The sequence below is a fragment of the Paenibacillus sp. J2L1-98 genome (assembly GCF_056269405.1).
In genome coordinates, this window is the sequence record NZ_JBWDNW010000003.1 from 57672 (window position 1) to 288357 (window position 230686).

Below are 230686 nucleotides of genomic sequence, written 5' to 3' on the forward strand. Positions count from 1 at the left end.
CATCCTGTAGCCCGTCATCAAGGCCGGTTGTAAGCAAGAATCCCGCGACGACTCCTATTTCCTTGTGTCGGCGTCCATTTACGAACAGATCAATTTGTTCAATTCTAAGTATTTATAAGTTTCACGTTATAAATGGGCTTAGAATTCTCCGGAATGATACGCGCTGTACCGCCAAAAGGACGGCAGCAGCCGTTTCACCTTGCTCGACCATTATTTTCATCCATACACAGCTCGATGAGCAGAAAGCAGGGACCTATGACAGCTCCTAAAAAAACAAAACCGATGGCAGCAGGCGGGGACGACTTCTCGCTGAAAGCTATTCTGCCGCCGCTCATGGCGATTATTGTCGGCATGATCATGGTTATTCTGGACAGCACCGTCGTCAATAATGCCATTCCGAAACTCGTTGAATACTTCGACACCGATCTGAAGACGATCCAATGGACCGTCACCGGCTATACGCTGGCCTTATCTGCCGTTATCCCGCTTGCAGGCTGGATGACCGATAAATTCGGCTCCAAGCAAATTTTCATGATTACGATCGCCCTGTTCACGATCGGCTCCGTGCTGTGCGGCATCGCGCAAACGCCGGAGCAGCTGATCATTTACCGCATCATTCAAGGCTTGGGCGGCGGCATGGTGGCCCCGATCGGGATGGCCATGGTGTTCAAGCTCGCGCCTCCAGAGCGCCGCGGATCCATCATGGGCGTACTCGGCATCCCAATGCTGATGGCGCCGGCGTTCGGTCCGGTGCTATCCGGCTGGCTGGTCGATTCTGTCAGCTGGCACTGGATTTTCATCATCAATCTGCCGATCGGCATTATCGCCTTCATTCTCGGGTATAAATATTTGCCGAAAGCAGGCCGCCATGAGGCGCCGCATCTGGACGTCATCGGCATGTGCCTCGCGCCGATCGCCTTCTCCATGCTGGCGTACGGCGTAAGCGAAGGCGGCACCAGCTGGTCCAGCGCTTCGACGATCACGGGCTTGACCGTTGGCGGCATTGCGCTCATCCTCTTCATCTTCGTGGAACTGGCACAGAAGCAGCCGCTGCTGGAGCTGAAAGTGTTCAAGTCGTCCGACTTTACACGCAGCATCATCTTGACGTGGATCGTACAGCTCGCGCTGTTCGGCGCAATGCTGATCGTGCCGCTGTACCTGCAAAGCGTCATGCATTACACCGCGCTTGAAACGGGCTGGATCCTGATGCCGCAGGCGCTATGCGCGGGAATCGGCATGCCGATCAGCGGCCGGCTGTTCGACAAGATCGGCGCACGTCCGCTCGCCTTCGCCGGTCTTGCCGCCGTATCCATTGCCCTGTTCATCTTGTCCGGCATATCGGTGGATACCTCGCTGTGGGTTATCATCCTGTCCATCTGCATTATGGGTCTCGGCATGGGCTTCTCCATGATGCCGCTCAACACGCATGTCCTGAACTCTGCGCCTCGCCGTCTGGTTAGCCGCGTCACACCGCTGACAACAGCAGCTCAGCAAGTCGTCGTCTCGTTTGCAGTCGCGGGCCTGACGGGTTATCTGACGTCGCAAATCACTTCCCACGCCGAAAGCGCGGGAGCGGACGCGAATCCGCTGAACGCCGTCGTCGCGGGTTACGGCGACACGTTCTTCCTGTCCGCGTGCCTCGCGACCGGGGGTGTTGCACTGTCGCTCCTTCTGCGTAAACCGAAGCAGCAGGAAGAAGACGGAACCGCCGGCGGGGACAATCCGGACCCGGCGATGATGATGGGTCACTAATCGCGAATCGGCTCCGATTCGCTCGTATGCAATAGCCTTGGCCGTTAGTCGGCCAAGGCTATTTTTTGCTGATCATCATGCTCCGATTGGTGCGACGTCAGCAATTCCAGCTTCAATATCGAGTGCACTTCAACCCGTGGGAATGCGTAATTCGGCTGGACAATCGGTTTAATAATATCCAATGAAAGTGTTTAATATTTTCCAATTCTCTGATTCGGCAATTTTGTTAGTATGAAAGCGGATACAAAGAAGAGGGATCAGAGAGGTTGAAACAGCTCAAGGCTAACGAATTTCATTAGAGAAAGGAAAGTATAACGATGGAAAGTAAAATAAAGTGGGGAATATTGGGATCAGGGAGCATTGTAGACAAATGGATTTGTGGCGCAAAACAGTTGAATGATATGGAAATTGTGGCTATATCCTCTAGAACAATAGAAAGTGCGCAGAAGATGGCCCAAAAGCACAATATTTCCGTGGCATTAGAGTATGACGCTTTGATAAAGAGAACGGATATTGATGTCGTATACATATGTGATGAAGGATGGCAAGATCACAACCTATGAAGAAAAAACACCTCAAAGGGTCAAAGGCATTAATGATGATGGATTTCAATATGAGATTGCACATGTGAATGATTGTATAAGGAAGAATCTGAAGGAATCGCCAACCATGACATGGAAACAAAGCTTAGCCATTATCAGGCAGTGTGATGAATTACGACGTCAATGGGGGCTTAAATATCCTTTTGAAGATTGATGAACGAAGTGAATTTCTAAATAAATGGATGGAGGAATGGACAATGAATCATGAGATGATTGCGAAACAAGAAATGTTATTGCAATTTGATAAATTCAGTCATGACATGGGGATAGAAATTGGTTTTTTACTATTAAATAAAGCCAAAAGTGAAGGAAAGTCTCTTGCAGTGGATATCTCTAAATGCGGTCAACAAATCTTCCATGCTTCATTAGAGGGGACGACTGTTGACAACGATGAATGGCTCAGAAAGAAGAAAAATACGGTTTATAGACTCAATAAAAGTACATTGGGAGTTCAGTTGATGCTGAAGGAATCAGGCAAAACGCTGGAAGAGGTCCTCCATTTAAGTCCTGTTGACTATGTAGATGCAGGAGGCGGCTTCCCAATTATAGTAAGGGGAGTTGGCTTTATTGGGGCGATTGTACTTACGGGTACTTCGCAGTTTGATGAACATGAACGTATAACGAGTTGTTTAAGTACCTATTTGGGTGTAAAAGATTGTCCGAAATTATTGGTCTGACATAAACCCACCATCAGCCTCAATAAGCAAACTCCTTAAAAGTGGCTTCGGCAGAGGTGCAGCGATGCGCCTCTTTTTTTGTTTGAACGAAGCATATAAGCTGCTTCAGGCATTGTTGTCAACACATGATTGATTAAACAACATTATTTTTCCTCATCACGGGAAGGGCAAGGCAAGCGGGTTGATGTCGGTATAAGCGGTATTTAAGAGACCAATGAATGAAGATTTCTTTTAGGACACATAACTATAAAAGCTCGATCAGCAGAAAGGAGGATTCAACATGGGCAGTGGCAGTGGTAACATCAAACCGAACGGTTCCCAGCATGCGGCACCACCATCGGATGACCCTAAAAAACAGGGACGATCAGCAGCAAAGAAGAAGTCTAAATAGTAATGTTGTTTCAACCCAATAGTCCCAACACTCACCGATATGAAATAGCCCCTTAGAATAGAGATTGGAAAAACCCCTGAGTTAAATCCGATAATATTCTAGGGGGTGCCAGACTGTTAGATTGCATGTTGATGAAGTATGTATCAGAAGCGGGTTACGGACACAATATGCATCAACTATATGGAACGATTTCCGCAAGAGGTAAGGGAGAACGTTTAGCGGAAACTGCGCCCGTTTTTACGGAATAAATAGATAACGAGATAGACGAAATTAGACCGCCAGGAAGCAGTATTCCTGGCGGTCTAATTTCCATTATCAAGTAATTATTCATTTGATTAAGGAAGGAAGTTAAGAATATTCATTTTTGTCCGATGCTGGTCCGGCAGCTTCTGAGTCTGCTGTGAAAACAGTTTGATTTTGCATCACTAATTTGACGATGACCTTTGAAACTAGGGGTTTAGTCCGATTTTGCGAAACTAAACGCGGTTATTTTATCGGGATGACAAAAGTAAGGCTGTTTAATTCGGCAAAACGGAACTAATTGCCTCATGACCTGAGGATTGAGCAAATTAGTTCGGCTAGATGAAACTATTTCGTTTGCAGATGAAAAACGAGCAGAAATTGCGACTTGAATCTGGAAAATTAGATCCAATGGTCCGTGAAGCGGACTTTTTCACTGGACTTTTAAAAGGGTTAATACATGACGAAAAACAACATGAGTCCGCAGGGAATCCTGGGATCTGTTTTAAGGGGCATAGGCAATCTATCCTGAAGCCGAAGCATTTGTATTGTGAGAAGTGCGCAAGAAAACAACATTTTTCGTCTGTAAAACGATACTTCTCTGGACGGATACGGGCTATGATTTACTCAAGAATCCTGAAATAGCCTGAGGAAAGAAGGTAAATGGACATGTTAGAAGCAAATGAACAAATGTGGTTAAACGGAATAATTGAAAAGATTACAGCAAAAATGGATTGGGTCAGTGAAAAATCCAGAAACAAAATTCCTTACACGACGATTAACGGAAGACATGATGACCGCATCGCAGACAACCCGACCGGTACCGAAACGGATGGCATCAACTGGTGGACCAATGGCTTCTGGGGCGGTATGATGTGGCTGATGCACCATGAAACCGGCAACGAAAAATATAAAGAGATCGCTAATATTTCCGAAGCCGGGTTGGATCAATGTTTCAAGGATTATTACGGGCTGCATCACGATGTCGGGTTTATGTGGCTTCCGACCAGCGTGGCCAATTATAAAGTAACGAAAAACGCGGAGTCCCGGAAAAGAGCGCTGCATGCCGCAAACCTTCTGGCGGGACGCTTTAATCTGGCTGGCGGGTTTATCCGTGCATGGAACGATGTGGGGGACAACGACACGAGGGGCTGGGCGATCATCGACTGCATGTTCAATATTCCCCTTCTCTACTGGGCGTCGGAAGAAACGGGTGATCCGCGGTTTAAGCAGATTGCCATGAAGCATGCGGATACGGCCATGACGGCCTTCGTAAGACCGGACGGTTCCGTGAATCACATTGTGGAGTTCGATCCGTTTAACGGCGGAGTGGTCAAAACATACGGTGGACAAGGCTATGAAGAGGGCTCTTCATGGACGAGAGGACAAACTTGGGCATTGTACGGCTTTATGATGAGCTATATTCATACCGGAAAAGAAGAATATCTGGACACGGCCAAGCGTGTTGCGCATTATTTTATGGCCAATATTCCTGAAGACGGGGTAATTCCGGTCGATTTCAGACAGCCGAAAGAGCCTAGGCGCGAGGATGACACGGCTGCGGCGATTGCGGCATGCGGATTGATCGAAATTGCCAAGGCAGTAGGCGCGTACGAAAAAGGCTCCTATATCGAAGCTGCGCTAAAGCTGCTCAGAACGTTGGATGAATCACGCAGTGACTGGTCCAGGGATAATGACTGCATTTTGCAATACGGTTCAGGGGCGTACTATGCCAAGTCTCATCATCATCCAATTATTTATGGGGACTATTATTTTATGGAAGCGATATTCAAGTTGAAGGGCAACGATTTGTACCTTTGGTAAACTTTCTGGACATCCCATGGCATTCATCCGACAGCCGCGGGACATGAACTCATTGCGAATGTCTGGTTAGTGACGGCAAATAACAGTAAGTACGCTCTCATTTAAGCTCTTGAAAATAAATGAAGAAAGATCGCCTTTTCCGGCCATTCGGCCGGTTAGGCGGTCTTTTTTGGGGTTCTGCCATAAGGATTTGTTCACGCAGTTTTATTGGGGGCTTCGGCATCAGCCGCCCAAGCTTTTGCGGTAGTCGCTTGGCGTGCGGCCTACACGTTTTTTAAACAGTCTGGAGAAATAATACAAGCTGTTGAAACCGCTTCGGAGGGCGATCTGCTCGATGCTGTGATGGCTGTTTAGGAGCTGGATCTTTGCTTCCTCCAGGCGTTTCGAAATCAGATCATCCTTTGGGCTCATATGGAAAAATTTCTGATATAACACCCCGAACCGTTCCGCGCTTAAGTTCACCAGCTCCGACATTTTGTTCACTGTCCAGTCCTGTTCGTAATGCTCATGAATAAACGTTCGTGCTGTCATAAATTTGTATTTGAATTCTTGCTCTGCTGCCGTGAGCTTGTCGAATTCATCGTGCATCAGTTTATGTCTGCTCAGCAATAACAAAATTTCTTCCAATACCAGGCTGGTTTTTTGTTTCCAATAAGGCTTGCGCAGCGACAGCTCCGTTTCAATCGAACGCAAATAGGGCCCGAGCAAATGCGGCTCACCCGTACTAATGATTTGATTAAAGGGTACATCATAACGCTTTGCCAGCCCGATAACGTCATCGCCCGTGAAATGAATCCAGTCGTTACGAAATCCGTCGCTCATCCCCTCCGGCGTTCCATGATACTGGGGAAAGCCCGGATCATGGAGAATGCAATCTCCCTGCTGTCCGAGTTCAATTCCATGAATGGTCTGAGTAAAGAAGGGGGTAGAAAAGCACATAAGCAGATAGTTATCGCAGCCGAAGGGACGTTCAATAACAAATTCGGGATCATGAGGCGTGTTCATTCCGAATATATGGATGTCAAATGCAGCGGGCATTACATATCCTCCAATACTGTGTGCAGTGTGTTCGATACATACAATTGTAATGGCAAACCGACTTCATTTCAACGTTAGAAGCAAAAAATGGATAAAGGAAAAGTGCAAATTGATAATGGGTAAGTTCATTTTTTATAAATAAAGCAAGCGATATAATAAACGTGTACAACAAAAATGTGCAAATAAAGGGGATTTACATGAGCGGAAATAGCTTGCTAAAGGGAAAGCATATTGTCTTTGTAGCCGGTGAAGATGAATACAACTCTGAGGTGTCTTTGGCAGCACTTGCCCAGGAGGCTGGAAAGCTGTATGGTGCCCGCACTACGGTTCTGGCATCCTATCCGGATCCGTCGAATCCTTCTAATATTCCGCAGCTGGACAAGCTGAATGAAGCGGATTTGGCCGTATTGTATTTACGTTTTCGCGAGCTGCCTGAAGAGCAGCTTGTACATTTGCTGAACTTTGTGGAATCCGGAAAACCGGTCATTGCATTTCGCACGAGCACGCATGCCTTCCGATATCCAGCAGGACATGCGCGGGAGCGCCTGAATGCCGGGTTCGGAATGGATGTCCTGGGAGCTCCGTGGATTAATCATTTCGGACATTCGTCTTCAACGGATGTCTCACTTGCCCACGGGGCGGAAAATCATCCGATCGTCCAGGATGTTCCTGCTTTTTTCCATGTAAGAAGCTGGCTTTATCTGACATTGCCTTATCCGCCGGAAGGGGCAGTCATTCTATTGAACGGCAGCGCGGTCGATCCCGAGCTTACCAGCGAGAGCCGGATCAACGCCTCTAAAGTTCATCCGGTCGCATGGACCCTTACCAACCGGTGGGGCGGCAATGTATTTATGACGACGCTGGGGCATCCGGAGGATTTTGAACATCCCGCTTTTCGTAAATTGGTTACCAATAGTATGCTCTGGGCTCTGCAAACGAATAAAGGGAGTGAATAATGATGAAACAAATCGCGATTATTGGCGAGAAGCTTACCTCAATTGTAGAAAAAGCTGAGCCTGAGCTGCAAGACGGATGGGCTCTGGTCAAGATTCATGCGGCTCCGATGTGCGCGGAGTACAAAAGCTTCGTGCATGGACATGCAACCGATTGTTTGGGGCATGAAGCGGCGGGCGAGATCGTGAAGGTCGCTCCGGGCAGCAAGCTTAACGTAGGCGACAGAGTAGTGGTCATGCCGGGATACCCGTGCGGCAAGTGCCCGCTTTGCGCAGCCGGAGATTATATTTATTGCGAGCATAATCTGCCATACAGCAGCGCTACAATGACGCAATTTATCGCGAAACCGTCCTGGATTCTACCGAAAATTCCGGAAGGCGTCTCTTATGAAAAGGCATCCCTTGCCTGCTGCGCGCTCGGTCCTTCGCATGGCGCCTTTGCGGGGATGGGCGTCGATGCCTTTTCAACCGTGCTGATTACGGGATTGGGTCCAGTCGGACTAGGGGCGATCATTACAGCCAAATATCGGGGAGCCAGAGTCATTGCGGTTGAGATGAATGAATACCGGATCGAATTGGCCCGAAAGCTTGGCGTGGATTACATCGTAGATCCAAGAGATGAGCAAGCTGTCGACAAGATTAAGGAATGGACCGGCGGGTTTGGGCCCGACTACGGACTTGACTGCTCCGGTGTCGTTTCCGCGCATCGATTATTGATTGATGCCGTCAAACGCAAAGGCAAAGTCACCTTCGTCGGGGAGTCCGGCACGGAAACGCCAATCCGGATCAGCGACGATATGCTTCGCAAGGGCATTCAGCTCATCGGCTCCTGGCATTACAATCTGAACGAATTCAATCGTATTATGGAAATCATTAAAAACTCTCCGGCAGTGGACGAATTGATTACGCATACATTTCCGTTCAGCCGCATCCAGGAAGCTTTCGAAGTTTCCGCGTCCGGACAATGCGGCAAAATCATTCTAAAACCATGGGAGTGAGTGAGCAATGAAAATCGGAATGAATTTGCTGTTGTGGACAGATCAGGCTAAACCGGATGTCCATGCGCCGCTACTGAGACAAATCAAGGATTGGGGCTTTGATGGCGTTGAATTGGCAGCTGACGCCATGAATCGTGAGGATGCCGCCGGGTTCCGCGCTTTACTTGACGAATATGGTTTGGGCCGAACAACAATCGCGGCGCTTGATGCGAAGACGGCCGATCCGGCAAGCCGGGATACGGCCTTGCGCATGAAAGCTGTCGATATCCTGAAAAGCGCATTGGATCATACGCATATTTTGGGGGCTGAGCTGCTCTGCGGACCGCTGTTTCAAGGACTGGGCGGATTCAGCGGGCAAGCACCGCAAGCGGATGAATGGAAGTATGCGGTAGAGACGATCAGGGAGGTCGGGGAGTATGCGGGTTCGCTTGGCATACGAATAGCCCTTGAACCTTTAAACCGTTTTGAAATGTATATGGTCAATACGATGGAAGCCGGCTTGCAGTTTGTAAAGGAGGTCGGACTTCCGAATGTGGGCTTGCTGGCGGACACCCATCACAGCAACATTGAAGAAGGAAATGTCATTGAGGCGTGGCGACAGGCAGCTCCGCATATCTTTCATGTGCATATTTCCGAGAATCATCGGGGGGTGCCCGGAACAGGCCATGCCGTTTCTTCGGAAATTTTTGACCTGCTGGTGGATATAGGTTATGACGGATGGCTGACGATCGAAGCTTTCAGTCAGGCTGTGCCTGGATTAATATCAAGGCTGCATCTCTGGCGGTCATATGCGTCGCATACGGATGCTGCTGCTGCGGAAGGAATCGTTTATATCCGGGAGCAGTTGTCAAAGGCTAAAGAACGGAGGGCGAACCGCCATGCCGACTGTTGATCGCGACGGCGTTCAGATTTATTACACAGAGCGGGGGACAGGTATTCCCTTGGTTCTGCTTATGGGGCTTGGCGCTGATGGCAGCGCATGGGAGCAGCATGTGCAGGCGTACGAATCGCGCTTTCGCTGCATCATGGTAGATAACCGGGGAGCGGGTCAATCCGGCAAGCCAAAGGGAGCCTATACCTCGGTCGAGATGGCCAAAGATACCATTACCGTCATGGATGCGCTGCGGATAAAGCGGGCTCATGTATCGGGGATATCGATGGGAAGCGCAATTGCGCAGCAGATTGCGCTGCTGTCGCCGGAGCGAATCATCTCGTTAACGTTAAATTGTCCATGGTCCAAAGTCGATGTATTTGCACGCAGAACGTTCGAAACGTTGAGCAGCGCATATGAGGCAATGAACGCAAGCGACTTTCAGAAGCTGCTTCAGCTCATTATTTTCACGCCTGAATATCATGAGAACAGGTTGGACGATTTATTGTCCAGGCAGCAGGCAGCAGAAGCAAATAAGCATCCTATGCCGCCCTATGCCTTCCAAGCTCAATGCGACGCATGCATAACGCATGATACGGCAGGACGCTTAGGCGCGATTGCCGTTCCTGCGCTTGTTACGGTAGGGGAGCTTGATAGGTTTACGCCGCTTCGCTTTTCGAGAATGATCGCAAGTGAGATTTCCCATGCGGAGCTTGTTGTGTTCGAAGGCAGCGGCCATACGCATCATTGGGACCAGTTGGACAAGTTCAATCAATTGACATTGGATTTCATGTTAAGGCAGGAGGAGGCTGAATATGCAACCTAAACTATCGATTGGCTCATGGGCATTTGCGTTTGGTCCATTTGAGCACGAGCCATGGTCTTTCTCCCGGGTGTTAAGCTATGCCAGGGAAGCCGGATATTCAGGGGTCGAGGTAAATGGTTTTCTGCCGCATCCCGTCCCTGATGTATACGATACAGTCTCCAAACGTAAGGAGCTGCTGGGCGAGATCCATTCGCATGGTCTCGGCGTTTCCGCGTATGCTCCGGACTTCCGTCATGCGCCTCCGGCCGCAGCGGACAAAGAATCGTACCTGGAATTATTGAAAAATTATCTTGATTTTACCGTGGACCTTGGTACAAAGATATTAAGAGTGGATACGGTTACATCGCCGGTTCCTGTCAGCGAAGAAACCTATGCCAGCCGGTTCGCGCGATTAATCGACACTTGGCATGCTTCCGCAGAGCTTGCGGCAGATGCTGGCGTACGAATCGTCTGGGAATTCGAGCCGGGCTTCTGGTTGAATAAGCCAAGCGAGGTTGCTCGCGCCGTGAAAGAGGTCAATCATCCGGCCTTCCAGGTGCTTTTCGATACAAGCCATGCTTATATGAGCGGTGCAGCCGGCGCCAGACAAGCGGGTCAGAAGGAACTGCTGCAGGGAGGAATTGCCGAATATGCCAGGCTGCTTGAAGGCCATATCGGACATTTCCATCTGATCGATTCGGACGGAACGCTGCATGATGAAGAAACGAGCACCCATGCGGAGTTTGGCGCGGGAAAAATCGATTTCACGAGTTTTTTGAAAGAGACGAATGATATTTTCCTTCCAATGGAATGGTGGTGCGTAGATTTCTGCTTTAATAGCGAAGTTGAGGCGTGGGGTAAGCAAGCCGTCGGTTTCATTCGAAATGCAGTGAAGGAGAGCATGCAATGAAGATATCCTTCGGGTGTCAAACCTATACTTGGCAAATGAACTACGAACGTTACAAAGACCGTTTAACTGCTATTCTGGATGTGGTTCAGCAAGCAGGCTTCCGCGGCGTGGAGGCGGAAGTGTGTATGCTGGGAGACTACTACGATGATTCTGAAAAGCTGTCAAAAGCTTTACTTAAACGTAAACTTCAACTGGCGGCATTAACTTTGGCGGAGCCATGGCTCGGTATGGAGGAAACGGCTGAAGAACGGGAGAACGCTGACAGGCTGATCCGGTATTTGCAGCATTTTCCCGAGGCTAAGCTTATCCTGGTACAGCTGCCGGGCGAAGACCGGAAGGATCTCGCCTTCAGACAACAAACGGCCATTTCTTGCGCGAATGCGGTAAGCAAACGCGCCTTTGAAGCCGGGATTACCGCCGCTTACCATCCGAACTCGCCATCAGGCTCGGTGTTTCGAACGGAAGAGGATTACCGGGTATTATTCGCGGGAATCGATGACAGATACCTCGGCTATTGTCCGGATTCCGGCCATATCGCCAGGGGAGGCATGGACCCGTTAAAGGTATTCCGCGAGCAGCTGTCCCGAATCAGGCATGTTCATTTCAAAGATTATGATAAAATATCCGGAGACTGGAAGACGATGGGGCAGGGTACCATCCCGCACCCTGATATTGTATCTATGCTAAAAGCATCGGATTATCAGGGGTGGATTATGGTGGAAGAGGAATCTTCTTTCGCGGAAATTCATCCTGATGAAGCGACAAGGGACAACGGGAAGTATGTAAGCCAGTTAGGAACGACAATCTGATCTGAAGGGATTGGATTGTTTTCTTCGCTCAATTTTCATAGATGTTTCATGGAAAAATCGGACCGTTAGGGAGCATGCTGCCTAACGGTTCTTTCATATCCTTTTACCCGTAACAACGGTCACCGGATAAACTATGAATTACAGCTAGTCAATTGCTGCAGCAGTTATTATACCGCATAGGAATTTTGGGAATAATTTGAAATGGACTCCATAGTTATAGAGGTGTATCCTCTAGAATATATATTGGATAACGCCTGAGTTTTCCGGTGAATACTAATGCTGCATTTTTTAACCGGTCTATGGACAGCTGTTCGATTATGATACTATTCAAGAATGCAGCAAGAAACAAATAGACTTGTGAAGAAGAGCTGCGGATCCCGGGGCTGTTCGCTTCGCAACCCGTATAGGAGGTACGCATGCAAAGAGTAGCTTCCAAGCTGTTAGTGGTGGTAGTCGTCATCGCAGCCGCGTTCTATCTTGACTTAAAACTGGACCTATTTCCTGCCGCAGCCGAGTCGGAGGAGGCCGTCGCCATGGATGAGACGAATAAGCTTGAGCGGCTGGAACTAGAAATCGCTAAACAGTTTCAAGCCCGGTCTGAGCGTTTTTCGGTTACGTACACGGGGGACAAGCAGGAGCTTTCGGATAAGCTCAAGGATATTATTCACGCTGCCCTTAGGCATGATGACTATTCGGCTTACATCCTTGAATCCTACATCTATACGATACGAAGCTGGGGAAATAAATCGACGATCGCCCTGGAAGCCAGATACCGCGAGACGCTTGCGCAAACAGCCGTCGTAGACCGGGAAGCAGCGAAGGCGCTCCAAACGATCATTGAACCGGGGATGAACGATCACGAGAAAGTAAAAGCGATTCACGATTGGATCGTTAACCGTATCGAATATGACCAGTCATTGTCGCACTACACCGCATATGAAGCGGTAACTTTAGGCGAGGCAGTCTGCCAGGGCTATGCGCTGCTTGGCTACAAAATGCTGAAGGAAGCGGGCATTACGGTATTAATTGCCGAGGGCACCGTGAACACAGGCGAGCATGCTTGGAATATGGTGCAGCTGGACGGCATATGGTATCATCTTGATCTAACTTGGGATGATCCGGTAGGGATAACGGCTGCAGGCAAGGACCCGTCAGCGAAAACTGCCAAATCGGGCGAGAATACGATTAGATACAATTATTACTTGAAGACGGATGAAGAGCTGCGTGCAGATCATCAATGGACAAAAACATATCCTGCTGCAACCGTATCCTATGCCGATACGATCCGGGAGCTGGAGCAGCAGGGCCGGACGACAGAGCGCAGTCGTTTCAGCAAGTTGAAGATGGCGCTGGGCCTGCACTGGCTGGAGCCGGAGTATACGGTGTCGAGCGCGGAGCAGCTTAATCAAATGATTCAATCGGCGCTTGATTCCCGCACGGCAAGCTTAGCTTTCAGATATGAGCAAGGCGATCAATTTCCCGCTGCCTTGAAGGCTGCCTTTCAGAGTGTGAATTTAGCAGTCGGATACCGGGCAAGCTACGAGCCGTATGCCGGCGATGATTCGCTGCTTGTTCGTATACAGCTTGAATATGGGCGGTAGGCGGCAATTCGAATAAAGCAAAACGATCATACCCAAAAGGGGCTGTCTCACAAGGTCTAAAAACCTGAGAGACAGCCATTTTTTGTTTTTAAGATTTGTGCCAACGGATTAATTCGGGCGGTGCGGTGTTTTTGTTCGGTGAATGATTATTTAGAGAAAGGGGCCGACTGTTTCCTGGTCGATGAGCGGAATTGTAATCTCTATTTTTGTTCCAAAGCGCGCTTTGGATTTGATAATGAACTGAGAAGCGGCGCCGAATTGTATTTTGATTCTTTTGTACGTGTTGTAAAGGCCGATATGGGGTGAATCTTCATCGACATTGACCGGCGAGTACTGTAATCGATCCCTGATTTGCTTCAAACGGTCGGGTGCAATCCCTATTCCATTGTCTATTACCGCTACCAGCAGATGGTTTCCTTTTGCTCGGATTTTAATTTTGATCAACCCTTGCTCGTTTTTGTTTTTAATGCCATGATACAGCGCATTCTCAACCAACGGCTGCAAAATGAGCTTGTTCACCCGATAATCCAGAAGGTTCTCCTCTAAATCCCAAATCACTTTGAACTTGTCCGAATATCTGTATTTGAGTATTTCGATATAGCTGCGGGTATATTGCAGCTCTTCTTCGAGGCGGATAAGCTGCATGGGCACATCGAGCGCATATTTAAGTATGTCGGATAAATGCTCCAGCATGACGTTAGCCTCATTGGGTTTCCCGGTGAGGCCAATTACTTTCCAATAAATCGTTTGGAGCGTATTGAACAGAAAATGAGGATTGATTTGAGCTTGCAGCGCTTTAAGCTCTAGCACCTCATGCCGGTATTTGCGTTCCGAAAGCTGGACGGTCAAATAGTTATGCTCCACGAACGTCCGCAATACGTTTTGAATGATGTAATTGTAGACATTATGAGGCTTTTCCTCGACCGCCGACAGCTCGGTGCCATATTTGGCTGAGTGGATGATGTTCAGAATGGATTTGACATTTCGGTAATTATTTCTAGTGAGTAAATAGGTGAGCAGCGTACCCGCAATAAAACAGGCGATAAGCAGAAAAAACGTCAATTTCTTCAAGAAATTGGGTACTCTGTATAAGCTTTTCTGTGAAGTGACCGTAACGAAGCTCCAACCGTATTTATCTGATTTTAGTTTCGAAACGAGACTTGGCCCGTTAGTAGATTGAATCGTAAATACGGATTCCTTGTTTAAAGCGATGTCTTCAAACTCACGGCTTGTGAAATCAGCCAACTGGGCTTGGCTGGTCATTAATTGATGATTTTGATCCATAATGAAAATTTGCTGCTCGGGAAGCACCTTCAGATGCTCGAGCTGCTTTTCAATATAATCAGTGGAAATGTTAAGGATGAGCACGCCGGAATTTTGCGCTTGGGTTAGTTTGCGGTATAGCGTTATAACTTTCTTTGATGGCTCGAATGAATACGCCTTAACGGTGCGGGACTCGGCCCACATCATTTCGTGCTCATGCATCGTAATGCTCCGGTGCCAGGAAACATCATGGGATGTGCGCAAGTAGTCAATCCCGTTGTTGCTGTTGTAATAACGGCCATAGTCATTTGGGATATACATATAAATGGAATCAATATAGGGTCTGGCATTTGCCGGAGCATCGATGAAGTCGCGAACCGTATCGAACAGCGTGATATCGCCCGACTGCAGCACCGGCGCTCTCAAGACGCGATTCATATTCTGATTGATCGTCGGATTCGTAATAAAATACAAGGAGATCGCATCCAGCTCGTTAAAAATCAACTCGACATTATCTTTGGCCTGCCGAAGCAAGCTTTCGTTATTGGCTATAATAGCATCTTTGATATAGTTCTCGATAATAAGATTGGACAATACGCCGAGTACCAGGATCGGGATAAACATCGGCAGAATGACGCCTACAAAATTTTTGATAAAAAAAGTATGAATGGTTTTCATAGGCTACTCGTTTCTAACCTCACGCGGCGACTTTCCGTAGTATTTGCCGAACGCCCGGGTGAAGTTTTTGGAATTGGCATAGCCGACGAGCTCGCTCACTTGATAAATTTTGTACTGAAAGTCTTCAAGCAGTTCTTTTGCTTTGCCCATTCGCTTATCGAGCAGCAGATCAGAGAAATTTTGCCCCGTCTTATCTTTAAAAAATTTACTGAGATATTGGGGCGTCATATAGACATGCTCGGCAGCCCCCTCTAGACTGGCTTTAGAAAGATGCTTGTCTACGTATTGGCGGACCGCCGCTATTACTTTGTGCTCTGTTAATGCGGATTCGACAGCTTCCGTCGCGGCCGCTTGATTTAACTCTTCCTTCAGCTTTATAAACGTTTCAACCAGCTCGTCGTATTTTGTAGGTTTAATGATGTAGTTTTTCACACCGTATATAATTGCCTTTTGCGCATACTCGAATTCCCTGTGAGCGCTCAAAAATACAATTTTAACAGGTAAGCGCTTACGGTGAATTTCATGGGCAAGCTCCAAACCGTCCATTACAGGCATTTTAATATCGCTAAGCACGACATCCACCCGTTCTATTTCAATAATGGTAAGCGCGTCTGCCCCGTTTTCCGCTTCGCCTACAATTTCAAATCCGATCTCTTGCCAAGGGAAATAGTTCCGTAATCCGGTTCGGGTCTCTCTTTCATCGTCGACGATCAGAAGCTTGTACATAAAGGCCCCCCAGTTGTTTAACTTTTATGTTGATTATAGTATACCAGTATCGTGAAGCTAAAAATCAGTTCAACTCGTGAAATGTTAAGTTAAGCTAATATATAACAAGTAATGATACCTTTTGCGGGAATAGGGTTAGAAAATACATAACTAGAGGTACGGAATAACAAATCGAATGCCTGTTTTTTTAGAAATGTAAGCGCTATTATTTAGTCAGCGGCAACGGTTTAACCCAAAAAAAGATAAGGGGGTCAAGAACAATGGGGATAAAGTTTGGGTGTCACGGCTATACATGGCAGCTGTCTTACGAAACGCAGTCTGATCATTTGCCTCATATATTGGACGTCATTGCAGACGGCGGTTTTAAGGGGCTGGATACGCAGGTAGCGATGCTGGGCAGATTTTATAATCATCCGGCGCTTCTCAAGGAGGAATTGCAAAAACGAAATCTGGAGCTCGCGGCTCTGACGCTTTCCTTGCACTGGCTTCATAAGGGGGAAACAGACGAGGAACAAAGCACAGCCGACCATTTTATTTCGTATCTGAAGCAGTTTCCAAATGCATTACTTAATGTAGTCCAAATGCCGGGTACTAATCGTGATGAATTGCAAACGAGGCAGCGTAACGTTCTGGAATGCGTCAATGCAATTGCACGAAGAGCAGCAGATCATGGCGTAGTCACAGCGTTTCATCCCAACTCTCCGCCAGGCTCGGTTTTCAGAAACGAAGAGGATTATAAGATTATGTTTGACGGGTTAGATACGAATGTGATCGGGTATACCCCTGACGCAGGACATATCGCCAGCGGCGGCATGGATGTGGCACGAATTTTTGAAACATATAGACCGCTTATCAAGCATGTACACTTTAAAGATGCATCTGCCGACTATGTGTGGAAGGCGATGGGCGAAGGGGTGATCGATTTCCCCCGTATTGTCAGACATCTGCGAAATACCGATTATAAGGGATGGATTATGGTAGAAGAAGAGTCCGAGAAAGCGGTAGTCGACCCCGATGGCGCCATGATGGAAAACGCCCGCTACGTTAAAGAACAATTAATGCCAATAGCGTAACAAACATGTTGGAAATAGATGATTATTGATGAAAGGAGTTTGTTCATGAAACCTAAAGTGGTGTTAACAGGACAAACCTGGCCGATCCCCTATGCGAAGCTCCAAGAACATTGCGATGTGAGGCAGTGGGAAGGCCCCGGCCCGATCCCAAGGGAACTGCTGCTGGAATGGCTCGAAGATGCGGAAGGCTTGCTCAGTGTCGGTCACAGCATTAAGGTGGACGAGGAGCTGCTTAGCGCTGCTCCGAAGCTTCGGGTTATTGCGCAATCAGGGGTGGGCTACGACAATATTGATGTAGCTGCATGCACAAAGACAGGGATTCCGTTCGGCAATACGCCGGGCGTGCTGGTTGAGGCGACAGCAGATCTTACTTTTGGCATTTTATTATCGGCAATGCGCCGCATTCACGAAGGTTGGGACCTTGTAAGAGCAGGCCAATGGCGTGAAGTGATGGGCACCGATCTTTATGGTAAAACATTAGGCATTTATGGTATGGGCGATATTGGAACCGCGGTGGCAAAGAGAGCGAAGGCGAGCGGCATGCAAATCATCTACCATAATCGTACGCGAAAGCAGGATGACGGTCAGCTCGGAGCAAAATACGTTTCCTTTGAAGGGCTGCTGGAAGAGGCGGACTGCATTGTCGTACTCGTACCGTTATCCGATCATAGCAGAGGAATGTTCGGAAAGGAGCAGTTCGACCGGATGAAAAAGACGGCTTATTTTGTAAACGCTTCACGAGGGCCGGTAGTACAGACAGAGGCGCTGTACGACGCTTTGAAACAGAACCAAATCGCGTATGCGGCTTTAGATGTCACCGATCCGGAGCCTTTGCCGGGCGACCATCCGCTGCTTGCATTGCCCAATATATTAGTAACGCCGCATATCGGCAGTGCCACGTATGAGACCCGCAATAGTATGGCAATGTTGGCAGTGGACAACTTATTAGCAGGACTCGCTAAGAAGCCTCTGCCGGCTTGTGTAAACTACTCTGTTAATTACATCTAAAAAAAATAGGGGGATGAATAACATGTTGAAAAAATTTAGCAGGCTCACGACATTAAGCTTGATCACACTGCTTACCCTTCTACTTACGCTGTCGGCTTGTTCCGGCTCGAATTCGAATACCGGCAAAAACGGCTCGGAGGGTAAGGAAACTGCGGGCCAGAAAGAAAAGGTAACGCTGCGCTTCTCCTGGTGGGGCGGAGAGTCCAGACATAAAGCAACGTTAGCCGCGATTGATTTGTACATGAAGCAAAACCCGAATGTGACCATTGAAGCGGAATACGGGACGTTCGACGGGTACTATCAAAAGCTTCAGACACAGCTCTCCGGCGGAACGGCTCCCGATCTAATCCAGCTGGACTATTTATGGATAAACGATCTGGTCAGACAAGCCGACTTGTTTGTCGATATGTACACGCTGAAAGATACGATCGATCTAACCGAATTCGATGAACAGTTTTTACGCGATTGGGCGATCATTAACGATCAGCTTCAAGGCGTACCAACGGGAATGAACGCGCTGACGACGATTGTGAACAAAAGCTTCATGGAGCGCGAAGGCATTCCGATGCACGATAACTGGACCTGGGAACAAATGATTGCGGAAGGACAGAAGCTGCATCAAAAAAATCCGAAGATGTTTTTGATCAACGCGGATTTGCCGACGCTTTCTGAAAAAATAGTTCCTTCGTATCACAGCCAGCTTACAGGAAAGTATTTAGTTAATGCAGACAATACGCTGGGCTTTGATCAACAGTCGATGACCGAGACCTTCACCTTCCTTAAATCGTTATTCGACACTGGCGTACTGCAGCCGCTCGGCGAGAGCGCGTTGTTTAACTCTAAAACCGAGCAAAATCCGAAGTGGATTAACGGCGAGACGGCCATGACAATTGCGAATGTCGCGGATATCCCTAAGCTTCGCGGAACAGCAGCAGGCTTTGATATTACGACAACACGGTTTCCGGTCAAGGAAAATGCCAAATCTTCCGGCATAAATACCAGACCTTCGCAGCTGATCGGCATTAACAAAAATTCCAAGCATGTTGATGAGGCTTCTAAATTTTTAAATTGGTTATTTGCGGATAAAGATGCGATTCTGACGCTTGGCGTGGAGCGGTCGATTCCGGTCAAACCGTCTTCGCAGAAGCTGCTGCTCGAAAACGACAAGCTTGATCAGGTCGTTGCAACCTCCTTAGAGACGGCTATAGCCAATCAAGCGGCCGCTCCAAGCTTTATAAATAACAATCTGGAATTGATGAAAATTTCCAATGAAGTGATCGAGAGAGTGGCCTTTGGAAAGCTGACTCCTGAAGCTGCCGCAGCGGAAATGATCGAACGTTATGAGGCTAAACTGAAAGAAATCGTGGCATCTACAAAATAAAAGAATGGTCTAAGGTGGAAAAACTATGAACAAACTAGGGAGCGTTTTTAGAAACTCAGATAACAGGCAATGGATAGGCTTGCTGTATGTGTCCCCTTTCATCATCGGACTATTGATCTTTAAGATGTATCCGTTTCTCGCTTCGTTTTATTATTCCTTTACCGACTTCAGTTTATTGAGGGCTGAAAAATTTATCGGGCTGAGCAATTATGTGTATATGTTTACGCAGGATCCATTGTTTTTCCCGGCGCTCAAGGCAACCTTTCTTTATGTGCTGTTCGCCGTACCCGGCAAGCTGGCATTTGCGCTGCTGATAGCCGTTATTTTGAATGTGAAAATGAAATTCATTTCGGTTTTCCGTACGCTATACTACCTTCCGTCCATTCTGGGCGGAAGCGTAGCGATCGCCATACTGTGGCGTTCGATGTTCACGAAGGACGGAGTGGTCAATCATTTTATTACCGGCTTAGGGCTGCCGGCAATCGACTGGTTCGGAATTCCTTCATTAGCTTTGATGTCCATCAGCCTGCTTGCCATCTGGCAGTTCGGTTCATCGATGGTGCTGTTCCTGGCCGGTTTAAAGCAAATACCGAAAGATTTGTACGAAGCGGGAACGATTGACGGGGCATCGAAGCTTCGCATGTTTTTCAGCATTACTTTTCCGATGCTTACGCCGATCATATTTTTCAATCTTATTATGCAGACCGTCAATGCGTTTCAGGAATTCACCGCAGCCTTTCTGATTACGAACGGGGGGCCGCTTAACAGCACTTATTTGTTCGGCTTAAAGCTGTATCAAGATGCGTTCCAATTTTCCAAAATGGGTTATGCGTCAGCGCTCTCCTGGATCTTGTTCCTATCTATTATGCTGTTTACGATCATAGCGTTTAAATCCCAGAAATATTGGACTCATTACGAGGATGGAGGAAAATTCTAATGACATCTCTGATTCGTATGGGCAGGTTCAGCTTTCTAACGATCTTCGGCATTATATTAATTTATCCGATCATTTGGTTGATTAGTGCGTCGTTTAAACCGCTGCCCGAAATATTCTCGAGCGTAAATTTAATACCTTCCCGCTTCGTAATCACTTCTTATATTAACGGGTGGAAGGGCACAGGGCAGTTTGGGTTCAGCACCTTTTTTACCAATTCGTTCCTGATGGTTGTTCCGACCGTGATCGCAACTGTCTTATCCAGTGTTATCGTGGCCTACGGCTTCGCCCGTTTCCGGTTTCCGACGAAAAACCTGTTTTTTTCCTTGATGATTGCAACGCTTATGCTTCCGAATGCCGTTATCATTATTCCGAGCTATCTGTTATTTCGCAACTTAGGCTGGTTAGATACCTATTGGACGTTTATCATTCCATCCGTGTTTGCGACTTATCCGTTTTTTATCTTTATGATGATTCAGTTTTTCCGCGGCCTGCCGCGCGATTTGGATGAATCGGCGGTCGTGGACGGCTGCAATTCGTTTAAAATTCTAACCCATATATTGCTGCCGCTCAGCAAACCGGCGCTCGTCTCCGCTGCGGTATTCCAGTTTATCTGGACATGGAATGATTTCTTCAACTCATTAATTTATATTAACAGCGTCAAAAAATACCCGATTTCCTTGGGTCTCCGGATGTCGCTCGATACGTCGTCCATTTCAAACTGGGACCAGGTGATGGCCATGTCGGTTCTGTCCATTGTCCCGTGCTTGATCATTTTCTTCCTAGCACAGCGTTATTTTGTCGAAGGCATTGCGACAACAGGAATTAAAGGTTAACAGACGATTATTTAAGGGGAGAAGAAGCATGAAACCGTCTATTTTTATAGCAGCATCGGTGTACGGTGCCGAGTTAGTACAGCAGCATGGGCAAGCTTATTTCGCTGAGATAGCGGCACGCTCCGGGGCAACCGGATTCGAAGTCCGCCGGGAGTTATTTCTTGAAGAGGAGCCGCCTCTTGATGAGCTTAGAGAAGTATTGGAGGATAACGGTTTGCGCTGTGCGATATCCGCTTCCGTAGAAATATGGTCGCCAGAAGGCGATTTAAACGAGGAGCAGCTCTACCAAACATTAGTCGAAGGAAAGCAGCTGGATGCAGCATTTGTGAAAACGACCCTTGGAACATACGTGCCGGGAAGATCGGATTTAAACGCCCTTAGGGGCTGTCTGGAGAAGGCCGGCTATTTGGGCCTTCCCATTCAATTAACGGTTGAGAACGATCAAAGCAACCACGGAGGCAATCCGCAAATATTACGCGGCTTCTTCGATGACTGCGAAGAAGAGCGAATTCCGGTCAGCATGACGTTTGATGTGGGCAATTGGCTTTGGACCGGAGAGGATATTTGCAACGCTGCCGAAATACTTGCCGAATACGTCGTCTATGTGCATTTTAAATGGTCAGAGAATCGGAATGGCCTAAAAGCTGCCGCACCGTTATCTGCTGATGAACATGCAGAGTGGCGGGACGTCCTTCCTTACTTTTCCAAACGCATCCCCCGGGTTATCGAGTTCCCTATTATAGGCGAGGATTTAGAGCAATTGACGACTAAGTATATACAGCTGCTGGAGCTAGCATAACGGGAAAGCGAGGGAGCATTCATGCAAAACTACGAACTTAAGAGCGAGAAAATTCGAAGGATGTTCCGGGAATTAAAACAAAACTACCCGGAGCGCCTCGTGAATAAATTGAACCTGTCTTGGAGCAACTGGGGATTCGGCGTTGAAGCCTTGGATGACACCGCCAAACGGTTAAATCAATATGGCGTGAAGTACATTGAGCTGCATGGGAATCATTATGGTCCGGATTTAGGATACCGGCCGAATGAAGTAAAGCAGGTGCTGCAGGACTGGGGCATTGAAGTGTCAGGTGTTTGCGGTATGTTTTCGAAGGAAAACGATCTTTCCAGCAACATTGCCCGTCACCGCCAAGCAGCGATCGATTACATCCGCCGGGAAACCGAGTTTACAGCCGCTGTAAAAGGCCATTATTTATTAGTCGTACCGGGAGCTGTGGGCAGGGCTCAGAAATATGACGACATGGAATGGGAGAGAAGCATCGAAACGCTGCAAACGGTGGCAGACGAATTTTACAATTGGAACATTAAAGCGGCAATCGAGCCGATCCGGTCGGCCGAAACCTCCCTTGTTCACACCGTTACCGCAGCAAAGGCCTATATTAAAGACGTCAACCATCCCGGCATCGGGCATATCAACGGGGACATTTATCATATGCAGGTAGAAGAAACCCATATCGGCGAAGCGATTATGCAGGCAGGGGACCAATTGATCAATCTGCATTTGGCAGACAGCAACCGCGGTGCATTAGGGGAAGGGCATATGGATTTGGATACGATTATCATGGCGCTTTATTTAATCGGATTTAATCAAGAAGGACGCTTTGTTACACCTGAACCTCTAGGTCCGGGAGGAGATCCTTATCCAGCCATGTACGGCAGACCGGACAAAGAGCTGCTCGATGCTTTGGTGCGAAAAACGGTGTCCTACTTTAGAGAGAGAGAAGCAAGATTGATAGAAAGTTAATAGTATCGATCCGCAGGGCAGACGAATTAAATCGCCGCTCGCTTCCGTTGACGGAAGCGGAGCGGTTTTTTTCAGTCCGGACAAATCGTCTAGATTCATATGCGTAAGGAATGGAGCGTAAGAATAACATAGGTAACGGATGCAACAAAATGGAGGCTTTCGCACAGGCCGATATTGCTATACAGGGAGCGTAATTCAAGCGGACGGCAAGTATCATTTGTATTACACGGGACAAAACCCTCATCCGCCGTTTGTTGAGAATGGCGAAGCGCTGCAGGCCGTCATGCACGCAGTTAGTGAAGATTTGCAAAAATGGACTATAATCCCTAAGGATACGTTTTATGCCGATGGCTACATGTATGAACGCAACGATTGGCGTGATCCTTTTGTATTTTGGAACGAGGAAGCTAGTGAATATTGGATGCTCCTTGCCGCGAGATTGAAAACTGGTCCTTCGCGGAGAAGAGGCTGTATCGCATTGTGTGCTTCCAAAGATTTATCGCGTTGGGAAATCCGTGATCCTTTCTGGGCACCGGGTTTATATATCACACACGAATGTCCGGATTTATTCAAAATTGGTGACTGGTGGTATTTGGTTTATTCCGAATTTTCGGAGAGATCCGTTACGCGCTATCGAATGAGCAAAACGTTACAAGGACCCTGGATCGCACCAAAGAATGACGCTTTTGACGGACGAGCCTTTTATGCCGCCAAAACCTGGTCGGATGGCTGGCTTCGCTATGCGTTTGGTTGGAATCCAAGCAAGGTGCTTGAGAATGATTACAATGAATGGCAATGGGCGGGCAATCTTGTAGTGCACGAAATCATTCAGGAGGCAGACGTAACATTAAGTGTGAAGGTTCCGGGATCACGCTTAGAGCCAGCGACGATTTTGAAAACGCTTATTATATTCGACTCGAGCCCGATTACAATCGTCTCGTCTTCGATATGTGGCCGCGACGGGTAAAGGGAGAGATGCAGTGGCAAGTGGCCGGTGATCGTCCTTATTATGATAGAACTGGAAAGACCCATGGAGTTTAGACCACAAACGGCGTATGAAATGAAAGTATTTGTGGATGATACCCTGTGTGTGGTGTGTGTGGACGATAAGATTGCCATGAGCGCAAGACTTTATAATTTAAAAATGGGCAGGTGGGGCGTTTTTGTTAATGAAGGCGAAGTTTCATTTGATAATGTCCAGATCATGGGTATCGATTTATAATAAAATGCAATGATCGTGATTCCTTTTTTTATCATTTGACTTTTTTCGCCCGCTTAATGCTGAGACTGTGTCCAATATTTGGAGCAGTCTTTTTTATGTTCGAGTAGAAAGCTAAAAATATTGAACATATGACAAAGAATTTGGAATTTAAAGCGTTTTCTTTCTCTTTTATAATCAAGTTATGATAAAAGAAAGGGGTCGCATACATTGTCGAACTTATTTTATAAGCCGGATGGGGCTTGGGTGGGAGACCTCATCCCCTTTTACAAAGACGGTACATTCCGTTTGTTCTATCTTCATGATTGGAGGGAGAACAAGAAAATTCACGGAGAAGGAACCTCTTGGTTCGAGCTCCGCACAAGCGATTTCGTGCACTACGAAGAAAAAGGCGAAATGCTGAAGCAGGGAAGCGCGAACGAGCAAGACATGAACTGTTATACCGGCTCCATCATTGAAGCTGAAGGCGTATACCATATATTCTACACCGGCCTCAATCCGCACCCGGAATTCGTGGAGGACGGCGAGCCGCTCCAATGCGTCATGCATGCAGTGAGCACGGATATGGAATCGTGGCGGAAAATTCCCGAAGATACCTTCTATTCAGACGGGATTCAATACGAAAGACATGACTGGCGCGATCCCTTCGTGTTCTGGAACGAAGAGGCGGGAGAGTACTGGATGCTTCTTGCCGCAAGGAACAAAGAAGGTCCGTCCCGGCGCCGGGGCAGCATCGGATTATGCGCTTCCAAGGATCTTAAGAAATGGGAAATCCGCAAACCTTTCTGGGATCCGAAAATGTACGTGACGCACGAATGCCCGGACTTGTTCCGGATCGGGGAATGGTGGTATCTGGTTTACTCCACGTTCTCGGACCGGTTCGTCACCCATTACCGCATGAGCAAATCTTTGAGCGGACCTTGGACGGCGCCGAGAAACGACGCTTTTGACGCCAGAGCGTTCTATGCCGCAAAAACATGGAGTGACGGAAACAAGCGGTACGCTTTCGGCTGGGATCCCAGTAAGGAAAACGAGGACGATTACGGAGATTGGCAATGGGCCGGAAATTTGGTCGTACACGAAGTCGTTCAAGAGCCGGATGGAACGTTAACGGTTCGCATACCGGAGACCGTTTCCCATCATTTTGCAAAAAAGCAGGCTGCCGAGTGGGGTTCGCGGTTCGGGGATTGGGAGGAGTCAGAGGGACGCATAACTACGGCGGCTGACGAAACATTCTCTTGCATAGCAGCCGGCTCCATGCCTGAAACTTGCAAGATTTCGGCCCGGCTGTCCTTCACCGAAGGGACCAGAAGCTGCGGCATCATGCTTCGCGCAAGCGAGGATCAGGGCGAAGCCTATTACATTCGCCTTGAACCGATTCATAACCGCCTCGTATTCGACATGTGGCCCCGCCGGGTGAAGGGTGAGGCGCAGTGGCACATCGACGGAGACCTTCCCCATGCGGTAGAGTTGGAAGTACCGGTCGAATTACAAGCCGGTAAGGTCTATGATATCAAGATCGTTGTGGAGAATTCCGTTTGCGTCGTATACTTGGCCGACCAAGTCGCTATGACTACACGCTTGTATAATTTGAAAACCGGCAACTGGGGTTGCTTTGTTCAGGAAGGCCGAGTGCAATTCGAACAGGCATCCATTTCGGTTCCCAACTAACAGGAGGTCTTATAAATGAAAAGTTACGTCAAATGGTTGGCTCTCGCGTTAACGCTTGTTGCCCTGATGGCATTGGCGAGCGCATGCGGAGGCGGTAACAACAAAAATAACGACGCTGCAGAAGCCGGATCGGCAGCTCCGGCAGAAGAGGGACAGAAGGTGGACAAGAAAACGTACAAATGGTTCGTCGCCCGCGGCGTAGACAGCCCTCCGGCCGTTACCGTAAAGGAGATTGCCGACGAGTTTTCCAAAACGCATCCGGAATTCGAACTGGTTCTGGAAGGCACTGGCGATCGCCCGTCATATTTGCAGAAGCTGCGGACATTGATCGCGAGCAACGAGATGCCCGCTATGTTTGATACCGATCCCGATGCCTACGCTTCCAAGCTGGTGCAGGATGGCAAGCTGGTGGACATGAAAAAAGTGCTGCAAGACCTTGGGAAATACGAGGAATTCCGTCCGATTGCTTTGCAATATCAACAGTTCGCAGACGGTACCATGTATGCTATCCCGCTCGAATACGGGATCGAGGTTTTCTGGTACAACATCAAGATGTTTAAGGATCTCGGCCTTGAACCGCCGAAGACGTTCGATGAGTTCATTAAAGTTTCCGAGACACTGAAGCAGAACGGGATTACGCCGATTGCCGTCGACGGCAAGGACAAATGGCCGGTACTCCGGTACCTGGCTTACAAACCTTTCCGCATGACCGGAAATGATTTTATCGAGAACGTAAAGCAAGGCAAGGCATCCTTCAAGGAACCGGCTGGCATGGCAGGTATCCAATTCGTTCACGAACTGGGCACCAAAGGGTACTTCCAACAAGGGTTCTCTGCAACGGATTACACCGCGGCGCGCGACTTGTTCCTGGCCGGCAAAACCGGCATCTATTACATGGGTTCGTGGGAAACTATGAATTTCGTAAATGATAAAGTAAGCGCGGAAATGAAGGACAACATCGGATTTTTCCGGCTTCCCATGACGGAAGGCGCCAAGACGGCTGAAAACGATTATTTCATCAACTCGGGAATCGGCGTTGCGTTCAACCAAAAGACCTTTGATGATACGATGAAGGAATTCGTGAAATTCCTCCTGGAAAAATATCCGCAAGCTTATACGAAAAAAGGCCAATTCTCGCCTTTCAATTATTCGCTTGATCAAGCGCAAGGGATGCCGGAACTTTTCTATAAAATCCAAGACGAAATCGCGAAATCCGGAAGCGTCTTCGCGGTGCCGTGGGATACGCGCCTCGACCCGGCCACGAATGAGCTGCTCGGCAACGAGTTGAATGCGTTGGCTCTAGGAGCCCACACTCCGGATGATTTTGCGGAATTAATGGATCGAGCTATTAAAGAAAATGCGCCGAAATATTTCAAATAACGACGCTGAACAGCCGGCCAACCGAAATTCGGTTGGCCAGCTATGTAAGTAAAACAATAGTAGAATGGGGTATGATCAAGGGTATGGATAAAATCCTACGCAATCACAAAGCCGTTCTCGTCTTCCTGTTGCCGGCATTGCTCGTGTATTTGTTCACCGTACTAGCGCCCATCCTTTGGTCGATGTATTTCAGCTTCTTTTCCTGGGACGGGGTTTCCGATATGGTCTACATCGGCTTTGACAATTATGCCAAGATGTTCGGCGGAGACAAGACGTTCTGGAAGGCATTCAGCAACAACCTGATCTATGTTTTCGTTATTGTAGCCATGCAAGTGTTTCTCGGTTTGTTGGTTGCCATCTTGCTGACCAGCATCACCAAAGGCAGAGAATTGTTTAAAACGTTGTATTTCGCTCCCGCTATTATCACTTCGGTAGCCATAGCACAGTTGTTCCAAAACGTATACTCGTTCGAGCCGGTCGGAATATTGAACTATGTTCTGCAGCAGATCGGTCTCGGAGACTGGAGCAAGCCTTGGCTTTCCGACTTGGACTGGGCTCTGACCGCCGTATCAGTACCCGAAGGTTGGCGTTTTATCGGTCTTTATATGATCATCTTGTATACTGCGCTCATTTCCATTCCTTCCGATATCGAGGAAGCTGCCAGAATTGACGGAGCTTCTTCCTGGGGCCTGTTTTGTTCGATCAAAATGCCGCTGATCAAGCCGGTACTGATGGTTTCTATTATTATGGCTACTACGGGGGCTTTAAAAGGGTTCGACATCCCGTATCTCATGACAAACGGGGGACCGGGCCGCGTGACGGAATTGTTACCGACTTATATGTACAAAACCGCTTTCTCCAGTCTGAACTTCGGCTATGGCAGCGCGATGGCCGTATTTATTGTCATTGAAAGCCTCATTGCAGTCGCTTTTATCAGACGGATGATGGACAGTAAGGAGACCTGATGATGAAATTTTCCGGCTATTCCAAGGCGATTCTTGTAATTATTTCCTTTGCTCTGCTTGTCATTCAAGTTTATCCGCTTGTATGGGTATTCATCTCCAGTTTTAAGGCGCCTACCGATTTTTCCGGCAATAACCCACTTAGCCTGCCCAGCCGATTCACATTCGAAAATTATATCAGCGTTTGGAACAAAGGGAATTTGGGCACTTATTTTTCCAATAGTCTCATCGTCGCCGTGACGACCATCTTGCTGGTGATCCTGTTCAGCGCCATGGCCGCTTTCGTTATTGAGAAGATGCGTTTTAAATGGAGCCAAAGCGTGTTGTTCTTATTCCTGTGCGGCATCATGATTCCGATTCAGGTCGTGCTCATACCGCTTTTCATTCTTTATAACGAAACGGGAATTATTAATACGCTCACTTCCCTCATTTTGCCCCAAGTAGGTTTTGCTCTGCCGATCTCGATCTATCTTTTCGTGAGCTTCTACAAATACATCTCGAACGAGATTATGGAGGCTGCCGTCATGGACGGCTGCGGTGTTTACCAGGTTTTCTGGCGGATGATTTTCCCTCTATCCCGCAATACGATCGTCACGGTTGTAATCATGAATCTGATTTTCATCTGGAATGAGTTTATCTTCGCAAATACGTTTATTCACGACATGAAATCACGAACCATTCCGGTTGGCTTAATGGATTATATCGGCCAGTACGGTTTGACGGATTGGGGAGCGACCTTTGCCGCAATCAGCATTACGACAATCCCGACCATGATTGTTTACTTCATTTTTAACAAGAGCGTTATTTCCGGCATGACCGCAGGAGCGACTAAAGGTTGATCTCGCATATACCTTTAGCTGAAGGTATACTGAAAGCATTAGGCATTATACTCTACTCAGCCAGAGGGGTTTCATGAAAATAAACCGGCCGTTCCTTTCGATCAGCATCCGAAGCAAGATTATCATCTTGTCCATCGCCTGTTCCTTTCTGCCGCTTGTCCTTATCGCCTCCTTAACCTTTGTCTATTTGAGCAAAGCGGTCGAGAACAAGGTGTCCGATACCACCTCCAATTTGCTTGGCTCAATCAATTGGAATATCCAAACTTTCGTGAATGACGTTGAAACGATTTCGAAACTGATGCTGTCTTCCCGAGACGTTCAGGCCTTCCTTTCCTATAACAAGGATGATTTCAAAGAAATCTATGACCTTCAGAATGCCACTCGCAGTCTGATCGTTAATATTTCCAACAACAAATCGTATATACGTTACGTTTACGTAGGCAGCGAGCAAAGGGAACTGATCATTACGAATCAATGGGACAGATTAACTTACGACAATATCTACCGGGCTGTCTCCCAGTCGAAATGGTATCAGCAAGTTGACGGCATGGGAGGCCAGGGATTGTGGCTGAACAGTGACGAAGTCCGGCTCGTCAAGAACAGTCCGAACTTGCTGCTGTACGGCAAACGATTAAATAACCTCGATACGCTCGAACCGATCGGCATGTTGATCATTTCCATCGATAGACGGGTCTTCGATGAAATGTTTAAAAATATTACCAATGCGGAAAACGGGAATTTGATGATCCTGGAGCAAAACAAAGTCATCTATTATAATTCCCGCACCGCCGGGTTGAAACAGATTCCTCAAAAGGAGTTGAACTTGCTCTATGATTTGCCTGATCGAGGCACCCGCATCGAAATGATTAACGGAGAACGATATGTCGTCACCTTCGATACGAATCCGGGGACCCGGTGGAAAGTGGTCAGCATGATCCCCTATTCGAACATCAATTCGGAAATCGTCTTGATTCGTAATGTTACGTTCTCATTGACGCTGGTGGCTTTTCTGCTTGCTGCCTATGGTTCGTATTTGATCTCGAAGCGGATCACCAAGCAATTGACCTTGCTCTCTTCCGTCGCCCGAAAAGCGGCCAAACGGGATATAATCGAAGGAATCCTCTTTGAGGAGGAAGACGAGATTGGAAAAATCGGCAATCAATTTTTGCGGACCTTCCGCACCAACACCGAATTGTCGGACAAACTGATCGAAGCGAAGCTTAAGGAGAAGGAAGCGGAGCTGCATGCGCTGCAGAGTCAAATCAATCCTCATTTCCTATATAATACGCTGAATTCCATCTATCTGATGGCGGAACGAATCGGTGCCAAAAACATTTCCAAAATGGTCATGTCTCTTTCCAATATTTTCAAACTAAGCTTGAACAATGGGGACTACATTACGACAGTCCGCAATGAAATCGACCAAGTGAAAAATTATTTGGAGATTCAAAACATCCGCTATTACGGAAAATTCGAGGTGACATTCGACCTCGAACCGGGAATCGAGCATTTCCGCATGCTGAAGCTCCTTATTCAGCCGTTGGTGGAAAATGCGATTTTTCACGGAATCGAATTGAAAGAGGATAATGGGAACATTGCCATAAGGGGCCGAAGAGAAGGGGAAACGCTTGTATTCGAAGTCGAGGACGACGGAGTGGGTTTTGATCCTGCTGTTTTGCAGCCGAGAGGATATGCCTTAAGGAACATACAGGAAAGGATCCAATTGCATTACGGCCAAAACCGCGGGATCCGCATAGACAGCGTTCCGGGCGCCGGAACCAAAGTTACCCTTGAGATCGGCATAATGGATTGAGGTCGGGCTATAAAGGCGGGAACACATCATGTATAAACTTTTTATAGTGGATGACGAACAGCTCGTGGTGGAAGCGTTGTCGGCCATGATCGATTGGAACGCATCCGGGGTACGGATCGTAGGGACGGCAAACAACGGCAAACAAGCGTTGGAACAGATTCTTCAGTCGGATCCGGACATTGTCATGACAGATATTAGGATGCCCGGCCTGAACGGGCTCGAGTTGATCCGTGCCCTGAAGGAGAAAGGCCGCAAAACGGAATGCATCATCGTGAGCGGATATTCTGAATTTGAATACGCCAAAGAAGCTATTGAGCTGGAGGCGGTGGATTATCTGATCAAGCCGGCAGAGCTCGAGGAAGTAGCCAAGACCGTCTTGAGGGCGATCGAGCGTCTGGAGCGTAAAGCGGAGCAAACGGGGAATCGGCCTGAGCTTCGGACTGCAAAAGCATTAGATTGGGCGGTGTTTACGGACCTAATCGTCCATGGAAAACGTCCATCGTTCGATCAGACGCCATACGAACGATATAACCAGTTTACGGCCATCGTAATCGGAAGCTCGGCGACGCTTTGGCTCGAACAGATGAAGAACAATGGCGTTACGGATGCTCTCCTGAGCTTTTTGGCGAATCGCGGAATCGTGGTGGAGCTGCTCTACGAGCAGCAGAAAGTCATTTTATTATGCATGGCGGCCCTAGAGGAATACGTGCCATTAACGGAAATTCTGATGGCTGCAGCCGCAACATTTTCGAATGACAGCTTATCGGACGATATTTCATTGTCATTTGGAATCGGTCCGGTTGTAACCGAAATAATACATGCGTACATTTCTTTTTTGGCAGCCGACAAGGCATGTCAAATGGGTTTGTTCTTCGGCGTTCCGGTAATGGACGGGAACAGCTGGCCGGAGATCACCCGCATTTCCGAGAGATTGATCTCCGATTGGTCTGATCAAATACAATCCTTCGTCCGTTACGAACAGAAAGAGTTCGAAGAGATGCTTGAACGTTGGATTGAATGGGGAACGGGGCGATTGATCGCTCCCGTTACCCTGAAGAAGGCCGGCATCCAATGGGCGAACCGGTTGCTCGATCTGATTGAGCAGGACTACGGAATCAAGATCGAGAGCGTGATCGGAGACCGCACACGGATGATTGACGGTATACTGGAAGCGCCGGATTGGGCGTCTTTGCAGAAACAGTGCCAGGATTTGGCGCAGGGTGTGCAATTTTATTTGAACGTAATAAAAACCACCCTGAAAGAAAAGGTTGTTCAAGAAATTAAAGTTTATCTGGAATCCCATTACCATGAAAATATCCAACTCGATCAATTGGCGGAGCGATTCGATCTCAACTCTTCCTATGTAAGCAACTTATATTCCAAATCGACCGGACAGACGATTCTTGAATATATCACTTTGCTGCGCATTCAGAAAGCGAAACAGATGCTGAGGGAAAGCAGCTTCAAAATCTCCAAAATATCGCAGAACGTCGGGTATGATAACCAGCGGTATTTCTGCCAAGTTTTCAAGAAGCATGTAGGCGTAAGTCCCGGCCAGTACAGAGAAGACCATATGATAAAAAGCGAAGGCGACCGTTCGTCGTGAAGGATTTGTTCCTGCGTATGGGGGTAGTGAGACTTCGCTGGTACTAACCCCATGCCCATCAAGTTAAGAATTTTAAAATACCCCTAAACAGGAAAAATCTAGTTTTCTTCCTTTTGGGGGTGCAATATTTGTCGGCGATAATCCGAAGAGAATCACCATCACGAGCGACATATACTATCCTTGGTTCACAGCCTTTCTTGCATGCTGCTATTAATATCCGGACAAATCGTTTAGATTCATATGCGTAAGGAATGGAGCGTAAGAATAACATAGGTAACGGATGCAAGGAAAGGGTGAATCCTGTGAAAATTTACATTGCCGATGTTGAAGACACCCTCCGAAAAATATCCCAAAAGATCTCCTTCCCATTAGAGCAGTTGCTTTCCCTCAATCCTGCTATTAGAGATCCTGATTTGAATCTGGCAGGCAGGCATGTTAATCTTTCCGAGCTTCCTGTGCATGATCGAAACCAAAGCCAAGTACCTATATGTCCGTACCCTCCGGTCATTCCTGCAGGCGTTATAGCAGTTGGCGGAACAGAAGGAGAGGAATGGATTCCTCTTACAACGCTGGAGAAGATGGAGCAAACCGAATACGATGTGCTCGTTGTAGGCACCGGGGCAGGCGGAGGAGCTGTCCTTTGGCGATTAATCGAGCAGTTGAAAAGCAGCGGGAAACGAGTGGGAATCGTCGAAAGAGGAGGTCTCCTGCTGCCGACCCACGCTTGGAATATCGCGACGATGAATGACCGGTTCGGAGCCTACTTTTCCAAAGCAGCGGAAATCGCTGCCCCCCACTTTCCATCCTCTCAAGTTTATGCTTTGGGAGGGAGAACATTATTCTGGGATGCCACGAGTCCCCGCATGCCCGATAGCTACATTGCAGAGTGGCCTGTATCCATCAAAGAAATGAGCATTCTTTATGATCTTGCGGAAAAAGCGATGAGCGTCAATCAGGACTATACCAAAGAGGCGTCGTTTACCCAGATCCTTCTAAAAAGGCTTCAGAAAAACGGATTTCCCGATGCGATTAATGAACCGGTGGCTATTAACCTTCAACCTTCCTTTACCGGCGTGCTTCGCTCCAACCCTTTTTTTAGCTCGCTCGTTCTTTTCGCACAAGCGATGAACGCCTCCTTCGATATGGCTGTGAACGCCCGGGTCGTGGAAGTCCTTATGGAGAGGGACAGGGCGATTGGCGTCAAAGTGATGACACCTGATAAAAAATCCCATTTGATTAAAGCAAAGCATGTCGTTCTATCGGCAAGTTCGCTGGGCTCTGCGCAGATCCTGCTGAATTCAGACATTAAAGGAAGGGCGATCGGCCATTATTTAGCCGGTCACTCCAGAGTAATAGCTGAAGGAGTCGTGAACCGCAGCGAATTCCCGGAGGTTCTGGGGCCGCTCCATATTCTTGTTCCGGGTGCCGCTTCTCGGCCTTACCAAATCCAAATCAGGGGACAGTATTCTTGGTCGCAGTATCAAGTGGAGCCTTTGGTTCAGCAACTGCCGGTCAGATTTTTCGCAAGCGGAGATGTCGAATCCCGGTATGAAAACAAAGTTACCTTGGATCCGGTTAAACGGGATGCATACGGCGTACCGGAGCTGCGGATCGATTTTTCTTACAGTGCACAGGATGAACACATTATACAGAACATGGCCGAAGGGATACGCCGGGCTGCAGCAGCAATGGGTGTATTCATGGAAGGGATGCCGGATATCTGTCAGCAGCTCCCTGGAATGGAAATTCACGAAATGGGCACATGCCGTATGGGATTTGACCCTATGACATCCGCAACGAACCAATACGGCCAAATCCACGGCGTACAGGGGCTTTACGTGGCAGACAACAGTGTCATTCCGACCAGCGGTACCGCCAATCCGACGCTTACCACCGTTGCTTTGGCCATACGCACGGCGGATTATATTGCGGAACAGCTTAAATAGACGGGGGAGGGATGCAGCATTGAAATTTCTGAAATTCGGAAAAGAAATGTGGGATATGTCCCAAAACTCCTCCTGGGGTGCAGCTCTACACTTTACGTAATGAAATGTTGACCGACTTTTTCGGTACGCTCCAGAAAGTGGCGGACATGGGTTATAAGATCGTGGAGTTCGTCAGCTTACTCTATAAGGACATTCCCGCGAATGAAATAATAAAAGCATTAGACCTTCTCGGTTTGCGAACGGTTTCCACCTATGTCATTCCGGAAGATCTTGAATCTGACTTGCAGCACCAAATTGAGTACGCTGAAATGCTAGGCGTCCGTTATATAATAACAGGCTATCCTGAGGAAAGATTCAAAGATGAATCATCCATTCAGGACGTTATCAGCTCTTTAAAGAAAATCGGCAAAGAAATAAGGTGCCACGGTCTTCAGCTTCTCTATCATCCTCATGCTCACGATTATAAGTTTGTCGGAAGCAAGCGAATCATCGACCGGCTGCTCGAAGGCGTCGGCACCGATTTATTGAAGCTGGAGCTGGATCTTTACTGGGCGAAAAAGGGCGGATTAGATCCGTTGGAAGCCCTTTTTAAGTATAAAGACCTCAGTCCGCTTATTCATGTCAAAGATATGGATAAAAGCGGCGGTTTTGAGGATGTGGGGGCCGGCATTATAAAATGGCCGCCTATTTTTCGTATTCTCAAGGAAGTTGGGGTGAAAAATTATTTTGTCGAGCGGGATACCAGTCCGAATCCGCTGGAAAGCGTGAAAAAAAGCCTCGATTATTTGAAATCAATCAAGGTGGCTTAATGCTTAAATATCATGCAGGCATTTGTATAGGAGGAGATTCGATTTGACATATGGCGATGTGAGGGTGTATCCGGGATTTGAAAGAGTAAATTGAAAGAGTAAATCCGTTCTGGCCGTATTCCCCGTATTCCCTGTATTCTCCCTATCATCCGGGAATATCCCCGTACTATCCGCAAGCTATACCTCAGCGCATGAATCCGGCATATCGTTCTGTTTGCATTGCGGCCCGAAATCGGAGAAGCAGAAGCGGGGACGTTTTTGTCCTATACCCGTCAAGTTCTCGCTTCCATTCCGGGCGCCCAGAAGGCAGCTGTATTTTGCCAGATCAATCCGCAAAATGATTATTCATTCGGCGTTACGCTGGAGTTCGCCAATTCGGCTGAATTTGAAGCCTTTAAAACCGATCCTACACATTTAAAATTTGTCGAGGAGCTGTGGAATAAAAAAGTCGAGCGATACTTTATTGCCGATCTCAGTGATCCTGGTAGATTGGGAGGTCAGACGGGCAAACCGGAATTTCGAAGGATTCCTCGACTAGAATGCCCGGCGACGGAAGATTCACTAGCGTACCCGGCGTGATACTTCCGTCAATACCGGGAATGTGCAGATTTAAAGCTTGAAGGCTATTGATTTGAAAATGATATTTTATAGCTAATTTTCTAAGCGTATCCCCATCTGCAGCGATATAGGTTTGCATCGCTGATCACATCCTTCGGGTCCATATATATGTACATATATATGAGCAGCCCCTCGCATAATGAACAGGAGTACACTTACTGTTCGGTTTTGCGGGCCGCGGTCATTTGCTGCCATACGGATCCGGCTGCTTCCTCGCCGCGCTCGATCCGCTCCAGCGCCATTTGGGCTTGAAGCTGAATTTCGAACTCGCTGTCCTTGGCTGCCTCACGGAGTGCTTCGACTGCCGACTCGTCGCCAGCTTCATATAGAAACCGTGCTGCTCGCCAGCGGACAAGCTTGTTCTTATCGCGGAGCGACTCGATCATCGGTCCCATTGCGGCTGGATCGCCTAGATCGGATAAGGTGTCGCCGGCTGTCCGTCTGACGGACGTCGACGAATCGCGAAGCGCAGTGAACAAATAAGGCAGCGCTTCGGGGGACCGCAGATCGCCCAGATAGACGACCGCCAATCGGCGAATGGACGTGTTCTCATCCTTAACCGCTGCAGCAAGCAAAGGCAAGCCTTCGATCGAGGAGACGTAACGCTCCAGGGCAGCATAGCGAACCTGCCAATCGGGAGAGGCGAATTGCGCCTTGGCTTCTTCAAACGTTAATGGAGCCGGCCTCACAACAGCTGGCGCCGCTCCTTCCTCACCGCCCATATTTCCCTGCGCAATGGCGGCTTGAACGAGCGCCTCTAACCGTTCCTCCGTATAAGTGGCTTCCAGTTCACGTACGATTTCGGCCGCGATCTCATCCGGCTCGCCGTAACGGACGCCGAATTCCTCCAGCTTGCGCTCACGAATCATGCCGGAGCCGGCAGCCAGGCTAACCGCCTCGGCAAACTGCGGAGGAAGCGCAGACCGTACCTCGCTGTCTCCCATACGCACGCGCACCTGCATCGGAATACCGCGGTACATTTGAACGAGAACCTGCGCTTCTCCATAGCTTGCAGATGGGCCTTGTCCGCCGCCATCCTGTTCTCCGTCAGCTGTATCCTTCTGGAGCAATTGCCCTGCTTCAGCCAATATGGAAGCCCAATCCGCTCCCGGCATCCGGTCAAGCGCAATAAAGTCTGCGGTACGGAACAGGCTTCGAACGCCTTTTATTTGCAAAAGCTGCTGAAGCATTCCGGGGGCGTCGCTTGCCTCGCCAGCTTTATAGGTAAACCTGCGTCCGCGCGGAAGAATTTCATCGACGTTAAGCTTCATCGAATTAGGACTAGGCGTTGGTTCTATTGAAATTAGTTTCATGAGGAAACCTCCTGGAAATGTATGTAATAGACGTTTTTTTGCTGCCCGCGAGTAACAAATGCCGCATCGAAAGCGTAGTCTTATGTGTATAAGCTATATTACTAAGTGTAACTGATTTCATGTTAGGATGCGAACAATGAGGCACTTCAGGCGTTTACGCATAAAACATATTTGCAATGAGAGCCGCCCGCTTGGTATCTTAATAAAACAACAGATAATGGCGAGGGAGGTATGGACGGTTGCGGTTAAAACGATTTGCTAACATAGATCCGATCGAGCAGCACACTTCTTTGAAGCAATTCAACAGATGGCGTCAGGAACGCATTCGCAGGCTGAGAATGAAAGATTATTCATTCACCGTTCCGAATGTTGAGCCTGACATCGCATACTTGGGGAATAACAGAAAATGGCCATCCATTACATGGGTGGGGCATTCGACTTTTTTTATACAGCTTGGCGGATTAAATATCATTACGGACCCTGTGTGGTCGACCCAAATGGCTTTCCAAAAAAGGCTTTCGCCGCCGGGGATACCTATCGAGGATGTCCCTCCGGTTGAAGTCGTACTGATTTCTCATTCCCATTATGACCATTTAAATATAAGCTCGCTGCGCAGGCTCAGCGGCGCCAGTCAGCTGCTTGTGCCTGCAGGTCTCGGCTCAAAGCTGCGGAAAAAAGGCTTTATCCGAATCAAGGAGCTGCATTGGTGGGAGTCGGTTATCATTAACGGTGTCAAAATCACCTTTGTCCCTTCTCAGCATTCGACCCGCCGCAATCCGTGGGATACGAACAGCTCGCATTGGGGCGGCTTTGTTATTGAGCGTCCAGCCACGCGAAGCGGAAAGCTTGCGAGCCACGCTGGCAGCAAATCGGCGGCGCCTAATAAGCGTACAGAGGATGCGGAAGCCCGGGCGCAGGTAGCAAGCGCAGCCGAACCGTCCGATGCTGGATCGAATCCGTTTTTTTGCGGGCACGGCCTAGCCGAAAGGCCGTTCGTAGCGGAGTCGCCGACGATCTATTTTGCCGGAGACAGCGGGTATTTTCAAGGCTTCAAGGAGATCGGCTATCGCTTCCCGATCGACGTTGCGCTTCTGCCGATCGGAGCTTATGAGCCGGAATGGTTCATGGGGCCGCAGCATATTACGCCGGAGCAGGCTCTTCAAGCGTTCGATGATTTGGATGCCTCTTGGTTCGTTCCTATGCACTACGGCGCTTTCAAGCTGGCTGATGATACACCGCGTGAAGCGCTTGACAGACTGGAAGCCGAGCGCAGAAAGCGCTGCATCGAGGATGACCGCATACTTGTTCTGCCGCATGGCGAGACGTGGCGCTTGTCCGGCAAATGACAAACGCGGAAAAGAGCGCGCCAAAAGAGCACAATGACGCCGGTATGCGAAAGCGGTATACTAAGCAAGAAAACTTTCCTGTCGATTACGATTCAGGTTTACATGTGCAAACGTTAAGCTTAATTTTAAGAAGCAGGTTTGTTTAGCAAACCTTAGCATAATCTTACGATGTAGGATTGCTCACGCAACCCTCGGTATAATCTTACGAATTAGGTTTGCGTCAGCAAACCTTAAGGAGGAACTAAATATGAGTCAAGCAAACATACGTTTAGGAGTTATCGGCGCGGGTGCGATCGGTAGCATACACATGCAGACGTTCAAAAAGGTAGCAGGGATCGAGATCGCGGCCGTTACGGACGCCTACCTGCCGCTTGCCGGGCAGCGCGCTGCGGAGTACGGGGTTGAGACGGTACATGCAAGCCCGCAATCGCTGCTTGAGGATACGTCCATCGATGCGGTTGTTATATGCGTACCGAACCAATTCCATGCAGGGCTTGCTATTGAGGCTCTAAAGCAAGGCAAGCATGTTCTTCTGGAGAAGCCGATGGCAATCGATTCCGAAGCAGCGCGCACGATTGTACAGGAAGCCGAGAGATCCGGTAAAGTATTGATGATGTCGCATCAGATGCGTTGGACCGGACTTAGCCGCGCTCTTAAGCAGCGCATCGACAATGGCGATGTAGGCCATATTTATAATGCTAAGGCAGGCTGGTTCCGTAAAAAGGGCATTCCCGGCTGGGGCTCGTGGTTCACACGCAAAGACCAGGCCGGTGGCGGCCCGCTTATCGATATCGGCGTTCATATGCTTGATCTGTCGCTTTACCTGATGGGTAATCCAAAGCCAATATCTGTATACGGCTCGACCTATGCTGAATTCGGACCGAAGCGCCTAGGCACGGGAACATGGGGAACGCCGAACTGGGACGGTTATTATGACGTTGAGGATCTTGCTTCGGCGTTGATCAAGCTCGATAACGGGGCGACCTTGTCACTGGAAGTAAGCTGGGCAGCGCATTCCGCATTTTTGCCGGAGGAACCTTTCATTCATTTGATGGGAACGCAGGGCGGAGTAGCGGTTATCGGAAATAACGGCAGGTACGTTACCCATTCGGACAATGAGGTGCAAGAGAGCGACATTACGCCGCTTGAAGGCGAAGAGGAGCGCATCTTAATGAGCCGTCATTTCGTGGAGTGTATCCGCGAAGGCAAGCAGCCGATTACGTCCGCACTGTCGGGCTACACCAACAACCGCATTCTTGACGCCATTTATGAATCATCCCGCACAGGCAATGAAGTCAAGCTGAATTGGGACTAATATCTTAAGCTTTAGATTCACTACAAAATACATGCATAATAGCCTCTCTTTCGCGACGACATCATGGCGGCCGCTTAGGAGAGGCTTTTTTTTTGCGGCATGACCTTTGAAAAAATGCTCAGATAATTGCTGCACTGAAGGCCGTCAGGCCAAGGAGTAGGCAAAAGAAGGTTCGGTTTCCGCGCATACTGTGGTATAATAGTTCGAGATAAAGTGATTTTGTAGTGAAGGACGGGATTAAACGAATGATTAGCACTAGTGGCATAACGCTCCGTTACGGGAAGCGGGCGCTTTTTGAAGATGTAAGCATTAAGTTTACGCCAGGCAACTGTTATGGCTTGATCGGCGCTAACGGCGCTGGTAAATCGACCTTTTTGAAAATATTATCCGGTGAAGTGGAGCAATCGCACGGAGAAGTGCATATAACGCCGGGTGAACGGCTAGCCGTTCTGAAGCAAAACCATTATGAATACGACGAGTCCGTTGTACTCGAGACGGTCATGATGGGTCACAAGCGTCTTTATGAAGTGATGAAGGAGAAGGACGCCTTGTATGCAAAAGCGGACTTCACCGACGAGGACGGCATGCGTGCGGGCGAGCTTGAAGCCGATTTCGCAGACATGAACGGCTGGGAAGCAGAGTCGGAAGCGGCAGAAATGCTTAACGGCCTTGGCATTACTCCGGACCTTCATGACAAGAAAATGGCTGAGCTAAGCGGTAACGAGAAGGTTCGCGTATTGCTGGCACAAGCCTTGTTCGGCGCTCCGAACATTCTGCTGCTCGATGAGCCTACCAACCACTTGGACATTGAGTCCATTCGTTGGCTGGAAGATTTCCTTGCCGATTACCAAGGCACGGTAATCGTAGTCAGCCATGACAGGCACTTCCTGAATACCGTTTGTACGCATATTGCGGACATTGACTTCGGCAAAATTCAAATGTACGTCGGCAACTACGACTTCTGGTACGAATCCAGCCAGCTTGCTTTGCAGCTGATGCGCGGTGAGAACAAGAAGAAGGAAGATAAAATTAAAGAGCTGCAGGCGTTTATTCAACGCTTCAGCGCGAATAAATCGAAGGCGAAGCAGGCGACGTCAAGGCAGAAGCTGCTTGAGAAAATTTCGCTTGACGATATTCGTCCGTCGAACCGTAAATATCCGTTTATCCTCTTCAAAGGAGAGCGTGAAGCGGGCAAGCAGCTGCTGCTTGTTGACGGCTTAACGAAATCGATTGACGGCGAGAAAGTGATCGACAACCTGACGATTGCCCTGAACAAAGGCGATAAGGTCGCTTTTGTCGGCCCGAACAGCCTGCCGAAGACATTGCTGTTTCAGCTGCTCGTTGGCGAGGTTGAAGCGGATGCCGGCAGTTACTCATGGGGCGTTACGACTTCGCAGGCCTATTTCCCTAAAGACAACTCTCCTTATTTCGATGGGGTAGATTTGAACCTGGTGGAATGGCTGCGACAATATTCGAAGGATCCGGATGAGACGTTCATCCGCGGCTTCCTTGGCCGTATGCTCTTCTCGGGCGACGATGCGATGAAGAAAGCAAGCGTATTGTCCGGGGGCGAGAAGGTTCGCTGCATGCTCTCCAAGATGATGCTTGAGGGCGCGAACGTATTTATTTTGGATGAGCCAACGAATCACTTGGATCTTGAATCGATCACGGCTTTGAATAACGGCCTGACAGATACGGATTGCACGGTTCTGTTCACATCGCATGACCATCAGTTCGTGCAAACGATCGCTAACCGCATCGTAGAAATTACGCCAAACGGCGTAATCGACCGGATGATGACGTATGATGAGTACCTTGAGAGTGCTGAGGTTAAAGCGCTTCGCGAGCGTATGTACGCGGTGTAATCCGCTATTTATATAAAGAAGCGTCGGCCTGTGAGGGAAACCTTGCGGGTCGGCGTTTTTTTTAATGACTGATCAGAGCAAAAGGAGCTGTCCTTCCAGGTTTATATAACCTGGAAGGGCAGCTCCTTTCTTTAGGATATGAAGTTTCACTTTATAATGAGGCTTATATAACGCCAATGAGGAGCCGGCTGCTTAAGCATGGATCATCACTTGGCTTTGTTTTATCGGAAGTTTGCGGCCTTTGCCGTAAGGGATGCAAAGCGGCGTTCCGAAGATCGGATCGGCTGTTACTTGGCATTCCATGTCAAACACAGCGCGGATGAGTTGTTCGTTCATGATGGCTTCCGGCTTGCCCTGCGCATAGATGCGGCCGTCCTTCACGGCTACAATATGATGCGCATAACGGCATGCAAGATTAATGTCATGCAGCACCATAACGATCGTACGGTCCTCCTGCTCGTTTAAGTCGAAGAGCAAATCAAGGATCTCTATCTGATGCGTCATATCAAGATAGGTTGTAGGCTCGTCGAGCAAAATGGTCTTTGTGTTCTGAGCCAGCGTCATCGCGATCCAAGCACGCTGCCGCTGTCCCCCGGAGAGCGAGTCAACCGAGCGGGAGGATAGCTCGTCCATATGTGTGACCTCCAGCGCCTTCTTCACCATCTTCTCATCCTCGTGGGACCATTGCTGCAGCCAGCTTTGATAAGGATAGCGGCCTTGTTTCACAAGCTGATGAACGGTCAGCCCTTCCGGTGCGATAGGACCTTGCGGCAGGATGGCGAGACGTCTGGCGATTTCCTTGCTCGAGAGCTTGGCAATTTCGGTGCCATCGAGCAGTATCGAGCCCTCCTGAGGCTTTAAGAGGCGGGCGAGGGAACGCAGCAGCGTTGATTTGCCGCAGCCGTTGCTGCCGATGAACACGGTGATTTTACCTGGAGGAACAAGCAAATCGAGATTGTTGAAAATCGCTTTTTGTCCATAGGATAAAGTAAGGTTTTGCGCTTGAATGGAGGACACGAGAACCACTCCTTATTTTTTATCAGATTATTTAAAATGCATGCCGGAGCGGTTACGACCCGTTTCGATGACGGTACAGCAAGTAAATGAAAAACGGTGCCCCTATCGCCGCAGTAAACACGCCAGCGGGAATGTCGAGCGGGATGAACGCTACTCTCGCTACAAGGTCAGAGAGCAGCAGTACGAGAGATCCAATGAGAGCGGAGACCGGAATAACGCCTCCATAGGATGGCCCAACAAGCTTTCGAGCAATATGGGGGGCCATCAGGCCGATAAAATTGATCGCGCCGCCGATGGCAACGGCCGCTCCTGCAAGCGCCACGCTGATGATAAGAAGAATCGTCCGTTTAACATGAACAGAACTGCCTACGCTCGTTGCAACCTCATCGCCGAGCTCCTGTACATTAAGATGTCTGGCGTAAATAAGAGCTATCGGAAATAGTACGATAATCCAAGGAAGCAGAGTCGAAACATCCTTTTCCCAAGAGACGCCGAATATACTGCCTGTCATAAATGTAAAAGCTTTAACCGCAACGGCTGTAGGCGTAAATGATGCCGTAAGGATAAGCATATAGGTTACGGCTGTTAATGCGGTTGCCATGCCAATGCCGATCAGGACGAGTCTGAGCGGTGTGATCCCCCGGCGGTAAGCGAACAAATAAATTAGGAACGCAGCGGCAAAAGCTCCAATGATAGCGCTCAGCGGCATGAAACGGATGCTGAGATGCGAGAAGTACAGAATAAACACGACGGTACCGAGGGAAGCCCCGCCTGTTATGCCAATCATGTCAGGAGAAGTTAACGGGTTGCGGACAATCCCTTGCAGCAATGCGCCCGAGACTGCGAGGGCTGAGCCCACCATAACCGCAATCAAAACGCGGGGCATCCGAAGCGAAAAAATAATCATTGAATCTGATGAGTCGCCTACTCCAAGAAGAACGCGGATAACGCCTGCGGGACTTATCGTTTTGCTGCCAAGACCTACGCAAATGACGACTGCCGCTAAATTGGCAACGGCTAATAATATGATCATCAGAACGGTTCGGCGGTCTAGTTGAAAGGAATGCCTGCTGCCTCTGATGGTGATCCAATTGTTCATATTAGGAACGTCCTCCTCTTCTGGCGATAAAGACGAAGAAAGGAACGCCGATAATAGCCGTCATAATTCCTACGGGAACTTCCTTCGGAAAAGAAATATACCGCGAGCTGATATCGGCAGCCAGAAGCAGAACGCCGCCATACACCGAACAGTACGGAATGACCCACCGGTAGTCTATGCCTACCAAATAACGCATCAAATGAGGCACGATGATGCCTACAAAAGCAATCGGACCTGCCATGGAAACCGAGCCTCCTGCAAGCAAAACGATAATGATTCCTGCCGCCATTTTAATATAAACCGTTTTCTGTCCAAGCCCTACGGCTACATCCTCTCCGAGCGCGAGCACATTCATATGCCTAGCAAGGATAACCGCGCCTATGAGGGCGATTCCCATGTATGGAGCAGCGGCAGTGTATATATGCATATCGCGTCCAGCAACAGTGCCGACAAACCAATAGAGCACCTGATCGAACGTTTGACCGCTCGTTAGCAGAACACCTAATGAAAGCGACGAGAAAAATGCGGTTAAGGCGGCGCCTGCCAAAGTAACTTTAAGCGGGGTCAGGCCGTCGTTTCCAATTGAGCCTAGCGTATAGACAAGGGCAGCTGTACAAGCCGCGCCAATGAAGGCAAGCGTTGCAAACGCCGTTAAGCCGCTTACTCCGAAGAAAGCGGAACCGGTGACAATGAAGAAAGCAGCTCCCGCATTTATGCCGAAAATACTCGGCGAAGCGAGCTGGTTGCGGGTTATACCCTGCATAAGTGAGCCGGCAACAGCCAGGCTTGCTCCAACAGTGGCAGCAATGAACGCCCGCGGCATTCGAGCCGTCTGTATAATAAGATGCTCCTGCGAGCCGTCAAATGCGGTGTAGGAGGCTAGGATAGTCCGCCAGCTGATATTGGTCACTCCGAAAGCGATGCTGCAAATGATACCCGCGACAAAAAGAAGCAGTCCTACGCCAAGCCCTGCCACTTTTAGTGAACGAGTATTTAATAAAGTGTCCATAAATTCCTCTTTCCTCAGTGCTGAATATGAATAGCCGTTATGAATATTTGTGTCTTTCATTGGCGGAATTTACCTGTTAAGCGGATAAAGATTAATAATTGTACACGTTTGAACAATTGAATGCTACTAAAACATTTTAGGGTAACATTCAAAAAGTGTCAATGAAGCTGAAAATCATTATCATCGAATGTTGACTTTGTTTTAAAGTGCTGGTATAGTTTCGATTGGGATAACAGTGAGAATGATTTTCATTAAGAAGGAGAGAAAAAACAAATGTTACATGTATTAAAAAGGAAGTTCACTTGGACAGTATCGGCCGTATTGCTTGCGCTAGCCGTAGTTATTTCGGGATGCGGTCAATCCGGTTCAAACAATAGCAATGGAAACACGGCAGCCTCGGAGGAGCCGGGTTCGGCGGCAACTGGGGAAGCAAGAGCTATCACGCATGCAATGGGCGAGACCAAAATTGAAGGAACGCCTGCCCGTATCGTCGTATTGACGAACGAAGGAACGGAAGCATTGCTCGCGCTTGGAGTAAAGCCGGTAGGCGCAGTAAAATCGTGGACAGGCGACCCATGGTATGAGCATATTAAAGCGGACATGGAAGGCGTTACGGTGGTAGGCGAAGAAAGCCAGCCGAACATGGAGCTGATCGCAAGTTTAAAGCCTGACCTTATTATCGGTAATAAATTGCGTCAAGAGAAAGTTTATGATCAGCTTAATGCCATCGCGCCAACCGTTTTTTCGGAAACGCTTCGCGGTGAATGGCAATCTAACCTTTTGTTGTATGCAGACGCAATCGGCAAAAAAGCTGAAGGGGAAAAAGTCATCGCTAACTACGACAGCCGGACTGCTGACTTTAAGGAGAAAGCCGGAGACAAGCTGAACCAGAAAGTGTCTGTCGTTCGTTTTATGGCAGGTAAAACCCGTATTTACCTAGAAGATACTTTTACAGGCATTGCTTTCTCCAAGCTCGGCATTACACGTCCTGACAACCAAAAGTATAAAGATACTTTCGTAGAAGAAATTACGAAGGAACGTCTTCCCGAGGTAGATGCGGATATGATCTTCTACTTCACTTATGAGACTGGTGACGGCAAGGGAACAGCGATGGAGCAAGAAATGCTGAAGGACCCGTTGTGGCAAAGTCTTCAAGCCGTGAAGAATAACAAAGCAATCAGAGTGAGCGATGCGGTCTGGAACACAGCCGGTGGCGTAATCGCGGCTAACCTCATGCTTGATGAGCTTTATAAGATTTATGAAATCAAATAATTGATTCCTCTAGGACAGCCGGAGTATTCTCCGGCTGTTCTATTTATTTCATTCGGCTTGATTGAATGATATGTCCTTTAGCCTAAGCGACGCATGCAGCGCTTCGCATCGGCAGATGCACTGAATATATTGCATGCCTCCTGTTAATCCGGTTAACGGATGTACGGCGTCCAATTCCTCGGCATTATCCAATTCAATGAAATAATGGCAGACGCCCGCCGCCCTCGCGGCAGCCAGAATGGAAGGCCAGTCCAGCACACCGCGCCCAACCTCGGCCATCTTTCCATCCGCCGACATATCCTTCAAATGGATCGCTTTAACAAGTCCGGCATACCGCTTAAGCATCAGGACCGGATCTAATCCCGCTTTTGCGATCCAATACGTGTCCAGCTCAAGCTGCATCCATTCCGGTCCTACGGCTTGAAGCAGATCATCGAGAATGAAGCCTGATCCGCTTAGCTTCCATTCTGCCTCATGATGATGGTAAAGAAATTGAAACCCGCATGCCCGAATTTGCCTCTCGGGTGCAACATACGAAAGAACGATATAGCTGACTCCTAAGCAGCGAGCGTAGGCAAGCTGCCCGTACAGGTCCGTATATAGCTGCTCTAGCTGTACATGTGTCGAAACAGCCCGCAGTTGTGTTTGCTCAAGCAGCGCTTTCATTTGCCCGGGAGGAATTTGATGGTAGCCGGCAAACTCCACCTCGCGAAAACCGGCGGCGGATAAGGCTGCAAGCGTCCGGGGAACGTTTTTTTCCAGCTCGTTCCTTACCGAATACAGCTGTATACCGCTTAACCGCTCGCACCATTGAATGGCATTATAATGAAATGACATCATATTTCACCCCATCAGCCTTTTATAGCAAGTATAATCTGATGGTTCTAATTAAATGACTGACTGGACAATATTGTAGAAGCTGCAGCGAATTGTTGCACCGGTGCATAAAAGTACGCACCTGGTCAACACTGTTTCTCTAGACCCACATGGGTTCGTTCGGGTATGATACCGATAGGTTATTTTCGAGGTTTACAAATACATACGTTATTATGCTTGGGAGGGTATTGAAACTGAATCAGTATGAAGAGATTAAACAGGGCGAGAAGGGTGCCTGGGTCAGTATCGGTGCTTACTTGGCGCTATCTGCTCTTAAGCTCGGTGCAGGCTACTGGTTTGTGTCAGGGGCTCTCGTTGCAGACGGATTTAACAATCTTACGGACATCGTTGCATCCGCAGCTGTATTGATCGGATTGCGCATTTCACAGAAGCCGCCGGATAAGGACCATCCGTACGGCCATTTTCGCGCGGAGACGATTGCAGCGCTCATTGCTTCTTTCATTATGGCGACCGTTGGTATTCAAGTATTAATCAGCGCGGTCAAATCGTTATTCGCTTCGGAGCATGCGGTTCCGGATTTAACTTCGGCATGGGTTGCTTTGTTCGCAGCTGTATGTATGGCTGGCGTCTACATCTATAATCGCAAATTAGCGCTTCGGATAAATAATCAGGCTTTACTCGCCGCAGCGAAGGATAATTTGTCGGATGCGCTTGTCAGTATCGGTGCGGCAATCGGTATTATAGGAGCGCAGTTCGGCTTGCCGTGGCTTGATCCAGTAGCTGCTTTAGCGGTAGGCGCAATTATTTGCAAAACGGCATGGGAAATTTTTTACAGCTCCACGCATGCGCTAACGGATGGTTTTGACGAAAATGAGCTTTCGTCTTTGCGCACGACAATCGCAAAGACGAAGGGCGTTAAATCGATAAAGGATATCAAGGCGAGAGTCCATGGGAGCCATGTGCTGATTGATGTGATCGTCCAGGTTGATCCCGGGCTTACGCTAATCGAAAGTCACCGGATAAGTGATGAAATCGAGCATCGCATGGGGCGTAAGCACAATATCATGAGCGTGCACGTGCATGTCGAGCCTCATGAGATTTTTGGGAATATGGAAGAAAACGCAGCGGAAAAGCATTAGATTATAAAGGCCGGTCGGGGAAACTCCCTGACCGGCCTTTATTCGGATACATTATAAGTTTGTCACGCTGAAAGCGGTTAGCGCCTGCCATATTAGGAATCAATTTGAATAGTCGTACCATCCGATTTTTTGATTTGCGCGGCCTGCTCGGCTTCAGCTTGTGTTTCCGCTTTCGCTCTTTTCTTGTTATGTCTTTTGCGAAGCAAAAGGTACACTACGATGATCGGCACGGCTCCTATGAAAATGTATAAGGAAACATCTTTAACCATGCTCTCCGCGGCCCGCCCATAGAAGTAAAACAAAAGACCGACAATATAAAACTTTAATCCCCGTCCGATAGCCGCGTAACCGATCAGCCTCCATAGGGGGAAATTTAAGACGCCGGATAAAATGGTAAATACTTTGAAGGGGATCGGCGTGAACGATCCGATAAGAATAGCAGCTTCGCCATTTTTTTGAAACCGGACCGTCGCTGCGTCGATCCACTCTTTTTTTAGAAATCTATAGAGAACTGATTTGCCCATTACTTTGCCTAAATAATAGCCAACGGGTGTTCCTAAGAGACAGGCTATATATCCTACGGTAGCCAGCCATAATGCTGTAGATGGATTGAGTATGCTTAATGATACTTGAAGGAAAAATGCGGGGATCGGGAAAATAACTGCATCAAGAAAAGCATGTATAAATAATCCCAACGGACCGAATTCCTTTAAAAAATCGACTACAGCTTGAAACATTACCAGGCTCCCTTTCCGTCAACTAGCCTGCACATAAAGCCTACTGTATGAGATAAATCAAGCAAAGGTTCCTTTATATGCTAACATATGCTGAAGCTCGTTGAAAAAGCGCTTTAGCGCTCGATATTTTATTATAGCATATTTAATACGGTTAAAAAGCGGATAGGGTGTCAATACTTTTTTTTCGGGAAAGGGGGAAATTTAAGCGAGTTCGGGATTGTTTTTTCGTATGGGATCACTTGAATTTATCGGGTACTACTGAAATTTCTCTACATTAACCTTAACATCCTCTCATTTAAGTAAAAGCTTAGCTGGACTATAATAAAAACGCATTCATGAGTTCAAAGGAGGGAGAGGAATGAAGGGCAAAATGAAACGCTGGACGGCGATGCTTCTAACGGGTGTGATCGTAATGGCATATGCACCTGTTGGCATACATGCTGCGAATATAGCACCGGACGCTGATGTCGAAACCATCGCCGTACCGCTACAATTGGGGTTTTGAGAATAATGAGGTTGAAGGTTCATCCGTTGCGAACAGCGACTATCCTACTAATAGCGAAGGCAGCGCTGAACTGCATGCGGGCGCTTCTGTCGTTCAGGATGAAGAACGGGGCCGTGTTCTTTCACTGCCTGGCGGACAGGCAGGCAACGGAGGCTGGTTATCGTTACCGGATGATCGATACAGCCAGGTTACGGATGAGCGATCCCGAGTTTTCATTCGTAACGGGAGGCGATACATACGAAGCAGTCCGAGATAAACTTGCAGCCCTTACGCTTCCAAAAGGAAGCGTTAAGGGCTTTTTTGGTAAATTGCTCTTGCCAGCCTACTCCCGTGTCTGACGCCGCGAGACACCGCTTTTTTGGGCGGCTTGGCTTACTCGGCGTCGCACCTCTTCTACGACTTTGCTGTTGAAGACGCTCGGTATGATGTACATCGGGCTAAGCTCCTCATCGCTGATTACGGAGGCGATGGCCTCAGCTGCTGCAAGTTTCATCTCTTCATTAATCGTAGTAGCGCGGCTGTCGAGGGCTCCGCGGAAAATGCCCGGGAAGCAAAGCACATTATTGATTTGATTCGGGTAGTCGGACCGTCCCGTTGCGAAGACGGCCACGATGTCCTCTACCAGCTCCGGCCGTATTTCAGGCTCTGGGTTAGCCATTGCAAACACAATCGGATCCGTGGCCATCGTCTCTACGTGGGCGCGCGTCAATATGCCGCCTGCAGATACGCCAATGAATACATCCGCCCCTTTTAGAGCGTCAGCCAATCCGCCGCTGCGCCGCTCTGCGTTCGTGTGATCGGCGTACCACTGCCACATCGAATTTTCGTAACTGCGGTCGGCGGTCAAGATGCCTTCGCGGTCCACGCCGACGATATGCTGAGCGCCCCCCGCAAGCAGCATTTTGGTGCAAGCGGTTCCCGCCGCGCCGATTCCGCAAATGACGATACGGGCCTCCTTCAGGCTGCGGCCAGTCAGCTTAAGCGCATTAAGCAGGCCTGCATACAAGACGACGGCCGTTCCGTGCTGATCGTCATGAAAGACGGGAATGTCAAGCTCCTCCCGCAGCCTTTGCTCGATTTCGAAGCAGCGCGGCGCAGAGATGTCCTCTAAATTTATGCCTCCGAAGGCAGGCGCGAGATTTTTGACAGTCGCAATTATCGCTTCCGTATCCTGGGTGTCAAGGCAGATCGGAAAAGCGTCTACTTCGGCAAATTGCTTAAACAGCATCGCTTTGCCTTCCATAACCGGCATCGCCGCATACGGGCCGATATTGCCTAGACCGAGCACGGCGCTGCCATCCGAAACGACTGCAACCATATTCCTTTTTACGGTCAGCGTAAAAGCTTTGGAGGGCTCTTCGGAAATGGCTTGGCACACTCTGGCGACATCCGGCGTATACACGCGCGACAAGTCGTCGCGGTTTTGGATCGGGGTTTTAGGCTGGATCGTAATTTTTCCGCCCAAATGAAGCAGGAAAGTACGGTCGGAAATGTTGACTAACCGAATTCCGGGCAATGATTTCAGAGCTGCAGTCAGCCGTTCGGCTGCGCCGTGCTCGGCTATTTTGACGGTTAAGTCACGCACGCTTTTGTTTTTGTCCGTATGTATGACGTCGATGGCGATGATGTCGCCCTTCGCTTGCTCGATCGCCGTAGCCGCGCGTCCGAACTGGGCGAGATTCGTATCGATCTCCAACCTCAAAATAATCGTTTTCCCGTCTCTCATGTGTGAACTCATAATAAACAGCTCCCTTCATCAGTTATACTATTTGGATAAGGGTATACAATTTATGCTTCATTCTTATTTGGAAAAAGAACGCCGTCACTGCATCAGTCGCAGGACGGCGTTCGGACAACTCGTCGGGTCGTATTGTTGGTTTCGTTTCGTTAGCAGACTGTCCCTGAATTGGCCTGAGGCGTAGGGCTCATGGATGAGCGAGAGCCAGCGGTCGACGGTATCGTTCGAGTCGAGCATTTCGCCAAAGCCGTTGCTTATGAAGTATTCGCAGTTCTCTTCTTCTTGTCCGGGAATCGGCTCATAAAACAGCATCGGAATTCCTTTGCTCATTCCCTCGGTGCAGGTCATGCCGCCCGGCTTCGTAATGAGTAAATCCGATGCGTCCATCAGCTTGTTGACCTCACGGGTGAAGCCGAGAATGCGAATGTTTGGATGTTGAAAGAGCGGATCTGCAAGCATCTTTTCCTTCATTTTTTCATTAGAACCGACACAGTAAATGAGCTGAGTGCTCTCCCGCCATTTGGTCATATACTCCAGGGCATTATCCTCGTACATAATTCCCCATCCGCCGCCCATAATGAGTACGGTGGGCATATTTTTTAAGTCAAACTGCTTTCTTACTTCTTCTTTCTCGTATGTATGCCAGAAATTCGGATGAACAGGTATACCCGTTACTTCGATTCGGTCAGTCGTAACCCCTTTTTCTACGAGTCGGTCCTTCACGAGCTCGCTGGAAACGAGGTATCGGTTGACTTCCTGATTTACCCATGATCCATGCGCATCGTAGTCAGTAATCAACGTATATAACGGCATGTCCAGTCCCAATCGTTTGAGCCGTGCGACAACCGCATTCGGTGCAGGATGGGTGCACACGATTAAATCTGGCTTCAGCTGGGATATTACCTGAGATGTTTGGGTATAAAACATACGGTGAAGTGCAAGCTGCGTAAAGCGGTTAAACGATTTTTTATAATTGCTGCGGTACATAAGACCGACCATCTTAGGCTGTTTGCTTACTGTTTTGCGGTATGCAGATATAATCCATGGACCAAGCACCGGATTAAGAAATTTACCAAGCTCGATGACGCGGGTCTGAATCCCCGGACATAACTGCTTTAGTCCGACAGCGAGCGCATAGGCAGCTTGAGTATGACCGGAGCCAAAGCCTTCAGAGAGCAGCAGCACTCTTTTCTTACGCATTCATTCCACCTACTTTTCTAATTCCATATTACGATGCAAGTGCGACTAACACAAGTTTTATCCGATAGGGTTGCGAATAACGCGGTGGATAATTTATCCTTAAACACAGATGAGCATATTATTATGATATGTTTCCCTTGAGTCAACTATATTTACATAAATTTTACAAGTGGAAAATAAAATAAAAGTGAGGATGAAGCGAATGGAACGATTAAATCAGGATGATCAGAGCTTGCAAATTGGGGATTACGTTCGAGCGGAAGTGCGCTCGGGTCATTATATAGGAGAACTTATTGAAATGAATGGACCGAGGGCGCTTGTAAAGGTGCTTTCTGTACTTAAACATCCGGAGCAAGGCGACCTGCACAATCCCTATAATCCGGACGTGCCAATGTTTCATGAGCGGCGCGCGCTCAGCTATACGGAAAAAACGACTGTTTTGATCCGTGATGTGAAGCCGTATACGGGCGCCATTCCTGAATACAGCGCTTCGTTAAGAGCTGCTGCTGAAGCGGAAATCGCTGCACTCGACCGGCTGCAGCGTTGGGCTGCAAAAGGGCTTGAGCAAATGCAGCAGCTTCAGAAGGAGTATAAGTAGCGTAATATTAATTGTTGATAAAGACGGTTTTTAACGTATCGCGATAGATGACCTGAAATTGCAGCCCTTCGGATACAGCAGCTAGCGGGACGTACAGCGTGCTTGCTTTGCCGCCTGAATGAATGAAGGCAGGCGGCGCATCGAGCGGCTTAGATACGCCGTTAATGCTAACAGAGGCAGCGCCGGCGGTTATACCGACCGTACTATTCTGCAGCATCACGGTAGCGGTTTGCGTGGAGGCGTTCCACTTGATTGTGGCGCCAATCGCATCCGTGATGCTCCTTAGCGGCACATAGGTTTGATTCTGCACAAGAAGCGGAATGTTGGCATTACCAAGCTCTTTGCCCTTGACGACAATCGAAACGGGCACCCCGTTCTCTCTAGGCTTGACTACAAGGTAATCGCCCCAAATGGCCTTCGCGAAGGCTTTCCCCATTGCCGCATAGCCGGCTCGGCTAGGATGGATATCTCCCTGAGCAATTGAAGTAAAGCTGATTTCTTTATCAATAAACATTGAAGCGACGTTTGCGATTTTTACATGTAAGCCATCCTTCGTTAAACGCTCTGTTACCTGATTGAGACGCTCGCGAAGCTGCTTGACGCTATTTTGCAGAAACAATCGGTCAGCTTCGGGGTATAATGGGAAAGTTAAGGCTCCGATCTTTACTGGCTGAGGGATTGGCAAATATTGATCTGCGATTACGACCTCAGCATCCGGCTGCAGGCTCAGCATCAGTCTAAGCGCAGCTTCGAGCTCCGTTTCGTAAGTGTTCAGGGCGCTGCCTTGCACAGCTGCTGCCTGATCTTGAGCTGCGCCCGCCTCTAACGTCGCCAATACGGAATACATGTCGTTGCCGCCGATCGTTATCACGATCAGATCTGCACGGCTTAACGCGGAGCGCAGCAGCTTTGTCTCGGCGAATATGCGCTCAGCCCGCGGATCAGGAAGGCTGCGCTGAATATCCGCGCTTTTCACGCCGGTTCCTTTACCGGCCGCATCCATCCATCGCCTCAGGCCAGTCGTACGTAAGCCAAGCACGCCGTAATTGGCATACTCCGCGCGAAGTCCATGGAAGAGTGCTTGCTCGTAGACATGCTCGACAAAGCCATAAGGAATCGATTGCTCGGTAAAGCCGTGCTCGAAGCCGGCCGTTACGGAATCGCCAACCGCGACGATTTGGTAGCTCATTTCTTCAATAGCTTTGTCCACTCCGGAAGCGGCATAGGCGAATTCTGAATTTTTTTCGCCGGGATTAATGGTGTGGGGAGGAGCGAAGCCGGACATAAGCAGTAAGGCGATTAGGGCAGAGGCAGAAGCGCGAAGCGGTACTTTCCTAAACTTGCTATACAACACGGACACATCCTTCTGATAATATATAAGGGAATATAGGTCGCATTCTTATGCTATGCTTATGTTTTGGAGCAAGAAGGAAGCCGTTCCGAAGGCGGAAGTTAACGGACAAATGCGATTGTAGTAAAATAGTGCAAATAATTATGAAAATATTAAATTGATTCCGCTATGGCCTAATGTTAAAATAATATAATAATCGCAATGTCGCGGTATAGGCCCGGTATATGGTCAATTAAACGCGGGGCGCTCGCAAGCCGAGCCGCTGACCGTTTAGCTTATGAATGGCAAGGAGCAGGCCGATGCGCCTCGCTGACTACCATTCTATGATAAAACAAGTTAAAAATGAAGCGTAATGCGTATTCATCGGTGCTTATTTTCAACACGTTCACGCTTACCCAAAAATCTTCTCATAGAAAGGTTGCACACAATGAAAGAACATATTTTGGGATTGCCGCCGAAGCAGGGGCTCTATGATCCGCAGTTCGAGAAAGATGCTTGCGGCATGGGCTTTGTGGCCAACATCAAGGGAATCAAATCACATAAGGTCATTCGCCAAGCGCTGATGCTGCTCGAGAATATGGAGCATCGCGGCGGTCAAGGCAGTGAACCGAATACAGGAGATGGAGCGGGTATTTTGCTTCAAATTCCGCATGCATTTTTTGCAGCTGAATTAAAGAAGCAAGAAATCAAGCTTCCGGCGGAAGGCCATTATGCTGTCGGTATGATTTTCATGCCGCAGGATGAAGCTGCCCGTATCGCAATTGAGCGTGAAGTGGAAGCGATCGTTCAAGAGGAGAACCAATCGGTAATCGGATGGCGTACCGTTCCGACGAATGACAAGAAGCTGGGTGAATCCGCATTAGCTGTGAAGCCTTTTGTTCGTCAGCTATTTATCGGAATGAACGATAGTCTGAAGGATAATATGGCATTTGAACGCAAATTATACGTAATTCGTAAGCGCGCAGAGCTTGCGATTCGTTATGCCGGCAAAGAAGGCGGCAATATGTTCTACTTCTCGAGCTTATCCTCGAGAAAGATTGTTTACAAAGGGATGCTTACGACTGAGCAGGTTCGTTCATTCTACACCGAGCTAAATGACGAGTCGGTTGTATCGGCGATGGCGCTAGTTCACTCCCGTTTCAGTACGAACACATTCCCGAGCTGGGAACGCGCGCATCCTTTCCACTACATGATCCACAACGGCGAGATTAACACGCTTCGCGGTAATGTAAACTGGATGCATGCCCGTCAAACGTTGTTCGCAACGGAATTGTTCGGCGACGACATCGAGAAAATCAAGCCTGTCATTAATCCGGACGGCTCCGACACAGCGATGTTCGATAACACGCTTGAGTTCTTGTTCCTGTCTGGCCGCTCCATGGCACATGCTGCAATGATGATGGTGCCGGAGCCTTGGTCTAATCACGAGAGCATGAGCGACGAGCGCAAAGCGTTCTACGAATACCACAGCACACTGATGGAACCGTGGGACGGACCGGCTGCGCTCGGCTTTACTGACGGCGTGAAAATCGGTGCGGTGCTTGACCGCAATGGTCTTCGTCCGGCTCGTTACTACGTAACGAAGGACGATCATATTATTCTTGGCTCTGAGGCTGGAACAGTTGTAATTCCGCCTGAAGATATTTTATACAAAGACCGCTTGCGTCCAGGACGCATGCTGCTTGTTGATACAGAGAAAGGCCGTATCATCTCCGACGAGGAAGTGAAGGCAGAGATCGAGACGGAGCACCCTTACCGTGAATGGCTGAATGAGCATCTTGTTGATTTGGAAGATCTGCCTGAAGCTCCGGAATTGCCGGAACCGAACCATGCTACTGTCCAAATGAGACAGCAAGCATTCGGCTACACGTATGAGGATGTTCGCAAAGTGCTTGAGCCAATGGCAGGCAGCGGCGCGGAGCCAATCGCTTCGATGGGCTACGATGCTCCGCTTGCGGTATTGTCGGAACGCCCGCAGCGTTTGTACAACTACTTCAAGCAATTGTTCGCTCAAGTAACGAATCCGCCGATTGATGCGATTCGTGAAGAAATTATTACATCGACCGGCACGACCATTGGTCCTGAGCGCAATTTGCTCAATCCTGAGCCGGAGAGCTGTCGTCATATCAAATTGGATACGCCGATTTTATCTAACGAGCAATTCGCTAAGCTGCGCCATGTGCGCCGTCCCGGATTCCGTTCGATCACGCTTCCGATCTTCTTCCCTGCGAACGAAGGCGAAACGGGCTTGCGCGCTGCGCTTACACAAATGTGCGAAGCGGCTGATCGCGTAATCGCGAAGGGACATAATCTGCTTATTCTATCCGACCGCGGCGTCGACAAGGACAATGCAGCAATTCCGGCACTGCTGGCGGTATCGGCTTTGCATCATCACCTGATCCGTCAAGGCACGCGTACGAAAGTAGCTATCTTGCTTGAATCGGGCGAACCGCGTGAAGTGCATCACTTTGCTTTGCTGCTTGGTTACGGCGTAAGTGCGGTTAACCCTTACCTTGCTTTCGAGACGCTTGACGATATGATTCGTCAAGGCATGCTGCGCGGAATTTCGCATGACAAAGCAGTTAAAAACTTTATCAAAGCAGCGACTAAGGGCGTTGTCAAAATATTGTCCAAAATGGGTATCTCGACCATTCAATCTTACCGCGGCGCGCAAATTTTCGAAGCGCTCGGCTTGAAAGAGGAAGTCATCAACGAGTACTTCACATGGACGCCGTCACGTATCGGCGGCATCGGTCTTGACGTTATCGCTGAAGAAACGCTTAAGCACCATAACCGCGCATTTGCTGAGCAAGAGGGCGGAGAGAAGGAGCTTGACTCCGGCGGCGACTACCAGTGGCGTAAAGACGGCGAAGACCATTTGTTCACACCGCAGACGATTCATACGCTGCAAATGGCTTCCCGCGCAAACGACTATAAGCTGTACAAGAAGTTCTCGGCACTCGTTCAGGGTGAAGACAAGAAGCATCTGACGCTTCGTTCTTTGCTGCAATTCAAGGATGGCCGCCAATCTGTGCCGCTTGAGGAAGTTGAGTCGATCGAATCGATCGTTAAACGGTTCAAAACCGGCGCGATGTCGTTTGGTTCGATCAGTAAGGAAGCGCACGAGAGTCTGGCTATTGCGATGAACCGTTTAGGCGGCAAGTCGAATACGGGCGAGGGCGGGGAAGATCCTGCACGCTTCATTCCAGATGCGAACGGAGATTCCAGACGCAGCGCAATTAAGCAGGTTGCATCCGGACGTTTCGGCGTAACGAGCAACTACCTGGTTAATGCGGACGAGATTCAAATTAAAATGGCTCAGGGCGCTAAGCCTGGTGAAGGCGGACAATTGCCTGGCCTTAAAGTATATCCTTGGGTAGCCGAGGTTCGTGGTTCAACGCCTGGCGTAGGCCTCATCTCTCCTCCGCCGCATCACGATATTTATTCGATCGAGGATTTGGCAGAGCTTGTTCATGACTTGAAAAATGCTAACCCGCGCGCTCGCATCAACGTGAAGCTCGTATCCGGTGTCGGCGTAGGAACAATTGCAACCGGCGTAGCAAAAGGCCGTGCGGACGTCATTATGGTCAGCGGCTACGATGGTGGAACAGGAGCTTCTCCAATGGGCTCGATCCGTCACGCGGGTCTGCCGTGGGAGCTTGGTCTTGCAGAAACGCATCAAACGCTAATGCTGAACAAATTGCGTGACCGCGTTGTCCTTGAAACGGATGGCAAAATGATGAATGGCCGCGACGTTGCGATTGCTGTGCTGCTTGGAGCTGAAGAATACGGCTTCTCGACTGCTCCGCTCATCGTGCTTGGCTGTGTCATGATGCGCGTATGCCAACTGGATACATGTCCGGTAGGCGTTGCAACACAAAATCCGGAATTGCGTAAGAAATTTATGGGCGATCCTAGCCATGTCGTTAACTACCTGCGCTTCATTGCTGAAGAGCTGCGTGAGATTATGGCAGAGCTTGGCTTCCGTTCAATTCAAGAAATGGTTGGCCGCGTCGATATTTTGGAAACAAAGCAGCTTCGCGAGCATTACAAAGCGAAAGGCATCGATCTTTCAGGCTTGCTGTACGAAGCGGATCTTCCGCACGATGCAGTACGCTATAACGTTCAAGAGCAAAACCACGGACTTGAGCTATCGCTTGATATGCAGCAGCTCGTTCCTCTTGCGCAAGCAGCGCTCGAGAACGGTGAACGCGTACGCGGTACGTTCCCGATCTTGAACACGAACCGTGTTGTCGGAACGATTCTCGGCAGTGAAGTGACTCGCCGATACGGTGCAGCTGGTTTGCCTGAGGATACGATTTCCTACCATTTCGTTGGAACGGCTGGCCAAAGCTTTGGCGCATTCGTGCCGAATGGAATTACGCTTTCCATCGAAGGCGATTCGAATGACTATGTCGGAAAAGGTTTATCGGGCGGCAAAATCATCGTAGCACCGTCTCCGAAGGCAACCTTCGTTGCAGAGGATAACGTTATTATCGGTAACACTGCGCTGTATGGCGCAACTAGCGGCCAAGCTTATATCCGCGGTGCTGCTGGTGAACGCTTCGCTGTACGGAATAGTGGAGCTAACGTTGTTGTAGAAGGCGTGGGCGATCACGGCTGTGAATATATGACTGGCGGACGCGTCGTTATTCTCGGTAACACGGGACGAAACTTTGCGGCTGGTATGTCCGGCGGCGTCGCATATATCTATGATGAGAAAGGCGATTTCTACAACCATTGCAATTTGGAAATGGTACTGCTGGAGCGTCTCGAGGATTCACTGGATATTGCTGAGCTGCGCGGCTTGATTGAATCACATGCTCAATATACGGAGAGCGCAATTGCCTCCCGCTTATTAAACGATTGGGATGTATCGCTTTCGAAGTTCGTTAAAGTTATTCCGAAGGATTACAAGCGTATGCTTGAGCAAATCCGTAAGGTCGAGGATAGCGGATTAGTCGGCGAAGCTGCATTGCTTGCAGCCTTCGAAGCGAACAAAAAAGAGCTTGCCCGCGCAGGCGGCAAGTAATAAGAACCAAGCTTATTTAACCATATATTTCAATAAAGGGACTGTTCCTGAAGTAGCATAAACTACTTCAGGCGACAGTCCCTTTTGTTTTTCGACAAAATGCCACCAAATTAGAAAAAAGCCGCGCCCATCAACCGACATATTCCATCCGATGGCTCGGTTATAATGAGGTTAAAATAGACTTTCTTATCAATATTCTGTTAAAAGACGGTCGAATATTGCGTTCATCTCCGCTTATCCCTCAATTCTGCAAGTCGGCTGCCGATGCTCATCGAATTCCTCCTGTCATAGAACAATTGCTAGTTTTAAATGAATATGGAAATGTAACCATTGGATGCTTCTGCTGCAAAACATGAGAATATACGATCATTTTTGCTAATAGGTATGATGGAGGAATTGAGCATGGCTATGAATTCAAATGATGCCTCGCGCGCTCACATCAGGCTTCGCTTCACAGAAGGCGTGAAGGCAGAGCTTAGGCTAATTAGTAATGATGGACAGCTGCTTACACCTTCGACGACTACAGTGCTCCTGCTTAACTTAAGTCAAAACGGCTTATGTTTTTTATCAGGGCTGAAGCTGCCCATACAGCAAAACTATTCCGTTGAATTCCGAATGACGATTTCGAACGTACAAATTATTGTTCGCGGCCGGATCGTTTGGAATTCAAAGAAAGATAATCAATATGCTCACGGCGTGCGATTTGAATGTTCAGATACCCTTCGCTCATTAATTATAGGTGTGATGAACCAAGAAATATTGGAAAGACAGCCGCAGCAGCGAAAGATTCATTATTTATACAGCAGATTATTAAATAAAAAGCGTATGCATTACAGCGGCTAGCCTAATCAATAGCAGATTGGTAATAGCAGATTGGCAATCGCATGAATGAAGGGGGACAAGCTTTGAAAATCATATTATTATCAGGCGGGTCTGGGAAGAGACTATGGCCCTTATCAAATAGCAATCGTGCAAAGCAATACTTATCGGTGCTGGGAGGCCCGAGGGGCATGGAATCGATGCTGCAGCGGCTATGGCGTCAGCTTGATGAAGCTGATTTACAGGAGCATACCCGCATTGCAACCTGTCGTCAGCAGGTAGAGCTCTTACAGAGGCAAGTGGGCGAAAAAGCACCGCTCATTATTGAACCTGAACAACGTGACACCTTCCCGGCAGTGGCGCTCGCTGCTGCCTATTTGTATTCTATCGCCGGTGTATCTTTAAGCGAAACGGTCATTATTATGCCAGTGGACGCATATGTTGGTAGTGATTTCTTTACATGTATAAGAGGGCTTCCTAAGCTGTTCAGAGAAAGCCGGTCGGAGATGCTGATGATTGGGACAAGGCCTAGCTTTCCATCAGAGCAGTACGGCTATATCATTCCTATGGCAAGCCCTTATAGCGACGATGAGGTGATGTATGAACGCAAGGTGCGCACATTCAAGGAAAAGCCTCATGAGGCGGAAGCGGAATCGTTAATTAAGAACGGGGCATTATGGAACAGCGGCATCTATGCCTTTCAGCTTGATTATTTGATCTCGATGCTTATGGAACGCGGCCTGCCTATTCATTATGATGAGTTATACAAACAGTACGGTAAAATGCCGAAATCAAGCTTTGAAGCTGAAGTCACACAAAAAACGTCTTCCCGATCAGTCATATGCTACGATGGGGAATGGAAGGATCTCGGGACCTGGAAAACGTTGTCGGAGGAATTATCCTTTGATCGGTTGGGAGTTGGCGAAGTATCGGATGATAGCGAGCAGTCTCAGCTTATTAATGAGCTCGACATTCCTATCTCGATTATCGGTTTAAATAATGTGATTGTTGCCGCAAGCCAGGATGGAATTCTTGTGACTAACAAGGATGCCGGTCCCGTGCTAAATGCAAAGCTTCTGTCTATGAACGAGCGGCCTAAGTATGAGGAGCGACTCTGGGGACACTCGAAGGTAATTGATTCAGCAGTACTGGCATCAGGACTGCATACCGTCACGAAGCGAGTCTTTATTGCTGCAGGACAGAATATCAGCTATCAAATGCATTTTAAACGAAGAGAGGTGTGGACGATTCTGTCTGGAAAAGGGCTGCTGATCTTGGACGAGGCGTATCGCGTTGTTGAACAGGGTGACGCAATTATCATTCCAGAACGCTCCAGACACAGTATACGTGCTGTTACGGATCTTGAGCTAATCGAGGTGCAAACCGGCAAACAAATCAATGAGGAAGATGTCATTACGCTCGGAGTGACGTGGGATGAGATTACGAGCCAACTAAATATGGCATAGGAGAATAGATTATGGTCCGGAATGAGCTGGCTGTCATTATCGCAAAGGTCATTGAAAATCGAGGCTCAATCGATATTACTTGCTACGGTGATGCGATGTTTCCTTTATTGCGCGATGGGAATGTGACGACTTTCGTTCGAGTGCGTGAAGAGGAATTGCAGATCGGAGATGTATGCTTGTTTGAAACGAATGAGGGACACCTTTTGTTTTATCGCATGATTGATATTGACGATGAACAGCAGCCAGCAACATATACATTCCGGGGCGATACATGCGATATACCGCAACAACCCGTTATTTACTCCCAGATCATAGGTAAATTGAAAGCTGTTCACCGTGATGGAAAGGTATTGTATGTGAGTCACTGGCGGTCGCGTTTATTGGAGGCAGCAGTGCTTCAAATTCCGTTCTGGTCGAAATTTTCCAGGTGGATGGCTAATCGGCGTTATGATCGAGCATCTACCATTTAACGCAGCATCCCGCAAATTACCCGAGAGGTTGAGACATTCATTACGAAGAGAGAGGAAGCGATCTATCGGATGAAATGTTCAGAGGACCGTTTTTATTGTGTTAGTTGCGGACAGATGGTTTCCAGTCCTGAGGCGGATATATTGTTTCGAACAGGATTTTTCCGAGTAGTGCATCCAATGGGTTATTGCTTATCATGCAGCATGGAGCAGGATAAGCTGGATGCTAAAGCAGGATCGCCGGGTAAGACCAGTAACTACGACTATAAAATGTTCCTTCGAGCAGACGCGAAAGCTGCCGAACATGTTATACAACCTTATCGGACGAATGATAATGAGAGCCTCTGTCCTACAGTGTAGCTGTAGAGCAGAGGTTATTTTTTGCAAACTTCCAATTGTTTCCTAGATCGTTTATAATGAATAGGATTTGGATTTTTAGAGGAGGAACACTGGACATGGAGCAGCCCATAGTTAAATTGCAAAATGTGACTAAAAAAATCGGTAACAGAACGATTATTGACCGGTTGACACTTGATTTATCTCTCGGAGAAGTATTCGGTTTCCTCGGTCCTAACGGCTCGGGCAAGACGACTACGATTCGGATGATGGTTGGCTTAATGTCGCTTACTGACGGAGAAATAACAATTGGCGGACATAGCATCACGAAGCATTATGAAAAAGCGATTCGTCATGTTGGAGCAATTGTAGAAAATCCGGAAATGTATAAATATTTGAGCGGATATGATAATTTAATTCATTATGCGCGTATGATTCCAGGTATTACAGAGCATCGCGTTCATGAGGTCGTTAAGCTAGTAGGCCTAGAAGGGCGAATTCGCGATAAGGTGAAAACCTACTCGCTTGGCATGCGGCAGCGGCTGGGCGTAGCGCAGGCTATATTACATAAACCGCAGCTCCTTATTTTGGACGAGCCTACAAACGGTTTGGATCCTGCAGGCATACGCGAGCTGCGTGATTACTTGCGCATGCTTTCCAAGGAGGAGGGTATTGCCGTATTCGTGTCGAGTCACTTGTTATCCGAGATGGAGCTTATGTGCGACCGGGTTGCCATTATCCAGAACGGTAAGCTGATTGACGTCAGGACGATTCGCGGCGAGCATGCCGCTAAAGTAAATAACCGCGTCGTTATCGAAGTCGACCGCCCGCAGGGCGCGCTCGAAGTACTGCAGGCTGCTGGAAGATCAGGGGAGCTTGAGGGTGAGAACACGCTCACTGTTGAAGCAGACAAAGAAAACACAGCAGCGATTAATGCATCGCTTGTATCAGCAGGAATTAAAGTATACGGCATTCGGGCACAAGTCAAAACGCTTGAAGATCAATTTTTGGAAGTGACGGGAGGGGAACGAATTGGGTAATTTTTTGCCGCTTGTTCAAAATGAGAATATGAAAATTTACCGTCGCCCCCGCACATGGGTGATGTCAGCAATTATGGTTGTGCTAGTATTAGCCATTTCGATATTATGGCTCATTTTCGGTGGACGGGACACCTCGATGTGGGATGTCGCATTTATGGAATCATCGATTTTGTTTCTGCTTGTAACGATCTTTACAGTCGTTATCGCTGCTGGCGGAGTAGCGGAAGAGTTTACAAGCGGTACCATTAAGCTGCTGCTGATCCGTCCATGGTCGCGGTCGAAAATATTGTTGTCCAAATATATTTCGATTATGATATTTGCTATCTTGCTCGCCATACTATTGTTCGCAAGTACCCTACTTGTGAATTGGATTTGCTTTGGTATCAATGCATCGCCGGATATAAAGCCGACCTTTGTAGGAGCTGAAGGGGAAAATCCACTTTCCTACATGTTGAAGTATTATGGCTTAACTTTAATTTCGCTTGTCGTGACGGTAACGCTTGCTTTCATGCTCTCGACCGTGTTCCGCAGCAGCGGTCTTGCAATTGGGATGGCGTTGTTCCTTCTGCTCGGCATCAACAGCTTTATCGGCCTCATTGCGATGCTGGACTATAAATGGATCGATTATCTGTTGTTTATCCATTTGAACCTGACACAATATTTAGACGGCAACCCGATGCGGCAAGGCATGACCTTAGGCTACTCGCTTGGCGTGCTTGGCGTTTATTACATCATCTTCATCGCTTTAACATGGTATAGCTTCAATAAGCGCGACGTTGCCTCATAGGCAGCTTCATATTATCAAAAAGCCGTTCCTGCTCCTGCTGCTTCTTCGGAAGACAGGCGGTAGACGAACGGCTTTTTTTGTTATCCAGCACCTTGTCCGGTCAACATGTCTGAAGATCGCTACTATGTCTACATCTCGGACAAACTATTGTCATATGATGTATGTATCGCTGAGGTGGCATACAGATGCAGAAACACGTTTTCATATAGTAAGTCTAGCGAAACAATGATGGACAACAATTCGGTAAGGTTCAAAATATAATGGGTGGTGATTGGCGTTGAAAGTGACAGCTACGAAATTTTCTGGCGTTATATTAATTGAGCCTACTGTTTTTGGTGATCAGCGCGGCTTTTTTATGGAGAGCTACAATCAAAGCACATATATTAAACATGGCATCGCAATTCAATTTATTCAAGATAACCATTCCCTTTCCAGTGAAATGGGTACCCTTCGAGGGCTTCATTACCAATTAGACCCTAAGGCGCAGTCGAAGCTTGTAAGAGCTACCGCAGGAGAAATTTATGACGTTGTCGTGGATATTAGGAAGGGTTCTCCGACCTATGGACAATGGCAAGGATTTGTTCTATCGGCTTCGAATAAGATGCAGCTGCTAGTGCCGCGAGGGTTTGCTCATGGCTTCTGCACTCTATCTTCTAATAGCGAAGTTCAATATAAAGTTGATGAAGAATATAGTGCCGAACACGACCGGGGCATAGCATGGAACGATCCTCTACTTGCAATCGACTGGCCGACATCGAACCCGATATTATCAGATAAGGACAGCAGGCATCCGCTACTGGCCGATGCGGAAATTAACTTTGTATATGAAGGGTGAGTCAGACACGTGAAATTACTCGTAACCGGCGGCGCCGGCTTTATAGGGAGTAACTTTGTTCTATACATGATTAAACGCTATCCCAGCTATGAGATTGTCAATGTCGATGCGCTTACTTATGCGGGTAATCTGGAAAATCTGCGCTCGATTGAGAAGCATCCGAACTATTCGTTCGTGAAAGCGGATATCGCAAACCGTACGCAGCTGGAGCCGTTATTCGCAGAAGGCGTTGGTGCGGTCATCAACTTTGCAGCTGAATCGCATGTGGATCGGAGCATACTGCATCCGGAAATTTTCGTACAGACGAACATCCTCGGTACGCAAACGCTGCTCGATTTGGCGAAGCTATATAACATTACTAAATTCGTTCAAGTGTCTACGGATGAGGTTTACGGTACGCTTGGTGAAACGGGGCTCTTTACTGAAGATACTCCTATTGCGCCAAACAGTCCGTATTCGGCAAGTAAAGCGGGAGCGGATCTGCTCGTTAGAGCTTATCACGAAACATTCGGCCTGCATGTCAACATTACGCGCTGCTCCAACAACTATGGTCCATTTCAGTTCCCTGAAAAACTGATTCCGTTGATGATCCAAAATGCGCTGCAAGATAAATTGCTTCCGGTTTACGGAGATGGCCTCAATGTGCGCGACTGGCTGTATGTAGAGGATCACTGCTGCGCCATTGATCTGGTGCTGCACAAAGGGCGCGCCGGTGAGGTGTATAACGTAGGCGGCCGGAATGAGCGCAACAACCTGCAGGTTGTCGGTACAATTCTTGAAGAGCTCGGGAAGCCGGAGACGCTTATCTCACATGTGAAGGACCGTCTTGGTCATGACCGCCGCTATGCGATCGATGCGGATAAGATCCGCAATGAACTTGGCTGGCAGCCGAAATTCAACTACGAGGATGGGATTAAGGAAACGATCCGCTGGTATGTGAACAATGCGGAATGGATGGAGCGGGTCGCGTCCGGCACTTATCGGAAATACTATGATACGAAATATAAGAATCGCCCGGAGGCGATCGAATAACATGTCTAAATTAATAATCGTCATTACGGGTGCGAATGGACAGCTGGGACGTGAATTGACGGAGTGGCAGTCAACTACAGCCGACATCATTGGACTCGGCCGTCATGAGCTGGACATTACCAGCCTTCCGGCATGCCGCAAGCAATTCACGCTTCACCGTCCGGATGTTGTCATTCATTGCGCAGCCTATACTGCCGTGGATAAAGCCGAGACCGAACGGGATGAGGCTTTTCGAGTGAATGCAGCAGCAACGCGCAACGTGGCAGTTGCTGCCCGGGAAGCAGGCGCTAAGCTTTGTTATATAAGTACGGACTATGTATTTGATGGAACAGGCACAGCGCCGTACAATGAATATGACCAAACTAATCCACAAACCGTGTATGGGAAGTCGAAGCTTGCCGGCGAGCAAGCCGTACAGACGCTGCACGACCGTTTTTACATCGTACGCACTTCTTGGGTATTTGGAAAATACGGCAATAATTTTGTGAAGACGATGCTGAAAATAGCCGGCGAACGCGATCAGCTCAAGGTGGTGGCTGATCAAATCGGATCGCCAACCTATACGTATGATTTGGCTGCCTTCTTATTAGAGCTCGTGCATACCGATTTCTACGGCATCTACCATGCCTCAAATAGCGGAATTTGCTCATGGTTTGATTTTGCCAAAGCGATTTTTGAAGACAGCGGTGCCGACATTACAGTGGAGCCCTGTACAACGGCTGATTTCCCAAGACCGGCGCCTAGACCGGCCTACTCGGTAATGGATCATACCGCTATTCGCAGTAACGGACTTACAATGCTGCGTCCTTGGCGTGAAGCGTTAAACGACTATCTCAAACAAACCGGTCATATTGTAAAGCCAAGCCTGCCTGATTAGAAATAATCGGCGGGCTTTTTTTATTGAAGAAGTATACGTTTCTAAGCACGCGCTCAAACTAGAGACACTTGTCAGCGGCTCCTCGGCAAGGAGAAAATGAGGTGTATTATGGCTTTGTGGTGCATTTGGCTGATTGCGGCGCTGGTCATTTATATTGTTCAAATAGCGGCTGTGTTCTTCATGGAGCATCGTCGTCCGGCACAGCTGACAGCTTGGCTGCTGCTCGTATTCGTATGCCCGATCATTGGTTTTATCGCATACCTTTTGCTCGGGAAAGAATTTACGAAGCGCAGGCGTTTAGAACGCTTTAAGCAGGAGGCAGTACGATACGCGAGCCAAATATCTGAAAAGGTCAGCGGAGCAGCCGATATGGGAAACGAGCAGCTTAAGAGTCAAGAAAAGCTTTATGCTATGCTTGCGGGGCTTGTCTCGTTTCCGGTTACCCGCAACAATGAAGCGTTAGTGCTAACGAACGGTAACGATACGTTTGAAGCAATATTAGAACAGCTTGAGCAGGCCAGCCATCATATACATATGGACTATTACACGATTCGTGATGATGATATCGGCAGACGTTTTTTGCAGGTGCTGACGCGAAAAGCACGGGAGGGCGTAGAGGTTCGGGTGGTGTATGATGGAATCGGCAGCTTGCACTTGAGTGAAGCCTATATTGACGAGCTGCGCCAAGCAGGCGTTCGGACGAGCTGTTTTTTGCCGCCGCGGGTCGCCTTGCTCGACAGGAAATTAAATTACCGCAATCATCGGAAAATTGTCGTTGTAGACGGCAAGGTAGGCTTTATCGGCGGCATTAACATTGGCGATGAATATGTAGGGAAAGATCCTAAGCTGGGCTTCTGGCGCGATACACATTTGCGGTTAAAGGGCGACTCCGTCTATTATTTGCAGGAGCTGTTCATGAACGATTGGGCATTTGCGGCGAAAGAAGAGCTGGATGGCAGCGCTTATATGCCGCGGCATCTTAGCGAGGGGAAGGAACGTGTATTGATCGTCTCCAGCAAGCCCGGACAGCATGATCACAAAATCATCGAGGTGATGTTTGCGGCAATTACGGCAGCGAGCACACGGATTTATATAACCACTCCGTATTTTATTCCCGATCCCAGTTTGATCATGGGTCTCAGGACAGCCGCGCTCAGCGGTGTGGACGTTAGGCTTATCATACCGGGCAAAGCCGATTCCATACTCGTGCTGCTGGCGACTTTATCGTATATACAGGACATGCTGGAAGCCGGTGTGAAGGTGTACCGGTACGAGAAGGGCTTCGTTCATGCGAAGGTGATGATCGTTGATCAAATGCTGGCAATGGTTGGGACGGCGAATGTCGATATGCGAAGCTTGTACAGCAACTTTGAGCTGAGTGCGGTGCTTTTTGATGAAGGAACGATTAACCGTTTGGAAGCTGATTTTATTGAGGATTTGCGGCATAGCCGGGAGCTGGAGCGCAAAGCCTTCCTTAACCGTCCGAAGCGGCAAAAGGCGGCTGAGGCTCTCCTTCATATGCTATCGCCGCTGCTTTAACCGATGCATGGTTGACTGCAATTTCGGGCATATTTTTCGTAATGGCTTATAATAACGAGCCGTCACATCGAATGCAGAGGCAGCTGCCCCGGCATACGTTAAACTTTTGGGAGGGTATTATTGTGACCGATACGAACAATGATCAAAAGCAAGCAGCAGTAGATCGAAAGCATGAGGGCCGGGACGATTATTTTATGGATATCGACAGGATGGTAAATGAAGGATTAGGCGGCGGCAATGTGACGCTGCAGAACGGCCTGATTGACGAATCAACAACGGATACGATGGATCAGGAAACGAGGTAAAGGCTTACCGCGTTAGGAAATATTCATTAGAAAGGCTAGGAGGAATAAGCTGAATGGATACAGCGCGTGCGATGCAAATTTACGAGTCAGAGCAGACGTTTTTGGTTAAACTGGACGAAGATTCGGTCTGGATCGAAAATGTTGACGAAGCGAACGGCATGGCGACCGTTATGGTCAATAACAACCCTGTGAATACGAAAACGGTATCTGTTGACCGGTTGAAGGAAATCGATAAGTAAAGACTGGAATTACCGATTAGTCAAAAGCCGAATTGGCCATGCCGGCAGCATGCGTCGATTCGGTTTTTTTATGGTAAAGTATGAAATTTTATCCTAAAATGAAGGGTAGAGTTGATGCATTACAAAGAATGGGATTGCAGAGAGGGCGATAAGGGGTATGGAATTAGAGCAAAGACAACGGTTTATAAAGCTCCGATGGATCAGAGGAGCTATCGGCATTGCACTCTCGTTGATGCTGCTGCACGCTTCGATGTTTGGTCAAACCGCTTATGCAGCGGAGGAGACGTCTGATTTAGAGCAAGAAGAATCATACGGAGAAAAGGCTAATATATCGGATGAAGAAGCAATTAATATTGCCTTGAAGTTGTTTCCCGAGTTGAAAAAGGCTGAAATCAAAGCGGTTAATTTTGAAAGGGAAGATCAATTTCAAAGGTTGAGCGGGGACGTATGGAATATTACTTGGTCGCTTGGTACACCAATGGCTGAAAGCGAAGTTAGAATCCGAATAGATCCATCGAACGGTCATGTAGTTGGTTATTATAATGATGCCCATTCCTTAGCTAAAGCGGGCTATCCCTTGAAAGTATCGCGGGATCAAGCAACCGGGATCGCTAAGCGATTTGTTACGAAAGCGGAGACATCGATCAAGGTAAATGAATTGATAGAACAGTCGGATTTTGGACAACGATACAGCTCTCCGTCATTATTTTATCCTATGCAATATCATTTTGTATTTAATGTCCTTGTTAACGGTTATCCTACCAATAGCGAGTTTGTGTATGTCACGATTAACGGAAACGGAGATGTTGTTTCGTATGATGCCTTGCTTACTCAGACGGTTTTTCCTTCGCCTGACACCAAGCTGACGAAGAAGCAGGCAGAGAAACAATTCAAGGACGGAACGAAGCTGCAGCTTTATTACATACCTGTGTACGATGAACAATATGATTTTTCCCAACAAACGGAAAACAGCTATCGCTTAGCATACGGTGCGGGAAGTGAGGCTGTACCCTTAATTGACGCTAAGACGGGAGAAGCTGTCAACCTCCGGGGTTTCGATAATGGATCAAGCAAACAAAGCTTCTCAGCTATAAAATCATCGGTCTCTCCCTTTAAGGCCTATGCCGGAGAAGCATTAACGGAGGAAGAGGCACTCGCCATTGTCACATCAGCTGTAGCTTTGCCCCAAAATTTAATTCGGGTACAAAGCTCTCTTATTGAGGACTGGCAAGAGACAAACCGGACGGTATGGGAGCTCAATTGGAACTTGCAGCTTAATGAACAGCAAAATCACAAAGTTGTTAAAGCTACTGTTGACGTCCATACGGGTCAAATAGTCGATTTTAGTACGAATGAGTTCAGCGATTCCAGTGAAGCAGAAAGCATCGTCCGTCAACCTTCCATTACAGAGCAAGCCGCGAAGCAGAAGGCGCTTGATCTGGTGACAGCTCTTTATCCGAATGCGGGCAAATATATGCGGATTCTCGATGGCGAGGCTTCTTACACGACTCAGGGAGAAACGTTCTATCATTTCTATTTCATTCAATTTTTCAACAATATTGCCGTAATGGATAGTAATATTGCGCTTACGCTAAACGGTGATGGAGAGTTAAGAGAGTACAGTCGTACTTTAGCTGATCCTTCGGACCTGGAAAAGAAAATAAGCGAATTGAAGCCGAACTTGTCTCTCGAGGAAGCGTTGGTTTTGTATAACAAAGCGATAAGCGCAGATTTGTTGTATATCACTTCAATAACGGATGATAGGGAAGACAAGAATCAAACATATGAAACGAAGTTTGTCTATTATCCGTTAATTAATGGCACGACCGATGAATATATCGTTAATGCCGTAACGGGAAAGCTGGAGCTAGAATATATAGAGGATCAAGCAGTTGAGGGAGACTTCATAAGCAAGCCAACCGATATTGACAAGCACTGGGCAAGCAAGCAGCTTAATGTGATGGTTGATTACGGCATTTTACAAGCGGATGAGAATGAACTGCTGCATCCTGACGAAGCACTGACAATCGGGGATTGGATGACGATAATTTTAAATAGTATACAGCCTGGTGAAGATGATTATGCAGCTACCCCTTTAGAGCTTGAAAGAGGTTTTGAGGATACCGCAGAAGAGGACTCATATGGGGAAGCATTAAGCTTTTTTGACAATCAAGGCTGGCTGGATGGGACTGCGAGCGCCGACATGGATTTAAATCAAACGCTGACGAGGGATCAGCTTGCGCTTATTCTGATGCAAATGCTTAATTATGACAAGCTGTCGGCATTCCTGGACAAGGATTATGACATTTCATCATTAAAGGATGCTGCGTCCATTAAGAACAAAGGGGCCGCTGCGCTTGCAATCAAGCTTGGACTGCTTACCGCTTCTAAAGGCAAATTTAGACCGGATACTCCTGTTACGAAAGCGCAAGCAAGCGTTGTCTTGTTACGTGTGGTCAATATTCAAGATAAACTTGATTTTTCGCTTATATAACATGATCACTGGTGCGAACCTGACTGCGAACATGGCAGTCAGGTTTTTCGCATATTTGCTCAGCCGCCGTATGCCTCGCGAAACGCAGTGCACAGCTGAGTGCGATCCACTTCCCATAGCTCCGCAATTTCAGCGCTGACATTCTCTTCCCACCAATCGCATTGAACTTTGCGGTTGCTTTTATTTTCGTAGATCCAGGTCAGGTTTAGAATAACCTTTTTAAAATAAATGTCTTCGGCTTTCTCCATCTTTTCCTTCGATATCCACAGCTTCATCCGCTTGACGGCGCGGTACAGCTCGTTGCTGCAGGCCCGGCGTATTTTTCGCGCGGTTGGATAGCCGGCGGTATGCTTTTGCGCATCAGCTTTCATTGCGAACCGACTCCTCTCTATCCCATATGTATGCGTATGGTGAGGAGCAGGTCACTTCGATTAGCTTGATAATGCGGTCATTGCACGACGATATAGCCGACCATCGGTCCGCCGTGACGCATATCGGTGTGGGTCAAGCACAGAATGGGGTAAGTGCCCGCCTTCTCTGCCGTAAAGCGGACAATCGTTGTTTTGCCCTTCGTTACTTCGCCGCGCAGCCCTAGGCCTTCTACGACAAAAGGATGACTGTTTCCGTTCACGCCGCTAATTTGCAGCTCGATCGGCTCTCCTTTGCTGACGTTTATAGTGCCGGGGTGCCAGACGTATACTTCCAGTTCCTTGCCGTCGGCGGTTTCCGTTTTGTATTCGCCCGTCACCAGCTGGATGACACGCGCTTCCGAGGCCTGTCCGCCAACCTCTCGCGACCGGTCCCAGCTTAAGTAAACGCCGGTCAAAATGATTAACGCTGTTACAACGATAAATAATTGTATTTGCCGTTTACTTACAATAAATATTTTGGACATGAAACACTCACCTCATCTATTCGTATCATTTAAGGCTAGTCTATGCGGATGCTTGACAGCACATGACAAAAGTGGAAGGTTGTCCGTATCGTATGTTAGAATAGCTTCAGCACGGAGTAGAAAGAGAAACCATATTTTATTAAAGGAAGGCGGATTGAGAGAAGAGATGGAATGGATTCATGGGATGTTGGATGGTGCGCTGCAGTGGGTTGAAAGCTTAGGGTATTTTGGCATTTTAATCGGACTTTTAATTGAAGTGATCCCGAGTGAAATCGTATTGGGCTATGGGGGTTACCTTGTATCGCAGGGGGAGATAACCTTCTGGGGAGCTGTTCTATTCGGTACGCTCGGAGCGATTGGTCAAAACTGGATCCTTTATTGGATTGGCAGGTACGGCGGTCGTCCTATCGTTGAGAAGTACGGGAAATACATAAAACTCAAACAGAAGCATGTCGACACCGCCGAAAAATGGTTCAACAAGTACGGTGCGGGAATCGTGTTTACGGCTCGCTTCGTTCCGGTGATGAGACAGGTGATTTCCGTTCCTGCAGGTATGGCACGCATGAATTTTGGATTATTTACGCTTCTTACTGCTCTGGCTTCACTGCCCTGGTCTATTTTATTTATTTATTTAGGAAGCACGCTTGGCGAAAATTGGGATAAGATCGATGAAAAGGCTGCGCCATATGTACAACCTGCCATTTTAATCGCAATAGCGCTGCTTATCGTATATGTGCTGTTCAAATTTGTACGTTCGCGCGGCAAATCGGTATAATGGAAAAATGTTGAATGCGTCAAAATTGGATTAACCAATAAGTAGACGAAAGAGGGATTCATATGAGCAAAAGCGTAGCAGACAAGCTCGGCAAAGGAATTAGTCCGCAGCAATTTATTGACGGCATGACAAAAAATAATGAGCAGTTTACCGATTGGTCTGAAAAGTTCATTTGGACGGATGAGAGTGATAAGGAGTATTTCGAGTCGCTAAACAATCGTGACGATCTTCGCGTTTTGATTCTGATGGCTGATTGGTGCGGTGATGTCGTGCGCAATATCCCCGTCGTGTTCAAAGCGCTCGAGAACAGCGGAATCCCTACTGAGGTGCTTATTATGGAAGAGCATATCGATACGATGGATCAATTTCTGACGATGGGCGGCCGTTCCGTACCCGTTGTCATTATTGCCGACACAGGCGGAGCTGTGCTTGGACAATGGGGACCTCGTCCGAGCCATGTACAGGAAGCGATGATTGCATTCAAGAAAGAAAATCCAGACCGCGAAGCGGCTGATTATCAAGAGAAGCTGGCGGTTACCCGGCAAGAGATGGGCCGCCGTTACGGTGAAGGCACGGATTATCAGTCCATTATTGTGAAAGAGCTTCGCACTTTGCTGGAGTCGTTTTAAGAGGGACATGAGTATGAATATGCGAATTGAAACATTTACATTAGGGCCTTTGCAAACGAATGCGTATTTGATTACGGTGACGGAGCCGGCGTCCAGCGATAGTGAACAGCCGAGGGAGCGGGCAATCGTCATTGATCCGGGCATGAATCCCAAAAAGCTGCTCGAGCGTCTCGAAGGCGTAAAGGTTGAGGCTATCCTGCTGACCCATGCCCATTTCGATCATATGGGCGGAGTGGATGAGGTGCGTAAGGCGGCTGATTGCCCGGTATACATCCATGATCTGGAGGCGGATTGGCTGACTGATCCGCGCAAGAACGGTTCGATGAGATGGCAGGACGTAACGCCGCCTCTCTCGACGGATGCTGCCGAATACGCGCTTGCGGAAGGCCAAACCTTAAATCTTCTCGGCTTATCTTTCCGGGTCATGCACACGCCAGGGCATTCTCCCGGCAGCGTCAGCTTCTTGTGCGGCAACCATTTATTCTCGGGTGATGTGCTGTTTAAATTATCGGTTGGCCGCACGGATCTGCCTGGCGGACGCGAGCGGGATTTGTATGATTCCATTCGCTTGAAGCTGTACAAGCTAAGTCCGGATGTTATTGTATATCCGGGACATGGCGGACGTACGACGATAGGGTTTGAAATGGCGAACAACCCGTATACGGGAGCATAATGCATTAGGAAGGGGCATGACGTTTGGCGGATACGAAGGTACAGCATTTTACAGAGGAATCAGAAGAGGCGCAGGGGAAATCGAAACTGACAGCAGAGCAGAAAGCGGCCGAGAGCGTGCGGATTATTAACGGCATCGCCGCGGAGTTATCCATCCCGGTAACGAAGGTGAAATCGGCTGTAAGCTTGCTTGATGAAGGCAACACGATCCCGTTTATAGCAAGGTACCGCAAGGAAATGACCGGCGAGCTCGATGAGAATGCCTTAAGATCGATTGAAGAGAAGCTTCAATACATGCGTAACCTGGAAGAGCGCAAGCGCGAGGTTATTCGTCTTATAGACGAGCAAGGCAAGCTGACGGAAGAGCTGCGTGCGGATATCAATAAGTCGGTTAAGCTGCAGGAAATCGAGGATCTTTACCGTCCTTACCGGCAAAAGCGCAAAACGCGCGCCAGCGTAGCGAAGGAAAGGGGACTTGAGCCTCTATCTGAATGGCTGTGGTTGCAGCCTCGCAGCGGCGATCCGCTTACCGAAGCAGCCCGTTATGTGAATACGGAAAAAGGGGTGCCGACTGCACAGGATGCCTTGAACGGTGCAATGGACATCATCGCAGAGAATATTGCAGATGATGCTTCGATTCGCGCGTGGGTACGCAAATTTACGTTCGATCAAGCGCTTCTTAAGACAGAAGCAAAGAACGCCGCCGAGGAAACGGTTTACGAAATGTATTACAGCTATCAGGAGCCGGTTCGCAAGCTGCCGCCCCATCGCGTGCTCGCCATTAACCGGGGCGAACGCGAGGAGGTGCTGCGTGTCACTTTCGACGTTCCAACTGCCCGTATCCATGAGCATATTCAGCGGAAGCTGCTGCGAAACGGTACGATCCAGTCTGTACGCGATTTGCTTGTTGCAGTCATCGAAGATTGTTACAAGCGTCTAATCTCGCCTTCTATTGAACGCGAGGTGCGCGGCGAAATGACGGAGAAAGCGGAGGAGCATGCGATCTCGATCTTCTCCGAAAACTTGCGCAACCTGCTGCTTCAGCCGCCCGTTAGGGGCAATATCGTGCTCGGAGTAGATCCGGCATTTCGTACCGGCTGTAAGCTGGCGGTCATTGACGACATTGGAAAGCTGCTTGAGGTCGCGGTCTCCTACCCGACGCCACCTAACAACAAAGTGGCAGAAGCGGAGAAGCTGATCAACAGCTTGATCGATAAATATAAAGTAGAATTGATCGTCATCGGTAACGGAACGGCCTCGCGTGAAACGGAGCAGTTTATCGCTGCCTTAATAGGCAAGCGTAAAGCGGCGGCAGCGGGCGGTCCCGAGCTGAAGTACATTATAGTCAACGAAGCGGGCGCGAGCGTCTATTCGGCCTCTAAGCTCGCTCAGGAAGAGTTCCCATCGCTTGATGTGGCAGAACGCAGCGCGGTATCGATTGCCCGCCGGCTGCAGGACCCGCTTGCCGAGCTTGTAAAGATTGAACCAAAGGCAATCGGAGTCGGCCAATATCAGCATGACGTGAGTCAGAAGCGGCTCGATGAAACGCTTGGCGGAGTGGTCGAATCGGCAGTTAACCATGTCGGTGTCGATGTAAACACCGCATCGGCTTCGCTGTTATCCTATGTTGCTGGCATTAATGCTACGATCGCGAAGAACATCGTGAAATACCGCGATGAGAACGGCCGCTTTGTAAAGCGTGCGCAGCTGCAGAAGGTGCCGCGCCTTGGCGCTAAGTCGTACGAGCAATGTATCGGTTTTTTGCGGATCGCCGAACCGGTCAATCCGCTCGACAGCACGCCAATTCATCCCGAGTCGTATGACGTGGTAGACAAGCTGTTTAGCGAGATGGGTCTTACGCTTAAGCAGCTGGGCTCTGAGGAGCTGAAGACTAAGCTTGCTCAGCTTGACGTTGAACGAATTGCCCCTGCGCTTGGTGTGGGCGTTCCGACCTTGCGTGATATTATGGACAGTCTGCTTCGGCCGGGACGTGATCCGCGCGAGGAGCTGCCTCCGCCGATTTTTCATACGGATGTGCTGAACATTGAAGACTTAACGCCGGGGATGGAGCTTCATGGAACGGTGCGCAACGTTATCGACTTCGGAGCATTTGTCGACATTGGCATCAAAAATGACGGTCTCGTTCATATTTCTCAATTGAGCGATAAATTCGTTAAGCGTCCGATGGATGTCGTATCCGTTGGCGATACGGTGACCGTGTGGGTGCTCAGCGTCGATTTGAAGAAAGGCCGCGTAAGCTTGACTATGCGTAAGCCTGATTAACAGCATGCAGTTAAAGGGTTCGTCCGTCAAAGGGCGAACCCTTTATCCTTTAAGAAAGAGTATGATCATCCATCACCATGTTACAAAAGGAGTGAGACGGACGATGAAGGCAGACAAAATCAGCGGATCTGCACATTCAAAATGGTTCGGACTGGCGCTGCAGGCGCTCGTTATTTTATCGCGTAAGACGGATAATTACCCAAGCGCGGCAATTGCCGGCTGCTTGAAGTCCGAGGCTACTCAGCTGCGAAGAGTGCTTGCTAAGCTTGCTTGCGCGCAAATCATCGAAACAAGGGAAGGCCGTGACGGAGGCTACAGATTGAAGCGCCCGCCCGAGGCCATTTCTCTCGCTGACGTATATATCGCGCTCAAGGTCGGAGAACCGCTCTGCAGCGGCATGCTGGATACGATAGGCATTCACGATTCCGGACTGAATATGAAATCGGCTTTTGTTGATATTGCAAACGAGGTTGAGCAGAAAACGATCGAAACGCTGCAGCAGTTTACAATTGCGCAGCTTGCAGAAAGGACCTTACCGCATTCATCAACAAAAAGTTAATTTAATAAAGTAAGTCGATTGACAAACGTAACGACACGATCTATACTGTGCATATAATATATACAGTTGATAGACATTCAACTGCGAAATTCTATAAACAGGTTTTTATTTGAAATTAACTGAGCGGAATTTTGCACAGATTAAAAACTAAATTTTTGGAGGGAACTATTATGTCCGCAACTCAAATCGATTCGCAAGTAACGGTTCAAACAAATGGCCAATCGAAGTCTTCTTTTTTCCAAGTGCTTAACGATCGTCGTTCCATTCGCAAATATGACAGCAGCGTCGTTATTTCAGAGGAAGAAATTCGTGATATTTTGGAGATCGCTACGAAAGCTCCATCCTCCTCGAACATGCAGCCATGGCGTTTTCTCGTTGTAACCGACCCGGAGCTGAAGAAGAAGCTGCATCCGATCGCATTTAATCAGCAGCAGGTTTTAGAAGCCTCGGCAATCGTTATTGTGCTGGGCGACTTGGAAATGTACACTTTATCGGATAAAATCTATGGCGCGGCCGCAGCGGCGGGCTATATGACAGAGGAAGTCGCAAATAACTTTATTGCGAACTCGACCAAAATGTACTCCTCGCTTCCGGCAGAACGCTTGAAGGAAATCGTCGTATTTGACACAGGTCTTGTAGCGATGCAAATTATGCTGACTGCACGCGCCAAAGGATACGATACCGTTCCTATGGGCGGCTACAATCGCGATCAAGTGAAAGAGCTGTTCAATATCTCGGACCGTTATTTGCCTACGCTGATGCTTCCAATCGGTAAAGCGTCTGCCGAAGGCCATCCAACAACCCGCTTGCCGGTCGAGGATATTACTTTTTTCAACGGGCTATAACAGCTGGTCTAAAAGAAAGCGAATATATAAAACCGGCCTTCGTTAGCGGAAGCCGGTTTTCCCGTTTCTGTAATGAAACGTCTATATTTCGTTATAATTTTGCCGGCTGCATGCCCCGCCAGAGCCGGTAAGCGAATAAGGACAGTGTTAGAAATAGACCGTATATTCCAATGGCAGCTAACATATTTTTCGGATTGCTTATAAGATTGTCGCCTACTGTCACGAAGAGCAGCATGGCCGGCATTTTGCCAAGCGACGAGGCGATTGCGTAAGAGGTAAAGGAAACGCGGCTTAAAGCTGAATACATATTGATAGCGATTGACGGGATAAACGGAATAAGCCTGGCAAACAGAATGGTCAAAAAGGCGTTACGCTCGAACAGCTCCGTCAGTCTTCCGATGCGGCTATAGCGATGCAATACGTGTACGCCCCATTCCCGGAATCCGTATCGAATGAACAGAAACATAACAATAGAAGCGGCCGCCGAACCTGCCCACGCAGCGAATCCGCCAAGCGCGGGTCCAAGCGCCGCACCGATTAATCCCGAGACAACAGGGTAAGGAATAACGGGAAATAGAGCCATTAAAGCAGCCATGAGGATGACGAGAGGAACATTGTCCGCCTGCTGAAGCCATGGCAATATCTCGTCGCCGTATGTATAAAGAACGAATGCAGCAGCTGCATAAATGATTACCAAGCTTATTTTTTTTAACATGGTTTTCTCCCGACATGTAATTGCCTATATCATACCACAGCCGAAGATGAAATTCAGATGCTGGACGTATGCCCTCTAAATCCAATTCGGTTGGTGCAGTTTGTTTTCTTAAATTAAGAAGGCTTAGATGACCGCCCAGACAATCGAAACGCGCAGGACCAATTGGTCCTGCGCGTTTTTTTACTCAAATATAGATCGTTATGAGCTTCGCATTTGTAACTCTGCTTATATTTCACCGCGAAACGGTTTGTTTCCAAAAAGTGGCTTCAGCCGCTTGCGATTATGTGATCCGATTGGGATCAATCATTGAAATTCGGTGACGCCGCCTTGTTCCTTCGGACTTTGTTTGTTACGGTAGAAATACCAGCAGTCGTTAAGCAGCTTAATTTGTCTGCGATCTTTTTTCTGAAAAGCGCGCATCAGTTGATTGCACAGCCACTGTGGCATATACTTCGTCCTCCTCCCGGGGCCTAACTTATTGTAATACTACAATATGGAGGAGGGCGGGTGTCCGTGCAGGTCCAAGGCTAAATGCTCTGTTCTTCTTCGTATTCCTCGTACCACTGCTCGAGTTGAGCTTGCAGGGCGCGTATTTCTGTCAACAGCGAGATAAGCGGATAGGATTTCTCTTGTACGCTTGCAAAATCCTGTTCTAAGCTGTTGATGTAATCGAGCCCTGAGACGATGGAGATCGACGAATCGTGCAGCACGACATCGTTGCACTCCGCTACCGCGTAAGGCAAGCTCGGAACGTTCTCGGCAGTCAATTTATCGATTTCTTTATGAAGCCGCAGGTTAAGCGCGCTTAATTGATAAGCGTGCGAATCGGGCATCTCAACGAAAGAGATGCTGTCATGTTGTTTCAATAAGACGTAGCGCATATTTGCCATAGTAATTATTGGTCTCCCCTCGGTTATTACCGTACTTCTCATGCGGATTTTTTACGTATTTAATAATTCCTACTTGACAGTGTAGCGTATCGCGGCTTTAAAATTCAAGTAGTTGGGGGAGAATAATCGATGAATAATGAAGCGCTGCAGCAATGGGTTGAACATATTTCAACAGTCTTTTTTGGTCGGCCGTTCTTGCATCAAGCGACATTCAACAGCCGTTTGAAAGCAACGGGAGGACGGTACTTTACGCATACGCATAACATAGAGATCAGTCCTCATCAGCTTTCTGCCTTCGGGCTTGAGGAAACAGAAAAAATAATTAAGCATGAGCTATGTCATTATCATTTGCATATTATGAAGCGGGGATACCAGCATCGCGATGCCGATTTTAAAAATTTGCTTGCGCATGTCGGCGGCTCACGCTATTGCCAGTCGCTTCCCGAACGCGCGCAGCGCAAGCAGCAGCCGTTTCGGTACAAGCTTGTTTGCAGCATATGCGGCATGGAATATTTACGGAAGCGGAAGCTTGATCCGGCAAAGTACGTCTGCGGAAAATGCCGCGGAAAATTATTATTAAAATTGATTGACAATCAAAATACAACGTGATATATTATTACTTGTCACTTTTACTTTTCCCTGATAGCTCAGTTGGTAGAGCACTCGACTGTTAATCGAGTTGTCACAGGTTCGAGTCCTGTTCGGGGAGCCAGATTTGGAGAGATACCCAAGTGGCTCAAGGGGACCCTCTGCTAAGGGGTTAGACTGCGTAAGTGGTGCGAGGGTTCGAATCCCTCTCTCTCCGCCACATTTTTTCACAAGTGTTTGCAACGGTAAGACCGTTCAACCGGTCTTTTTTATTTGCCTTTCGAGGCTGCGCCATTGTGAAAAGCAATTATTGTTATGAATGATACGGCCCGTTGGTCAAGTGGTTAAGACACCTCCCTTTCACGGAGGTAACAGGGGTTCGAGTCCCCTACGGGTCACCATTTATCCTCAAAGTGTACAAGTTCCAAGGAGCTTGGTTACAATCACAGCGAGAGCCATTAGCTCAGTTGGTAGAGCACCTGACTTTTAATCAGGGTGTCGAAGGTTCGAGTCCTTCATGGCTCACCATTTTCTTAGCAGAACTAAGGAATTGTGAATGAAGGTTGCTCGGCTTATAAATGTGCGGTAGTGGTGGAACGGCAGACACGCTATCTTGAGGGGGTAGTGTCCCATGGACGTGCAGGTTCAAATCCTGTCTACCGCACCATAACTTACTCTTTGCCGATGTATATAGGTGAACTTAGAAGGTGTCAGTAATATGCACTTTTCTGATAGATGATGCCACTTTATATTCAGACCATAAATCTGACTAGAGAGTGGTTTTTTCGTTATAAGTTACTCGAGCCGTCCAAACAGATGCATCATTAGAGATAAGGAGCTGTAAACATGAGAATAAACTTAAACTTTACGAACAAGGGCCAAGCAGCGATTGGGAAATTTAATAACGAGGAATTGCTTGAAATTTTTGGGCGTTACAGCAACACTTTAATGAAAAAATATTCGATCGAGGTTACTGTGCCTGCTGAAGGTAATGAAGCGATCATTGAAAAAGGCACGCTATCGGTTTATGTAGATAAAATCGAATGCGACGTGGAAACTTTCTTTAAAGAACTGGGAAGAGATGTTAAGGTGCCTTTGAAGAAGAGACTTACGCCGGAAGACAAATTAGACAATGTGTTTAAAGCAGAGACTGTCGAATAAAAGCTGTGCACATTGTTTTGAAATTTTTTTTGAAAAAGTACTTGTACTCCAGCGTATAAGCTGATATAATCATTTTTGTTGCCAAAGCATTATAAAGATTTTTGTTCAGAACGGCCCGTTGGTCAAGTGGTTAAGACACCTCCCTTTCACGGAGGTAACAGGGGTTCGAGTCCCCTACGGGTCACCATTTCCTTTGCAATCCGAAGCGATGCAACTGAAGAAACGTCCTAACTTCAAATGTGCGGTAGTGGTGGAACGGCAGACACGCTATCTTGAGGGGGTAGTGTCCCATGGACGTGCAGGTTCAAATCCTGTCTACCGCACCATAACTTATTAAATTGAAAGCCTTGCGGAGCAAGGCTTTTTTTGATTTTTTTCTCATGATTTCAGACATATATCTATTTTGAAGCATTATAAGTTTCACTTTATTCGGTGCTTATTTTAACGAATGGAGAGGACTGATTTTATGACGGACGGACTGCAATTTCGCGAGAATGGAGCCTTTACGATTCTGCAGTTAACGGATATGCATATTGGCAGCGAGCCGTGGAATGATGAAGATGAGCGGGCACTTTCGCTGGCTGCGCGTCTGATCGCCCAGGAACAGCCCGATCTGATCGTCTATACCGGGGATCTTATATGGAGCAAAGGCGTACATAATCCGATTGCTTCGTTCCGCAGAGCAATCTCGCCAGCCATTGAGTCCGGTATTGCGTGGGCCGTCGTATTCGGCAATCACGATGCGGAGGAGAACGTAACGCGTCAACAGCTAATGGCGATTGCGGAGCAGCAGGCTGGCTGCCTGTCCATAGCAGGGCCGAATGAGCTGAACGGAATCGGCAATTACGCCTTAGCGATTGGAAGCTCGCAAGCGGACAAAGCGGCTGCTATTCTTTATTTCTTCGATTCCGGAGCGACTGCCCCGGAATCGGTCGGCGGATATGATTGGATACGCAGCTGTCAGGTGGAGTGGTACCGGAAGCTGGCTAAGGATTATCGCCTGCAAAATGAAACGGCACTGCCTGCGTTAGCCTTCTTTCACATTCCGCTTCCGGAATATAAGGAATGTTGGGAGCTGGGCGCAGAGAGCGGAAGCAAAGGCGAAGAGGTATGCTGTCCGAAGCTGAACAGCGGACTATTTGCGGCAATGGTCGAGTCGGGTGACGTTACGGGTACTTTTGCCGGACATGATCATGACAACGATTATTGCGGAACGCTGCATGGCATTAAGCTCTGCTTTGGCCGCGTAACAGGTTATAACACCTATGGCAGCTTAAGCCGTGGAGGAAGAGTTATTCGTTTGACGGAAGGCGAGCGCGCATTCGACACGTGGCTTGCGCTGGATGAACCGTCCTCTTTGTCCGGCTAAAGAGCCAGCCCGTTAAAGCTGGCTTTTTGCCGTTGCGAATGGGTTAGCTTGCTGCGTAGTTGTCTTGATTACTCTATTTGCGCTAGGCTAAGGCCGGATCGTTACACGCGTATGGATGGGGACGAGCTTTGACAAAGCTAGAACGTCGACATTATACATGCGAATGCAGCCGTGTGAAACCAGATGGCCGATGGAGGAAGGATCGTTAGTGCCGTGGATGCCATAATGGGGCTGGGATAGTCCCATCCAGAATGCGCCGAAAGGACCGCCTGGATTTGCTTGCTTGTTCACGATCGTGAATTCGCCAGCAGGCGTCTGGGTGACCATTCTGCCAATGCCAACGGGAAAGGATCGAGTGACGATGTTGCCATCCAGCAGGTGCAGCTGACGATCGGAAAGATCGACGATAATACGGTAGTTTGGCATAGTAGCTTCACTCCTTTCCACTTATGCTATGTATGGATGCGGAGATTTGTTTCATCGGATATACAACAAGGGGCGCCTGCAGCGAGGCGCCCCTTTCCTATTTAATGCTTCGAAAACTCATGGTCGTTGGACAGTTTTAATACGTCAAACACTTTGAACAGCAGGCTGAGCACAATTGCGACTACGGTTGCGAGAGCCATTCCCGATAGAGAGAAATCCAAGATCGTAAGCTTCACGCCGCTAAGTCCCGTTACAAGAACAACCGTTGTGAGGAATAGGTTAGTAGGCTTGCTGTAATCCACCTTGGATTCAACAAGCATCCGAAAGCCGGATGCGGCGATAACGCCGAACAGCAGCAGGGAAACGCCGCCCATAACCGGCTCTGGAATGGCTGAAATGAGTGCGGAAAATTTTCCGGAGAACGAAAGTACAATCGCAATGACTGCCGCGCCTCCAATAACAAAGGTCGAGTAGACCTTCGTAATCGCAAGCACGCCGATGTTTTCCCCATAGGTCGTGTTTGGGGTGGACCCTACAAAGCCGGATAGGATAGTAGAAATTCCGTTGCCCAGCATAGAGCGGTGAAGGCCGGGATCCTTCGACAGATCTTTGTCCACGATGTTGCCGGTAACGACTAAATGCCCGATATGTTCGGCGATGACGACAAGCGCTGCAGGCGCAATGGCAATGATCGCCGTCCACTGGAACTCAGGGAAAGTGAAATGCGGCAATTTTATGAAGCTGCTCTCGGCAACCTTGCTGAAATCGGTAAAGTCCATAAAATAAGCAAGCACATATCCGGTTACGATACCGATCAGAATCGGAATGATGCGCATGAATCCGCGGAATAGTACGGAGCCAAGCACGGTTACGGCAAGGGTAACGGTGGATAGGACAACGATTTTTGGATCCGGCGACCATACAGCGGGATCCTTGTCCAGCGGGATAATCCAACCAGCCATTCGTGCTGCGACCGGTATAAGCTCTAAACCGATTATAGCGACGATAGCGCCCATGGCTGCTGGAGGAAAGACGACGTTGATCCAGCCGGTTCCGGCTGCTTGAATGATGAGCGCGACGATCGTAAAGATTACGCCCGATATAATAAATCCGCCTAAAGCAGCCGCATAGCTGCCGCCTCCTGCAGCCTGATCGCCGATAACGGCGCCAGCCGGCGCAAGGAAGGCGAAGCTTGAGCCCAGATAGGCCGGAATTTTGTTGCTGCATACCCAAAGATAAAGCAGCGTCCCGATTCCGTTCATGAGTAAACAGATAGCCGGATCAACGCCGAGTATATTTGGAACGAGCACGGTGGAACCGAACATAGCAAATAGATGCTGCAGGCTAAGCAGCAAGCTTTGCAGGGTAGGAGGTCTATCATGGACCCCGATTGCTTTTTTCATTTGATTAAACTCCTTCTATGATGTAGGTTGTCTAGTTTTGGCCCTTGTCGATTCTACCTAGTTCTGCAATGGTTTGGCAAGTGTTTTCTTATATAGGATGGTCATAAATGCATACATTAATAATGAAGGAGTACAGGCAGAACGGAAAATGCGAGTCGATGGTTTCGACATTCAGCGGCCAGCGGACATTCAGGATGTGTGGGATATTGCCAAATAACGATAGCGGTTATCGAATATCTAATGCCCCAGAAGCAGTGTAGTTTGCTTTTGGGGCATTTTTTGGCTGCGCAGGCCTGCAAAAGTCAGTTGGTTTGGAGTATGAATCGTAACATTCTTGGCTGGTTCGGCATTCAAATCACCTATACACTTAACAAAGAAAGCGCTTTACACATGAATGCAACAGAGGAGGAAATGATGTTGAACAGATTGAAAACGGGGAGAGGCTTGTTTGTCATTTTAGCGTTGGTTTTATTGTTTCAGACGGCCATGATCGCTCCTATGGCGCTGGCAGATGAACAGGCGGCGGACGGGAATGCCGGAAGCTATTCCTTTGAGGCGGAAGCGGCCGGCAATCAGCTGAGCGGGAAAGCCGCTGTCAAAGACTGTGAGCTTGCCGTCGGTTGTTCCGGCAATCAAATGGTAGGCAATCTTTGGGGAGGCTCCGCTTTGCAGTTTAACGGTGTGAATGTAGCCGAGGGTGGCGTCTATGCGATGACGGTGCATTACATTTCAGGCGACCCAAGGTCTTTTGCGGTCAGTGTGAACAGCGGGGGAAGCGACCGTTATGATCTTCCGAAAACGGCGGATTGGAGCACGCTTGGCACTTACGAGATTCAGCTGGAACTTCATCAGGGTGAAAATACCATCCGCATCAGTGATGAGGACGGATACTCTCCGGATATCGATAAAATTGAGCTTCGTTTGATCGATTCCGGATCCGGAACGGATCCAAATGAACCACCGGCTGGCAATGGACAAGTATATGAAGCGGAAGCACCGGCAAATACGTTAACGGGCCATTCCGTCATACGCTCTTGCAAAGCGGAAACCGAATGCTCCGGCGGCAAGAAGGTAGGCGATATCTGGGGCGGATCAACGCTGCAATTCAATCAGATAAACGCTCCAACAAGCGGTATTTATACCTTAAAGCTGAGCTATATCTCCGGTGATCCCCGGCCTATAGCCATTAGCGTGAACAGCGGTGAGAAGGAAACCTACACACCGCCGCAAACCGCAAGCTGGGACACGATTGGCGTCTTCACTATCGAGGTGGAGCTGCAAAAAGGCAGCAATACCATTCTGTTCGACGATAACGGCGGCTGGTCGCCTGATATCGATAAAATCGAAATAATCAGTTCAGAGGCCCCTGGCGAGGAGCCGGACGATGTCGACGGGATTGGCAATATCGGTGCAGAGACCGACACCGCTATTTACGGTTCAATCAAGGTGTCGGAGCACGAGACGGGCGTGACCTTATCGAATGGCATTTACAAAATCACTTATAATACGGAATCCGGCCTTGCTGCATTCGATTGGAACGGCAAGACGATAGCGAAAGGCATGTATAGCAGCATTCTGTTGGATAAGCAGTTGGACAGTAAAAACTATGCTGAGCATCTGTTCGCTATGAACAAAGTGGAGAAAATAAAAGACGGCCATGGCAAAGGAATCCGGGTGACGATCGAGAATCGCGAGCCGGGCCTTCCAACGATGAAGCAAATTTATCAAATTTATGATCGTTTGCCGTATTTCTTGGTTAGTCAACAGGTTAAAGGCGACGAGACGCTTAGCACGAATGAAATGTCTCCTGTTGTTCTCAATTCTACGGGAGGCATCGATATCGGCAGCTACGCGGACAACAGGGTTCTCATTGCTCCCTTCGATAATGACGCGTGGTCCAGATATCAGGCGCGGACCATTAATACGAGTCTGAACACGAACAACTATGTCAGCTCGGAATTGACGGCTGTTTACGACAATACCGGACGGAACGGCTTAGTCATCGGATCGGTGACCCATGATCAGTGGAAAACCGGCATTTATTGGAGCGGCTCCGCTGATCGCTTGAACAAGCTGAAAGTATACGGCGGTTTCTCCTCGCCTACCTCGACGCATGATACGATAGCGCATGGGAAAGTGACGGGAACGACATTAACGTCGCCGCAAATTTTTATCGGTTACTATACGGATTACCGTGAAGGTCTGGAAAGCTACGGCCAAGCGAACGCAGCGGTTGCGCCGCCTCTCGAATTCGAACGCGGAGTTCCGAAGGGCGTAGCGGTGGGCTGGAATAGCTGGGGCGCTTACGAAAGCCATTTAAGCTATGACAAGGTTGTAGCTGTATCCGATTTCTTTAAGGAAAATTTACAGAAGTCTTCCTTCGCGAATAAAGGTAATGTTTATATTAATATGGATTCCTATTGGGATAATCTATCCGAGCAGCAGCTTAAGCAAGCAGTCCAGATTATTAACAAAAACGGACAAAAGGCCGGTATTTATTATGGTCCGTTCGTCTACTGGGGCGATAATATGGGCCAGCTGGTAGAGGGAACGGGAGGGAAATATACGTACGGCGATATCATCCTGAGGGATCAGAATGGCAGCCCTCTGCCGAAGGTGGACGGCGCTTATGCGATCGATCCGACTCATCCGGGCTCCAAGCAGCGTATCGAATACTATTTCAATCGTTTTCTCGATTACGGATTTGAATATATTAAGATTGACTTTCTAAGCCATGGCTCCTTCGAGGGCAAGCACTTTGATCCGAATGTTCAAACAGGTATTCAGGCTTACAACCAGGGCATGGCGCATATCAATAAGGTGCTGGGTGGAAAAATGTTCATCAGCGCTTCGATCGCTCCATTATTCCCAAGTCAATACGCCCATGCGAGACGGATCTCATGCGACATTGACGGCACGCTGAGCAGAACGGAATATCAGCTTAACAATCTGACATACGGCTGGTGGCAGAACGGAACGATCTATCCATATACAGATCCCGATTATATGGCGCTCGTGAAGGGCGGCTCGTTTGCTGCCTCGCAGACCCGGGTCAATTCTGCTGTCATTTCCGGTACCGTATTTCTAAATTCCGACGATGTAAACGATCCGGCAGCGCAGGAGCTGATGAAGAAGCTTCTGACTAACAAGCAAGTAAACGATGTCGCGCTTAAAGGCAAAGCGTTTAAGCCGGTCGAAGGCAATACCGGAACGGGCGCTGCGGTTATGTTTGTTATGCAGGAGGGCAAGGATTATTATCTCGCCGTGTTTAACTATACCAATGAGTCCGTAACGAAGACGATAGATTTCAAACGATCCGGTATTCCGGCTGCTTCTAATGCCAAAGTTGTTGATCTGTGGACGAATGAGTCCAGTCAGGTTACAGGACAATTGACAGTGAGCTTGGACGGTGCGCAATCGAAGCTGTTCAAAATTACAGTGAAATCTAGCGGCAGCATGGATCAGAATTAAAGGGCACAAACGGTTGCTGCCTTACATTTGGCGGCTAGGCTAGTTCATAGGAATCGATAAAAGGAAATCCCGCCGGTACTGCTGCAAAACGATACAGCAACAGATCTTCGGATTGCGGCAGGAGGATGGCGTTCCATTTGAACGATTTAATTCGATTTACTGAAACTAATGGAAGATCGCTACCCGATAGAGGCCATTTAGTTTGATTATGTCTAATTAAACAGCGTAATGGGAGAGCAGCTTCTAAAAATGACCGATTACGTTTGTAAAATAGAGCTAATCCGTCGTACTCGCAACCCAAACGCGAATTAGTTTTGTGAAGTCAAACTAAATCACTTTTTACATCATCGTATCGGCCGCATTCACCCGCTTGCACAAAATCCCTAAAAAAATGGCTGTCTCAAAAGGTCTAATAACCTGAGAGACAGCTTCTTTTTTTATGGACTCATCGCCCTGGAAGACGAATCGTGACTGTCGTGCCGATGCCCAGCCTGCTGAAAATAGTGACGCCGTAGGACTCGCCGTATAACAGCTTAATCCGGTTGTCTACGTTGCGAATGCCATAACCCGACAGGGTGTCGCCGCTGGCCGGCAGCTCCAGTCCGCTCCCGCCTTGCATTCGCATGCCCATGCCGTCATCAATGACTTTAAGCACGATGTCGGGACCTTCGCGATAAGCCTTAATCATAATGTTAATGCCGAGCTTGTCATCCCAAATGGCATGGTTCATCGCATTTTCCACGAACGGCTGAAGCGTCAGCTTCACGACACTGCAGGGCAGCACTGATTCATCGATCTGATAGTGTACGCGGATAAGATCGGCGAACCGCACTTGCTGAATGGCCACGTAGTAGCGGGTAAGCTGAATTTCTTCATGAATCGATAGCTGATTTTTCCCTTTGTTCAACGATATCCGGTAAAACTTAGCGAGATCGGTTACCATTTTATTCATCCGCTGGTCCGAATTCCGGATGGCAAGCGATGAGATGGAAGCGAGCGTGTTGTATAAAAAATGCGGGTTAATTTGTGCCTGAAGCACATTCATTTCCGCTTCCTTCTTATCGATTTCCTTCTTATATACATCGGAAATTAAATTGCTGAGCCGCTGGGACATTTTGCGCAGCACATTCCCAAGCTGACCGATCTCGTCCCGGCCGAGCGGCCGAATGTCGAAGAGCTCGAATTCCTCTCTTTCGATTCGGCGGATCATGCCGACTAAGTACTCGACGCGTTTGGTGAACAGTCTGGCTGTAACATAGATGAGCAGCGCCATTACGCCAAAGCTGATCAGCGCAAAAATTAAGATCCGCTTGGCTGTCTGATTGGCTTTGGACAGGAAGCTGCTGTAGGGGACAAGCGAGACGCTCTTCCAGCCGAACTTGGTCGTATTGTAGACCACCAGCATTTTCTCTCCGTTAAAGGTGCTGTCGAATCTGCCCTGTCCGCCGGCGGGAAACGCATCCGGGACGTACTCGCTGATCGGACGGTTCAGCATGCTTTTGTCCTTCGCGGACATAATAATGCCATGATCGTTAACGATTAGAACGGTCTTCTCCGAAGTTTCCTTCTCCATCAAGCGGAAGATGTCCGATTCCAAAATATTGATCGTCAATATGCCGTAAGCATCGTCAAGATTGCTTATATTGAGCATGCGCGTCAGCGTAAACATAGGCGGCTGGTCAACAACGGACGGCGTAGAAATGAATCTAACGTTCCCGTACGTGTCAAGAAGCGAGCGATAAATAGATGACTTTCTAAAGGCATTGTCCATTCTCTTAATATATATGCCGTCGGCGGGCAGCGAATCATTATTGATATAAATAGATATCGAATGGATATCAGGATTCGTAGTTAACATATTAGAGAAGCTGTTATTGATATACTGGTAGGCATCGACGAACAGGGAAGGCTCCTCCGTATAGTTGTTCGTCAAATAAGCACGCAGCGTATTGTTTAAATACAGCGTGGCAGAAAGTTTCGTGTACGTATCCAGCTTATTTTCCAGATTCGTATTGATTTGAGCGACTGATGATACAGTGTTCGTGTACATTTGGTCAGAAAGCTCGCTCTTAATCGTTTGATACGAATAGGAGACGAAAAAAAGCAAAGGGATAATGCCGCCGAGTAAAAACATGACAAACAGCTTTTCTCTTAGACGTAAATTGTTAAAAGGCCTGGTCAGCCATCCTGCTAGCCTTCTCATGCGCTCTCACTCCAGCCTATAAATACATTTTCCGGTATTCGTTAGGGGTGCTGCCTCTATGCTTATGGAATATCGAGCAGAAATACGAGACGTTCTCATACCCTACGCTATGGGCAACCTCACGTACCTTAAGCGATTTATCCTTTAATAAGTCGGCTGCCCGGTTCATTCTAACCTTCGTTAAATAATCGAGAATCGTCTCGCCCATCTTCTCCTTAAAAATCGTACGGATATAGTTAGGTGACAGATAAACCTCCTTCGCAATCTCTTCGACAGTAAGCGGAAGATGATGCCTCTCGTTAATTAGCTTTACGATCTGGGCGGCTACCGCTTGGTTGCGGTCCACATCCCTCTCGCTTGCCGCCTTCCTCATCTCCTCACAGAAATGCGTAACATAAGCCTGAATAGCGGCAGCGGAGCTCAGCGTCGATATTTCCTTCCAATGATCGACCAGCAGCAATTCTTTAAGCGAGCCCGCTAACAAGGCAGAGAAATGCTGTTCTAGTGCGGATAACAGCCGGATAATCGTTCGGATGGCAAAATTCCGGTCGATCCGCTCTTCTCTAATGGTTGAGAATAGCGATTCGATTTGCATGCTGATCTGCTCGGCGTCTCCAGCCTGAATAGAGGAAGCGAGCCTGGCAGCATGCTGCTCGCCGTCATCATCCTTCTGTTTAGTCGGCTTCAGATCGCTTAGGTCTATAACGGCTCCGCTCAGCTTGTAAAACTTCTCATCATTGCAGGCCCGCGCCTCGCAGTAGGCATCCCAAATCATATGAAAGCCTTTATGCGGGGCGGACAAGCCAATCGTGATTTGCGGACCGAAGGATTGAGCGAGCTGCTCCCGGAACAACTCCCAGAAGGCTGCCGCGGCTGCAGCCGGCTTATGTTCATCCTTCCATTGAAAGAGAACGAATAAGGCATGCGGCTCGGCTTCAACCAGTATAAAGGTATCAAGTCTTTGCTTTGCTTCGGTTCGAAACAGCTCCGTTCTGTCGGTGGAAGCTAAGTCAGAAGGGAGCGGAGCCGTAGCGGGATATGCTGCAGTTGAATCAAAGGTGACGTAAACGGCGGCAAACTCTCTGCTTGCCGTGAAATCGGTCGCACTAAGCTCCCATTTGCGAGTCCAATCGCTGCGCTTCTCCGCATGCGGTTCGCGTATAATGCGCATCATCAGCTTCTCCCGCACCCAGTCTCCGCTTTGATCCGCTAATTGCTCCTCCTCGCATTTTTTCTTCACCTTCTCAAGCAAGGCGAGCAGCTCTTCCATGTCGATCGGCTTCAATAAATAACCGGTCGCTTCAATGTTAAGCGCCGCCTTAATATATTGAAACTCGTTATGCCCGCTCAAATAAATGATTTTTACATTCTTATCTATTTGCTTGGCTCTTCTTCCGAATTCAAGCCCGTCCATCATCGGCATCCGGACATCCGTTAGAACGATGTCGGGTTTTAATTCAGCAAGCTTGCCAAGCGCTTCTTTGCCGTTGCGCGCCGTTCCTGCGACCGTAATTCCGATTTTGTTCCAAGGCACATAATGCTCCATCGTTTCGAGTTCAATGGCCTCGTCATCCACTATCAAAATGCTGTACACGGTTGTCCCCACCTTTTTATCATGTATCGGGATGTTTTACTAGTTTATCCGCTATGACGCATTTCAACAATGGAGCCTTCGGAAGTGTGTCGATTTGGGATACGAATCGTTAAATGCTTGTATAGAACGGACCGCGCGGCAGACCTATAATGAAGTCACAAAGCAACGCAAGACTGGCAGGAGGCTATAAAATGGAATCGATATTGAAAGCGGAAACAAGTAAATCCGTTCCACCGAAACGCAAGCGCAGCATCGGAAATGCGAATGTATGGGGCAGGCTGAAGGAGCAGCGGTTGTTGTACCTGCTTATGCTTCCGGCTTTGGTCGTAACGCTCTTATTCTCTTACGTGCCAATGTTTGGCTTGTACATGGCGTTCATTAATTATTCGCCGGGGGGCGGCTCGTTTTTCGGACAGTTTTTCACGACGGAGTTCGTTGGCCTCGATTGGTTCAATTACTTTTTTACGAATGGCGATTTTTACAGGGTTATGCGCAATACGCTGGCCCAGAGCTTTCTGTCCCTCCTGTTCGGATTTCCGATGCCGATTATTCTTGCGCTAATGATTAATGAGCTGCGCAATGGCTGGTTCAAACGGACGTTTCAGACCGTTTCCTACATGCCTCATTTTATATCGTGGGTCATTGCTGCGAACATCATCATTACGGTGCTCTCTTCGGGAGGGGTCATCAACAATCTGTTAACCGGGCTTGGACTCATCGACGAGCCGATTCAATTTATGCAGAAAGGACCGCTGTTCTGGTGGATTATCGCCTTTTCGAACACTTGGAAGGACATGGGCTTTAACGCCATTATGTACTTGGCCGCCATCTCGGCGATCAACCCCGAGCTTTACGAGGTGGCGAAGGTAGACGGGGCGAGCCGTTTGAAGCAAATGCTGCATATTACGCTTCCGTCGATCAAACCGACCATTATCATTCTTGCGATTCTTGCGGTAGGCGGTATTTTGAACGCGGGCTTCGATCAGCAATATTTGCTGCAAAATAATACGGTGCTGCAATATTCGGAAGTTATCGATACGTACACGTACAAATATGGTCTGCAAAACGGGATGTTCTCTTACGGTGCAGCTGTCGGTTTGTTCAAATCGGTCGTCGCTTTCATCCTTGTCATAAGCGTCAATACGATGGCCAAAAAAATGAACGAGCAGTCATTGTTCTAATGCAAAACAATGAAAAGGAGAACATGTCATGGTAAAAGCTAAAAATGATTTTCTGTTTATGTCCGTTGTCTATCTATTTATCATCGCGGTTTTTATCATCACCTTTTATCCGTTCTGGAACATCTTCATTATTTCGCTGAACAGCGCCGAGGACACGCTGCGGGGAAATTTGTATTTGTGGCCGCGGGATTTCAGCTTGGCCAGCTATAAGCAGATTTTGTCGGACAGCGAGATTTGGCTCGCGATCAAGGTTACGGTGCTGCGCACCGTAATCGGCACACCGCTCGCAGTAGTCGTCATTAGTATGCTTGCCTTTTCTCTAAGCAAGCGCGAGCTTGTCGGAAACCGCTTCTGGTCGCTGTACTTTGTGTTCACGATGTATTTTGGCGGCGGACTCATTCCTTATTATATGGTGCTGAAGAGCCTGCATCTGATCGACAGCTTCATGGTGTTCATTCTGCCGGGCATGATGAACGTGTTCTATATGATTATCGTCCGGACGTTCATGCAGCAGCTGCCGCAGGAGCTTGACGAGTCGGCCAAGATGGACGGCGCTAATTATTTGCAAATTTTCTTTAAAATTATTTTGCCGCTGACGACGCCGGTGCTCGCGACGATCGGAATGTTCACAGCGATCATGCATTGGAATTCCTGGTTCGATTCCTACGTGTTTACTTATAACTCAGATCTGAAGACGCTGCAGGCGGTGCTGGTCAAAATTTTGAACCAATATCAAACGAGCTCGATGGTTGGCGATGCGCAGCAGCTGGCCGATGCATCCAAAAGGCTGTCGGTTTCGCCGGATACGATCCGTATGGCAGCCACAATGGTGGCAACGCTTCCGATAGTGATGGTTTATCCTTTTCTGCAAAAGTATTTCGTGAAGGGCATGACGCTGGGCGCTGTCAAAAGCTAATGAAACGTTATTTTGCTGGAGGTGATGCGGCCTGGCGCGGCCAATGATTTTGGATTGAAATGTACTATAATAAGATCACATATAAGGGGGACTTCTACAATGCGTATTAAAAAATGGATCGTTTTATTTCTTGCCGTTATGGTTGTCGTTTCTGTATTATCGGCCTGCGGCTCTAACAATTCGAAAAATAGCGGCAATTCCGCTGTTGGCGAAAACGGCACCGCGGATGAGACGTCTAACGAACCGCTTACGCTTACTTTCTTCGACAAAAATACCGGAGATAAGTTCAGCAACGAGGTCGCGGCGGAAATTACGAAACGGACGGGCATTACGGTCGATATTCAACAGCCGACCGGCAATCCGGCGGAGAAGCTTAATCTGATGCTGGCGAGCGACGATTTGCCCGATATTATTTTGTTCGAGAGAAGCAGCGATTTGGTTAATAAATACATCGAGTCGGGCGCTATTGTTCCATTAAATGATTTGATCGATAAATACGGCCCTGACGTAACGGAAATGTACGGAGACGTGCTGAACAAAACGCGCTATAAGGACGGGAAAAACTATTACCTCTCCAACTGGTACGGCTTTGAAAGCGAGCCCGTATTCGGCTTCAATATCCGCAAGGATATTATGAAGGAGCTGGCGCCTGATAAAGCGGAGGGCGGCGTGCCGTTCACGGCATCCGAATTCAAGCAGCTGCTTCAGGATTTTAAAGCGAAATACCCGAATATGGATGGCAAAGAAACGATTGCCCTGTCGATGGATGGAGAAAACTTTGGCGGGTCGCTGGGCACATTCAAAGGGATGTTCGGCATGATGCCTTTCTTCGAAGATAATGGCGTATTAAAGTTTGATGTCAAAAATCCGAAGTATCGCGACATGATTTTGTACATGAATGATTTGTACCGCTCCGGCTTGCTGGATAAAGAATGGGCGATTAACAAGAAGCAGGTATGGGAACAAAAATTGGCTGCTGGCACTGTGCTTGCTGCAACGGGCGCTTATTGGGAGGCCGGCGGAGCGAATACGATATTGTTGAAGGATCGCGGCGAGGAATCGCAGCTGTTTCCTTACAAGGTTGTCGCTGACGGGGTAGATCCGGCCAAAACGACTTATGGCGGACGCAGCTCGCTTGGCTGGGATGCGATCACGATTACGAAGAAAAATAAAAACCCGGAACGCACGATGCAGTTTATGAACTTCCTGGCGAGCGAGGAAGGGCAATATTTGTTGATGTGGGGCATTGAGGGAAAACATTGGGATATGAAGGACGGCAAGCATACGCCGCGTCCGGAAGTGCTGCAAGGCTTTAAAAATGATTGGAATGCTTACACGAAAGAAACGGGCATACGCAAATGGACCTGGTTCATTAAAAACGGGAAGGGCTCCGACGGAACGCCGTATGATTTGCCGGGACGCTATGAACGCGGCGCAGTCGATAAAATGGCCATTAAAAACTTGTCCGACTCCGTTTATGATTCCGTGCTCTACGACGGACTTGGACCGCAGGGCGGAACGCCTGAAGCGCTTAATGAGCAGAAGGTGAACGATATTGTGAAGCAAGCTTTGACGAAGGCTATTATGGCGAAAAGTGCCGAAGAAGCAAACGGTTTATTCGATAAAATGTTGAGCGATATGAAAGCGGCCGGCGACGAGAAGGTTGAGGCTATTTACACGAGCAACTACAAAAATCGCGTGGAGCTGTGGAAATAACCGTAAGGGCAAGCATGAGGAGGCCGGCACAGCCGGCCTCCTTTAATTTCAAAATAGGAGCTGATCTAGAGTGAAGAACGGGGAATTCAAGCTGGAGCATGTCAAGGATGAATATGTAGTCGGCAATGGGGTTATTCAAGCCGCGGCGAATTTGAAGGATGGAAGCGTAACGCTAAGGTGGAGCAGCGGTGAAGCGCTGGAAGGGCTCTATGCGGAAGCGCGTTATGGTCTAGAGCTGCTGCGTTCAACGTATTACAGCAGGCATCGCGTAAACGAGGCTCAGGTTCAAGAGATAGAGGATGGCTTTGGGCGCGGCATACGCTGGACGCTAGAGCATGAAGAGTTTGGAAAGCCGGCACTGCGGCAGCATTTCCTCATGTATGAACAGCTTCCTTATTTGTTAACGGAGCTGGAAGCAGAAAGCGAATTCGAGTGGGAGACCAATGAGCTGACGCCGCTCGCAGCTTATCTAAATGACGGGAGCGTTGCACAATTTGGGGAGAGCTCCGAGGCGGGAGAGGAAATAAGAGCATTGTTTGTCCCGTTCGATAATGACAAATGGGTTCGCTTTGCATCGCATGCGATACCTTGCAGCGTGCACAGCTATGAGGCAACCGCCATTTATCGTTCTATAAGCAGAAACGGCTTCGTCATTGGATCGGTAACGCATGATCGCTGGAAAACGGGCTTAGTTGTGGAAGGGACGTTTGCGGAAGCGGTCGGCAGACTTCGCGTTTATGGCGGAGCAGCAGATATGCAAACAAGGGATACGGTTGCGCACGGTTCTATCCGGGGCAGAAGCATTGTATCGCCGACCATTTTTGTGGGGGCTTTCTCAGATTACCGCGACGGATTAGAGGCGTATGGCAAGGCCAATGCGGTATGCTCTCCCGCTCTCCCGTGGGAAGGCGGCGTGCCGATGGGCTGGAACAGCTGGTCAGCCGTGATGAGCAGGCTCGATTATGATGTATATACGCATACTTCGGATTTTTTTGCAAAGGAATTGCAGCGAAATGGTTTCGCTGACGATAATGATAGCTTATATGTCAATTTTGATGCGTTTTGGAACAGCTTGCCTGAGGAGCAGCTTAAAGACGCCGTTCGACGGGTAAAGGAAAACGGACAAAAGCCGGGCATTTATTATACGCCGTTCGCTTTCTGGGGAAATGATCCGGATAGTCCGGTTGAAGGAACGGACGGCAAGGTGCTTTACCGGGAAATCCTTATTAAGGATCAGGCAGGGCAGCCGCTGCCGAAGCTGGATGGAGCGTTCCCGATTGATCCGACGCATCCCGAGGCGCAGGCGCGAATCAAGAGAAGCCTGGACAGCTTTATCGAAACAGGTTTTGACTACGTGAAATTGGATTTTTTGACGCATGGCGCGATGGAAGGCGTATTCCGTGAGGAGAGCGTGCGAACGGGTATACAAGCCTATAATAAAGGTATGGCGCTCATACGCGAGACGCTTTCACCGGAGCGGGTCGGCCGTCCGTTTTTAATCAATTTATCGATAGCTCCTTTATTCCCGCATGGCTATGCGCACAGCCGCCGTGTTTCCTGCGACGCTTTCGGGACGGTTAACGATACCGAATACATGCTTAACGCGCTTACCTACGGCTGGTGGATTAATGACAGCCTCTACCGTTTTAACGATCCGGACCATGTCGTTCTTTACAAAAGCGATAATCAGCGGCCGACCAGCGAGCATGAAGGCAGAAGCCGATTGAACAGCGCTGTTATTGCTGGCACCTCGCTGCTGCTCGGCGATGATTACCGAATGGAGGAAGCGGCGCGGCGGGCAAAGGAATGGATGACGAACCGCGAGGTTATGGCGCTTGCGCGGCGCGGCGAAACCTTCCGGCCGGTTGAGGGCATAAGCGGCAGCAAAGGCGAAGACCTGTTTGCGCTGAGCGCCCGGGAAGGCACTTACGTTGCCGCCTTCAACTTCGACGCGGAAACGGAAATGGTTAAGCATGCATCATTTGCAAGAATAGGCATAGATTCGTCTAAGGGGATAGTCGTTCGGGATTTATGGAGCGGACAAGAGCGGCGTATCGACTCAGCGGACGGCGAGCATCGCATTGATCTGGCGCCGGCTGAGTCTAAGCTGCTGCTATTTAAACATGCTTAATTTTAACTAGGACAGCTTAAAACGCAGAAAAACGAAGATAGCTGAATGTTTAGTAGGATAAACAATAAAATTTGCGAAAAATCCGTGACCTAAGGCTTACTTTCCCGTATTATCCCCTATAGCGATTTTTTTTGAAAAATATGACAAACGCTTGAAAGGGGAGAGATGTCAGTGAGCTTCACGGATCAAAACCAGAATCAGAGTATGGGCGTCCGCAGGCCGCCGGAATTCAAGCCAGATACGGTGAAGAAAATCGTAATCGGTGTCGTTGCGGCAATTATTATCATTTTTATAGGGTCGTCTTCCTTCTACACGGTACAAGAGCAAGAACGTGCCGCCATTTTAACTTTCGGGAAGTATTCGAATGAAACTTCAGCAGGACTGCATTTCAAATGGCCTTATCCGATTCAGCAGGTCATTACCGTTCCGGCCGAGCTGACGCAGCGGATACATATCGGCTACCGTCAGGAAGGCTCGGAGGCAGTTCCGGTCGAAGAGGAAGCGATGATGATTACGGGCGATGAAAATATAGTATCGGCGGATGCGGTTGTGCAGTGGAAGATAAGCAACATTCGCGACTACTTATATAACATTTCGGATCCCGAGCAGTTTTTGCGTAATGCGGCAAGCTCCTCGATCCGTGCGGTAATCGGTTCAGAGAAGCTGGATTATGCCATCACAGACGGTAAAACGGTCATTCAGGACAAGGTTCGGGAGAAGCTGATCGAGCTGCAGGCCAAATACCAAACAGGCATCCAGATCATTGATATTAAGTTTCAGGATATCGAGCCGCCAAGCGGTCAGGTAGCGGAAGCCTTCCGCGAGGTAACGAACGCGCGCGAGGAGAAAAATACGAAAATTAATAATGCCGCGAAGTACGAAAACGATCGCATACCGAAAGCGCGCGGAGAGGCGCAAGCTCTTCTTGAGAATGCGGAAGGCCAGAAGAAATCGCGGATCTTGAATGCGGAGGGTGACGTTGCCAAATTTAATGCGATATACGGGGAGTACAAAAATAACCCGAATGTTACAGAGAGCCGTTTGATTCTGGAGACGCTGGAGAAAATATTGCCGAATGCCAAAATATTTATAACGAATTCAAACAGCGATACGGTAAATTATTTGCCGCTCAATGAGCTGCTGCGCGGCGGATCGGGCAGCGCTGCTCCGGCAGCAACGCCGCCAGTCACGGAAGCTCCGCAAGGAGGTGACGCACAATGAAAAGAAAACAATGGTTAACGCTTATCATCGTGCTGGTTGTTCTTATTTTGGGTTCAGGCTCGATGTATATCGTGAAGGAAGGCGAATACAAAGTCGTGCTTCGGTTCGGCGAGGCAATGAGGGCCGTATCTGAGCCAGGCTTACAGTTTAAGCTCCCGTTTATTGAGAACGTGTCGATGCTGCCTAAGTATCAAATGACTTATGAGAGCAGTCCGACCACGATACTGACGAAGGATCAGAAGCCGATCGTAGTAGATAACTACACGGTGTGGCGCATCACCAACGCATCGCAGTTTTTGAGAACGGTGCAATCGGTCAGCGGCGGCATTCAGCGGATCGACGAGGCGGTGTATAACTCTGTCAGACGGAAGCTGTCGGAGGTCAATTACGATAATATCATTAGTGAGAACACGGCGCGGGGCAACATCAACGACGAGATTACGAAGGATGTTGTAGCGGCGTTGACAAGAGATAATTACGGTATCGAAGTTATTGATGTCCGGATTAAGCGTACCGATTTGCCGGAGGAAAATAAGCAGAGCGTGTACAACCGGATGATTTCGGACCGTCAATCGATCGCGGCCCGCTATTTGTCCGAGGGAGACGAGGAATCCCGCAAAATTACTTCAAAAGCGGATCGTACAGCTACGGAGCTGATCGCGCAAGCTGAGGCCGATGCGAAAAAGATTGTGGCCGAAGGCGAGCGTGAGGCGGCGGTTATTTATAACAAAGCATATGGCAAAGACCCGCAGTTCTATAATTTCTACCGGACGTTGGAGAGCTATGCGACGACATTGAAAAATGAACCTGTCATAATGTTACCGATTGATTCCCCGTATGCTAAAATTTTGTTAGGCCAATAATCGAGAAGCCCTTCGCTGATGCGGAGGGCTTTTTGTGTGTTGTCTGCATGCGCAGGGCAGCAGACCGCTTATCCCTTCAGCTTGCTGCGGTATTCGGTAGGCGAGGTGCCGATAATTTTTTTGAACAGCCGGGAGAAATAATACGGATCGGCTAATCCGATCGATAAGCTGATTTCCTTTACGCTTTTATCGGTCAAATCGAGCAGCTGGCAGGCGCGCTGCATTTTCAACCGCAAATAGTAATCGATCGGCGCAAAGCCGGTTGTTTGTTTGAATAGATGATTAAGATGCTGCTTGGATATGCGCGTATGGGCGACCAGATCATCGATCGTCAATTGCATTTCAAGCCTCTCCTGCATATAAAGGATGGCTTGTTCCATGTAGGCCAGCGTCTTGACTTCCTGTTTTCTTCGTGGAATAAGTCCGATGAAGCTGAGCAGGTACCGCATCGTGTGGGAAACATGGATTTGATGGGCTACGGAATAAGCCTTTGCCGAGAGCAGATCGTAGCATTGATGAAATAGATCATGTATTTTCTCCGCATCGGTTAAAGAGAGTTCGAGCGGTCCGGCTTCCAATCCAACGCTTTCTATAAGCGCTTCGACCTGATCCCCCTTGAGATGAAACCAGTAAATGCTCCATGGATCGGATTCATCGGCACCGTAAGCATGCGGTGTGTCAGACGGGATCACGGCGATGGTTTGCTCGGTCAGAGTAAACGGAGCATGCTCACCCAGCCTTATCCAGCCTTGTCCGCTTACACAGTAGATCAGAATATGCGAGTCGCAGCCCTGAGGCCGCTCGCGATAGTGGTTTTTGGCGCGGGGATAGTAGCCGATGTCGGTAATATAGGTTTGTTTAATGAGAGGATGGGCGACCATTTCATTTAGCCGATATTGCGGCAGAACGATCATTTTCTCGGAATTGAAGCCATCTGCTTTTTTATAAATAGCTATCGCGCCTCCTTTTTCCTTATAAATGTATTTTACGATGGAGACTTTGCTAACACAAGCTAAATGAAAATTTAAAAACAGAATATAGTCCATCATGAACAGCGGATAATCAATGGTAAGCGCTGCCCTGCTCCAGTAAGGTATAGCTATAGGATAATTAACTGATCAAGAGGAGTGAGCAGATTGAACAGTAAGGCAGAACGTTCACGCGTCTGGGAGGAAATCGTTCAAATACCGACCTATGGCGTTGGCAAACCAGATAAAAATCCGATGTTTTTGGAGAAGCGGGTGTATCAAGGCAGCTCAGGAAGAGTGTATCCGCATCCTGTTATCGATAAAATTGACGATGTGAAGGCGCCTAAGCCATATAACATGGTCATTCTTGACAATGAATATTTGCGCATTGAGATTATGCCGGAGATTGGCGGACGGATCTATCGCGCGGTAGATAAAACGAATAATTATGATTTCGTTTATTATAATCAGGTTATTAAGCCGGCGCTGGTCGGCCTTGCCGGACCGTGGATTTCGGGAGGCATCGAATTCAACTGGCCTCAGCATCATCGCCCGAACACCTTCGGACCTGTGGAATACCGGCTGGAGGAGAAGGAAGACGGCAGTGCCACCGTGTGGGTGAGTGAAATTGACCGCATGTATGGAACGAAGGTAACAGCGGGCTTCACCCTGCATCCGGGAAAGGCATATTTGGAAATTCATGCGCAGCTGTATAACCGGACGCCAGAGCCGCAAACCTTCTTATGGTGGGCAAATCCGGCTGTAGCGGTCAACGACCATACACAATCGGTTTTTCCTCCCGATGTCACTGCCGTGTTCGATCACGGCAAGCGCGACGTTTCGAAGTTTCCGGTTGCAACGGGCACTTACTACAAGATGGATTATTCGGACGGCGTCGATATTTCGCGTTACAAAAACATTCCGGTTCCGACTTCCTACATGGCTTATAAATCGGATTATAATTTCGTCGGCGGTTATGACCACTCGGTTCAAGCGGGCTTGCTTCATGTGGCGAATCATCATATTTCACCGGGCAAAAAGCAATGGACTTGGGGAAATGGCGAGTTCGGCCAAGCGTGGGACCGCAGCTTAACGGACGAGGATGGACCATACATCGAGCTGATGACCGGCGTGTATACCGACAATCAGCCGGACTTTACATGGCTGCAGCCGTATGAGGAAAAATCATTTAAACAATATTTTATGCCCTACAAAAATATCGGCGTCGTTAAAAACGCCACGATTGAGGCGGCCGTTAACCTGGAGGTTGATCCGCATGAAGCGACAGCGACTATCCATGCCTATGCGACCTCGCTTTGCAAAGCGGCGACGATCGAACTGAAGAGCAGGCGCAGAACGTATTTGCTGGAGACAGCCGACCTGTCTCCAAACGGAACATTCACTTCAACCGTGCCGCTGCACGCAGATGATCAAGAGCATGATTTGCGGCTTACGGTCAAGGATGCTGCCGGCCGCGTGCTTGTCAGCTATCAGCCGAAGAAGCCGGGTATTGAAGAAATGCCGGATGCGGCTAAGCCGCTGCCCGAGCCGCAGGAGCTGAAAACGAATGAGCAGCTGTATTTAGCGGGGCTTCATTTGGAGCAGTATCGTCATGCCACATTCGAGCCGGAGGCGTATTACCTTGAAGGGCTGAAGCGGGATGAAAACGATATCCGGATAAATGTCGCTTACGGTACGCTGCTGCTGCGCAGAGGGCTGTTCGGGCAAAGCGAAGCGCATTTCCGCAAAGCGATCAGCAGCTTGACTTGGCGCAATCCGAATCCTTACGACAGCGAAGCCTATTATCAGCTAGGCGTGTCGTTAAAGCATCAAGGCAGATTGGACGAGGCCTTTGCGGCATTTTACAAATCGGTGTGGTCGGCTGCTTGGCAGGACAGCGGTTATTTCTCCTTGGCGCAAATCGCTTCCGAAAAGGGATCGTATGACGAAGCGCTTGAGCTGGTTGAGCGTTCCTTGATTCGCAATTCCCGCAACTATAAGGCGCGAGATTTGAAAGCGGCCCTGCTGCGCCGGTTAGGGAGGCTTGAAGAGGCGATAGCCTATGCGAAGGAAACGCTGCAGCTGGATATTGCCGATTTTGGCGCTTACAACGAATTATATTTGGGTTATGCGGCCGCGGGCAATACGATTGGCGCGAGCAAGACGTTGAAAGACTTGACTGCGCTTATGCGCGGTGACGCTCATAACCACCTTGCTCTCGCATCGGATTACGCCGGAGCAGGTCTGTATGCCGAAGCGATACAGGTTTTGCGTTTTGTCGCAGCCGATGAGGGGGCGGATGCCTATCCGATGGTACATTTTGCTATTGCGTACTGCTGCGGTAAAGATAATCAGAAAGAGCTTGCGGATCGTCATTTGAAAGCGGGCAATGAAGCGGCACCGGATTATTGCTTCCCGAACAGCCTATTTGATCTGATTGTCCTGCAAAATGCGGTCGAAGCGCGTCCAAATGATGCCAAAGCTCTTTATTTCCTGGGCAATTTCTACTATGACAAGAAGCGTCATCTGGATGCGGTGGCTCACTTTGAACAATCGATCGCGCTTGATGCTTCCTACTCGGTAGCACATCGCAATTTGGCGCTGGCCTACTTTAATAAATTGAACGATACGGATAAGGCGCGCAAGTCGCTGGAGACTGCTTTCACATGCGACCAAACCGACGCGCGCGTGTTCTATGAGCTGGATCAGCTGTATAAGAAGATTGATATCGCCCCCGGACAGAGGCTGGCTGCACTGGAGAAGCATATGGAGCTGGTTCAAGCCAGAGATGATTTGTATCTGGAATATGTCACCCTGCACAATTTATTGGGACGATTTGAGGAAGCGTTTGAGCTGCTTGCCGCCCGCAGGTTCCATCCTTGGGAAGGCGGCGAAGGCAAGACTCTTGGGCAATACGTGCTTGCTCTTGTCGAGCTTGCGAAGAAGAAATTGTCGGAGCAGCAATATCCGGAAGCCGCAGAGCTGCTTCAGAAGGCACTCGCGAATCCTGAAAATCTGGGCGAAGCGAAGCTTGCCGGAGCACAAGAAAACAATGTGTACTACTATTTGGGCTGTGCTTTGGAGGGCCTTGGCCAACCGGAGGAAGCCGAGGAAACATTCAAGACCGCTTCGCAAGGGCTGGAAGAGCCGGCAAGCGCAATGTTTTATAATGATCAGCCGCCGGAGATGATCTTTTATCAAGGCCTGGCTTGGTTGAAGCTTGGAAATAGCAAAGAGGCGAAACGCAGATTCAATAAGCTGATTGATTTTGCCGAGAAGCATTTGTTCGACGATGTCAAAATCGATTATTTTGCCGTATCGCTGCCGGATTTCCTCGTATTCGATGAGGATTTGAATAAACGGAACGTCATTCATTGCCGATTTATGATGGGACTCGGCCTGCTCGGACTGGATCGCCCGAACGAAGCAGCCGCGCAATTCGATATGGCGATTGCGATGGATCGCGGCCATCAAGGCGCGGCAATTCATAAACGGTTTATTGCAAACGAATTAAGCAGCTCCTGCTGACGGATCATATTGATTACGGAGAAGCATGGCCAACCGGGCTGAAACAATTCTTCCATCACATTCAGCCTGTTCCGTATTACACCGCCGCCTTGTATGGACGTTTAGCTAGCTCTAAGTAAATAAAGGAAAACCGGCATTTCGGCGAACGCGCCAAAATGCCGGTTTTTTTTGGTTAAATAGTCCTCTATCTACATCCCCCGGTCCTTGCTCGCGCGCTGGAAATCCTCATCCCATTTGAACTTTTCGTTATAAATATTCATTACCTCTTCATATAATGGGCCGGAGCTGGCGTTCGGGCTGCTCTGAATGATCTTGTATAACCGCAGAAAACGATCTTTAGGAAGCTTGCGCGCATAGCGCATCACCAAATACGGATAAAGGGCAATGTACCGTTTCATTCTGACTGCAGCACCGGCAACGCCGATTAATATGCTCTCGCCATGTTCCATTCTCAGAATCTGGGCTTCATGTACCAAAATATACCGGAACGTATTTTCCTTGAGCAGATCCCGCCTGATTTTCGCGAGCTCGCCGATATATTCGACAAGATCGGGATTGAAATGGTCCATTAGCAGCGGATCCAGCATAAGGTCCATGTCCTTTCGCAGCACAAACGATTGAAGCAGCAATATTTGCTCGATCCGAAGCTGATCGGTATGGACGAGCGCTCCGATTTCACGCAGCATTTCATAGGCGAGCGGTTTATTGCCGCTATGAAACACCTGAATGGCCGAATCCCGGTCATTAACAAGGCCTGCAATCAGGGTGTCAGCTTCATTTTGAAATAATTTTTCTAGCTGCAAGCGTAAAAGTGCAGGGGTCGACCGTCTCTGGATCGTCCATAATAGAGCGAGTAACGCCAATCCTCCTGCAGCGAACAGGCTGGACTGCATCGTTGACCCGCTCATCGCCAGGCCGACGACGATAATTAACAATGCAATGAGCCGCGCTTTCCACATCGACCGCTGCAGCATGGAGGAAGCCCGTTTCTCCGCGCTCTGCAGGGCAGCTTTGCCGCATACTGGGCATTTTGTACCACCTAGTACAGTAAAGTAATTGCAGCGGCGGCAAATTTTAAGCTTATTATAAGGATAGCGTGTTTTAATAAAAGGGTTAAGAAGTACCGGCAGCTTCTTCATCATTCGCGATCACGCTGCCCGCTGCTTCTCAGGATAGAAAAGACAAGCTTGTTAAGGTCCTCATGAGATGGAGCCCGCTTCCGGCGTGAATGGCAGCTAATAGCATTGATCATGACAAAAAGAAACAATAGTCCAAGACAGACGTATGTAACCATGTATTATTCCTCTCTTACAGTAAAAGTGATTTCTGGAAATCTATCAGGTATACTTATTTAATAGTATATCTTATCTTGGGAGCTGTTACTAACAGTGACTATAGGACTAGGCAGATGCTCTCGTCCCATTACAAAGGAGTACAAAAATGAATCGACTTAAACGTTTGTCACATCAACTTATATGGGTTTCCACTCTGCTATTGCTGCCGTTCAGCGGCTTATCTACGGCGTACGCGGCGCAAGGCGCCTCTCGGATCGATGCGGTGCTGGTGCTCGATGTGAGCAATTCGATGAGCACGAGCGATCCGGGCAAAATTGGCAATGAAGCGATGAAGATGTTTGTCGACATGCTGTCGGCACAGGGCGATCAGGTTGGAATCGTTGCCTATACCGATGAGATCCAGCGCGAGAAGGCGCTGCTGGAAATCCAGTCGGCGGCGGACAAAGAGAATCTGAAGAGCTTTATCGATCAATTAAACCGCGGCGCCTATACCGACATATCCGTCGGAGTCAAGGAAGCTATGCAAATTTTGGATGATGGAGCCGATCCCGATCACGAGCCGATGATTATTTTGCTTGCTGACGGCAATAACGATTTTGATAAAGATTCCGGCAGAACAGAGGCCCAGTCCGGCGCGGACATGCAGAAGGCTATTAAAGAAGCGAATGACAGCGGCGTTCCGATCTATACGATCGGTCTGAACGCCAACGGGAAACTAAATGAGGAAGCGCTGGCCGAGCTTTCGGATTTGACAGGCGGAAAGTCGTTCTCAACCGATTCGGCTGATGATCTGCCGCAAATATTAAGCGAGATTTTCGCCAGCCATCTAGAGCTGAACGTCGTGCCGGTCGATTCATTTACAGCGGACGGAAGCTATCAAAATGTGAAAATTTCAGTTCCAAATGCCAATGTATTGGAAGCGAACATTTCGATCATGTCATCTAAACCGGTTGAAGCGAAGCTGATTGATCCGGCAGGGAACACTGTTGCGATTCCTTCGGATGGCGTTTTGCAATCGAGGTCGAAGAGCTACTCGCTGCTCAAGCTGCTTAAGCCGTCCGAAGGCGACTGGACGCTGCAGGTTAAAGGCGTGAATCGCGATAAAATCGACATCAATCTTATTTTTAACTACGATTTGAGCTTGGCGATAGATCCGCTCGGTTCCACGGCCTATTCGAAGGGCGATAAGGTACAGTTCAGCTCCTACCTGGTAAGCGGAGGGAAAAAGCTGGAGGACAAGACGCAGTACAGCAACATGAGCGCGGTTTTACTCGTTAAAGATTTGGACACCGGCGCAACTGAGGAATTCCCGATGGAAAATGCCGGCGATCATTTTGAAGGAACCTATAAAATTGCCGAAGAGCATGACTATGAGATCAGAGTAAAGGCCGAGGAGGAAAGCTTCTTCCGCGAGACGGATGCGGTTACCATTACGGCCAAAGCGGGGACTGCACCGGCTAAGCCGGAAGGTACAGCAAAGAAGCCATTCCCGGTTGTACCTGTCATTATTGGCGCGATAGGACTGGCGGTCTTGCTCGCAGCAGCCTATTTCGTGCTGCGTCTTCTGAAGCAGGCGAACCGCGGCTTTGTCGGCCAGCTCGTCATTGAAATCCGTGATGAGAATACGGGTGACAAAACGTCGCCGCAGTACAAGAAGCTGTCTGCCTTCAAAGGCAAACTGCTGCTCCACCAGCTGCTGCAGCTGGCGCCTGAGCTGAAGGAAACAGAGAAAGTCGTCTTCAAACCAGGCAGCAACGACCGCATCGTCCTGCAAAACGGCTCCTCATGCACGATTGAGAAGTCGGGACGGGCAATCGATGCGACCCGCCCATTGGAAATAAAGAGCGGAGACCGCATTGCGGTTTCGCTGAAGCAAGTGGACAAAACGATATTTATCGAATATCTCGTTTAAATAGAGCCCAGGAGGTAGTAAAGAATGAAACCTATCGTAAGAGAACATATCCAGCAGCTCGACGTTTCGCTTGGCGGAGGCATTGTCAGCGAGAAAATTCGGGTAGACACGATTGATAACCCGATTTTGATTATTGGACTTGGCGGTACCGGCATCGATGCGCTGCTGCGCTTGAAATATCAGATTAACCGCCGTTTTAAGCTGCCGGAGGATCCGATTTCCAAGCGAAAGCGCGATAAGCCGAACAACGTGGAGTTCCTTGCCTTTGAAACGAATGAACAGGACCGCAACAAAAAGTATAAAGGGATCGGTCTCGATCCGATTAATGAATTCGTGCTGCTGTCCAATCCCGAGGTGGGGGGACTGCTGCAAAACCGCAGCATTTTGGAGCCGTACATTACCGATTGGCTGTCGCCTGAGCTGAGCATTACCGATGGGATGAACGGTGCGGCTGGCGTGCGTCAAGCAGGCCGGCTGCTGCTGTTTACGAAGATCAACCAAGTCGTGCAAAGCATCGACAAAAAAATTAAGACGCTGTCTGTCGGCACGAATAAGAAGCTGATGGTATTTCTGCTCACCGGCTTATCCGGCGGAACGGGCAGCGGCTGCTTCCTCGATATTTCGTATATCGTCAGAGGGATTATCGAGCGCGATCACGGCTCTGCAGGCATCGACCGGGTAAATACGCTTGGTTATTTGTTCACGCCGGACATTAATCTTGCGAACAAGAGCTTGAGCGATCATACGCGCGAGTATATTAAGAAGAACGGCTATGCCGCACTGAAAGAATTGGACTATTGGATGAATGTGGACAGCCGGGGAGAGCGGTTTAAGCAGCAGTACGGCAATATCCTGTCCGTTAATTCGCCGCTTCCGCCCTTTAACCTGTGCCATCTCATCTCGGCTACTAATGCGGAAGGCAAGCTGCTCGAGAACGCCTACGATTACTGCATGAACGTGACGGCGGAGAACATTACGAACTTTATTTCGAGCGAGGAGAAGCAGTCCGGCGAAGAATTCGCCATTCATGATTATATTAGCAACATTCGGACGAACATCGCTCAAATGAACAAGATGTATCCGGCTAACTACGATTACAACATTATCGGAGCTTCATCGGCGGTGCTGCCGATCGAGGAAATGACGACGTATTTGGCTTACCGGCTCTTTAATAAAATGGACAAAATGTTCGAGAAGGCGCCAAGTCAGGACGACGTGGAGAAGTTTGCGCGCAAGCTCGGAATCGACCTCGAAACGATGATGAAGACGTTCGATTCACGCGTACCGGAGCCGCTGCCTGGTTTCGAGAACAGCGAGCGCCTCAGCTATAATAACGTGGTGAAAATGCAAGTTGTAAACATGGATACCGAGTTGGAGCAAAACTTCCTGGCCCGTGCGCGCGAGGAATATATCAAGGCCAAAAAACAGCTTCCGGGTGAAATCGTCGGGCAGTTTACCGATCAAATCCGCCGCACGTTCCTTCATCCGGAGCAGGGACCGTTCTATGTATCCCGTCTCCTGTATACCGAGAAAGGCTTTTGCTTATTGAAGATGCTGCTCTCTTATATTGAGACGCTTCGCGAGGGGCTGACGCGGCTTCCGAGGGAAATTGAAGCGGCTAGAGAACAGGCGAATGAACGCATGGGCGATGCGAAGAGCGCGTTCGTATCCAAGGATAAGAAGAAAAACAACTATATCGAAGCGAAAATCAATGAGTACTGGCTGCATGCCGATGTCGAGCGCATGGAGCAATTGATAGAGTTTTATGAGGATCTGCACCAGCTCCTTAACAACGAGAACAACCGGATCTATAACGTGTTCTCCGAAATTTTAAATGTCCTTAATTCGATCTTTGCCAAGAACGGCGACATTCTCACAAACGGGGAAGAGCAAGCCGACCATAAGGGGAACAAAACGTATTATTGGAATATCGTCGGCGTGCCGGACATATCCGATGTCATCAGCCGGTTAATGGATAAGAAGGACGGAGACGATCTGATTCGCGACTTTACGCAGGAGCTGCTGGATCATTCGAACCTGTGGGTGAAGGAGCAGGAAATCGATATCGTCAGCTCGATCTCGGAATTTTTGACCGATAAATTCGGCGACCTTATTACGAAATCGATGGAAGAATTCCTCGTTATGAAATACGGAAACGATGAATCGATCGAGAAATTTGTTGAGCGCCATATCGCGAGCAAGCTGGATGAGGAAGCCGTACCTGTATTCCATCTCAGCAACAGCTCGGGCAACTTGCATGTGCCGTCATGGGGCTTCGTGTCGGTGCCGGTGCAGGCGCCCAGCATTTTGCGGGGAATTCGGAATTATCAAAATAACTCGATCGGCAAATCCCACTTTACGATCAAGGAAAGCGAAGTCAAAAACCGGATTTTCTGGCTGAATACGAGAAACGGCGTGCCTCTGTTCGTTTATACGCCGCTTAAGGTATATGAGGAAAGCTATGAACGAACGATTCTGGACAAGGAAGGTATCGGGCGCCACCTGGTGCAGACTGACCGGGTCAATTGGACGTATTTGCCGTCGCCGATTCCAGAAAAATCATGGGGAGACACGTACGTCAATCCACGCGTGAAAAGCTATAACGCCAGAGTCCGCGACGAGTTTGCGAAAGCGGAGGGATACCGCATTATCGAGGAGAAAGGCATCGATAACAACACGAGCAGCCGTTATTCCGTTCGCTTCACGAAGCCGTTTCAGCTGTCCGATGCGCTCAAGCCTTACAATATGCAGCTTGATTCGGCAAAGCCGAATTTGGGCGAGGTCAAACGGGCATGGAGCGAGCTGAAGCGCCTTCTGTCCGAAGGGCTGGAGCTCGAATCGACGAAAGATATATTCGGAAGCTTCACGGAGGAGCTTGCCCAGGAAAATCTGATTCGTTCGCCGGAGCAGCTAAGACGGGTTCGCGAGGAACTCGCGAAATACGAGTCTATTTCGGTTAAGGCAAACGAGCTTGAGCAGCTGCTTCATCAGCATCAGGATGAGGAAAAGTGGTTCGATCAATTTATCGAGGCACTGTACACGGAGACGATCTGCAAGAAGGGGGCGCTTTATGTATACGACCGCGAACCCGAAGAAGAGGCTTGGCAGCCTTTCGCCAATTTAATGAAGAGCAGCAGCTATGTCGAGCATGAGGTGTTCGAGAGCTTCCGCCAGCTGGATGAGAAGAGCCGCGGCACGCTCATGCGCAAAGCAGCGCGCAGAGTAACGGAATTGACGGCAACGGAGGACACCTCACTGCTGGTTGCCAAGCTGGATGAGCTGTTCGGCACATTCCTTGATGCGCGCGAGCGTCTCGAATACGAGAAGGTCGAGCTTGCAAACGGCGAGGACTTGCATCGGTTCTATAAGGAAATGACTACAAAGCTTAATGAAATTCGCAGAAAGTTGAAATAGTTATGAGAGTTATACTGGATCGGTATGCGGCCGACTATTCGGCCGCAGAACAGAAGCTGAGCGGTCTTGAGGATGATCAGAGCAGTATTCACTATCCTACCGTGTTTCTATTTATCGGCGATGAGGCGGAGCATGCGATTGAGCCGATGATTTACTCGAATGAATTGAAATGGGACAATAATGCCGGGGTTATTTACTTCCATATATCATCAAGTGAAACGAATGCCAGCGTCGCAATGGGGAATCACTCTAAACCGGCGTCATCATACCGCGAGGGTAAGACTGGCCAATCTGCTCCGAAGATCATGCGGGTTGCGCTGACCGGAATTGCGGAGGGGCAAGATGATAACCGGACTAGACGCAAGGATATAGGGGCCGCCTTCCACGCCGAGGGTAGTTATTTGGGTTTGCTCAACCGGGCGCTGCGGCAGGTTAGCGATACGATTGCAGATTTTGGCCGCTTGTACGCCTCCTTCGACCGCCTTCATCTTGCCGTTATTACTAGGGTTGATGATCCGCTTAACGTGCTCGTTCCAGAAATATCGCTGCTCGCGCAATCGATTTTTCTGCAGCTGTTCAAATCGGTACAAATGGATTTGTATGCATTGATTAATGAACGGGAGCAATCGGAGACGTTCGGTTATGCCAGCGCGGCGGGAATCAGCTTCCTGCGCGAGCTTGAAGGAATGCAGTCGCCGGATTATACATTCTCCGCGCGGCTGCAGGTGACCGGCGACGGCTTAACGATTCCGGTCGTTCATAAGCCGTCACCATTATTTGATCTTGTTTATGTATTATCTGACCGTAACGAGCGGGGAATTACGACCCTTAACGGGATGCAGGACAACTATGAGATCATTTGCCACATTCTGCTGTTGAAAAACAGGCAGAGGAAGGATGCGCAGGTACAGTCCAATGATGTAAGCTACAATAATTCGTCTTTTAAGAATAGCTTGATGGCCGAATCAGGAAGGCAGGGCTATGTCTCAGCCGGGCTTGCCAAAGTGAAGCGTCCGAATTATTCGATTGCCTTAACCGTGCTGTACCACTTCTTCAAGGAGATAAAAGCGCGGCTGCAAAGCGCGCCTGAGCTGGGTACGAAGGAGAAGCTGGCGTTTTTCGGGCTTGATATGGCGGCGATGGAGACGCGTTTGGCCGAACTCGTTCCAAGCGAAGATAATCTTGCCGATATGACGGGACTCTTAACGAGCGGCATTCGATACGAGCAGCTGCGGCGAATGTCGCTGCGCGAGGCCGAGGAGGCTTTGTTCAGCGGCGGCTGCGCCGCTTTCTTCCGTAAGCATTTCACAAATACGGCTGAGGAGCGCCTCGGTTATGTAAAGGCTGGGGAAGAGCTGCGGCGCACCGTTAACCGAAATATGCAGGAGCGTCCGCAGATCAGCTTTTATCAGGTGTCCGAGTGGACCGGCGAGAAGAATGGGGCAGGCAGTGCGCTGGAGGCCGTTCGCGCTCGAATGCGCGATTTGGTCATTGAAATCGATCTAGCCGGGGAGGAGCTTGACCGCACCCGCGAAATACGTGTCGAGGATTTGAAATTTCAACGGCTTCCGTTTATGGATAAGCAAAATTTACGCTCCTTTATACGCGTTTTTTTCGAGACGGTCTACCGGCTGCAGTGGCGGCTATTACGCATGGAGACTGAGCTTGCCTTGTACCGAAAGTTCGCAAGCGAGCTGGAGCTTCTGCACGAAGGGTACCGAAAACGTGTTGAGCAAATGGCTGAGCTTGCGGAAGAGCTTAAGACGGCGTCGCTTCAAAGCATCCGCTCGGCGGATGACTATATCGGGCAAAACATTTTCGATTATTACGAGCGTGTAACCGGGGATGTCATGAAGGACATCGAAGAGAAGCGCGGCGCATCGGCGTTCTTCGAGGACCGGTTCTTGGGCAGTGTGACGAAGCTTCTGGAGCAAGGGGAGCACGCATTAGCGGAGCGAATGATCGATATTTGCCGCAAACACATCCTGACCGCAGAGCCCTTTGCCCAAACTTTCGAGGAAGAGCTATTGCTGCGGGCGAACGTATCGGTTGCTTATAGCAACCGCAAAGCATTATCGCGGGATGAGCTGTTCCACCTTCTGTACCGGACGCTTGAGGATAATGCGGCTATTCATATCCGTCTGCTCGACTATACGCACGAGCATCGCTACGAGGAAAAATATTTGTTCGGAGACCGGGAAAGCGAGTTTATCCGCTATGCTCTTGGCGTTGATGAGACATCTCGCATCTACAAGCTGGGCTGTGTACACGAGAAGCGCAGCAGCGGAGTTGAAAAATTAAACATAATGGGCGGTTTCCATTTAGAAGATTTGATGTATTATCGCAACGGCAAAGTATACTATGAAACCTATTTGCAGAATGGGTACGAATTTCACAATATTCATCCATCCCTTCTGCCTGAGCTTCGCTGACCGTTATACATCGATAATCGCTGCGGTCCACCAGCAAGCGGAAAGGATGCTGTCATCATGCAACGAAAAATGAATATGCTTCTCCTATTGTTCAGCTTAATAGGCGGTGCAATCGGATTCGCGATCGGCGAGATCATACTGGGCAAGCTGTCAGAAGGGTGGCCGCGCTTTGTCGTCGTTGGCCTCTACTTTGGCGTCCTTGCTTTATGCATCGGACTGTCCTGCCTAATTGCCGAAATGATTTCGCCGCGTTTAAACGGGGCGTCTTGGCGGCAGCGTTACATCGATTTATCCTGGAAGCTGCTCGTACCTGCGACGCTGGCGCTGCTGCTTGTTGTCGGCGGATTGGTTCAGCTTATTTACGGGCTGCAATTCGGCGGCGTGAAGCCGGTGAAGGATATCGTGCTTGTCATCGATAATTCGGGAAGCATGCTGGAAACCGATCCTGACAATGAGCGGTTTGCAGCTGCGAAGCAGCTGATTAACAACATGGAAAGCGATAAACGTGTGGCTGTCGTCGTTTTTAGCAATACCGCGGAACTGCTTCAGCCCTTCGTCAGCGTAAACACACAGGCTGAGAAAAATAAAGTAAATGCCGCAATCGATGCGATCGAGCCGACAGACGGAGGAACCGACTTCAGCCTCGCTTTGGCTGAGTCGATGAATACGATCAAGAGCAAGGAAAATGCGGGGCGCGGCACGATGGTCATCCTGCTGTCAGACGGCTTCAGCGAATCAAGCCTTGACCAGCAAATTGCGGCTTACCAGGAGCAGCGTATTGCCGTGAATACGGTTGGCCTTAGTGTTGTTGACGCTAGAGGCTCAGCTTTGCTGCAGGGTATAGCTGATTCGACTGGCGGAAGCTACTATGACGTGACGGAAGCGGCAGGACTTTCGCTCGTCTTCCAAAATATTTACAATAAGCTCGATAAGCAGACGCTCTTAACAGAGCGTACAGGTAAGTTGGCAGATAGTACGCTATACACTCTGCTTCGTATTTTATCATTAGTTGTTATCGGCGCAGCGATTGGTGTATCGCTCGGACTGCTGTTCGACAATCGGTTTTTGGCGGTTAGCTTTGGCGCTGGCGGCATAGTCGGCGGTTTGCTGGCAGGCTTCATTCTGGACTTCGGCTTGACTGGGCATATACTCTCGGACGGATTATCCCGTCTAACTGCTGTGCTCGTGTTGGCGGCAATCATTGCTTTGTTTACGCTAGTCGTTCCAGTGGGAGAGAATAACGGCACTAGGCCGCGCGGAGGCGGAAGAAAAGGCAGTATGCAGGACCGTCCCGCTGCGGGCTTGGGCGGACGGACGAAGGACAGCCGCAGTCATGGATTTTAAACGATGCGGGAGGCGGTTATAAATGCGGTTTATCGATGCGGAGGACAGTTCTCCGGTCATCAGCGGCTTGACCCGAGTGATCGAGGAGGACCGCTGCACGCTGCGCTGGATTTGGCCGGGAGGCATAGAAGCGGTTTACATCGGGAAGGCGCCTGCCGAACAGGCGGAGAACGGTGCCGGAATTACCGGAGATGTAAAGCTGTATACGAAAGCGGAGTATAAAGCGAATAACGGCTATCACAGCCGGATAGAAGGCATCGGACGTTATGTCTTTACAGTATATGCCTGTCAGGAGGGGAGCGGCGGCCTGCAGCTCATCCTTCAACAGGATCGCGAAAATAGCATAGAAATCAGTGCCGGCAAGGCTAAAATTTATTATTCGGTCTCGGATAAAAGCGGTTTTTTTAGAAAGTTCAAAACGATTCAAATTCAGGTGACGACAGAAGTCCCGATCGCGAAGGACGTGCTCTGCTATGTGAAGAAGCAGGGCGGTTACCCCTCAAATAAAGAAGATGGTATGTTATATCCGTTTGTCGCGCCTTTTGCAGCTGGAAAAAATGTTCTGCCTGCCATTGAGGTAGGAAAACAGGATTTTATCCGATTGTTTTTCACCGATGGCCGGAAATACGGGCAAATGTACGAATTGATTTCAGTATAAAGGAGGAAGATCGCATGAGCATTTTCGATATTTTCAAAAAAAAGCCGGAGCCAAAGCCGCGGCCATTGTATTACGATATTGTATGTCCCTACTGCTTCAGCAAATTCACGCCGGAAGAGGTCGTGTTCCGCGCCACCCATTCCCGCGAGGACGATGAGGATTATGCGCTTGGGGAAGACGAAGAGCTGAACAAATACCGCGAGCGCTTTGGCCTCGATTCTGTACATGATATGGAAGCGGTGCTCCGTCCGCACGACGTGCCTGAAGAGCATCTTGTTTACTCCGACCATGTGTTAATCGGAATTAATGACCGTTACGGCGAGTTAACCCGCAGAAGGCTTTGTCCAAAATGCCATAACGAGCTTCCGGTGACGGCAGGCAAGGTGCCAAGCAACATTATTTCCATCATTGGCGCTTCCCAAGTAGGTAAATCGGTTTATATGACCTCATTGATCCATACGCTGCAGAACACAACGGCGGATCATTTCAATGCTGCCTGCATGCCGCTCAACGCTGAAATTAGCCGCAAGTTCCGTACCTATTACGAGGAGCCGTTATTCGAGCGCGGCGATCTGCTTGCATCCACCCAGAAAGAGAAGATGCAGGAGCCGTTTATTTTCCAATTCGTCTTTAAAGATGAGACGAAGCCGCCATTGACGCTCGTATTTTTCGATGTGGCGGGCGAGGGCATGGTAGAGCAGGATTACCTCGGCTTGCACGGTCAGCATATTAAAAACTCGGCAGGCATCCTGCTGATGGTTGATCCGCTGCAAATCCGTTCGATCCGCGAGAAAATTAGAATGAACTTGGGCGATAAGCCGGGGGTTTGGGTCTCCCAATACGATGAGCCGCGCGATGTGGTGTTGACGATGTTCGGTGATTTCATTGCCTATCAGGAAAATAACAAAACGGATATTCCGACAGCCGTCGTTCTGACTAAGAGCGACATGCTTCATTCCTTGAAGGATGAGGATGGCGAATACATTAAATCGAACAGCAATATTTTCAACAATATGGTGCACCGCAATTATTTTAACCTGACTGAATTTGAAAATATCGACGGAGAAATCCGCCGCTTTATCGAGAAGGTCGATCGGCCGTTCAAGGGTACGATGGACGTCTATTTCAGGGATACGGCTTATTATGCAGTATCCGCTTTGGGAAGCAATCCGGTGGATCAGAAGCTGCAGACCGTCGTTAGTCCAATCCGGGTCGACGAGCCTTTCATTTGGCTGCTTTATAAGCTGAATTTCATTGAGGGGAGAAGAGAATAGTGCGCGATTCTACACCCGGCAGAAAGATCCAGCAGCAGATGTACGCACGGGAAAGACGCGGTATTTTCAGGTCCACGGAGGGCTATGATACGATTGCCAAGTCAAGCGGTTTAGATCCTTCTTTTATCAAAAAGGTGCTCCATCCGTTCTGCGTATACGATGCGCCGGCCGAGCTGGCAGCGCGCGGCGAGAAGGACGGCGCCTTATATCCCGAGACTATGCATTTGCTCCATCTGGAAACCGGTGACGTTTTGCTGGGGCGCAGCGTCTATCAGGCAGCGGATTTCACTGGACTTCGCAGCGCATTCTTTACGCATAACTATATTATTCAAAGCGGTTACGGCAGCAAGTCTGCTAGTGATTATAAGAATTGGCTGCAAGCAGCTTTCACGGATAGCTACGATAACGATAACGGCATGGAGCTAGCGGAATTGGCCAGCCTGCCGATTCATGCGGCCACAGCGGTTAAGCCTGCCTATCATTCGATATTGAATCTGCTGAATATAGGAGAAAAGCGATTTAAGCAGCTGTTGTATGCGGTGATGTCAGCAGTCGGCGGCAAGAAGAAGATTTACGTTGCGCTCGATGTGCCGATTAAGCATCTGCCGGACAAAGCAAAGCTGCTGCTGTCGCTGCTTTATGCATGTCTGCCTTACGCCTTCCGCAAGCAGCTTGGCTTTATCACATATGCGAAAGAGCCGCAAAGCCGAAAATCGGTGCATCTCACGTTTGTGGAGAAGGGGAGCCTGCGACAAGGGGACCGCAGCATCGAGAAGGATTATACGTTTGATTTCGTCAACGATCGAATGAGTAATGTCGATCTTGACGGAACGGATCAGCCGTATTTGGATTTCGTGTGGGACAATTTGGATCGCCCTGAGCGAGTGGACAACTTTTTCCAATTTGCTGAGCAAATGCTGGCAGGTATGGAACCGGAGCGTCAAATTGCTGCTGCCAGCTATCATGAGCTATGCGTCATCTATCAAATCGAGGAAGGCAACGATTCGTTATATGAAGCGCAAAAAACCGCAGTGCTGCGCGGCTTGCTCGAATATATACAGCCATCCGGCTCGTTAGATTACAAGATTCGCCTGAATGATTTATTTCTGTCCCGGTTTGACTATGAGTTTGACCGTGTGCGGCAAGGAGAAGTACCAGAAGCGTTCATTGTGGATGCCTTTAAGGATTACTACCGGATCGTTGGCAGAAATATCGAAAACAAAATCGTCTCATTCCTCATACTGGCGCTCAATAACGCAATAAAGCAAAACGATCAAGAAGCGGCTGCTTTTTTCTATGCGGCCGTTGAAAGCAATCCAGCCTTAATCAAGGCTTTCTTTACAAGGCTTCTGGTTGATTCGAGGCACGCCTCCACCTTGTTCATTCCCTATCTGGAGAAGAAGCTGAAGGCTGCAGCTGGAGCGAAAAGCGTGCTTCAGATGATTGAGCATTGGGGAAACAATCATCCTAGGCTTTTCAGCTATGAACCGTTTCATACGTTTGCCCGTCAGCAGCTGACGGACAGGCTGGAACGCGAGCGGTATTCGATACCAGCGGTAAGCAGCGCTTTAGATCAGCTGCGCAGGCTGGAAGGGGAAGCGCGGTTAGGAACAGGGAAGCATCGGTCTTCACATGAAGAAGTTGACTTGTATCAGGGGCTGGAGCTTGCCGTCTATCGTGCGATGCTTTCCGAGCTTGATTTTGACAGCCTCACTAAAGATCAGCTCGCGTCAGCAAAATTTCTCAGCTATAAGGACAAGCTGCAGCGGTGGAACGGACAGCTGCAGGATCCTAGGCAAAAATCAGCTGCTCATGAGCTGCTTGCCATTTATGAATGGTTTGCGCTGCCGGAACCGACGGAAGCGTTATTCGGCCGTCTGTCTCCGGCAGAGATAGACCATGTTCAGCAGGCAGGACGAAGGCTGCTGGCGGGAGAACTGGAGTCCGCTGAATTTTTCCGTCTCGTGCTTGCCTTCCTGCGCAGCACGGATATGGAAACGCTAGATTATACGGGGATGCTCGATTATTTGCAGCGGAATGCTTCGAATAAGGAGATGATATACCGCTTCTTCCAATGGTCGGAGAATCATCCCGATTTCATGAAGCCAAGAGGCTTCGTTCCAGCCTATACGTCAGCTATAGTCGGTTATTTTATGAAATATGACCGCGATGCTTTCAAAAAACGTGCGAATCGGAAGCAGCTTTTCGACAAAGCGGGATCTTCCCTTACTGTTGTTTATAAGCAGGCTGAACAGGAGCTTTCCTCGAAGCGATCCAAATTATTTTTTCGGAATCGTAAAGCGACGATAATTACATCTATAGCGGTGCTGGGAATGATTACCGCCGGCATCATGTATTCATTCTCCGGCAAAGGCGATGAGAATCCAAAGGGCGCGGCTTTGCCAGAGGTGCAGCCTACAGCAGAAGCAGGCATAGTCCCGCCGGATACGCTCGTATACGCAGAGCAAACCGCTGGGACTGAAAGCGAGAAGGCCACGACCTCTCTTGTGTTCTTATTCAAGGACGCATCGGCTTGCACGCAGTTTGCGCCGAGTTCATTAGCAGTAGAGCCGCCGGGTGCTGAAACGCTGGAATTTACGGAGCTTGAGCTCTCTCCTGATTGCAGCGGTGATACGACGAATGATAGTACTGAGGATAATCCGGCCGAAGGTTCGGCGCAGCCGGCAGAATCCGCGGCTCCACCTGCGATTTTGCCTACAGCAACCCCTGTTTCAAATACCGCTTCTGCAACCGATACTTCCAGCGCCGAAAAGAGTGACAGCTTGAATGCTGCTGATTCGGTGGGTGGTATGGGGACAAGCTCTCAGCTAGAGCAAAGCGGCAGCCCGGCGATTGAGCAAGAAGGCTATACGAGCCGGGTTGTTGTTCATCTCGGCAAACAGACCGATATTCCGGCTGACAGCATCATCCGAGTTGGCGAAACAGCATATGAGCTTACTGTGCTGCGCGTTGTCGATAAATAAATGATGTTTCCGGAACTGTCTCAAAAGTAAGCTCGCTTGAGAGACAGCCCGCTATGATTAAGATTGACGTGAAAAGATGAGGAAGTGGCGGTGCAGGGTTTAGTCCTGTACCGCCATTTCTTGATTTCGAACGATAGCTGCTTTCATCAAACCCCCGGAACCCCCGTTATTCTTCATTTGACCGAATACACTAACGGGCTCAATCATTCGTCCGACTGATAGACTACAACCTTCCTCGCTTCGGAGATTTGTTTTTTTGAATTGTGCAAGCGGGTGTATGCGGCCGATTCGGGTAGATAAAAAGTAATTTAGTTTCATTTCACAAAACTAAATCGCGCTCGGGTTGGGAGGATGGCGGATTAGCTCTATTTTGCAAACGTAATCGGTCATTTTTAGAAGCTGCTCTCCCAAATACGCTTATTAATTAGGCATAATCAAACTAAATGGCCTCTATCGGATGAGTAACTTCAATTAGTTTCACAAAATCGAATTAAACTGCCGGGCGGTGACCGATGCTCAGGCCTGATAGTGAAAAGAGCCTGTGAGCCAATTGGCTTCTGATCAGCACCTTTTTTTATACGACTTTAGTCGAGAACAAAACCATTCCACAGGTCCGCTGGAATTCAGACCGGGGCCCGTTAAATTTGGTATATCCTTCCTTTAGAGTTGGAGTAACAACTTCTCTATAGAAAGGGTGTACGAAATTGAATAATCGAACGGTTGGTGAATTGAACCCGGCAGTCAAGTTTTTTGAAGGGGAGAAATGGTTGGTGCTTACCGGGTTACTTGGCTTCCTGCTTGCAGGGGGATGCGCGGTATGGGTCATGCTGTATGGGGGACCGGTAGCCCCGGACGGCGATGTGTCCAAAGCAGTTTCGTTTAATGCGGCACTGGGTATGTTTTTATTGTCTACGGCGGCTATCGTTCCGTTTTCTGAGATGGGTGCAATAAGCAAAGCAATCTTTCGATGGTCTTACATCATACTAGCGATTTATTCTTACTTTGCGGAAACCGTACAAAATTTTCGCGGCATAAATCCGAGGTTCGTGAAGGATGGCACAGCCTTTGATACTTCAGTCGGTATCATTTTTGGTTTGGTGGCTCTGCTGCTGGTACTGTTTTATTTAAGCTTGGCGATTCAATATTTCCGCAAGAAAGCGTATAAGCTGCGTCCGGAGCTCGTACTGGGTATACGCTATGCAATGATTGCGGTATTGATCTCGTTTGCGGCCGGTATCTGGATTTCTTTCAACCAGGGCCGAATCATCGGTATGCATGGTAATATTATTTGGCTTCATGGTCTCGGTTTCCATGCTTTGCAAGCAGTACCCTTTGTCGCTTGGTTGACTGAACGCAAATCGCTTCAAACCTCGGTTCGCCTCAGGTTGATCCATATGACAGGAGTCGCTTACTTGCTCGGACTAGCGGCGATCGGCTGGAAAACGTTTCTAGGATCCTCTATTTTTGAGTGGGCCGTACTCCCGCTTCTTGCCTCCTGCTGTTTCCTGATCGCGTTAGTACCAGTAGTGCTTATACTGCGACGTGCAAATTTCATCGATAGAAATTTTTGAAAAGTTTGTAATTCCTAAGGTGACAATAAAAAATATCCAAAGGGCTGCCGCATTGCAGCCCTTTGCTCCGTTAACGGGCGGAATAGCGTAATGCCAGCTTGCATGAAAAGTATCTGTAGCTCGGCTATTGATCAGCTGTTTTTGATATAATTAATTCCAAATATCTGGAAGAGGGAGGTTGTAGCGTGAATCAGATGAGGGGAATTATTTTAGAGGGATACTCGCATGCCGGTAAAACGTCGGTATTAAAATGTATAAAAATATTACAAGCTCAGGATGAATTAGCGGAGCGAAGCGTCATTGTTCTGAGTGAACATTTTTCCCAGGTCTTACATAACATTCATGGAGAATACAGGAGATCGAGTCACGAAGAACATCTTCAGCTATTGCAAGATAGAGTTGGAATGCTAACACAATTAAACGAATGGGCAAAATATTTGGGAGATGCCTCCCGGAGGTCCAGGGGGATATTTTTTATCCTAGAACGATTTCATTTAAATCACAGAGTCGCCTATCCCGATAAATATGTAGATGAAATCGAAGCTATCGAACAGGAGTTGTTAAACCTCGGAGCAAAATGCGCATTATTAACGATATCCCCTGAAATAGCAGAAAAAAGATTACAAAGCCGTACGCCTGATGAATGGGTAAACAAGAGCAGTGAACAAGTCCAAGCTGCAGCAGCCGAGCTGCTATCGATTCAGTCGGAATTACGTAGTGCATCGAGAAAGTCCGTCATACCAACAATAGAAATGAATACGGACAACAAGGATTGGTTTGCGTATGCTAAAGAGATTATTAACATTTTGGATTAGTTTAGCATCATCGGTAAAAAGGCTGCAGGCATGATCTGCAGCCTGTTGTTACTCCTATATCGTTATTCTAATGAAAAAATTACCCTTCCAGCACATCCGCCCCTAAATCGCCCGCAACCTCAATCATTTTGGGAATCACTGCTTCATTGGTGCCGGATACATAAAGATCTCCCTGATAATGCCTGAATGGGATCTTAGTATCACCGCAGCTCCACATGAAAAAATCTCCCTCAATGGACATGCTGGTAGAGCCTGACACCGTAAAAACTGATGTATAGGAAAAATCAGGTTTGGACGTGAAATACTGTTTGCACTCTTCTAAAGATATTGTTTGCGCCGAATTGCCATTTTCCTGAAATGCTCTTGTAATTCGATAACGTTGACTCATTGAGATTCCTCCAATATTGTTCTCAACAAAGACTCCCGATCTTGCCGACAGCCTTTCTCGGATTGTTGAACTAAAGTTTTCCGTTAGTGGAATGACAGAGATATTCCATAGTATTGCCGGGAGATTTCCTTACCCCACACCCAGAACAAATCCCCTTTATACCTGCCTTTTAGCGTAACAAAGGACTGCCGTGAAGTAAACTCATACTAGCGTTTTATTCTATATGGAAGCAGTCTGCTTTCTACCCATTCAATAAATTTGTTTTCTGCTTCTTCGTAATCACGCACCTTTAAAATCACAACACCATATAATTCATGTCTTGGCTGTGTTTCGTCAAACAAATGAGTATCATGACTATCATCGTAGTAAACAACCCATTTGCCATCTTCAAAAAAGCCAACAGCTTCTATATCATTTCCATCCTTGTAATAACCCAAGTCCCAATGGCTTATTTCCATATACTCCTTACCTCCTTCATTTCGGAATAATTCATAAACAGTATAGCTTCTAAACAATGTGGTTTATACAATGAAGCACAGTAGCGAATGCCTCAGCTGTACCACCAAGCGCGAAAAACCCTGATCCATAATCCGCTTCGGATAACAAATCAGGGCCTGTGCTCTCGTATTCAACTTTACTTAATCCATTATATGCCAAACGTAAAACGTGTCCCAAGGAACGAGAGCGCTCCAAATCAAACGCATAAGCCAAGCGCCTCTCTATTGCCAACGTTACTCAGTGCGGGTGTCCAGAGGGCGCAGCGCCTCGGGGCCCTCCCTTGGAAGGGAGGGTTTGGGAGGGTTCGAAACGCTTTGAAGCTTTGGTAGTAAGCCTTTAAAGGTTTGGTAGCAAACTTTTTAAAGGTTAGCCGCAGAAGGCCCCGCTGCCAAGCGTTTAATCGCGCGAATGCTCACTATCCGGTCAATAAAATAAGCCCCCGCCAGGAAAATAAGAAAGATATTCGGGTAGCCGTATCTTGAAAACGCGACGAAAGGAACATATATAACGGTGAAGTAGGCTAGCGTAAACAGTAAGAGCAAATAGGGGATATTTCGCTGCCTAACGGCTTTGAATAGCATAAGCAGCAACCCGGCGGAACCGATCAGCATCATAAGGGTGTGAGGGACAAATACGAATGCGATAGATATATCGAACACCGTTCGCCAGTAATAAGGTCCGAGGTACAGCCCTTTTACTTTTTCGACAGTATACCATTTGAGATAATCTATCGGCTGATGTGTGAAACCGTAGCGCATAATTTTTTTGGCTGTATCTGCCATGGCATCATCTGAGCCTATGAATAAGCTGGCTCTATCGCCCGCATATTCCGGGTGAGCGTCGAAGAATGGCTTGGCAGGAGCCGCGTTTTTGATTAAGGCTCCCAGCAGCATCGGGTTTCCTGCTGATTTGGTGAAGGGAATAAATTCATCAAACGTTATGTAATTGCGGATCCACCAAGGGCTGAGCAGAATCACCATCGTAACGGAAATGACGACTGTATGCTTCACGATCGTTTTCCAGGATACTTTATTGATCACCCACAACATAAATAAAACGACTGGAAAAAGTCCGGTATGCGGTTTAAAGTAGCAAGCCATAATGACGAGAACGGCGACGATGACATAGTGCTTGGTTTGATTGCTCTTTAAAGCAAGCAGGCTGAAGCAGATTAACAGCATAAATATCGTCCGGAATATCGTTTCTGATAAAATAACGCCGGAAGAGAAATAATCAGGCAAATATAACGCTGTTGCGATGCTGGCAATAAGAGCGGCCCGGCTATTGAATAAATGATTCGCGATTACAAAAATAAGATAGATAGAGAAGGCTTGCAGAGCTGCCTGCAAAATTCGAAATGCGATTACGGCTGTATCGCCTTGTCCGAATATTAGCATTAAGCCTGACAATACAAAGGGCATCCCAGGCATAATAAAAGAGGATGGAGACTCGCCGCTATTGTAAGCAAGGGTATGCTTATTCAATAAAATTTTTGCGCTGTTCACGTATTTCACGTCATCATTATTCAGTTTCTCATAGGAGCCCAGCAAAAAATGATCGCCGTAAATAAGAACGGATGCTGCGCTTATAGCGAATACGAGAAGGATGGTGACGAGAAGAGCGATTTTGACCGGTCTGGATACTTGACTTAAATTAAACAAGAACTACACACCTTTCGATTGTATTTATATAGGTTTTAAACGGAAATTTCCTCCATTCTAAATTAAAACGAACAAATGAAGAAAAATGTTCCAGCTCATTCGAAGTATACTACAGTTTACTATATTTGCTGTCTATAAACATACGCACAAGTGCTATCGACCATCCTCTCATACAGTAAGATGAGGTGATGGCAGTGTCCAAAAAGAAATATGCTAGCCGAAGTATAGTAGGGAAGCAGCGTGTCTGCAATTACTTATCAGCCAATAAATCGCTGAAGCGTCACATTCCGCATACCGTATCATTCAGTCGCGGTCATCTGGAAATGATGATTAACAAGTATGATATGCTCTACGTGAAGCCTAATGTGGGCTCGCATGGAATTGGCGTCTTTAAGCTGAAGCGGTCCGATCCAGGCTATGAACTGTTTGAGATTGTCAAAAAGAAACAAATAAGCAAACATTATAATGCTATTTCCGGCGTATATGACCGCTTGAAGAAACAGAAGCCGGCAAAGCTCATTATTCAAAAAGGGATATCCTTAGATACAGTGAAAGGTTGTCCGTATGATATTCGGGTAATGGTACAGCGGAAGCCAGGAGGCTCTTGGGTTTGTACAGGCATAGTCGTAAAGGTGGGGGCACGCAATAAAATTGTGACGAACTATTATCAAGGCGGTTCGATCTATACGATGAAGCAGCTTGGAAAAATGCAGGGGAAATCGTCTGCAGCAACCGAGGGCCGAGTACGGAAAATGACGGATCTGGCACTTCGAATTTCGCGTGCATTAAGTAAGAAACAATCAGGCATGCATGAAATGGGCATCGACTTCGCATATGACAAGCAGAACCGTCTTTGGGTCATTGAGGTAAACTCCAACCATCCTCAATTTAATGCGATTAAACAGCTTGACCGCAAGGCTTACAACAAAATGCTGCACTTCGCGGTCAGCTACGGCAGACATTCTGCAAAATAGTTCGAACAGAAGCAGGTCGGGGAAAATTCCCTTGATCTGTTTCTTTATGTAATAAAACCTAACATGCTTATTGACACATCCGTATGTTCCACACTATAATTCGGTTAAACGTAAGGTTTCGTGACAATCAAATAGGGTTCTCGAGCATGAATGATGAGAACAACAAGCAGTCTAGGGTTCCGTTAACGATCGTTCGGCGCATGCAAGAAAGCGTTCGGCAAGTGGTTAAGTCTGGTCCAAGAGACGGCGTATAGATGATGCGGACGTACCGTTCGCCCATCTATATAACACGGAAGGATAAAAGCCTGGGAGATCACTCTCCTTGGCTTTTATTTTTTTTTATAGTCCTATTTGGTGCTAATTAAAAGATGACAGGAGTGGGGAAAATGAAAAAATCACTTAAGGCGACACTGGTTCTAATGCTAATCGTATCGATGACGTTTTTGGCTGCTTGTTCCGGAAATACAAAGGAGACAAAGGAAGGAACGACGGATGATCCGATCACGATTGCGCTTAGTCCTTGGCCGGGTTGGTATATGTGGTATTTGGTAGAGGAGAAGGGGTTCTTCGAGAAGCATGGCGTTAACGTCAAGCTGGAGTTTTTCCCTGTATACAGCGACTCGCTCCAAGCGATCGCAGCCGGCAAAGTTGACGCGAACAGCCAGACGCTAAGCGATTCGCTGGCGCCGCTGTCCAAAGGCATTGGTCTGAAGGCTGTCCTCGTAAACGATAATTCTTTTGGCGGCGATGCTATTGTGAGTAAACCTGACATTAACTCCATCAAAGATTTGAAAGGAAAGACGGTTGCAACTGAGCTTGGTACGGTGGATCACTTCCTTCTGCTTACCGCACTTGCTGAAAACGGAATGGACGAGAAAGACATTAATTACGTCAACATGACGGTGAATGATGCCGGACCTGCTTTTATTTCTGGCAATACGGATGCATCGGTGCTTTGGGAGCCATTCCAAACGACTGCCGTGAAGGAAGGCAAAGGCAAGGTGCTTTTTTCTTCCAAGGATACGCCAGGGCTCATACCGGATCTGCTTGTGTTCCGCGATTCGGTCGTGAAGGATCGTCCGGAGGAGGTACAAAAAATCGTCGATGCTTGGTTCGATGCGCTGGCATGGTATGAGGACAACAAAGAAGAGGCGATCAAGCTTCTAGCTGAGAAGGCAGAGACAACGCCGGAAGACTTTAAGCTAGGCTTAGACAGCATCAAGCTATTCAACGTTGCGGATAACATCAAGGCGTTCGAGCAGCGGGAGGATTACACTTCGCTTAGCTACACAGGCCTGAAGACGGCAGATTTTCTTTTTAAACTCGATATGGTTGATAAGCTGGATAGCGTTGATGAGCTGCTCGATCCTCAGTTTGTAAATAATAAAGCAGGGAAGTGATGAGCGATGGGGACGCCAATGCGACGTAAACCGTATAAATTTCAAATATTCAAAGATATCGGCCCAAAGCCGTTTGCCGTAACGGCGGGATTCTCCTTCGCTTTGCTGCTTGGCCTATGGTCACTGCTAAGCTATACGGAGACGGTCAGTCCGATCTTCCTGCCGAAGCCGCATGCCGTGCTCGTTCAGCTCATTCTGAATCTCGGAAGTCCGGAGTATTGGGGACATATCGGCATTAGCGTATTCAGGGTTACGGCCGGTTTTTTACTAGCCTGTGTGATTGCTATACCTATCGGATTGTTTGCCGGTACGTTCAAATTCGGGGAAGCTTTCGTGGAGCCTCCAATGGAATTTATCCGTTATATGCCGGCGGTCGCTTTTATTCCGCTCATCATGGTATGGGCCGGAATCGGAGAGTGGGCAAAGGTGCTGCTCATCTTTATCGGCTGCTTCTTCCAGCTCGTGCTGATGGTGTCAGATATTACGCGGCGCGTACCGCATGATCTGCTGCATGCTTCCTTTACGCTGGGGGCGAGCAGATGGAAGGCGATCGAAACGGTTATTATTCCGGCTATTCAGCCTCAGCTGATGAATACGCTCCGGCTTATTCTCGGATGGGCGTGGACGTATCTCGTCGTAGCGGAGCTCGTAGCAGTTAGCAGCGGATTGGGCTACCAGATTATGAAGGCGCAGCGATTCCTGAATACCGATGAGATTTTTGTCGGCATTATCGTAATCGGTTTGCTAGGGCTTGTAAGCGACCGGGTGTTTGCTTTTCTGAACCGCCGGCTTTTCCCTTGGGCTTAGAGCTTGAGTTATGATAGCTGACATAATGATTGACAAATAGGATTGACAAAGACGGCTGGACGCTATTATACTCCGATTAAACGTCAGGAAACATGACAACAACATATAGGTTCTCATGATTGCCATTGAGAACGACAAGCTGTCTAGGGTTCCGCTAATGACGGCTGACGCATTTCTTTTGATCAAATGAATCGTCAGCCGGAAGCAGGTCTGGTCCGAGAGACGGCATATAGCAGGCTGTTCTCTCGCTGAAGCAGCCTGCTATAGTACACGGAAGGATAAAAGCCTGGGAGATTACTCTCCCGGGCTTTCTTTATTTTTAAGACCAACATTTTTTGAGGGGGAAACATCGATGAGCAGTATTTGGAACACAACCATTCGTCCAGGAGGCAAATGGTCAGGATATATCAGCCGGGGGAGGTTGCTGCGGTTCACTGCGCTGGGAGCGGGAGCGAACGTATCTGTGCTTTTCTATAACGCGAAGGATTTAACAGAACGTTACAATATGCCGGATACGCTAAAAGCGCAGCATACCTCGCATTTAACCAAGGGGAATGTGCTGATGAGCGATAACGGCCGGTCGCTGGCCAGTATCGTAGACGATCAGCTCGGCTGGCACGATACGATATGCGGCTATACGAGCCGCGCGGCGACGGATGCGAAATACGGCAAGACCACCTACCAGGAACTTCGCAATGAGTGGCTGCGCAGCGGACAAGAAAATTTTGCGGTGGAGCTGGTTAGAAACGGACTGGGCGTACGGGATCTAGCTCCTGTCGTGAATCTGTTCTCGAAGGTGTATTGCGATGAGCAAGGCGTTATGCACTTTAGCCCGGAGCATTGCCAAGCTGGAGCGGCTGTAACGTTAAGAACAGATATGGACGTGCTGCTGGTGCTGTCGAACACCCCGAACCCGCTTGATCCAAGCGGCGATTATCCTTCCGTGCCCGTTCAAATCGAGGTGCTGGAAGCGGAGGCTGTTCAGGAGGATGATTACTGCTTGAACTTCCGTCCGGAGAACCGGCGCGCTTATGAGAATACACAGCAATATTACTTGCTGCAAGGTTTATAAAGCTTATCAATCATTGATTAGGAGGAATGACAGATGTCTGTTTTTAATCGAGTGGAAAGCCCGCGTAAGGCAGAGGATGCCATATACGATGAAATGATAGCAGCCGGTGATGGCTGGATGTACGATCTGCAGCCGGGACAGGTGCTGAGAATCGTCGATTTGGATGGCAATCAAGCGGCTGACACGTTATTTTACGATGCGGATCATCCGGAGGATCATTACAGCGCGGTTGCGACAATTGCCGGACAAGGCAACATTTATTTGACGGCAGGCTCGGTGCTCCTCTCCGAATCCGGCAAGGAGCTGCTGAAGATCATAGCGGATACCTGCGGCCGGCATGATACGGTCGGCGGCTCATGCTCCGCTCAAAGCAACACGGTTCGCTATTCGCATGACAAACTTTATATGCACAACTGCCGCGATACGTTCATGCTGCAGCTGGCGAAGCGGAATGAGCAATATACGAAACGGGATTTGGCTCCGAACATTAACTTCTTCATGAATGTGCCGGTAACGGCTGACGGAGGGCTTCAGTTCGCAGATGGCGTATCGTCGCCTGGCGCTTACGTTGAGCTTCAATCGCTTTGCCGCACGACTGCGCTGCTCAGCAATTGCCCGCAGCTTAACAACCCATGCAACGCCTATAACCCGACGCCGGTGCGGGTGCTCGTTTGGGACCGATAGGTTTCATTCAGCTTACAAAAACAGTAGAACGACTTTGCGAGGAGAGATTACGATGTTCACAAAAGTATTAATCGCAAACCGCGGCGCTATCGCTGTTCGCATCGAGCGCACGCTGCGCAAGCTTGGCATCGCATCGGTTGCCGTATACACGGGAGCCGATCAAGACAGCCTGCATGTCGATCATGCGGATGAAGCCGTTCTTATTGGTGAAGGTCCTGCCAAAGAAAGTTATTTGAATGCAGAGCTTATTTTGCAAACGGCGCTTGAAACGGGTGCGCAGGCAATTCATCCCGGCTATGGTTTCCTTAGCGAAAATGCCGATTTTGCCCGCGCTTGCCGCGAGCAAGGCATCGTATTCATCGGACCGACGCCCGAGCAAATGGAGATGTTCGGCCTAAAGCATTCGGCCCGGGAAATTGCCAAGCGGGCAGGCGTTCCGTTATTGCCGGGCACGGCATTAATTACGGAGCTGAAGGAAGCGCTGGCGCAGGCCGGTCAGATCGGTTATCCGGTCATTCTAAAAAGCACGGCGGGCGGCGGCGGCATTGGAATGCGGGTATGCGCGGACGAACAAGCGCTGCGCCTCGCCTATGACGGCGTTAAGCATTTGGCGGAAACGAACTTTAAAAATGGCGGATTGTTTTTGGAGAAATATATTGCGAGAGCGCGTCATGTCGAGGTGCAGATTTTTGGCAACGGCTTTGGCGAGGTTGTCACGCTGGGCGAGCGCGACTGCTCGATCCAGCGCCGCAACCAGAAGGTCATCGAGGAAAGTCCGGCCCCGAATCTGACGGATGAGGTTCGTAATGCCATGTTTGAATCCTCGAAGCGTCTTGCAGCGGAAGCGGGTTACCGCAGTGCGGGAACGGTGGAATATTTGTACGATCCGGAGACGGGAGAGTTTTATTTTCTTGAGGTGAATACGCGGCTGCAGGTTGAGCATGGCGTAACGGAAGAGGTACTGGGCGTTGACTTAGTGGAATGGATGGTTCGCGAAGCGGCGAATGAGCTTACTGACTTGCAGTCGAAAGTGAAAGCGCCTGTCGGACACAGCATTCAAGCGCGCATTTATGCCGAGGACTGCTTGCAGAGCTTCCGTCCCAGCGCGGGGCAGCTGGACCAAGCTGTATTTTCGGCTAACGCCCGCAATGAGTCTTGGGTAAGAGACGGCCTTACGGTGACGACGCTTTACGATCCGATGCTCGCGAAAATTATCGTTCATGGCGCGGATCGCGAGGAAGCGATAAGCAAGCTGATTCATGCGCTTAGCGAGACCAGAATGTACGGCATTACGACTAATTTGCAATATTTGCAAGCGCTGCTTGGCGATCAGGAGGTTGCAGACGGGAATGTCTATACGCAGCTGCTGAGTGGCTTTGTGCCTGCCGAGCATGCGCTCGAAGTGGTTGACGGCGGCGTTCAAACGACTGTCCAAGATTGGCCGGGACGGATAGGCCACTGGGATGTCGGCGTCCCGCCATGCGGACCGATGGACCCTTACTCCTTCCGGATTGGCAATAAATTGCTGGGCAATGATGATCATGCCGCCGGTCTTGAGCTGACGCTGCGCGGCGGCTCTTATAAATTCCGAAGCGGCGTATGGTTCTGCGTGACCGGAGCGGATATGGGGGCTGAGCTGGACGGGGTGAAGGTTGAGCTGTATAAGCCGATGTTTGCGGATCGGGGTCAGGTGCTTAGCTTCGGGGAAGCGAAGCTAGGCTTGCGCACGTATTTGCTCGTTGCCGGCGGCTTCGATATGCCTCGCATTCTTGGAAGCGCGGCGACCTTTACGCTCGGCGGATTTGGCGGGCATGGCGGTCGCGCGCTGCGTGCAGGCGATGTGCTTGGTGTAATCAAAGGGGCTGAGCCTCCTGTTTTGGCGGAGCTCGCTCCGAGTGAACGTCCGCAAATGACGAGTGAATGGACGATTGGCGTCATACCCGGACCGCATTGCACGGGGGAGTTTCTGAAGCCGGAATATTTGAAGCAGCTATCCGAGACGGCTTATGAGGTTCATTTCAACAGCTCGCGTACCGGTGTTCGGCTGATTGGACCGGCACCGCTATGGACGCGGGAAGACGGCGGAGAGGCCGGGCTTCATCCATCGAATATTCACGATAACGCGTATGCGGTCGGAACGCTTGATTTGACTGGCGACATGCCGATCCTGCTCGGACCGGACGGCCCGAGTCTCGGCGGCTTCGTATGTCCGGTTACGACGGCATCGGCCCAATTTTGGAAAATCGGCCAGCTCCATGCCGGGGATAAGGTGCGCTTCCAGCTGTTGACGCTGGAAGAAGCGGATGAGCTGCGCGACGCGCAGGAACGCCGCCTGCGGTTGATCGGAGATTCGGCGCGCGCCGGATTGCCATCCGCGGAGCTTCCTGCAGCGGCAGCTGTTTTGACGCCGGATTACCCGCTGCTTGTTGATGAGGCAGAGGGACGCAGATTCAAGGTCAAAATCCGCTGCAGCGGCGATGAGAATCTGCTGGTGGAATACGGCGATCTTGAGCTTGATCTGCTGCTGCGCTTTCAAGCGCATGCGCTTATGCAGGCGATCGAACAATCGGGACGGATTCCGGTGCTTGATTTGACGCCGGGCATACGTTCCTTGCAGGTGCACATCGACCGTTCTCGAATTACGGTTAGCGAGGCCTGCAAGCTTATTTTGGAGCTGGACAGCTCGCTGCCGCCGCTGGAAACGATTCAGGTGCCGTCGCGTATCGTCCGACTGCCTTTGTCTTGGGATGACCCGGCTACGCAACTTGCGATTGACCGCTATCAGCAAACGGTTCGGCCGGACGCGCCGTGGTGCCCAAGCAATATCGAATTCATCCGCCGCATCAACGGGCTTGAGAGTATTGAAGCTGTACAAAAAATCGTCTACGAAGCCAACTATTTAGTGCTTGGCTTAGGCGACGTATATTTGGGTGCTCCTGTTGCAACTCCGGTTGATCCGCGTCACCGACTTGTAACAACGAAGTATAATCCCGCACGTACCTGGACACCGGAAAACGCTGTCGGTATCGGCGGCGCATATATGTGTGTATACGGCATGGAGGGTCCGGGCGGCTACCAATTCGTTGGACGTACCATTCAAATGTGGAACCGTCTGCGCAGCACGGAAAGCTTTAAACCCGGCAAACCATGGCTGCTGCGGTTTTTTGACCAAATTCAATTTTATCCGGTGGAGGCCGATGAGCTGCTGAAGCTGCGTGAGGATTTCCTGCGCGGCAGATATGAAGCGGATATTACGGAAACGACGTTTGATCTTGGCGAATATTTGAAATTTTTAGATGCCATTGAAGAAAGCGCAGCGGCGTTCAAGGAGAAGCAGCAAGCTTCATTCCAAGCGGAGCGCGAGAGCTGGAAGGAGCTTGGTCTTGCCGAGTATGTCGCGGAGCATGAACCGGCGCGGGCCGGTCAGGAGGAAGCGCTGCAAGAGGGCGCTGCCGCCGTTCGGTGCACGATGCCGGGCAGCGTATGGAAGGTGCTCGTAAGTCCGGGCGAGCAGGTGAAGAAGGGCGATACCCTGATCATAGTAGAAAGCATGAAAATGGAATTTTCACAGCAGGCCTCGTGCGACGGCGAAGTATGCTCCGTGCATGTGGAGCCGGGCGACCAGGTGCATACGGGTCAGCTGATTGTCGGTATTTTGCAGCAAAAGGAAACGGAGGCGGTCGTATGACAAAGGTGACAATTCCTCGCCAATTATCGGTGGAATGGCTTCAAAGCAGCTATGCAAGCGGGCTTCTTACGCCGGAGGACGTACTGGCAGAAATCGTGGGGAGGGCCGAAGCCGATGCGGGTATGAACGTTTGGATTACGCCTCCGTCCATGGCTGCGCTGAAGCCTTATTTGGAAAGGCTTGCTGCGCTGGATCCGGCGAATGCTCCGCTTTGGGGCATTCCGTTCGCGGTCAAAGATAATATTGATGTGGCTGGTGTCCCGACGACGGCCGGCTGTGAGGCATTCGCATACACGCCAAAGGAGCATGCAACGGTAGTGGAGCGGCTCGTTATGGCAGGAGCGATACCGCTTGGCAAAACGAACCTTGACCAATTCGCGACAGGGCTTGTCGGAACCCGCAGTCCTTATGGCGAAGCGCATAATGCGCTTCGTCCGGAGCTGATCAGCGGCGGCTCCAGCTCCGGCTCGGCCGTTGCTGTGGCACGCGGTCATGCCGTTTTCTCCTTAGGGACAGATACGGCCGGTTCAGGCAGGGTACCGGCTGCGCTTAATGAGCTGGTAGGCTATAAGCCGAGCCTCGGCTCATGGCCGGTGAAGGGCGTCGTGCCTGCATGCGCGAGCCTCGATTGTGTTACCGTATTTGCGCACAGCCTGGAGGAAACGCTTCTCGTGGATAGCATCGCTAGAGGCATCGACGAGACTGATCCATGGTCGCGGCATGTACCAAGGCAGCGAGCCAAGCTGCCGGCTAAGCTTTGCTTGCCTAAGCAGGCGGTTGCTTTCTATGGACCATTTGCGGAGAAATATCAGGGCGCTTGGCTAGCCGCGCTGGAGAGACTGGAGCAATTAAATCTCCCGATTGAGTATGTGGATTACGATTTGTTTTCGGATGCGGCCGCCATTCTTTATGGAGGTCCATACGTTGCCGAGCGCTGGGCCGATTTATGCGGTTTTATTGATTCAAATCCGGGTGTTACATTTCCGGTGACGGAGCGGATTCTGCGCTCCGGTGCAGCGGAGGAGTATGATGCGGCTTCGCTGTTTACCGCCATGCATAAGCTGCAGGCATACAAGCTGGAAGCAAGAAAGCTGCTGCAGGATGCGGTACTCGTGATGCCGACCTGCGGCGGAACGTGGACGCGCGAGCAGGTGAGGCAGGAACCGTACAGCACGAATAGCGACATGGGGCGCTATACGAACCATTGTAATTTGCTGGATTTGTGTGCGGTCGCCGTCCCGTCAAGCGCAGCGGACGAGCGGCTGCCGTTCGGCATTACGCTGTTCGCGCTTGCGGAGAACGAGCATCTCCTTATCGAAGCTTCACGTTCATTTGTCGATGGCGGTGAGAGGGCTATTGAGGCTGGCGGAGCCGAGTCATCCCAGACAACTGCAAACAGCGCACATTTGCAGGCGAATGCACAGGTTTCGGTTGCTGCTGAGAAGATGATCGTAGTTGCCGTTTGCGGCTTGCATATGCGAGGTTATCCGCTTGAGAAGCAAATGATTGATTTACAGGCGCGGTTCGTTTGCGAAGCAAGCTCGGCACCGCGCTACAAGCTGGTTAAGCTGCCAACGACGCCAGCGAAGCCGGGTATGATTAAGCAGCAGCACGGTGGAGCTTCTATCGAGCTCGAGCTTTGGGAAATGTCCCCTGCATCTTTCGGGACGTTCACTTCCTTGATTCCGGCTCCGCTTGGTATCGGCAAGGTAGAGCTGTTGGATGGTTCGGAGGTATCCGGCTTCGTATGTGAAGCGTATGCGGCTGCGGATGCAGAGGATATAACGGCATACGGCGGCTGGCGCCATGTTCCGCAAGTTTAATTGAAAGAACAAAGACTTCCAGTTGCCCGTTATTCGGGCTTAGGGAGTCTTTTAGTTTTTAGTGATGCAATATAGCGATTATTTGGATACTCAACTAACGGGGAACGAGAGCTCCATAAAACATCCGGATTCTTTGGGACACCCTCTAAAATTCATAAATGATCAGTTTCTGCCCGGGTCAAGGTTCAGTGTAGTATTCGATTTACTATTGGCGACGATATGATCTGCCGTTCGAATGGAAAGAGCAACGGTTGTCAGAGTGGGGTTCTCACATCCAATGGAAGGTAAAGCACTGTTATCGGCTACATATAGCCCGGAAACTCCGCGAATCTGGCCGTATTGATCTGCCGCTGAGGTTAAAGGGTCATCTCCAATACGGCATGTTCCCGAATCATGATGTAAGTCTCCGCGCGGCATCAGGCAAATCGCAGGCCTTCCGTCTCTGGAAATCAATTTTATCCCGGCAGACGAGGCTATCTGCTTTATGCCTTCTTCCATCTTGCGGATAACAGCTTGATCCTCTTCGTTAAAGGAAAAATGAACCTGTATTTCCGGTACTCCATATTCATCTAATCTATTGGGATTTAGGGTGATCCTGTTCTCATATCGCGATTCAGTCTTGCCGTAGCAAAAAAAAGTAGACCCTACTTCCGCTGTTAACGGTTTTACTTCGTAAGTTTGGTACCAGTAAAAATCACCGGGTCCGGCCATAAGAACTTGATAAGGTTTCTCCGGTGTCTGAGTTATCATAATTCCAAGCGTCCCCAAAGCTGCCGGAAACTCGGTTCGGCTCATCGTTCCTGTACCGATCATAAAAGATTGGTTTGTCAAGTAATGCCCGAGCGCCCTGCTTTTAATTCCAGAGTGAAGCAACAAGCGCGGAGTTTCAAATGTGCTGGCAGACAACACAACCGTTTTTGCTTTAAGGATATACGAATTTTTATCCCGAGACATGACTTTAACGCCGGTTACTTTTCCTTGATCATGCAGGATTTGAACGGCACGGGCATTTACTGCCAGCTCGAACGGGGTAGTATTCAAAGCTTTGGCAAAAAAGGAAATGGAACTATAGAAAACGTCGGTATGAATGCGTCCATAACTTTGCGGTGACAGATCAGCTGCCATAATTATTTTTTCCGCTGTTGAATAACCCTTTGCCCACAGCCGGTTCAATAACATTTCCGTATACGAGGAGTCTGTAGTAAATTCCCCTGATACATTCATGGTTTGCTCAGCAATTTTGTAATAGGTTTTCAGCTCATCGATGGGTATGGGCCATTTCAATAAATCCGACAAATGCATACGCATAGTAAACGTATACCAAAATAATGTTCTTCCCCCCAACGCAAAAAGCTGCCTTGCTCCCGGATACTCTCTAGCGGAACCTGGTAATGGCCGTGAAACGTAATTAAAATATTTCGTAAGACGCTCCCCGTTCATTGTCGAAATGTTGCGGGCATGCGATTGAAGTACCAGATCTCCCCTTTCAATGATACCAATTCGCTTCCCCTGATTCTGCCACTGTTCACACAATCTCCAAAGGACAGCTCCTCCACCGGCACCGGTGCCGACGATAAGGACATCATAATCGGTTTTTTCCATGTCTTCCAGAGAAGTGAGGGGAATCCAATTATTTATGTAATCAGTCGACACGGTACAAGTCGGGATTTCGTCAACATCTCTCATGGTAAAATCACTTAAGGAAGGAAGATAGACTGGTTTGCCAGCGATGTTTTGATCGGGGCTTTCAATGCATGGATTGAGAGAGATAAGCTCCTCTAATTGCAGATGATTTTTATCCGCGATGGTTCTGAGAGTGTCTTTTTCATGGGCGACCCATACTTTCATCCTGTCACACCCTTACAAAAAATCGTTTAATAATTATACTCACAACTTCGGATGCTTATGATCCCCGTAAATCCGTAAACAAAGGGAACGGAACATGTTTTAGGCTGCTCGTCTGACTATTAGGCACAGAATTAAATGGGCTTTCGCTACTGCTTTGTTTGTTTTATTTGTTCCGCACAATCTTTGATTGTATCGATGACGACTCTTGGCTCTGATAATTGAGGAAAATGTCCGCTTTTTTCTGCGATAATATGTTTGCTGCATCTTGACAATGAAAGTAAGTCCAATTGATTCTCCAATCGTATTTTACGTGCTTCCTCTGGCATCATACGATTTTCTTTTCCACCTGTAATCACATATACGGGAATATTGGGAAAAGAGTCTATTTGATGGATTTGAGTCACCGTTCTTTTTACAAAATTAACTTCACTGAATTGTTTGTGTGAAGACAAGGAATCAAACATTAAGAACATTTTGTTAATTGCTTTTACTACCTTGCCTTGATACTCATCAAGGTTTATATCTTTTGGATGGCTGGATTCTAAAAAGACAATTCCTGCTGCTTCATCTGGGTAAAGTCGGGCATATAAATTTATGTATAGTCCCCCTAATGAATGTCCAACCAGCAAGAATGGAGGCTCAAATCCTACTATTTTTAATGCCTCCCGTAAAGTTTCGATAATCGTTATTCCATCTTGAGGTTCTTTCGGCTTATCACTACCTGTAACACCAAAACGATTATAGGAAAATACAGTTAACGATTCCGAAATTTCAGGTAGTATTTTCATCCAGCCTTCTATTGGCCCCGAACCACCGTTAATCAAAACGATATTTGGTTTGCCGTTTCCACTAATATTATATTGAATCTTCCCTTTCGTGGTTTCCATTTTAAATTTATCTATTGGCAATGCAATTACACCTCACTTTGTTATGATTCCATTCACATTATGGATACGTTCTTAACGAGTGAGGGTTACGTTAATTGGAAATATTAAATAGCACTAGGCGTCGGCCTATTCATGCAGATTTGATTCGCTATCTTGTTAAGTTCTTAATGTTCATTGTACAATTTGTTTATCTAATTATTGGGCGTCGTGTTAGATAAAAGTTATATGTCCACGTTATACAAATGGACGGTAAGGTGGCGGCGTTTGAGCATAATCAAAGACTTTTTGCTGCAGTTATCATTAGTCATTGTGCCAGTTGGCATTTATCAAGCTTATTTGTTAGGCCATATTCGAATCAAAAAAAATATTAACTTCTTTCTGTCCATACTTTGGGGGAGTTCAATTTTACTGTGTATGTCATTCCCAATAAGTTACGGAAATGGAATGCATCTTGACTTCAGAATCGTTCCCTTGTTAATCGGTACATTGTATTGCGGTCAAAGAACTGGGTTATTCTTATCCGTATTAATAATTCTATATCGTTTATATTTAGGCTTGGATACAGGCTTTTACAGCACGCTGCTGGTTATCATCTTTGGATTTTCCGTTATCCTTTATTTCCAGAAGACATTCGTAAACGTATCAAAAGACAAGCGAATTATAATGGCAGTCATGCTTTCGTCGTATTATTGCTTCGTGGGCGCTTTTTTAGTCTCGGTGCTGAGAGGAATAACAACAGAGAGCTTAACCATTTATTTTTTTCACTTCGGATGTGCCGCAGGTTTGACCTGGTTGATGACCGCTTTAAATGAGAACATGGCAGAGATCCATACGATGCGTATTGAACTTCAAAATGCTGAAAGGCTGCGACTGATAGGGAACTTAACAGGTGCATTTGCCCATGAAATCCGTAATCCGATGCAAGTAGCCCGGGGCTTTCTTCAGCTGCTCGATACGCCCGATCTGCCTGATAAGAAGAAGCAGTATATTAAGCTGTCAATTGAAGAATTGGATCAAGCGAACAATATCATTCACAATTTTTTGACCTTGGGAAAGCCATCCTCAGATTGTAATGAGTACGTGGACGTTGGCGATCAACTAAAACGAGCTGTGACTCTGATGCAAAACTATGCTCTAAGCAAAAATGTCTCTATCCTAACCAACATAGAGAGTGGCTGTTTAGTTCATGGAAATGCCCAAAGAATGAACCAGTTCCTGATTAATATTATGAAAAATGCAATTGAATCCTTGCCTGTTAATGGGACGATCTGGGCCTCATGTATAGCCGTCGATGATTTTCATGTGGAAATACGCGTGAAAGATGAGGGAATAGGGATGTCGAAAGAGGAAGTAGAAAGACTCGGTTCTCCCTATTATTCCTTGAAGGAAAGTGGCACTGGATTAGGTATGATGGTTTGCTTCCAGATTATCAAATCATTCAAGGGAAAATTAAAAGTGCTCAGTGAACGAAATGTTGGAACAGAGGTCATAGCGAGGATTCCGAAGGCCTAATGCTGCCGAACTGCGGGCAGAAATGCTCTGTATGACTCAACTAACGGAAACTTTGGATTAACAAAAAAAGGAGCAGTTTGCCGCAGTTTGCCGCGGCAGCTGCTTCATTTTATTTTGGAGCTTTACTTTATTACATCCATTGATGGGAGTCAGTTCTTAAAACTCGTTTTCCATGTGAAATTATAAAAAAGACCGATTATGTAATCGGTCTAGTGATAAATCTTTAAACGAAAAATGAATTAGCAGCTCTATGGATGATGCTTCCGTCTGACATACGAATTGAATCGTCATTATACCCTACAATCGTAGATGCCGGTCTGATCTGCATTCCGTTTTGCATGGCTTTAATTTTAGCTTTTACAGCAATCGCTACTTCAAAATCTTTGTTCGTAATAAGTTTTTGACCTGGTTCGAGTTTAATTTTAACGTGCATGTTATCTTACCTCCATAAATCTGTATGTTTATTATACTAAGGTCAAATAATACACCATTAACTTAAGATAAGGCAATGGAAGGGAATGCAATTGTTAAAAAAGTATGATGTCGCCTAACCGCTCCTCACTGAATACATCTGAAGTATAAGATGATTCAAGAAAGGATGTTGGCCGTGCAAGCTGTTCCTCATGATCTCGTTCAAGGATGGATCGCCTACACGTCGGACCGCGGCGGAACGTTCGACATTTGGCTGTACCGACCGCAGGACGGTCTTAATGTTCAACTTACACAGGGGCTTGGTGCGGAATTCTCCATTCCCTATTGGTCTCCGGACAGCAGAAGAATCGCTTTCATCGGCATCGGCAACGTGGTCCACCTGCTGGATACCGTCACGCCCGCCGTCGCCCGGATCGATCAAATCGAACCCTACACGCTGCTGGACTGGTCTCCGGACAGCCGGTTTCTCGCGTATGTCAAAAACGGGCGAATTGTCATCTATGATACTTTCTCACATAGCAGCGATGCCCTCCCGGAACCGGGCGCCAGCGATGCCCAGTGGTTCCCTTCGGGTACGGAGCTTCTGTTCGCGTCTCCGGATTCTACCGGCATCACCCAGCTCTTCCGAATCCGGGCCGATGGCACAAACCGAAGACAAATCACGCAAAAAACGGAGGGACCACTCCATGACGTCCGGCTTTCCCCGGACGGAACCTTTGCGCTTTATACGTACCCGGGTGCCAGTATCTCCATCATTTCAACGGTGGATCTGGCCACCGGCACCATCTGCACGCTGGATGGCGGACCACTCGCCAAAAACTATTTTCCGGCATGGTCCCCGGACTCCCGGAACATCGCCTACAGCGCAACCGCCTATAAGGAGCCGAATTATTATTCTCTCATCCAAATCGACAGCCGTACCGGTCAGAATCAAAGAACGTTGGCGGTTTCTGATTGTTTCTCCACTCCCGTTGGATGGTCGCCGGACGGAGGCAAAATCGCATATTTATCGGGATGCGCAGGTGTAGAAAGCGCAAGTCAGCTCTGGATTGTCGATATCAGGGAGCCGATGCAGGTGAACGTCCTCAGCGGCGGCCGGATTACCGCCCTGCAGTGGTCTCCTGGCGTCAGAGGAGTCCGGGAAAACATCTATACGAGCTTCGTGTACCAGATATCCTTTCCGTATCCCGCAAACTGGCGCCGGGTTAGCGAAGAGAGGTACGAAGCGCCCGACGGTTTTTTTCAGGTTTCTGCGATTTCAGCGGGCGACCGGATGGCCGATGTATGCCGCTCCGAAGCTTTTCATCCATTGATGCCTTACGGCTCTTCTCCCCGAATTGTCATGAAGACGGTAAAAAACCGGGAGGCTTGCTTCATTTTTCCGTCGGCCGACCAACCCGTTGAGATGAACAAACAGGCCGCATTCATCGTGAAATACCCCCGCCCTGTGCAAATCGGGGAAACGTTTTACAATTATTTTATCCTTTGGGCCGACGTCAATCACATCCGCCAAATTGGCGGTCGGTTGTCGTTCCTTTAGTCAAACTTCAGCCTGATCATAATGATTCCCTCGTACAAAGTGACAAACTGAAAAACGGGCTCATATCGTATTATGATACTGATAAGAGGAAGGGTGAACAAAGAACATGATTCATCCAGATACAGAACTTCGATTTGTAAGTGAAGAGGTAGGTGTCGGTGTATTTGCTACAAAATTCATCCCAAAAGGAACGATTGTTTGGATTTCAGATGATTTAGATATGATACTTGAGGAGGATTATGTAGATTCCCTCGATGAAATTCGGAGAGAGATGGTGATTAAATACACTTATCAAGAAAATAACGGCGACTATATTCTTCATTGGGATCACTCAAGGTACATGAATCACAGTTTCCAACCCACTTGTATTGATACAGCATATGAATTTCAATTAGCGGCAAGAGATATTAACCCAGGTGAACAATTAACATGTGATTATGGAATACTGGGTGATGATGAAGATTTTGAATGTGTGGCTGAAGAAGGTACGTCTCGAACAAGAGTCAAAGCAGATGATTATTTAAATTATTATCAGGAATGGGACGAGAAAGCCAAGGAGGCGTTTAAGTATTTTAACCATGTGGAACAACCGCTAAAATATTTAATTAAAAAGGAATTTTTTGATAAAGTTAATGCAGTTGCTTGTGGACGTGAACCATTAGATTCGATTCTCACTACTTTCACAAGTTAATTGCATCGATACGGGAAACATTAATCATCTTGATTTTCCTCGCGAAGAACGAAATGAAAATGGGAGAAATTCGCCTGACTATCGCACATAGGAGGAAACTTATGGTAGACGAAAACAAAGTGACGATTAAAGTGAACGACAACGGTTCGCTTCGGGTGACGGGGCCGGTCGAGCTGGTGGACGCAGAAGGCAACCTGTTCGAGCACAAAGAATCGTTCTCGCTGTGCCGGTGTGGAGGATCAAGCAACAAGCCGTTTTGCGACGGCACGCACAAGTCGATCGGCTTCAAGAGCGCGTCGAGAGCTAAAAAAGACTAAGTCTTTGGCAAGTGGCAACCCGGTCTCACGACGTGGCCGGGTTGTTCGCATATCCGGAAACCTATATTTAATAAGTCTATATGGGAGTGAATTCTCCCTTGAGTATCCCGGCTCCATTTTGCCCCTCTTCTACTAGTCGAAATCCGTCGAGCGAAAATGGTAATATCCTCGCTTGGCGAACCCGTCGTTTTATAATTTTTTTGTTCTTTTGCGCCCGGTAGTCCGCATTTCCTATACAATAAGAGTATTCGGTTTATTCAGGAGGCCAAGCTTATGAGGTCATTTTCGAAGGAAGAAAAAAGCTGGATGTGGTACGACTGGGGCCATTCCGCCTATTCCATCATCATTTCGACGGCCGTCTTCCCGCTCTTCTACAAAGCGGCGGCCGAGGACGCTGGCGTTAGCGCTGCGAATTCTACGGCTTACCTGGGATATGCGATTGCGATTTCGACGTTTATCCTCGCCCTGCTAGGCCCGATCTTGGGCACGATTGCCGATTACCAAGGGTTCAAAAAAACGTTTTTCGCAGGCTTCAGCTTGCTCGGCATCGTCGCCACCGCGCTGCTCACGTTTATTCCCAACGACAGTTGGCAGCTGCTGCTCGTCTGTTATATGTTCATCGCGATCGGCTCGGCGGGCTCCAATGTGTTCTACGATGCCTTCCTTGTGGACGTCACCGACGATGAACGGATGAACAAGGTGTCTGCCCGCGGATTTGCGATCGGGTATATAGGGAGCACGATTCCTTTTATCATCAGCATTGCGATCATTCTTCTTGCCGGGCAAGAGGTTCTGCCCATCTCCGTCACGGCGGCGAGTCAAATCGCGTTCTTCATCACGGCCCTCTGGTGGGGCGTCTTCACCCTGCCCATGCTCCGCAACGTACGCCAGAAGCAATACTTGAACCGCGAGCCTCACATCGTCGCGAACAGCTTCAAGCGTCTCTACAAGACCTTAAAGCAAATCAAGCAGCATCGCGCGATTTTCCTGTTCTTGCTCGCTTATTTTTTTTACATCGACGGCGTCGGGACGATCATTACGATGTCCACCGCCTATGGAACCGACCTGGGCATCGAATCGACGGACCTGCTCATCATATTGTTCGTCACGCAAGTCGTCGCTGCTCCGTTCGCAATGTTATACGGGCGTCTGGCTGATCGGTTCTCGGGCAAAATCATGCTGTACGTCGGCATTTTCGTCTATATCATCGTATGTATCTACGCGTATTTCATGAAGTCGGCGTTCGACTTCTGGGTGCTTGCGATGCTGGTCGCCACCTCGCAAGGCGGCATCCAGGCGCTGAGCCGGGCTTACTTCGCGCGGATGGTGCCAAAAGAGAACGCTAACCGGTTTTTCGGGTTTTATAATATTTTCGACAAGTTCGCTTCGATTCTGGGCCCCCTTCTCGTCGGTGTAACCGCGCAGCTCACCGGCCACACGAGCATGGGCGTATTCAGCCTCGTCATCCTGTTCATCGTAGGTATCGTCATTCTTATGCGAGTGCCGGAGCCGAGTACGGGACAGACGGTCGGCTTCTCAGGCGGGCATGGCGACAAGACAAGCGGGCTGAACTAGTCACCGTGGCACCGAGCTTGGTCTTAAAGCCAAGCGCAAGATGCTGTGCTTTGAGCTATCGGGGAACAAGAGCGCTAAAAGATATTGATAAAATTAAAAGAAATGGCTGAAGTAGCAATAAAGGTCTTTAAGAATATCTGACTTGGACATTTAAACGAGGGACGGAGGACGTTAGCTCAATAAAACAGCGGCAGTCTAAGACTAATTTTGAGTCTTATTCCGCCGCTGTTTCATTTCTAGAACGAGTCTAATACTTAATTTTTGATGGCTGACGATAATACATTTCATAAAACCAGTAAAATCAAGCACTTCACTCTAACACTTTATTTTCTCAAGACATCACGCCTTATTTTTGGCTGAAATCGTAATAGAACTTTGTCCGTTCCCCGAGAAGGACCTTGTAGATGTCGTAGTTCGTCTGCATGACGCCGGACAGGAAGGGCTTATACGGACGGTCCGTGACGTTGATGACGCCCGAATTATAGCGTTCCGCCCATTCGCCGATTCCCTGCCAATATCGGCCGAGAGGGGCTTGATCCACATAATTGAACCAATGGGCACCCACGACATAGCCGAGACTCGCGACGCTCTCCACGTAATTGCGGTAGCGCATGCCTCTCTGGAACTGGTTCACGGCCGCATTGGGCAGAAGAGGCTGCAGCCCCTGCTCCGCCGTGCCGTAGCTGAATTCGCTTATCAGAATCGGTCTGCCGCCCGATTTCGTATAGACATCCTTCAACAGATCGGCCTCGATTTTATAGGAGTAATAGTTAATGCTGATCACATCGGAATATTTCCCTTCGACTTCCGCCATCACGTCGCGGAACTTCGCATTGTGGAAGGGGGTCGTGATCCAGCGGTCTCCGAGAAGCAGGTGGTTCGGATCGTATTTATGGTACAGCCGCGAAACCGTTCCATAGAACGTATCGAGGTAATACCGGAAAAACGTATCCATATCCGCCCAGGACTCCGACGTTTTCACCGGAAGCTCCGCTTCAAGCAGGCCGTTAAAAGAGGTAAAGCTTGTTCCCCAGTTCCGGTTGAACATATCGATGGTCTGGTATTTATCCTTCAGCATTTTGACCAGACGGCCTTTAATGGCGGCGGAGCTGGCCTTCAGCTTCGGCACGTTGGAATAAAATTTGTGATAATCGTATTCGTTGCCGATGAAATAGCCGATCAGCATCGGGTCGTTCTTGTTCGGCGGCAGCGCTTTGGCAAACGCCTCATCAATCTTGGCCGCGGCGTCCGGCGCGAAAATATCGAAGATCGAAATCCCTTCCAGCTTAGCTAAGTCCATGTCCAGCGGAAGCATCCGCGTGTAAGGGAACTGATTCTCATTGCCGAATTTCTCGGGCGAAAAGCCCCCCGCGCTGTTAAAGCCCCATTTCTTCAGCCGCCCGACCGCTTCCGTATAGAAGGAGCTCTCCGTCGGAAACGTTCCCGTTTTCCTGTATTTATTCGCCATATAGTACGAGAAACTGCTGTGATCGGGCGAGATGAAAGCCGGCTCGTACGTTCCCTCGTAGGGAGGGATCGATTCAAACTGCTGCTCTCGGCCCTTGACCATCGTATAGGTTTCATGGGGGGTGATTCCGTTCATGCCCAGGCTGAAGAAAATGTTGCCGCTTGGCGTCTTCATCACCTTCCGGCCGCCGAGCTGCTGAATCGCGAAGTAGCCGGTGCCTTTCAGGCTGTATTTGGCCGCGCTGCCCGCCAGTCCGCCGTAACGGTCCAGATCCGCCGGCGGCTTCAGGCTGCCGTAATAGGAAGCATCGGCCTGGTCATCCGCTTTGAGCTCCTGCTCGCTCGTCACCTTCTCCGGAAAATCCGCGGCAACCATCTGACCGAACTTATCGACCAAAATATCGCTGCTCCCGTTGAGCTTGGTTTTGCGGATGGGGCTCGGTTCCAAGCCGTCTTTCACGGCATAGGTTTCGAGCACGCTGTATCCCGTAAGCTGGAAAGGCCCGGTGTAGAGCTGAAACGCAGGGGCGCTGTCCTTTCGGTAATAGATTCGGGCCCCTTGGGTCGCCGAAGACAGTTCGACCTGAAGCGATTCGGCGTTTCGGGCCGACTTGACATCGACGGAAGCGGTGCTTCGATTAATCGATACCCTGGAAAGCTGCGGCGACCAGGATTTGTCGGCTCCGTGCAGCTCGATTTTCAAATAGCGCATTCCTGCCGGCAGCGAAGAAGCCTCATAGGCGTACTGCTGCCAATCACCCGAAGGATTGCCGACCGGATAGGTTTTGACCGGTATTTCCTGATACGTTTTTCCATTCGCCGAGGCGAACATCTTGCTCTTTTTTAGCTCAATTCCGGTAAAAAAGTAGTTGTAAAAGAGCACAGAAGCGATATCGTATTTCGTATGGTAAACGATGCTTCCCGGCGCCGTCGACGTTCGCGACATCCGTTTCGCATCGCTGCCGAAGTGAGCGGGATGGTCCGTAGCTATGTACATATTCGCGCGGCTCGTCATCAGTTTGAAGCTTTCGAGCAGGTCGTAAAGGCCTACGGACGGCCCCGGAGGCGATACGGGCCCGTCCTCATACTTGTATACGGAAACGCCGCTGACTTCCGTTTTGCCGGAAGCGGGATGGTATACCGCGCACGTCTTCAACTGAAGCCCTCCTAGTACCGGAATGGGCGAAGTATACGGCTTGCGGGTGGACGATGTCCGGGGATCGCTGCCATCCGTCGTGTAGTAGATGGTCGCGCCTGGCTTCGCGGCGCTCAGTATCGCCATGCTTCCGTACGGAACGCTTCCCGAAGGAAGGCCGGATGTAACGCCGTCCGCCGGAACCGCGGCCAAAGGCAGGCTGCCGGGAACCTCTTTCATCGACAGGTCGATTAAGGCGGCTGCTTCCTCGCGGGTCATCGCGTCCTGCGGCCGGTACGACCACACGCCGGAATCCTGGGTAATGTCCGAACCGTACCAGCCGTGAGCAATAATGCCGCTGATTCCTTCTATCGCCCAGGTATCCGGCTTATCGCTGAAATTCAGCGCGCCGCGCGGAGTGAGACCCTGTTTTTTGGCATGCCGCCATACCATAACCGAGGCTTCTTCGCGTTCGACCGGCTCATTCGGTGAAAAAGTCGTATCGGAAGTGCCGTTAACGATGCCCGCCTGATAGGCGGCGCGTATATAGGCGGCTGCCCAGTGATCCCGGATATCCTGGAAGGGCGCCGGTCCTCCTTGGTCCTTCAGCTGAAAAGCGACGGAGACGAATTTGGCAAACTGGGCGCGGGTCAGCATCTGTTTCGGACCGTAAATCCCTTCGGAGATTCCGTTCGCTATGCCAAGCGTCTTCAAGTCGCGAATATAAGCGAAATAGGGGCTTGTATCCGGCACGTCTTTGAAATCCGCCGTCGTTGCGCCGACTCCCGTGCACGGCAATGATGCAAGGGCGATCATCACGGAGGTTGCAATCAATAATTTTCTCATCCTGGCTCCTCTCTTACTAAATTTATCCACTTCAATTATAAAAATCGGGCCTGTCCAAAGATATAAGGGGGGTGAAAAAATGATAATTCACTCAGAAATTTTCCTTTCAAATTCCAGCGCGGTTCCCAGCCGCCAAATAAAGAGACCACCGCGGCGGTCTCCGTGAAAGCCTTCCTCCTATACAAGCGGCACTGATGGATAAGATAAGTTATGTACTGAAAGTGTCGTTAAGCTAACAGGCAGGATAATTGAAAATGGTCCTAAAATCCGATGTAAGTCATTCAAACATGCTGTATACTTCGTATACTATTATTTGGAAAATAGTAATTCGGTTGGAGTAGGGCAGCAGGAATGTGTTCAGATGACGTCATAATTTTTACCACCTCTATAGGTTCTTTGGAATAAAATCTGTTGAGAAATGAGGGAGATATGATGGACACAATTTTCGATATTAAGTACGCCTCTCCGACTATACTTGTAACAGGCGGGGCAGGTTTTGTCGGCAGTAATTTTTTAAGGTATATGCTGCCTAGATACCAGTCGTACCATTTTATTAATCTTGATAAATTAACTTACTCAGGAAACTCAAACAACCTGTTAGATATCAATCAATATAAAAATCATTATTTTATCCAAGGGGATATTGGAGATCCAGATTTATTGGATTCCATTATCCGTGATTATAGCATCGATATAATCGTGAATTTCGCAGCAGAGTCTCATGTGGACAGAAGTATTAAAGATCCGGGAATTTTCATCCAAACGAATGTTAACGGAACTCAAGTACTTCTTGATAAGGCGGTAAAACACGGAATTAAATTATTTCTTCAAATCTCGACTGATGAAGTATACGGTTCATTACAGGATGAAGGATTATTTACGGAACTATCACCGCTCGCGCCGAATAACCCTTATTCTGCAAGTAAGGCAAGCGCGGATTTATTAATACGCTCATATAGCAATACCTACGGTCTTCCGTTCAATATAGTCCGTTTTGGCAATACATATGGCCCTTCGCAGCATCCTGAGAAACTGATTCCCATGACGATATTAAATGCATTGAATGATCAGCCGATTCCCATTCACGGTCAAGGAATGAGCATTAGGGATTGGGTCTTTGTTAAGGACAATAATGCGGCTATCAATACTGTGCTTCATTCTGGGAAGAGGGGAGAAATATACAATATTGGATCCGGGGAAGAAAAGAGGACCATTGATGTTGTTCGCTTCATCTTGGAGGTTTTGAATAAACCAAAAGAATTAATCCGGTTCGTTGAGGACCGCCCCGGCCAAGATTATCGTTACGCGAATTATCCGGCGAAAATTATGAACGAGTTGAGATGGAAACCGGCATATCATTTCGAAGAAGGATTACATCTTACGATCGAGTGGAACATGAAAAATAAAGATTGGTGGACACAGAAGGATATTATATCGAATGCTTCTAAGTTTTGAATTTCTAATGCTATGAACATAAAAGGAAGTCCCATTCGGGGACTTCTTTTTTGACTTTATCTCAATCTATGACTATAAAGTGCAGCAAGCTGATCGGTATTAAGAACTGACTTGGTCTCCCGTTCTTCCGCTATAAGCATGTGAATGAGGATGGCTGCCGTTAATTGTCGTATATCCTTCAAATAAGTGGTAGTGCCCCCCTCCTGGAAGGGCAATGGCTGGGCCAGTTGTCCCCTGAATGATGTGGGTATGACCTTGATTCACAGAAGTCACGGTATAATACCCGTGTACATGAGGGACACCGGTAGGAGCAGGAGCGGTCCAATTGGCGTATTGATGGGAGTGTCCATCATTATTGGAAGTCATACCGGCAAAAGAATGGACATGGACAGGTGTACCGTTCCAAGAGGTTATATATAGTTTGTGCGAATGATCGGCATCGTCATCTCCAGAATTCATAACGAGTCCGGTTATCGGAATATTCATATTATGCCCCTTTCTCCAAACATGTAAAGTACGGGATAGTCTATGTGGAGTCATGTTAGTCAGGAAACGGCCAATGCCCATCATAATAAAATAAATGCGGTAATCTTAAACAGAACGATAGCAACGCAGCAGCTGTTGCATTTATAGAAGATCTGAACACAATGGCTCCAGCTGACCGGGCTGGCAGAATAACACATGGAAAGGGTATAATAAATTGGCAGAAGTAAACACTAAAAGGGCTTTCTTGTGTTGAAATAGAAAGCAGATAACTTAACATATCATAATGCCAATGATTTTTGTTTTATGTAAAGAAAACTAAGATACAAAGGAAAAAAAGGAGTTACGATGACAGAGAAAAAAACAGAAACCGGATGGAATTTCGATAATAGTTATGCTCATCTGCCGAAATCATTTTTTAACAGGCAGGGTCCAACCCCTGTAAGCTCACCGAAGTTGATCATTCTTAATAATCCGCTCGCAGCATCCCTGGGGTTGAACGTCCAAGCGCTGCAAAGCAATGATGGCGTGGCAGTGTTTGCTGGCAACCAGGTCCCCGAAGGCGCTTTGCCTCTTGCCCAAGCTTACGCAGGGCATCAATTCGGGCATTTCAACATGTTAGGAGACGGCCGGGCTCTGCTGCTTGGCGAACAGATCACTCCTTTGGGTGAGCGGTTCGATATTCAGCTTAAGGGTTCAGGTAAAACGCCATACTCCCGCCGAGGCGATGGCCGGGCGGCACTTGGGCCGATGCTGCGCGAATATATCATAAGCGAAGCAATGCATGCGCTTGGTATTGCTACCACCCGCAGCTTAGCGGTGGTGACAACCGGTGAGTCCATATTCCGTGAAACCGTGCAACCTGGTGCAATTCTGACCCGCGTGGCTGCCAGCCATCTGCGCGTCGGCACTTTTCAATACGTTTCTAATCGGGGCAATCTTGATGATCTCCGGACTCTGGCTGATTACACATTGCAAAGACATTTTCCAGAAGTTGACGTTGTTGAGAACCGCTATCTTATCCTGCTTCAGGAAGTAATCAAGCGTCAGGCTATGCTGATTGCTAAATGGCAGCTCGTTGGCTTTATTCACGGGGTGATGAACACAGACAACATGACCCTCAGCGGAGAGACTATTGATTATGGTCCTTGCGCCTTTATGGATGCTTATGATCCAGCAACGGTATTCAGTTCCATTGACATTCATGGGCGCTATGCCTATGGCAATCAGCCTAATATTGCAGCGTGGAATCTTGCGAGATTTGCGGAAACGCTATTGCCGCTGCTGCATGTCAATGAGACGCAGGCTGTCAAATTGGCCGAGGATGCGATTTCAGATTTTGCCGAGTTGTATTACCATAATTGGCTTGCGGGAATGAGGGCGAAACTGGGAATCTTTAACGAAGAGCTGCAGGATGAATCTCTTATAGAAGGCCTCCTCAGTATGATGCAGAAGTATCGTGCGGACTACACCAATACATTCCGCGCATTAACTTTTGATACGCTGGAGGATACGGTCCTGTTTGGCACTACGGAATTTGCTCAGTGGCATGAGCAGTGGCAGACGAGACTAGGCAAGCAGCAGGAACCAAAATCCTCCTCGCATCAGTTGATGCGCAGCAGCAATCCCGCGCTGATCCCTCGCAACCACCGGGTAGAAGACGCGCTGGAAGCAGCGGTGAAACAAGGAGACTACAGCGTGATGGAGCGGCTTCTTGATGTTCTTTCGAGCCCCTACGCGCACTCCCCTGAACAGGCTGATTACTCCACGCTGCCTGCGCAATCAACCCATCCTTACCAAACCTTTTGCGGTACTTGATATAAAAGCAGTAGACCAACTAATTGATGAGCAGGCGCTGCGGTGGCCTGCTCATTTTATTATGCTAAAGGGCAAGCTTCAGAAACAAAATGGATCTTCGATACGTTTATAGTTAGGGGTGGTGTTGTGAGACCTATTATTTTCATGTTAACTCTGATAATGATATTAACTGGTTGTAATACAGCATCACAATATTCATTACAGGAAGCTAAAGGGAATGGCGATATCGTAGTTGGCCCAGGCGGGCCGCTAAACACAGAAAAAATAATATCATTCATAAGTAATGTAGATAAAGATCAGGAAAGTAAATTAAGAATAACAAGTTTTACTGACGAAGGGGATCCAATAATTAGCGATCTGCATTTCGATGGTGAGAAAATTCAATACAGTTATGATAGTTCCAGAGATAAGTTCGGGGGTAAAACAAGAGAGAAATCAAAAACCTCTTGTGAAAGGATCGATAAAAGGGAAGTTTCCCGTGAGGGTAAAGCGGAGGGCACTCAATACATACTAACCGGCTGCAGGAAAATCATAGGCGTGCACGAATCGGGCAAAAAAGAAATTTTTGTTCTTTTTGTGGAAAGATAACGGATGAACGGATTATTCAATTATAACAATAGCAATTAGATTTATAAGAAAGAAAAAGTAAGCTCTTAAATCATAGTAAGCGGTTCAAATATTGCCGCCGCACTGATCGGAGTCAGGCAGCAGCTCGATAAACCGCTGGGCTGCCGAAGATAACGGAACGCCGCGCAGCGTAGCGATGCCAATGCTGCGCGCGGGGATGGGCGGATGAACTGGTATTTCGATAAGCTCGCCTGTTGCCAGCTCATCTGCGGCGTATTCACGAATAAGGAAGGCGAGTCCGAAGCCGCTTCGCGCGAATTGGGCAAGTAAATCGATGCTGCCCAGCTCAAGCTCAGGAGCAAGCTTAACGCCATGCGCGTCGGCATACTCGTCAAGGGAACGGCGTGTGCTGCTTCCTTTCTCTAATAGCATCAATGGAAATTGGCTTATATGTTCAAGCTTTAAGACATTGCCGCCAAGCGCGGAATAAGCCCGGCCGCAGGCAAGGATATCCTGCAGCGGCATGCTTACACGAAAGTCCAGCTGTTTGTCTGCCGCAGGCATATGCACAATTCCAAAATCGATTTTACCCTCCTTAAGGAGAGCGATTGTTTCGGGGGAAGTACGATTCGTTACGCGGATGCGAATGTCAGGGTAAGCGGTATGAAACCGTTCCAAATAAGGCATCAAATAATGCTTGCATAGCGTGTCGCTGGCGCCGATGCTGATTTCCCCGCTTTGCAGGCTGTGCATTTCTGCGAGCATTCGCTCGCCCGTCTCCATAAACCGGTATGCCTGTTCGATGTAACGGAACAGCACCTCTCCCTCCGCTGTGAGTTTAACCCCCTTTGCCATGCGGAAAAATAACTGTCCGCCTAATTTGGCCTCTAATTGCTTAATGGTTTGCGTGACGGCAGGCTGTGTAATATATAGCTGCTCTGCGGCGCGCGAAAGGCTGCCTGTCTTGGCTGTCCAATAAAAGACGCGATACCACTCCATATTAATAAGCATACCTATTACCTCACCTTATATTTCATATTAGTAATATCAATTATATTAATGTCATTATTGCCATTATAATGAACGATGTAGAGTGAAAACAAGGTCGGGAGGCGATTGGTTTGACAGTTACCGCAATAGTGGGGGCGAATTGGGGAGATGAAGGAAAGGGTAAAATGACGGACGCGTTAGCCGCAAAATCCTCGTATGTCGTGCGTTATCAAGGCGGTAGCAATGCCGGGCACACGATTATAAACAGCTTTGGGAAATTTGCGCTTCACATGCTGCCTTCGGGCGTTTTTTATCCGCAAATTACGAACGTCATCGGTCCCGGTACGGCCCTGGACATTGATGTGCTGCTGCGGGAGCGGGATGAGCTGTTGGCCAGAGGAGTGCCGGAGCGCGAATTCGCATATCCGAACGGGCTCAGGTTGTGCTGTCCATTCATCGTTTGTTCGATGAGCTGGAGGAGGAGCGGCTTGGAGCAAACAGCTTCGGATCAACGAAGCGGGGGATCGCTCCGTTTTATGCGGATAAATATGCGAAGCTAGGCATTCAGGTTGCGGATTTGTACGATGAAGAGCGACTGCTGCAGCGACTAGAGCAATCACTGGCTGCCAAAAATGTGCTGCTTGAGCAGCTGTATAACCGCAAGCCAATAGACGCGCGCGGGCTTCTGCCTGAGCTGCTTGACCAGGCCGTGAAGATCCGTCCTTTCGTATGCGATACGAGCAAGCTCCTTCATGACGCTTACCTGCGCGGAGAGCCGATTTTGCTGGAGGGACAGCTTGGGGCGCTTCGTGATCCGGATCACGGCATCTATCCTTATTCGACTTCATCTTCAACGCTGGCAGGCTTTGCGCCGGTTGGTGCGGGACTGCCGCCCTACGCGATTACGCGAATCATTGCGGTAGTAAAGGCGTATTCCAGCTGTGTGGGAGCGGGGCCGTTCGTTAGCGAGCTGACAGTTGCGGAAGCCGACAAGCTGCGCCGATTAGGCGGCGATGCAGGAGAGTTTGGCGCAACGACCGGACGGCCGCGACGGATGGGCTGGTTTGATGCGGTAGCTACCCGCTATGGCTGCATGATTCAAGGCGCTACGGAGGCAGCGCTAACCAATCTCGATGTACTCGGTTATTTAGAGGAAATACCAGTATGCGTAGGTTATGAGCTGGACGGACAAATCGTGAAGGACTCTTATCCGGTTACGGCAAAGCTTGATTCGGCAAAGCCGATATTGGAGCGGCTGCCGGGCTGGCACTGCGATATTTCGCAGGTGCGCGTATTTGAGCAATTGCCGGAAGCGGCGCAGCAATATGTCCGGTTTGTGGAAGAGGCAATCGGCGTGAGGGTCGCAAGCGTATCGGTAGGGCCAAGCCGCGAGCAGCTCATAAAGCGATAAACGCGGGCAGGCAAAGAAAAAAAAGCAGTGTCCGGGCATTCAGGATGCTGCTTGTTCTCTCCACCCTATTGTTTTAACCGAATAGAAGTTTTTCTTTACAGCGAAAATAAATAATAAACTTGGGCTTGCCAAAACTAATGCCATTAGTTTATTATAAAACTAATGGCATTAGTTTTTAGTTGAGGGGGCCGATTGGGATGAGAATGATTCGTGAAAAAACGGTTGTGCAGCTGACATATTTGCCGAATGTGTTTCCGGTAAATTGCTATTTGGTTGAGGAGGAAGAAAGCTTGACGCTGGTGGATGCCGCGCTTCCTAATAATGTTAAAGCTATCCTGCAAGCGGCTGATCAAATAGGTAAACCGATTAACCGGATTGTACTGACGCATGCTCATGACGACCATATCGGCGCCCTCGACGGATTAAAGGAGCAGCTTCCTGCCGCGCAGGTGTTCATATCCAAAAGAGACGCAAGATTGCTTGCGGGTGATCGATCTCTGGACCCTAATGAACCAGGCGGTCCGATTCGCGGCGGCGTGCCGAAGAAGATTCGTACGAAGCCTGACATTCTGCTGAAGGACGGCGATCGCATCGGTTCTTTGCTCGCGGTAGCCGCGCCGGGTCATACGCCCGGTTCGATGGCATTCCTTGACATGCGGAACGATATTTTAATCGTTGGAGATGCGTTCCAAACCCGCGCAGGCGTTGCGGTCTCCGGACAGCTGAAGCTGTTGTTTCCTTTTCCCGCCATGGCTACCTGGGATAAACGAACGAGTCTCGAATCGGCGCGCCGACTGAGAGAATTGAAGCCTTCACTGCTCGCTGCCGGTCATGGCAATATGGTGTTTCAGCCGAAGCGGCTGATTGATAAAGCAATTAATGAGGCGGAGCGGTCCTTGGCAAAATAGAAGTAAAAGGGGGATTTCTCCATGTCACCAAGACGGGGGCTTGATTTGCTTACGATCGTGGAAGCGGCAGCTGCCATCGCAGATGAGCACGGTATACAAGAAGTAACGCTGGCATCGCTGGCGCAGAAGCTTGGCGTTCGTTCTCCTTCCTTATATAACCATGTGAACGGATTGAATGGGTTGCGCAATCAGCTTGCCATTTACGGGCTGAAGAAGCTGACTGCTGCAATTAATATGGCTTTAATAGATAAAAGGGGCGATGAGGCGATACACGCCATTTCCTCCGCATACATCGCATTTGCAAGGATGCATCCGGGTTTATATGAACTAACCTTGCGCTCGCCGGACGCGGGTGATGCAGAATACGCGGCAGCCGGGCAGTTCCTGGTCGATCTGTTGGTGAATACGCTCAGCTATTATAAGCTGGACCGCGATAAGGCCATTCATCATGTGCGGGGATTACGCAGCTTCTTGCATGGATTTGCTTCCATCGAGCAGAAGGGCGGTTTTGGGATGCCTCAGGCCGTCGATGAAAGCCTGAAACTCGTAATCCAAACCTATTTGAACGGACTTCGCCAGCCCTAATCAAAGTTAAAAGAAGCTGACCCCTGATGCTTACATGGCTAATTGACGGGGATGTGCAAGAGTAGGTCTATTTTCTAGACTTATTTTGGTGAATCGAGTAAGTTTGAGGGGAATAGATCTAGATATTAAATCTATTTTCATTGGAGCAAAGGCTTAAACGGCAAATTAGCCGGGATGCGCAAAAGTAGGTCTGTTTTCTAGACTTATTTTGGTGAATCGAGCAAATCTGATGAAAATAGTTCTACATATTAGATCTATTTTCGCAGGAACGATGTATAGATAGCTAGTTGATGAGGATAAGCGCTGCAATTCAAGGACGCTATGAGGGTGAACTTATTCGCCATACAGGAAGGGGCAGCTCTTTAAGGCTTATGACCTTGAAGAACTGCCCCTTTCTGCCTATTAGTATGCTTGTTGGATCAATGCGGCAGCGCCGATCAGTCCCGCATCCTGCTGCAGCAGTGCGGGAACGATAGCGGTTTGTCTGCCCGACGGGTTAAGCGCATTTTTGGAAACGTAGTCTCTTACGGCTGCAAAAAGCGGCTCGCCTACCTGCGAAACGCCGCCGCCGATTACGATTTTGTTCGGATCCAATATATTGATGAGCGAAACGCAGCCCATGCCGATCGAAGCAAATACGCGGTTAACGAGCTCTGACATTTGCGGATCGCCTTGCACGGCCAGTTCGAACGCTTCCTTGGATGTAACTTCACGGCCAAGCAGTTCCGTCGCTTGACGGGCAACGGATGTACCGGAGGCAACTGCCTCCCATGGCGTACCGGCTTGATCCACGAGCATAAAGCCCGCGTCACCGGCATTGCCTGTTGATCCGGTAAGCAGCCTTCCGTGCATAAAGATGCCGGCGCCAATGCCCGTACTTATCGTAATGAAGATGAAATGCTCGGAATCCTTCGCAGCGCCGATCCATTTCTCGGCGAGCGCAGCTGCCGTAGCGTCATTCTCCATCTTAATAGGCAGAGGCAGATGCGCTTTAAGCGCGTCTACGACAGGGAAGCCCCACCAGCTTTTTAAATTAGGAGGGCAGGTTAGCTCTCCTTTTTGCGTATTGAGCGGGCCGGGCGCGCCTACGCCGACTCCCTTCAATGTCTCAAGCGATAGCCCGTTCTGCTCAGCCAGCTGCTTTACCGCGTCGGCGACCCGCGCAAGCATCTCGGCCGGCGCGACCGTGAGGTCGGTTTTTAACGAGCCTTTAGCAATAACGTCTCCTTGTTCATTTACGAAGCCAAATGCTATTTTTGTTCCGCCAATATCAATTCCTATTGCTATACTCACGCAGCACCCTCCAATGATATGAAAAATAACTGAAACTGTTCGAGAAAAAGTCTATCACACTCGCGTAATATTAGGAAGAACAGAGCAGAAAAGCGCGCAGCGGAAGCGGCAGCTTTTACCTTTAACTAATTCTGTACAAAAAGAGAGGAGTGTAGTAATATCCTATCGAATAGTGCTAGAGAGAGGATCCTTTGCGGCGCAAGGGGTCCTCTGGGCTTTACATCCGGGCGAAGAGAAGAAGGTTAATTATCCGATGGAATCCGAGGTCAAAGCAAGTCAACGCATATTGAAATTTGGGATGCCGATGACCGCAAACGTATGGCGAAACGCCCGCATTGATGTTGGGGCATCCTGTCTGTTCAGCTTATTTAATGTTGTTTTGAACCAGTTCTACGTCGCATTCGCAATTCAACAGGGCGCAAGCAATTTTCAAGTCGGATTATTGTCGGCTGCACCCGCAGTCGGCTTACTGTTTTCACCCTTCTGGGCGACCTGGATCGAGAAAGCAAACAATCCGAGACCGTTCGTCATCATTCCCAATGCGATCGGTAGATTGCTCTTGCTGCTGCCTGCCTTATTCGCAAATCCATCGGTATATGTTGCCGCTGCGCTCGCGTTTCAACTATTGATGGGCATTCAAGCTCCTGCCTATGCGGCGCTTATATCGCGGATGTATCCGGCTGATTTGAGAGGAAGACTCATGGGCTACGTGCGGATGGCGATGGGGGTCATCATGATTCCGCTCGCTTACTTCGTAGGTAGCTGGTCGGATGCCTTTGGTCCGTCTGGGCCTTTAATCGCAGCTTCTCTTGCAGGTATGCTGTCTATTGGATTATTTAATACGTTGAAGCTGCCAAAGCAGACGGTAGAGGTGAAGCCCGCTGCTCTGAAAAAGGGAAGCCGGTTTCCGCTGCAGGAGCAGTGGAAGCTCATTAAAGAAAATCGGACGCTTGCTGTTTTTCTTGCGGCTACTACGTTCGCAGGCTTCGGCAATATGCTTGCCAATCCGCTCTATCAGATTATTCAAGTTGATGTGTTGGAGCTGTCAAACGTACAGATTGGATATGCCCGCGTCGCTTATTTTACAGCCTTGCTTCTTACCTTCTGGATAGCGGGCTGGATGATCGATCGGATCCATATTAAATATACGCTGCTATGCGGCATTGCTGCTTATGCTGTAGTGCCGATGCTGTATGGGATTTGGGGAAGCTATGCTGCGGTCATAACCGGAAATGCGATTCAAGGGATCGGGGAAGCGATTTGGGATATCGGTATTTTAGCATTTGTGTTCCGGTTGGCGCCCGGCCGCGAAGCGATGGTGTTCGGCTTGCATTTGATGCTATTCGGATTCCGCGGTACGCTCGGTCCGCTCCTCAGCGCATCGCTGTCTACTAGCGTATCCTTATCGGTACTGCTTATCATCGCTTCGATTTGCGGCTGGATCGGAACGCTTCTGTTTTTATCGGGCAATTGGAAACGACGGAGGCTCACCCCGCAAAGTTAATCTCTTACTCAGTTCTCGTTCATCTCTCGTTCATATTCGAATGCTAGAATTCATTATTAACATAAGGAATTCAAATTAGGAGATGAACGATATGAACAAATGGAAAGTGATGCTTAGCGCGGTAGTTATCGCTGCTGCTCTAGCAGGATGCGGAGCGCAGGAAGAACAGACGCAGGCTGAAACGCAGGCAGGCGGGCAGGAAGAAGTGCAGCAAAATGGAACGAACGGCAGTGCTCAGCAGGGCGATGCCGGATCGGGCATGAGACAAATGGGCGCTCAAGCGGATTTGATGGGAAAAGTGAAATCGATTGATGGACAAACGATAACGCTCTACAAATCTGCGGTGCCGACGGGGCAAGGCGGTCCCCCGCAGGGAGACGGTACCGGCGAAATGCCAGCGGATGGGGAAGGACAGCAGCCGCCAGCTGGAGATGGAACAGCTCCAGAAGGTGGCGGACGAATGAATAGGGGAGCGATGTTTTCGGACGAAACGGTAGATATTAAAGTGACCGCCGCGACGAAAATCGTCTCCATGACCTTCGAGAACGAACAAATGGTAGAAAAGGAAGTCGCATTAGCTGATCTGAAGGCTGATGATATCTTGTCCGTTATGCTAAAAGACGATACGCAGGAGGCCGAGTCGATTACGATTCGTACCGGCGGCTTCGGAGGCGGTGGCGGTGGCGGCAGACCGCCTCAGCAGCAAGATCAGCAGGCAGCAGCAGCGCAATAAGCGCAAGAATCCGCGATAAATAATTGGCTTGAATAGAAGGAGATGCACGAGCCCGTGCATCTCCTTTTTTTTGTTGTCTGAAAGAAGTCTGGATTGCTATACCCCCGCAAATTGGTATTCCAATCCGAAACTAGTTTATTAACGGCAGGAAGGAGTGGAACGTGAATAATTCAAAAGCGGTAACACTTATAAGCCGGATCTATCAACGTCAACTTCCACTGTTTGACTCTGAAGAGATGGCTAAAGAAGCGATTGACGACATCGATATTTTTCAAGTCGCTCCCCAAGTTTATTATTTGTTGAAGAGCGGCGGACTTTTAGAAGCCGTACCTTCTGAGCACCTAAACGAGCTAAAAGAGGGTGTAGATGCTGTTTTGTTCCAAAATATGCTGATCCGCTCCGAAATGTACAAGCTTCTTGACGCTTTCGAGCGTGCGGGAATTAGGGTTATCGTGCTGAAAGGCATTCGTTTGTCTGAACGGTTTTTCGGCCATTTCTCGGGCAGAGGGACATCGGATATCGATCTGCTCGTACATCCTGCAGACTTGGATAAGGCGGTTTCTCTTTTGGAGAGCCACGCATTTATCCGGTATGAAGAAGACGATGAGGATCATTTCCATATGTTGTTGAACAAATTTTATGCTAACGAGGATTTCCCGCTGCTTGGGGTGGAGCTTCATTGGAACATTTTGAGGGAGCATGTCTCGGATACGGATATGAGCGGCTTATGGCGGGAAGCGGAGCCGATTTCCCCTTATCAATTTGTGAAGGAGCTTTCGATCAAGGATACCTTTTACTACCTATGCCTTCACGGCTATAAACATAATATGTTTTCGCTTAAGTATGTTATTGATATTTTACATGTCTTGCGGTGCTGCAGCGCAGAAATCGACTACGGTATTCTCTTTGAACAGGCAAAGGGGGACGGAAATTATGCCAAGGTGCTGATCGCGCTGACGATTGTTTATGACTTATTTCCCGAGCTGCAGGAGATCAAGCCGCTGACTGTACGGAGACGCTGGCCGCTCTGGAATATCGAATTGATGCGCAATGCCCAGAACGGTCGAAAAAACTGGCGGCTTTACGGCTTCCATCTGTTTTCGGCATTCGTCGCCTATGATTCGGCCAGACAACAGTGGGCGCATCTGCGTTATTTGCTGCTTCCGCCGAGAGAGTATGCCTTGGACCAATTGAAGTATGGCAGTAAACCCGCAGCTTCGGATTCAAATGAGCCGATAACCAAAATCTATGCCAGAATCTATAAGCGACGACTGCAGTTTTGGCTGCGTACCCTACGCTCCAAACGAAATGAGAAAAGTTAATTTGAACAGTCCCGGTATTGCGACTCGGGAAGCAGGGATTCAAATTTTTATAGTAAAATCTAACTAAATTTTAGTAAAAATGTTGACGGATAGTAGAAACTTGCATAAGTTTTTGGAGAGGAGGTGAACGCAATGAAAAAGTATGAAGCTCCAAAAGTACTTATGCAGCAAACTGTCGAATTTGGTACAGCAAGACCAAGCGATAAAATCGGCGGCTACGAATGGTGTCAGAAACGTAACTTTAAACCTAGATTCTGCAGACATTATATCGGTGGCTAAGTAGAAAGCGTGATAGATTTTTTTTGGGAAGGGGAGCGGGCGAACGAGTTTGCTCCCTTTTCTTCTCTAGAAACTTCTGAAGAACGGGCGGTGCAGGATGACGTACACATTGCATACACAGGTCGGAAAGAGTTCGATTGTTTTTCAAATTCAAACCACCTTTTTATATACAGAATTGACCGCAAGATTTCGTTCTTTGGAACCATGCCCTAATCATAAAGAGCCTGACATGAAAGTGGAGGTCTACGACTTCTACGGAAAACCGTATGATGACGGTCCGGTCGAGATGGAGGACATCGGCGGAGAATATGTTTATACCCGCTCGGATTATAAGCTGGTTGCAACACCGGATTACAGCATGGCTAAAATCTATGTTCACGACGATCTGGCGCTCAAGCACGCATTAATCAATCTCTACAGTGCCTGGCTGATCCATCGGCGCGAAGGGCTGCTCATTCATTCTTCCTGCGTGGTAGAAAATAATCGCGCTTGGATGTTTGCCGGTCCATCCGGAGCGGGCAAGTCGACGGTGGCCGATCTTTCCGTTCCGCGTCCGATTCTCTCCGATGAGGCAACACTTCTGCTATTCGAGCCGGATGGCTCGATCACGGTCCATGACTCCCCGTTCCGCAGCGAAATGGAAGAAGCATGCGAGTTGCCAAGCAGTTCCTTGGCAGGTATCCATTTTTTGATCCAATCGCAAAATGTACAACGGGTTGGTATCCGTAAGGGCGATGCGCTGATTAAGCTGATTGATAAAGTTTTTTATTGGGAGCATAACAAGCTGGAAACGGCTAAGCTGATCAAGCTGTGCAAGCAGGCGGTAGAAGCCGTACCCGCTTACGAGCTGTATTTTCAGAAAAATGATACTTTTTGGGGAGTGATCTCATGACGATTCTGGCAAACCAGAAGCTGCTAAGACAGGAAAATATCGAGACGGCGGAACTGGACGGCGAGTGGCTGCTGCTGAATATCGAGACCCACGGCATCACGAAGGTGAACGAGCTTGGAGGCTACATTTGGTCGATCCTTCCTGACTATCCGACGGTTGCAGAGCTGGCCGGAAAAATCCATTCCGAGTATGGCGTTGAGCTGGAAACGGTTAAAGCTGATGTGCAGGCATTTGTTCAGATGCTGCTGGAGGCCGGTTTGTTAAGAAATGAATGAATTGGTCCCTGTCCTATCAGCGGCAATCGAGCGTACCGGCAAAATCGAGCTGCCCTCATCGGGTATCAGCATGTATCCTTTGATTAAAGAAGGCAACATCAGCACCTTTATGACTGTGCGGCGGGAAGATCTGAAGGTTGGCGATATATGCTTATTCGTTACGGAACAGGGATTGTTGACAGGTCACAGGCTGTATGCGGTGAAAAAGGATGTCCTTCAGGAATGGTTCATCTTTAAGGGGGATACGTGCTTTGAGCCGGATGATCCCGTTCCGTTCTCAAGCATTATCGGACGATGGGCGGGCGTTCGCCGCAACAGCCGTTTTGTACCCGCGAATCATTGGGAGTCCAAGCTGCTTGCGGCTCTGGCCAAGTATGTGCCCAAATGGTACAAAGTGACTCGTTGGTACGCAGAAAGAAAACTGCGTTAAACGCAACGGCCGCAGAGTGATTTTGACAAAGGAGTATTTTGACGTGAAAACGGAGAACTCGAAGTGGGAAGCTGGTAAGCCTGTTAATGTTAGTACATTCGAGCAGCAGGGTTCGGAGAATCCATGGCTCCGTCTAAGGGCGGATGTGGACAGCAGTATACGAAGATTTCGGCTATACGATGTCGTCTTTAAAACTTCGATGTTGGAAGTGGTGGACGAGCATGGGAAAACGATGATGACCTTACGTAAGGAAAAAATGATCGATGTATCCGTTCGTGAAGTTCTCGGCGGAGCATCGTTTTTTATTATAACCGGTGATGGTGAAATAGAAGCTGCTGCATTTTCACTGCCGTACATTGAGTCTTTCCGGCAGGCATTGCCTGCAATTAAAAATTGGCTGGCAGAAGAGGAAGCCGCAGGCGGTGCTGCCGACCATAGTGCCGAAAAAAATAAGGAAGTGAAAAGAGGCGAGAAACGCGGCGAACAGGCCTCTTCCGGTAAAAGCAAACGTGAAGGAATCAGCAGCAAATGGTCCATGCTTCAAAGGCTGGCAGCTTATTGTACCCCTTATCGGCGTCCCATGCTGGTAAGCGCATTACTGCTGGCTATATCCGTATTTATTGAAGTGATCCCCCCTTATTTGATCAAAATGATTGTGGATGAAGTGACCAAATCATCCGGAAGCACGGCTGTTCTGTTTGGCTTGGCAAGCAGTTTAGCCCTTGTACAGGTGATATCTGCAGGCATGCAAGTCATCCGCAGCTACTTGGGCGTTCGGATAGGCGGGAATCTGATAGGGGCGATCCGCCGGGACATGTTCGGCGCTTTGATGAAGCTTTCGATGCGATTTTTCGATCATCGCCAGGTCTCGCAATTTATCGGACGGATCCAGGACGATACCGAAGAGCTGAAAGAGTTTCTGACGAACGGCATCGTTTATCTGGTTACGCAGCTGCTGCTCGCCGTATTTATCTTGTTTATGTTGTTTCATCTGAATTGGAAGCTGGCTGCGATGATTCTAATCCCGACTCCGCTGCTCGCAGCGGGATTCTATTGGTTGTGGAAAAGGCTTAGCTCGATGTGGTACTCGCAGTGGCAGTCCGCTTTACATGTGAATAATGTGATTGGCGAAGCACTTCAGGGCATTCGGGTCATTAAAGCCTTTGCTCAGGAGAAGGCCGAGAAAAACCGATTCGACAGGGTGAATGATCAGTGGATCAACCGGACGATTTCTTTCGGTAATCTTTGGCTTGGCGTATCTCCGATTTTTACGGTGTTAACCGCTGCGTTCGGCATCGCTGTCTGGTACTTGGGAGGACGCTCGGTCATGTCCGGCACCATGTCCATTGGTACATTGACCGCCTTTACAACCTATTTGCTCATGTTTTTCGGACCTGTCCAAGCCTCTGGGCAGCTATTAAGCTGGTTAAACCGGTCGCTTGGCTCGGCCGAACGCATTATCGAAATCATCGATGCCAAGATCGATGTCCCTGACAAACCGGATGCGGTTGAGCTTTCTTCCGTAGCTGGCGAGATCCGCTTTCACGGTGTACGGTACGGGTATGAAGTGGACCGCCCGGTGCTGAAAGATATCGGCCTCACCATCCGCCCCGGTGAAATGATCGGATTGGTTGGACGCTCGGGTGCAGGGAAAACAACTCTCATCAATATGATCTGCCGGTTTTATGATCCGAATGCCGGGAGCGTTGAGCTTGACGGGTACGACTTGAGAGATATCCGGCAGGAGAGCCTCCGGAAGCATATTGGCGTCGTGCTGCAGGAAACATTTTTGTTTGACGGTACGATAGCCCAGAACATAGCCTATGGCTGTCCCGATGCTTTGCCGGAAGCCATTATCGAGGCTGCCCATGCTGCGAATGCCCATGATTTTATTTGCCGTCTGCCGGAGGGTTATGATACACGCGTCGGGGAACGCGGACACCGCTTATCAGGCGGGGAAAAACAGCGTATTGCAATTGCAAGAGCTTTACTGCTCGATCCGGCGATTCTGATTTTGGACGAAGCGACGTCATCTGTTGATACGGAGACAGAGCGGCTTATTCAAGAAGCGCTAAGCCGCTTAATTCAAGGGAGAACTACAATCGCGATTGCCCACCGTCTTTCCACGCTTCGTCATGCAGACCGGCTTGTTGTCCTCGACCAAGGCCGTATTGCGGAAATAGGGACGCATGATGAGCTTTACGCGAAACAAACGCATTACTATCGTTTGGTCGAATCGCAGAAACAAATGATAAAAATGCCATCGGAGGTCGGATGAGATGAACGCAGTACACTTTTTGAACCGGTCTGAGTTAAACGATATACGTCTGTTCCGGACTCTTGATGGTATTTTACATTTGGTGCTGGAAGGAAAGTGTTTTGCCCGTGTGAAACTTGTTCGCAGTTTTCCCTATACGATGCCTGACAGATTCATCTCGGTACGCTCGGCCGACGGGGCTGAAATTGTTATGATTCAGGATGTGAATTTTCTGGCGGAAGAAAGCTTACAGATTGTACGGGAGGAGCTTCACCGGACATATATGATTCCTATCGTCAAGCAAATCCTGTCCGTGAGAAGAAGAGGAGCCGGGTGGCATTGGCAGGTAGATACGAACTATGGACCGGCGAGCTTGGTTATGGACAACCTTCATGATAATATCCATGCTGTAACGGATAGCCGCTGGATGGTAACGGATAATGAAGGGCGCCGTTTCGAGCTGTCCGATCCTGATCGAATGGATGCCCGCAGCCGTGAATTATGGAAGAAGTTGAATTGAAAGATGTTTTCCATCGTTCGGATTTGTTATTCTGAGAGTCCTAAATGAGCCATATAATGGAATCGACTGGATTAATAAAGGAGTGACTTTGTTGTCTAAGAGAATCCTGATTTTGGCAGGCGATGCCGTAGAAGTTCTAGAAGTGTATTACTCGTACTATCGGATGCTGGAAGAAGGTTATCAGGCCGTCATTGCGTCACCGGTACGAAAAATACTGCGAACTGTCGTTCATGATTTTGAGGGATGGGATACATACACTGAAAAACTCGGCTATCAGCTTGGATCGCATCTCTCGTTTAGCGAAGTTATTCCTGAAGAGTACGACGCTCTTATCATACCGGGCGGGAGAGCCCCAGAATATATCCGGTTGGATAGGCATATCCCGAGAATCGTCAGTCATTTTTTCGATACGGGTAAACCTGTCGGCGTGATATGCCATGGGGTGCTCGTTTTGAAAGCGTTGAAGAATAAGAGCTATTTTACAGGCCGGACGATGACCACCTATCCAACCCTCCGTTTCGATGTGGAAGATTTGGGTGCGATCTATACGAACCAAACGCCATATGTGGATGGAAATATTGTATCTGTACAACTATGGTCGGATCTTTCCGGTTTCATGAGAGAGTTTCTTAAGCTCGTGCGAAAATAATTCTTTTCAATTCGGCTAAGCGGCCGTACTGGCGCTGGATAAAGCATCGCGTCAGTACGAAACGTAAACTTGAATATCCTGATCGTAATTGCCGAACTGCTTGCCGAACATACTTAGACCGCCGCTATGAGTAGCTGTTTCGGGAGCGCTTATTCGGAATCTGATATCTTCCCCATAACTGATGAGCAGTTCCTTAATCGTTCGGTCAGACATTCGAATGCCGTCGATGTAAGCGCCCTCCGAATCGACAGTTATTTGCTTGAGTAAGCCATGCTGCGTTCCAAGATCCCACCATGCAGGAGTATAAACGCCCCGGAGCGCTCCAAAATCGCCAGGACAGGTCCAAACGCCTAAGCAAACGTCATTGATATAGAAGGAAAGGTCGGAAGGCCAATTTTCGTTATAGTGCGGTGCTTCTGAGCAAATTTCGAGCGAAATGGAAATGCTGCGGGCGCTCTGTTTGCCGACTAAGTAGTTAGGGATACGATATTCGATATAGCCGTTGCCGAACCAGAGATGGCATGCCTTCACACGTTCGGGATCAGAGAAATAGCGGGGATCGTCGACCATGCCGATAATTTTGGCATCGGAGGCAAGGCCGCAAGTCGGCTTTACTTCGTAGGCGGAGTATTGCCCGATCGGAATGGATACGGCATATCGATTTTGATCGGTCTGCTCCTTGGCCCGGAACTGCAGCGTTGCCGAATCGAGCGACAGATGGCATATTTTTTGGCGGCCTCTCGTACTCGGTACGCTCTCTGTCGTAATAATCGAAGCCTCTTCGAGCTTCTGAATATGTTTGGTAACGATAGCTGACGAGATGCTAAGCGCTTCCGCTAATTCCTTAATATTCATTGGCTTATGATTCAATAGTTCGATTATTTTTACTCTTGTGTCTGAAGCAAAGCACTCAAGAAATTTTAAATTATGGCTATTAACTTCGATGTTCATGGAAAGCGCCTCATTTCGTCTATTTGCCCTTATTATATAATCTAAAAGTTAAGCACACAACTTGGAAGTTTACTAATAGAATGACATAAATAAAAATGGGGTGTCCCGTAAGACCTGTATAGGCCTTTTGGGACACCCCATTTTTATTAATAGAAGTTCGATTTATGGAAAGGCTCGATTAGTAAAGAGAAATGGTTAGAGTGTCGCGCTCGAAATAGGAATGAAGCGTAGCTTCACTGCCTACAATCTCCACGCTAATTAACGACTTGATACAAGTTTTCAATGCGTTTTTGCCTGTTGTCAGCTTGCGGTTCAGTACAGCGGAAAGCTTTTCAATAGCTTGCTTATTCGTATCGGTTAAATAGACTGGTATCGTTTTATTTTGGAACATCAGTATTGTTTTCATGGTAAAGACCTCCATCCCGCGAAGGATTTTTTTTATATTGTAACTGACAATTATTAAATAATTCTTAAAATTCGGTGAGTATTTGGTTACAAAGCTGTAACTTTTGGCAAAAAGTCAGCTAAATACAGCGTTTTTGCTTATTATGGACGGCGTTCTAACGTTTCAAGCTGTTTTTTGCGGAACTGCGAAGGTGTACATTTCATCATTTTGCGAAATACTTTAACGAAGTAACTAATATGATCGAAGCCTACATCAAGCGCTACCGCCGATACTTTGAGCTCGGACCGCAGCAGAAGCTCCGCTGCTTGCCTGATCCGGTAGGCATTCAAGTACTCGATTGGCGTTTGTCTGGTCATCGCTTTGAAGAAGCGGCAAAATTGTCCTTCGCTCATCGGAATTTGATCGGCGATTTCTGAGATCCGTATGGGACGGTGGAAATTTTGCTGCATATAGACGATAGCTGTCTTCAGCCTGTCAATCTTCGTCGTGTCGGCGGTACTCGCCTCGCTGCGGTTGCAGAAGCAGCCTTCCGCTGCGATTTCATGAAGCATTAAGTAGAAGTGTCCCTTCACGGCTGTTTCAAGACCGGGCGTCTGACGTTCACAGGCGTTCATGATGCTTTGCAAATGACACAGCAGAGCGCGTTCCCAATCTGTGTTCGGCCGGATATGTCTCGGAAACGTTCGTTTCTTATCTTGAAGCGGCGAGATAAAGCGTTCTTGCACGGCATCATAGCTCGCGCTGGCAAGCAGGTGAGTGTCGAACACAATTGCACAAAATGAGCATGCCTTATCGCCAAGTGCATGTCCGGCATGAATATCGCCGCCGTCTATAAATACGGCCTCGCCCGCACAAACGGGAAAATATTCGGTATCCACCTGAAACAGCACTTCACCGGACAGCACATAAAAAAATTCGGCCTCTGCATGCCAGTGGCAATCAAGAACGGGGACGCCAGCCTCATGATGCTCAATCCAATAGGCTGCAAGCGGGAACATGTTGTCGCCGTGCAGACGGTCTTCCTTCAATGAATGACGAGTCGTTTGATCCATTTTGCAAGGGCCTCCTGCGTCTGATTCGAGATGATTGGCTTACTTAGAGGCTTATCGTCAGAATAGTGCTATAGATGAGCATGATTATGTTAGATTCATACGATTAAGTATCAGTATAATGCAATTATGTAGGAATGCAAATAAAACATAACAGGAAGGTTGGTTCAGTCCATGAAATTTACAGACGGCAACTGGCTCATTCGTGATGAATACAAAGTATTAGGAGCTGTACAGGTACATGATTTCGAGCAAAATGATGGCAAGCTGACGGCATACGCATCTCCGCAGCCAATCGTAACGCGCTCAAATATGCTTGATACGATGCTATTAACGGTTCATTTTCATTCTCCGCTGCCAGGTATTATCGGTGTGAAGCTCGTGCATCATGCGGGTGCCCAGGAACGCGGTCCGGTATTTGAGCTTTCCTCGCAAACCGGTGATCACGTCGTTATTGAAGAAAATGAAAAAGAAGCCGTTCTAACAAGCGGCAATCTTAGCGTGCATATCCGCAAAGGCCCGGTTTGGGCAGTAGATTTCTACCGGGACAGCGAGCGCATTACCGGCAGCACGCAAAAATCGATGGCTTACATTAAAGAAAATAACGGCAATACCTTCATGCGCGAAGAGCTGGATGTAGGCGTTGGCGAATGGGTTTACGGCCTTGGCGAGCGCTTTACGCCATTCGTAAGAAACGGACAAGTCGTTGATCTATGGAACAAAGACGGAGGCACAAGCTCCGAGCAAGCGTACAAAAACGTTCCTTTCTATATTACGAATAAAGGTTACGGCGTATTCGTCAATCACCCGGAGCTTGTATCGTTCGAGATCGCTTCGGAGAAAGTGAAAAAGGTGCAATTTTGCGTTGCGGGCGAATCACTCGAATATTTTATAATCGACGGACCAAGCATGAAGGAAGTGCTTAACAAATATACCGATTTGACAGGCAAGCCTTCACTGCCGCCGGCATGGACTTTCGGACTTTGGCTCACAACATCGTTTACTACCAATTATGATGAAGCAACGGTTAATTCCTTCGTTGACGGTATGGCTGAGCGCGACCTGCCGCTGCATGTATTCCACTTCGACTGCTTCTGGATGCGCGAGTTCCACTGGACGGACTTCAAGTGGGATGAACGGGTATTCCCGGATCCGGTCGGCATGCTGTCGCGTTTGAAGGAAAAAGGGCTTAAAATTTGCGTATGGATTAATCCTTATATCGCTCAGCGCTCACGCTTATTCGAGGAAGGCAAGCAAAACGGCTATTTGGTGAAGCGGCCAAACGGCAGTGTATGGCAATGGGATTTATGGCAGCCGGGCATGGCGCTCGTCGATTTCACGAACCCGGCGGCATGCGAATGGTATGCCGGCTACTTGCGCGAGCTTGTAGACATGGGCGTCGACAGCTTTAAAACAGACTTCGGCGAGCGTATCCCGACGGATGTTGCTTACTTCGACGGTTCCGATCCGATGAAGATGCATAATTATTACACGCAGCTTTACAATAAAGTAGTGTTTGAAGTGCTCGAAGAGAAGCTTGGCAAAAACGAAGCAGCCTTGTTCGCGCGTTCGGCTACGGCTGGCGGCCAAAAGTTTCCGGTTCACTGGGGCGGCGACTGTTACGCGGATTATGAGTCGATGGCAGAAAGCTTGCGCGGCGGCTTGTCGCTCGGCATTTCAGGCTTTGGCTTCTGGAGTCACGACATTGGCGGGTTTGAGAATACAGCGCCTGAGCATGTATTCAAGCGTTGGCTGGCATTCGGCTTGTTGTCCAGCCACAGCCGCCTTCACGGAAGCAAATCGTACCGGGTGCCTTGGGCATACGATACGGAAGCGGTTGATGTGACTCGCTTCTTTACGAAGCTGAAGTGCCGTATCATGCCTTACTTGTTCAACACGGCAGTTCAAGCGACCGAGCTGGGCTTGCCTTCGATGCGCGCCATGGTTCTTGAATTTCCGGAAGATCCGACAAGTGAAATTCTTGATCGTCAATATATGCTGGGCGACTCTTTGCTCGTAGCTCCTATTTTTAACGAGCAAGGCAATGTCACTTATTATTTGCCTGCAGGCAAATGGACGCATCTGTTGTCCAGCGAAATCGTCCAGGGCGGCTCATGGCGCAAAGAGAAGTATGATTTCTTCAGTCTTCCTTTATTCGTACGTCCAAACTCGATTATTGCGCTTGGAGCAAATGAAGTTCGTCCGGATTACGACTATGCGGATGGCGTAATGCTTGAGCTTCATAACTTGGAAGACGGTAAATCCGCAGAAACGACAGTTCGCGATGTAAAAGGCGCTGCGGAGCTGACGGTATCTGCAAACCGCCAAGGCAGCTCGATTTTGGTTAAAGTTAACGGAAGCGGCAAACCATTTTCGTTCGCACTGAAGGGTCTTGGAGACATCGTTTCTATAGAAGGAGTGCAAGCGCAAGTAAGCGGCAGCGTTGCACAGCTTTCATCCGGATCGAAGCAGCTGGAATTTACGATTAACATTTAATTGACAATAGAGCAGCTCTGTCACAGCCCTGTGTTGGGCGGGTCAGAGCTGTCTTTATTCGCTCATTTAAACTGGCATTGACCAAAATTGCATAAGAAAAGGCTAATTAAACAGCTGTTTTTCATATAGAACTGTCGATATAATGAAAGTCGTAAAGCAAAATCCAATACATCAAAATAGAAGATATAAGGGAGATCAGCTCACATGACACGAATGAATGTTGGTTTGCAATTGTACACAGTACGAGATGCTACGGCACAGGATTTCGAAGGCACGCTTCGCCAAATTGCTGCAATGGGCTATGAAGGTGTAGAATTTGCCGGCTACGGAGATATCAAAGCAGAAGCGATGCGCGACCTATTGCAAGAGCTTAATTTGAAAGCAATCGGCAGCCACATCGGCTTGCAGCTTCTTGAAGAGCGCCTTGACGAGGAAATCGCTTATCTTCAAACGATCGGAGCCAAATATGCGATTTGCCCTTGGTTGCCCGCTGACGCTCGCGATACAGAAGCATGGCGCGGCCATCTTGTGAAATTTGAAGAGTACGGAAAGCGTTTCCGTGAAGCGGGCATCGCTTTCGCCTACCATAATCATGAATTTGAATTTGAAGTGGAAATAGATGGTAAAATCGTTTTTGACGCTTTGTATGAGCGCATCGATCCGCAGTATTTGCAGGTTGAGATGGATATCGGCTGGGTGCAATATTCGGGCGTCGATCCTCTAGCTTACATTGCAAAATATGCAGGCCGTTTGCCGCTTCTTCATCTGAAGGATTTCCGTGCAGGCGAGAAAGGCAAGCAAATCGATACGGTTGAGCTGGGCCGCGGTGATTTGCCGCTGCTGTCAATCATTGAAGCTGCTTCGCAAGCATCCGTAGAATGGCTTATCGTCGAGCAGGACACATGCGCAAATCCGCCGCTGCAAGCCGTTGCGGAAAGCATGGAATGGATGAAAACGAATTATTTGAACAAATAATCAAATTTAATTAGATAGGGGAATATAAAGATGACAACAAAAATACGCGTTGCAGTTGTAGGTTGCGGTTCCATTTCAAAATACCGTCACATTCCGGAATATGCGGCTAATGAAAATGTCGAGCTTGTTGCTTTCGTTGACCCGGTTATCGAGCGCGCTGAGAAATATGCTGAACTGCATGGCGGCGAGGCTTTTGCGGATTTCGAAACGATGCTGGCAGAAGTTAAGCCTGACGCAGTCAGCGTCTGTACGCCAAATGCGCTTCATGCGTCTATGTCCATTGCTGCTGCTAATGCAGGCGCTCACGTGCTTGTAGAGAAACCTATGGCTGTTTCGGACGAAGAAGCAGAAGCGATGATCGAAGCTGCTAAGAAAAACGGCGTTCATTTGATGGTTGGCCACAACCAACGCTTCATGCCGCCGCATGTGAAAGCGAAACAAGTGCTGAAATCGGGAATTCTTGGAAAAGTGCTTACTTTCCGCACTTCGTTCGGTCACCCTGGACCGGACGGCTGGAGCGTTGACGGCGCGGACAGCTGGTTTTTCCGTAAAGAGGAAGCGATTATGGGAGCAATGGGCGATCTTGGCGTTCATAAATCCGATCTTATCCGCTGGATGCTGGATGATGAAGTGTCGGAAGTGGCTGGATTTGTCGGCACGCTTGACAAGAAAGGTACCGAAGTTGATGATAACTCGTCCTGCTTGCTTCGCATGAAGAGCGGCGCAATCGGTACGCTTGTTGCGAGTTGGACTTACTACAAAGGTGAGGACAACAGCACGATTCTCTGGTGCGAGAACGGCGTTATGAAAATCGGTACGCATCCGGATGATCAAGTTATTGTTGAATTGCGCAACGGAACGATTGAGAAGCATAAAGTAGGCGCTATTTCGACGAATGATAAACAAGAAACAAGCGGGGTTATTGATGCTTTCGTGAAAAGCATTGTAACGAACACGACGCCTGAAGTAAGCGGTGAAGACGGCCGCGCGTCCTTGAAAGTCATTTTGTGCGCATTCGAATCGCAAGCGACAGGAAAATTTATAAGTGTAACTTAATGAACTTGAATACCTCCGAAAGACGCGCGCGAGCCGTCATGCCGGAGGTATTCTTTTTTAAACACTATCTTGCAATGTAGAATAGCATATGGTAAATTATACAAATAGCAAACAACTGCGCCACACTATTCGATAATATTGAATAGCAAGCTATGTTTTATATTGAAGCATACGACGTTGACTAGCTCCACTTCAACTAATGGAGGACAAGAAATGAACATTCAATTTAAAAAGGGCGTGCTTGAAATTTGCGTTCTTGTATTAGCTACGCGGGGAGACCGTTACGGATATGAGCTGGCAGTAAAAATTTCCGAAAAATTCGAGGTAGCAGTAGGCAGCGTTTATCCGCTTCTGAACAGGCTGACCCAGGATGGTTACTTCTCGACTTATTTGAAGGAATCAACGGAAGGCCCTCCGCGCAAGTATTATCATTTGACGCCGGATGGCTGGAGCCACATGCGCAAGCTGATCGCTGAGTGGGAAAATTTCACGCAAGCAGTAAATGAAATCGTAGAGGAAGGGCTAAAGCCATGACGACAAGAGACCGATATATGCTGGAGCTGGAAAGCATGCTTAAAGTTATTCCGGAAGCGCAGCGCAAGGAATGGTTGTATGACTATTATATCCATTTTCAACAAGCGGTAGAAAATGGTCAAAGCGAAGAGGACGCTGCACGCGAGCTGGGCGATCCGAGGAGCATTGCCAATGAGCTGCTGCTTGTCTACCGGGTTGATCAGGCTGAGACGAATAACAGCTTCGGCAAGCTCTCGCGAGCGGTCTTTGCAACGGTAAGCCTGGGCTTATTCAATATTATTTTTGCACTCGGCCCGTACATGGCTCTGACAGCCGTATTGATCGCTCTATGGGCCTCAGCCGTCGCAATCGGGATTGCGGGTATCGGCATCGTGTTTGAGAGCCTTTGGAATGGAACGTTCACTATCCCGCAGGCATTAACTTTAGGTTTGATTACCAGCTCTATTACTATTTTACTCATAATCGGTTTAAAGGCACTCACAGCGGCTTTTTATAAAATGACCTTAAAATATTTGAAATTTAATACGAGAATTGTAAAGGGGAACAACAAATGAAGAAGCTGGCTGCAATAGCCCTTATTATGCTCGGTATTGGAGTGCTTTGCGCATTCTTTGTTTTTGACAAAACCGATTTAACGAAATTTAAAGGGGAGCCGTATTTGCAGGAGAAGACTGTTGATGCTTCAGCGATCAGATCTGTTCATACGGAAACCGACACGTTTAATGTGATGTTTGTGCGCGGTACGACGGATGACATTCAATTGCGGCTTGAAGGAAACGCAAGCAAAAAAAATGTAAACAATATTGTGCTAAAGGCTGAACCGAAAGGTGATACGCTCTATATTGAGGGCAGCGTAAAAAATCATTTTTTTGTTGGTATCTCAATTATTAATCTGAAGCTGACGGTTGAGCTGCCGGAGAAGCTGTGGGAATCGGTCAATATCGAATCGGACACAGGAAATATCGTGATTGATCAGCTGAATGCGGACGAAATAAAAGTAAAATCGGATACCGGTAATTTAAAAGCTTCAAATTACAGCACCGGGCAATTCGTCTTTGAATCGGATACCGGCAACGTTACGTTAACGGACGGAGCAGGCCGTTTAAATGGTGAAACGGACACGGGTAACATACGCGTGGAGTCAAAGGAAATCCGAAATGATATTCGTTTGAAATCGGATACCGGCAATGTCACTATTAATGTAGATAAGCATCCGCAATCCGCAGCAATCCGCATTCAGAAAGACATCGGAAACAGTAAGGTTGAATGGGATGGCTTCTCGGACCGCAATGATTCCAAAAGTGTCGTTGACGGCATGATCGGAAGCGGAGAAATTCAAATCGACATTCAATCGGAAGTAGGTAATGTCAAGCTGGGCAGCAGATAATTTGAAGCTTGAACATAGCTTTATTAGTACAAAAAGCAGGCCGCGAAATAACCCGTGGTCTGCTTTTTTGCCTGTCCGCCGTTTCGGTTCATTTCATGAAAGCATATGATGTAGCAATTGTTTAACCGAAAGGAAGCGATGCCTGATGGCCGTTGATCGCAAAAACTTCCGCAGGTTCACTTTTGCGGAATATGTTGAATATTTGAAGCCGTTCGTATCACAGGTAAAGTTCTCGCAGGTTCATGTGCATGGAACGTGGAAGCCGACGATTGCTGATTATTATAAAGCGACGGATAAAATGAAGATCATTCAAGCGATGTGGCGTTTCCATACGATTACGCAAAAATGGGGCGATATCGCACAGCATGCGACCATCGATCCTGACGGCTTTATATGGGAAGGGCGCTCCCTGCTTACGCCGCCGGCATCTTCAGTGGGCTATAACGACCCGGATGAAGACCGTATTCATCCGTTTATGTTCGAGATGATCGGAAATTTCGACGTTGGCGCTGAGAAGCTAGAGGGTGCGCAGCTGGCTACGGCCGTAAAGCTTACGAGTCTAATCTTAACGATGTGGAACCTGACGGACGATCAAATAAAGTTTCATCGGGAAATGAACCCGGCCAAAACTTGTCCGGGTAACTCGGTTAGCAAAGCCCCATTCGTAGAGCTCGTTCGCAATTGGAGGAACGCTGCTATGAGTCCGGATGATGCGAATAAAATCATAGCTACATGGCTGTCTCCGGCTTGGTTTGCTGCCGGCACAAAAGCAGAGCGCGATGAAATTCACCGATTGGCGAATGAACTGCGTAAAGCTAGCGGTCAATTAGAATAAAGCGCAAAATAACATGATGAGCATATTCTCATAATGCAGTAACGGTGCTGTTTTGCCAGCTGTTTTTAACCTATTACCAGTTTTTGTGCCATGAAACGGCCAAAACCCCATGATAAGATAAGTGGCGTCGGGAAGAACAACACGCAAACAAAACGGATGCGCTGCTGAATTAAGGCATCAGCGGACAAACGTTTTGAATAAAAAACTTATCTTATTAGGAGGAATTATTCATGAAGATGCAACCAATACGTGTAGGTGTCGCTAGCATTATCGCAGCAACAGTGATCGGCGCAGGTTTTACTGCTCCAACGGCAGGTGCAGCACCGGCTGTGAACACATTCTCCAACTATAACTGTCCGTTTAATCAAAATATGTTTAGTCAAAATACGATTAGCCAAGATACATTTAAACAAATTGCAGATAGATACGGTATAGATCTTAGCAAGCTGCTTAATGGAGGTACGATTCAATTCCCAACTGCAGGCGGTTCTACAGGAGCAACACAGCCAAGCACAGGAACGGGTACAGTTACAAAACCAAGCACAGGTACTGGCACAGTAACTAAGCCAAGCACAGGCACTGGCACAGTAACAAAACCAAGCACAGGAACGGGTACGGTAACAAAACCAAGCACAGGTACTGGTACTACGACTAAACCTAGTACAGGCACTGGCAACGCGAGCGCTGGAGTTTCCAGCTCGACTGCATTCCAAACGCAAGTAATCAACTTAGTAAACCAGGAGCGTGCGAAGGCAGGATTGTCGGCTTTGAAGACGGATGCTTTGCTCACGAAGGTAGCTGTTGAGAAAGCAAGAGACATGGACGTTAACAACTATTTCAGCCACAATTCGCCGACTTACGGCTCGCCATTTGATATGATGCGTTCTTTCGGCGTAACTTATTCCTACGCTGGTGAGAATATTGCTTCCGGTCAAAGAACACCGCAAGAGGTTATGACGGCATGGATGAACAGTGCTGGTCACCGCGCGAACATTCTTAGCCCTAACTTCTCTAAAATCGGCGTTGGTTATGTGAACGGCGAATGGGTGCAAGAATTTACCGGCTAATCGTCTCACTTCAATAACGGATAACCGTTAAGGGCGCTTGTCGCCCTTAACGATTTTTTACAATAACGCTGCCGTAGTTGTGAAACTTCGGAAGAGCACAGGAGGATTTACCGCATGTTTAAAAGACGTACTTTAGCAGCAGCATTAATTGGGATTTCCGTCATGATGGCGGCTGGAACGGTTGACGCAGCTTCAAAAACACATATAGCGACTGACAATGATACATTCTGGAAGCTTTCCAAGAAGTATAATGTACCTTTAGATACATTGATGGAAGCGAATCCAAACATTAATCCGCTTAACTTGTACAAAGGCTTAAAGCTTACGATTCCGTCCGCGAAAGCTGAAGCAGCCAAAAAACCGGTAACGCTGAAGGCAGCGTCTGCTAATACCTCGAAATCGGTTACTGCCATGAATGGTAAAGAATACGCTTACTCTAAAGCGTTAATCGTACAGGCTACTGCTTATACTTCAGCGGCATCGGAAAATGGTTGGGGTCCCGTCGATTATTTTGGGAATAAGCTTAAGGTCGGCACGATTGCGGTTGATCCGAAATTGATCCCGCTTGGCACGAAGCTCTATGTTACTGGCTACGATTATAACGGTTTGCCCACGGGTGGCATGGTTGCGACAGCAACGGACACCGGCAGCGCGATTAAAGGCAATCGTGTCGATATTTTCGTACCGGGCACATCGAGTCAAGCCATGTCGTTTGGTATTCAAAACGTTAAAGTGTTCGTTTTAGAATAATAAGCAAGGAAAAACCGGTAACCCGCTCATGATGTGCGGATTGCCGGTTTTTTTGCTCTTGCTGTGCTAGCGGGCGGCGGATTGTCCAATAAGCTCGGGGAGCGTTACGAGCTCATAGCCTTTGCTCCGGAGAAGCTGAATAAGCTGCGGCAGTGCATTAACCGTGCCGGATAAATCTTGGCCGATTCCTCCTCCTGCATGTTGAAGCACGATCGAACCTGATTGAAGTGTTTTTTTTATATTTTGGATTACCGTTTCGCTGCTTGGATTGTTCTTCCAATCTACGGAGTCCACATCCCAATTGACGATGGTAAAGCCGGCCTGCTCACTCCATTTCACCTGCTGCGGCAGCAATTCACCATAGGGGGGACGGATAAAGTGCGGAGAGTAGCCGATCATGCTTTTGATAATAGCATCGGTTCTCCAAATTTGCTTTTGAAAATTCGTTAAGGAAAGGGTTGATAACTCAGCATGGTCGTAAGAATGATTACCGATAATATGCCCTTCGTTATGTATCCGTTTCACGATCGAAGGATTTTTGGCTGCGCGATTGCCAACCAAAAAGAAAGTGGCGCAAACTTCATGCTCTGCTAATATATCTAAAATAGCCGGTGTATATTTAGGATCGGGAGCATCATCGAAAGTAAGCGCAATTTGCTTCGTATGACGAGGTCCATTCAGTAGAAAGGAGCTCGGAAATTGCTTGTGGAGCTTTACCCATGACATGTCGGCTGCGTGCCGTTTCTTTGCGACCTTAGCTGATTTGGATGGAGCAAGCTGCCGTCCGCTGGCAGAAGCTGCAAATGAATCGGCCGTTAGACAAAGCAGCATGCATCCTATTAAAGCCAATGCCGCAATAGGCATCCATATTTTTTGTGGTGCTTTCCACATGCTGCATCAGTCCCCGCGATTAAATGATAAATGAGCTGTGCCGCTATTTTACCCCTTGGTTTTGCTTTCATGCGCTTTACAATAAAAAAAAGGGGGCTTAAGATGAATGAAGATGTTATTTTTCATACAAAGGAGAGCATGTGAATGAAGCTTCTGCAGTATAAGCAATCGAACGAATTGAGGCTCGGTCTGAAGGTGGAGAAAGGGGTTATCGATGTTGCCGCTGCATCACAAGCATTGGGCCTGGCTGCCCCTCAATCGATAGAAGAGGCTATCGGAGGCGGAGTAGAGGCTGCTGCACAGCTTGAAACAGTAATGAAAGCCGTATTGGATAATTGTAAAACCGCTTACATACTTGAAGAAACGAACCTCTCCTTTGCGCCAGTCGTTACGAATCCGCAAAAAATTATTTGCGTCGGCTTAAATTACCGCAAGCATGCAGAGGAAACGAAGGCAGAAATCCCGACCTCGCCTATACTGTTCAATAAGTTCGCGAATGCGCTTAGCGCGCATGGCGATATTATTGAGCTGCCTCAAACAAGCAATGAGGTTGATTACGAAGCGGAGCTGGCGATTATTATCGGGAAATCCGCCAAAAATATTGAAGAAGCCGAAGCACTTGACTACGTCTTCGGTTATAGCTGTGCGAATGATTTATCCGCTCGAAACTTGCAGCGCCGCACATCCCAATGGCTGCTTGGCAAAAGCTGCGACGGGTTTGCTCCAATCGGCCCCTATATCGTTACTTCGGATGAAGTGGCCGATCCGGATAAGCTGACCATTTCATGCAGCGTTAATGGCATTCAAAAGCAGCATTCCAATACGGCAGACATGATATTCTCATGCCGCTCGATTATTAGCTACATATCGAGGCATATGACTCTCGTGCCCGGCGACATTATTTTAACAGGAACGCCTGAAGGTGTAGCGATCGGTTATCCGAAGGATCAACGCGTGTATTTGAAGTCCGGCGATGCGGTTACGGTCCAAATCGAACAGCTGGGAGAGCTCTCCGTTACGATGACCTCATCTAATTGATAATCATTGTCAGTCGCTGTATAATAATACTAATTGAGAATTATTGTACATGGGATGGCAAGAGAGGGTGAGAGCGGCAATGAATGAAGAAATGACTATGCTGCTGGAGAGCAGCTATAGTTTATCGGTAACAAAGCGGGAAAATCTCGTATTCAGCTGTCCCGCAACAGATTTATTGGATGAGAGCAAAGTCAGGCAGCTGTTAGAACTTTACACCCCGATGGTTAAAGGGATGGACCCTTCCGTAGGGGAGGTATATATGGCGGGTTGGTTTAGAGGACCGATGCTCGGCTTAATTTATATGCTGTCTGCATGGAATAAAGCTCCTGATTTGTCGCTGAGCAATCTGACAGTTCAGATCTATAAAGCTGTTTATAACGAAAGTGAATATTATGCTTTCTCCTTTCTCATTCATAATTTTGATTTTTTGGAACCAACTGAGAAGTCGGACAATCTTGCGTGGACGAAAGAAACGCTAAGCGGTTATTTCGAGCATACGGTTCGTCCGGTTTTTGAAACGATCGCGAAAGTCGGATCACTGCTGGTCGGTATGCTTTGGAGTCAGCTCCCAACGGCACTCGAGTATGGCTATGAGCGGCTAATGCATGCTGAAGAAAGCGAGCAAGTGAAGCAGCAGACTGTTCGCAACTATGGGTTGGTGAAATCGCTTGACGGTGCTGTCTTCGGCAGAAATAAAAATCCGCTGGACGTAAAATTCCGCTTGATAGAATCGATGGATAATCCGGACAAACAGGTTCGGATGAAATCTGCATGCTGTTTGTATTATCTTGTGGAAGGCGGTTATTATTGCTATACATGTCCAAAGCTAAAAGAAGCTGAGCGTGCGGAGAGGCGCGAAGCGTATCGATCAGAGAAGCAGGCATAATAAGCGCGATTGAAAAAAAGACCATGATCTTCCCGCATAGCACGCGGAAGATCATGGTCTTTTCTTTTTTTTTAATTATTTCATTTTGAATACATTTATCGTCCTGAGCAGTTGAGCGGCCATCGTGCGCATCCGTTCGGTTTCCTCAACGACCGCCTGTACGGATGCGATTTGCTCGTTCATGGAAGCCGACACCTGCTCGGTGCCGGCGGCAGATTGCTGCGTGATCGCGGAAATGTTCTGAATAGCCCCGGATATTTTACGGGCGCTCTCAAGCATGGCATCGCTTTCTTGGGAGAAAATGAAAATTTTCTCGGTTATAAATTGAACGCTCTGGACGATTTCCGAGAATACCAGCTCAGATTCCTTAATATGCTCGGCTTGAAGCTTGACGACCTCTTCGTTCGTTTTCATATTGCTTATCGTATGCTTGATACCTTCATCAATGCTCTTTACCAGGTTGAACACTTGTTTTGTTGAAGCGCTGGATTCTTCGGCTAGCTTGCGAACCTCAGAAGCAACAACGGCGAAACCTCTTCCGTGCTCGCCTGCTCTGGCAGCCTCGATCGAGGCATTCAAGGACAATAGATTGGTTTGTTCAGCCAAATCGGAAATCGTTGTCGTGATGGCGCTAATGCCTTGCGCTTTCCTTGCAAGCTCCTCAATCGTGGCGGATACCTTCTCGGTCGCCTCAACGTTGCGGCGCATGCCATCCGCTTGTACATCAAGAGCTTTCATACCTTTGTCGACAAGCTGCAGCGTCATCTCGGAGCGTGTATTCATCTCTTTCGTGGACGAAGCATAGTCGGAAACCTTCTCTTCGATCTCGGTAATGGATTCGCTCATCTCCGATACATCTTCGGAAATTTCGTTTGCCCCGGTTGCAAGCTCGTTGGCGGAAGCGGCAACCTGCTGCATCGCGATTTGTATATTATTATTTTTATCGAATATGCTGTGACTCGTATCGGACACGTGACGGATGATGTTAGTCGTTTCCGTAAGGATGTCGCGAAGCTTATCGATCATGCTGTTAAAGGAATGTCCAAGCTCGCCTAATGCGGATGAGGAATGGGTGTCGATTTTTTGAGTGAAGTCGCCTTTGGAAATACGCAGTGCAGTTCCCTTAATTTCATCGAAGGAATTGTTGATCGATTTCTCAATGAAGGAAATAAGCGGGAATGTCGCGATTGCCATAATGATTATAACGATAATGCCGGCAATGAGTGAGCCGCCTGATACCGATAAAATGAAAAGCATAATGAGGGCAAACACCGCTAAATTAAGATAGAACGTCATTAGCAGTTTGTTGCGCACAGAAAGCGAATAGTACCATTGGATCATTATGTAAGCGCTCCTTTTAATAGAATATCCATATTATAGCACTCGTCTCGAAATTGGTCTATAATTGTCGATTCACAAAAAAATAAATAGAAATATGACCGCAAGCGGCTTTTCGGAAAATACTAAATATGTTTTCGGTGTAACAATAATTAGAAAATGATACCATTATCGGTAATTGGAATCTGTTTTATGGACTTACTTCCATAAAGTGCGGGGTGATTCAAATTACCTGAAGCATGTGCAGAAAGGACCAATATCGAAGGTGTAAATGATACGATTCAATACTGCTCAAGCAGATTATAGTTCGAAAGGTTTAATTGATTTTTAAACAGTAATCATTAGTCTTATTTAAATATGCATAAAAAAGGAATTAAATAAATTTATATACACGAATTCAATAGAAAAATGAAAAAATATGTAGAATAATGTATTGAAAATGATAGAAATGATCTATATAATATGCGGTGAGACCTAGATGGAAACTCATACCTAATAAATCATAAAGGAGGATAATTTGTATGCAAACGGATTCGGTTTCACTCGCCCGTCAAGTAGATTTTGTGTTTCGCCAGCTCGAGGGTGAGCTCACTAATGCAACAGCAGGTACGGTATTGATTCATATCCGGAACAATGCGGTGGGGAAATTCGGCGTTAGGCATCATCCGATCGAGAGCAAAAATGGGCAGTTTGAGAGCGGGGATAAAGGGCTGTCCGCAGCGCAGGTGCAGGCATTCAAAAAAATGGCGATCGAATCGCTCAAGTACAGAAGGGAATGGACGCATGGCGAAATTTTGTACGATTTTACTGTTCGTCCAAGTGCAAACTCATGGTCAGCAAGTATTCTATTTGAATCTAACTACAATATGGCCAACTGGAATTCACGCTATTATCCTAAAAAAAATGATTTATGGGATTCACAATAATAATCAATAGAAGCTTTCTCAAAAGTGGTAAGCTCGATTGAGGGACTAGCTTCTTAGATCAACAATGAGGCTAAAAGATGAGGAATGGCGGTGCAGGGGGTTAGTCCTGTACCGCCATTCCTTGTTTTCGATCGATTGCTGCAAGCTGGTGAATACGGCCGGCCGCTATTCTTATAGTCCAAAATCGAGATCGGGATACACATACGGTGTTTCTGGCGCTTTAATTCGCTCCAGCTTGACGGCCTCCAAAGTAAGGATTTCGTTCTCCAAATAAGTTGAGGTAGTCAGTGTTCCCTTCACGGATACCCATTCATCGTCCGCGTAATTCATAGCTTTAGGCCAAGTAATCATTAGCCCATAGGGCAATGCGTCAGCAGAACAACAGTTCATGGCAAATCGGCTGACGGCAAAGCGTTCCTTGCCCATGTCCTCCTCACGGTAAACAAAGCCCGTAATTTCAACTTCCTTGCCGATGAAGGCTTCCCGGTAAAGATCAAGCGTCGTTAAAGTCTCAATGAATTGCTTCTCAGGTACGGAGATGAGCGGCTGCGTATAAAGCTTCTTTCCGTATGCGGCATGCGCTTCCGTATATTCATCGAACGGAAATAAGGAATCGATTGCGCTGCCTGCAGCCTGCTTCCCTTGTTCTGAAGGGGGCGGGGTTGATGCAGCATTCGTGACGTCCGGCGCTGGCGGGTTTTGGGATACCATCCGTTCAACACCGGCGCTGCCTGAGAGGCTTACCCCTTTTTTGGCTGCAAGCGCGCTGCCAAGCGTTCCGGTAGGAACAAGAAAGCCAAGCAGCAAGGGGAATACGAACAACCCGTAAATAATCGTATTTTTGACAATGGACGGAGGAGGCTCATGCTCGCAATCGCAGCCCGGTGCTTGGTTGCCCATTCGCTTCTGAAGCGCTGCATATACTTGATAAATGGCAGCGGCATAGAGTCCGATCGCGGATAGCTTCACATACAGCTCCATTCTCGGAGCGATATACAGAATCATTTCGCCAGTTCGGTCCAGATAGACGATAAGCATGGCAAAGCCAGTCAATATGGCGGCTCGTATCAGGTGATGTGTCATCGCAGTACCTCCGTTATCCAAGCTCCGATGAAGGTGAGTGAAGCGGTTAAAGCGATAAGGATAAACACAAACTTAACGCGGAATGTCGTGAGCAGCATCAGCGTATTTTTCAGATCGATCATTGGCCCGAATACAAGAAAGGCAAGCAGCGGTCCGAAATCGAACATGCCGTTGAATGATGAAGCGATGAACGCATCCGACGTAGAGCAAATCGACAATATAAAGGCAAAAGCCATCATAAATAAGTAGGAGAAAAATGGCTGATCGGCAAACGCGGCAAGTGTGCTGCGGTCAATAACCGTCTGAATAATAGCGGTTAAAAAAGCGCCGAAAATTAAATATTTTCCCATTTCAAAAAACTCGTCGGAAGCATGTGATAAGATCGAGGCGATTCTGCCCCGGAATCCATTGCCGTTTACGCTGTGATCATGGTTATGGTTATGGGTATGGGTATGGCCGTGATGCACGATATTCAACGCTGGCGTCGCCTTGAGCGGATTGCTTCGCATAAATTTGTATAGCAGCAAGCCGACGACTACCGATACGGCAAAGGCTAGTCCCATTCGAGAATAGGCCATTTGAGGAGTTGTGCGAAAGGCGGTGAACGTTGACGCATAAACGATCGGGTTCACGATAGGACCCGCCAAAAGGTAGACGATTCCGATATAGGCAGGCATGCCTTTACGGATTAAACGTCGTACGACCGGAATCATTCCACATTCGCATAACGGGAACAACAGGCCAAGCAATGCGCCAAAAAGGACTCCGCCAATCGGGTTTTTAGGCGTGAATTTACGAATGAGCTCATCGGTGACGAATACTTGCAGCAAAGCAGAGAACAATACGCCAAGCAGAATAAACGGAAAAGCTTCTAATATAATGCTTATAAACAAAATTTTGAAGGATTGCAGATTGGCTGCGTTAAAAATATGTACGGGCAGTTCTCGATTCGTTACGATGAGTGCGAGCATGATGAGGCAGCCGACTCCGAGCAGAGGAGTGCCAAAGCGGAAAATGAATTTCAGCATAGTGAAAATCCTTTCTTTTTGTAAAGATTACGATTAACAGTATAGCTTATGCTTAAACTTCTTACAATAGGACAACTTTCTTGCGCTTGACTTTGCCGTCCACACATGTATAATCGTTTTAAATGCAATGATGGGAATAAGTAAGCTCGATTGAATTGCGTACAGAGAGCCGGTGGTTGCTGCGAACCGGTGCAAGCATCGATGCTGAATGGGCCCCGGAGCCTATGAACGGAAACTGGCAGCAGCAGCTGCCGAAGATGTTTGTACGGAAGCTCCCCGTTATGGAGCAACAAGGCTTATGGGATCTTTATGCGCTTAGTTATTATAAAAGAAGCGTACCATAAGCGAATTAGGGTGGCACCACGGTCCCTCGTCCCTTGCGGCGGGGGATTTTTTGCGTTTTTTTATACTCGAATGAAATGAGGTAGAAGTGGAATGAAGAAGGTGCTTTCCGGCATTCAGCCAAGCGGCCAGCTTACACTTGGAAATTACATCGGCGCCATGCAAAATTTCGTAAAGCTGCAGCATACAGAGGAATGTTTTTTTATGGTTGTCGACTTACATGCCATCTCGGTTCCGCAGGATCCTGCGGCGCTCAGAGAGCAAACGGAGGCGGTAGCCGCTTTGTTTATAGCGGCAGGAATCGATCCGCTTAAAGCGAATGTATTCGTCCAATCCCATGTGCGTGCGCATGCTGAGCTGGGATGGTTGTTTACGACGCTCGCCAACATGGGCGAGCTGGAAAGAATGACGCAGTTTAAAGATAAATCGGCGGGCAAAGATTCGGTTGGCGCAGGCTTATTCGTATATCCGACACTCATGGCTGCCGATATCCTGGTGTACAACGCTGATCTCGTGCCGGTTGGCGATGATCAGAAGCAGCATCTGGAGCTAACGCGTGATTTGGCGCATCGTTTCAATACAAGGTTCGGAAAATATTTTACGATCCCGGAGCCTTATATCCCGAAAGTAGGCGCCAGAATTATGTCGCTGGATGACGCAAGCAAAAAAATGAGCAAAAGCAATCCGAATACCGGCAGCTTTATTGCATTGCTTGATTCGCCGGATGTCATCCGCAAAAAAATTAGCCGTGCGACGACCGATTCCGGCCGCGAAGTTAAATATGATCCGGCCGACAAGCCAGAAATCAGCAATCTGATGAGTATCTATTCTCACTGCGCGAATATGAGTATCGAAGAGATCGAGGCCCGTTATGAGGGTCAAGGCTACGGGCCCTTCAAGAAGGAGCTTGCGGAGCACGTCGTTTCGGTCATTGAACCGCTGCAAGCGAGATATAACGAAATCCGCAGCTCGGGCGAAATTCATCACATTTTAAAACAAGGGGCTGAGCGGGCTTCTGTTATTGCAGACCGTACCCTTGCTGACGTGAAAGAGCGTATGGGCTTTCTTCCGCCTCGCGGCTAAACGGTTAAGACAGCTGCAAGGCTGACGCCTCGCGTCAGCCTTGTTTTTTTCTCCGTAAGCGGGCCTTCACGATAAAGCCTGCTCCGATGGTGAAGAGACTCAATAAGCCGAACAATAATACGAGCCATCCGCTATAACTAATGGCGACAGACATGGCGCTCATAAATACAATAGCAAGCACAGAAAAGAATAACGAAAGCGGTTTAGACATGGTATTATTTCTCCTTCACAAAAAGTCAATATTTTTTATTGAACGAAGCATAGATTCCTAAATGGTGCACATAATAAGCTTGCAAGCTTGCAACACACATCAAAGTGCAGAGGTCGAAAGGAGAGTAATACATTATGGCAGGAAACAGAAGTGGTCAACTGGTTGTTCCGCAAGCGAGTCAAGCTTTGAATCAAATGAAACTTGAGGCAGCACAAGAGCTAGGCGTGCAAATTCCTCAAGATGGCTATTACGGTAATGTTTCGACACGTGATGCAGGCTCCCTTGGCGGTTACATTACAAAAAAGCTAGTCCAAATTGCTGAACAACAGCTTTCTGGCGGCTCCCGTTAATCGTTTCTAATACACATTGATGAATGGAAGCCCGAGGTTTTCCTTGGGCTTCTTTTGCTGTTGCAAGCTCTATTTTAGCATAAGGGTTATAAACTGGACGGCTTTCTTTTTTACGCAAAAAAAAGAAAGCCCCTTTTATTGTGCGGTACAGGGCTTTCCGGCGTCAATATTAATAAGTATCCATACGCAATCTTTTCATTAAGCGCTCATCGCTGAGCCAGCCTACATAGGAGCCTACCGTTTCATAATTTTTATTCATAAGCAGAACGCCGACGAATGGATATTGCTTGCGATGGCGATACCGAACGTCGCACCATCTTACCTCGTATCCCCAATGATGCTCACGGACATCTGCGCAGGCGAAGCTCGTGAAATATAAAAAAGAGCGAATAGCCGGATCATTCTTTGATTTTGCGACAGCCGGATGATCGGAGCACTGCACGCGATCAAGCCATTGCAAATGGTTATTGCGCAGATTGCCGATTACGAAACCGCCATTTTTCACCTGCTTGACTACGTTCCATATCGATAAAGAGATGGTCGGGATGGCAATGTAGATATCGCCCTCGTGATACTCGCTATCGAGCGTCTTCATTTTTTGAAGGGTGCTTCTGGCTGTCAAAGTTCGCCATACAAAGTAAATGACTAGAAACAGGTACATAACCGGGAATAATAATGCAGGATTTACGAAGCCGCCTGCCCACAGTAAAATAGCAATGACATGCATCGTGAAAATGATCGGATCGAATATATGGATAATATTCCATGATATCCACTTTTCCGTAAAGGGCCGCATCGCCTGTGTGCCATAGGTATTGAATAAATCGGTAAATACATGAACGCAGACGGCGAGCAGCACCCATCCCCCGATATGCAGCCACGGCAGGCTGCCGCGGTAAAATAGTTGGAGAATACAGGTAATGAGCACCGTCCAAATGGCGATAGCGGGCAAAGAATGAGAAATGCCGCGATGGTTGCGAATATAAACGGCATTTCCCTTTAAACGAAGAAGTCCGTCCAAATCGGGCGCTTCCGACCCGGCTACGGTGCCGAGCAGGACGGCGGTTTGAATCGCTGGATCTGCTGCAACTACGGGATCGATTGCTGCAAGACCTGCAAGCCCAATCCCCATGACAAGATGTGTGCCTGTGTCCATGTCGAGTCCTCCTAAATCATATGATTAGGTGTAGTATCGACGGAGTGGGGGAACTTTATCAATGTATGCAAAAGGAGACTGAAGGCAAATGTACATTTGTTTTGCGGAATACCGGATTTCACCTGAATATCGGGAGCAATACCTTTCTTATACGGACGGGCTGCTTGCGGAAGGCAGCGAAGTGCAATTATATGAAGGAACAGATCAGCCCAGCCTGTTTGTGGAAGTTTGGAATGCGCCGACCTGCGAGCAGGCGGAGCAAATAAAGAAAGAACGCTGCAATGAGCGTTCCCCTTGGTTCCGAGTATCGGAGTGGATAGTTGGCGGACCTGCGAAAATGCATGTCTGGACGTTCAAACCGGCGCATCTGAACGGCGGGACCAAAAACGATTAACGGGAAGGTACGGTGCCTATCGTTGCCATTCCCATTGGAGTTGTAGAGCTTACAACGCCGCCTTGGAACGGATATTCGTAAGCGATAGGCTCATCGAATGTTACGTAGTCGAGATTAAGCGTTAAAAGTAAGTAACGCATACCGGTTGTCGGATCGCTGATAACGATATGATCGCGTCCGGCAGCCTCGATGATTCCTTTGAAAATTTTGGCGTTCCACTCGCGGTTATTTTCGTAAGTCATGTAGAAGGTAGCCATTTTACCGCGGTTCAAACGCAAAATATTCTCAACATAGGATTCCTCCACAGCTGGAAGGGTAACGATGTTGCCGCCTGCAGGGGTAACGAAAGACCCGCTTGGCACAGCTGGCGGCAATTGTTGCATTTGAGCAGATTGCACTTGCATGCCGGCAGGGAAAGTAGTCGGCTGAGCTTGCATACCGGCAGGGAAAGTAGTCGGCTGAGCTTGCATAGCCGGGAGCGTAGTCGGCTGCTGTCCGCCCATCGGATACGGATAATTACCGTAGCCTCCGTAGCCGTGATAAGGCCCTACATTTGCCGGGCTTACCTGAGTTTTGAAGCCATAACCGTTAGACATGTTGAATTTCCTCACTTTCACACATTAGAGATAGTAATTAATAGACAGTTGGGCAGTCGCCTTGCTTTGGAATGTAGAAGCAATGCGCCTTAAATCTTCCGCTGTTCGTTTGGTTCCACCATGTACCTGGGCAGCTTCCTGCCGGACGGAAAAACCAAAGCGCGTTGGAAGCCGGATGCTGACGCTCCCCGTTGATCATCCGCGTCGCCAATCGAATATCTTTTTCACGTGCGCTTTGATAAAAGTAACCTTTGGTCGCTGCTTCGAAGCCGCCTGGCTTTTGGTAGACCATCTGCGGAATGGAGCGAATGTTTTTGAAATCCAGGCAGTTGCCGCGGACCCGGTTTACGCCCACGTTGCCTACCATAAGCATTCCGAGCTCACCCTCGCCTTCGGCTTCTGCGCGCATGAGCCGGGCCAACATTTTTGTATCTTCGGCGTTAGTTTTAATGACTGCCATAGACTTGACGCTTCACTTCCCTTCGCATACTTTAGGGCTGTTTGATGCGCGGATCGATATAGGCATCAAACTACATAGTCATTGTACTCGGCGCCCAGCAAATTGGTTACTAAATGATTTGTCACAATTTGCGTGGCAAAATGATGAACAAAACCGTCGAACGTTGTCATCGCATCCTTTTTTCGGTATGATTAAAAACGATTCATCAATGGATGATAGACGCCCACGGCGTCTTGTCGCATAACTCGGGAGGCTCGCTTCGTGCTGAAAGACTTAATTGCATTGACAAAACCGCGGCTACTTCGGCTTAATGTGTTTGCTGCGCTTGGTGGTTTCTTGGTTGCTTCCAAATGGGACATTAACGTTTCATTGCTCATATGGACGCTTATCGGTTCAACCCTGACGATAGCGTCGGCCACCGTCATTAATAATTATTGGGACCGGGAATTAGATTTGAAGATGGAGCGCACGAAGGACCGCGCGCTGCCAACCGGTCGCATGCAGCCAGGAACAGTACTTATTTACGGAATTATTTTAGGAATCGCCGGGCTTTTTATCTTATTTGCGCTAGTAAATCCTATATCGGGTTGGCTAGGTTTGCTTGGATGGTTCGTATACATCGTGATTTATACGATGTGGCTAAAGCGGACATCCACATGGAGCACATCGGTAGGCGGAATCTCAGGGGCAATGCCGCCGGTTATCGGATATTGCGCGGTAACGACTGAGGTTGACGCAGGAGCTTGGATCTTGTTCGCCCTGCTGTTCCTATGGCAGCCTGCCCATTTCTGGTCGCTTGCGATTCGCAGAGTTGAGGAGTATCGCGCGGCAGGCTTTCCATTGCTGCCGGTCGTGAAGGGGATCAAACGGACAAAGCTGCAAATGATTCCTTACATCCTGCTTCTGCTGCCGACGGGAATTTTGTTCTACACGTATGGGTATGTTGGCATTTATTTTTTGATTTTTTCCGTTCTGGGCGGCGTTGTATGGCTTGTCCATACATTACGCGGAACAGGCGCCAAGGATACGGAAAAGTGGGCAAAAACAAACTTTCTTATCTCGGTTAATTACTTAATGGTTGTATTCTTAGTTATGATTCTGAATACGACAGGATCATAACGAATGCTTTAAGGAGTGACTTGCGTGGATTTTGTGAAGAAGCATAGCTTCAAAATAGCAGTGCTGGCGCTTTGTGCGGCTATGGGTATTTATTTATTTGTAACATACGGCATGCAGCCGAAGCAGACGCTTCCGATTGAGAAGGCTGCTCCAGCCTTCGAGTTAACGGATCTTGACGGGCAGAAGGTATCGCTCGAATCGACGAACGGAAAGGCCCGCATCGTGTATTTCTATTTCGCGAATTGTCCGGATGTATGCCCGCCGACAACCTTTTTGCTGTCGCAGGTACAGGATCAGCTTGAGGCGGAAGGCAAGCTCGGCACCAATGCGGAGCTCATCTCGATTACGTTTGATCCGGAACGCGATACGCCGGAAGTCATTCGTGATTTCGCCAAGCGTCATTTCGCTGATCTGAACGGCTGGCGCTTCCTGCGCGGCGATGAAGAGAAGACACTTCAGCTTGCCAAAGATTTCGGTGTAGGCGTGGTCAAAAATGAGGACGGCTCTTATATGCATACGAATGCCATTACGATTGTCGATAAAGACGGGCAAATCCGGAAATGGATTAACGGCAGCTCTGAAGATTTGACGGCTGACAAAATTGTCGATGAATTGAACAAGGTGCTTTAAAAGGCTTTAAAATTCATCTTTGCTCCAAATGGAAGCGGGACTCTGCGCAGGGTACAGGATATGCGCATCGAGGCCCGCTTTTTCTAATTGCTCGATTAAATATTCCTCAGGCGTATGCTCGACGCCAGAGTAGCCTCTCCGGGTGTAAATATGCTCGGCATCCGGAAATACGTCGCGCAGCAGAAACCGGATCCGTTTGCCGGAGGAGTCGTTGTCGGTAAATATGTAAGCTTGATTCTCGCCTACCTGCTTGCGAAGCTTGTCCAGCTGTTCGGAGCCTGGCGTGCCGAAGGTGCAGTATATCGGGACATCTTCATGGAGGACGCGCTTTAACCTTGATTTATCATTTTTTCCTTCTACGATAATAGCAATGTCCATTGAAGTCACCTCGGATTTGTAAAATGAAAATACAAGCATGCGGTATACGTATAGTTTACCACCAATTTTCGATTTTACCGATAGCAAGTTTGAATGGCGGCATGTTACAAACGGCCTGCTCGGAGCAGGCCGTTTATCCATTCTAATATAGGCAGGTACACGCTACGATCACGAGCAATATAAACAGTACGAGGATGGTGCCGGTGCTCGTGAAAACGTTGTTTCTGCAATCTTTATTTTTGTTTGCAGTTTCTACTTTTCCGGACATTTATGGAGTCACCCCGTTTCCTATAAATAAGAGCCCTGATAACCGTCAGCCAGGGTTAGCTGATTCGGATGGTCATCTGTCATATCGTATTTTATGTACGGGCGAGTGATCAGCCCTGTGTAAATACCTATTCTTACGAAAAATGGGTGCGGGAGGAAAGCGACCTTGAGAAATGAAGCGGCAGCAAAGCTACGGCGATCATTAATCCGATAAAGGCGATGTAGTAAGGCGAAATGTAATCGCGCACTTGCCCGGCAGCCAAAGGGCCGATAAAGGCTCCAATCGAGAAAGCGATCGATAAGACGGAAAACGTGCGCCCATAGCGGGCTCCGCCGCTAAGCTCAATTAGCATTGTGGACAGCGCAGGTAAAATAACCCCTTTGGCCATCCCGACTAACAGCAGCATGGCCGCGAGCGGCGCGGGGATATCCGAGGCGATGCAGAAGTATACAATCGCAAGGAAAAGCGATCCCCACAGCGTACGCTGGTATGCAGATACCCGGTTTAAGAAAAGCATGCTCAGCGTGACGAGCGCGCCGATGCTGACTACGGAGAACAAAAGGCCGGTCGTCATCATCGCTTCCTGCGACTTGGCCAGCAGCGGCAGCTCGAACGATAAGATCCCCTGCGCGCAGCTGAGCGCAACCGGCAGCAGATAGACGAGCCAGGGAACGGACACGGGCTGCACAGTTGGCTGCTCTGTTTTCTTTTTCCCTGGAAGGACGGCATCCGGCGATTGCGTGGCTTTCTCGCGAATGTCCCTAATGAAGAAGAGGGCACAGACAGACGTAACGATAAGAACCCAGCCAAGCAGCGTAAAAGCGGTCGTAAATCCGATTTTGGCAACGAGATAGGCTCCCGCCGCAGGCGATACGACGGATGCAAGCGTGTGAACGAGACCGTTGCCTGCCATAAGCTTTCCTTGCTCCGTTCTGTCGCTCGTAATTTTGGCAAGCAAGGATAGGCAGGCCGGCGAGAGAAACGCCAGCACAAATCCGCTGATAGAGCGCAGCAGGAGCAATTGCCAAGGATTCGTCACTTGTGATTGGAACAGGAGCACGACGCCTGCTGCCATGAGACTGAACACGATAAACAATCTGCTGCCATAACGGTCGACGCCGAAGCCCGCAATAAGATTGCCGGGCAAATGCGTAATGGAGTACATGCCCATCATGAGTCCGATAAAGGAAGGCGCCGCGCCTAAAGAGATTGCGAAGGGCGTTAAAATCGGGTACTGCGCGTGCAAATCGAAAAAAGCGACGAACAAAAATAAATAAAGCCAGACAGCGGTTTTCAAAGGGCTGCTCCTCCTTGCCAATAACATTCTTATATACTTGTACGTTTATATAGGACAGGATATGTCTGGTTGAAAAGGGAGCGAGCGTTTACGCCCTATATTCCGTAGGTTATAATATTTTGTAATAGCATTTTGCACGAGGTATAATGGAGGGGATCATTCTTGGATTTTTTGAATTTTTCAACCTATGATTTGGATACTTGGACAGCTTTCTTCAAAGAACATTGGCTGGTGCTTGTCATTGCGCTTATCGTACTTTTTATTATTGTCCGTATCGTGAAGACCGTCTTGAAATGGGCTATCGTGGCGGCAATCGTACTTGGTATTGTTGTGTACAGCGGCTACAGCATGGACGATCTGAAGGTGATTGGCTCGAAGGTTGCAGATACAGTGAAGCAGGAAGCCGTTAACGCGATGGTAGGCGAGGCGAAAGACGCTACCTTTGTAACGAACGCAGACGGAACCTTTACGGTAAAAACCAAAAATGTAGAGCTTACAGGAGCGCCTGGCGCAAACGAGGTTGCGATTTCATTCCGCGGGACGGAGCTTGGCAAGTGGGAGCTCGACAGCACGATTCAAGCCTTCATAGACCAAGCGAAGCAGAACGGGTAATGCTTATGACGAGCTGGGTTCAACTGTTTAGAGAGCCGGAGCCTGTTGCCATTATTGTGCTTCTGTTGCTGCTTGGCTCTCTTGTACAAGGGGTGAGGAGAGGCGCGTCGGGGTCCGCGAGGCGTCTTTTCTTTTTTGTATGGGAGGGTGCTGTCATTGTCGTTTGTCTGGTGCTGGCAGGGCAGCTTACGAATAGATTATCGCCGGTCGCAGCGAAGTGGCTTGTAAGCCAAGTGACGATTCCGCAGCGTGAGCTTAGCGGCATCGAGCAAGCCTGGTTTACGCTGCTTACGAGCCTGCGGGATTTCGCTTTGCTGCGCTATGGCGTCTTGTTTCTGCTCGGCTATTTGCTGCTGCGCGCATTAGCGGCTTTTGTAGAGCCATTGATTGAGCGTGCGCTGGAAGGCATACTGCGCAGCGGCAGGGAAGAGCCTGCTGCCGGCTTGCGGGGCAAGAGAAGCGCTAGCCGTGCGGTTGGAGCTTTAATCGGGGCTGTGCACGGCGCAGGGCGTTCTTTTATTTTCGTTGCCATATTATTCGTCTATGTGTCCCTCATGCCTAATGGCTGGTATGCCGACAAAATAGCAGATTCAAAGGTTTACACGAAAGCTGCCTCGTGGCTGAGTCCGGTGGCGGGAAACGTTCTCGCCGGGCAAGGACCTGTGCTGACCAAAGCGGTTGAAGCGCAGTTCCAGCAAATTTTACAACGCAAATATGAAATTATCGATTACGCCATTCCTGCAGAGATTGAGCAGGCTGCCCTTTATGTGACGAAGAATGCGCAAACGGATGAGGAGAAGGCGCGCAAGCTGTATGATTGGCTTGGCTCAAGAATAGCATACGATTACGACAAAGCCCGCAATTATGAAGAGAAGGGCATTTGGAAGGAACAAACTCCGCCCGAGACATTTGATACGCGGAAAGGCGTATGTATAGATATAGCTCGTTTATATGCCGTAATGGCCAGATCGGCAGGTCTTGAGGTGCGCGTCGTGACCGGAATGGGTGCGGACGGACGCGGAGGCTTCGGGCCGCATGCTTGGAATGAAGTGCGAATCGGCGAGGGGGATGCCGGCTGGATTCCGCTGGATGCCACATGGGCAAGCGCCGGGGACTGGTTTAACCCGCCGGCGTTCGACGACACACATATACGCGAAGCGTAGTCATCATTCAAGGGGCAGATTTATTTAAAGGATATGAGGTGATTCAACGTGCAAGACGATCCGCAAAAGAGGGAGATTATTAACCGGCGTCATTTTTCGTTTCGATTGAACTTATTTTTCTTTATTACGTTCGCATTGTTTAGCGTGTTGATCGTTCGGTTAGCCATTTTGCAGTTCGTAGAGGGACCGACACTTAGCGCGGAAGGCATCGGCAAAAGCACGCGAAGCGTCAAGATTCCGCCAATAAGGGGCAATATTTACGATTCCACGGGCTATCCGATCGCGTATTCCACATCGACCCAATCGTTGTATTTCAGCATTCAACCGGAGCTTAAGCTGGAAGATGCGAAAGAGAATGCGAAAGAAATGGCTGCAAAATTGCTAGAGGTGTTCACGAAGTACGGGGATCCTGCCAAGGCAATGACTGTGGATGATATTATCCGGCAAATGGACCTTGATTTCAGGCGGAATACGATTTCAACTCCAAGGCGCATCAAATCCGGGTTGACGAATAGGGAAATCGCTTATTTTATGGAAAACCGCACGTCGTTCAAAGGCATCGACATTATGGAGGAAAGCGTTCGGAACTATGACGCCGATTCCATTTCCGTTCAACTGGTGGGCTATTTGAAAAAGTATAAGGGTGTTCGGGAAACGGTAGATTTCTATAAGGAAAAAAGCGTTGAAGAGGAGCCGACTCTTCAGTATTTGGAGGAAGAAGATGTCGGCATGGACGGTCTGGAGTATATGTACCAGGATGTTCTTCGTGGAAAGAACGGCTTGAAGACGTATCCCGTTAACAATGCAGAGCGTATTATCGGGCCGATGCAAATTACGAATCCCGAAAAAGGTTCAGATATTTATCTGACTATTAACAAAAACGTACAGCTGAAAACAGAAGAAGCTATTATGAATCAATTGAAAAAAATATCAACCTCATCCAATCGGTACGAGCGGGCGGAATACGCCAAAACGGGCTTTGCCGTTGCGATGGAGGTCGATACCGGTAAAGTGGTGGCCATGGCGAGCATGCCTGATTACGACCCGAATATTTGGGCAGGCGGCCGCATTAGCGCTGAGGATTACGAGAACTTCTCGAATGTACTGGAGAACGGAACAATTCGCAGCGTTTACGGCAAGTATGAAACGAAAGCAGAGCGCGACAAGCACCCTTCCTCCATCGTGCCGCCGGGATCTACGATGAAGCCGTTATCTGTTCTTATCGGGTTAAATGAAGGGTTGTTTACACCGTCGACCATTTATCCGGATACTGGGGTATTTGCTTTCGGTAAAAAAGGCTATCAGCGTTTTATCCGAAATTCTCTAAATCACGTGTACGGGAACATTGACGGAGCGGGCGCGATCGAGCATTCCTCCAACCCTTTCATGGCTGCAATGGTCGGCAATAAGCTCTACATGCGGGGCGAAACGAACGGCAAGAGCAGCGTCGAGATTTGGGATGATTATATGAAACAATTCGGTCTTGGCGTGCTGACCGAAAGCGGCCTGCCAAATGAATCGAAGGGCGTCATCGAGTATTTTAGTGAGGCTGAGCGAGGCAGTGCCCAGTCTGCCCTTATCTTTGCCTCCTTTGGACAGCAGGGCCGTTATACGACTCTGCAGCTTGCCCAGTACGCGACTATGCTGGCAAATCGGGGCAAGCGGTTGAAGCCTCAATTCGTCAACGAGATTAAAGACTCCGACGGCAAGCTGGTTCAGAGCTTCAAGCCTGAGATATTGAATACGGTAGACATTCCGGCAGCTTATTGGAAAGAGATTGAAGACGGTATGTCGAAGGTTAGCTCCCAAGGCTTCGAAGGCTTTGAGTACAGCTATAGACGTAAAACGGGAACGTCCGAGCAGGACGTAGCATCCCGCCGGGCGGAAAATGCGGTCTTTATCGCTTATGCGCCTGCAGAAAATCCTAAGCTTGCTGTAGCGGTTATTGTACCGGATGGCGGCTTCGGGGGTTATGGCGCATCGCCTATCGCTCGGCAAATTTTCGATGCTTACGATGAGGAAGTCGGTTTGACCGGTGTGCCTAAGAAGAAGCCGGTCACGACGACGGATGCTGACGGTGCGGCAGGAACGGCAGAGACCGCTGTAATTGGAGCGAATACCGCCGGAGCTGTGTCCGGCACGAATGAATAAGCAGTCTTAAATGCAAAAGGCAGGTTGGAGCGCATGCTCCGGCATGCCTTTTTTTTTTGCATAAAGTAAGATACTTTAAAATAAATGTTGCATTAAGGAAACATTTTTGTGTATTATTAAAAAAATGGCTTTAGGCAAACTATGATTCATAAGCGCAAATTATGGAACATATAAAAAATATGATAAGCATACAGGAGGATTTTATTTATGAGTAAAGCGTACAGGATGAATTCGGCTCTTCAAAGATTCATGATGACGATTGTTTTTTTGGCGGTGGCGGCGATCGTGACGTCCGCCTGCGGGCAGCAAGCTGCGACTGGCGGGAACGACAAGCTGATCATTACCGCGACGACCGGGATGATCACGGACGTTGCGCAGCAGGTAGGCGGTGAGTATGTCGAGGTAAGCGGCTTGATGGGAGCGGGAATCGATCCCCATCTTTACAAGGCATCGCAAGGCGATGTGAAGAAGCTGGACGGTGCGGACATTATTTTTTATAACGGCTTACACTTAGAGGGCAAGATGGCTGAGATGTTCGAGGAGCTGGAGCAGCGTAAGCCAACAGTTGCTGTATCCGAGTATTTGACGGAAGAGCAGCTGCATGCCGCTCCCGGGCAAGGGGCTGGTATGCATGACCCGCATATTTGGTTTAATGTGAAGCTCTGGATTTCCGCAACGGAAGTCATTCGCGATACATTGGTCGAGAAAGATCCCTCGCACGCTGATTATTACAAAGAGCATGCGGCAGCGTATGTGAAAGAGCTCGAGAAGCTTGATGCTTACGCCAAGGAGCAAATTGCTCTAATCCCTGAGGCAAGCCGTATTCTTGTAACCGCGCATGATGCTTTTGGATATTTTGGCGAAGCATACGGGCTAACTGTCACGGGTTTGCAAGGAATGAATACGATGTCCGAGTACGGCTCGAAGGATGTCAGCAAGCTTCGCGATTACTTAGTTGAGAAAAAAATTAAAGCGGTCTTTATCGAATCCAGCGTTCCGAAAAAATCAATTGAGTCGGTCATTGAAGGCGCACGTCAATTGGGCCATGAAGTGAAAATCGGAGGAGAGCTTTACTCCGATGCGATGGGAGATGCGGGAACGGTAGAAGGAACTTATATCGGTATGGTGAAGCATAACGTTGATACGATTGTAGCAGCTTTGAAATAGGACAGAAGAAGTAGGGAAAGCGAGTGATGAACATGAGCCAAACTTATACAGCAGCGAAGCAGAATGCGAAGTCGGCAGCCCCGCTTGCCATTAAGGGATTAAGCGTGGCGTATCAGAAGAAGCCCGTGCTGAGAAACGTATCCTTTGAAGTAACCGAAGGGGAGCTGGTCGGCGTGATCGGCCCGAATGGCGCCGGGAAATCGACGATGATGAAGGCGGCGCTTGGACTTATACCGAGCATTGGCGGAGAAGTGCTGGTGTACGGGAAGCCGTATAAGCAGCAGCGCAAAATGATCGGCTACGTACCGCAGCGCGAATCGGTCGATTGGGATTTTCCGACGAATGCCCTTGATGTTGTACTCATGGGACGATATGGTCATTTGGGCTGGTTCCGCCGTCCAAGCGCCAAGGACAAGGCGTTGGCGCTGGAATGCCTGAACAAGGTCGGGATGGCCGATTTCGCGGGCAGGCAAATAAGCCAACTGTCGGGCGGACAGCAGCAGCGCGTGTTTCTAGCCCGCGCGCTGGCGCAGGACGCTAAGCTGTACTTTATGGATGAGCCGTTCGCAGGCGTTGACGCCGCGACGGAGAAGGCGATTATTACGCTGCTGCAGGAACTGAAGCTGCAGGGGAAAACGGTAATTGTCGTCCATCATGATCTGGCGACGGTACAGGATTATTTCGATTCGGTCCTGCTGCTTAATGTAGAGCTGCAGGCGTTTGGACCTACGGCACAAACCTTTACGCAGGAGCAGCTGCAGCGTACTTACGGCGGCAGACTCGCATTCCTTGATCGCAGCCATACGCCTCCGTCCATTGTTGGCGGAAAGGGTGAGTGATTGATGGAAACGGTATGGTCAATGCTGGCTGATCCGAACATGCAGTGGATTTTTCTCGGCTGTACGCTGCTTGGTTTAAGCAGCGGCGTTATTGGATGCTTCTCTTATTTGAGGAAACAAAGTTTGATGGGCGATACTTTGGCTCATGCGGCACTGCCGGGAATATGTATCGCTTTTATGCTTACGGGAGTCAAATCAATCGGACTATTTCTACTTGGTGCGGGTGCGGCAGGCATTATCGCTACATTCGGCATTGGATATATTACTCGAAACTCTAAGCTGAAACAAGATGCGGCTATGGGCATTGTGCTGTCGGGATTTTTTGGACTCGGAATTGTGCTCCTTACATTAATTCAGCATGGCGACTACGGCAATCAGGCGGGCTTGGATAAGTTTTTGTTCGGGCAGGCGGCTTCGATGATCGCTTCGGATGTCATTACGATGACGATCGTCTGCGTATCGCTTATATCGGTATGCACCTTGCTGTTTAAACAATTCAAGATCATTTCCTTTGATCCCGGCTTTGCAAGAGGCATCGGTTATCCGGTAGCTTTTCTCGAGCAATTGCTTATGCTGCTGATCGTCGTGGCTGTCGTAGCCGGCATACAAGCGGTTGGTGTCGTGCTGGTTGCGGCGCTGCTTATTACGCCAGCCGTATCGGCCAGGTATTGGACGGACAGGCTTGGATTAATGGTTGTATTGTCAGGCTTGTTCGGCGGATTTAGCGGTGCGGCAGGTACTTGGATAAGCGCATACGTGTCCAATTTGCCAACGGGCCCGGTAACGGTACTGGCTGCAACGCTGCTCTTCTGTATTTCAGTCTTATTCGGTCCGCAGCGCGGCTTGGTTGCAAAGCGGCTGCTGCGTCAGAGAGTGAAGCAGCGCTTTAACAGGGACAACGAGCATCTCATTGAGGGCACCGCGAAGAAGGAGGCGGCTATATGAGCGACTTTTGGATTTTGCTTACGGGAGCGCTCGTAGCAAGCTGCTGCGGCGTTCTCGGCGTATTTCTGGTGCTTCGCAAAATGGCGATGATAGGCGATGCGATCAGCCATTCCGTTATGCCGGGAATCGTCATTGCGTTTCTGCTCAGCGGCTCGCGCGATTCACTGCTTATGATGTTCGCGGCACTAGTATTCGGCTTGCTGACGACGTTCCTGATTCAAATGTTTCAGCAAAGCGGCATCCAATCGGATGCTTCAATCGGAGTTGTATTCACCGCTTTGTTCGCGATCGGGGTCGTACTCGTTAGCTTATATGCGCGTCAGGTGCATTTGGATCAGGATGCGATTTTGTATGGTGAAATTGCATATGTGCATTGGAATATATTCGAGCTGGGCGGAATAAATCTGGGACCGAAGGCGGTATGGCTGCTTGGCGTCACGCTGTTCATTATTACGGCAGTGATCAGCTTGTTTTACAAGCAATTCAAGCTATGCGCGTTTGATCCGGCGCTTGCGGCAGCAATCGGCATTCCTGTAGCGCTCTTTCATTACTTACTGATGGGCCTCGTCTCTATGGCTACAGTCAGTTCCTTTGAGAGTGTGGGAGCTATTCTAGTCGTAGGCCTGCTGATTATTCCGGCATCCACCGCTTATTTACTGACTGACAGGCTTGGCCTTATGATCGCTCTGAGTGTTGCAGTCGGTATAGCGAGCACATTTATCGGTTACGGAGCAGCCGTCATGCTTGATGCTTCAATTGCAGGCTGCATGGTTTGTGCAGCGTCGTTATTATTCGTTATCGCTTTTTTATTCTCGCCGTCGAACGGCATTATTATCAAAAAGCTTCGGATAAGAAAGCTCGCATAACCATATTTTGTATAGGAAATAAGCTTACTAGGCAGTCAACGGAAAATAGGACGGAGCAGGCGCGACATCTGCTCCGTCCTATTTCTGTTGCCTGCTAATTTGTTCACATATTTCAAATTAAGATCTAAAACTGCAACTTTTATCCAGTTATAATCGTACAATATTTGGAACTTATTAGGAGGAGTATAAAGGAGAGAGGAAGTTACAGATGAAAGCATGGTCAAAATTCGTCTTACCGTTTGTAATTATCGCAATTATTTTGTCGGGCTGCAGCTTTGGAGGAACGAACAAAGGACTGGATAAAGACAAGAAATCGACGCTGAAAGTCATGTATTATGATGAGGGTTCTTTCTTCCAAGAATATGGCATGGTGTTCTCGGCCTTATATCCAAATGTTGAAATTGAAATCGTGTCCAATCAAGTCATGTATACAGGGGAATCCAAGGACTATGACGCTGAAATGTATAAGTTTGTTGAAGAAAAGAAGCCCGATATCGTTTTGCTAAGCACAGAGCAATACAAAAAGATGGCACAGGACGGCAAGCTTTATGATCTCGATGCCGTTATGGAGAAGGAAAAGTATGACTCCGAGGGGCTTATTCCCGGCATGCTTGATTATTTGAGAGAGCAGGGCGGCGGCAAGCTGTTCGCTTTGACCCCGAATTTTTACAGCCAGGTTCTATTCTACAACAAGGACTTATTCGATAAATACCAAATCGAATATCCGACCGACCGGATGAGCTGGAATGAGGTTCTACAGATGGCCCGCCGCTTTCCGACTGATGGAGACGCCAAGGACCGGATATATGGTTTGAAAATGGGCTATAGCGAGGATCTGTTCGAAGTGGCGAACATGCTTGCTTCTTCCGAAGGCATCAACTATGTGAATGCTTCGCAAAAGCAGATGACGATCAATACAGATTCTTGGAAAAATATTTTTCAGACTGCGCTTGATGCGATTGGATCGGACGCGCTCTATTTCGAAAACATGAATAATCAAGAATCAGATATGGCGCAATCGTATGAGAATTATTTGTTAAGGGATCCTTTCATATCCGGCCGTCTGGCGATGGCAATCGGAGACAGCAATTATATTAACCAGTTTAAACAAGCGAGCAGCAACGTACAGGTTAAGGATAAGATTGTGAAAAACTGGGATCTCGTTACGGTGCCGGTCGGACAGCAAAATCCGGATCAAACGAATATGATGGCATTCCATAATTTGTTTGCCATTAGTGCTGATTCTCCTAACAAGGAAATAGCGTGGGAATTTCTGCGGTATATCACTAGCGATGAGTTCGCGAGAGTGAAGTCGAAGTCGTTTAATTATAACGGCATGTCGGTTCGCACCAAATACATAACGGATGTGGAAGGACACAATTATGCGGCATTTTATAATTTGAAGCCAAGCACATTTAATAGCTATAAAGATTTTGAGAAGCTGCCTCGGAACTTCTGGGATCAATTTAGAGCCGCTGCCCAGCAGGAGCTTCAGAAGGTGCAGGAGGACAAGCAGGCGCTTAATGAGGCACTTGAAATTTTACAGGTACAAGGACAAGAGATGCTCCTCAAGGAGGATCCGGGAGCACCGGAAGAGGCGCCTGCCGCCGAGGTGAATACGACTACGGCACAGTAATCAAATGTATAGGCCGGGGAGCATGCTTTCGCGTTTAGGCGGGGGCTGCTCTTTTTTAATTTAAGAAATGTGCAGGCCGTTTAAGTTTGTAAAGCGTCTATCGTTTGGAATCTGTCGTAAATGTGCTAAAATAATTTACTAGTTAGGTCACAAAGAGACGGCATTACGAGGAGGCACAATTATGGGAGATTATAAACTGGTTGCGCTCGACATGGACGGGACGCTGCTGAATGAGCAAAGTGAAATTAGTGCGGAAAATGCCGAGTGGATTCAAAAAGCGCTGGATGCAGGCATCATAGTCAGTTTCTCCACCGGACGGGGCTTTCGCAGCGCTCTGCCCTTCGCGGAGCAGCTGAAGCTGGAGACGCCTATGATAACGGTAAACGGCAGCGAAATATGGCATCGCCCGCATGTGCTGCATAAGCGCACACATCTAAGCCCTGTTTACGTGCAAAGGCTGCATGAGCTCGCTCTCGAACACGGCGAGCCGTGGTTCTGGGCTTATACGGCCTCTGATATTTTCAATAAGGAAAAGTGGATTAACCCGGCTGACGATTATGATGCGCATCATTGGCTGAAATTTGGCTATTACACGGAGGATGACAGTATTAGAGAGAAGCTGCTCGCGGAAGTGCAAAGCTGGGGAGCGCTTGAAATTACGAATTCATCGCCGTGGAATTTGGAGCTTAATCCGCTTGGCGTGTCGAAGGCAAGCGCGTTACAAGAGCTGTGCGGACTGCTAAATATAGACATGTCGCAAGTCATTGCAGTAGGCGACAGCCTGAACGATATTGCTGCCATACGAGAAGCAGGTCTAGGAGTGGCCATGGGCAATGCGCAGGAAACGGTTAAGGAAGCTGCGGATTTCATCACTTCTACGAATAATGAGCATGGAGTTGCAGAGGTAATCAAACGATACGTTTTGAAAGGATGAGGAACGTATGGACATTTTAGGCTGGATATTAGTTATTTTGTTATTCGTTGTGGGGATGGCCGGGGCTGTTTACCCGATCCTGCCCGGAGCGCTCGCCATTTATGGAGCATTTTTTGTTTATGGATTATTTTTCTCATTTAGCGAGTTTGGCGTTTTGTTTTGGCTGATCCAGACCCTTATCGTTATCGTGCTGTTTATTGCCGATTATGCCGTCAGCGCTTGGGGCGTCAAGCGATTCGGCGGTTCGCGAGCCTCGATTATCGGCAGTACGATAGGACTCATATTTGGTCCCTTCGTCATACCTGCGCTTGGTCTTATTATTGGCCCCTTTGCCGGAGCTGTGATCGGTGAGATGATTATTGGTACGAGCTTTGAGAAGTCTCTGAAGGTCGGTCTTGGATCGGTCGTAGGGCTTTTCACCAGCGTTGTTGTGAAATTTATTTTGCAGCTGGCGATGATTGTATTGTTTGTGTTATGGCTTGTATTCTAAATATCGAAATGGAGAGGTGGAAAACCAGTGATTAAAGTGACGGTATGGAATGAGTTTTTACATGAGAAAATCCATGAGGAAGTCAAGAACGTATATCCGGACGGCATCCATCAAGCTTTAGCGAAAGGAATTGCCGGCGGTGATATCGAAGCCGCAACGGCGACGCTTGAGGAGCCGGAGCATGGACTTACGGCCGATCGTCTTGCGAATACGGACGTTCTGATTTGGTGGGGGCATATGGGGCATGACCGGGTGGATGATGCCATCGTTGAACGCGTGCACCAGCGCGTAATGGAGGGCATGGGCCTGATCGTTCTTCATTCCGGTCATTTCTCAAAAATTTTCAAAAAGCTGATGGGTACGGGCTGCGATTTGAAGTGGCGCGAAGCAGGCGAGAAGGAACGGCTGTGGGTCGTTAACCCGGCGCATCCGATTGCGGCGGGCTTGCCGGAATACATTACGCTGGAGCATGAGGAAATGTACGGAGAGCACTTCGATATCCCGGCGCCGGACGAGCTAATATTCGTGAGCTGGTTCGAAGGCGGAGAAGTGTTCCGCAGCGGATGCACGTTTAATCGCGGCCAAGGCAAAATATTTTATTTCCGTCCGGGACATGAGACATACCCGACTTACTATAACCCGCAGGTGCTGCAGGTCATTCAGAACGGCGTCCGCTGGGCAGCGCCATCGAACGCAGCAGTGCCGGTTCGCGGCAACCACCAGCCGCTGGAGCCAATCGGCAATAAAGGATAGGGAGACTTGGACATACCATTATGTTAAAAAAAGACTCATTAATTAAAGGTACGCTTATTCTGACAGCCGCTGCCCTGGTCGTTCGCTTTCTTGGGCTGTTCCAGCGTATTCCGCTCGATTATATGCTGGGGCCGGCAGGGCAGGCATCTGTTAACTCTGCTAACACCATCTATTTGCTGCTTCTTACGATCGCAACGGGCGGTATTCCGCTTTCTATTAGCAAAATGATATCGCAGCGTTATGCTCTTGGCAGACCTGAAGAGGCCAAGCGCATCTATCAAGCGGCGTTGATGTTCGGAGCAGTGACTGGACTTTTGCTGACTTTTGCGATGTTTGTTCTTGCACCAACATATGCACGAATTTCGAAGGTGCCGGATTCTGTTTTATCTCTGCAGGCTATTGCTCCCTCGCTGCTGTTGTTCCCGATCATCGCGATGATGCGCGGTTATTTCCAAGGCAGACAAATTATGTCAGCCGGCGGCATATCGCAAATTATGGAACAAATATTGCGCCTCATCGGCGGTATCGGACTGGCTCTTATCGTGCTCGGCTTAGGCTGGGGAGATAAGTACGGCGCTGCGGCAATTGCTTTCGGTTCTGTACTCGGAAGCATCGGCGCATTTTCCGTCATGATGTGGTTTGCGCGAAAGCTGAAAAAGCAGGATCGTACAGAAGCTTTGGCAGCTGACAGAGAAAACGCCGTTAAGGCAAGCTCAAACCTGCCATTTAGGACTATTTACCGGGAAATATTCAGAACCTCCATTGCGGCCGTTGTAACGGCAATGACGGTGCAGTTTGTTTATTTTTTCGATCAGTCGTTTTTTATGAGGCTGACAGCTGCTTTTTACAGCCATGAAACGGCAACAAAAGTATTGGCTGAATACACAACCAAAGCGATGGGCATTGCCGGCATCCCGCCGATTCTCGCTATCGCGCTCGGAGCATCGATTATTCCGGTCATTTCTTCGGCTTATTCCTTGAAGAATATGACAGAAGTACAACGGCAATCCTCGCTTGTGATGCGAATTGTTTGCTTTACAGGCGTACCGGTTGCACTGCTGCTTACAGTTGCTTCCTATTCGGTAACAGGCCTTTTATTTACGAGTCCAAGCGGCAGTGATACCGTCGCGTTGCTTACGGCTGGCGCAATTTTTCAAATTACGATGATGATTTCGAATTCGATATTGTACGGACTAAACAAGCCAAAGGTGCCGATGTACCATACGTTTATCGGGCTTGGCCTTAAAGTTGTGTTCAGTCTTGCGCTCGCGCCTGTGCTTGGCGTATACGGACTTATCATTGGATCATCGCTATGTTTTATCGTTATTACGATGCTGAATGTAAGAACAATCAATAAAGAAGTTAATCTAAATATACTGGGCGGCAAGTGGCTGGCCTATATGGCAGCGGTCGCTGTACCAGCCCTGGCTGGCTGGGGCGCCGAGTATGGGATGCTTGCATTGACGGAAGCATGGGCTGACAAGCTGTCCTATTTATTGGCTGCCGCGGTTACTTCAGCCATAGTAGGAGGACTTTATCTCTTTTTACTGGCAGCGCTTCGTGTCATAACGCCTGAGGATGTGCGTTCGTTCCCAGGACCGCTGCGCAAGGTGCTGAATCTGGTTTTAAAGCCGTTTTATAGAAAAGCGGTTTAATCGTTTGCATATAAAGAAACAGGACGCATCCCGTAAAACGGATTGCGTCCTTTCGTATTACTTCAACCGTATTGAATGACCAATGACATGATTATCTAGTCCTGATTCTACAAAACTATTTCTTTCCATACATTTACAATATAGATAGTCTCCTGTACAATAAGTAGAGTTTGCCAGTTAAGTTGGCCTACTATACTACTTTATAAAAGGAGACTTTTGAATGAGAAGATTTTTCGCAAGACCAAGCAAATTGATAGTGCTTTTACTAGTGTTTACACTCGTTTTTGTAGCAGGCTGTCAATCGATTTCAAACCTTGATATTAATGCGGCATTAAAAAACTCTCTTAAAGTAGAATCGAGTGAAAGCAAACAATCGGTAGAGCTTAAGCTTTTGCTGGATGAAGCGGCATACGATGGCCTCTCCAAAGAGGATCTCGCGCTTATGAAGCTGGTGTCAAACTTGAAACTGCAGTTTGATAACGTGAAGATGCAGGATAGCTCGCATGTTTCCTTTGACGGCAGCTTGATTTTGGGAGATACTACAAGCATTAAGTTTTCGCTCAAAATGACCGATACGCTCGCGATAATGGAGCTTGAAGGCGCGAAGCACCCGTTCGTGCTTGATCTGACAAGCAATAGCTTGCTTGGAATGACGGGAATGCCTATTCAAGCCGCATCAACAGAAGCGCCGGCAATGGATGAAGAAGCTCTAACGGCGCTGGGCCATGAAATGGTCGATACAATCGGCACGTACGTCATTCATAACCTGCCGAATCCGGATCGCATTCAGGTGAAATCAGTCAATGAAGCGATAAACGGCTCCGCAACTTCCTTGATGCAAGTACATATCGACCTGAATGGCACTGAAATTTGGGCATGGGTGAAAAAATATGTCGATGCGCTGATCGCTGACCGTGCAGGCTTGGACAAAATGGTAGCAGGCGTGTTCGAGATTCTTAAAAGCAACCCTGACTTATGGACAGCATTCGGCACGGTCAATCCTTTAGAGGAAGGCGGACTTGACGCTCCCGATTCTGAGGCAGTGCTGAAGGAAGCGACGGATGCTATTGCGCTGCTTCTGACCGAGTTGCAAGGAGAGCTGAAGCGGCTTGAGGAAGAGGATAAAGAAACGCTGGATCAAATATTCAGCAAGGATCTAACGATTAAAGCCGATGTTTACGTGGACAACAAGCTTGATATCCGCAAGCAAGCATATGAGCTTTCTTACGTGCCGACTGAAGTTCAGGAGTTTAGCTTACTGCCGATTAAAGGACTGACGATCAAAGTAGAGAGCGAGTCTTGGAATGTTAACGGCGACGTAAAGGCGGAAGCACCGGTCGCATCCAAATCGGATATCCCTGCCGAAAAATTGTTTGGCATGCAAGGCTACCAAGTATTGAAGCAGTTTGATGAGAAATCAACGATCTACGATCTGTTGAAAAATAAGCTGCATATTGGCAAACAAAATATTACTTGGTATTCAAACGAGTCGTATAATCCGGTAATTCTGACTGCAGGCGGCATAACGATCATTCCGCTGCGCGATACGGTTGAACAGCTTGGCGGCGTGCTCACATACGATAAGAAAACAAAAAGCTTAAAGGTGTTCGACGATGCGACGAAAACGACAATTACAGCGAAGCTTGGCAGCGATATCGCATTCGTTAACGGCAAAAAAGTAAAATGGTCATTCCCTGTAACCGTCATTGACGGGGTAACCTACGTTCCTGCACGCAATTTTGCTTCGGCATTAAAAGCAAAGATTGGCTGGGAGAAACTTAGCGATGATTTGAAAATATTTACGTTTGATCGGGAAGTCTAAGCAAAGGCTTAGAAATCGTTATATACTTTAATACGATATGTTTAGGGGTGCAGCATGAGAAAATTGACGACGGACGCGGAGTTTCGCGAGGCGGTTGCAAGCGAAGGGCTTACCATTGCCGTATTCAAAACAACCTGGTGCAAGGATTGTCACTTTATTAACCCGTTTATGCCGGATTTGGAGCGTCAGTACGAAGGCAAGGTCAATTTTGTAGAGATTGACCGCGATGATCTTCCTGACCTATGCTCCGAGCTGAACATATTAGGAATTCCAAGCTTTATCGCTTTCCGCGGCAGTCAGGAGCTTGTCCGCTTCGTGAGCAAGCTGCGCAAGACACGCGAGGAAATCGAGGAATTCGTAAACCGGGCCATTCAAGTCAGCGATGCGCTGAGTCATTAGTAACCGATAGTCCGCGCTTAAGGGGAAGGTTTCCCCTTAGCGCGGGCTTTCCTTTTTAATAACACGCTTCTACCCGGAAGTGTCACATTTTCAACATGGCTTTTGCCTTATTTTATGGCTATAATTGAACTGTTATTAAAACACGAAATAAGGTGATTTTATTATGGTAACCGGGCGTTTTCGCGCGTTAGCTATCGCTTCGTGCATCGGAATGCTTCTTGTACTGCTCGGCGGGGCACTAGTCACGAATACAGATTCAGGCCGCGGCTGCGGTGATGATTGGCCGTTGTGTAATGGGAAATTAGTACCTGCTTATACGATCGAATCCTTGATTGAATATTCACATCGGCTTGTAACGGGTGCCGAAGGTTTGCTTGTTCTGGCTGTTTGTATAATGATGATTTTGAAGTTTAGGAAAGACAGGAAGGGTTTTAAGGAGCCATTGTTCTATGCAGGAGGAGCATTGCTGTTCACAGTTATCCAAGCGCTAATGGGAGCAGCGGCCGTTATGTGGCCTCAATCACCGCCTATTATGGCGATTCATTTCGGAATTTCGTTAATCGCGTTCGCATCTACACTGCTGCTGGTAATCTGGACGTTCCGCGCTAAACATGGACCGCAGACGGTGTTTCAAGTACCGCGTTCCATCTTTCCCCGCGTGCTTCTAACATCTGTTTATTGTTATATTGTTGTATATTTGGGCGCATTCATCCGGCATACCGAATCGGGCGGAGGCTGCGTAGGCTGGCCGCTTTGCAACGGAGAGATCGTTCCGGAGATTAATGGTGCGACAGGAGCCGTATTTATACACCGGGTGGCTGCATTGCTGTTAGCAGTCAGCCTGGCAGGCTTGTTCATACACATTCGCAAAGTCAGCTACGGCGCATGGGGTTTAACGAAGCCGGCAGCATGGACGCTTGGACTTGTCGTTGCCCAAGTATTCAGCGGAGCGCTGCTTACATTAACGATAACAAATCCGGATTGGTTTTTGTTCACCAACTTATTGCATAATTTGATTGTTACCGGCTTGTTCGGATTATTAATGGATATTTTAGTTCGTTCGTGGCGATTAAGAGAAGGGCGTGAAGGATAGTGAGTTTTAATAACTTGCGTGAATTTTTAGACGTACTGAAGCGTGAAAATGATTTGGCTGTTATAGATGCTCCTGTAGATCCTAATCTTGAGGTAGCAGAAATTCATCGGCGGGTAATCGATGCAGGAGGACCCGCTTTGTTATTTACGAACGTGAAGGGGAGTCCTTTCCCGATCGTAACGAACCTGTTCGGGACAAGCCGCAGAGTCGATCTTGCATTCGGTCCGCGTCCCGAGGCGCTAATGAAGCAAATCATTGGAGCGATGGACCGCGTACTGCCGCCAACGCCTAAGGCGATTTGGGGCGAGAAAAACTTAATATGGGACATGCTGAAGGTAGGAATGAAAGAAGTGCCTTCCAGCGGTGCGCCTATTCTTCAGGCCTGCAAACGAGAAAACCCGCTTGCAGGTTTGCCTGCGATTACGAGCTGGCAGGATGACGGAGGTCCGTTCATTACACTTCCGCTCGTTTATACGGAGCACCCTGAGCACCGGAAGCAGCATAATCTAGGCATGTACCGCATGCAAATCTTTGATGATTGTACGACGGGCATGCACTGGCAAATACATAAAGGCGGCGGTTTCCATTACCATGAAGCGGAGAAGAGGAATGAAGCGCTGCCTGTATCGGTTTTTCTCGGCGGGCCTCCGGCTCTCATTGCATCGGCGATTGCCCCTGTACCGGAGCATTTGCCGGAGCTGCTGCTTGCATCGCTTATTATCGGCGGCAAGCTTACCGTGGTTAAGGATCCGAACGGCTCGCATCGCATTCCGTCGGAAGCGGAATTCGTCCTTAGCGGCCTAGTACCGCCGCATATCAAAAGGCCGGAGGGTCCATTCGGCGATCATTACGGCTATTACTCGCTTATGCATGATTTCCCCGTATTTAATGTCAGTCATATGTGGCATCGCAAGGATGCCATATACCCGGCGACCGTAGTCGGCAAACCTCGTCAAGAGGATTACTATATGGGTGAGTTTCTGCAAAAGCTGCTTTCGCCGGCGTTCCCGATGGCTATGCCGGGGGTTAAGGACTTATGGACTTACGCTGAGACTGGCTTCCATGCGCTTGCAGCTGCTGTCGTAAGGGAGAGCTATTCACGGGAAGCGCTGACATCTGCCTTCCGCATATTAGGTGAGGGCCAGTTAACGTTAACCAAATTCCTTATCGTTACGAATCAGCCTGTAGAGCTCGAAAACTTCCAGGTGCTGCTTGAAACGGTTCTTGAGCGTTTCCGTCCGGAAACGGATCTGTTCATCTTCGATAATACATCCCATGATACGCTCGATTACACGGGCGGTAAGCTAAACCATGGCAGCAAAGGTGTTATGCTTGGGGTTGGAGAACCGGTCCGCGAGTTACCCGGCTCGTATACGGAAGGGGCAATCGATGAAATAACGGCTGCAAAGCCTTATTGCCGCGGTGGTTTGGTCGTGTCAGGCGCATCCTATGCTGAAGAGCCTAAGCTGGCGCAGCGGCTGCTTGAGCGCCTCACGGAGAAGGGAACGGAATGGCCGCTCGTTATTCTTGCGGACGACGCAGAGATCGCGGCAGCGCAAACGCCATTTTTATGGACGGTATTTACAAGATTTAATCCGGCAGACGATATTTATGCGAATTCCGATATTCGCCGCCATCACTTTGGCTATAAGCTTCCTATCGTCATCGACGCCAGAATGAAGCCTGGTTATCCGGATGAATTGTTCCCGCGCGAGGATATCGTGAGGCTCGTTGATAAACGCTGGAGCGAATACAAGCTGTAATTTGTTGAACTGTAATATTCTTTTTATGGAAGGAGCTGTTCGATTATGCTGCGTTTCCTGTTTGATGAGCCTCAAAGAGAAGCAGAAGGAATCCTTGCAGAAACGTTCCGTTTAATGGATCAGTTCGTTGCCATCCTGAACAAAAAAATGGCGGCAGGCGAAGATAACGTTCAAAAGCTTCGTAAATATGAAATATGGACGCTGGGCCTTCGCTCATCGCTCGATGAGCTTGAACAAAGCCACTACGTCGCGCTACATTTTCAACACAAAATCAGTTCTTCCTCGGTTAAGCAAATGACAGATGAGGAACGAATCCATTATAATCGGTATACCTACTTCGATAAGAATGCCTTTATCCGGGTCTTCTCCCTGCTGGATAAGCTTGGCACGCTGCTAAATGAGCTTCTTGATATGAGAACTGAGCGGATCAAACCCCATTTCTCCTATTTTACCGTTTTGCGCAATATGCGGGACAAGCAGGCTCATACTGTGCTGATGTGGAAACTGAACCATGCGAAGGAGAAGTATAAGGAGCCGCTCAACAGACTCCGCAAACGAAGAAATACGGAAATTCATTACATGAACTCGGAAATGCAGGATGATTTAATTCAAAGCAACCGCATGTACGGTGAAGAGGTCCGATTGGAAAATATTGCTGAACAGTCGGCTGATTTGACGCAGGGCTTGTATCTTGCGATGGAATCGCTTCTGTTCACGTTTCAATACGCATGCGGATTAATGCGAAACAAGCAACCATAATCCCGAGGGGGGAAAACTTGTGGGGCTCAAGGGCAAAACAGCGTTAGTAACAGGCAGCGCGAAGGGACTCGGTAAACGAACAGCGCTTCAGCTCGCTGAGCAAGGCTGCAATGTTATTATTAATTATTATGAGAGCGAGTTTGAAGCGCATCAGGTAAAGGCGCAGATCGAGCAGCTTGGTGTGAAGGCGATTACGGTGCAGGCCGATGTCGCAACGACCGAAGGCGCGGCCAAGCTTGCTGACGAAGCGGAGCGATGGGCTGGAGGCGTTGATATTCTTGTCAATAATGCGGGACCATTCGTCCGCAAGCGCCGGCTATTCAGCGAATATGATGAAGAGACGATCATTAGGCTGCTGCATGGAAATTTGTTAGGCGTTATGCTGCTAGATCATCGACTGCTTCCGGGCATGCGTGAGCGGAAATGGGGACGTATTGTCCATTTCGGCTTCGGCCACGCGGGAGAAGCTAGAGCATGGCCGCATCGGGCGGTATATGCTGCAGCGAAGACAGGGCTTGTGTCGTTCACGAAGTCATTAGCCGTTGAAGAGGCTCCGCACGGCATTACGGTCAACTTAATCGGTCCAGGCGATATTCGCGGCATGAACAAGGAGAAGTCGATTGCAGAGGTAGAAGAAGAGTATGATAATGAATCGCCAATCGGCCGTCCGGGAGCGGGCGAGGACGTGGCGCGCGTGGTGCTTTTTCTCTGCGACATGAAGTCGAACTTCTTGACCGGCAACGTGATCGACGTTACGGGCGGCTTCGATCCGATTGTGGCTAATATTAAGGGAATGTTCTAACTGCAAATACGCCCAAAAAAAAGTCTTATCGAGCAGCAGGGAGCTTAGCTCCTTGCCTTCGATAAGACTTTTTGTCATTCTAACGTAAAGGTGATATTGGTTCGCTCTTATATTTTTAGAATACTTGAACGACTTCGACTACACCTTCAACTTCTTCAAGAAGAGCGCGTTCGATACCCGCTTTAAGCGTGATCGTCGAGCTTGGGCAGCTTCCGCATGCACCCATTAGGCGAAGCTTGATGATTCCGCCCTCAACATCAACCAACTCAACGTCGCCGCCATCGCGCTGCAAAAACGGACGAAGCTTATCGAGTACGTCCAACACTTCATCGTACATAGTATCTTGTGCTTGTTCACTCATTGCAATCATCTCCTTTCTATCCTATTATAGTACAAAGTGAAGCAATTGAAAATGGATAGTAACTGAGTAAAGTTAGGTGAAGCAAAGTGTTTAAAACAATGATCGAGTTTTGTGCCGGCAATATGCATCACGGTACTGACCGGATAATGAAATTATTCGAGCAAAATGATGCATACGAAGTAGCCGAATATGGCTGCTTAGGCAATTGCGGCGAATGTTATTTGAATCCATTCGCCTTAGTGGATGGAGCTATCGTATCTGCTGAATCGGCAGACGAGCTGCATGGCAATATTTTAAAAGCGATCGAACAGCAGCAAACGGATAAAGAAGCGCTGGATAAGCTGCTGGACGATCTGTAGGCAATGTGCTAACCAAGATGGCGCTTAGAGCGCCAGAGCACGCCGCTTTTTACGAGGCGCGGTACACGTCCCATAATGGGCGTGCCGCCCATTAATCCGAAGCCGCTTTTTTTGCCGAGCGAGCCGAGTACGCCCTTAAGCTTAAGCTTGCCGACTTTCGGTGTTTTATCATGCCAGATAGCTTGAAGCACCTCGGCAATTTGTTTGCCTTGGGCGCCTGCAGCTTGACCGCTCGGCGAGAGCGGCAGCGCTGCGCAGTCACCAACGACAAACACTTCGGTATAATCAGGCAGCTGATGGTATTCATTTATAACCAATCTGCCCTGATTGTCCTTAGGCAAATTCATGCGCTGCACGAGCGGTACAGGCTGAATGCCTGCCGTCCATACAGTTACATCCGTATAGATAGGCGCCGAACTATTGCAATCATGCAAAATGCCGCCCTCTACTTTTGTTAAACCGACATGACCCCGCATTTCAACCTGATGCTCCTCGAACCATTCTGCAACAAATGCTTGAAGCTTGCCTGGGAAAGCAGAGAGCACGCTCGGTCCGCGATCCAATATTCGAATATTCAAATCCGGACGGCTTTCACGCAGCTCGGCTGCAACCTCGACACCGCTTAGCCCTCCGCCTACGATCGTTACTTGACCATAAGGCTTAACGTCATTCAGCTGCGCATAGGTACGTCTTGCGGCCGAGAACGTTTGAATGCTTGTAGAGTACTGCTCAGCACCCTCGATCCCATGGTATTTATCCGTGCAGCCAAGACCGATAACGAGCCATTCGTATTCGATCGGCTCCTGGCCTTCGAGATGGACGAGCTTCATCTCCATATCCACTTCCAAAACCTCGCCGTATGTCAAAGAAATTCTCGGATCAACCGGAAATTTGACACGCAGCTCTAAATCTGAAACCGTGCCGGCGGCAAGCGCGTAATATTCCGTCTTCAAGCCTTGAAACGGCATCCGGTCAATTAATACGATGGAGACATCGATTGGCAATTGTTTCTCTAATAATTCGTTTGCAATGGCAAGACCGCCATAGCCTCCACCCAAAATAATAAGTTTTCTCATCTGGTTTCCACTCCACGCCATTTTAAGTTATATCTATTTTGTGCTTTCGAGCTGCTGATTACTCATTCGTAAACTTTGATTTCATTGTAAAAAGTATCGCGTTCAACCGGAATTCGGCCTGCGCCTTTAATAAGCCAAATCAGGTCCTCGCGCGTAATGCCTTCCGGTGTCAGGGCTCCGGCAGCATGACTGATTTTTTCCTTGACGATCGTTCCGTGCGCATCCGACGCTCCCATCGTCAAAGCGACTTGCGTCAGCTGTACCCCAATGTTAATAAAGTAAGCTTTAATATGCGGGAAGTTATCGAGCATCAAACGGCTGATCGCAATCGTCTTTAAGTCCTCGAATGCAGAGTTGCGGCGGCGAATGCCGGCTCTTGGATTGATAGGCTGCATCGATAGCGGAATAAAAACAAGGAAGCCGTTCGTCTCATCCTGCAGCTCGCGAATATGCATCATGTGGCGAATGCGGTCCTCTTTCGTTTCGATCGAACCGTAAAGCATTGTCGTATGCGTCCGCAAGCCGAGTTCATGAGCAGTACGGTGAACCTGCAAATATTGCGTGACATCGGCTTTTTCCACGCGCATTTTTTTCCGGTAATGATCGGATAAAATTTCGGCACCGCCGCCAGTCAGCGACTCCAGTCCTGCTTTCATAAGCTCCTGAAGCACTTCACGGTAAGTCAGCCCGCTGATACGCGAGAAAAAGTCGATTTCTGCAGCGGTGTAGGCTTTTAGCGTAACCTCAGGAAAACGCTCCTTCAGCGCTTTGAGCGAATCTACATAATATTGAAAGGGGACATTCGGATTATGCCCGCCAACGATATGGAATTCGCGAACGCCGGGATGGAAATGCTGCTCAACATATTCGATCATTTGCTGACCGCTTAACGTATAGGAGCCTTCATCGCCTTCATCCTTGCGGAAGTTGCAGAAAGCGCAGTGAGCTTCGCACACGTTCGTGAAGTAAAGACTCATATTCTCAATAAAATAAACCTTTTTGCCATTTTTACGCATGGCGACTTCGTTAGCCAGCTGTCCAATCGTCAGCAGATCATCTGATTGATATAAGAAAACGCCATCTTCAAGGGTTAAACGTTGTCCATGACGCACTTTTTCAATAATGTGCTGCATATGTGTATCTTCTGTCGGTATTACGACGTTCATGGCTGAGCCTCCTCGATATATAGTTTGTGAAAAAAATAACTTTCTTTTTCCGATTAAGAAGCTGTAACTATTATAAACCTCACACGTAGCATGAGCAATAAGAAAAGTGCTGCGCATTCCATATACTGGGATTAAAGCTTGTAGGCATGCTTCTCTTGAGCAAGCGAACAAACTGGAGTATACTACAAATAAGTAAGTGAACTTCAGCAGTATCGATTAGAAGGATAAATGGAGGGATGTAGCATGATCACAATTAGTGATTTAGCATCTGACAAAATAAAAGCAATGCTCGCTGAAGAAGGCGGCCCTGGGCTATTCCTGCGCATCGGCGTCAAGGAAGGCGGCTGCAGCGGCTTCTCTTACGGCATGGGCTTTGATGATGAGCAGCACGAGAGTGACAAGGAGCTCGACATGGACGGCCTAAAGGTTGTCGTAGACGAAGACAGCATCAAATATTTGCATGGACTCGTTATCGATTTTAAAGAATCTGCAATGGGCGGCGGCTTTACGATCGAAAATCCTAATGCCAGCGCTACATGCGGGTGCGGCTCGTCGTTCCGTACAGCTACGGATGCAGGCAAGCCTGCTGCTGCGGGCGAGTGCTAAGAGTAAACCATCCGGATAAAATTTTTTTAAGGATGGTGTATAAGCACCGCGAAATATGTGCAAGATAGTGTTGACGGTGTGAAGAGAGGTGTGGTTCCATTGGACCATTCGGTGCTAGGACTACAGGAGGAACTTATTTAATCACTAAGCTATTATGAAAGCGAGGGGTTGTGTCGCAGAGCTACTCTGAACACACACGCTAAAAACGATCCGTTAAACCGGAAAGTGAAAAGCGGTGCCCAAGTAATCTTAACAATGTGAAGTGTTAGATTTCGAGAGACTCAAACGATCAAACACCGTCGGAAGAGGAGCCTGTCAAAGGGCTCCTTTTTTCTTTGTCATTTATTATGCAGCCAGCTTATATCGTCCTTTAGCAGCCCTCTGAACGTATGCGTCCAATGCGTAGGTTCAAGGGGCTGTTGTTGCTTTGACTGCAATAATTCAGGGAATTCCCTGACATACAAAGCAGAAGCAGAGCTTTATAATGGAAATTAATGATTGCTTGTATGCCCTGAAGGAGGAACGAGGATGAAGACGATCGGAGTGAATGTCGCTGCCTGCATCGAGCGATTGAGATTGGAGACGGGCAGCGATTTCGCTACACTCGGCTTGATCGATACAGGCAAACGCAAGCTGTGTTGGTCCTATGCAGCCGGCAGCATGAGCGGGCGGACGCTGCTGGTTGAGCAGAAGCCGACTGCGGGTTTGTCCGGAATCGCTATTCGTTCTGGCAGGCCTGCGAGTACGGGCGCAGCGCTGACGGATAAAGAGCGGTTTAAAATGGAAGAGCCTGTTCTATTGACGGAACAGCTGCGAATAGCGGCGAGTATGCCTTTAGTCATGCCAAACGGGATTGCCGGCGTGCTGCTAATCGGAAGACGATCTGCTGACAGCTACGCTGCAGATGAGCTTGAGAAGGCGTTTTCCTTAACGAAAGAGCTGGCGACGATACTGCTTTAGCGGCACTATTTGGATTGATATCGAGCGTCGGAGGGAAAAGGGTATGATAAAGCTGATGATTTGTGATGATCATGCAATGGTCAGGTCCGGTTTGGCCCTGCTGCTGCATGGGAAGCACGACATTGAAGTGGTGGGCGAAGCCTCGGAAGGGGACGAAGCGATCCGGATGGCGCAGCAGATTATGCCGGATGTCGTCTTAATGGACCTGAGCATGCCGCACGGCAAGGACGGAATGACGGCAACGGCGGAACTTAAGAAGCTGCTGCCGGATACATCGGTTCTTATACTGACCATGCATGACGATGACGAATATTTGTTCCGGGCGATTCATATCGGGGCTTCCGGCTATATTTTGAAAAATGCGCCCCACGATGAACTGTTATCGGCCATTCAGTCGGTAGCGCAAGGAAATGCCTATCTTTATCCGACTGCTACCAAGCGGTTGATGAGTGAATATCTCGTAAAGCTGAAGCAGGGCGGGGAGGAAAGCGGGCCGTACGAGACGCTTTCTGAGCGGGAGAAGGAGATATTGGGCTGGATCGCCAAGGGCTACTCGAACAAGGAAATTGCGGAAAACCTGATTATAAGCGTCAAAACGGTGGAAACGCACAAAAGCCATCTGATGGATAAGCTCGGGCTAAGAACGCGGCCGGAGCTGATCAAGTTCGCGCTAAAGAAGGGGCTGCTTCATTTTGATTAATTACGGCGGTGATAAATACCGGCAAATGATCGGTTCGGACGTGGAATATCTTCTGTCAGTGCTGGAGGATGAAATCGATGATAAATCGATGCTGGCACAGGTGAATCAGTCGCTTAAACAGCTTGCAGATGTGAAGTTTGCGCTCGATGAAGCCGCGATTGTAGCGGTCACGGACAGAAAGGGCAGAATTGAATACGTAAACGATAAGTTTTGCGAGATTTCCAAGTATGACCGCGACGAGCTGATCGGCAAGGACCATCGGATTATTAACTCTGGCTATCATGGCCGTAATTTCTTTCGTGAGCTATGGAGCGTTATTTCCGCAGGCGAGATATGGCGGGGGGAAATAAAAAACCGCGCCAAGGACGGAAGCTTCTACTGGGTAAGCACGACAATTGTGCCCTTTCTGGATGAGGAGGGAAAGCCTTATCAGTATCTGGCTATCCGCAGCGAAGTGACGCAAAGGAAGCAGGCTGAGCAGGAGCTGAAGGAAATGATGGTCAAGGTGATCGAAATTCAAGAGGATGAGCGAAAACGGATTTCGAGGGAGCTGCATGACGGCATCGGCCAAAGCTTGTTCTCGTTGTTAATCCGGCTGGATCGCTTAATCGGCGATCACGCTGGAATTGCCGAGCTGAGCAACCTGCGCAGCGAGGTTTCGGACATGATGGCGGATATTCGCGGCCTCGCATGGGAGCTTCGGCCATCCGTGCTCGATGATCTTGGCGTCGTGCCTGCGATAAGAACTTATGTGGATAATTACTCGCGTCATTTCGGTATTCGGCTGAAGCTGGAATGCAATTTGAAGAGCAGGCTGGGCATTATGAAGGAAACGGCGATTTATCGCGTTATTCAAGAAGCGTTAACGAATATCGCCAAATATGCGGATGTGTCTGAGGCTGAAGTTATACTGGAGGAACGGATTGGCGAGGTGGAGGTTATCGTAACAGACCGAGGCCAAGGCTTTAGCCCCGATCTCATCGGACGGGGCGTGGGCTTGTTCAGTATGGAGGAGAGAGCGCGCAGTATCGGCGGGCAATTGGAGATTATATCGGAGGCGGGCTGCGGAACGAAAGTACGGCTTGTCGTTCCGAAAGAGGGGATAACAGAGCGATAGGGACATAAATCGATAATTGCCTTACTTCGACGGCTATTATTGGTGCAGACAAATTCACACCAGCTTACTTTTATTATGGATGATTTCTCTTACGTGGATCTACTCTCTTCAGACGCGCATCGAATCTGGATAAAATGAAAGAGACCGCAAAGCACGAATTAAAGCGGCTTCCGCCTCAGCAATGAGGGGAAGCCGCTTTTTTAATTTAAAATTATTTAGAAGCAGGTGAAGGAGGTGATTTGCCGTAAATCGATCCCGATATATCCCCAGGATCTTCCAAACCAGCGAAAGCCTGCAATGGACGTACGTCCAACAAATACGGGGAAAAACCAGAAGTTTTGCCCATTCGAAAGCCAAACATAAGTGTTGCGAAAGAGACAGCGGGAAATGGCTCCTGGATCAACGGCAAACGGCGTAACAGCGGGCTGCTGCGGTATAAATTGTGGTGGAGGTGCTGTCGGTCCCATCATTCCCTGCGGTCCTCCTTGAGGACCTTGTGGTCCTTGAGGTCCTTGTGGTCCTTGAGGTCCTTGCGGTCCCTGTGGTCCGAATGGTCCGAACGGTCCCGGTGGACCAAAAGGGGGCATAAATGCCATGCAATATCACTCCTTATTATTTGGGCTAGAGCATTTTATGCAGCAGTGCAGAATAAGGAGTGGGCGATCGAGCTTTTTAAGATTTTCAATTCCATAATCGGCTAGAAATGCGAAATGAGCTTCGTTCCGGGTATGGCAACCGAAAGCCTGGAGGAAATAAACTTGCTTCCGTCCCAAGTCAGAAGATTTTCGACATAGCCTAATGTATCAGCGTTTGTGCTGCCGATAATGCGCTGCAGCGCAAGCAAATCAAAGGACGTCCTGTTTTCATTTGTCACAATCGGATTTAATGCAGCAAGAGCAAGGACTTCACCCTGAACGGGCATCTTGAGCTTCCCGTCTTCGTTATAATAGGCAGATAAATAGGAATAGCCTTTGTTGCTTATGTCAATCGTAAACAGCACATCAAGCTGAGCGCTTGATACCGTTACCTTGTACATATCTTCATATTGGACACGGAAAGAATAGGATTGATTGTAGTTTTCGTAATCGAATATTTTGCGAAGCACATGATCGGCATAGGAGTAAATGTAGAAAGTACCGTAACCGCCGCTTCCTCCGGAGTCGATGTTCACTAAGATGTCGGCAATTTTATTTTGATCGAAGTCGCCTAAGAACAACCCCGCATTGTATCCTGCATTGTCTCGCAAAGGAACGACTTTGTGCTGTTGGGAATATCCATCCTGGATTATAAGCGTAATTTGATCGGCAAATATTCCGGATGGTCCGTCAGGTTTATGCCCGAATAAGTAAACAAGATCGGGTATACCGTCTCCGTTTACATCGCCTTGCTTCATGTCGAGCAAATAATGATCCCGGGCAGAGGGAGTTTGCTGATTCCTATGCGTATGGAAAGACGAGTACATAACCATTCCTCCAGGCTTGAAGTAACTATGCTCCTGTCTATACCTATGCAGATGATTGATGACTTGATTGTGCGGATGCCTACCTGCGTTTTTTTAGCAAAGCGACTATTTTTAGAGAGATTAGGAGAGAATAAAAAGGATTGTACTTATTGAGCGATTGGAATGATTGCTATGATGAATATTCACTGGCGTCTTGCAGAGCTGTGGCTGCTGCAGCAGAACAGAAGCTTGACGGAGCTTGAATGCTCCGAAATGAACTCCTGCATGAGGCTGAACGCCAAATATGCGCAAAGGCTGGCCGAGCAATACAATTTCGGATTGATGGCGAGCATGACTAACGATTGGGAATGGCTTCATGAAGTATCGGGTGAGATCGACAAGCTGGAGAGAATTTATGAAAGCAGTCGGCCTTCTTTCTTTGAACAATGAGTGGAAGGACTGCTGTGCAGCGGCTAATAGTTGTGGCATAGGGTTTACTTAAAAATAGCAATTGAAAAGAAATGTTTGTATCGTTTAAATGCTAGAATAGAGCTGTATTCAAATTCCCAAAGATGAGGTGATAGGTAATGGGATTTAGGTCCGCTAATATTTTTGTGAATTTACCGGTTAAAGATTTGAATAAATCTGTCGAGTTTTTTACAAAGCTAGGATTTGAGTTTAACCCGCAATTTACGGATGAGAATGCAACATGTATGATCATCAGTGAAAATATTTTTGCTATGCTGCTGGTTGAAGACTATTTCAAATCGTTCATCAAAAAAGAAATTCCCGATACAACAACAACATCCGAGGTGATTTTAGCCTTATCAGCTGAAAACAGAGATCAAGTGGATGAGTTTGTCAATAAGGCGCTGGATGCTGGAGCTACACATTCCAAAGATGCCATTGACCATGGATTTATGTATGGATGGGGCTTTGAGGACATTGACGGGCATCTTTGGGAAATATTCTATATGGACCCGAGTGCGGTCAATCCAACTTAAGCGTTATCCAAACAAAGAGGTTGGCCGTAATCGCGCAGCCTCTTTTTTGTATGTTCGCGCATCTTATCCTCACAGGACCTCATCCCATGCTATGTTTGGAGAACAATTCCCACATGAGCTCGCGTCTGCTGCTGACGCCGGTTTTGGCGAAAATCGACTTGAGATGGTCCTGCACCGTGTAAGCGGAAATATGAAGAGAATGAGCGAGCTCCTTGGTGGAAAACCCTCTAATGATCCGCTCAATGACTTGTTTCTCGCGAGCCGACAATGCATATGCCTCAACAATAAGCGGAAGGATGTCGGACGGCTTAGCCGGCTCGATAGAAACCGCCAGCTGAATAAGGCCATATGCGCCTTCGAGCATACTCGCCCGAATGGACAAATACAGACCTTCCGGCATGCGGATACATACTTTTGCCGTTTGCCTTTCACCAGCCGTAGTTCTTGCTTGCGCGAGCGCCCTTGAGCAGACGGCCCTTATCGGTCTTGGCAGCGTAAAGCAGTCAATCTGCTCCAAGCTCCTTAGTTCGGATAGCCAGTGACGGGCAGAACGGTCGAAGGAAATGGGCTCAAGCTGGTCAGACAGCACGATAAGACCAGGCTCCTCCTTCCTCCCGCCGGCGTCTGCCGAGGGAAGCTCCAGACTGTTTTTCTTTAATGATTTAGCCAGAATAGGAGCAATTGCGGCAATAAATAAACGCTCCTCCTCAAGAAACAGAGGATCGCCCGCTTTACGGAATAACGTCAAATATCCCCAGCATGCGCCCTCGCTTAGCAGAGCGGCACGAAGCTCATCCCCAAATCCCGCAGGGTATAGAACCGCCCGGTAACGGCCGCTTCGCTCCAACTGACCGTCCGTTGCTTCGCTTAAGGTGGCTGCGGGCATGACCGCTAGAGCGAGCTGCCCGTAGCTGTTGTAATCGTTATGCAAATATTCATATTCAAACAGCTTGTGATGAATGGCTTCAATGGCTTCATCTGTTGAGGCTCCCGTCGAGAGCAGTGTAACGGGATCGACAGACGTGCAGCAAGCTGACTCAAAAGGTACAGCCTCTCTTATTAACGTCAGAGCTGATTCGCGATAAAGCTGCGATGTCACCTGTGCAGCCGCTAATTTATTTAATTGCCGTTTGACTGCTTCCATAGTTTCTACCATTGACAGGCTCCTCTATTCAAAATCCCATATTTGTGGGATAGCGCTTTGTTCGTTCAGCTCTATAATTGAGAATAATTGTTCGTTAATTTTATCTAATTGATGCGAAGATGAACAGATCGAATGATGGGAGCCTTTGCAGTCAGAAGAGGAAATGTGGTGCAGCTATGAAAAAGGACATTATTGTAGTAGGAGGATACGGCCATGTTGGAGGGCAAATTTGCAAGCACTTAGCAGCTGAATACCCGGGCATGGTATATGCGGCAGGCAGAAGCCTGGAGCGTGCGAAGCAATATTGCAGCAGCACGGGCGGTAAGGTGAAGCCTCTCCGGATAGCGGCGGGGGAACCGCTTGACGAGAGGCTGCTGGATCGGACGAAGCTCGTCGTCATGTGCTTGGATCAGACGGACACCGCTTTTGCGGAGGCTTGTCTGCTGGCAGGCGCAGATTACGTGGATGTATCGGCGAACGGTACTTTTTTTGCGGCAATGGAGCTGATGCATGAAAGGACGGCGGGAATTTGCGGCACCGCGGTATTAAGCGTCGGGCTCGCTCCGGGGCTTACGAATCTGCTTGCGCTTAAGGTGACGCAGTCCTTGGATGAAGCAAGCCGAATCGATATCGCGGTTATGCTTGGACTGGGAGACGCGCACGGCAAAGCGGCAATCGAATGGACCGTTGACAGCCTTGCTGCGACTTATAACATTACCGAAACGGGAAACGCCCGGAGAGTGAGCAGTTTTACAGAGGGCATGAAAACGGATTTTGGCGCTGAACTAGGGAAGAGGACAGCGTATCGCTTTCCTTTCTCTGATCAAATGACGCTCCCCCGTACGCTCGGGATTCCAACTGTATCTACGCGATTATGCTTTGATTCTCGAACGGTTACCGGCTTCATGGCGCTGTTGAAAGGAATAGGCTTCGATCGCTTGTTAGGAGCAGAACGTATAAGAAAACTGGCGATTGATGCTTTTGGAAAGCTTAGAGTCGGCTCTGCCCGCTATGCGGTGAAGATCGCAGGGTACGGGAAGAAAGCAGGCGCTGATATAGTTGTCGAGTTTGGGATTCAAGGCGTTAAGGAAGCTGAAATAACAGCTAAGACGGCTATTGCGGTAGTTGAGAGGATGTATGGCAGCAAGCTGCCGCGCGGCGTCTATCATATAGAGCAATTGTTTGAGTTAGAGCTGTACAAGCAGCAGATTGCGCTGCGATTAAAGGATGACGATTGCACTTCTCCACGCTCGATCATCGGCAATATCCAAAGCTGGTCTCGCAGTCAAAGCTAGTTATAGAGAAAAAGCTGTCCTAGCAAGTCTAACAAGACCTGCTGGGGCAGCTTATTTGGAGTACTGCTATGATTATTGCCGTTATTTCACTTCATTCAGTTTCGCTATGATATGCAGGGTCGCTTCCTCCGATACGGAGCCTTGGCTGAACATGCCAATCGCCCGAAGCGGCATATAGTTCAGCATGGCCGTCATCATCTCCGGAGCGTCGTCCATAAGAGAGCTCATCATGCCGCTGCCCTCCGAAAATTTCTGAAGCATGTCATTTGCGATGATTGCGCGCTCCGGGTCGCCCAGCAAATCCCCGAACGTTGTATTCAATGTTACCGGCTTGCGAATACTTACGGTAGATTGTACATTGACCGATACGCTGTCCGTGAGATCACGCGAAGAAGCGCCTACTAAAATTTCGAACTCGCCAGTCTCTACATGCCAATCCTTCAAATCAACATTATAGTATGCAAAGGCACGTTTGCCCAGTTCAAAAGTTACCGTCTGCTGCTCGCCCGGCTGCAGCTCAATCTTGGCGAAGCCTTTCAGCTCCTTGGATGGACGGTTAACGGTGCTGACCGAATCCCTTACGTAAAGCTGTACGATTTCTTTGCCCGTAACAGCGCCTGTATTCCGTACATCTACGCTGACAGTAACGGTATCTTGATCCGTAAGCTCCGTTTGGCTGACCTTCAGATTACGATAGGCGAAGGTCGTATAGCTGAGTCCGAAGCCGAAAGGAAAGAGCGGCTCGATTTCCTTCGTATCGTAATAGCGGTAGCCGACAAATACGCCTTCCTTATATTCGACTTTGTCGCCTTCGCCCGGAAAGTTCAAGAACGAAGGATTATCGCTGAGCTTAACCGGAAACGTCTCGGCAAGCTTGCCCGACGGATTGACATCTCCAAATAGTAGAGCTGCGATCGCGCCGCCGACAGCTTGACCGCCCAAGTAGCCTTCAAGCACCGCTTTGGCTTTGCCAAGCCATGGCATTACGATCGGTGAACCGTTGCTCAGCACAACGACGAGGTTGCTCTGCACTTCCGCTACCGCTTCAATAAGCGCAAGCTGGTTGCCCGGAATGTTCAGATGCTGGCGATCATAACCTTCCGACTCATAGCGATCGGGCAAGCCGATGAACAATACGGCTACATCGGCAGTACCGGCCTTATCCTTCGCTTCTTGAAGCAGCTGTTCATCGTGGTCATCGTTGTCGAGACGATAGCCCTGTGCATAGGATACTTGCGCCGCTGCTCCTGCTGTGCGCGTAATTTCCGCCAGCGTGTTATCGAGTTTCGTCGGTTTAATATGGGAGCTGCCGCCGCCTTGGTACCTAGGCGCATTAGCAAAGGCGCCGATAACGGCGATCGAGCCGCTCTTCGAAAGCGGCAGTATGGTTTGCTCGTTCTTCAGCAGCACCATGCTCTCAGCCGCTACCTTCGTTGCCAGCTGATGATGGGCATCCGCATCATATACCGCGTTCTCTTTCTTGTTATCGACTGCTTTAAATACGACCGTCAAAATCCGTTCCACTGCATTGTTAAGCGCTTCTTCCGACAATTTGCCATTCTGGACGGCTTCTACGATTTTACGGTCTCCCGCACCGTTGCTGGAGGGCATCTCCAGCTCAAGGCCTGCCGCTAAGCCGGCGACACGCTCATTGACTGCGCCCCAGTCAGATACGACAAAACCTTCATGCCCCCACTCTTCCTTCAATATTTCAGTAAGAAGGCGGCTGTTCTCGGAGGCGAATGCGCCGTTCACTTGATTGTAGGAGGACATGACCGTCCAAGGCTGGCCTTTGATAACCGCCCCTTCGAAGCTGGCCAAATAAATTTCCCGCAGCGTACGCTCATCCACGATCGCATCGGTCGTCATGCGGCGATGCTCCTGGTTATTAACAGCGAAATGCTTGAGCGAAGTACCGATGCCTTGGCTCTGAACGCCGTTGATATGGGCAGCGGCCATCTCCGAGGATAAATAAGGGTCCTCAGAAAAATATTCGAAGTTTCTTCCGCATAGCGGCGACCGTTTAATGTTGGCTCCAGGCCCGAGCAGAACCGCTACGTCCTCCGCCTGGCATTCCTCGCCGAGCGCCACACCGACCTCGTTCACGAGCTGAACGTCCCATGAGCAGGCAAGTCCCGCCGCAGAAGGAAAACATGTTGCCGGAACGCTGTCGAGCAGTCCGAGATGATCGCTGCTTCCGCTTTGCTTGCGGAGACCATGCGGTCCGTCCGTTACCATAACGGATGGGATTCCGAGTCTCTCCACGCCCTTCGTATGCCAGAAGTTAAGGCCTGAGCATAGCCCGGCTTTTTCCTCGAGTGTCAGTTGTGATACGATTTGCTTAATATTTCTAGTCATCATACAAGCTCCCTTCAACCTATTAATAACGCTTTCATTGCTGGTGTAAGCTTATTTTAAACGATAGAAAAGAGGAGTTATGGTAAAATACATAGATAAATAGTATAAATTCTCTCTAGGATATAGAGGCTATAAAATACAGAGGACGGGAGGAGGGCTTAGTAATGGAAAATGCTGCATCGGATGAGCAAATCGCCACGATATGCAGGCTGATGTATAACAATTTTCAAGTCAAGGCTCAATTTGTAAATGCTCAGTTGGAGCTGCTATCTGGTTCAGGCGGTGATGCACACACAGCTAATCCGCTCTATTCAACCCTTCGGGAATCGTTAGTTCATCTGAATATTGAGTCTGCTGAGCTCAATTATCCGCTTATACAGAGCCGGAACGAACTGGAAAACTATGTCATTGTCCGTATAGAGCGGGAAGAGATGCGGACAGGCTATGTCGTTTTTGGGCCGTCTGCGTATTCAGATATTTCCGCGGAAGCGATCACGGGAATTTTGAATGATTACAATGTGCCGGCCAATCTGAAGGAAGCGGCGCGTGATTATTATCGTTTATTGCCGATCATTAGCGGTTTTAAGCTGCTGCATGCAAGCGTTCTATTGTATTATCTTATTTACGGCAAAGAGCTTAATACGCTGGATGTTCTCCATCATAGAGCGCTTTTATCAGAAGATGAGCATGTGCGCTTTGAGCATCATATAGACAGAAATTTATCCGATCAACGGGAAACGACAGCGCTTCATCATGACATTGAGCCGGAAAAGCAGCTTTTTCAAAGCATTAAGGAGGGAAGGACGGAGAAGCTGCGGGAGCTGGTGAACTTTGATCCTAAGAAGCTCGGTATTTTGTCCAAAAGCAGCTATTTAAGAAGCCAAAAAAATATTGCGATTGCCGGAATAACGCTTGCGACGCGAGCGGCGATAGAAGGCGGACTCCATTCGGAGATCGCCTATACGATGAGCGATTTGTACATTCAGCATTTGGAGGAGCTAACGGACATTCAAAGCGTCGTAAAGCACCGGACAGAGGCGATGTTCGCATTTGCCGAGCGGGTGAGGCAAAGCCGGTCCGAGAAATATTCAAGAGTGGTCTCAGAGTGCCGGCAATATATTTATAACCATATTTACGAGGATGTAACGGTAACTACGCTTGCGGAAAAGGTGCAGTTAAATGCTAATTATTTATCGCAGCTGTTCAAGAAAGAGGTTGGAATTCCGATCCACAATTATATCATGCGCGAAAAGGTGGAGGAAGCGAAGAAGCTGCTGAACGCCTCCGAACTCTCCTTGTCTGAGATTTGCACGCGGCTTAACTTTTATGATCAGAGCCACTTTACAAAAATATTCAAAAAACTGACCGGCCTAACGCCGAAGCAGTTTCGTTCTTATTAAGGAGAGTGAATTTTTGCAGCAGAAACAAGTGGCGCAGCTTAACGGCTGAAACGATTTTCCAAGGCGTAGACAGCCATGAGGCAAGGTCGAATTTGAATACATGAACGAAGAACTGATCGGCCTGCTGCATTCGGCGTTGCAGGTGGAAGAAGAAAAGTTTGTCAGTATTCAGCAAACGAATGCTTGGAACGCGATTAAAGCTGTCCGGAAAAAGCAAACCTTGTTAATCCCTAATTGGATCGGCATGAGCTGGGCACCGAGCGGCAGGGAGCAAATCATGAACGAGCTGCTGAATTGGAGCGCATCACGTTAGCTTGCTCCGTTGCAGCAGCTGTCCAAATAATGTGTCCCGCGCAGCTGGCTTCTATCTATCCGGTTTAGCATACTTAGCACGTATTAATCCTAGCCGATACACATCGTATTCAATCGTTCAGCTTACATAGCTCCAGTAGGCGTTCGTTAACGCGGTCCGTATATAAACCGCCGTGGAAACAGATGACGGTTTCTATATCAAATTCGGTAAATTTTTTGAGCGATTGCAGTGCCAGCATATGGTCGATACAATATTGCGGCGTTGGGCCGAGCAATTGATCGTTTTCAACGATTAAGGCATCAGCTGCGATTAAGGTTTTACTCGCTTTATAATAGAGACTGATATGGCCGGGCGTATGTCCAGGTGTATCGATAACGGTAATTCCTCCGCAATACGGAAGCTCCTGCCCATCAGCGATTAGGACATCTACTTTAGCGCTAGGCGGATTTTCCAGCACCTTTCTGAAGGAGGCCCGCCACTCTTCCGGCACCTCAGCCGGCAGTGCGTTTACGGCTTGCCCGATAGCTTCAGGTGTTAATTTGAGCAGACGCTTATCGCCTTGAATGTAAGGAGCTTCTATTCCAGCAGCGAGAACCTCAGCCTTATGAGGAAGCTCCTTCAACACCGCAGGCAGACTGCCTATATGGTCGAGGTCCTGGTGAGTGATAATAATTTTATTAAGCTTGGCAAAGGAAACACCGGCCCGCTCTACCTGTTCTTTTATTAATGGCAGCTGCCCCGGATAGCCTGTATCCACTAAGATCGCCGTGTCGTTATCCCATATCAATGTCGGGTAAATCGTTTCAATCCGGCCCATCATGACTGCAGCTATAGTCAGCATGCTTACTCCGTTTGCAATATTCATAGCATCCCTCCACCACTGTATTGAAATTATTGAACACATGAAACAATGATTTCAAATAACATAGTAGCAGCAGTTTAAAAGTGTGTAAATAGAAAAATATTTAATTATACCACAAAAATAAATTTTTGTCAATATATAAATACTAGGCAATCCGGAGGGTTTTCAGCGGGAAACCATGACAGATAGCTTTAAACGGTTCAATTCATCCGCACGAAAAGATAGCCGGCCGCAGCTATGCGGTCGGCTATAAGTCGGCGGCCCGAGCCTGCATGGACCAGCCGCCTATGGCATTTTTGGTAAAATACCGTGTCATTGCCCGGATCATATGCTCGCGTCCGATCGGCCCCCACGGATCCCATTCTCTCGTTTCGGGGAAATAGACGCGGTTCTCCTTTACGGCCTGCAGCTTCTGCCATTGCTCATTGCCGGCGAGAGCATTCACTTCTGTTTCTTCGCTCCAAATGATAAAGATGTTTTCCGGGTTCAATTCGATCAAGTGATCCAGCGCATTGTCCATATAGATGGAGTGCGTTACGCGCTCGTCATGCTGGAACTGCAAACGGCGGTAAAATAATTCGGTGAAGGTGTGGTCTTTAATGCCGTACAGACGGCAATTGTCAGGCAGCAGCCGGATGATCACCCATTTGCCATGCTTCGTAACAGGGGCAAGTTTTTTCCGCGCGTCCTGCTCAAGCACAGTCATCTGCCGAATGATGCGCTCAGCTTCCCGTTCCTTCTGCACGCGCGCGGCAATAATACGCAAATATTGCTCCCAGCTGGTGGAATGATCGATGAAAATCGTATTTTTATTGTTGTTCCACAAGCTGTCGTTCGGATTTTTCTGAAATTCGGTTTTGATTATCATATCGGGCGACAAGCGCATCACGTCGCTTGTCATAATCGTACGCTCCGCATTTAGCGGCACCGTACCGGCTAACTGGTCATGCAGGTAGCTGGGAAAGCCGGAAGGCGTATTGTAATATTTCGGGAAGCTAGGCGCAGCGATAGGCAAAATGCCGAGCGCGAGTAAATGGTCCTGCAGAAAATAGCTGCTGACAACCGCGATTTTCTTATCGCCCCGCTTGAGGTAGACGGAAGGGGAGACTCCCTCCGTCTTTTTGAATACCCGGCTGAAGTAAAGCTCGTCCTGAAATCCGACGCTTATAGCGATATCGCGCAAGGTAGCGCCTTGCTCGGCCATTAGCTCTTTGGCCCGTATCATGCGCAGACGCGTTAAATAATTGCCGGGCGTCATGCCGGTTATTTTCTTAAAGGCGCGGCAATACGAGCTGGGTGTCATCCCTGCAAGGAGCGGGAGCTCGCTCATTTGAATTGTCTTCATATATTTTTGTCCCATAAAAGCGATCGTATGTTGAATGGATTCATTAACCGACAGGCTGGGCAGCTTATGCTGGGTGTGAATATGCAGGAGCAGCTCGCAGAAGATGGATTGTTTTTTCATGTCGCTTAATGGCCCTTGCTCTTTGAAAGCCTGCTGCAGCTGGATAAGAAGCGTGTCGGTCACAGCGGGAGACGCATGGCGAACAGGACCGTCTTCATCGAATAGGATGGACGGAAACGGAGCAGTCTTGCAGAAATCTGCGTCAAATGTTAGCTGGATGAGCCGGTATTTCAGCAAGTGAAGCCGCAAAGCGCTTATAGAATCGTTCATCAGCTGGATTTTCATAGAAGGCTGCAGAAAAAAGCAGGTGCCCGGTTTGAGCGTATACCGCTGTTCATTAATAAATAGAAATCCGCTGCCGCTTTGGAC

The 230686-nt window shown here is 48.5% G+C and carries 203 protein-coding genes, 7 tRNA genes, 2 pseudogenes, 2 riboswitches and 1 other annotated feature (1 of these 215 running past the window's edge); of the genes and pseudogenes, 156 read left to right on the forward strand and 56 right to left on the reverse strand.

Annotation, left to right across the window (positions count from 1 at the left end; genetic code table 11):
- Positions 1–255: 255 nt before the first annotated feature.
- The 4 genes from AC0YNZ_RS08570 to AC0YNZ_RS08585 all read left to right on the forward strand — a co-directional run bounded on the left by AC0YNZ_RS08570 (position 256) and on the right by AC0YNZ_RS08585 (position 5486).
- The gene (locus AC0YNZ_RS08570) at positions 256–1752 is read left to right on the forward strand and encodes an MDR family MFS transporter (RefSeq protein WP_475826212.1); all 1497 of its coding nucleotides are present in this window, start codon (positions 256–258) and stop codon (positions 1750–1752) included.
- Between the two features lie 317 nt (positions 1753–2069).
- On the forward strand, positions 2070–2315 hold the full coding sequence (locus AC0YNZ_RS08575; protein WP_475826213.1) for a Gfo/Idh/MocA family oxidoreductase: 246 nt from the start codon (positions 2070–2072) through the stop codon (positions 2313–2315).
- 236 nt (positions 2316–2551) lie between these two features.
- The gene (locus tag AC0YNZ_RS08580) at positions 2552–3031 is read left to right on the forward strand and encodes a heme-degrading domain-containing protein (RefSeq protein ID WP_475826214.1); all 480 of its coding nucleotides are present in this window, start codon (positions 2552–2554) and stop codon (positions 3029–3031) included.
- A gap of 1300 nt (positions 3032–4331) precedes the next feature.
- A complete protein-coding gene (locus AC0YNZ_RS08585; RefSeq protein ID WP_475826494.1) occupies positions 4332–5486 on the forward strand; it encodes an AGE family epimerase/isomerase in 1155 nt (384 codons plus the stop codon).
- A gap of 222 nt (positions 5487–5708) precedes the next feature.
- Here AC0YNZ_RS08585 and AC0YNZ_RS08590 read toward each other — a convergent pair whose 3' ends face one another.
- A complete protein-coding gene (locus AC0YNZ_RS08590) occupies positions 5709–6524 on the reverse strand; it encodes a helix-turn-helix domain-containing protein (RefSeq protein WP_475826215.1) in 816 nt (271 codons plus the stop codon).
- Between the two features lie 197 nt (positions 6525–6721).
- On the opposite strand from AC0YNZ_RS08590, the gene AC0YNZ_RS08595 reads away from it, so the two are divergent.
- The 7 genes from AC0YNZ_RS08595 (at position 6722) to AC0YNZ_RS08625 (ending at position 13471) form a co-directional block, all read left to right on the forward strand.
- Positions 6722–7480, forward strand: a complete 759-nt coding sequence (locus AC0YNZ_RS08595; RefSeq protein ID WP_475826216.1) for a ThuA domain-containing protein — start codon at positions 6722–6724, stop codon at positions 7478–7480.
- Positions 7480–8475: a zinc-dependent alcohol dehydrogenase gene (locus AC0YNZ_RS08600; protein ID WP_475826217.1), complete on the forward strand. Its 996-nt coding sequence runs from the start codon at positions 7480–7482 to the stop codon at positions 8473–8475. The genes AC0YNZ_RS08595 and AC0YNZ_RS08600 overlap by 1 nt, the downstream gene beginning before the upstream one ends.
- A gap of 7 nt (positions 8476–8482) precedes the next feature.
- The gene (locus AC0YNZ_RS08605; RefSeq protein ID WP_475826218.1) at positions 8483–9367 is read left to right on the forward strand and encodes a sugar phosphate isomerase/epimerase family protein; all 885 of its coding nucleotides are present in this window, start codon (positions 8483–8485) and stop codon (positions 9365–9367) included.
- Complete coding sequence (locus AC0YNZ_RS08610; protein ID WP_475826219.1) at positions 9354–10172, forward strand: alpha/beta fold hydrolase; 819 nt, start codon at positions 9354–9356, stop codon at positions 10170–10172. Before AC0YNZ_RS08605 ends, AC0YNZ_RS08610 begins: the two co-directional genes overlap by 14 nt.
- A complete protein-coding gene (locus AC0YNZ_RS08615) occupies positions 10162–11061 on the forward strand; it encodes a sugar phosphate isomerase/epimerase family protein (protein WP_475826220.1) in 900 nt (299 codons plus the stop codon). Before AC0YNZ_RS08610 ends, AC0YNZ_RS08615 begins: the two co-directional genes overlap by 11 nt.
- Positions 11058–11870, forward strand: a complete 813-nt coding sequence (locus AC0YNZ_RS08620) for a sugar phosphate isomerase/epimerase family protein (protein ID WP_475826221.1) — start codon at positions 11058–11060, stop codon at positions 11868–11870. Before AC0YNZ_RS08615 ends, AC0YNZ_RS08620 begins: the two co-directional genes overlap by 4 nt.
- Positions 11871–12286: 416 nt before the next feature.
- Entirely contained in the window at positions 12287–13471 is a 1185-nt protein-coding gene (locus AC0YNZ_RS08625; RefSeq protein ID WP_475826222.1) for a transglutaminase domain-containing protein, read from the forward strand.
- Positions 13472–13621: 150 nt separating this feature from the next.
- On the opposite strand, the gene AC0YNZ_RS08630 is transcribed toward AC0YNZ_RS08625, so the two are convergent.
- Positions 13622–15412 (reverse strand): cache domain-containing sensor histidine kinase, encoded by a 1791-nt coding sequence (locus AC0YNZ_RS08630; RefSeq protein ID WP_475826223.1) that lies wholly within the window; start codon positions 15410–15412, stop codon positions 13622–13624.
- A 3-nt stretch (positions 15413–15415) separates the two neighbouring features.
- The gene (locus AC0YNZ_RS08635; RefSeq protein ID WP_475826224.1) at positions 15416–16138 is read right to left on the reverse strand and encodes a response regulator transcription factor; all 723 of its coding nucleotides are present in this window, start codon (positions 16136–16138) and stop codon (positions 15416–15418) included.
- A 260-nt stretch (positions 16139–16398) separates the two neighbouring features.
- On the opposite strand from AC0YNZ_RS08635, the gene AC0YNZ_RS08640 reads away from it, so the two are divergent.
- The 18 genes from AC0YNZ_RS08640 to AC0YNZ_RS08725 all read left to right on the forward strand — a co-directional run bounded on the left by AC0YNZ_RS08640 (position 16399) and on the right by AC0YNZ_RS08725 (position 35956).
- Positions 16399–17211, forward strand: coding sequence for a sugar phosphate isomerase/epimerase family protein (locus AC0YNZ_RS08640; protein WP_475826225.1), 813 nt, complete (start codon positions 16399–16401; stop codon positions 17209–17211).
- Positions 17212–17256: 45 nt separating this feature from the next.
- On the forward strand, positions 17257–18219 hold the full coding sequence (locus AC0YNZ_RS08645; protein WP_475826226.1) for a 2-hydroxyacid dehydrogenase: 963 nt from the start codon (positions 17257–17259) through the stop codon (positions 18217–18219).
- A gap of 22 nt (positions 18220–18241) precedes the next feature.
- Positions 18242–19600, forward strand: coding sequence for an ABC transporter substrate-binding protein (locus tag AC0YNZ_RS08650; protein ID WP_475826227.1), 1359 nt, complete (start codon positions 18242–18244; stop codon positions 19598–19600).
- Positions 19601–19625: 25 nt separating this feature from the next.
- Positions 19626–20537, forward strand: a complete 912-nt coding sequence (locus AC0YNZ_RS08655; protein WP_475826228.1) for a carbohydrate ABC transporter permease — start codon at positions 19626–19628, stop codon at positions 20535–20537.
- Positions 20537–21370 (forward strand): carbohydrate ABC transporter permease, encoded by an 834-nt coding sequence (locus tag AC0YNZ_RS08660; RefSeq protein ID WP_475826229.1) that lies wholly within the window; start codon positions 20537–20539, stop codon positions 21368–21370. The genes AC0YNZ_RS08655 and AC0YNZ_RS08660 overlap by 1 nt, the downstream gene beginning before the upstream one ends.
- Before the next feature lie 28 nt (positions 21371–21398).
- A complete protein-coding gene (locus AC0YNZ_RS08665) occupies positions 21399–22169 on the forward strand; it encodes a sugar phosphate isomerase/epimerase family protein (protein WP_475826230.1) in 771 nt (256 codons plus the stop codon).
- Between the two features lie 21 nt (positions 22170–22190).
- Positions 22191–23132 carry a sugar phosphate isomerase/epimerase family protein gene (locus tag AC0YNZ_RS08670; protein ID WP_475826231.1) on the forward strand — a complete coding sequence of 314 codons (942 nt, stop codon included), beginning with the start codon at positions 22191–22193 and terminating at the stop codon, positions 23130–23132.
- 139 nt (positions 23133–23271) lie between these two features.
- On the forward strand, positions 23272–24099 hold the full coding sequence (locus tag AC0YNZ_RS08675; RefSeq protein ID WP_475826232.1) for a hypothetical protein: 828 nt from the start codon (positions 23272–23274) through the stop codon (positions 24097–24099).
- 42 nt (positions 24100–24141) lie between these two features.
- Entirely contained in the window at positions 24142–24354 is a 213-nt protein-coding gene (locus AC0YNZ_RS08680; protein WP_475826233.1) for a hypothetical protein, read from the forward strand.
- A gap of 207 nt (positions 24355–24561) precedes the next feature.
- The gene (locus AC0YNZ_RS08685; RefSeq protein ID WP_475826234.1) at positions 24562–26022 is read left to right on the forward strand and encodes a family 43 glycosylhydrolase; all 1461 of its coding nucleotides are present in this window, start codon (positions 24562–24564) and stop codon (positions 26020–26022) included.
- 15 nt (positions 26023–26037) lie between these two features.
- Positions 26038–27402 carry an ABC transporter substrate-binding protein gene (locus tag AC0YNZ_RS08690; protein WP_475826235.1) on the forward strand — a complete coding sequence of 455 codons (1365 nt, stop codon included), beginning with the start codon at positions 26038–26040 and terminating at the stop codon, positions 27400–27402.
- 83 nt (positions 27403–27485) lie between these two features.
- Positions 27486–28367 (forward strand): carbohydrate ABC transporter permease, encoded by an 882-nt coding sequence (locus AC0YNZ_RS08695; protein WP_475826236.1) that lies wholly within the window; start codon positions 27486–27488, stop codon positions 28365–28367.
- On the forward strand, positions 28367–29203 hold the full coding sequence (locus AC0YNZ_RS08700; RefSeq protein ID WP_475826237.1) for a carbohydrate ABC transporter permease: 837 nt from the start codon (positions 28367–28369) through the stop codon (positions 29201–29203). The genes AC0YNZ_RS08695 and AC0YNZ_RS08700 overlap by 1 nt, the downstream gene beginning before the upstream one ends.
- A gap of 73 nt (positions 29204–29276) precedes the next feature.
- Complete coding sequence (locus AC0YNZ_RS08705; protein WP_475826238.1) at positions 29277–31016, forward strand: cache domain-containing sensor histidine kinase; 1740 nt, start codon at positions 29277–29279, stop codon at positions 31014–31016.
- 28 nt (positions 31017–31044) lie between these two features.
- The gene (locus tag AC0YNZ_RS08710; RefSeq protein ID WP_475826239.1) at positions 31045–32622 is read left to right on the forward strand and encodes a response regulator transcription factor; all 1578 of its coding nucleotides are present in this window, start codon (positions 31045–31047) and stop codon (positions 32620–32622) included.
- Between the two features lie 302 nt (positions 32623–32924).
- A complete protein-coding gene (locus AC0YNZ_RS08715; RefSeq protein ID WP_475826240.1) occupies positions 32925–34568 on the forward strand; it encodes a GMC oxidoreductase in 1644 nt (547 codons plus the stop codon).
- Positions 34569–34672: 104 nt separating this feature from the next.
- Complete coding sequence (locus AC0YNZ_RS08720) at positions 34673–35377, forward strand: sugar phosphate isomerase/epimerase family protein (protein ID WP_475826241.1); 705 nt, start codon at positions 34673–34675, stop codon at positions 35375–35377.
- Between the two features lie 204 nt (positions 35378–35581).
- Positions 35582–35956: a Dabb family protein gene (locus AC0YNZ_RS08725; RefSeq protein ID WP_475826495.1), complete on the forward strand. Its 375-nt coding sequence runs from the start codon at positions 35582–35584 to the stop codon at positions 35954–35956.
- A gap of 194 nt (positions 35957–36150) precedes the next feature.
- On the opposite strand, the gene AC0YNZ_RS08730 is transcribed toward AC0YNZ_RS08725, so the two are convergent.
- Entirely contained in the window at positions 36151–37308 is a 1158-nt protein-coding gene (locus tag AC0YNZ_RS08730) for a virulence factor (protein ID WP_475826242.1), read from the reverse strand.
- A 239-nt stretch (positions 37309–37547) separates the two neighbouring features.
- Between AC0YNZ_RS08730 and AC0YNZ_RS08735 the strand changes: the two genes are divergently transcribed.
- From AC0YNZ_RS08735 to AC0YNZ_RS08745, 3 genes are all read left to right on the forward strand, one after another.
- A complete protein-coding gene (locus AC0YNZ_RS08735; RefSeq protein ID WP_475826243.1) occupies positions 37548–38654 on the forward strand; it encodes an MBL fold metallo-hydrolase in 1107 nt (368 codons plus the stop codon).
- 247 nt (positions 38655–38901) lie between these two features.
- A complete protein-coding gene (locus tag AC0YNZ_RS08740) occupies positions 38902–39969 on the forward strand; it encodes a Gfo/Idh/MocA family protein (RefSeq protein ID WP_475826244.1) in 1068 nt (355 codons plus the stop codon).
- 245 nt (positions 39970–40214) lie between these two features.
- Positions 40215–41834 (forward strand): ABC-F family ATP-binding cassette domain-containing protein, encoded by a 1620-nt coding sequence (locus tag AC0YNZ_RS08745; protein WP_308994216.1) that lies wholly within the window; start codon positions 40215–40217, stop codon positions 41832–41834.
- 192 nt (positions 41835–42026) lie between these two features.
- On the opposite strand, the gene AC0YNZ_RS08750 is transcribed toward AC0YNZ_RS08745, so the two are convergent.
- The 3 genes from AC0YNZ_RS08750 to AC0YNZ_RS08760 are packed head-to-tail and all read right to left on the reverse strand — an operon-like array spanning position 42027 to position 44959.
- Positions 42027–42851 (reverse strand): ABC transporter ATP-binding protein, encoded by an 825-nt coding sequence (locus tag AC0YNZ_RS08750; RefSeq protein WP_475826245.1) that lies wholly within the window; start codon positions 42849–42851, stop codon positions 42027–42029.
- A 52-nt stretch (positions 42852–42903) separates the two neighbouring features.
- The gene (locus tag AC0YNZ_RS08755) at positions 42904–43950 is read right to left on the reverse strand and encodes a FecCD family ABC transporter permease (protein WP_475826246.1); all 1047 of its coding nucleotides are present in this window, start codon (positions 43948–43950) and stop codon (positions 42904–42906) included.
- 1 nt (position 43951) lies between these two features.
- Positions 43952–44959: a FecCD family ABC transporter permease gene (locus AC0YNZ_RS08760; RefSeq protein WP_475826247.1), complete on the reverse strand. Its 1008-nt coding sequence runs from the start codon at positions 44957–44959 to the stop codon at positions 43952–43954.
- 273 nt (positions 44960–45232) lie between these two features.
- Between AC0YNZ_RS08760 and AC0YNZ_RS08765 the strand changes: the two genes are divergently transcribed.
- Entirely contained in the window at positions 45233–46231 is a 999-nt protein-coding gene (locus tag AC0YNZ_RS08765) for an ABC transporter substrate-binding protein (protein ID WP_475826248.1), read from the forward strand.
- 48 nt (positions 46232–46279) lie between these two features.
- Here the strand turns inward: AC0YNZ_RS08765 and AC0YNZ_RS08770 are convergent, their stop codons facing one another.
- Entirely contained in the window at positions 46280–47071 is a 792-nt protein-coding gene (locus tag AC0YNZ_RS08770; protein WP_475826249.1) for a sugar phosphate isomerase/epimerase family protein, read from the reverse strand.
- 209 nt (positions 47072–47280) lie between these two features.
- On the opposite strand from AC0YNZ_RS08770, the gene AC0YNZ_RS08775 reads away from it, so the two are divergent.
- Positions 47281–48207 carry a cation diffusion facilitator family transporter gene (locus AC0YNZ_RS08775; protein WP_475826250.1) on the forward strand — a complete coding sequence of 309 codons (927 nt, stop codon included), beginning with the start codon at positions 47281–47283 and terminating at the stop codon, positions 48205–48207.
- 92 nt (positions 48208–48299) lie between these two features.
- On the opposite strand, the gene AC0YNZ_RS08780 is transcribed toward AC0YNZ_RS08775, so the two are convergent.
- A complete protein-coding gene (locus AC0YNZ_RS08780; protein WP_475826251.1) occupies positions 48300–48944 on the reverse strand; it encodes a YqaA family protein in 645 nt (214 codons plus the stop codon).
- A gap of 358 nt (positions 48945–49302) precedes the next feature.
- Here AC0YNZ_RS08780 and AC0YNZ_RS08785 point away from each other — a divergent pair, with 358 nt between their 5' ends.
- Positions 49303–49449, forward strand: coding sequence for a hypothetical protein (locus tag AC0YNZ_RS08785; protein ID WP_475826252.1), 147 nt, complete (start codon positions 49303–49305; stop codon positions 49447–49449).
- 26 nt (positions 49450–49475) lie between these two features.
- Positions 49476–49787, forward strand: coding sequence for a hypothetical protein (locus tag AC0YNZ_RS08790; protein ID WP_475826253.1), 312 nt, complete (start codon positions 49476–49478; stop codon positions 49785–49787).
- On the opposite strand, the gene AC0YNZ_RS08795 is transcribed toward AC0YNZ_RS08790, so the two are convergent.
- Together AC0YNZ_RS08795 and AC0YNZ_RS08800 are read right to left on the reverse strand one after the other, a co-directional pair.
- Positions 49772–51187 (reverse strand): NAD-dependent malic enzyme, encoded by a 1416-nt coding sequence (locus AC0YNZ_RS08795; RefSeq protein ID WP_475826254.1) that lies wholly within the window; start codon positions 51185–51187, stop codon positions 49772–49774. The two genes, AC0YNZ_RS08790 and AC0YNZ_RS08795, sit on opposite strands and share 16 nt — an antisense overlap.
- An 84-nt stretch (positions 51188–51271) precedes the next feature.
- Complete coding sequence (locus tag AC0YNZ_RS08800) at positions 51272–52387, reverse strand: MGDG synthase family glycosyltransferase (protein WP_475826255.1); 1116 nt, start codon at positions 52385–52387, stop codon at positions 51272–51274.
- A gap of 202 nt (positions 52388–52589) precedes the next feature.
- Between AC0YNZ_RS08800 and kapB the strand changes: the two genes are divergently transcribed.
- Positions 52590–52985, forward strand: coding sequence for a kinase-associated lipoprotein KapB (gene kapB / locus AC0YNZ_RS08805; protein ID WP_475826256.1), 396 nt, complete (start codon positions 52590–52592; stop codon positions 52983–52985).
- Positions 52986–52992: 7 nt separating this feature from the next.
- On the opposite strand, the gene AC0YNZ_RS08810 is transcribed toward kapB, so the two are convergent.
- A complete protein-coding gene (locus tag AC0YNZ_RS08810; protein WP_475826257.1) occupies positions 52993–54336 on the reverse strand; it encodes an SGNH/GDSL hydrolase family protein in 1344 nt (447 codons plus the stop codon).
- A 427-nt stretch (positions 54337–54763) separates the two neighbouring features.
- Between AC0YNZ_RS08810 and gltB the strand changes: the two genes are divergently transcribed.
- The 13 genes from gltB (at position 54764) to AC0YNZ_RS08875 (ending at position 71604) form a co-directional block, all read left to right on the forward strand.
- On the forward strand, positions 54764–59368 hold the full coding sequence (gltB, locus tag AC0YNZ_RS08815) for a glutamate synthase large subunit (RefSeq protein ID WP_475826258.1): 4605 nt from the start codon (positions 54764–54766) through the stop codon (positions 59366–59368).
- Positions 59369–59770: 402 nt separating this feature from the next.
- A complete protein-coding gene (locus tag AC0YNZ_RS08820) occupies positions 59771–60211 on the forward strand; it encodes a PilZ domain-containing protein (RefSeq protein WP_475826259.1) in 441 nt (146 codons plus the stop codon).
- Between the two features lie 62 nt (positions 60212–60273).
- Positions 60274–61653, forward strand: a complete 1380-nt coding sequence (locus AC0YNZ_RS08825; protein WP_475826260.1) for a sugar phosphate nucleotidyltransferase — start codon at positions 60274–60276, stop codon at positions 61651–61653.
- 11 nt (positions 61654–61664) lie between these two features.
- A complete protein-coding gene (locus AC0YNZ_RS08830; protein ID WP_475826261.1) occupies positions 61665–62123 on the forward strand; it encodes a S24/S26 family peptidase in 459 nt (152 codons plus the stop codon).
- 452 nt (positions 62124–62575) lie between these two features.
- Positions 62576–63496 carry an ABC transporter ATP-binding protein gene (locus AC0YNZ_RS08835; RefSeq protein ID WP_475826262.1) on the forward strand — a complete coding sequence of 307 codons (921 nt, stop codon included), beginning with the start codon at positions 62576–62578 and terminating at the stop codon, positions 63494–63496.
- On the forward strand, positions 63489–64283 hold the full coding sequence (locus AC0YNZ_RS08840) for an ABC transporter permease (protein WP_475826263.1): 795 nt from the start codon (positions 63489–63491) through the stop codon (positions 64281–64283). Before AC0YNZ_RS08835 ends, AC0YNZ_RS08840 begins: the two co-directional genes overlap by 8 nt.
- Before the next feature lie 277 nt (positions 64284–64560).
- Complete coding sequence (rfbC, locus tag AC0YNZ_RS08845; protein WP_475826264.1) at positions 64561–65118, forward strand: dTDP-4-dehydrorhamnose 3,5-epimerase; 558 nt, start codon at positions 64561–64563, stop codon at positions 65116–65118.
- 9 nt (positions 65119–65127) lie between these two features.
- On the forward strand, positions 65128–66150 hold the full coding sequence (gene rfbB / locus AC0YNZ_RS08850) for a dTDP-glucose 4,6-dehydratase (protein ID WP_475826265.1): 1023 nt from the start codon (positions 65128–65130) through the stop codon (positions 66148–66150).
- 1 nt (position 66151) lies between these two features.
- Complete coding sequence (gene rfbD, locus AC0YNZ_RS08855) at positions 66152–67027, forward strand: dTDP-4-dehydrorhamnose reductase (RefSeq protein ID WP_475826266.1); 876 nt, start codon at positions 66152–66154, stop codon at positions 67025–67027.
- Positions 67028–67135: 108 nt separating this feature from the next.
- Positions 67136–68566: a cardiolipin synthase gene (cls, locus tag AC0YNZ_RS08860; RefSeq protein WP_475826267.1), complete on the forward strand. Its 1431-nt coding sequence runs from the start codon at positions 67136–67138 to the stop codon at positions 68564–68566.
- Positions 68567–68688: 122 nt separating this feature from the next.
- A complete protein-coding gene (locus AC0YNZ_RS08865; RefSeq protein ID WP_475826268.1) occupies positions 68689–68871 on the forward strand; it encodes a hypothetical protein in 183 nt (60 codons plus the stop codon).
- Positions 68872–68924: 53 nt separating this feature from the next.
- Complete coding sequence (locus AC0YNZ_RS08870) at positions 68925–69110, forward strand: H-type small acid-soluble spore protein (RefSeq protein WP_475826269.1); 186 nt, start codon at positions 68925–68927, stop codon at positions 69108–69110.
- Between the two features lie 157 nt (positions 69111–69267).
- Positions 69268–71604, forward strand: a complete 2337-nt coding sequence (locus AC0YNZ_RS08875; protein ID WP_475826270.1) for a YcdB/YcdC domain-containing protein — start codon at positions 69268–69270, stop codon at positions 71602–71604.
- A 59-nt stretch (positions 71605–71663) separates the two neighbouring features.
- Here AC0YNZ_RS08875 and AC0YNZ_RS08880 read toward each other — a convergent pair whose 3' ends face one another.
- Together AC0YNZ_RS08880 and AC0YNZ_RS08885 are read right to left on the reverse strand one after the other, a co-directional pair.
- The gene (locus AC0YNZ_RS08880) at positions 71664–71975 is read right to left on the reverse strand and encodes a dehydrogenase (protein WP_475826271.1); all 312 of its coding nucleotides are present in this window, start codon (positions 71973–71975) and stop codon (positions 71664–71666) included.
- Between the two features lie 77 nt (positions 71976–72052).
- On the reverse strand, positions 72053–72499 hold the full coding sequence (locus AC0YNZ_RS08885) for a cupredoxin domain-containing protein (RefSeq protein ID WP_110769709.1): 447 nt from the start codon (positions 72497–72499) through the stop codon (positions 72053–72055).
- Positions 72500–72665: 166 nt separating this feature from the next.
- On the opposite strand from AC0YNZ_RS08885, the gene uptA reads away from it, so the two are divergent.
- The 6 genes from uptA (at position 72666) to AC0YNZ_RS08915 (ending at position 78262) form a co-directional block, all read left to right on the forward strand.
- Positions 72666–73274 carry an undecaprenyl phosphate transporter UptA gene (gene uptA / locus AC0YNZ_RS08890; protein ID WP_475826496.1) on the forward strand — a complete coding sequence of 203 codons (609 nt, stop codon included), beginning with the start codon at positions 72666–72668 and terminating at the stop codon, positions 73272–73274.
- 62 nt (positions 73275–73336) lie between these two features.
- Positions 73337–73903 carry a thioredoxin family protein gene (locus tag AC0YNZ_RS08895; protein ID WP_475826272.1) on the forward strand — a complete coding sequence of 189 codons (567 nt, stop codon included), beginning with the start codon at positions 73337–73339 and terminating at the stop codon, positions 73901–73903.
- 19 nt (positions 73904–73922) lie between these two features.
- Positions 73923–74576 carry an MBL fold metallo-hydrolase gene (locus tag AC0YNZ_RS08900; RefSeq protein ID WP_475826497.1) on the forward strand — a complete coding sequence of 218 codons (654 nt, stop codon included), beginning with the start codon at positions 73923–73925 and terminating at the stop codon, positions 74574–74576.
- Positions 74577–74599: 23 nt separating this feature from the next.
- Entirely contained in the window at positions 74600–76858 is a 2259-nt protein-coding gene (locus tag AC0YNZ_RS08905) for a Tex family protein (protein WP_475826273.1), read from the forward strand.
- Positions 76859–76961: 103 nt separating this feature from the next.
- A complete protein-coding gene (locus AC0YNZ_RS08910) occupies positions 76962–77417 on the forward strand; it encodes an RrF2 family transcriptional regulator (protein ID WP_475826274.1) in 456 nt (151 codons plus the stop codon).
- A gap of 170 nt (positions 77418–77587) precedes the next feature.
- Positions 77588–78262, forward strand: a complete 675-nt coding sequence (locus AC0YNZ_RS08915; protein WP_475826275.1) for a nitroreductase family protein — start codon at positions 77588–77590, stop codon at positions 78260–78262.
- Between the two features lie 91 nt (positions 78263–78353).
- On the opposite strand, the gene AC0YNZ_RS08920 is transcribed toward AC0YNZ_RS08915, so the two are convergent.
- The 3 genes from AC0YNZ_RS08920 to AC0YNZ_RS08930 form a co-directional block, all read right to left on the reverse strand.
- On the reverse strand, positions 78354–78977 hold the full coding sequence (locus AC0YNZ_RS08920) for a TVP38/TMEM64 family protein (protein WP_475826276.1): 624 nt from the start codon (positions 78975–78977) through the stop codon (positions 78354–78356).
- Positions 78978–79280: 303 nt separating this feature from the next.
- Positions 79281–79424 (reverse strand): cortex morphogenetic protein CmpA, encoded by a 144-nt coding sequence (gene cmpA / locus AC0YNZ_RS08925; RefSeq protein WP_475826277.1) that lies wholly within the window; start codon positions 79422–79424, stop codon positions 79281–79283.
- An 80-nt stretch (positions 79425–79504) separates the two neighbouring features.
- Entirely contained in the window at positions 79505–79867 is a 363-nt protein-coding gene (locus tag AC0YNZ_RS08930) for a hydrolase/acyltransferase (RefSeq protein WP_110769717.1), read from the reverse strand.
- Positions 79868–79996: 129 nt separating this feature from the next.
- Here AC0YNZ_RS08930 and AC0YNZ_RS08935 point away from each other — a divergent pair, with 129 nt between their 5' ends.
- The 10 genes from AC0YNZ_RS08935 to AC0YNZ_RS08980 all read left to right on the forward strand — a co-directional run bounded on the left by AC0YNZ_RS08935 (position 79997) and on the right by AC0YNZ_RS08980 (position 82985).
- The gene (locus AC0YNZ_RS08935) at positions 79997–80476 is read left to right on the forward strand and encodes a SprT family protein (RefSeq protein ID WP_475826278.1); all 480 of its coding nucleotides are present in this window, start codon (positions 79997–79999) and stop codon (positions 80474–80476) included.
- Positions 80477–80503: 27 nt separating this feature from the next.
- Positions 80504–80579 (forward strand) — tRNA-Asn (locus AC0YNZ_RS08940).
- 5 nt (positions 80580–80584) lie between these two features.
- Positions 80585–80675 (forward strand) — tRNA-Ser (locus AC0YNZ_RS08945).
- A gap of 106 nt (positions 80676–80781) precedes the next feature.
- Positions 80782–80856, forward strand: a tRNA-Glu gene (locus AC0YNZ_RS08950).
- A gap of 51 nt (positions 80857–80907) precedes the next feature.
- A tRNA-Lys gene (locus AC0YNZ_RS08955) sits at positions 80908–80983 on the forward strand.
- 54 nt (positions 80984–81037) lie between these two features.
- Positions 81038–81122, forward strand: a tRNA-Leu gene (locus AC0YNZ_RS08960).
- A gap of 179 nt (positions 81123–81301) precedes the next feature.
- On the forward strand, positions 81302–81616 hold the full coding sequence (locus tag AC0YNZ_RS08965; protein ID WP_475826279.1) for a hypothetical protein: 315 nt from the start codon (positions 81302–81304) through the stop codon (positions 81614–81616).
- A gap of 112 nt (positions 81617–81728) precedes the next feature.
- Positions 81729–81803, forward strand: a tRNA-Glu gene (locus AC0YNZ_RS08970).
- A 54-nt stretch (positions 81804–81857) separates the two neighbouring features.
- Positions 81858–81942 (forward strand) — tRNA-Leu (locus AC0YNZ_RS08975).
- Positions 81943–82082: 140 nt separating this feature from the next.
- Positions 82083–82985: a metallophosphoesterase family protein gene (locus AC0YNZ_RS08980; RefSeq protein ID WP_475826280.1), complete on the forward strand. Its 903-nt coding sequence runs from the start codon at positions 82083–82085 to the stop codon at positions 82983–82985.
- Between the two features lie 87 nt (positions 82986–83072).
- Here the strand turns inward: AC0YNZ_RS08980 and AC0YNZ_RS08985 are convergent, their stop codons facing one another.
- Together AC0YNZ_RS08985 and uraA are read right to left on the reverse strand one after the other, a co-directional pair.
- Positions 83073–83411, reverse strand: coding sequence for a L,D-transpeptidase (locus AC0YNZ_RS08985; protein ID WP_475826281.1), 339 nt, complete (start codon positions 83409–83411; stop codon positions 83073–83075).
- A gap of 101 nt (positions 83412–83512) precedes the next feature.
- Complete coding sequence (gene uraA, locus AC0YNZ_RS08990) at positions 83513–84814, reverse strand: uracil permease (protein WP_475826282.1); 1302 nt, start codon at positions 84812–84814, stop codon at positions 83513–83515.
- A 318-nt stretch (positions 84815–85132) separates the two neighbouring features.
- Between uraA and AC0YNZ_RS08995 the strand changes: the two genes are divergently transcribed.
- Complete coding sequence (locus AC0YNZ_RS08995) at positions 85133–88285, forward strand: carbohydrate-binding protein (protein WP_475826283.1); 3153 nt, start codon at positions 85133–85135, stop codon at positions 88283–88285.
- Positions 88286–88730: 445 nt separating this feature from the next.
- On the opposite strand, the gene AC0YNZ_RS09000 is transcribed toward AC0YNZ_RS08995, so the two are convergent.
- Positions 88731–90488, reverse strand: coding sequence for a sensor histidine kinase (locus tag AC0YNZ_RS09000; protein ID WP_475826284.1), 1758 nt, complete (start codon positions 90486–90488; stop codon positions 88731–88733).
- 16 nt (positions 90489–90504) lie between these two features.
- On the reverse strand, positions 90505–92082 hold the full coding sequence (locus AC0YNZ_RS09005; RefSeq protein ID WP_475826285.1) for a response regulator: 1578 nt from the start codon (positions 92080–92082) through the stop codon (positions 90505–90507).
- Positions 92083–92273: 191 nt separating this feature from the next.
- Between AC0YNZ_RS09005 and AC0YNZ_RS09010 the strand changes: the two genes are divergently transcribed.
- The 6 genes from AC0YNZ_RS09010 to hflC all read left to right on the forward strand — a co-directional run bounded on the left by AC0YNZ_RS09010 (position 92274) and on the right by hflC (position 100110).
- On the forward strand, positions 92274–93263 hold the full coding sequence (locus AC0YNZ_RS09010) for an ABC transporter permease (protein ID WP_475826286.1): 990 nt from the start codon (positions 92274–92276) through the stop codon (positions 93261–93263).
- 28 nt (positions 93264–93291) lie between these two features.
- Positions 93292–94179, forward strand: coding sequence for a carbohydrate ABC transporter permease (locus tag AC0YNZ_RS09015; protein WP_475826287.1), 888 nt, complete (start codon positions 93292–93294; stop codon positions 94177–94179).
- 99 nt (positions 94180–94278) lie between these two features.
- Positions 94279–95895 carry an ABC transporter substrate-binding protein gene (locus AC0YNZ_RS09020; RefSeq protein WP_475826288.1) on the forward strand — a complete coding sequence of 539 codons (1617 nt, stop codon included), beginning with the start codon at positions 94279–94281 and terminating at the stop codon, positions 95893–95895.
- 70 nt (positions 95896–95965) lie between these two features.
- Positions 95966–98026 carry an alpha-galactosidase gene (locus AC0YNZ_RS09025; protein ID WP_475826289.1) on the forward strand — a complete coding sequence of 687 codons (2061 nt, stop codon included), beginning with the start codon at positions 95966–95968 and terminating at the stop codon, positions 98024–98026.
- A gap of 171 nt (positions 98027–98197) precedes the next feature.
- The gene (hflK, locus tag AC0YNZ_RS09030; RefSeq protein WP_475826290.1) at positions 98198–99247 is read left to right on the forward strand and encodes an FtsH protease activity modulator HflK; all 1050 of its coding nucleotides are present in this window, start codon (positions 98198–98200) and stop codon (positions 99245–99247) included.
- Positions 99244–100110, forward strand: coding sequence for a protease modulator HflC (hflC, locus tag AC0YNZ_RS09035; RefSeq protein ID WP_475826291.1), 867 nt, complete (start codon positions 99244–99246; stop codon positions 100108–100110). Before hflK ends, hflC begins: the two co-directional genes overlap by 4 nt.
- A gap of 68 nt (positions 100111–100178) precedes the next feature.
- Here the strand turns inward: hflC and AC0YNZ_RS09040 are convergent, their stop codons facing one another.
- Positions 100179–101060, reverse strand: a complete 882-nt coding sequence (locus tag AC0YNZ_RS09040) for a helix-turn-helix domain-containing protein (RefSeq protein ID WP_475826498.1) — start codon at positions 101058–101060, stop codon at positions 100179–100181.
- 186 nt (positions 101061–101246) lie between these two features.
- Between AC0YNZ_RS09040 and AC0YNZ_RS09045 the strand changes: the two genes are divergently transcribed.
- Positions 101247–104606, forward strand: coding sequence for a tetratricopeptide repeat protein (locus AC0YNZ_RS09045; RefSeq protein ID WP_475826292.1), 3360 nt, complete (start codon positions 101247–101249; stop codon positions 104604–104606).
- 188 nt (positions 104607–104794) lie between these two features.
- Here the strand turns inward: AC0YNZ_RS09045 and AC0YNZ_RS09050 are convergent, their stop codons facing one another.
- Positions 104795–105748 carry a hypothetical protein gene (locus AC0YNZ_RS09050; RefSeq protein ID WP_475826293.1) on the reverse strand — a complete coding sequence of 318 codons (954 nt, stop codon included), beginning with the start codon at positions 105746–105748 and terminating at the stop codon, positions 104795–104797.
- Between the two features lie 298 nt (positions 105749–106046).
- On the opposite strand from AC0YNZ_RS09050, the gene AC0YNZ_RS09055 reads away from it, so the two are divergent.
- From AC0YNZ_RS09055 to AC0YNZ_RS09095, 9 genes are all read left to right on the forward strand, one after another.
- Complete coding sequence (locus tag AC0YNZ_RS09055; RefSeq protein ID WP_475826294.1) at positions 106047–107813, forward strand: vWA domain-containing protein; 1767 nt, start codon at positions 106047–106049, stop codon at positions 107811–107813.
- 24 nt (positions 107814–107837) lie between these two features.
- On the forward strand, positions 107838–111227 hold the full coding sequence (locus AC0YNZ_RS09060) for a tubulin-like doman-containing protein (RefSeq protein WP_475826295.1): 3390 nt from the start codon (positions 107838–107840) through the stop codon (positions 111225–111227).
- A gap of 2 nt (positions 111228–111229) precedes the next feature.
- Positions 111230–113659, forward strand: a complete 2430-nt coding sequence (locus tag AC0YNZ_RS09065; RefSeq protein WP_475826296.1) for a transcription initiation factor TFIID — start codon at positions 111230–111232, stop codon at positions 113657–113659.
- Positions 113660–113716: 57 nt separating this feature from the next.
- A complete protein-coding gene (locus AC0YNZ_RS09070) occupies positions 113717–115003 on the forward strand; it encodes a vWA domain-containing protein (protein ID WP_475826297.1) in 1287 nt (428 codons plus the stop codon).
- A gap of 22 nt (positions 115004–115025) precedes the next feature.
- Positions 115026–115661 carry a beta-mannanase gene (locus AC0YNZ_RS09075; protein WP_475826298.1) on the forward strand — a complete coding sequence of 212 codons (636 nt, stop codon included), beginning with the start codon at positions 115026–115028 and terminating at the stop codon, positions 115659–115661.
- A gap of 14 nt (positions 115662–115675) precedes the next feature.
- Positions 115676–116935, forward strand: a complete 1260-nt coding sequence (locus AC0YNZ_RS09080) for a TRAFAC clade GTPase domain-containing protein (RefSeq protein ID WP_475826299.1) — start codon at positions 115676–115678, stop codon at positions 116933–116935.
- On the forward strand, positions 116935–119919 hold the full coding sequence (locus tag AC0YNZ_RS09085; RefSeq protein ID WP_475826300.1) for a GAP1-N2 domain-containing protein: 2985 nt from the start codon (positions 116935–116937) through the stop codon (positions 119917–119919). The genes AC0YNZ_RS09080 and AC0YNZ_RS09085 overlap by 1 nt, the downstream gene beginning before the upstream one ends.
- 704 nt (positions 119920–120623) lie before the next feature.
- A complete protein-coding gene (locus AC0YNZ_RS09090; RefSeq protein ID WP_475826301.1) occupies positions 120624–121490 on the forward strand; it encodes a hypothetical protein in 867 nt (288 codons plus the stop codon).
- A gap of 194 nt (positions 121491–121684) precedes the next feature.
- The gene (locus AC0YNZ_RS09095; RefSeq protein ID WP_475826499.1) at positions 121685–122305 is read left to right on the forward strand and encodes a hypothetical protein; all 621 of its coding nucleotides are present in this window, start codon (positions 121685–121687) and stop codon (positions 122303–122305) included.
- Between the two features lie 79 nt (positions 122306–122384).
- On the opposite strand, the gene AC0YNZ_RS09100 is transcribed toward AC0YNZ_RS09095, so the two are convergent.
- From AC0YNZ_RS09100 to AC0YNZ_RS09110, 3 genes are all read right to left on the reverse strand, one after another.
- Positions 122385–122693, reverse strand: coding sequence for a hypothetical protein (locus AC0YNZ_RS09100; RefSeq protein WP_475826302.1), 309 nt, complete (start codon positions 122691–122693; stop codon positions 122385–122387).
- Between the two features lie 206 nt (positions 122694–122899).
- Positions 122900–123151, reverse strand: coding sequence for a DUF3986 family protein (locus AC0YNZ_RS09105; RefSeq protein WP_475826303.1), 252 nt, complete (start codon positions 123149–123151; stop codon positions 122900–122902).
- Between the two features lie 399 nt (positions 123152–123550).
- The gene (locus tag AC0YNZ_RS09110; RefSeq protein WP_475826304.1) at positions 123551–124852 is read right to left on the reverse strand and encodes a glycosyltransferase family 39 protein; all 1302 of its coding nucleotides are present in this window, start codon (positions 124850–124852) and stop codon (positions 123551–123553) included.
- A gap of 194 nt (positions 124853–125046) precedes the next feature.
- Here AC0YNZ_RS09110 and AC0YNZ_RS09115 point away from each other — a divergent pair, with 194 nt between their 5' ends.
- The 7 genes from AC0YNZ_RS09115 (at position 125047) to atzF (ending at position 135300) form a co-directional block, all read left to right on the forward strand.
- Positions 125047–125826 carry a YheC/YheD family protein gene (locus AC0YNZ_RS09115; RefSeq protein ID WP_475826305.1) on the forward strand — a complete coding sequence of 260 codons (780 nt, stop codon included), beginning with the start codon at positions 125047–125049 and terminating at the stop codon, positions 125824–125826.
- Positions 125827–125986: 160 nt separating this feature from the next.
- Positions 125987–126140, forward strand: a riboswitch (guanidine-I (ykkC/yxkD leader).
- A gap of 72 nt (positions 126141–126212) precedes the next feature.
- Complete coding sequence (locus AC0YNZ_RS09120) at positions 126213–127226, forward strand: ABC transporter substrate-binding protein (protein ID WP_475826306.1); 1014 nt, start codon at positions 126213–126215, stop codon at positions 127224–127226.
- Between the two features lie 18 nt (positions 127227–127244).
- Positions 127245–128033, forward strand: coding sequence for an ABC transporter permease (locus AC0YNZ_RS09125; protein ID WP_475826307.1), 789 nt, complete (start codon positions 127245–127247; stop codon positions 128031–128033).
- 132 nt (positions 128034–128165) lie between these two features.
- Positions 128166–128328, forward strand: a riboswitch (guanidine-I (ykkC/yxkD leader).
- Positions 128329–128385: 57 nt separating this feature from the next.
- Positions 128386–129105: an urea amidolyase associated protein UAAP1 gene (locus tag AC0YNZ_RS09130; protein ID WP_475826308.1), complete on the forward strand. Its 720-nt coding sequence runs from the start codon at positions 128386–128388 to the stop codon at positions 129103–129105.
- Between the two features lie 33 nt (positions 129106–129138).
- Complete coding sequence (locus AC0YNZ_RS09135) at positions 129139–129789, forward strand: urea amidolyase associated protein UAAP2 (protein ID WP_475826309.1); 651 nt, start codon at positions 129139–129141, stop codon at positions 129787–129789.
- A 52-nt stretch (positions 129790–129841) separates the two neighbouring features.
- On the forward strand, positions 129842–133477 hold the full coding sequence (uca, locus tag AC0YNZ_RS09140) for an urea carboxylase (RefSeq protein ID WP_475826310.1): 3636 nt from the start codon (positions 129842–129844) through the stop codon (positions 133475–133477).
- A complete protein-coding gene (gene atzF / locus AC0YNZ_RS09145; protein WP_475826311.1) occupies positions 133474–135300 on the forward strand; it encodes an allophanate hydrolase in 1827 nt (608 codons plus the stop codon). The genes uca and atzF overlap by 4 nt, the downstream gene beginning before the upstream one ends.
- 162 nt (positions 135301–135462) lie before the next feature.
- Here the strand turns inward: atzF and AC0YNZ_RS09150 are convergent, their stop codons facing one another.
- Together AC0YNZ_RS09150 and AC0YNZ_RS09155 are read right to left on the reverse strand one after the other, a co-directional pair.
- On the reverse strand, positions 135463–137148 hold the full coding sequence (locus tag AC0YNZ_RS09150) for a GMC oxidoreductase (protein ID WP_475826312.1): 1686 nt from the start codon (positions 137146–137148) through the stop codon (positions 135463–135465).
- A 146-nt stretch (positions 137149–137294) separates the two neighbouring features.
- On the reverse strand, positions 137295–138056 hold the full coding sequence (locus tag AC0YNZ_RS09155) for an alpha/beta fold hydrolase (RefSeq protein ID WP_475826313.1): 762 nt from the start codon (positions 138054–138056) through the stop codon (positions 137295–137297).
- 243 nt (positions 138057–138299) lie between these two features.
- On the opposite strand from AC0YNZ_RS09155, the gene AC0YNZ_RS09160 reads away from it, so the two are divergent.
- Positions 138300–139547, forward strand: coding sequence for an ATP-binding protein (locus AC0YNZ_RS09160; RefSeq protein ID WP_475826314.1), 1248 nt, complete (start codon positions 138300–138302; stop codon positions 139545–139547).
- Positions 139548–139770: 223 nt separating this feature from the next.
- Here the strand turns inward: AC0YNZ_RS09160 and AC0YNZ_RS09165 are convergent, their stop codons facing one another.
- Positions 139771–139980 (reverse strand): NAD(P)H-binding domain containing protein, encoded by a 210-nt coding sequence (locus AC0YNZ_RS09165; protein WP_110769758.1) that lies wholly within the window; start codon positions 139978–139980, stop codon positions 139771–139773.
- A 165-nt stretch (positions 139981–140145) separates the two neighbouring features.
- Here AC0YNZ_RS09165 and AC0YNZ_RS09170 point away from each other — a divergent pair, with 165 nt between their 5' ends.
- The 4 genes from AC0YNZ_RS09170 (at position 140146) to AC0YNZ_RS09185 (ending at position 144102) form a co-directional block, all read left to right on the forward strand.
- Complete coding sequence (locus AC0YNZ_RS09170; RefSeq protein ID WP_475826500.1) at positions 140146–141519, forward strand: TolB family protein; 1374 nt, start codon at positions 140146–140148, stop codon at positions 141517–141519.
- A gap of 106 nt (positions 141520–141625) precedes the next feature.
- Positions 141626–142210 (forward strand): SET domain-containing protein, encoded by a 585-nt coding sequence (locus AC0YNZ_RS09175; protein WP_475826315.1) that lies wholly within the window; start codon positions 141626–141628, stop codon positions 142208–142210.
- Positions 142211–142311: 101 nt separating this feature from the next.
- Positions 142312–142527 (forward strand): CDGSH iron-sulfur domain-containing protein, encoded by a 216-nt coding sequence (locus AC0YNZ_RS09180; protein WP_475826316.1) that lies wholly within the window; start codon positions 142312–142314, stop codon positions 142525–142527.
- A gap of 273 nt (positions 142528–142800) precedes the next feature.
- Positions 142801–144102: an MFS transporter gene (locus AC0YNZ_RS09185; RefSeq protein WP_475826317.1), complete on the forward strand. Its 1302-nt coding sequence runs from the start codon at positions 142801–142803 to the stop codon at positions 144100–144102.
- Positions 144103–144448: 346 nt separating this feature from the next.
- On the opposite strand, the gene AC0YNZ_RS09190 is transcribed toward AC0YNZ_RS09185, so the two are convergent.
- Positions 144449–147550, reverse strand: a complete 3102-nt coding sequence (locus AC0YNZ_RS09190; RefSeq protein WP_475826318.1) for an S-layer homology domain-containing protein — start codon at positions 147548–147550, stop codon at positions 144449–144451.
- Positions 147551–147979: 429 nt separating this feature from the next.
- Here AC0YNZ_RS09190 and rfbB (AC0YNZ_RS09195) point away from each other — a divergent pair, with 429 nt between their 5' ends.
- The gene (gene rfbB / locus AC0YNZ_RS09195) at positions 147980–149005 is read left to right on the forward strand and encodes a dTDP-glucose 4,6-dehydratase (RefSeq protein WP_475826319.1); all 1026 of its coding nucleotides are present in this window, start codon (positions 147980–147982) and stop codon (positions 149003–149005) included.
- 99 nt (positions 149006–149104) lie between these two features.
- Here rfbB (AC0YNZ_RS09195) and AC0YNZ_RS09200 read toward each other — a convergent pair whose 3' ends face one another.
- Entirely contained in the window at positions 149105–149491 is a 387-nt protein-coding gene (locus tag AC0YNZ_RS09200) for a YmaF family protein (RefSeq protein ID WP_475826320.1), read from the reverse strand.
- A 345-nt stretch (positions 149492–149836) separates the two neighbouring features.
- On the opposite strand from AC0YNZ_RS09200, the gene AC0YNZ_RS09205 reads away from it, so the two are divergent.
- A complete protein-coding gene (locus AC0YNZ_RS09205) occupies positions 149837–151306 on the forward strand; it encodes a protein adenylyltransferase SelO (RefSeq protein ID WP_475826321.1) in 1470 nt (489 codons plus the stop codon).
- Positions 151307–151348: 42 nt separating this feature from the next.
- Complete coding sequence (locus AC0YNZ_RS09210; protein WP_475826322.1) at positions 151349–151894, forward strand: DUF4362 domain-containing protein; 546 nt, start codon at positions 151349–151351, stop codon at positions 151892–151894.
- 84 nt (positions 151895–151978) lie between these two features.
- Here the strand turns inward: AC0YNZ_RS09210 and AC0YNZ_RS09215 are convergent, their stop codons facing one another.
- Entirely contained in the window at positions 151979–152884 is a 906-nt protein-coding gene (locus AC0YNZ_RS09215; protein ID WP_475826323.1) for a LysR family transcriptional regulator, read from the reverse strand.
- 110 nt (positions 152885–152994) lie between these two features.
- Between AC0YNZ_RS09215 and AC0YNZ_RS09220 the strand changes: the two are divergent.
- The 3 genes and pseudogenes from AC0YNZ_RS09220 to AC0YNZ_RS09230 all read left to right on the forward strand — a co-directional run bounded on the left by AC0YNZ_RS09220 (position 152995) and on the right by AC0YNZ_RS09230 (position 155767).
- Positions 152995–154274, forward strand: a pseudogene (locus AC0YNZ_RS09220) (adenylosuccinate synthase).
- A gap of 197 nt (positions 154275–154471) precedes the next feature.
- The gene (locus AC0YNZ_RS09225) at positions 154472–155182 is read left to right on the forward strand and encodes an MBL fold metallo-hydrolase (protein WP_475826324.1); all 711 of its coding nucleotides are present in this window, start codon (positions 154472–154474) and stop codon (positions 155180–155182) included.
- Positions 155183–155203: 21 nt separating this feature from the next.
- Entirely contained in the window at positions 155204–155767 is a 564-nt protein-coding gene (locus tag AC0YNZ_RS09230; RefSeq protein WP_475826325.1) for a TetR-like C-terminal domain-containing protein, read from the forward strand.
- 402 nt (positions 155768–156169) lie between these two features.
- On the opposite strand, the gene AC0YNZ_RS09235 is transcribed toward AC0YNZ_RS09230, so the two are convergent.
- Positions 156170–157060: an ROK family protein gene (locus AC0YNZ_RS09235; protein ID WP_475826326.1), complete on the reverse strand. Its 891-nt coding sequence runs from the start codon at positions 157058–157060 to the stop codon at positions 156170–156172.
- A 253-nt stretch (positions 157061–157313) separates the two neighbouring features.
- Here AC0YNZ_RS09235 and AC0YNZ_RS09240 point away from each other — a divergent pair, with 253 nt between their 5' ends.
- The 10 genes from AC0YNZ_RS09240 to AC0YNZ_RS09285 all read left to right on the forward strand — a co-directional run bounded on the left by AC0YNZ_RS09240 (position 157314) and on the right by AC0YNZ_RS09285 (position 165921).
- Positions 157314–158564, forward strand: a complete 1251-nt coding sequence (locus tag AC0YNZ_RS09240) for an MFS transporter (protein ID WP_475826327.1) — start codon at positions 157314–157316, stop codon at positions 158562–158564.
- 91 nt (positions 158565–158655) lie between these two features.
- Entirely contained in the window at positions 158656–159297 is a 642-nt protein-coding gene (locus AC0YNZ_RS09245; protein WP_475826328.1) for a hypothetical protein, read from the forward strand.
- A gap of 161 nt (positions 159298–159458) precedes the next feature.
- Positions 159459–160619: a nucleotidyltransferase domain-containing protein gene (locus tag AC0YNZ_RS09250; RefSeq protein ID WP_475826329.1), complete on the forward strand. Its 1161-nt coding sequence runs from the start codon at positions 159459–159461 to the stop codon at positions 160617–160619.
- Between the two features lie 132 nt (positions 160620–160751).
- On the forward strand, positions 160752–160898 hold the full coding sequence (locus AC0YNZ_RS09255; RefSeq protein ID WP_475826330.1) for a hypothetical protein: 147 nt from the start codon (positions 160752–160754) through the stop codon (positions 160896–160898).
- Positions 160899–161127: 229 nt separating this feature from the next.
- Complete coding sequence (locus AC0YNZ_RS09260) at positions 161128–161790, forward strand: hypothetical protein (protein ID WP_475826331.1); 663 nt, start codon at positions 161128–161130, stop codon at positions 161788–161790.
- Positions 161787–162065, forward strand: a complete 279-nt coding sequence (locus AC0YNZ_RS09265; RefSeq protein ID WP_475826332.1) for a PqqD family protein — start codon at positions 161787–161789, stop codon at positions 162063–162065. Before AC0YNZ_RS09260 ends, AC0YNZ_RS09265 begins: the two co-directional genes overlap by 4 nt.
- Positions 162058–162495, forward strand: a complete 438-nt coding sequence (locus tag AC0YNZ_RS09270) for a S24/S26 family peptidase (protein WP_475826333.1) — start codon at positions 162058–162060, stop codon at positions 162493–162495. The genes AC0YNZ_RS09265 and AC0YNZ_RS09270 overlap by 8 nt, the downstream gene beginning before the upstream one ends.
- 43 nt (positions 162496–162538) lie before the next feature.
- The gene (locus AC0YNZ_RS09275; protein ID WP_475826334.1) at positions 162539–164773 is read left to right on the forward strand and encodes an ABC transporter ATP-binding protein; all 2235 of its coding nucleotides are present in this window, start codon (positions 162539–162541) and stop codon (positions 164771–164773) included.
- A gap of 1 nt (position 164774) precedes the next feature.
- The gene (locus tag AC0YNZ_RS09280) at positions 164775–165272 is read left to right on the forward strand and encodes a DUF1854 domain-containing protein (protein WP_475826335.1); all 498 of its coding nucleotides are present in this window, start codon (positions 164775–164777) and stop codon (positions 165270–165272) included.
- 91 nt (positions 165273–165363) lie between these two features.
- A complete protein-coding gene (locus tag AC0YNZ_RS09285) occupies positions 165364–165921 on the forward strand; it encodes a DJ-1/PfpI family protein (RefSeq protein WP_475826336.1) in 558 nt (185 codons plus the stop codon).
- A 51-nt stretch (positions 165922–165972) separates the two neighbouring features.
- Here the strand turns inward: AC0YNZ_RS09285 and AC0YNZ_RS09290 are convergent, their stop codons facing one another.
- From AC0YNZ_RS09290 to AC0YNZ_RS09300, 3 genes are all read right to left on the reverse strand, one after another.
- Entirely contained in the window at positions 165973–166872 is a 900-nt protein-coding gene (locus tag AC0YNZ_RS09290) for an ArsR/SmtB family transcription factor (RefSeq protein ID WP_475826337.1), read from the reverse strand.
- 178 nt (positions 166873–167050) lie between these two features.
- Positions 167051–167278 (reverse strand): hypothetical protein, encoded by a 228-nt coding sequence (locus AC0YNZ_RS09295; protein ID WP_056641398.1) that lies wholly within the window; start codon positions 167276–167278, stop codon positions 167051–167053.
- Between the two features lie 140 nt (positions 167279–167418).
- A complete protein-coding gene (locus AC0YNZ_RS09300) occupies positions 167419–168330 on the reverse strand; it encodes an AraC family transcriptional regulator (RefSeq protein ID WP_475826338.1) in 912 nt (303 codons plus the stop codon).
- A gap of 171 nt (positions 168331–168501) precedes the next feature.
- Here AC0YNZ_RS09300 and yicI point away from each other — a divergent pair, with 171 nt between their 5' ends.
- From yicI to AC0YNZ_RS09345, 9 genes are all read left to right on the forward strand, one after another.
- Positions 168502–170823 (forward strand): alpha-xylosidase, encoded by a 2322-nt coding sequence (gene yicI, locus AC0YNZ_RS09305; protein ID WP_475826339.1) that lies wholly within the window; start codon positions 168502–168504, stop codon positions 170821–170823.
- Between the two features lie 204 nt (positions 170824–171027).
- Positions 171028–171798: a sugar phosphate isomerase/epimerase family protein gene (locus AC0YNZ_RS09310; RefSeq protein ID WP_056641390.1), complete on the forward strand. Its 771-nt coding sequence runs from the start codon at positions 171028–171030 to the stop codon at positions 171796–171798.
- Between the two features lie 30 nt (positions 171799–171828).
- Entirely contained in the window at positions 171829–172854 is a 1026-nt protein-coding gene (locus AC0YNZ_RS09315) for a Gfo/Idh/MocA family protein (protein WP_475826340.1), read from the forward strand.
- 213 nt (positions 172855–173067) lie between these two features.
- Positions 173068–173388 carry a PadR family transcriptional regulator gene (locus AC0YNZ_RS09320; protein ID WP_475826341.1) on the forward strand — a complete coding sequence of 107 codons (321 nt, stop codon included), beginning with the start codon at positions 173068–173070 and terminating at the stop codon, positions 173386–173388.
- Positions 173385–173942: an HAAS signaling domain-containing protein gene (locus AC0YNZ_RS09325; protein ID WP_475826342.1), complete on the forward strand. Its 558-nt coding sequence runs from the start codon at positions 173385–173387 to the stop codon at positions 173940–173942. Before AC0YNZ_RS09320 ends, AC0YNZ_RS09325 begins: the two co-directional genes overlap by 4 nt.
- Positions 173939–174775 carry a DUF4097 family beta strand repeat-containing protein gene (locus AC0YNZ_RS09330; RefSeq protein WP_475826343.1) on the forward strand — a complete coding sequence of 279 codons (837 nt, stop codon included), beginning with the start codon at positions 173939–173941 and terminating at the stop codon, positions 174773–174775. The genes AC0YNZ_RS09325 and AC0YNZ_RS09330 overlap by 4 nt, the downstream gene beginning before the upstream one ends.
- Positions 174776–174920: 145 nt before the next feature.
- Complete coding sequence (locus AC0YNZ_RS09335) at positions 174921–175610, forward strand: peptidoglycan recognition protein family protein (protein WP_475826344.1); 690 nt, start codon at positions 174921–174923, stop codon at positions 175608–175610.
- 230 nt (positions 175611–175840) lie between these two features.
- Positions 175841–176677: a CAP domain-containing protein gene (locus AC0YNZ_RS09340; RefSeq protein ID WP_475826345.1), complete on the forward strand. Its 837-nt coding sequence runs from the start codon at positions 175841–175843 to the stop codon at positions 176675–176677.
- Positions 176678–176791: 114 nt separating this feature from the next.
- The gene (locus AC0YNZ_RS09345; RefSeq protein WP_475826346.1) at positions 176792–177427 is read left to right on the forward strand and encodes a 3D domain-containing protein; all 636 of its coding nucleotides are present in this window, start codon (positions 176792–176794) and stop codon (positions 177425–177427) included.
- A gap of 66 nt (positions 177428–177493) precedes the next feature.
- On the opposite strand, the gene AC0YNZ_RS09350 is transcribed toward AC0YNZ_RS09345, so the two are convergent.
- A complete protein-coding gene (locus AC0YNZ_RS09350) occupies positions 177494–178318 on the reverse strand; it encodes a polysaccharide deacetylase family protein (RefSeq protein ID WP_475826347.1) in 825 nt (274 codons plus the stop codon).
- Between the two features lie 144 nt (positions 178319–178462).
- Here AC0YNZ_RS09350 and AC0YNZ_RS09355 point away from each other — a divergent pair, with 144 nt between their 5' ends.
- A complete protein-coding gene (locus tag AC0YNZ_RS09355; RefSeq protein WP_475826348.1) occupies positions 178463–179356 on the forward strand; it encodes a fumarylacetoacetate hydrolase family protein in 894 nt (297 codons plus the stop codon).
- Between the two features lie 79 nt (positions 179357–179435).
- A complete protein-coding gene (locus AC0YNZ_RS09360; protein WP_475826349.1) occupies positions 179436–180242 on the forward strand; it encodes a (2Fe-2S)-binding protein in 807 nt (268 codons plus the stop codon).
- 75 nt (positions 180243–180317) lie between these two features.
- Here the strand turns inward: AC0YNZ_RS09360 and AC0YNZ_RS09365 are convergent, their stop codons facing one another.
- Positions 180318–181580 (reverse strand): methyl-accepting chemotaxis protein, encoded by a 1263-nt coding sequence (locus tag AC0YNZ_RS09365; RefSeq protein WP_475826501.1) that lies wholly within the window; start codon positions 181578–181580, stop codon positions 180318–180320.
- Positions 181581–182101: 521 nt separating this feature from the next.
- On the opposite strand from AC0YNZ_RS09365, the gene AC0YNZ_RS09370 reads away from it, so the two are divergent.
- Positions 182102–182506, forward strand: coding sequence for an O-methyltransferase (locus AC0YNZ_RS09370; protein ID WP_475826350.1), 405 nt, complete (start codon positions 182102–182104; stop codon positions 182504–182506).
- Between the two features lie 171 nt (positions 182507–182677).
- Here the strand turns inward: AC0YNZ_RS09370 and AC0YNZ_RS09375 are convergent, their stop codons facing one another.
- A complete protein-coding gene (locus tag AC0YNZ_RS09375; protein WP_475826351.1) occupies positions 182678–183589 on the reverse strand; it encodes a TIGR03943 family putative permease subunit in 912 nt (303 codons plus the stop codon).
- On the reverse strand, positions 183586–184617 hold the full coding sequence (locus AC0YNZ_RS09380) for a permease (protein ID WP_475826352.1): 1032 nt from the start codon (positions 184615–184617) through the stop codon (positions 183586–183588). Before AC0YNZ_RS09380 ends, AC0YNZ_RS09375 begins: the two co-directional genes overlap by 4 nt.
- Positions 184618–184735: 118 nt before the next feature.
- Positions 184736–184998, forward strand: a binding site (T-box leader).
- Positions 184999–185052: 54 nt separating this feature from the next.
- Between AC0YNZ_RS09380 and trpS the strand changes: the two genes are divergently transcribed.
- On the forward strand, positions 185053–186042 hold the full coding sequence (trpS, locus tag AC0YNZ_RS09385; RefSeq protein WP_475826353.1) for a tryptophan--tRNA ligase: 990 nt from the start codon (positions 185053–185055) through the stop codon (positions 186040–186042).
- 34 nt (positions 186043–186076) lie between these two features.
- Here the strand turns inward: trpS and AC0YNZ_RS09390 are convergent, their stop codons facing one another.
- Positions 186077–186253, reverse strand: a complete 177-nt coding sequence (locus AC0YNZ_RS09390; protein WP_475826354.1) for a DUF5325 family protein — start codon at positions 186251–186253, stop codon at positions 186077–186079.
- Positions 186254–186387: 134 nt separating this feature from the next.
- Between AC0YNZ_RS09390 and AC0YNZ_RS09395 the strand changes: the two genes are divergently transcribed.
- The gene (locus tag AC0YNZ_RS09395) at positions 186388–186603 is read left to right on the forward strand and encodes an alpha/beta-type small acid-soluble spore protein (protein ID WP_110769796.1); all 216 of its coding nucleotides are present in this window, start codon (positions 186388–186390) and stop codon (positions 186601–186603) included.
- Between the two features lie 169 nt (positions 186604–186772).
- On the opposite strand, the gene AC0YNZ_RS09400 is transcribed toward AC0YNZ_RS09395, so the two are convergent.
- Complete coding sequence (locus tag AC0YNZ_RS09400; RefSeq protein WP_475826355.1) at positions 186773–187759, reverse strand: metal-dependent hydrolase; 987 nt, start codon at positions 187757–187759, stop codon at positions 186773–186775.
- Between the two features lie 88 nt (positions 187760–187847).
- Between AC0YNZ_RS09400 and AC0YNZ_RS09405 the strand changes: the two genes are divergently transcribed.
- The gene (locus AC0YNZ_RS09405; protein WP_475826356.1) at positions 187848–188153 is read left to right on the forward strand and encodes a hypothetical protein; all 306 of its coding nucleotides are present in this window, start codon (positions 187848–187850) and stop codon (positions 188151–188153) included.
- Here AC0YNZ_RS09405 and gerQ read toward each other — a convergent pair.
- Positions 188150–188749 carry a spore coat protein GerQ gene (gerQ, locus tag AC0YNZ_RS09410; protein WP_475826357.1) on the reverse strand — a complete coding sequence of 200 codons (600 nt, stop codon included), beginning with the start codon at positions 188747–188749 and terminating at the stop codon, positions 188150–188152. The two genes, AC0YNZ_RS09405 and gerQ, sit on opposite strands and share 4 nt — an antisense overlap.
- A gap of 37 nt (positions 188750–188786) precedes the next feature.
- On the reverse strand, positions 188787–189209 hold the full coding sequence (locus tag AC0YNZ_RS09415; RefSeq protein ID WP_475826358.1) for a cell wall hydrolase: 423 nt from the start codon (positions 189207–189209) through the stop codon (positions 188787–188789).
- 240 nt (positions 189210–189449) lie between these two features.
- Here AC0YNZ_RS09415 and cyoE point away from each other — a divergent pair, with 240 nt between their 5' ends.
- Positions 189450–190328 (forward strand): heme o synthase, encoded by an 879-nt coding sequence (gene cyoE, locus AC0YNZ_RS09420; RefSeq protein ID WP_475826502.1) that lies wholly within the window; start codon positions 189450–189452, stop codon positions 190326–190328.
- A gap of 24 nt (positions 190329–190352) precedes the next feature.
- Complete coding sequence (locus AC0YNZ_RS09425) at positions 190353–190958, forward strand: SCO family protein (RefSeq protein ID WP_475826359.1); 606 nt, start codon at positions 190353–190355, stop codon at positions 190956–190958.
- 6 nt (positions 190959–190964) lie between these two features.
- Here AC0YNZ_RS09425 and AC0YNZ_RS09430 read toward each other — a convergent pair whose 3' ends face one another.
- The 3 genes and pseudogenes from AC0YNZ_RS09430 to AC0YNZ_RS09440 all read right to left on the reverse strand — a co-directional run bounded on the left by AC0YNZ_RS09430 (position 190965) and on the right by AC0YNZ_RS09440 (position 192901).
- Entirely contained in the window at positions 190965–191336 is a 372-nt protein-coding gene (locus AC0YNZ_RS09430) for a toprim domain-containing protein (protein ID WP_110769802.1), read from the reverse strand.
- 142 nt (positions 191337–191478) lie between these two features.
- Positions 191479–191550, reverse strand: a pseudogene (locus AC0YNZ_RS09435) (YjcZ family sporulation protein); the annotation flags it as partial.
- Between the two features lie 187 nt (positions 191551–191737).
- The gene (locus AC0YNZ_RS09440) at positions 191738–192901 is read right to left on the reverse strand and encodes an MFS transporter (RefSeq protein ID WP_475826360.1); all 1164 of its coding nucleotides are present in this window, start codon (positions 192899–192901) and stop codon (positions 191738–191740) included.
- A gap of 162 nt (positions 192902–193063) precedes the next feature.
- Here AC0YNZ_RS09440 and AC0YNZ_RS09445 point away from each other — a divergent pair, with 162 nt between their 5' ends.
- From AC0YNZ_RS09445 to AC0YNZ_RS09530, 18 genes are all read left to right on the forward strand, one after another.
- Positions 193064–193513, forward strand: coding sequence for a hypothetical protein (locus AC0YNZ_RS09445; RefSeq protein ID WP_475826361.1), 450 nt, complete (start codon positions 193064–193066; stop codon positions 193511–193513).
- Positions 193513–194676, forward strand: a complete 1164-nt coding sequence (locus AC0YNZ_RS09450; protein ID WP_475826362.1) for a transglutaminase domain-containing protein — start codon at positions 193513–193515, stop codon at positions 194674–194676. The genes AC0YNZ_RS09445 and AC0YNZ_RS09450 overlap by 1 nt, the downstream gene beginning before the upstream one ends.
- Positions 194677–194724: 48 nt before the next feature.
- Complete coding sequence (locus tag AC0YNZ_RS09455; RefSeq protein WP_475826363.1) at positions 194725–196827, forward strand: peptidoglycan D,D-transpeptidase FtsI family protein; 2103 nt, start codon at positions 194725–194727, stop codon at positions 196825–196827.
- Positions 196828–197034: 207 nt separating this feature from the next.
- Positions 197035–197994, forward strand: coding sequence for a metal ABC transporter solute-binding protein, Zn/Mn family (locus tag AC0YNZ_RS09460; protein WP_475826364.1), 960 nt, complete (start codon positions 197035–197037; stop codon positions 197992–197994).
- Positions 197995–198026: 32 nt separating this feature from the next.
- Entirely contained in the window at positions 198027–198833 is an 807-nt protein-coding gene (locus AC0YNZ_RS09465) for a metal ABC transporter ATP-binding protein (RefSeq protein ID WP_475826503.1), read from the forward strand.
- Positions 198834–198836: 3 nt separating this feature from the next.
- Positions 198837–199778, forward strand: a complete 942-nt coding sequence (locus tag AC0YNZ_RS09470) for a metal ABC transporter permease (protein WP_475826365.1) — start codon at positions 198837–198839, stop codon at positions 199776–199778.
- Positions 199775–200644, forward strand: coding sequence for a metal ABC transporter permease (locus AC0YNZ_RS09475; RefSeq protein ID WP_475826366.1), 870 nt, complete (start codon positions 199775–199777; stop codon positions 200642–200644). Before AC0YNZ_RS09470 ends, AC0YNZ_RS09475 begins: the two co-directional genes overlap by 4 nt.
- Positions 200645–200852: 208 nt before the next feature.
- On the forward strand, positions 200853–202280 hold the full coding sequence (locus AC0YNZ_RS09480) for an ABC transporter substrate-binding protein (RefSeq protein ID WP_475826367.1): 1428 nt from the start codon (positions 200853–200855) through the stop codon (positions 202278–202280).
- A gap of 181 nt (positions 202281–202461) precedes the next feature.
- Positions 202462–203214: a Cof-type HAD-IIB family hydrolase gene (locus tag AC0YNZ_RS09485; RefSeq protein WP_475826368.1), complete on the forward strand. Its 753-nt coding sequence runs from the start codon at positions 202462–202464 to the stop codon at positions 203212–203214.
- A 7-nt stretch (positions 203215–203221) separates the two neighbouring features.
- Complete coding sequence (locus AC0YNZ_RS09490; RefSeq protein ID WP_475826369.1) at positions 203222–203704, forward strand: DUF456 domain-containing protein; 483 nt, start codon at positions 203222–203224, stop codon at positions 203702–203704.
- A 27-nt stretch (positions 203705–203731) separates the two neighbouring features.
- Complete coding sequence (locus tag AC0YNZ_RS09495) at positions 203732–204457, forward strand: ThuA domain-containing protein (protein ID WP_475826370.1); 726 nt, start codon at positions 203732–203734, stop codon at positions 204455–204457.
- A gap of 20 nt (positions 204458–204477) precedes the next feature.
- Positions 204478–206112, forward strand: a complete 1635-nt coding sequence (locus AC0YNZ_RS09500; RefSeq protein WP_475826371.1) for a putative polysaccharide biosynthesis protein — start codon at positions 204478–204480, stop codon at positions 206110–206112.
- A 220-nt stretch (positions 206113–206332) separates the two neighbouring features.
- A complete protein-coding gene (locus tag AC0YNZ_RS09505; protein WP_475826372.1) occupies positions 206333–207934 on the forward strand; it encodes a copper amine oxidase N-terminal domain-containing protein in 1602 nt (533 codons plus the stop codon).
- 54 nt (positions 207935–207988) lie between these two features.
- Entirely contained in the window at positions 207989–208333 is a 345-nt protein-coding gene (locus AC0YNZ_RS09510) for a thioredoxin family protein (protein WP_110769815.1), read from the forward strand.
- Between the two features lie 163 nt (positions 208334–208496).
- Positions 208497–209426: a COX15/CtaA family protein gene (locus AC0YNZ_RS09515; RefSeq protein ID WP_110769816.1), complete on the forward strand. Its 930-nt coding sequence runs from the start codon at positions 208497–208499 to the stop codon at positions 209424–209426.
- On the forward strand, positions 209426–211189 hold the full coding sequence (locus AC0YNZ_RS09520; RefSeq protein ID WP_475826373.1) for a UbiD family decarboxylase: 1764 nt from the start codon (positions 209426–209428) through the stop codon (positions 211187–211189). The genes AC0YNZ_RS09515 and AC0YNZ_RS09520 overlap by 1 nt, the downstream gene beginning before the upstream one ends.
- A 45-nt stretch (positions 211190–211234) precedes the next feature.
- Positions 211235–211948: a Cthe_2314 family HEPN domain-containing protein gene (locus AC0YNZ_RS09525; RefSeq protein WP_475826374.1), complete on the forward strand. Its 714-nt coding sequence runs from the start codon at positions 211235–211237 to the stop codon at positions 211946–211948.
- Between the two features lie 19 nt (positions 211949–211967).
- The gene (locus AC0YNZ_RS09530) at positions 211968–212750 is read left to right on the forward strand and encodes an SDR family oxidoreductase (protein WP_110769819.1); all 783 of its coding nucleotides are present in this window, start codon (positions 211968–211970) and stop codon (positions 212748–212750) included.
- 115 nt (positions 212751–212865) lie between these two features.
- On the opposite strand, the gene AC0YNZ_RS09535 is transcribed toward AC0YNZ_RS09530, so the two are convergent.
- Positions 212866–213111 carry a NifU family protein gene (locus tag AC0YNZ_RS09535; protein ID WP_110769820.1) on the reverse strand — a complete coding sequence of 82 codons (246 nt, stop codon included), beginning with the start codon at positions 213109–213111 and terminating at the stop codon, positions 212866–212868.
- Between the two features lie 86 nt (positions 213112–213197).
- On the opposite strand from AC0YNZ_RS09535, the gene AC0YNZ_RS09540 reads away from it, so the two are divergent.
- Complete coding sequence (locus AC0YNZ_RS09540; protein ID WP_475826375.1) at positions 213198–213470, forward strand: YuzB family protein; 273 nt, start codon at positions 213198–213200, stop codon at positions 213468–213470.
- An 8-nt stretch (positions 213471–213478) separates the two neighbouring features.
- Here AC0YNZ_RS09540 and AC0YNZ_RS09545 read toward each other — a convergent pair whose 3' ends face one another.
- Positions 213479–214546, reverse strand: coding sequence for an NAD(P)/FAD-dependent oxidoreductase (locus AC0YNZ_RS09545; protein ID WP_475826376.1), 1068 nt, complete (start codon positions 214544–214546; stop codon positions 213479–213481).
- Positions 214547–214608: 62 nt separating this feature from the next.
- Positions 214609–215712, reverse strand: a complete 1104-nt coding sequence (gene mqnE, locus AC0YNZ_RS09550) for an aminofutalosine synthase MqnE (protein ID WP_475826377.1) — start codon at positions 215710–215712, stop codon at positions 214609–214611.
- Positions 215713–215955: 243 nt separating this feature from the next.
- Between mqnE and AC0YNZ_RS09555 the strand changes: the two genes are divergently transcribed.
- The 4 genes from AC0YNZ_RS09555 (at position 215956) to AC0YNZ_RS09570 (ending at position 219095) form a co-directional block, all read left to right on the forward strand.
- Positions 215956–216318 (forward strand): HesB/IscA family protein, encoded by a 363-nt coding sequence (locus AC0YNZ_RS09555; protein ID WP_475826378.1) that lies wholly within the window; start codon positions 215956–215958, stop codon positions 216316–216318.
- Between the two features lie 528 nt (positions 216319–216846).
- Positions 216847–217278 (forward strand): GAF domain-containing protein, encoded by a 432-nt coding sequence (locus AC0YNZ_RS09560; RefSeq protein ID WP_475826379.1) that lies wholly within the window; start codon positions 216847–216849, stop codon positions 217276–217278.
- Positions 217279–217321: 43 nt separating this feature from the next.
- On the forward strand, positions 217322–217978 hold the full coding sequence (locus AC0YNZ_RS09565) for a response regulator transcription factor (RefSeq protein WP_475826380.1): 657 nt from the start codon (positions 217322–217324) through the stop codon (positions 217976–217978).
- Positions 217979–218003: 25 nt separating this feature from the next.
- Positions 218004–219095 carry a PAS domain-containing sensor histidine kinase gene (locus AC0YNZ_RS09570; protein ID WP_475826504.1) on the forward strand — a complete coding sequence of 364 codons (1092 nt, stop codon included), beginning with the start codon at positions 218004–218006 and terminating at the stop codon, positions 219093–219095.
- Positions 219096–219310: 215 nt separating this feature from the next.
- Here AC0YNZ_RS09570 and AC0YNZ_RS09575 read toward each other — a convergent pair whose 3' ends face one another.
- The gene (locus AC0YNZ_RS09575; RefSeq protein ID WP_475826381.1) at positions 219311–219691 is read right to left on the reverse strand and encodes a collagen-like protein; all 381 of its coding nucleotides are present in this window, start codon (positions 219689–219691) and stop codon (positions 219311–219313) included.
- 101 nt (positions 219692–219792) lie between these two features.
- Positions 219793–220557, reverse strand: coding sequence for a VCBS repeat-containing protein (locus AC0YNZ_RS09580; protein WP_475826382.1), 765 nt, complete (start codon positions 220555–220557; stop codon positions 219793–219795).
- Positions 220558–220719: 162 nt separating this feature from the next.
- On the opposite strand from AC0YNZ_RS09580, the gene AC0YNZ_RS09585 reads away from it, so the two are divergent.
- A complete protein-coding gene (locus AC0YNZ_RS09585) occupies positions 220720–220986 on the forward strand; it encodes a DUF7667 family protein (protein ID WP_475826383.1) in 267 nt (88 codons plus the stop codon).
- Between the two features lie 137 nt (positions 220987–221123).
- Complete coding sequence (locus AC0YNZ_RS09590) at positions 221124–221540, forward strand: VOC family protein (protein ID WP_475826384.1); 417 nt, start codon at positions 221124–221126, stop codon at positions 221538–221540.
- Positions 221541–221619: 79 nt separating this feature from the next.
- Here AC0YNZ_RS09590 and AC0YNZ_RS09595 read toward each other — a convergent pair whose 3' ends face one another.
- Positions 221620–222696, reverse strand: coding sequence for a helix-turn-helix transcriptional regulator (locus AC0YNZ_RS09595; RefSeq protein ID WP_475826385.1), 1077 nt, complete (start codon positions 222694–222696; stop codon positions 221620–221622).
- Positions 222697–222860: 164 nt separating this feature from the next.
- Between AC0YNZ_RS09595 and AC0YNZ_RS09600 the strand changes: the two genes are divergently transcribed.
- A complete protein-coding gene (locus tag AC0YNZ_RS09600; protein WP_475826386.1) occupies positions 222861–223979 on the forward strand; it encodes a saccharopine dehydrogenase family protein in 1119 nt (372 codons plus the stop codon).
- A gap of 81 nt (positions 223980–224060) precedes the next feature.
- Here AC0YNZ_RS09600 and AC0YNZ_RS09605 read toward each other — a convergent pair whose 3' ends face one another.
- Complete coding sequence (locus tag AC0YNZ_RS09605) at positions 224061–226337, reverse strand: beta-glucosidase (protein ID WP_475826387.1); 2277 nt, start codon at positions 226335–226337, stop codon at positions 224061–224063.
- A gap of 164 nt (positions 226338–226501) precedes the next feature.
- On the opposite strand from AC0YNZ_RS09605, the gene AC0YNZ_RS09610 reads away from it, so the two are divergent.
- Together AC0YNZ_RS09610 and AC0YNZ_RS09615 are read left to right on the forward strand one after the other, a co-directional pair.
- The gene (locus tag AC0YNZ_RS09610) at positions 226502–227737 is read left to right on the forward strand and encodes a helix-turn-helix domain-containing protein (protein WP_475826388.1); all 1236 of its coding nucleotides are present in this window, start codon (positions 226502–226504) and stop codon (positions 227735–227737) included.
- A 100-nt stretch (positions 227738–227837) separates the two neighbouring features.
- Positions 227838–228050, forward strand: a complete 213-nt coding sequence (locus AC0YNZ_RS09615) for a hypothetical protein (protein ID WP_475826389.1) — start codon at positions 227838–227840, stop codon at positions 228048–228050.
- A gap of 109 nt (positions 228051–228159) precedes the next feature.
- Here the strand turns inward: AC0YNZ_RS09615 and AC0YNZ_RS09620 are convergent, their stop codons facing one another.
- The gene (locus AC0YNZ_RS09620; protein WP_475826390.1) at positions 228160–228915 is read right to left on the reverse strand and encodes an MBL fold metallo-hydrolase; all 756 of its coding nucleotides are present in this window, start codon (positions 228913–228915) and stop codon (positions 228160–228162) included.
- Between the two features lie 244 nt (positions 228916–229159).
- Positions 229160–230686 carry the 3' portion of a helix-turn-helix domain-containing protein gene (locus AC0YNZ_RS09625; protein WP_475826391.1) on the reverse strand. Its footprint extends 114 nt past the window's final position, so only the last 1527 of its 1641 coding nucleotides appear in the window; the start codon falls outside the window, past its right edge; it ends in the stop codon at positions 229160–229162.

Excerpts from the sequence above, each read along its gene's own strand:
- AC0YNZ_RS08570 (WP_475826212.1), top strand. The coding sequence starts at position 256 with ATGACAGCTCCTAAAAAAACAAAACCGATGGCAGCAGGCGGGGACGAC.
- AC0YNZ_RS08575 (WP_475826213.1), top strand. The coding sequence starts at position 2,070 with ATGGAAAGTAAAATAAAGTGGGGAATATTGGGATCAGGGAGCATTGTA.
- AC0YNZ_RS08580 (WP_475826214.1), top strand. The coding sequence starts at position 2,552 with ATGAATCATGAGATGATTGCGAAACAAGAAATGTTATTGCAATTTGAT.
- AC0YNZ_RS08585 (WP_475826494.1), top strand. The coding sequence starts at position 4,332 with ATGTTAGAAGCAAATGAACAAATGTGGTTAAACGGAATAATTGAAAAG.
- AC0YNZ_RS08590 (WP_475826215.1), bottom strand. The coding sequence starts at position 6,524 with ATGCCCGCTGCATTTGACATCCATATATTCGGAATGAACACGCCTCAT.
- AC0YNZ_RS08595 (WP_475826216.1), top strand. The coding sequence starts at position 6,722 with ATGAGCGGAAATAGCTTGCTAAAGGGAAAGCATATTGTCTTTGTAGCC.
- AC0YNZ_RS08600 (WP_475826217.1), top strand. The coding sequence starts at position 7,480 with ATGATGAAACAAATCGCGATTATTGGCGAGAAGCTTACCTCAATTGTA.
- AC0YNZ_RS08605 (WP_475826218.1), top strand. The coding sequence starts at position 8,483 with ATGAAAATCGGAATGAATTTGCTGTTGTGGACAGATCAGGCTAAACCG.
- AC0YNZ_RS08610 (WP_475826219.1), top strand. The coding sequence starts at position 9,354 with ATGCCGACTGTTGATCGCGACGGCGTTCAGATTTATTACACAGAGCGG.
- AC0YNZ_RS08615 (WP_475826220.1), top strand. The coding sequence starts at position 10,162 with ATGCAACCTAAACTATCGATTGGCTCATGGGCATTTGCGTTTGGTCCA.
- AC0YNZ_RS08620 (WP_475826221.1), top strand. The coding sequence starts at position 11,058 with ATGAAGATATCCTTCGGGTGTCAAACCTATACTTGGCAAATGAACTAC.
- AC0YNZ_RS08625 (WP_475826222.1), top strand. The coding sequence starts at position 12,287 with ATGCAAAGAGTAGCTTCCAAGCTGTTAGTGGTGGTAGTCGTCATCGCA.
- AC0YNZ_RS08630 (WP_475826223.1), bottom strand. The coding sequence starts at position 15,412 with ATGAAAACCATTCATACTTTTTTTATCAAAAATTTTGTAGGCGTCATT.
- AC0YNZ_RS08635 (WP_475826224.1), bottom strand. The coding sequence starts at position 16,138 with ATGTACAAGCTTCTGATCGTCGACGATGAAAGAGAGACCCGAACCGGA.
- AC0YNZ_RS08640 (WP_475826225.1), top strand. The coding sequence starts at position 16,399 with ATGGGGATAAAGTTTGGGTGTCACGGCTATACATGGCAGCTGTCTTAC.
- AC0YNZ_RS08645 (WP_475826226.1), top strand. The coding sequence starts at position 17,257 with ATGAAACCTAAAGTGGTGTTAACAGGACAAACCTGGCCGATCCCCTAT.
- AC0YNZ_RS08650 (WP_475826227.1), top strand. The coding sequence starts at position 18,242 with ATGTTGAAAAAATTTAGCAGGCTCACGACATTAAGCTTGATCACACTG.
- AC0YNZ_RS08655 (WP_475826228.1), top strand. The coding sequence starts at position 19,626 with ATGAACAAACTAGGGAGCGTTTTTAGAAACTCAGATAACAGGCAATGG.
- AC0YNZ_RS08660 (WP_475826229.1), top strand. The coding sequence starts at position 20,537 with ATGACATCTCTGATTCGTATGGGCAGGTTCAGCTTTCTAACGATCTTC.
- AC0YNZ_RS08665 (WP_475826230.1), top strand. The coding sequence starts at position 21,399 with ATGAAACCGTCTATTTTTATAGCAGCATCGGTGTACGGTGCCGAGTTA.
- AC0YNZ_RS08670 (WP_475826231.1), top strand. The coding sequence starts at position 22,191 with ATGCAAAACTACGAACTTAAGAGCGAGAAAATTCGAAGGATGTTCCGG.
- AC0YNZ_RS08675 (WP_475826232.1), top strand. The coding sequence starts at position 23,272 with ATGCAACAAAATGGAGGCTTTCGCACAGGCCGATATTGCTATACAGGG.
- AC0YNZ_RS08680 (WP_475826233.1), top strand. The coding sequence starts at position 24,142 with ATGATAGAACTGGAAAGACCCATGGAGTTTAGACCACAAACGGCGTAT.
- AC0YNZ_RS08690 (WP_475826235.1), top strand. The coding sequence starts at position 26,038 with ATGAAAAGTTACGTCAAATGGTTGGCTCTCGCGTTAACGCTTGTTGCC.
- AC0YNZ_RS08695 (WP_475826236.1), top strand. The coding sequence starts at position 27,486 with ATGGATAAAATCCTACGCAATCACAAAGCCGTTCTCGTCTTCCTGTTG.
- AC0YNZ_RS08700 (WP_475826237.1), top strand. The coding sequence starts at position 28,367 with ATGATGAAATTTTCCGGCTATTCCAAGGCGATTCTTGTAATTATTTCC.
- AC0YNZ_RS08705 (WP_475826238.1), top strand. The coding sequence starts at position 29,277 with ATGAAAATAAACCGGCCGTTCCTTTCGATCAGCATCCGAAGCAAGATT.
- AC0YNZ_RS08710 (WP_475826239.1), top strand. The coding sequence starts at position 31,045 with ATGTATAAACTTTTTATAGTGGATGACGAACAGCTCGTGGTGGAAGCG.
- AC0YNZ_RS08720 (WP_475826241.1), top strand. The coding sequence starts at position 34,673 with ATGTTGACCGACTTTTTCGGTACGCTCCAGAAAGTGGCGGACATGGGT.
- AC0YNZ_RS08730 (WP_475826242.1), bottom strand. The coding sequence starts at position 37,308 with ATGAAACTAATTTCAATAGAACCAACGCCTAGTCCTAATTCGATGAAG.
- AC0YNZ_RS08740 (WP_475826244.1), top strand. The coding sequence starts at position 38,902 with ATGAGTCAAGCAAACATACGTTTAGGAGTTATCGGCGCGGGTGCGATC.
- AC0YNZ_RS08745 (WP_308994216.1), top strand. The coding sequence starts at position 40,215 with ATGATTAGCACTAGTGGCATAACGCTCCGTTACGGGAAGCGGGCGCTT.
- AC0YNZ_RS08755 (WP_475826246.1), bottom strand. The coding sequence starts at position 43,950 with ATGAACAATTGGATCACCATCAGAGGCAGCAGGCATTCCTTTCAACTA.
- AC0YNZ_RS08760 (WP_475826247.1), bottom strand. The coding sequence starts at position 44,959 with ATGGACACTTTATTAAATACTCGTTCACTAAAAGTGGCAGGGCTTGGC.
- AC0YNZ_RS08765 (WP_475826248.1), top strand. The coding sequence starts at position 45,233 with ATGTTACATGTATTAAAAAGGAAGTTCACTTGGACAGTATCGGCCGTA.
- AC0YNZ_RS08770 (WP_475826249.1), bottom strand. The coding sequence starts at position 47,071 with ATGATGTCATTTCATTATAATGCCATTCAATGGTGCGAGCGGTTAAGC.
- AC0YNZ_RS08775 (WP_475826250.1), top strand. The coding sequence starts at position 47,281 with ATGCTTGGGAGGGTATTGAAACTGAATCAGTATGAAGAGATTAAACAG.
- AC0YNZ_RS08780 (WP_475826251.1), bottom strand. The coding sequence starts at position 48,944 with ATGTTTCAAGCTGTAGTCGATTTTTTAAAGGAATTCGGTCCGTTGGGA.
- AC0YNZ_RS08785 (WP_475826252.1), top strand. The coding sequence starts at position 49,303 with ATGAAGGGCAAAATGAAACGCTGGACGGCGATGCTTCTAACGGGTGTG.
- AC0YNZ_RS08795 (WP_475826254.1), bottom strand. The coding sequence starts at position 51,187 with ATGAGTTCACACATGAGAGACGGGAAAACGATTATTTTGAGGTTGGAG.
- AC0YNZ_RS08800 (WP_475826255.1), bottom strand. The coding sequence starts at position 52,387 with ATGCGTAAGAAAAGAGTGCTGCTGCTCTCTGAAGGCTTTGGCTCCGGT.
- kapB (WP_475826256.1), top strand. The coding sequence starts at position 52,590 with ATGGAACGATTAAATCAGGATGATCAGAGCTTGCAAATTGGGGATTAC.
- gltB (WP_475826258.1), top strand. The coding sequence starts at position 54,764 with ATGAAAGAACATATTTTGGGATTGCCGCCGAAGCAGGGGCTCTATGAT.
- AC0YNZ_RS08820 (WP_475826259.1), top strand. The coding sequence starts at position 59,771 with ATGGCTATGAATTCAAATGATGCCTCGCGCGCTCACATCAGGCTTCGC.
- AC0YNZ_RS08830 (WP_475826261.1), top strand. The coding sequence starts at position 61,665 with ATGGTCCGGAATGAGCTGGCTGTCATTATCGCAAAGGTCATTGAAAAT.
- AC0YNZ_RS08835 (WP_475826262.1), top strand. The coding sequence starts at position 62,576 with ATGGAGCAGCCCATAGTTAAATTGCAAAATGTGACTAAAAAAATCGGT.
- rfbD (WP_475826266.1), top strand. The coding sequence starts at position 66,152 with ATGTCTAAATTAATAATCGTCATTACGGGTGCGAATGGACAGCTGGGA.
- cls (WP_475826267.1), top strand. The coding sequence starts at position 67,136 with ATGGCTTTGTGGTGCATTTGGCTGATTGCGGCGCTGGTCATTTATATT.
- AC0YNZ_RS08870 (WP_475826269.1), top strand. The coding sequence starts at position 68,925 with ATGGATACAGCGCGTGCGATGCAAATTTACGAGTCAGAGCAGACGTTT.
- AC0YNZ_RS08875 (WP_475826270.1), top strand. The coding sequence starts at position 69,268 with ATGGAATTAGAGCAAAGACAACGGTTTATAAAGCTCCGATGGATCAGA.
- AC0YNZ_RS08880 (WP_475826271.1), bottom strand. The coding sequence starts at position 71,975 with ATGAAAGCTGATGCGCAAAAGCATACCGCCGGCTATCCAACCGCGCGA.
- AC0YNZ_RS08885 (WP_110769709.1), bottom strand. The coding sequence starts at position 72,499 with ATGTCCAAAATATTTATTGTAAGTAAACGGCAAATACAATTATTTATC.
- uptA (WP_475826496.1), top strand. The coding sequence starts at position 72,666 with ATGGAATGGATTCATGGGATGTTGGATGGTGCGCTGCAGTGGGTTGAA.
- AC0YNZ_RS08895 (WP_475826272.1), top strand. The coding sequence starts at position 73,337 with ATGAGCAAAAGCGTAGCAGACAAGCTCGGCAAAGGAATTAGTCCGCAG.
- AC0YNZ_RS08900 (WP_475826497.1), top strand. The coding sequence starts at position 73,923 with ATGCGAATTGAAACATTTACATTAGGGCCTTTGCAAACGAATGCGTAT.
- AC0YNZ_RS08910 (WP_475826274.1), top strand. The coding sequence starts at position 76,962 with ATGAAGGCAGACAAAATCAGCGGATCTGCACATTCAAAATGGTTCGGA.
- AC0YNZ_RS08915 (WP_475826275.1), top strand. The coding sequence starts at position 77,588 with ATGTCCGCAACTCAAATCGATTCGCAAGTAACGGTTCAAACAAATGGC.
- AC0YNZ_RS08920 (WP_475826276.1), bottom strand. The coding sequence starts at position 78,977 with ATGTTAAAAAAAATAAGCTTGGTAATCATTTATGCAGCTGCTGCATTC.
- cmpA (WP_475826277.1), bottom strand. The coding sequence starts at position 79,424 with ATGCCACAGTGGCTGTGCAATCAACTGATGCGCGCTTTTCAGAAAAAA.
- AC0YNZ_RS08930 (WP_110769717.1), bottom strand. The coding sequence starts at position 79,867 with ATGGCAAATATGCGCTACGTCTTATTGAAACAACATGACAGCATCTCT.
- AC0YNZ_RS08935 (WP_475826278.1), top strand. The coding sequence starts at position 79,997 with ATGAATAATGAAGCGCTGCAGCAATGGGTTGAACATATTTCAACAGTC.
- AC0YNZ_RS08965 (WP_475826279.1), top strand. The coding sequence starts at position 81,302 with ATGAGAATAAACTTAAACTTTACGAACAAGGGCCAAGCAGCGATTGGG.
- AC0YNZ_RS08980 (WP_475826280.1), top strand. The coding sequence starts at position 82,083 with ATGACGGACGGACTGCAATTTCGCGAGAATGGAGCCTTTACGATTCTG.
- AC0YNZ_RS08985 (WP_475826281.1), bottom strand. The coding sequence starts at position 83,411 with ATGCCAAACTACCGTATTATCGTCGATCTTTCCGATCGTCAGCTGCAC.
- uraA (WP_475826282.1), bottom strand. The coding sequence starts at position 84,814 with ATGAAAAAAGCAATCGGGGTCCATGATAGACCTCCTACCCTGCAAAGC.
- AC0YNZ_RS08995 (WP_475826283.1), top strand. The coding sequence starts at position 85,133 with ATGAATCGTAACATTCTTGGCTGGTTCGGCATTCAAATCACCTATACA.
- AC0YNZ_RS09000 (WP_475826284.1), bottom strand. The coding sequence starts at position 90,488 with ATGAGAAGGCTAGCAGGATGGCTGACCAGGCCTTTTAACAATTTACGT.
- AC0YNZ_RS09010 (WP_475826286.1), top strand. The coding sequence starts at position 92,274 with ATGGAATCGATATTGAAAGCGGAAACAAGTAAATCCGTTCCACCGAAA.
- AC0YNZ_RS09015 (WP_475826287.1), top strand. The coding sequence starts at position 93,292 with ATGGTAAAAGCTAAAAATGATTTTCTGTTTATGTCCGTTGTCTATCTA.
- AC0YNZ_RS09020 (WP_475826288.1), top strand. The coding sequence starts at position 94,279 with ATGCGTATTAAAAAATGGATCGTTTTATTTCTTGCCGTTATGGTTGTC.
- hflC (WP_475826291.1), top strand. The coding sequence starts at position 99,244 with ATGAAAAGAAAACAATGGTTAACGCTTATCATCGTGCTGGTTGTTCTT.
- AC0YNZ_RS09050 (WP_475826293.1), bottom strand. The coding sequence starts at position 105,748 with ATGATGAAGAAGCTGCCGGTACTTCTTAACCCTTTTATTAAAACACGC.
- AC0YNZ_RS09055 (WP_475826294.1), top strand. The coding sequence starts at position 106,047 with ATGAATCGACTTAAACGTTTGTCACATCAACTTATATGGGTTTCCACT.
- AC0YNZ_RS09060 (WP_475826295.1), top strand. The coding sequence starts at position 107,838 with ATGAAACCTATCGTAAGAGAACATATCCAGCAGCTCGACGTTTCGCTT.
- AC0YNZ_RS09065 (WP_475826296.1), top strand. The coding sequence starts at position 111,230 with ATGAGAGTTATACTGGATCGGTATGCGGCCGACTATTCGGCCGCAGAA.
- AC0YNZ_RS09070 (WP_475826297.1), top strand. The coding sequence starts at position 113,717 with ATGCAACGAAAAATGAATATGCTTCTCCTATTGTTCAGCTTAATAGGC.
- AC0YNZ_RS09075 (WP_475826298.1), top strand. The coding sequence starts at position 115,026 with ATGCGGTTTATCGATGCGGAGGACAGTTCTCCGGTCATCAGCGGCTTG.
- AC0YNZ_RS09080 (WP_475826299.1), top strand. The coding sequence starts at position 115,676 with ATGAGCATTTTCGATATTTTCAAAAAAAAGCCGGAGCCAAAGCCGCGG.
- AC0YNZ_RS09095 (WP_475826499.1), top strand. The coding sequence starts at position 121,685 with ATGAGGGGAATTATTTTAGAGGGATACTCGCATGCCGGTAAAACGTCG.
- AC0YNZ_RS09100 (WP_475826302.1), bottom strand. The coding sequence starts at position 122,693 with ATGAGTCAACGTTATCGAATTACAAGAGCATTTCAGGAAAATGGCAAT.
- AC0YNZ_RS09105 (WP_475826303.1), bottom strand. The coding sequence starts at position 123,151 with ATGGAAATAAGCCATTGGGACTTGGGTTATTACAAGGATGGAAATGAT.
- AC0YNZ_RS09120 (WP_475826306.1), top strand. The coding sequence starts at position 126,213 with ATGAAAAAATCACTTAAGGCGACACTGGTTCTAATGCTAATCGTATCG.
- AC0YNZ_RS09125 (WP_475826307.1), top strand. The coding sequence starts at position 127,245 with ATGCGACGTAAACCGTATAAATTTCAAATATTCAAAGATATCGGCCCA.
- AC0YNZ_RS09130 (WP_475826308.1), top strand. The coding sequence starts at position 128,386 with ATGAGCAGTATTTGGAACACAACCATTCGTCCAGGAGGCAAATGGTCA.
- AC0YNZ_RS09135 (WP_475826309.1), top strand. The coding sequence starts at position 129,139 with ATGTCTGTTTTTAATCGAGTGGAAAGCCCGCGTAAGGCAGAGGATGCC.
- uca (WP_475826310.1), top strand. The coding sequence starts at position 129,842 with ATGTTCACAAAAGTATTAATCGCAAACCGCGGCGCTATCGCTGTTCGC.
- atzF (WP_475826311.1), top strand. The coding sequence starts at position 133,474 with ATGACAAAGGTGACAATTCCTCGCCAATTATCGGTGGAATGGCTTCAA.
- AC0YNZ_RS09150 (WP_475826312.1), bottom strand. The coding sequence starts at position 137,148 with ATGAAAGTATGGGTCGCCCATGAAAAAGACACTCTCAGAACCATCGCG.
- AC0YNZ_RS09165 (WP_110769758.1), bottom strand. The coding sequence starts at position 139,980 with ATGCACGTTAAAATTAAACTCGAACCAGGTCAAAAACTTATTACGAAC.
- AC0YNZ_RS09170 (WP_475826500.1), top strand. The coding sequence starts at position 140,146 with ATGTTGGCCGTGCAAGCTGTTCCTCATGATCTCGTTCAAGGATGGATC.
- AC0YNZ_RS09175 (WP_475826315.1), top strand. The coding sequence starts at position 141,626 with ATGATTCATCCAGATACAGAACTTCGATTTGTAAGTGAAGAGGTAGGT.
- AC0YNZ_RS09180 (WP_475826316.1), top strand. The coding sequence starts at position 142,312 with ATGGTAGACGAAAACAAAGTGACGATTAAAGTGAACGACAACGGTTCG.
- AC0YNZ_RS09185 (WP_475826317.1), top strand. The coding sequence starts at position 142,801 with ATGAGGTCATTTTCGAAGGAAGAAAAAAGCTGGATGTGGTACGACTGG.
- AC0YNZ_RS09190 (WP_475826318.1), bottom strand. The coding sequence starts at position 147,550 with ATGAGAAAATTATTGATTGCAACCTCCGTGATGATCGCCCTTGCATCA.
- rfbB (WP_475826319.1), top strand. The coding sequence starts at position 147,980 with ATGATGGACACAATTTTCGATATTAAGTACGCCTCTCCGACTATACTT.
- AC0YNZ_RS09200 (WP_475826320.1), bottom strand. The coding sequence starts at position 149,491 with ATGAATATTCCGATAACCGGACTCGTTATGAATTCTGGAGATGACGAT.
- AC0YNZ_RS09205 (WP_475826321.1), top strand. The coding sequence starts at position 149,837 with ATGACAGAGAAAAAAACAGAAACCGGATGGAATTTCGATAATAGTTAT.
- AC0YNZ_RS09215 (WP_475826323.1), bottom strand. The coding sequence starts at position 152,884 with ATGCTTATTAATATGGAGTGGTATCGCGTCTTTTATTGGACAGCCAAG.
- AC0YNZ_RS09225 (WP_475826324.1), top strand. The coding sequence starts at position 154,472 with ATGAGAATGATTCGTGAAAAAACGGTTGTGCAGCTGACATATTTGCCG.
- AC0YNZ_RS09230 (WP_475826325.1), top strand. The coding sequence starts at position 155,204 with ATGTCACCAAGACGGGGGCTTGATTTGCTTACGATCGTGGAAGCGGCA.
- AC0YNZ_RS09240 (WP_475826327.1), top strand. The coding sequence starts at position 157,314 with ATGGAATCCGAGGTCAAAGCAAGTCAACGCATATTGAAATTTGGGATG.
- AC0YNZ_RS09245 (WP_475826328.1), top strand. The coding sequence starts at position 158,656 with ATGAACAAATGGAAAGTGATGCTTAGCGCGGTAGTTATCGCTGCTGCT.
- AC0YNZ_RS09255 (WP_475826330.1), top strand. The coding sequence starts at position 160,752 with ATGAAAAAGTATGAAGCTCCAAAAGTACTTATGCAGCAAACTGTCGAA.
- AC0YNZ_RS09260 (WP_475826331.1), top strand. The coding sequence starts at position 161,128 with ATGAAAGTGGAGGTCTACGACTTCTACGGAAAACCGTATGATGACGGT.
- AC0YNZ_RS09265 (WP_475826332.1), top strand. The coding sequence starts at position 161,787 with ATGACGATTCTGGCAAACCAGAAGCTGCTAAGACAGGAAAATATCGAG.
- AC0YNZ_RS09270 (WP_475826333.1), top strand. The coding sequence starts at position 162,058 with ATGAATGAATTGGTCCCTGTCCTATCAGCGGCAATCGAGCGTACCGGC.
- AC0YNZ_RS09280 (WP_475826335.1), top strand. The coding sequence starts at position 164,775 with ATGAACGCAGTACACTTTTTGAACCGGTCTGAGTTAAACGATATACGT.
- AC0YNZ_RS09290 (WP_475826337.1), bottom strand. The coding sequence starts at position 166,872 with ATGAACATCGAAGTTAATAGCCATAATTTAAAATTTCTTGAGTGCTTT.
- AC0YNZ_RS09295 (WP_056641398.1), bottom strand. The coding sequence starts at position 167,278 with ATGAAAACAATACTGATGTTCCAAAATAAAACGATACCAGTCTATTTA.
- AC0YNZ_RS09300 (WP_475826338.1), bottom strand. The coding sequence starts at position 168,330 with ATGGATCAAACGACTCGTCATTCATTGAAGGAAGACCGTCTGCACGGC.
- yicI (WP_475826339.1), top strand. The coding sequence starts at position 168,502 with ATGAAATTTACAGACGGCAACTGGCTCATTCGTGATGAATACAAAGTA.
- AC0YNZ_RS09310 (WP_056641390.1), top strand. The coding sequence starts at position 171,028 with ATGACACGAATGAATGTTGGTTTGCAATTGTACACAGTACGAGATGCT.
- AC0YNZ_RS09315 (WP_475826340.1), top strand. The coding sequence starts at position 171,829 with ATGACAACAAAAATACGCGTTGCAGTTGTAGGTTGCGGTTCCATTTCA.
- AC0YNZ_RS09320 (WP_475826341.1), top strand. The coding sequence starts at position 173,068 with ATGAACATTCAATTTAAAAAGGGCGTGCTTGAAATTTGCGTTCTTGTA.
- AC0YNZ_RS09325 (WP_475826342.1), top strand. The coding sequence starts at position 173,385 with ATGACGACAAGAGACCGATATATGCTGGAGCTGGAAAGCATGCTTAAA.
- AC0YNZ_RS09330 (WP_475826343.1), top strand. The coding sequence starts at position 173,939 with ATGAAGAAGCTGGCTGCAATAGCCCTTATTATGCTCGGTATTGGAGTG.
- AC0YNZ_RS09335 (WP_475826344.1), top strand. The coding sequence starts at position 174,921 with ATGGCCGTTGATCGCAAAAACTTCCGCAGGTTCACTTTTGCGGAATAT.
- AC0YNZ_RS09340 (WP_475826345.1), top strand. The coding sequence starts at position 175,841 with ATGAAGATGCAACCAATACGTGTAGGTGTCGCTAGCATTATCGCAGCA.
- AC0YNZ_RS09345 (WP_475826346.1), top strand. The coding sequence starts at position 176,792 with ATGTTTAAAAGACGTACTTTAGCAGCAGCATTAATTGGGATTTCCGTC.
- AC0YNZ_RS09350 (WP_475826347.1), bottom strand. The coding sequence starts at position 178,318 with ATGTGGAAAGCACCACAAAAAATATGGATGCCTATTGCGGCATTGGCT.
- AC0YNZ_RS09355 (WP_475826348.1), top strand. The coding sequence starts at position 178,463 with ATGAAGCTTCTGCAGTATAAGCAATCGAACGAATTGAGGCTCGGTCTG.
- AC0YNZ_RS09360 (WP_475826349.1), top strand. The coding sequence starts at position 179,436 with ATGAATGAAGAAATGACTATGCTGCTGGAGAGCAGCTATAGTTTATCG.
- AC0YNZ_RS09370 (WP_475826350.1), top strand. The coding sequence starts at position 182,102 with ATGCAAACGGATTCGGTTTCACTCGCCCGTCAAGTAGATTTTGTGTTT.
- AC0YNZ_RS09375 (WP_475826351.1), bottom strand. The coding sequence starts at position 183,589 with ATGACACATCACCTGATACGAGCCGCCATATTGACTGGCTTTGCCATG.
- AC0YNZ_RS09380 (WP_475826352.1), bottom strand. The coding sequence starts at position 184,617 with ATGCTGAAATTCATTTTCCGCTTTGGCACTCCTCTGCTCGGAGTCGGC.
- trpS (WP_475826353.1), top strand. The coding sequence starts at position 185,053 with ATGAAGAAGGTGCTTTCCGGCATTCAGCCAAGCGGCCAGCTTACACTT.
- AC0YNZ_RS09390 (WP_475826354.1), bottom strand. The coding sequence starts at position 186,253 with ATGTCTAAACCGCTTTCGTTATTCTTTTCTGTGCTTGCTATTGTATTT.
- AC0YNZ_RS09395 (WP_110769796.1), top strand. The coding sequence starts at position 186,388 with ATGGCAGGAAACAGAAGTGGTCAACTGGTTGTTCCGCAAGCGAGTCAA.
- AC0YNZ_RS09400 (WP_475826355.1), bottom strand. The coding sequence starts at position 187,759 with ATGGACACAGGCACACATCTTGTCATGGGGATTGGGCTTGCAGGTCTT.
- AC0YNZ_RS09405 (WP_475826356.1), top strand. The coding sequence starts at position 187,848 with ATGTACATTTGTTTTGCGGAATACCGGATTTCACCTGAATATCGGGAG.
- gerQ (WP_475826357.1), bottom strand. The coding sequence starts at position 188,749 with ATGTCTAACGGTTATGGCTTCAAAACTCAGGTAAGCCCGGCAAATGTA.
- AC0YNZ_RS09415 (WP_475826358.1), bottom strand. The coding sequence starts at position 189,209 with ATGGCAGTCATTAAAACTAACGCCGAAGATACAAAAATGTTGGCCCGG.
- AC0YNZ_RS09430 (WP_110769802.1), bottom strand. The coding sequence starts at position 191,336 with ATGGACATTGCTATTATCGTAGAAGGAAAAAATGATAAATCAAGGTTA.
- AC0YNZ_RS09450 (WP_475826362.1), top strand. The coding sequence starts at position 193,513 with ATGCTTATGACGAGCTGGGTTCAACTGTTTAGAGAGCCGGAGCCTGTT.
- AC0YNZ_RS09460 (WP_475826364.1), top strand. The coding sequence starts at position 197,035 with ATGAGTAAAGCGTACAGGATGAATTCGGCTCTTCAAAGATTCATGATG.
- AC0YNZ_RS09465 (WP_475826503.1), top strand. The coding sequence starts at position 198,027 with ATGAGCCAAACTTATACAGCAGCGAAGCAGAATGCGAAGTCGGCAGCC.
- AC0YNZ_RS09470 (WP_475826365.1), top strand. The coding sequence starts at position 198,837 with ATGGAAACGGTATGGTCAATGCTGGCTGATCCGAACATGCAGTGGATT.
- AC0YNZ_RS09475 (WP_475826366.1), top strand. The coding sequence starts at position 199,775 with ATGAGCGACTTTTGGATTTTGCTTACGGGAGCGCTCGTAGCAAGCTGC.
- AC0YNZ_RS09480 (WP_475826367.1), top strand. The coding sequence starts at position 200,853 with ATGAAAGCATGGTCAAAATTCGTCTTACCGTTTGTAATTATCGCAATT.
- AC0YNZ_RS09485 (WP_475826368.1), top strand. The coding sequence starts at position 202,462 with ATGGGAGATTATAAACTGGTTGCGCTCGACATGGACGGGACGCTGCTG.
- AC0YNZ_RS09490 (WP_475826369.1), top strand. The coding sequence starts at position 203,222 with ATGGACATTTTAGGCTGGATATTAGTTATTTTGTTATTCGTTGTGGGG.
- AC0YNZ_RS09500 (WP_475826371.1), top strand. The coding sequence starts at position 204,478 with ATGTTAAAAAAAGACTCATTAATTAAAGGTACGCTTATTCTGACAGCC.
- AC0YNZ_RS09505 (WP_475826372.1), top strand. The coding sequence starts at position 206,333 with ATGAGAAGATTTTTCGCAAGACCAAGCAAATTGATAGTGCTTTTACTA.
- AC0YNZ_RS09510 (WP_110769815.1), top strand. The coding sequence starts at position 207,989 with ATGAGAAAATTGACGACGGACGCGGAGTTTCGCGAGGCGGTTGCAAGC.
- AC0YNZ_RS09515 (WP_110769816.1), top strand. The coding sequence starts at position 208,497 with ATGGTAACCGGGCGTTTTCGCGCGTTAGCTATCGCTTCGTGCATCGGA.
- AC0YNZ_RS09525 (WP_475826374.1), top strand. The coding sequence starts at position 211,235 with ATGCTGCGTTTCCTGTTTGATGAGCCTCAAAGAGAAGCAGAAGGAATC.
- AC0YNZ_RS09535 (WP_110769820.1), bottom strand. The coding sequence starts at position 213,111 with ATGAGTGAACAAGCACAAGATACTATGTACGATGAAGTGTTGGACGTA.
- AC0YNZ_RS09545 (WP_475826376.1), bottom strand. The coding sequence starts at position 214,546 with ATGAGAAAACTTATTATTTTGGGTGGAGGCTATGGCGGTCTTGCCATT.
- mqnE (WP_475826377.1), bottom strand. The coding sequence starts at position 215,712 with ATGAACGTCGTAATACCGACAGAAGATACACATATGCAGCACATTATT.
- AC0YNZ_RS09555 (WP_475826378.1), top strand. The coding sequence starts at position 215,956 with ATGATCACAATTAGTGATTTAGCATCTGACAAAATAAAAGCAATGCTC.
- AC0YNZ_RS09560 (WP_475826379.1), top strand. The coding sequence starts at position 216,847 with ATGAAGACGATCGGAGTGAATGTCGCTGCCTGCATCGAGCGATTGAGA.
- AC0YNZ_RS09565 (WP_475826380.1), top strand. The coding sequence starts at position 217,322 with ATGATAAAGCTGATGATTTGTGATGATCATGCAATGGTCAGGTCCGGT.
- AC0YNZ_RS09570 (WP_475826504.1), top strand. The coding sequence starts at position 218,004 with ATGATCGGTTCGGACGTGGAATATCTTCTGTCAGTGCTGGAGGATGAA.
- AC0YNZ_RS09575 (WP_475826381.1), bottom strand. The coding sequence starts at position 219,691 with ATGGCATTTATGCCCCCTTTTGGTCCACCGGGACCGTTCGGACCATTC.
- AC0YNZ_RS09580 (WP_475826382.1), bottom strand. The coding sequence starts at position 220,557 with ATGTACTCGTCTTTCCATACGCATAGGAATCAGCAAACTCCCTCTGCC.
- AC0YNZ_RS09585 (WP_475826383.1), top strand. The coding sequence starts at position 220,720 with ATGATTGCTATGATGAATATTCACTGGCGTCTTGCAGAGCTGTGGCTG.
- AC0YNZ_RS09590 (WP_475826384.1), top strand. The coding sequence starts at position 221,124 with ATGGGATTTAGGTCCGCTAATATTTTTGTGAATTTACCGGTTAAAGAT.
- AC0YNZ_RS09595 (WP_475826385.1), bottom strand. The coding sequence starts at position 222,696 with ATGGTAGAAACTATGGAAGCAGTCAAACGGCAATTAAATAAATTAGCG.
- AC0YNZ_RS09600 (WP_475826386.1), top strand. The coding sequence starts at position 222,861 with ATGAAAAAGGACATTATTGTAGTAGGAGGATACGGCCATGTTGGAGGG.
- AC0YNZ_RS09605 (WP_475826387.1), bottom strand. The coding sequence starts at position 226,337 with ATGACTAGAAATATTAAGCAAATCGTATCACAACTGACACTCGAGGAA.
- AC0YNZ_RS09610 (WP_475826388.1), top strand. The coding sequence starts at position 226,502 with ATGGAAAATGCTGCATCGGATGAGCAAATCGCCACGATATGCAGGCTG.
- AC0YNZ_RS09615 (WP_475826389.1), top strand. The coding sequence starts at position 227,838 with ATGAACGAAGAACTGATCGGCCTGCTGCATTCGGCGTTGCAGGTGGAA.
- AC0YNZ_RS09620 (WP_475826390.1), bottom strand. The coding sequence starts at position 228,915 with ATGAATATTGCAAACGGAGTAAGCATGCTGACTATAGCTGCAGTCATG.